Raw genomic sequence first — 222,108 nt, 5'->3', positions numbered from 1 at the left:
TGTGCAGGCGCGTGAGTACCGCTACAGTGATGCACACCTGCATTACGTGGACTTTTTCCAGGAAAGCGAGGGCATGGATGCGTTGCTCAAAGCGATGGACAAGGGGCGTATTGACCAATCCATGATCTCGGGTGTTGCGGTAGCGAAGAAATGGCATGAAGACGAACCCAAGCGCCCGCGCTACTACGCTGGCGACGACGCCGATGCCTACTGGTACAGTGCCACGGATATCTACGTGGCCGCCGCGCTGGAAAAGCTCGCTGCGCAGCAGCGTCAGCGCTTTCACCCGTTTCTGACCGGCTTCAACCCGGTAGACAAGAATGCCGTGGCGCATATCGAGCGTATGCTCGAACTGTATCCCGGGCTGTGGCAGGGTATTGGCGAGGTTTTCACCCGTCATGACGACTTGACGGCACTAACCAGCGGCGACACCCCGCGGGCCAATAACGAGGCCATGACTCGCATTTACCATCTGGCGGCCGAACAGGATCTGCCGGTGCTGATCCACTCCAACATCACCTCCAAGCGCGAGCGCAATCCGCTGTACCTGGCTGAGATTGAAGAACCGTTGCGCAATCACCCGCACACCCGCTTTATCTGGGCCCATGCCGGTACCAGCATGGAGATTCACCGTCACCAGACGCAGTTGGATTTCTTGCTGCCCACGCTGTCGCGCATGCTCGAGAGTTATCCCAATCTGTATATCGACTTGTCCTGGAGCGTCCTCCAGCCTTATCTGCTGGATGAACAGGGCAAGCCCAGGGAGGCGTGGCTGGAACTGGTCAAACGCTTCCCTGAGCGCTTTATGCTTGGCTCCGATGTGGTCGGGCGGTTCGACTCTGTAGGGGAGCAACTACAGGGGTTTGATCCATTTCTCGATGCCTTGCCAGCAGACGTGGCACATAAGGTTGCGCGCGAAAACTTCCTTGCTGTACTGCCGAAGAAACAGCAGTGAGGTATCTGACAGTTTTCCAGTTGTCATCAGTCTGTCATGCCGACGTCATAGCCTGCCGCCATCAATCCTGATGGAGTGCATCATGTTTTTCAGTCGTTTCAGTGCGGTGTGCGGGCTTCTGCTGGTGAGTGGCCTGGCCAGTGCCGAGGTGCGAGTGCAAGGGCCGATCGAGTATGGGTTGTTCCAAACGCAGCATCAAAACTTTCAGCCTGGCGAGCGCGTACTTACCCAGAACAACCAGACGATCCAGCACACTTCTGAGATTCCGGCGCGGCTGGGTAGCAAGTTCGGTATGCGTTATCGCTTGGAGGGCAAGGCGGCTGAGGATGCGCCGTTGACCCTGCTTTACCTCACTCCTGGAGTACTGACCCCCGACGGCAAGCGCCATGACAAATTCGAGGTGGTGCAGAAGCTGGTGCCCGGGGCTGCCCAGGATGTGATGGCCTATGAATTCACCGAGCCTCACGAAGTGGTGCCAGGGGAATGGCATTTCATGGTGTTCCAGGGTGATCGCCTGCTAGCCGAGCAGCGATTTACTGTGCGCTGAGGGCCGAGGTTGGCGCCTCGTGATTGCTGGTGGTAGCGCTAGGCATTTTCGCTTATTGCAAATGAACAGCATGCGCCAGCAGTAGCAGCAGGTAGACAGCAATTGGTTGCCTAGCGTCATTGCGGTAGGCCAGATGACTCAGGACATGCTGCGCATTCGTTCGTTGAATCTGCGATTGCTGATCAACCGCGATCCGCAGCCTTTGCAGACGAACAAGGCGCACATTGAGCAGATCAAGGCGGTATCCAGCAGGGCACTGATCGTGCGGTCGAAGGGATGCAGCCGAGTAATGACCGTGCACAAAGCACACTGGAAGGGGCACATGCAGCAGGTGCGGCGTTGGAGGAAATTGCAGCAGCCATCAGCCTGATCAACGAACGTAATCTGGTGATCGCCAGTGCTTCCGAGCAGCAGGCGCAGGTGGCGCGGGAGGTGGACCGTAACCTGACCAATATTCGTGATCTGGCACTACAGACCTCAGCGGGAGCCAATCAGACCAATGCAGCGAGCCAGGCGATGTCACAGCTGGCGATTGACCTGAATGGCCTGGTAGGGCGGTTTTCGGTGTAAGCAGGGGGGACTGAAAACAAAAACGCCCCGACGAGTCGGGGCGTTTTCAGCATAAGGGGACTAGCCCTTATTTACCTTCCCAGCGCTTTAGCACCAGAGTGGCGTTGGTGCCGCCGAAGCCGAAGCTGTTGCTCATCACGGTATCGATCTTGGCGTTTTCCTGGGTTTTGGTCAGGATCGGCATATCGGCTACCGCTGGATCCAGCTCGTCGATGTTGGCCGAGCCGGCGATGAAGTTACCTTCCATCATCAGCATGCAGTAGATCGCTTCATGCACGCCTGCGGCGCCCAGGGAGTGACCGGAGAGGCTCTTGGTCGAACTGATGGCAGGTGCCTTGTCGCCGAACACTTCGCGAACACCTTTGATCTCGGCAACGTCACCCACTGGCGTCGAGGTGCCGTGGGTGTTCAGGTAGTCGATCGGGGTGTCGACAGTCGACATGGCCATCTGCATGCAGCGGATGGCGCCTTCGCCGCTTGGTGCGACCATGTCGTAACCGTCGGAGGTAGCGCCATAGCCAACGATTTCAGCGTAGATTTTTGCGCCGCGGGCCAGAGCGTGCTCCAGTTCCTCGACCACCACCATGCCGCCACCGCCAGCAATGACGAAACCGTCACGGTCGTTATCGTAGGCACGGGAGGCTTTTTCCGGGGTGTCATTGCGCTTGCTGGACAAGGCGCCCATGGCGTCGAACAGGAACGACTGGCTCCAGTGCTCTTCTTCACCGCCACCGGCGAAGACGATGTCCTGTTTGCCCATTTGAATCTGTTCCATTGCGGTGCCGATGCAGTGTGCACTGGTGGCGCAAGCCGAAGCGATGGAGTAGTTCAGACCCTTGATCTTGAACGGCGTAGCCAGGCACGCCGAGACAGTGCTGCTCATGGTCCGGGTGACGCGGTACGGGCCGACACGCTTGACGCCTTTTTCGCGCAGGATGTCCAACGCTTCCATTTGGTTCAGGGTCGACGCGCCGCCGCTGCCTGCGATCAGGCCGGTACGCGGGTTGGACACCTGTTCTTCCGTCAGGCCCGAATCCTTGATCGCATCGGCCATTGCCAGGTAGGCGTAGGCAGCAGCGTGACCAACGAAACGGAAGACTTTGCGGTCAATCAGTTCTTCGAGGTTGAGGTCAATGGAGCCGGAAACCTGGCTACGCAGACCCATTTCGGCATATTCCGGGTTGAATCGGATGCCAGGGCGGCTTGCACGCAGGTTGGCGGAGACGGTCTCTTTGTCATTGCCCAGGCACGAAACGATGCCCAGACCAGTGATAACGACGCGGCGCATGCGGATAACCCTTAGAAGTTGTCAGTGGAGGTGAATACGCCGACCCGAAGGCCTTCGGCGGTGTAGATCTCGCGACCGTCGACACTGACCGAACCATCAGCGATGGCCATGTTCAGCTTGCCCTTCAGGACGCGCTTGATATGAATGTTGTACGTGACTTTCTTGGCGCTTGGCAGCACCTGGCCAAAGAACTTGACCTCGCCCGAACCCAGGGCGCGACCGCGGCCTGGCAGGCCTTGCCAGCCAAGGAAGAAGCCAACCAGTTGCCACATGGCGTCAAGGCCCAGGCAGCCTGGCATTACTGGATCACCTTCGAAGTGGCAGGCAAAGAACCACAGGTCCGGAGTGATATCCAGCTCGGCGACCAATTCACCTTTGCCGTACTTGCCACCCTCTTCGCTGATATGGGCAATGCGATCGACCATCAGCATGTTCGGGGCGGGCAGTTGCGCGTTACCTGGGCCGAACAGCTCACCGCGACTGCAGCGCAGCAGATCTTCCCGGGTAAAGGCGTTTTGTTTGGTCATGCGAGCTCCTCAATAATCCCCATGCGGCGGGGGGCAAATCTTCCCGACCGACCCCAATCGTTTGTACATTGGGGCGGCAGCCTACACATAGACTATTGCGTTGTAGTGAAAGTCACAGCGCACGGGGCAAAGAAGTACACGTGTGCACTGAAATTTTATTTTCAGGCTTTTTCAGCAGCCTGTCCAGTTCATAAGACTGCCGCAATTTCACATTAATCGCCAGTCGCAGCTGACTGACTGGGTAGCCAACGCTGCAGAATTTGCTGTAAGTCAGTGCGTTTGAACGGCTTGGCCAAATAATCGTTCATTCCAGCGCTCAGGCAGCGTTCGCGATCGCCCTGCAGGGCATTGGCCGTCAAGGCGATGATTGGCATGGCGGCGCCCTGGGGGAGCTGGCGAATACGCCGCGTGGCTTCATAGCCGTCGATTATGGGTAGCCTGCAGTCCATCAGGGTTGCGGCAAAATGCTGGCGTGCGACCTGGGACACGGCCTGGGCGCCATCCACGGCAATGCACACCTCGAAGCCCAGGCTGCGAAGCATGGCCTCGATCACCGTCTGATTGACCGGGTTGTCCTCGACCAACAGAATGCGCTGGCCCTGACCTTCCTTTTCGCGTTCGCTGTTGGGGCTGAGCAGGCGCGGCGTTTGTTGCACCGATAACGCCAGGGGCATTTCCAGGGTAAAGGTCGAACCCTGGCCTTCACGGCTTTCGCCGCGCAACGTGCCGCCCATGCGCTCGGCGAGGGTGCGCGCAATCGATAGTCCCAGGCCTGTGCCGCCGTAGCGTCGGGAGATCGAGCTGTCGGCTTGCTGGAATGCAAGGAACATGGTTTCCAGGCGTTGGTTGTCTATGCCGATGCCGGTGTCATGGACAGCGCAGTTGAACCAGATCAGTTGGCGATCAAGCACCTGCCAACGGGACTCGATGCGCACACTGCCGCGCTCGGTGAACTTCAGCGCATTGCCCACCAGGTTGAGCAGTACCTGGCGTATCCGCGTAGGGTCGCCGACAACTTGCAATTGGGCCATTCCCGGAGGCATCTGCAACTGCAAGTCCAGGCCTCGCTGGGCAGCCAGATGCTGGAAGGATTGCACGCAACTGCCAATCAGTTCGCCAAGATTGAAGTCGATGTGTTCCAGCTCCAGGCTGGTACGCTCGATCCGCGAGAAATCCAGAATATCGTTGATCACCTTGAGCAGATGGCCGGTCGATTCACTGGCTACGGCCGTGTATTCGGCCTGCTCCTCGTTCAAGGTGGTGGTTTCAAGCAGTTGCAACATGCCAAGCACACCATTCATTGGGGTGCGCAGCTCATGGCTCATCATGGCCAGGAAGTCCGATTTGGCCCGGTTTGCCTGTTCGGCCTCTTCGCGCGCCTGGATCAGTTGCGACATGGCCTGCTGCTGCTCATGACTGGCCTGGGCCAAGGCGCGGGCCAGGTTGTTGATGTGGCGGGCCAGGTGCCCCAGTTCACTGTCGTCGACCACCGGCAAGGGGGCATTGAATTCGCCTTGCTGAATGGCTTTTACCGCGTGTCCCATATCGGCAATGGGTTTGGCCAGACTCAAGGCCAGGCGGCGAGCGAGTAAAAAGGTGAAGAGCAGGGCGAACAGGGCAAGGATGGCTGCCTTGATAATGATTTCTTTCTGACGCTCGCTGAAGGCGTCGTTGGACATGCCGACAATAACCCTGCCCAGATAGTCATCGCCTACATTGCGCGAGGGCTGCCCGCCACTGTGCAGGAAATCGTTGTCCAGGCGGATTTGCTGCAGGCGGATTGGGGCCTGGAAAACCTCGACTTGTTGCGCGCGGTTGTCGTGCTCGTCGGGTTGCTCGACGTACACCAGGATATGGTTGCTGCTGTCCTGAACTTCAAGAAAGCGCACGTGGGGAATACTCAAGGTGGCGCGCATCAGGCTCTCGAGCACTTCGTCGTTGCCCGCGATCACCCCGTATTCCGACGCCGGTGCCAGCTGGTTGGCGATCAATTGACCGGTGTGATTGAGTTCCTGGCGCAGGTCCTGGATTCGCACGAAGGTAAAGAAGCTGATCAGCAGCAGCGTCAGCAACAGCGCCGGTCCCAGGCTGATGATCTGGGTGCGGGTGTGAATGTCCCAGCTCAGACGGAGCCTCATGGTCTGCGTTCTCCTTCGGCCAGTACCAGGGCGGCGCTTTCGGGGTCGATGGTATCGATGCCCAGGGCGCGGGCAACTTGCTGGTTGCCAGCGACACTGAAGTGATCAGGGTAGAGCGTGCGAGGCCATTTACCCGGGGGTTGATCGAGCAGTCGGTCGAGCACTGCCAACCAATCCTGTTGGTTGCTCAGGGTGCTGGCCAGCGCGCCAGCACGGACAAAACCTGCATTGGGGCCAATTAATGCCATTTGTCGTCCGTAACTGCTTAACAGCACATTCTTAGCTGTCTTGGAGTTGTACAACTGGGGGTCGTCGATGCCCAGCAGCACATCACTGTTCTGCAGGAGTGTCTGCAATGGACGACTGTCGCGCAGGTCTGGCCAGGCTTGAGCAATGATCTTCAGACCCATGGGCTTTGCTGCGCGGCGCAGTTCTTCGAGAAGAAACTGGCTGTGCTCGGCATAGAGTACGCCGATGCGTTGCGCTTCAGGCAGCAAATAGCGGGTCAGGCGCAGTTGTCGGTCCAGCGGCGGATCGCTCCATAGCAGGCTCAGGTAGGCGGGGCGCAACTGTCCAAGGCGCCGCTCTGCCTGCACTCGGCTCACGCGCAGTGCCAGGGCGGGAGGCCCAGCGGTTTCACTCAAACGCCACTCCAGGCTGGTGCTGTCGAGCAGGATCAGCCGAGTGGCAGGGTCGAGGCGCGAAGGGCGGGGAAGTTTGGTAACCGGTACGAAGTGAACGTTGTCGCCAGGGCGGCGCTCGCTCAAGGCCTGGACGAACAGCTCGACACCAGGGCTGTTCTGGTTGCCGGTGAGCAGGATTTCACTGGCATGCAGCCCACCCAATGGCCACAGGAAGGCCGCCAGCAGCCAGAGACGCAACCTGCGCATTAGAATTCGAGCTCCGCGCTGAAGTACAGCACATGGCGACTGTCAAACAGGTTGTCTGCGTAGGTGGTGGGTTGATCGTCCAGGCGCTGTTGCACGACGCCCGCCAACTCCAGTTGGGCGCGATCCCAGACGAGTCGCTTGGCCACGCGCACGTCGATGCGTTCGAATCGGTACTGGTTGAGCTCATCGTCTCCGTAGTAGAAAAGCGCACTGGACCACCCTTGCCCCCAATCACGCAACCAGCCTGCCGAGCCGCTATTGTGCGCACTCAGGCGACGATCAGCGGGATCGCTGGCCCAGGCGTCGACATAGGCGTAGGTCAGGCGCAGGCGATCGGCACTGCTCAGGCGCCAGTCAAGCTGGGTCTCGCTGCCGCTGAAGCGAGCTCGATTGCTGTTGCTGGCGATGTATTGGTTGTTACGCAGTGGCTCACTGATCATGCCGGTTATTTCGTCATAGAACAGTTTGAAATCCACGCTCAGGTCGGCATCGGCAAAGTAGCCGTTGTAACCCAATTCTCGCGAGCGCATTCGTTCCTGTTCGAGGTCACCCGGGCCGCGGGTCCTGACGAAGTATTGGGCACTGCTCTGGCCGAACGCCCCAGGGGTCAGGTTGTTGACGCGGTAACTCCAGTTGACGTTGTTCTCGAACATGTCCGGCGAACGTACCGCTTCAGAGTACACCGCACGCAACCCGTGCCGTGGAGTGATCAGGTAGTTGACTGCCAGACGTGGGGTGAGGGAGCTGCCGGAGAGATTGGCATCCTCGTACATCGCGCCGCCCTGGATAATCCAGTGCTCGTCGGCGCGCCACTCCAAGTGACCGAACAGGCGCCAGGTGCTGTCATTGAGGCTGCCATTGAAAAACGTCTGCGAATCGGCGCGGTCGTAGCGGTAGTTGGCACCACTCACCAGACGCAGGCTGTCGGAAAGGCTCAGGGTGTCCTGCAGCTCCAGGTCGTAGCGGGTTTCCCGTGTACTCTGGTCGATATCGCCACAGACTTGTTCGGAGCCGCCATTGGCCCACTGTTCTTGCACCTGCTTGCCCAGTGCTTGCTCTTGAGCACCTCCGGCGGGCAGTGGCGCGAGAATATTGCGCGCGACTTGTTCGGCGTAGTTGGGATTGAGCTGCCACAAGCGTGTCAGCGCAGGGCTGAATGACATCGCGGCGTCACAGGCGCGCCACTGCTGCTGGCGATCCCAATGTTGTGCAGTACCTTGCAGATAGAGGCTGTGGTCGGGGTTGAGGTCGATGTTCCAGCGCACTGAGCCGGCGTAGTCCTTGACGTTGGCATCGGAATTGTCGCCATTGGCAGTGACGCCATGGAACACGGGCCTGTAAGTGTAGGGGCGTTGATTGGTCCCTTCTTTGGCCGCAAATTGCCAATCCAGGCTCTGATTATTTGCCAAGGTGTGACTGACGCTCAAACTCAGGCGGGTGAGCCTGCGGCTGTCACGGTAGTCCTGGCCGTTTCGGCTTTCATCGAAGCCATCATCCTCCATGCCCGACAGCGACAGGCGCAAGTCTCCGCCATCCCAGCCGCTGCCTTGACTCGCGTACCAGTCGCTGATGCCACGCTGGCCGCGGGTGATTTTCACGCGAGTGCCGCGGCTATCCGCGGGCTTGCGGGTGAGAATGTTGACCACTGCCATCAACGCATTGGCGCCATAGCTGACGGTGTTCGGGCCGCGGAACACTTCGACGCGCTCGATATCCTCCATGGCCAATGGAATATCGCTCCAGTCTACGGTGGCAAGGCCGGGGCGATAGACTGAACGACCATCGATGAGCACCTGCATGCGTCGTGCTTCGTTGACGTTGCTGCCGTGGTAGTTGACTGTAGGTTGGTTGCCAGCACCGTAGCCGATCATCATCCCCGGAACCAGCCGTAGTAGTTCCGGTATGTCACGGGCGCCGCTGGCGCGGATCAAAGCGTTGTCGAGCACGGTCATACTGCCAGGGACTGCCGCCGGTGACTGTTTGAGTCGGGTAGCGGTGAGCACCTGGGGCAGAGACTGGTCGTCGACGAACAGATCGTCAGCGGCAGCGGGGGCGGCGACAATAGCAGTCAATAGTAAAAGCGGGGGCGAGGCTGAAGAGCCAAATGACACGGTACGGCCTTGGTATCGATTTCAAATCGGGCAGTTTAACCGAGTGGCGAGCATTTTTCAGTCGTCGGCGCTGCAATGCCGAGGTCATCTGAGTGATCTGGCGCTGGCTCTGACACCGGGGCTCCGTATAATGCGCGAGTCGCCACTTTAATTGGTTTTAACGGATTGGATATGACTGAACAGCAGCCGGTTGCAGTTCTGGGAGGCGGGAGTTTCGGTACCGCCGTGGCGAATCTGTTGGCGGAAAACGGCGTTGGCGTACGGCAATGGATGCGCGATCCGGAGCAGGCCGAGGCAATGCGTAATAACCGCGAGAACCCGCGCTACCTCAAGGGAGTGAAGATTCACCCAGGTGTCGAACCGGTCAACGACCTGCTGGCAACCCTTGAAGATTGCGAGCTGATCTTTGTCGCTCTGCCATCCAGCGCACTGCGTAGTGTGCTGGCGCCTCATGCCCAGCTGTTGCGTGGCAAGATGCTGGTGAGCCTGACCAAGGGCATCGAAGCACAAAGCTTCAAGTTGATGAGTCAGATCCTTGAAGAAATCGCTCCCCAGGCGCGCATTGGCGTGTTGTCCGGGCCAAACCTGGCCCGCGAAGTGGCTGAGCACGCCCTGACCGCGACGGTGGTGGCCAGTGAAGATGAAGTGCTTTGCCAGCGCGTGCAGGCAGTGCTGCACGGTCGTACCTTTCGCGTCTATGCCAGCAACGACCGCTTTGGTGTCGAGCTTGGTGGGGCGCTAAAAAACGTTTATGCAATTATTGCCGGTATGGCGGTGGCCCTGGGAATGGGGGAGAACACCAAAAGCATGCTGATCACTCGTGCCCTGGCAGAGATGACCCGCTTTGCCGTCAGTCAGGGTGCCAACCCCATGACCTTCCTTGGGCTTGCCGGTGTGGGCGATCTAATCGTTACCTGCTCATCGCCCAAGAGCCGCAACTATCAGGTCGGGCATGCGTTGGGCCAAGGTCTGAGCCTGGAAGAGGCGGTCAACCGTCTGGGCGAGGTAGCCGAAGGGGTCAATACGCTCAAGGTGCTCAAGGTCAAGGCACAGGAAGTCCAGGTCTACATGCCGTTGGTAGCGGGCTTGCACGCCATTCTTTTCGAGGGTCGCACGCTGAATCAGGTAGTTGAGTTGCTGATGCGCGGCGAGCCTAAAACCGATGTCGACTTCATCTCCACCAGCGGTTTCAACTGAGTACAGGAGCAAGACATGAACGAATCCCCGAACCAGGCCCAGCGCGAGTCGATTATCCTGCGGGTATTGTGGATGCTGGTGTTCCTGGTGGTCTGGCAGTTGGCCGAGCTGCTGCTTGGCGGCTTGGTACTGGTGCAGTTGATCTACCGCCTGATCTACGGTGCGCCCAGTGCCAGCCTGATGAACTTCGGCGACAGCCTCAGCCAGTTTTTGGCCCAGATCGGTCGTTTCGGCAGCTTTCACAGTGACCAGAAGCCGTGGCCATTCGCCGATTGGCCAACGCCGCGTGCCGCCGAAGGTGAGGCGGCGCACAGCGTACCGCCAGCAGCGCATCCGGTGCGCGACGAAGAGCCCAAGCTGTGAAGCTTTGGGTGTTGCGCCATGGCGAGGCTGAGCCGCGGGCCAACAGCGATGCACAGCGTCGTTTGACGGCCCACGGCCGAGAGCAGGTACTGCGCAGCGCTGCCACATTGCTGGGTCAGGAACTGCAGGTGATCCTCGCCAGCCCGTATGTTCGCGCCCAGCAGACGGCCGCACTGGTTCACGAAGCGCTTGGTTTTATCAAACCGGTGCAGACGGTGCCTTGGCTGACACCGGACAGCGACCCGCAGGAGGTGATCAGCGAGCTGGAAAAGCTGGACCTGCAGCAGGTTCTGCTGGTGAGCCACCAACCGCTGGTGAGTTGCCTGGTAGGGATGCTCGAACAGGGACATCGGCAAGGGCCGCCGATGTCTACAGCGAGTCTGGCAGCGCTTGAAGGCGAGTGGCCGCTGGCCGGATTGATGACCTTGCGCAGCCTTACTCATGCGTGAGCCCTGGGCCCGCTGTTCAGCGGGTTGCTGAGGGTTGCGGGGCGTATCAGGCCAATTTCGGTGGTTATTGACCTGATTGCCCTTGGCGATGGCTTTTCCGAACATTGCCCGTTGCCAACTGCTTACCGACAATGGAGCATCACTACACAACGGACAGGCGGTTATGTCGCAGCAGATATTTTTCGCCCATGCCAACGGTTTTCCTTCGGCGACCTACGGCAAGCTCTTCGATGCGCTTGCGCCTGACTACCAGGTGTTCCATCTACCACAACACGCTCACGATCCGCGCTTTCCGGTCGACGCGAACTGGCAGAATCTGGTCGATGAATTGCTCCATCACCTGGAGCAACAGCCACAACCGGTCTGGGGCGTAGGGCACTCCCTGGGCGGTGTGCTGCACTTGCATGCGGCACTGCGCTGCCCACACTACTACCGAGGTGTGGTCATGCTCGACTCGCCAGTCTTGACCAGGGTCGATCAATGGGTGTTGCAGGCGGCCAAGCGCATGGGCTTCATTGATCGCATCACACCCGCCGGGCGCACCCTGGGTCGCCGTGAGGCGTTTACCGACAAAGAAAGTGCCCGGGCGTACTTCTCTACCAAGTCCTTGTTTCGCCATTTCGATCCGGAATGTCTGGATGCGTATCTGGAACACGGCTTGCTGGCGTCCGAGGAAGGTTTGCGGCTGCGCTTCGATCCGGCCACCGAGATCAGTATCTACCGCAATATTCCCCATACCCGACCAGCACCGGCCAAGCACTTGAAGTTGCCACTGGCGATGGTGCGCGGCAGCAGTAGCCAGATCGTCAAGCGCCATCATGCTTTCGCTGTGCGCGGCCTGCCTCGAGGTGAGTACCACAGTTTGCCCGGTGGCCATATGTTCCCGCTGGAACGGCCCACGGACACCGCAAGCCTGATCAAAGGGCTGTTCGATCGTTGGCAACAAGGGGTGGTATGAGTTCGCACATCGAAGATATCCGTCTGAACCTGGGCCACATCGAACTGGCTGCACACCTGTCTGGTCCGGCTGACGGTGTTCCAGTGATCGCCTTGCATGGCTGGTTGGACAACGCCAACAGTTTCGCCCGCTTGGCGCCGAAGTTGTCAGGGCTTCGGATTCTGGCCCTGGACCTGGCCGGTCACGGCCATTCCGACCACCGGCCGCCCGGCGCCAGTTATGCCTTGTGGGATTACGCCCATGACGTCCTGCGGGTTGCCGAGCAGATGGGGTGGGAGCGTTTTGCCCTGCTTGGCCACTCGCTGGGGGCGATTGTTTCGGTTGTTCTGGCCGGTTCGCTGCCGGAGCGAATTACCCGATTGGCATTGATTGACGGCGTGATTCCACCCACCAGCGGTCCGCAGGATGCCGCGGAGCGTATGGGCATGGCATTACAGGCGCAGTTGCGTCTGGACACAAAGCGTAAAGCGGTGCACCCGACGCTCGATCAAGCAATCCAGGCGCGAATGAAAGGCCTGGTGGCGGTTAGTCGCGAAGCGGCGCAGTTGCTCGCCCAGCGCGGATTGATGCCGGTGCCGGGTGGTTATACCTGGCGCAGCGACAGTCGCCTGACCTTGCCATCGCCGACCCGCTTGAGTGAAGCCCAGGCGTTGAGCTTCGTGCGGCGTATTGTCTGTCCGACTACGCTGGTGGTGGCTGCTGACGGTATGCTGGCGCGGCATGAAGACTTGCTCGAGCAGCTACCCTTTGCTCGTGAGCTCTTGCCAGGTGGCCATCACTTGCACCTGAATGACGAAAATGGTGCAACCCTTGTTGCAGACTGTTTCAATCGCTTCTTTGGCATTTCTTGACTTGCGGCTGGCAACTGTCGACGCTTGACGGGTTGAACAGGGAGACAACCATGAACGAGCGAGACAATGTCACATCCAGTGACTACCCAGGAGTCCTATGCAGCGTGGCGTGCCTATGAGTTTCAAGTTCTGCATCCGCGCAATGATTGTCGGCGCGGGCATACTCTCCAGTGCGCCTCTTTTGGCTGAGGGGATGCCGGTACCCGTCGACGCCAAAGTGATTGACCAGCGTCCTGCTACCGAGCAAGAGCGCGTCTATCCAATGGGCAGCCTGCGTAAGATCAGCAATCAGCTACGCGTGGAAAGCAAGATCGAAAGCCGCGGCCAGGTCAGCTCTGTCACCTACGAGCTGCCCCGAGAGCGCAGCGCCACCGAAGCTTTCACTGCGGCACGCGAGGCCCTGCAGAAAGATGGCGGCTACCCGTTGTTCTGGTGCCAGGCTCGTGACTGTGGTGAAAACAGCCTTTGGGCCAACGAAGTATTCAAGAGCAGGCTGCTGTCAGGCTCGGATGAGCAGCAGGCGTTCATTTTGCTGCGCCGCTCCGCCGAACAAAACAATACGCTGATCGCGTTGTATAGCGTTACTCGTGGCAACAAACGCGCGTACCTGCACGTGGAGGAGTTCGTTGCTCAGGCGCCGCTCGGCGAGCTGTTGCCAACACCGGCTACCGTTCTGCGCGAACTGCGAGACACCGGCAAGCTCGACTACCCTGATCTTGTTGGTGAGCCGTTACCGGCGTGGGTGAACTTGCTTGGACGCAGTTTGAACCTTGACAGCACCTTGCGCGTTAGCCTGAGCGGCACCGAGGCTGAAGCCTGGCGCGAGCAATTGGGCAAGGCTGGCGTACGTCTGGCCAGGTTGGAAGTGGGTGACGCCAAGACCGACGGCTTCCATGTCGAACTGATTCGTTAAGCGAGAACAGCATGCTCAATAATGACCGCCTGCTGGTGCAGATTATCCTGCTGGGTCTGCTTGGCGCTGGCCTGTGGGTGATGGCGCCGTTCATGTCGGCGTTGCTGTGGGGTGCCATACTGGCGTTTGCCAGCTGGCCGTTGATGCGTTTGCTGACTCGGTTGTTGGGCGGTCGTGAAACCTTGGCGGCCGGCCTGCTGACCACCTTGTGGATACTGCTGGTGGCTTTGCCTCTGGTCTGGTTGGGGTTCAACCTGGCCGATCACATACGTGATGCAACCAACTTTGTGCGCGATGTGCAGGTTGAAGGCTTTCCCGATGCACCTGACTGGCTGGGCGGTGTGCCGCTGGTGGGGGAACGCCTGGTTCGTATGTGGGATACCCTCGATCAACAGGGCGCCGCTTTGCTGGCTTCGATCAAGCCCTATCTGGGGCAGGTCGGAAACTGGTTACTGGCCCGCAGCGCACAGATCGGCAGCGGCATGCTTGAGTTGACCTTGAGCTTGGTGTTCGTGTTCTTTTTCTATCGTGATGGCCCGCGATTGTCGGCGTTCGTGCTGCGTTTGCTTGATCGGCTCATTGGCGAACGTGCCGAGTACTACCTTGACTTGGTTGCCGGCACTGTCCAGCGAGTGGTCAATGGAGTGATTGGTACGGCGGCAGCTCAGGCGGTCCTGGCGGTCATAGGCTTTTTGATCGCTGGTGTGCCGGGAGCGCTGGTGCTGGGCATCGTTACCTTCATGCTCAGCCTGATCCCCATGGGGCCGCCACTGGCGTGGATACCGGCTACGGCCTGGCTGGCCTGGCAGGGTGAGTACGGCATGGCAGTGTTCCTCGGAATTTGGGGCACGTTCATCATCAGTGGCGTCGACAACGTACTCAAGCCGTACTTGATCAGTCGCGGTGGCAACTTGCCGCTGGTGATCGTGTTGCTGGGCGTGTTTGGCGGTTTGCTGGCGTTCGGCTTTATCGGCCTGTTCATTGGTCCGACGCTGCTTGCGGTCGCTTACAGCCTGTTGCTTGACTGGTCACGCAGCGCACCGGTGGCACCGCCACGCACATGAGGCCTGGCGCTGGATCAGGGTTGTGCCCCGGAGTTCTTGACCACCGCCAATTCCGGGTGGGCCACCAGCTTGTCGATGTGCAACTCGTCGTTGTTCATCCAGGTTTCGGTGAGTACCCGGTAATGCTCCATGTCGCGGCAACGCATGCGCAGGCTGTAGTCAAAGTGGCCACTGATCAACTGGCAGTCGAGCACCTGAGGGCAGGCGCGCATACAGGCTTCAAATGCCTTCTGAGCCGAGCGCCCGCTTTGGTTCGATAGGGCCACTAGCACCAGCAGGGACAAGCCGGGCGATATCCGTTGCTCATCGATGATTGCGCTGTAGCCGCGAATGACGCCGCGCCGTTCCAGCTTGCGTACGCGTTCGAGGCAGGGGCGAGGGGTAAGGTGGACCAGCGAGGATAGTTTCTCGTAGGTGATACGCCCGTTGTGGCGCAATACCTCGATAATGGCTTCGTCGATCCGATCCAGGGGTGGCTCGGCGTGGGGGGGGTTAACCTTGGTATCCATACAGGTTCGGCTTCATTTCAAACAATGGGTGAGCATGAATATGGTACGACCTTCCATGGTCGGCGTCTGTATCGTATCGAGCAGCCGAACCTGAACGGATTCAGGCAATTTTCTTTGTGGCATTTGCCAGGGGTTGGTGCAGCAGGGCGAACAGGTTCTTTGGGTCGTCCAGCTCTGGTACCAGGGCGATATCCCGACCGATGTTCAGCGCTTTGGCGGTATCCAGTACATAGCGCAGGGCCGAGTAGTCCTCCAGGGCAAAGCCTACCGAGTCGAACAGCGTTACCTGTTCGGCATACTCGCGGCCCGCCGCCTGGCCATTGACCACTTGCCAGAATTCGGTGGTCGGCGAATCGGCAGGCATCTGCTGAATCTCGCCCTCGATGCGGCTTTGTGGTTCGTACTCAACGATCACGCGTGCGCGTTCGACGATATCGCGGTGCAGTTCGGTCTTGCCCGGGCAGTCCCCACCTACGGCATTGAGGTGCATCCCGGGTTCGATCATCTCTGGCGTCAGAATGGTTGCATAGGCTTTGTCAGCAGTGACCGTGGTGACGATATCGGCACCGCGCACGGCTTCGGCCACAGACCCTGCGATGGACACCCGTAGCTGCGCAAAGGCACTGAGATTGGCGACCAATTTGGCGCTGGCCTTGGGGTCCAGGTCATACAGGCAAATTTCTTCGATGCCCAGCAAGGTATGGAATGCAAGTGCCTGGAATTCACTTTGAGAGCCGTTGCCAATAAGTGCCATGCGTCGGCTTTGCGGGCGGGCCAGGTAGCGCGCGACCAAGGCGGAGGTAGCGGCGGTGCGAATGGCTGTGGTCAGGGTCATTTCGCTGAGCAGCACCGGGGCGCCGGTATCGACATCGCCGAGGGCGCCAAAAGCCATGACCGTGAGCATGCCGCGCTGGGTGTTTTTGGGGTGGCCATTGACGTACTTGAAGGCGTACAGGCTGTTGTCGGATACCGGCATCAGTTCGATCACGCCATCGGGCGAATGGTTGGCCAGGCGAGGGCATTTCTCGAAATCGTGCCAGCGCAGGTAGTCCTCACGGATGTACTCGGCCATTTCGCTGATGCAGGTACCCAGTCCCTTACGGGCGACCAAGTGGCTGAGGTCAGTGATATCGATATAGCGGGTCATGATGAGCTCCTTTGTTATTTGCACCGAGGCACGCAGCTGGGGCTGGTATGCCTATTGTCGATGTGTCAAGGGAGCTATCTCGGCTGAAACACGCTGGGCGTCCAGCCGGTTATGCTGAAATATGTTGTTTGGCAGCGGAATCGGCTGTCAGTGGCAGTAGCGTTGCAGAGCGATTTATCAGAGCCAGGGAAACTGACGCATCACCCGCAGCTCGATTATTCAGGCACAAAAAAACGGCACCTTCGCAGGTGCCGTTTTGCATTGCCAGATCAGACCTTACTTGTGCAGCTCTTGTGCTGCATACAAGGTGTTCTCCAGCAGGCAGGCCCGAGTCATCGGCCCGACACCCCCTGGAACCGGGGTGATCCAGCCGGCGCGGGGCAGAGCGGTCTCATAGACTACGTCGCCGACCAGCTTGCCATCTTCCTGACGGTTGATACCGACGTCGATGACAATGGCGCCTTCCTTGATCCACTCACCTTTGACCAGGCCCGGCTTGCCAGCGGCAACCACTACCAGGTCGGCGCGGCCGACATGGCCTGCCAGGTCCTTGGTGAAACGGTGGGTGACGGTAACGGTGCAGCCAGCCAGCAGCAGCTCCATCGCCATTGGCCGACCGACAATGTTCGAGGCGCCGACAATCACGGCGTTCATGCCATACAGGTCCTGCCCGGTGCTTTCCAGCAGGGCCATGATGCCTTTGGGCGTGCACGGGCGCAGCAGCGGGATGCGCTGGGCCAGGCGGCCAACGTTATAAGGATGGAAACCATCGACATCCTTGTCCGGGCGAATGCGCTCGAGCAGCAGCGATGCATCCAGGTGTGCGGGCAGTGGCAATTGCAGGAGGATACCGTCGATGCTCTCATCATCATTGAGGCGATCGATCAGGTCGGTCAGGGCCTGCTGGGTGGTCTCGCTCGGCAGGTCGAATGCCTCGGAGATAAAACCGACCTCTTCGCAGTCTTTACGCTTATGCGATACATAGACTTGTGAAGCGGGGTCGGTGCCGACCAGGATCACCGCCAGGCCTGGAGTACGCAGGCCTTGCTGGCGACGCTCCACAACACGTTGGGCGATCTGCTGGCGCAGGCTGGCGGCGATCGCCTTGCCGTCAATAAGGTGTGCAGTCATGACGCGTGATTAACCATCGAGAGGGAATAAAAAGAGCGCGCATTCTCGCATGAAGGGGGCTGAGGGCAAAGGCGCTTGGTCCGGGTATTCCCCTAAGCCCTTAAATAAAATGAATTTTTTTTAAAAAAGAGTTGACGACCTAACCACTCGTCTATAACATTCGTCGCACTTGTCGGGCAGAGCCTAGCACTGGTTAGCAAGGTCAGGCAGAATGAGCGGATTTGGTAGCTTGTTCGGTACGGCTAAAAGTTAATTTGTAATCGTAACAGAAAGCAGATTAAATATGCGCCCGTAGCTCAGCTGGATAGAGCATCCGCCTTCTAAGCGGATGGTCGCAGGTTCGAGTCCTGCCGGGTGCGCCAATAGGCAGCTTAGGCACAAGTAAAGCGGTAAATGCAATATGGTGGGCGTAGCTCAGTTGGTAGAGCACAGGATTGTGACTCCTGTTGTCGTGGGTTCGATCCCCATCGTCCACCCCATATTCCAGAAGGCGCCCGATGAAAATCTGGCGCCTTTGCTTTAAAAGCTTCATGCGGACGTGGTGAAATTGGTAGACACACTGGATTTAGGTTCCAGCGGCGCAAGCTGTAAGAGTTCGAGTCTCTTCGTCCGCACCATCTAAGCGTCTGTTTCTAGAGGCGTTTCCCAGAAAGTCCAGAGAATTGGATCGTTTTGGGAATACTTTGGAAATCAGCGAACGAAAAGGGCAGCCTTAATGGCTGCCCTTTGTCGTTTCTGGTGCTCAGGTTTCAGGGCTATTGCGCATGTTCGAGCATGCCGATCCTGTCCGGACTGTCCTGTTGACTCAATTCGCCTCAGCGCTTGCGGATTATTGCCGTTGATATCCCCTGACGGTTTGCCTGAGGGTGTGCCGGACAATTTCTACTACCTGGCGCGGTCGTGCATTCCTGTGCACTGGTGACAAGGGGTCAAAAGCTGATAGATTTCAGCCGGTTGAGGCCGTGATTGACGGCAAGGTAGCGAGGACAGCGTCATGATTTCAAAAGAGCGCCAGGACAACGCGTTGCAGCGTTTCGCCGAAGCCAATCCGCAGCTACTCGAAGAAATTGCCGGGTTAAGTGCACGCGAGCAACATCAGCAGATTGAGTGGGCCTTCGAAGATGCTGCGCAGGAGCAGGGGCTGGAGCCTTGGGAATTAACCCTGCAGCTGATTGCCGGGTCCGAGGCAGAGCTTAAGAGCATGCGCCTGGACGTGCATCGGCAGGTAGCTGAAGCGCTGGGTATGGAGTGGGGCGAGTATTGCAGTATCAACGAGATCGATGATTCGGCGCCCTGAGCGGACGGGCTCGATCATGTAGTTTTTTGATAAGTATTTCTGGCTGCTTGGAGTCGGGTGCGTTATCTCGATCAGGAGAGGCGTCCAGGCCTTGAGCAGCGGGTCTTGAGGGTCCTCGGGCAAGGATTTTGCCGGGGTCTGTAAATGAAAAGGACCGGTGTACTTTCCCGTCGTCTTGAACGGGGTGACTTCTGGTCTTTGAGCCACTAGAATGTTTGCCCTTGATTCTGGAGTCGGGTATCGCCGGCTAACGTCTGTGCAACGAGGAATATCCATGCAAGTTTCTGTTGAAAATACTTCTGCTCTCGAGCGCCGCATGACCATCGCCGTTCCGGCAGAGCGCGTCGAGAACGAAGTCAACAAGCGTCTGCAACAGACTGCCCGTCGCGCCAAGGTTGCAGGCTTCCGTCCTGGCAAAGTGCCGATGAGCGTGATCCGTCAGCGTTATGAAGATGCTGCCCGTCAGGAAGCCTTCGGCGACCTGGTCCAGGCTTCTTTCTACGAAGCTGTGGTCGAGCAGAAGCTGAACCCGGCTGGCGCCCCTGCCGTTGAGCCAAAGTCGTTCGAGAAAGGTGGTGACCTGGAGTACGTCGCTATTTTCGAAGTATTCCCTGAGTTCACCGTTGCCGGTTTCGATTCGATTGCTGTCGAGCGCCTGAGCGCCGAAGTCACTGACGCCGACCTGGACAACATGCTGGAAGTCCTGCGCAAGCAGAACGTTCGTTTCGAAGTCGCAGATCGTGCTGCTCAGAACGAAGATCAGCTGAACATCGATTTCGTCGGCAAGGTCGACGGTGAAGCCTTCGCCGGTGGTTCGGCCCAGGGCACCCAGCTGGTTCTGGGTTCCGGCCGTATGATCCCAGGCTTCGAAGAAGGTCTGGTTGGCGCCAAGGCTGGTGAAGAACGCGTTCTGAACCTGACTTTCCCTGAGGATTACCAGAACCTGGACCTGGCTGGCAAAACCGCCGAGTTCACCGTAACTGTCAACAGTGTTTCCGAGCCTAAACTGCCAGAACTGACCGAAGAGTTCTTCGCCCAGTTCGGTATCAAGGAAACCGGCATTGATGGTTTCCGCGCCGAAGTTCGCAAGAACATGGAGCGTGAACTGCGCCAGGCCATCAAAACCAAGGTCAAGAATCAGGTAATGGACGGCTTGGTAGCTGCCAACCCGATCGAAGTACCTAAGGCGCTGCTGGAAAACGAAGTCAATCGCCTGCGCGTACAAGCTGTTCAGCAGTTCGGTGGCAATATCAAGCCTGAGCAACTGCCGGCCGAGCTGTTCGAAGAGCAAGCCAAGCGTCGCGTAGTGCTGGGTCTGATCGTCGCTGAAGTGGTCAAGCAGAACGACCTGAAGCCAGACGAAGCCCGCGTTCGGGAAATGATCCAGGAAATGGCTTCGGCTTACCAAGAGCCTGAGCAGGTCGTGGCTTGGTACTACAAGAACGACCAGCAACTGAACGAAGTTCGTTCGGTTGTGCTGGAAGAACAAGTTGTGGATACTGTTCTGCAGAAAGCGACTGTGACCGATAAATCGGTCTCGTACGAAGAAGCAATCAAGCCAGTGCAGGCTCCTGCCGCTGACTGATTTCCTTCTCGCGTAGGAAAACACCACAAGCCAGCTTTCGAGCTGGCTTGTGCGTATTCAAGACATGACTATTTGGGAGTGAGTGCAGGACATGTCCCGCAATTCTTATTATCAGCAGAGCTCTGACATCCAGGCCGCAGGCGGCCTGGTCCCGATGGTTATCGAGCAATCCGCTCGTGGTGAGCGTGCCTATGACATCTACTCGCGCCTTCTGAAGGAACGAGTGATCTTCCTGGTCGGCCCGGTAGAGGACTACATGGCCAACCTGATCGCGGCGCAATTGCTGTTCCTTGAAGCGGAAAACCCGGACAAGGATATCCATCTTTACATCAACTCACCGGGCGGTTCGGTAACTGCGGGCATGTCGATCTACGACACCATGCAGTTCATCAAGCCGGATGTTTCCACCGTGTGCATCGGCCAGGCTTGCTCCATGGGCGCCTTCCTGCTTGCTGCCGGTGCCCAGGGCAAGCGTCACTGCCTGCCGAATTCGCGTGTGATGATTCACCAGCCACTGGGTGGTTTCCAGGGGCAGGCGACGGACATCGAAATCCACGCCAAGGAAATCCTCTCCATCAAGTCGCGGTTGAACGAGTTGCTGGCCTTCCACACTGGCCAGGACCTTGAAACCATCAAGCGTGATACCGAACGCGACAACTTCATGAGCGCGCAACGTGCTGCCGAGTACGGCCTGATCGACTCGGTACACGACAAGCGGCAAATGGCTGTCTGATAAGGCAATAAAGCAGGTGGTTGGGTTTTCCCGCCACCTGTGGGCTTGAAAAAGCCCGCAATAGCCTTCATCTTGTGTTGCAAGCCTACCGGATTGGATCGATCGAATGACTGACACCCGTAACGGCGAGGACAACGGCAAATTGCTCTATTGCTCCTTCTGCGGCAAAAGCCAGCATGAAGTGCGCAAGTTGATTGCCGGCCCCTCGGTATTTATTTGCGACGAGTGCGTCGACCTGTGCAACGACATCATCCGCGAGGAGGTGCAGGAAGCCCAGGCCGAAAGCAGTGCGCATAAACTGCCTTCGCCGAAAGAAATCAGCACCATCCTGGATCAGTATGTCATTGGTCAGGAGCGTGCGAAAAAGGTACTGGCGGTAGCGGTGTACAACCACTACAAGCGCCTGAACCAACGCGACAAGAAGAACGACGATGTCGAGCTCGGCAAGAGTAACATCCTGCTGATCGGTCCGACGGGCTCGGGTAAAACCCTGCTCGCCGAAACCCTCGCGCGTCTGTTGAATGTACCGTTCACCATCGCCGATGCCACCACCCTGACCGAAGCCGGTTATGTGGGGGAAGACGTTGAGAACATCATTCAGAAACTGCTGCAGAAGTGCGACTACGACGTGGAAAAGGCCCAGATGGGCATTGTCTACATCGACGAAATCGACAAGATTTCGCGCAAGTCGGACAACCCATCGATCACCCGTGATGTTTCGGGCGAAGGTGTGCAGCAAGCGCTGCTCAAGCTGATCGAAGGCACGGTTGCCTCGGTACCGCCGCAAGGTGGCCGCAAGCATCCGCAGCAAGAATTCCTGCAGGTCGATACGCGTAACATCCTGTTTATCTGTGGCGGTGCGTTCTCGGGCCTTGAAAAGGTCATTCAGGGTCGCTCCACCCGCGGTGGTATCGGTTTTGGTGCCGAAGTACGCAGCAAGCAGGAAGGCAAGAAGGTCGGCGAGTCGCTGCGTGAGGTCGAGCCTGACGATCTGGTCAAGTTCGGTCTGATTCCCGAATTCGTTGGCCGCCTGCCGGTACTGGCGACGCTTGACGAGCTCGACGAAGCTGCCTTGATGCAGATTCTGACCGAGCCGAAAAACGCGCTCACCAAGCAGTATGCCAAGCTGTTCGAGATGGAAGGTGTGGATCTGGAGTTCCGTAGCGATGCGCTCAAGTCCGTAGCCCGCAAGGCCCTGGAGCGCAAAACCGGTGCCCGTGGCCTGCGCTCGATTCTCGAAGGCATCCTGCTCGATACCATGTATGAAATTCCTTCGCAGAAGGATGTCAGCAAGGTGGTGATCGATGAGAGCGTCATCGATGGTTCTTCGCAGCCGCTGCTGATCTACGAGAACAGCGAGCCGCAAGCCAAAGCTGCACCAGACGTCTGAGTCGCCCATCGGCTCGAATTTGCAAGGGGCCTTCGGGCCCCTTTGCTTTTCCTGTCGTAGAGCTTGTTTTTTTGCGGGGCTGCCCCCACATTAAACCCACGCTCAAATTCCACCGGTTTCCGGCCACCAGGCCGCTGTAGAGGCGAAATCATGAAGACCACCCTCGACTTGCCTCTTTTGCCATTGCGCGACGTTGTTGTCTATCCGCATATGGTCATCCCACTGTTCGTGGGGCGCGAGAAGTCCATCGAAGCCCTTGAGGCCGCAATGACGGGCGAAAAGCAGATTCTTCTGCTGGCCCAAAAGAATCCCGCAGACGACGATCCAGGCGAAGATGCCTTGTATCGCGTCGGTACCATTGCCACTGTTCTGCAACTGCTGAAACTGCCTGATGGCACCGTAAAGGTGCTGGTTGAGGGTGAGCAGCGCGGTGCAGTTGAGCGTTTCATCGAAGTCGACGGCCATATTCGTGCCGAAGTTTCCTTGATCGACGAGTCGCAGACCGCTGAGCGCGAGTCGGAAGTCTTCGTTCGTAGCTTGTTGTCACAATTTGAACAGTACGTTCAATTGGGTAAGAAAGTTCCGGCTGAAGTGCTTTCGTCGCTCAATAGCATCGATGAGCCCGGACGCCTGGTCGACACCATGGCCGCCCACATGGCGTTGAAGATCGAGCAGAAGCAGGAAATTCTCGAGATTCTCGATCTGACCACCCGTGTCGAGCATGTCATGGCGTTGTTGGATGCTGAAATCGATCTGCTGCAGGTCGAGAAACGCATCCGTGGGCGGGTCAAGAAGCAAATGGAGCGCAGTCAGCGCGAGTACTATCTGAATGAGCAGATGAAAGCCATTCAGAAAGAGCTCGGCGACAGCGAAGAAGGCCACAACGAAGTCGAAGAACTGAAAAAGCGTCTCGATGCGGCTGGCCTGCCTAAGGACGCCTACGCCAAGGCTCAGGCCGAGCTGAATAAGCTCAAGCAGATGTCACCGATGTCTGCTGAAGCCACCGTGGTGCGCTCTTATCTGGATTGGTTGGTGCAAGTGCCGTGGAAGGCCCAGAGCAAGGTACGCCTGGACCTGGCCAAGGCTGAAGAAATCCTCGATGCCGACCACTACGGCCTGGAAGAGGTCAAGGAACGCATCCTTGAGTACCTCGCCGTGCAGAAGCGGGTCAAGAAGATCCGTGGTCCGGTGTTGTGCCTGGTCGGGCCTCCCGGTGTAGGTAAAACTTCCCTGGCCGAGTCGATTGCCAGTGCCACCAACCGCAAGTTTGTGCGCATGGCCCTTGGCGGTGTCCGTGACGAAGCCGAGATTCGTGGTCACCGGCGTACCTACATTGGCTCGATGCCTGGCCGCCTGATCCAGAAGATGACCAAGGTAGGGGTGCGCAACCCGCTGTTCCTGCTCGACGAAATCGACAAAATGGGCAGCGACATGCGTGGCGACCCGGCCTCGGCACTGCTTGAGGTGCTTGATCCCGAGCAGAACCACAACTTCAACGATCACTATCTGGAAGTCGACTACGATCTTTCCGATGTGATGTTCCTCTGCACCTCCAACTCGATGAACATCCCGCCAGCATTGCTGGACCGGATGGAAGTCATCCGTCTGCCGGGCTACACCGAAGACGAGAAGATCAACATCGCAGTCAAGTACCTCACGCCCAAGCAGATCAAGGCCAATGGCCTGAAGAAAGGTGAGCTGGACGTCGACGTCAGTGCAATTCGAGACATCATTCGCTACTACACCCGTGAAGCGGGTGTGCGGGGCCTCGAGCGTCAAATCGCCAAGATCTGCCGCAAGGTGGTCAAGGAGCATGCGGGGGTCAAGCAAGTGGCCGTAAAGGTCACTGGCGAGCAGTTGGAGCATTTCCTTGGGGTGCGCAAGTTCCGTTATGGTCTGGCAGAGCAGCAGGATCAAGTGGGGCAGGTTACTGGTCTGGCCTGGACTCAGGTCGGCGGTGAACTGTTGACCATTGAAGCGGCGGTGATTCCGGGCAAGGGCCAGTTGATCAAGACCGGCTCGCTGGGCGATGTCATGGTCGAATCGATCACGGCTGCGCAGACTGTAGTTCGCAGCCGGGCGAAAAGCCTGGGTATTCCAGCGGACTTCCACGAGAAGCGTGACACCCACATCCACATGCCTGAAGGTGCAACGCCCAAGGATGGTCCAAGTGCCGGTGTTGGCATGTGTACCGCCCTGGTGTCGGCGTTGACGCAGATTCCGGTACGTGCCGATGTGGCCATGACCGGTGAAATTACACTGCGTGGACAGGTGCTTGCTATTGGCGGTCTGAAGGAGAAACTCCTGGCCGCTCACCGTGGTGGAATCAAGACGGTGATCATTCCTGAAGAGAATGTGCGCGATTTGAAGGAAATTCCTGAGAATATTAAGCAGGATCTTCAGATTAAACCGGTCAAATGGATTGACGAAGTCCTCCAAATTGCGCTGCAATACGCCCCGGAGCCCTTACCAGATGTGGCTCCAGAGATTGTCGCCAAGGATGAAAAGCGCGACAGCGATTCCAAGGAACGAATTAGCACGCATTAGTACGTATTTGGCTGGGGGGCTTTCTTGACGGTATTTTCAGGCCCTTGTTATAAAGCGGCGCTTATGCGTCATTAGGCCACCCAGCGCTTGTTTTGCTTTTCATTACATACTTAGAAACAAACTCAATAGAGATAAGGGGACTTAGAGTGAACAAGTCGGAACTGATTGACGCTATCGCCGCTTCTGCTGACATCCCGAAAGCTGTTGCTGGCCGTGCGCTGGACGCAGTAATCGAATCCGTCACCGGCGCCCTGAAGGCAGGTGACTCCGTGGTACTGGTAGGTTTCGGTACCTTCTCCGTAACCGATCGTCCAGCTCGCACCGGCCGCAACCCGCAAACCGGCAAGACTCTGGAAATCCCTGCTGCCAAGAAGCCAGGCTTCAAGGCTGGCAAGGCACTGAAAGAAGCCGTCAACTAAGACCCTTCCTTCAGGCTCACGCCTAACCGAGCCGGGCTCAAGCCTGGCTTGGCTGCCGGATATCAGGAATCGTTGAAAAGTACCTGTTGTCTGGCCGGTTACGAGAAGGCGCATCTCCGGATGCGCCTTTCTTCTATCAGGAATCTACCCACGCTCCACGGTTGTTTCATTCAGTACAACCGTTTCTGGGGGACGCATGCTGCAGAATATCAGGGACAATTCACAAGGTTGGATTGCCAAGACCATCATCGGTGTCATCGTAGCCTTGATGGCACTGACCGGCTTCGATGCCATCTTCCAGGCCACCACCCACAGCCAGGACGCTGCCAAGGTCAATGGTGAAACCATTAGCCAGAACGAACTGAGCCAGGCCGTCGACATGCAACGTCGGCAGTTGATGCAACAGTTGGGCAAGGACTTCGATCCATCGCTGCTCGATGACAAAATGCTGCGTGAAGCGGCGCTCAAAGGTCTGATCGACCGTAAACTGCTGCTTCAGGGCGCACACGACGCCAAGTTTGCTTTCTCCGAAGCTGCCCTTGATCAACTGATCTTGCAGACGCCTGAGTTCCAGGTTGACGGCAAGTTCAGCCCCGAGCGTTTCGATCAGGTGATTCGTCAGATGGGCTACGGCCGTCTGCAATTCCGCGAAATGCTGGCTCAGGAAATGCTCATCGGCCAACTGCGTGCTGGCCTGGCTGGCAGTGGTTTCGTCACCGATGACCAGGTCAATGCTTTCGCCCGTCTGGAAAAGCAGACACGTGATTTCGCTTCGCTGACTTTCAAGGCCGACCCGGCTGCGGTCAAGGTCACCGACGAGCAGATCAAGGCGCATTACGATGAACACGCCAAAGAGTTCATGAGCCCGGATCAAGTCGTAATTGACTATATCGAGCTGAAGAAATCGGCGTTCTTCGATCAGGTCACTGTCAACGAAGACGAACTCAAAGCACTGTATGAAAAGGAAATCGCCAACCTGGCGGAGCAGCGCCATGCTGCGCACATCCTTATCGAAGTGAATGACAAGGTGAACGAAGCCCAGGCAAAAGCGAAGATCGAAGAGATCCAGCAGCGCCTGTCCAAAGGTGAAGACTTTGCCACATTGGCCAAGGAATTCTCCCAGGACCCAGGTTCGGCCAATAACGGCGGCGATTTGGGTTACGCAGGTCAGGGGGTCTACGACCCAGCGTTCGAGGAAGCGCTGTATGCGCTGAACAAAGACCAGGTTTCGGCCCCGGTGCGTACCGACTACGGCTTCCACCTGATCAAGCTGCTGGGCGTGGAAGCGCCAGAGGTGCCGAGCTTTGCCAGTTTGAAGGACAAACTGACGCGTGAGCTGAAAACCCAGCAGGTCGAGCAGCGTTTCGTTGAAGTCACCAAGCAACTCGAAGACTCGGCCTTCGAAGCGTCCGATCTGGCCCAGCCAGCTCAGGAGCTCGGCCTGAAGGTGCACACCGCACCGGCGTTCGGCCGTGAGGGTGGCGACGGTATCACTGCCAATCGTGCCGTGATCCAGGCAGCCTTCAGCGCTGAAGTGCTGGAAGAAGGTGCCAATAGCACCGCCATCGAACTGGATCCGGAAACCATCGTGGTGCTGCGGGTCAAAGAGCACCTCAAGCCCGAGCAGTTGAGTCTGGAAGTGGTCTCCGACAGTATCCGCAAGCACCTGGCCAAAGAGCAGGCGACTGCAGCCTTGAAGACCAAGGCAGATGCACTGATTGCCGGTCTGCGTGACGGTAGCATCGCCATGGATGCAGCGCAGGACGGTCAGAGCTGGAAGGTTCAGGAAGCGGTTTCGCGTAGCCAGGAAGGTATCGATCCGGCCGAGTTGCAGGCAGTGTTCCGTATGAGCAAGCCTGAGGCCAAGGACAAGCCGGTCTATGGCAGCGTCGTACTCAACGATGGCAGCCTGGTTGTATTGCGCCTCAACGGCGTCAACGAAGGTGCGGCGGCCACCGATGAAGAGAAGTCGGCCTATCGCCGCTTCCTCGCTTCACGTGCTGGTCAGCAGGACTTTGCGGCTTACCGTAAACAGTTGGAAGCCAAGGCGGACATTACTCGCTACTGAGTGATCCACGCTTGAAACAGAAAAGGCCGCTCACGCGGCCTTTTCTGTTTTTCGACGCCGATCTCAGCTCAGCTGTTCCTGCGCGGTAGCCGGTGCCAGGAATGCCGCTTCAAGCAATTGCCGGGTATAGGCATGTTGCGGTGCAGCGAAAATCTCCGCAGCTTCGCCTTGTTCCACCACCTTGCCTTGTTTGACCACCATCAGTTGATGGCTCAGCGCCTTGACCACTGCCAGGTCATGGCTGATGAACAGGTAGGTGAGGTTGTATTTGCTTTGCAATGAGCGCAGTAACTCCACCACCTGGCGTTGCACTGTACGGTCCAGCGCTGAGGTGGGTTCATCGAGTAGGATCAATGCTGGCTTCAACACTAGGGCTCGAGCGATGGCAATGCGCTGGCGCTGGCCGCCAGAAAACTCATGGGGGTAGCGGTGGCGGGCCTGAGGGTCCAGGCCGACTTCCTCAAGTGCAGCGATGATTGCCTGTTCCTGTTCTGCCGCTGTGCCGATGCGGTGGATGCGCAACCCTTCACCGACGATATCGCTCACGCACATACGCGGACTGAGGCTGCCAAACGGGTCCTGGAAGACCACTTGCATCTGTCGACGCAATGGCCGCACCTGCTGTTGACTCAGGCCGTCCAAAGCAGTGCCCTGGAAGCGAATGGCGCCTTGACTGCCGAGCAGGCGCAGAATCGCCAGGCCCAAGGTGGATTTACCCGAGCCACTTTCGCCCACGATGCCCAGGGTCTGTCCTTGGGGCAGGCTGAAGTTAATGCCGTCCACCGCCTTGACGTGATCGACGGTGCGTCGCAGCAGCCCCTTTTTGATCGGGAACCACACGCGTAGATCGTCCACTTCAAGCATCGGTTTGCCTGGCGGATTGTCGGCGGGACCGCCGCTGGGTTCGGCACCCAGGAGCATCTGCGTGTACGGGTGTTGCGGGCTGTGGAATAACGTTGCGCAGTCGGCCTGCTCGACGATGCTGCCGCGCTGCATCACACACACGCGATGAGCAATACGCTTGACCAGGTTGAGGTCGTGGCTGATCAGCAGCATGGCCATTCCCAGGCGCGCCTGCAGTGACTTGAGCAACTCGAGAATCTTCAGCTGTACCGTGACGTCGAGGGCCGTGGTGGGTTCGTCGGCAATCAGCAGTTCAGGTTCATTGGCCAAGGCCATGGCGATCATTACACGCTGGCGCTGACCTCCTGAGAGCTCGTGTGGGAGGGCCTTGAGGCGTTTGCGTGGATCAGGGATGCCGACCAACTCAAGCAGCTCCAGCGTGCGCTCAGTGGCCTCCTTGCCCTTGAGGCCCTTGTGCAGCAGGAGTATCTCGTTAATTTGCTTTTCGATTGTGTGCAGCGGGTTGAGCGAGGTCATCGGCTCCTGGAAGATCATCGCGATGCGATTGCCACGGATATGGCGCATCTGCTTTTCATCCAGGGTCATCAGGTCGCGCCCTTCGTAGCGGATGCTGCCGCTGGGATGGCGCGCCAGCGGGTAGGGCAGCAGCCGCAGGATCGAGTGCGCGGTTACCGATTTGCCCGAACCGCTTTCGCCGACCAATGCCAGGGTTTCGCCGCGGCGGATGTCGAAACTGATGCCTTCGACTACCCGCTGAGTTTGCTCGCCACTTACAAACTCCACGGCCAGGTCACGCACTTCGATCAAGGTTTCGTTGCTCATTTCATTTCCTCGGGTCGAAGGCATCGCGAGCGGACTCGCCGATGAACACCAGCAGGCTGAGCATCAAGGCGAGTACGGCGAAAGCACTCATGCCCAGCCACGGGGCCTGCAGATTGGATTTGCCCTGGGCCACCAATTCACCCAGCGACGGTGCGCCTGGGGGCAGGCCGAAGCCGAGGAAGTCCAGTGCTGTCAGGGTGCCGATCGCACCAGTGAGAATGAATGGCATGAAGGTCATGGTCGAGATCATGGCGTTCGGCAGAATGTGCCGGTACATGATTGCGCCGTTCTGCATGCCTAGCGCCCGGGCGGCTCGAACGTACTCGAGGTTGCGTCCACGCAGGAATTCGGCGCGCACCACATCCACCAGGCTCATCCACGAAAACAGCAACATTATCCCCAGTAGCCACCAGAAGTTTGGCTGCACGAAGCTGGCGAGGATGATCAGCAGATACAGCACCGGGAGTCCCGACCAGATCTCCAGGAAGCGCTGCCCGAGCAGATCGACCCAACCGCCGTAGAAACCCTGCAGGGCGCCGGCGATCACGCCGATGATCGAGCTGAGAATGGTCAGGGTCAGGGCGAACAGCACTGATATGCGGAATCCGTAGATTACCCGTGCCAGCACATCGCGCCCCTGATCGTCGGTGCCCAGCCAGTTCTGCGCCGAAGGCGGTGCGGGCGCAGGGACCTTGAGGTCGTAGTTGATGCTCTGGTAGCTGAATGGAATCGGTGCCCACAGTACCCAGCTGTCCTTGGCGGCCAGTAATTCACGGATGTACGGGCTCTTGTAATTGGCCTCAAGTGGAAACTCGCCGCCGAAGGTGGTTTCCGGGTAGCGCTTGAGTGCCGGGAAATACCATTCGCCGTCGTAACGCACGGCAAGAGGTTTGTCGTTGGCGATCAGTTCGGCGCCCAGGCTCAAGCCGAACAGGATCAGAAATAGCCACAGCGACCACCAGCCTCGGCGGTTGGCCTTGAAGCGCTCGAAACGCCGGCGATTGAGAGGGGACAAATTCATCTCAGTGCTCCCGGCTGTCAAAGTCGATTCGAGGGTCGACAAGGGTGTAGGTCAGGTCACCGATCAGTTTCACTACCAGGCCGAGCAGAGTGAAAATGAACAAGGTGCCGAAGACGACCGGGTAGTCGCGATTGATCGCTGCTTCAAAACTCATCAGGCCCAGCCCGTCGAGTGAAAAGATCACCTCGATCAGCAGTGAGCCGGTGAAGAAAATGCCGATGAAGGCCGAGGGAAAGCCTGCGATCACCAGCAGCATGGCGTTGCGGAACACATGGCCGTAAAGCACCCGGTTCGGGCTCAGTCCCTTGGCTTTGGCAGTCACTACATACTGCTTGTTGATTTCGTCCAGGAAGCTGTTCTTGGTCAGCAGTGTCATGGTGGCGAAGTTGCCGATCACCAAGGCTGTGACAGGCAGGACCAAGTGCCAGAAGTAGTCGAGTATCTTGCCGCCAGTGCTCAGTTCATCGAAGTTGTTCGAGGTCAGGCCGCGCAACGGAAACCAGTCGAGGTAGCTGCCGCCAGCGAACAGCACAATCAGCAGGATCGCGAATAGGAACGCCGGGATTGCATAGCCGATGATGATCGCCGAACTGGTCCATACATCGAAGTGACTGCCATGCCGTGTGGCTTTGGCAATCCCCAGCGGGATGGACACCAAATACATGATCAAAGTGCTCCATAGGCCCAGGGATATCGAGACCGGCATCTTCTCGACAATCAGGTCGATCACCTTGGCATCGCGAAAAAAACTGTCGCCGAAATCCAGGTGGGCGTAGTTCTTGATCATGATCCACAAGCGTTCCGGCGCCGACTTGTCGAAGCCGTACATCTTTTCGATTTCCTGGATCAGTGCCGGGTCGAGCCCTTGTGCACCCCGGTAGTTGGAGCCGGCTACCGAAACCTCGGCACCGCCCCCGGCGATACGGCTGGTTGCGCCCTCGAAGCCCTCGAGCTTGGCGATCATTTGCTCGACAGGACCACCGGGCGCAGCCTGGATGATGATGAAGTTGATGATCAGGATGCCCAGCAAGGTCGGCACGATCAGCAGCAAGCGTCGAAAAATATAGGCCAGCATGCTATTGCGCCCCTTGCGTCGATGGTGCATCTGGCGCAGGTGTCACCGGTACTGCGGGTTCAATGTCGGGCTTTATCCACCAGGTGTTGATGCCGATGTCGTACTTGGGCGATACCTTGGGGTGACCGATGTGGTTCCAATACGCCACTCGCCAGGTCTTGATGTGCCAGTTGGGTATTACATAAAAACCCCACTGCAGAACTCTATCCAGAGCGCGACAGGCCTCGATCAGGCTTTGCCGGGAGTTGGCGTTGATCAAGTCCTCGACCAGTACATCGATGGCGGGGTTCTTGAGGCCGATAAAATTACGACTGCCAGGGTTGTCAGCTGCCGCGCTCTGCCAGAATTCACGTTGTTCGTTACCGGGTGAATTGGATTGTGGGAAACCGCCGACAATCATGTCGAAATCACGTGAACGCAGCCGATTGATGTATTGGGAGACGTCCACGCGGCGAATCACCAGATCGATACCCAGGTCGGCCAGGTTGCGTTTGAACGGCAGCAGAATTCGTTCGAACTCGGTTTGAGCCAGAAGAAACTCGATGGACACAGGTTTGCCCTGGGTATCGACCATCTTGTCATCGACGATACGCCAGCCAGCCTCCTGCAACAGCTTATAGGCCTTGCGCTGCTGCTCGCGGATCATGCCACTGCCATCAGTGACCGGGTTGGCAAAAGGTTGGGTGAAGACCTGTTCTGGGATCTTGCCGCGCAAAGGTTCGAGAATTTTCAGCTCGGCCTCGCTGGGCAAGCCAGTGGCTGCCATGTCCGAGTTTTCGAAATAGCTGCCGGTGCGTGTATAAGCGCCGTTGAACAATTGCCTGTTGGTCCACTCGAAATCCAGCAGCAGGCTCAACGCTTGGCGCACGCGCACATCCTGGAACACCGGGCGGCGGATGTTGAACACGAATCCCTGCATGCCGGTGGGGTTGCCATTGGGCAGCTCTTCCAGGATCAGTCGCTTCTGGCGCACGGCCGGAATGTCGTAGGCCGTGGCCCAGCTTTTCGCCGCGTTTTCCAGGCGGTAGTCGAACTGCCCGGCTTTCAACGCTTCCAGGGCGACGGTACTGTCGCGGTAGTAGTCAACGGTCATGACATCGAAGTTATAGGACCCGCGATTGACCGCCAGGTCCTTACCCCAGTAGTCCTTGACCCGCTCATAGCGGATCGAGCGTCCAGCCTTCACTTCGGCAACCTTGTACGGGCCACTGCCCAAAGGAATTTCGAGATTGCCCTTGGTAAAGTCGCGGCCTTCCCACCAATGCTTGGGCAGTACCGGTAACTGGCCAAGAATCAGTGGCAATTCACGGTTGTTGCTGTGTTTGAACTTGAACAGCACCCGCTGCGGGTCCTCGGCTATAACCTCGGCGACGTCGGCGTAGTAGCCGCGAAACAGCGGGGCACCGCTTTTGATCAGGGTATTGAAGGTGAACACCACATCTTCGGCATGGATGGGGTGGCCATCGTGAAAGCGCGCTTGCGGACGCAAGTAGAAGCGTACCCAGCTGTTGTCCGGGGCTTTTTCGATCTTGCCCGCAACCAGGCCGTATTCGGTGAACGGCTCATCCAGGCTCTGGGTCATCAAGGTGTCGTAGATCAGGGTGATGTCGTCGGCAGGCACGCCCTTGTTGATGAACGGGTTCAGGCTGTCGAAACCGCCAAAGCCGGACTGGCGGAAGGTGCCGCCTTTAGGGGCGTCCGGATTGACGTAGTCGAAGTGCTTGAAGTCGGCAGGATACTTCGGCGGTTCGTCATACAAGGTCAGGGCGTGTTGCGGCGCGGCCAGTGCCTGGGTACAGATGCAGGCCAGCAATAGGGCGCAAGCCTTCAGGCGTAGGCTGGGCAGTGACATCATTGAGCTTTCTCCGAAGGCTTTATCCACCAGCTGTTGAGCCCCAGGGTATAGGGCGGCGTGGTGACGAAGGCGAACCTGTTACGGTAGGCCAGGCGATGATTGTCCAGATACCAATTGGGAATCATGTAGTACTGCCAGAGCAATACCCGGTCCAGTGCGCGCGCTGCCGCCACTTGTTCATCACGGCTTTGAGCCGCGAGTAGGGTGTCGAGCAGGTGATCGACTACCGTGTCCCTGACGCCAGCATAGTTCTTGCTGCCCTTGGTCGATGCCTGGCTGGAATGAAAGTACAGCCACTGTTCCAGGCCTGGGCTGAGCGTCTGGTTCAACGTCATCAGAATCATGTCGAAATCGAACTGGTCCAGGCGTTGTTTGTACTGGGCCCGGTCCACAGTACGCAAGCGTGCATCGATGCCAATGCTGGCAAGATTTTCGACATAAGGTTGCAGGATCCGCTCGAGGTTGGGATTGACCAACAGTAACTCGAGCTTGAGGGGGCGGCCTTTGCTGTCGAGCAGGCGCTGCCCGTTGAGCTTCCAGCCGGCCTGGGCCAACAGATCCAGCGCTTGGCGCAGGGTCTGGCGGTTGATGCCGCGTCCATCGGTATGGCTGACTTGGTAGGGCTGGGTGAACAGCCCCGCTGGCAGTTCGTCGCGGTACGGCGCAAGCAACAGCCATTCCTTGCCCACTGGCAGTCCGTTGGCAGCGAACTCGCTGTTGGGGTAGTAGCTGGTGGCGCGACGGTAGGCGCTGCTGAACAAGGCCCGGTTGGTCCATTCGAAATCCAGCATCAGCCCCAAGGCCTGGCGCACCCTGGCGTCGCTGAAGTTTGCCCGGCGGCTGTTCATGAACAAGCCTTGGGTCTGGGTCGGGATCTTGTGCGCGATTTGGGCCTTGATGACCTCACCACGGCGCACGGCTGGAAAGTTGTAGCCGTTGGCCCAGTTCTTGGCCTGGTGTTCGATGTAAATGTCGAATTCGCCAGCCTTGAATGCCTCGAAAGCGACTGCGCTGTCGCGGTAAAACTCGTATTCGACCCGTGCGACATTGTATTTGCCACGATTGACAGCCAGATCCTTGCCCCAGTAGTCCTTTACTCGTTCGAACACCAGGCGTCTTCCCGGTTGGACCTGGGTGATGCGGTAGGGGCCGCTGCCAAGAGGTGGTTCAAAGGTGGTGGCCTTGAAGTCGCGTCCCTTCCAGTAATGTGCAGGCAACACTGGCATCTCGCCCATGCGCAGGATCAGCAAGGGGTTGCCGGCACGTTTGAAAACAAAGCGAATGCGCCGCGGGTTGAGGATGTCGACCCGTTTTACCTCTTGCAGGTTGGTGCGGTAGATCGGGTGGCCTTCCTTGAGCAGCGTGTGGTACGAAAACGCGACATCGCTGGCAGTGATGGGGTGACCATCGTGGAAGCGGGCTTCGGGGCGCAGGTTGAACACGACCCAACTGCGGTCCTCGCTGTACTCCACGGAGCTGGCAATCAGGCCATAGCTCGACGTGGGTTCATCACCGGAAGGGTCGTACTGTCCGGTGCCCACCATCAGGGTTTCGTTCAGCTCGTTGACCCCGTATTGCAGGAAGTTGGGGGTGGTAACCGGGCTTGATCCCTTGAAGGTGTAAGGATTGAGGGTGTCGAATGTGCCGAACGCCATGGCGCGCAAGGTTCCGCCTTTGGGCGCTTGCGGGTTGACCCAGTCGAAGTGGGTAAATTTGGCTGGGTACTTGAGCGTGCCGAACTGGGCGTAACCGTGGCTTTCGGTGATTGTTGCGCCCGCGGGAAAGCTCAAGGCCAGGCTGAGTGACAGCAACAGGAGGGGACGTATCAATTTGGCGATCCGATCCAGGCGGCTTGGGCTTTATTCCAGCTACAGTAACAGCTTGTATCGGCAGGAAAAAGAGGGCCGCCAGGCCGGTGCAGCGGGCTCCGGCGCAGGGCGCGGAGCCAGTTACTTAGTGGGGCAGGTAAACGGTCAGGGTCTGGCCTGGCTTGAGGGCATGGCCGCTACGAGGGTTCCAGCGCTTGAGGTGCTGCATCTCGACGTTGAAGCGCTTGGCCACCAGGTACAGGGAGTCACCTTTACGCACCTTGTACTGGGTGGATTTTTTCTGGCTCTTGCCCTGGAGCGGTTGGGTGCTTTGCATGACCAAGGTTTGCCCGGCCTTGAGCCTATGGCCGGAAAGCTTGTTCCAGCGTTGCAAGTCCTTGACGCTAACCTTGTTGGCCTTGGCGATGCTGCCCAGATTGTCGCCACGTTTGACCCGATAGCGGCTGCTGCGGGTTGTTGTAGCGCGCGGCGATGCTTCGGCCAGGGCCGCTTCGAATACAGCCTTTTTAGGCTGCAGTGAAAGCAGCTCTTCGGGCTTCATGTTAGACAGGCTGGCAGTCAGAAGCTGCGCTTTTGCGGTCGGCACCAGCAACTGCTTGGGGCCGTCCACGGTCATGCGCTTCTTGAACGCCGGGTTGAGTTGGATCAGCTCGTCCTCGTCAATTTCCGCCAGTTCTGCGACTCGTGACAGGTCCAGGCGGGAGTTGATAGCAACGGCTTCGAAGTAGGGTTCGTTGGCGATCGGATTAAGGTTTACGCCATAAGCCTGCGGGGTCATTACGACCTGTGACAGGGCCAGCAACTTGGGCACATAGTCGCGGGTTTCCTGAGGCAGCGGGAGGTTCCAGTAGTCAGTAGGCAGACCGAGCTTTTCGTTGCGCTCGATGGCCCGGCTGACGGTACCTTCACCCGCGTTGTAGGCTGCCAGGGCCAGCAGCCAGTCGCCGTTGAACATGTCGTGCAGGCGAGTCAGGTAGTTCAGCGCGGCGTTGGTTGAAGCGGTGATGTCGCGTCGACCATCGTAAAAACGGGTCTGGCGCAGGTTGAAGTGACGGCCGGTCGAAGGAATGAACTGCCACAGGCCAACCGCATGTGCCCGGGAGTAGGCCATGGGGTTGTAGGCGCTCTCGATTGCTGGCAATAACGCCAGTTCAAGGGGCATGTCACGTTCTTCAAGACGCTCGACAATATAGTGGATGTACAGGCTGCCACGGTTGCCGGCGGTTTCGAGGAAAGAGGGGTTGCTGGCGAACCACAGGCGCTGTTGTTCGATGCGTGGGTTTACCGCCATATCGTCTTGCAAGGCGAAACCCTGGCGCATGCGTTCCCAGACGTCCTGGGGTTCCTGCTCTACTTGCTTGACCGGGATGAACACCGGTTTTTGTTTCATCCGCGCCTGATAGTTGTGCGCGCGAACGCTCTCGGCTTCGTCGATCTGACGGGTGCTCTGGCAGCCCACGAGGGTGGCGGCCAGGGCCAGCGCACTGGCTTGGGCCAGGCGCGTCAGGGCGACGGACTTGAAGGTTCTGCGGCTATTCGACGACATTGGCTGGGACAAAGTTCCGGGCAAAAATGTCGGGCGATTCTAGAAAGCAGCCCCCCCTTGGTCAACCTTTGAGAACTTCGGGGTCTTAACAGGAGCTGTTTAGAACTTGTCTTTCCAGGCGCGTAACCCAGCAAAGACAGCACTTGGCGTAGGGTTTATCAGGGTGCTCCGTTCGTCTAATTTTTCTTTAACGGATGTTTCGGTAGTGCGCAAAAAGGGGTTGGTGAGCTTTTCCAATGCCAGGGTTGATGGCAACGTGATGCGATCGTGTGCCCGTAACTCGGTAACGTCGGTGAAGCGTTGAGCAATGTGCGGATTTTCCGGTTCTACCGCCTTGGCAAAGCGCAGGTTGCTCAGGGTGTACTCATGGGTGCAATACACCAAGGTTTGCGCTGGAAGAGCTGCCAAGCGTTGGAGGGAGTGATGCATTTGCTCGGGGGTGCCTTCGAACAAGCGACCGCATCCGGCGGCGAACAGGGTGTCACCACAGAACAGCAGCGGCGTGGCGGTGGAATCGCAATAATAGGCAATGTGTCCCAAGGTGTGTCCTGGTACGGCGATGATCTGGAGGTCCAGGCCCAGAACGCGCACGCTTGCGTGGTCGTCCAAGGCCAGGTCGCGGCCTGGAATGCGCTCCTGCGCTGGGCCGCAAACCCGTGCGCCTGTCGTTTGCTTGAGTTGCTCGACACCACCGACGTGGTCGTGATGGTGGTGCGTGACCAAGATGTCGGTCAGGCGCCAGCCAGGGTGGCGTTCGAGCCAGGCCAGCACCGGTGCCGCATCGCCCGGGTCGACCACCGCACAGTGCTGGTTGGCAGAATCCTGTAACAACCAGATGTAGTTATCGGTGAAAGCAGGTAGGGCATCGATCTGTATCATGGTGCGATTCGCCAAACGCTGGACATGGGTGCATCTTAGTAGCTATGCACGCTGTCGAGAACCTTCAAGGGAGACTGCTATGACTGATCAAGCCTTCGCACAGGCCGATCCGCAGTGGCTGGCGCTGATCAGCCTGGCCCGCGACTGGTTCGCCGGCCCTCTGGGGCAATTGATGTTGCATGAGGAACAACGCCTGCTCGAGGAGGAGTTGGGACGCTACTTCGGCGGCTATCTGGTGCACTACGGTCCGTGTGCCGAGGCACCGCCCAAGGCGGCTCAAGTGCAACGAAACGTGCGCTTGGGTGCGCCGCTGCCGGGCGTCGAAATTGTCTGCGAAGAGCAAGCGTGGCCGTTGAGCGAACATGCCGCCGACGTGGTGGTGCTGCAGCATGGTCTGGACTTCAGCCTGTCGCCTCACGGTTTGCTGCGCGAAGCCGCCAGCAGCGTGCGTCCAGGGGGGCATTTGTTGATCATTGGTATCAATCCCTGGAGCAGTTGGGGCATGCGCCGGGTATTTGCCCATGATGCCTTGCGCAAGGCTCGCTGTATTTCCCCGTCACGAGTGGGTGACTGGCTGAACCTGCTGGGTTTCGCGCTGGAGAAACGCCGCTTCGGGTGCTATCGTCCGCCGCTTGCGTCCCCGGCCTGGCAGCAGCGTCTGGCGGGCTGGGAGCGCGTAGCAGGTGGCTGGCAAGGTGCCGGTGGCGGTGTGTATCTGCTGGTGGCGCGCAAAATGGTGGTTGGCTTGCGGCCACTGCGCCTGGAGCGTCGTGAGCCGATGGGCAAACTGATCCCCTTGCCGATGGCAAAAGTCAATCGACGCCATTCCGAACCTTGAACCCCGGGCTTTGAGTAGCCCTGTGCTTCATCAAATTTAAAGGCTGTAAATGAGCGATAGCGTCGAAATCTTTACCGATGGTGCCTGCAAGGGCAATCCCGGCCCAGGTGGGTGGGGCGTGTTGATGGTCTGCAAGGGCGTCGAGAAGGAGCTGTGGGGCGGTGAGCTCGAGACCACCAACAACCGCATGGAACTGATGGCGGCAATCAAGGGCCTGGAAGCACTCAAGCGTGAATGCGAAGTGCTATTGGTCACTGACTCGCAGTATGTGATGAAAGGCATCAACGAGTGGATGGTCAACTGGAAAAAGCGTGGTTGGAAAACAGCCGCCAAGGAGCCGGTTAAAAACGCCGACCTCTGGAAACAGCTTGATGAGCAGGTTGGGCGCCACAAGGTGACCTGGAAGTGGGTGCGTGGCCACATCGGCCATCATGGCAATGAACGCGCTGACCAATTGGCCAATCGCGGCGTTGACGAGGTGCGCGGGCTGCGCTGATCACACCAGCCGCCACTTGGCCGCGCGCTGAGGTAGAATGGCCGGCTATTACCACAAGCTGTGCGCGACAGGAGACCACCGGCGTGGAGATTCAAAGCAACAGGTCGGTCGTCCTGGACACCGAAACCACGGGTATGCCGGTCACCGACGGCCATCGTGTCATTGAGATCGGCTGCGTCGAATTGATGGGCCGGCGCCTCACCGGACGACACTTTCACGTTTACCTGCAGCCTGACCGCGAGAGTGACGAAGGCGCCATTGGCGTCCACGGCATCACCGACGGCTTCCTGATCGACAAGCCGCGTTTTGCCGAAGTGGCCGATGAGTTCTTCGAGTTCATTCAGGGCGCGCAACTGATCATCCATAACGCAGCGTTCGACGTTGGCTTCATCAACAACGAGTTCGCGCTGGTCGGTCAGCACGAGCGTGCCGATATCTCTCAGCACTGCACCATTCTCGATACCTTGATGATGGCGCGTTCCCGCCATCCGGGGCAGCGCAACAGCCTTGATGCGTTGTGCAAGCGATACGGTATCGATAACTCCGGCCGTGAATTGCACGGTGCACTGCTTGACTCGGAGCTATTGGCCGATGTTTACCTGAGCATGACCGGTGGCCAGACCAGCTTGTCACTGGCTGGGCAGGGCGCTGATGGTGAGGAAGGCAGCGAGAGCAGCCGGGGCAGCGAAATTCGTCGTATTATCGGTCGTCAACCGGGCCGCATCATTCGTGCCAGCGAGCAGGAGCTTGAGGCGCATGTGGCGCGGTTGGAGGCCGTTGCCAAATCCACTGGCGGCCCGGCGTTGTGGCAGCAGTTGTCCGAGGCCAACTAGGCAGATTCTCGCGCAAGGGAGCTGACCTGCTTCTACCCTGAAATGACCGACACGTCATTCGGAGCAGGCGCCCCCGTATGTACAAGGACCTCAAGTTTCCTGTCCTGATCGTTCACCGTGATATCAAGGCCGATACGCTTGCCGGCGAGCGTGTGCGCGGCATCGCCCAAGAGCTGTCTCAGGATGGCTTCGATATTCTACCGGCCATTGATTACGCTGAAGGTCGACTACTGGCTTCAACTCATCACGGGCTGGCGTGCCTACTGATCGCAGCGGAAGGCGCCGGAGAAAACACGCATTTGCTGCAGAACATGGTCGAGTTGATTCGCCTGGCTCGGTTGCGTGCACCCCACTTGCCGATTTTCGCCCTGGGTGAACAGGTGACATTGGAGAATGCACCTGCCGATGTCATGAGCGAACTGAACCAGTTGCGTGGCATTCTTTACTTGTTCGAGGACACCGTGCCATTTCTGGCGCGCCAAGTCGCACGCGCCGCGCACATTTATCTGGACGGTCTGCTGCCACCGTTTTTCAAAGCCTTGGTGCAGCACACGGCGCAATCCAACTATTCCTGGCACACCCCTGGTCATGGTGGCGGTGTAGCCTATCGTAAAAGTCCGGTCGGGCTGGCGTTTCATCAGTTTTTTGGCGAGAACACCCTGCGCTCGGACCTTTCCGTTTCGGTTCCTGAGCTCGGCTCATTGCTGGACCACACAGGCCCGCTGGCTGCCGCCGAAGCCCGAGCGGCAAAAAACTTTGGTGCCGATCACACCTTCTTTGTCATCAATGGCACTTCAACGGCTAACAAAATCGTCTGGCATTCTGTGGTCGGACGCGATGACCTGGTCCTCGTGGACCGCAATTGCCACAAGTCGGTGGTGCACGCCATTATCATGACCGGTGCGATCCCTTTGTACTTGTGTCCCGAACGAAATGAACTGGGGATCATCGGGCCAATTCCATTGAGTGAGTTCAGCCCCCAGTCGATTCTTGCCAAGATCCAGGCCAACCCCCTTGCCCGCGGGCGCATGCCCAAAGTAAAACTGGCTGTGGTCACCAACTCCACATACGACGGGCTTTGCTACAACGCCGAACTGATCAAGCAGATGCTGGGCAACAGTGTCGAGGTATTGCATTTCGATGAAGCCTGGTATGCCTACGCGGCATTCCATGATTTTTTTGCCGGGCGCTACGCCATGGGGACTTCCCGTAGCGAGGAAAGTCCGCTGGTCTTCAGTACGCACTCGACGCACAAGCTGCTGGCTGCCTTCAGCCAGGCATCCATGATTCATGTGCAAGATGGTGGCGCCCGACAGCTTGACCGTGACCGCTTCAACGAAGCATTCATGATGCATATTTCCACATCGCCGCAGTACAGCATCCTGGCCTCGCTGGATGTTGCCTCGACGATGATGGAGGGGCCGGCGGGATATTCATTGATGCAGGAAATGTTCGATGAGGCGTTGAGCTTTCGCCGTGCCATGGCCAATTTACGCCAGCACATTGCAGATGAGGATTGGTGGTTCAGCATCTGGCAGCCTCCTCAGGTCGAAGGCATGCGTCAGGTAAACACCGCAGATTGGTTGTTGCGACCGCAGGCCGATTGGCACGGATTCGGCGATGTGACGGACGACTATGTGTTGCTCGACCCGGTCAAGGTCACTCTGGTCATGCCTGGACTTAGCGCGGGCGGGGCATTGAGTGAGCATGGCATTCCAGCCGCGGTGGTCAGCAAGTTTCTCTGGGAGCGTGGTCTGGTGGTTGAAAAAACCGGGCTCTACACTTTTCTTGTGCTGTTTTCGATGGGCATCACCAAGGGTAAATGGAGCACCTTGTTGACTGAGCTGTTGGAGTTCAAGCGTAACTTCGATGCCAACACGGATCTGCTCGAATGCTTGCCTTGTATCGCCCGAGAGGATCTGGTGCGCTATCAGGGGCTGGGGCTGCGCGACCTGTGCGATCAGTTGCACGCCTGTTACCGCAGAAACGCCACTGCCAAACAGTTAAAACGCTTGTTCACGTCATTGCCCGAAGTGGTCATGAAGCCCGCTGATGCCTACGACCGGATGGTGCGTGGAGAAGTGGAAGCCGTGCCGATTGACCAGTTGCTGGGCCGCACCGCCGCGGTGATGTTGGTGCCTTACCCCCCGGGTATTCCATTGGTCATGCCTGGCGAGCGCTTTACTGAATCGACCCGGTCCATCATCGATTACCTGGCGTTTGCCGTAGCATTTGCCAGCGGTTTTCCGGGTTTCGTCGCCGATGTACACGGACTGCAGTTGCAGATGTACGAGCAAGGAGGGGTATACACCGTCGATTGCATCAAGGAATACGAATGATCTCGACGCCGCTACGCGCCAGCTCGAAACGGTTATCGCCAAGATGATTGACCTTGTCGCCGATGGCCAATGTATAGGTGGTGACAAGCAGGGGGGCACTACCGTCGGCTTGAAGGGAGGTTTGCTGGAACTCATGAACGGGGTAGATGCGACCTTCTGCGTCCCGTGCATGAAATTGTCCGACCAGTACTGCTGTCATTTACCGTGCAACCTCTAAAAATTTTCTGTCAGGCATAGACCACTGCTTCAGCGGGGAAGTTTTGCCCGGTTGGAAAAAAACTTCGAGTACCGGATAGATCATCTATACCTACAAGTTCCTTTATCCTACTTGTCAGGTAATCGCCATGAGCCAGGTTTATTCGGTAGCCGTCGTAGTCGGCAGCTTGCGCAAGGAGTCATTCAATCGCAAAGTTGCTCATGCACTGGCGGAGCTTGCGCCCTCGAACCTTAAACTGAAAATAGTCGAAATTGGCGATCTGGCGCTCTACAACGAAGACATCGATGTCGATCCGCCAGCGGCGTACAAGACCTTCCGCGAGCAGATTCGAGCAAGTGATGCGGTCCTGTTCGTCACCCCGGAGTACAATCGCTCGGTACCTGGGGTACTGAAGAACGCTATTGATGTGGGATCGCGACCCTATGGGCAGAGCGCCTGGAGCGCAAAGCCAGGGGCGGTGATCAGTGTGTCTCCCGGTGCGGTGGGTGGTTTCGGTGCTAACCACCATTTGCGTCAATCCCTGGTGTTTCTCGATGTGCCCTGCATGCAGCAGCCCGAGGCCTATATCGGTGGGGCGGCAAGCTTGTTCGATGACGACGGCAAGCTTTCCGAGAAAACCCGGCCGTTCTTGCAGACCTTTATCGACAAGTACGCAGCCTGGGTAGAACGCCATCAGGGTTGATCAGGGTTGGGCAAGCCCACTTCTATAACATTCAAGGGAGCAGGCTTGCCCAACATTGGTCCTGAACATTACACCGCTTGTGGCACCTCGCCGCGTGCCAGGCGCTTGTTTATATCGGCGATGACTTCTGGCAGCTCATTGATAGTATCGATCAGGTAGTGTGGGCGAGAGCCCGCGAACATTGCATGGATGCGCTTGCGCTCGCTGTCCAACACGTCGGAGGCCAGGGCCCGATAGCCTTCGTACGTCAGCCCCAGGGCATTACCTGAACAGACCAGTGCGACGGTCCACATACCGGCGCGGCGGCCTTCGAGGATGCCGGGAACGGTGTCGTCGACCTTGACGCAGGCTGCCACGTCATCAATACCCAGGGCGATCACGTTTGCCAGGGCTTGTGCAGGCCATGGGCGACCATTTGGGGTTTCATCGGTGGCCACCACATGATCGGCGACATAACCATTCTGAGCGGCCAGTTCGACGACCTTGTCCATCACCACTTTCGGATACCCGGAGCATGAACCGATTTTCAGGCCGTCTTTACGCAGGCCGGTGAGGGTGTCCAGAGCACCTGGGATCAGCGCTGAATGCACCGCGATTTTCTCAATCTGCAGGGGCATGAAGCGCTCGTAGATGGCGGTAACGTCGTCATCAGTAGGGGTGCGGCCAAACACCTTACGATAGCGCTCGGCAATCTGAGGCTGGTCGCACAAGGTGCGAATGTGGTCCCACTTGCCCATGCCCATCGGGCCACGGGCCTCTTCGATAGACACTTCGACGTCGAACTCGGCGAATGCTTCAACAAAAATCTGGGTTGGAGCGAAGGAGCCGAAGTCGACCACGGTGCCGGCCCAGTCCAGGATTGCCGCTTGAAGTTGCGATGGATTGCTGTAGTTCATTTGCTAGTTCCTTGAAAGAGTGTCAGCGCGTTAGATATCCAGTACTTCCATTTCCCGCAGCACTTGGGCTACAGCATTCACGGCGGCTTGCATGCCGTCCGGTCCGACCACACCGATACAGCCGACGCGGAACGTTTCCACTTGGGTCAGCTTGCCCGGATAGAGGATGAAACCTTTGGCCTTGACCCGCTCGTAGAAATCCTTGAACTGGTAGCGCGGGTCATTCGGCGCGTGGAACGTAACGATGATCGGGGCCTGGATTGCGGCGGGCAGAAAGCTGCGCAGACCGATTGCGGCCATACCATCGAGCAGAACTTTGCAATTGCTCGCATAGCGTTGGTGACGGGCGGGCAGGCCGCCCTCCTCGTTGTACTGAAGCAGGGCTTCGTGCAACGCCGCTACCACGTGGGTGGGCGGAGTGAAGCGCCACTGGCCAGTCTTGGCCATGTAGGCATGCTGGTCCTGAAGGTCCATGGCCAGGGATGGCGAATTGCCTGCCGCTGCTGCCAGAGAGGCCTTGTTGGCGAAGACGAAGCCCATGCCGGGTACGCCTTCCAGGCATTTGCCAGAGGCGGCGATCAAGGCATCGAACGGCACTTGCGCAGCATCGATTGGCAGGGCGCCAAACGAACTCATGGCATCGATGATAAGGCGCTTGCCGTGGCGAGCGATGACCTGGGCTATCTCTGGCAGCGGATTGAGGATGCCGGTACTGGTTTCGCAGTGAATCAACGCCACGTGGGTAATGGCAGGGTCGGCGGCCAACAGACGATCGACGTCGGCTGCGGTGGTTGGCTCGTCTTCAGCTGTTTCGAAGGTGCTGTAGGCGCGGCCGATGACTTTGCAGATCTTGGCCAGACGCTGGCCATAGGCACCGTTGATCAGCACCAGAACCTTCCCGTCACGAGGTACCAGCGTGCCGATTGCTGCTTCGACGGCAAAAGTGCCACTGCCTTGCAGCGGTACACAGTGATGGCTGTCGGCACCGTTGACAATGGCCAGCAGTTGTTCGCACAGGCTGGCGGTCAGCTGATTGAATTCTTGGTCCCAGGAACCCCAGTCCACCATCATCGCTTGGCGGGTGCGGGATGAAGTGGTCAAGGGACCGGGGGTCAACAGGATAGGGGCGTTGCTCATTCCGAAGTTCCTCACAAGCGGTGGGCTGAAACTACGGGGCCTAAGTTGCAATTGTGCGCATCATCAATCAAATTGTTTGTTGTTATGCCAACCATAAGTCAGGCCGATAGATATGAATCTTTTCCAGCTCAGAGCGTTCGATGCAGTTGCCCGGGAGGGTAGTTTTACTCGCGCTGCGGCACGTTTGTTCATCAGCCAACCTGCTGTCACCGGGCACATCAAGGCGCTGGAGGAGCATTATCAGATCACCTTATTGCGTCGCACCGCTCGACGCGTAGAACTGACTGAGGAGGGTACTCGGCTGGCGGCAATCACTCGGGCGATGTTCGGTTTGGCCGAAGAAGCTCAAGCCATGCTTGAGGCCAATCGTCAGTTGCTTACCGGGCGCCTTGAAGTGGCGGCCGATGGGCCGCATCGGGTCATGCCGATGCTTGCCCAGCTACGGGCTCGCTACCCGGGAATAACCGTCAATCTGCGCTTGGGCAATGCCCAGGAGACACTGGCGGCACTGCTCAGTGAGCATGCGGATGTCGCGGTATTGACTGAGGTAGAACCTCGCAAAGGGCTGTATTTACAAAGCTTGGGTGAGTCACAGATCTGTGCCTTGTTGCCAGCAGGTCATCCTTGGGCCGTTGATCGTCACGCCCTTGCGATCAGTGAGCTGGATCGACAAATCATGGTGCTGCGCGAACCCAGCTCGATCACGCGGCGAACGTTCGATCAGGCGTGCGTACAGGCCGATGTCAGGCCGCGCGTACTCCTGGAATTGGACAGCCGCGAGGCAGTGACTGAAGCAGTGGCGGCCGAGCTTGGTATCGGCATTGTGTCGTCGGTGGAGACCAGCCATGACCCACGGGTTGTGGCTCGCTCGATTGTGGGCCCTGGGCTGGTGAATCAACACATGATCGGGTGCCTGGAGCGACGTCGTGAGCTGCGGCTGATTCAGGCATTTCTGAGCTTGGCACCGACGATATGAAGCAGCACTGGCATTTTCTGTCGGCGCCCCTAAGATGGCCGTCAAACCAGGCGGGTAAGGCGAAGTACTGCTGATGGCAGGTAAAGACACCATCTCTATGCAATTGGTGCGCGAAGCGCTGCTGCAAAGTTGCGCGCCCGGCGCGCCAAGCCAGGCCTTGCTCAATCGCATCGGTGTCGATGCAGCTTTGTTCGCGCAGGCAGATGCGCGGGTGCCGGCGCAGGCCTATGCACAGCTCTGGCGATTGTTGGCGCGGCGTTGCAACGATGAATTTTTCGGCATGGACCCACGCGGGTTGCGCAGTGGAAGCCTGGCCTTTCTCTGTCGTACGGCAATGGCTCAGCCTACCCTTGGTGCAGGCCTGGATGCAGCCCTGACCTTCCTTTCATTGATGCTCGAAGACCTGCAGCCTGCTTTGATACGGCAGCAAAGCCTTGCCGAGATCGTCATTGTCGAACCGCGTGAGCAACCGCGTCGGGCCTTTACTTACTTCACCTTCTGGATGATCGTTCACGGTGTCGCCTGCTGGTTGGCCGGGCGGCGCATCCCGATCCTGGCCATTGAACTGCGTTGTGCCGAACCGTTGTTCTGTGACGATTACCGGGTAATGTTCTCGGAGAACCTGCAGTTCGATCGTCCTCGCTCGCGAATGATCATCGCCGCGGACTGCCTTGATCTTCCGCTAAAGCGCAGCGAGGAGGAACTTCAGCGCTTTCTCGCCGAGGCGCCTGGCAATATTTTGGTCAAGTACCGTGACCCAACCAGTTTGGCGCGCCGGATTCGCCAGGATCTTCGCCTGATGGACCCCGGGCAATGGCCTGATGCGGACAGACTGGCGCGTGACCTTTGCCTTTCGGCCTCAACCTTGCGTCGTCGCCTGGCAGAGGAAGGGCAGACTTATCAGGGGCTGAAGGACAGCGTGCGGCGTGAACTGGCCATCACCTGGTTGGCCGAAATTGATCTGGGGTTCGCCGAGATCGCCGAGCGTCTGGGCTTTGCCGACAGCAGCTCGTTCTACAAGGCTTTTCGCAAATGGTTCGGCTGCAACCCCGGGCACTATCGTACGGTAATCCTGCAAGGGCAGTGCGGGGCGAGGGGCGAGTGATTTCCTCCTGCAATGATCGGTATTGGCGGTGGAAGCTAGATGGTTCCGATTATCGCAAGGAAGACCATCATGACTGCAAACCAGCCTGGCGTGGACCACGTAGCCAACGCAAGGAAGATTGCCAACGCCACTGACGACTTTATTCATGAGCGCTTACCTGCCTGGCTGAGCGGCGCTTCGCCCAAGCAGATCAACGCCTTGCGCGACTGCATGCACGCGCACACGCTGAGCCAGGAAAAGCTGCACACTAGGTATTCGGCGATCATTGCCCCCGACGGCTTCGCACTCAGGCGTCTGCAGCCTCTGTTGCAAGGCGCCCTCAATCTTGAAGTAAACCTGCGCGAGCTTTACTGGCGTGAGGTTCGCCGTTCCTTTCAAATACCCTCTGGTATTTCGTTGCCCGTGGATGTAGTTACCTTCGAGCATCAACCGGCGCTGCAACGCCTGATGCAGAACTTCAAGCCCAGCGCGAGCTTCTACCGGGGCTCAGGTTTATCTACATCTGATCAACGGCCGGTACCCGATTCTAACCAAGCAGATTTGCTGACTGGCGAAACTGAGGTAGTCAGTCTGTTTTGTCGCGAAGAGGACATCGGGCAGGACTACCAGAGCCATCTGGACGGTATATTCGGTGCAGAGATGCAAAGCATCATGGCGCAAGACAATCGCGCAGGCTTGGCATTGGCGGCAGAGATTGCTGCGATAAAAGGTGAGATCAATCCTTCCGACCTGACGATGTTGCGTCAGCAGACGGTCGCCCCCTCGACGGATCGAAAGACCGCCTCTCATTGGCGGGCGTTGTCATTCAAGCTATTGGGTTGCCCTGTTGATGGAGCCTTGGCGTTTGAGCAGCGCGACATGGGTAGTGTCGTGCGGCGTGTGCTGCTGTATCTGCCAGATGCGCCGCAGCGCTCTCTGTATGTTTTCGACGGTTGGGCGCAATTGAACGATGGCTTGGTCGAAGAGCTGCGCAAACCGGAGTTTGTTCTGTATTTGCGCCAGAGAATAGGGCTCAGAGCGCTGCCGGGCCTGCTCAACCTCATGACCAAGCGACTTGGCGACCCTTCACCTGATCTTGAGGCGAAGGGCGAGGTTCCTGTTACAGACCTTTTTGACAGCCTGGTGAGTGGGCAGGTACAGCGAATCAAGGACGATGCTCGCATTCTTTTGGTGCCAACCGACGATGCAGACCATGCAGCCTCTGCGCAGCGTATTGAACAGATGCAATCGACCGGAATGACCTTGCTCAACGTAGCGGGCCTGTTCGTCCCTGCCATCGGCACGCTGCTGTTGGGGCAGACAGTGGTACAGATTCTTTCAGAAACATTCGAAGGGGTGAAAGACTGGACCCTGGGGCATCGTCAGGAAGCCATTGAACATTTGTTGGGAGTTACTGAAACCATTGTGGTCGGGGTGGCTGTTGCGGCGGGAGCTAAAGTAATAGCACGGGGCTTCAAGCGCAGCAGCTATGTCGACCAGTTGGTGCCGATCAATACTGACGCCGGTAACAAACGATTGTGGTCTGAGGAACTGCAGCCTTATGTCGCCAGTGATGTGCCGGGCCAACTGCAGACTCTCGACAATGGCCTGCACACCGATGGCCAGCGTTTGTGGTGGCGGCACGACAACGCCTTGTATCAGGTTCGTCAGCATCAGGGGCGTTGGTGGTTGCAGCATCCGCTACGCGAGGAGGCTTACGCACCGCAGTTACTGTTCAATGGTGAGCGCGGCTGGCGCCTGAGTTTCGCGCGACCCTTTGAGTGGCAAGGCAGTGCATTTCTGTTGAGCCGACTATGGCCGCAGGCCGCCGAACTCGATCCAAAGCGGATTGAGCAGATTCTTCGGGTCGCCGATGTCGATGAAGATGCATTGCGCGGTTTACTGGTGGAGAACCGGCCTCTGCCCGTGAGCCTGCGCGACACGTTGGAGCGATTCAACGTTGATGCGCGGATCGATGCGTTTTTCACAGCACTGGCTCAACCTACAGAAGACGTTGATTCGGAAATGTTCCGCTGGTGTGTAGCTCAGATTGACGCTGTTGACCTGCCTGCAACCGAACAACGTGCTGCACTGCTCGAACATTCAAGCCAGTTGCGCCAGCGCCTCTTTGAGCATTTCTCTGTACTGTACTTACCTACGGACGATGCTTTGACCTTGCTCCAGCGCGACTTTCCTGGGCTACCGGATGCTTATGCGTTGTACTTGCTGCGCGGGGCAAATGATGCTGATCGATTGCGTATGACGGAGCAACAGCGCATACCGTTGGCGCTAGCGCAGCAAGCACGTGTGTTACTGCGCCATGCCAAACTGGTGCGGTTGTGTGAAGGATTGTTCTTGCGCAATAACTATCAGGCCAATTCGGTAGAGCTGGCATTCAACCTACTGCGTCGTCACACCAACTGGCCCAGCGATATCAATCTTGAGTTGCGTGAGGGGTCCGAGAATGGTCGTCGGCTTGCGGTGTTGTTTGCGCAACGCGATCAGCCCCATGTGATGGTCTGGCGGGCCGGACGCTTTTGCTTGTACGACAGTCAGGGGCGTGAGTTGGATGTGGAGATTGCAGAGCCGGCGGGTTTGCCCGAAGTCATTCTTGCGCTGCTGCCCGATGTGGAAAAACAGCGTTTAGGTTGGAATGCGAGTAATGCCAAGGAACAGATTTCTGCAGACCTGCAAGGCTGGTTGCCTGAAAAGCGGCGGGACCTTGAGCGTCTTATGGGGTGGCGCGAAGTTACACCTTGGTTCAACCCAGGGCAACGCCTGCCGGATGGGCGAACCGGGTATCTGTTAAGCGGTCGTGGCAGGGGGAGTTTCCATGCCGACAATTTGTTGCGCGCGCGTATTCGAGCACTCTATACCGGCTTCTCCGAAACTCAGGTCGAAAATTATCTCCAGGCCTTGCTGCAGCGGTCTGGCTCGCCCTTCAACAACTTACTCAGGCAGGAAAGTGAATACCAACAACTGGATGCACTGTTAGCCGGGTGGGAAAGTGATGCTGCGCATGGATCCAGGCGCTTCGCACGTCGGCACGTAGCCGAAGAACTGCGACGTTGCTGGCGATTGGAGGGCGAGATAGCGCGCAATGGTCAAGGGCAGCCGCAGGGTATGCGGCTGCGCCTGCTCAATGAGGCCGTTGGCGAGTTGCCAGAATTGCCTGCAAATGCCGACTTCAACCATGTCACCGATCTTGCGCTGGTAGGCCTGCAGTTGCAGCGGCTTCCGAGCAACTTTCTTCAGCGATTCTCAGGGCTGCGCTGGTTGAATCTTGGCAACAACGCGCTGAGCGCACTGCCAGCGGGTTTAGAGGCACTTAATCAGCTGCATGGCCTGTGGTTGAACAATAATCGCATTCGACTGACGAATGCCGACGTCGATGTTCTGGCCAACCTTCCACTTTTGCGTACCCTCAATTTGAATCGCAATTCGCTTGGCGAAGCCACATTGCATTTTCATCGGCCGTTACGTTTGACGGAATTGTATCTGAGCAACTGCGAACTGCGATCAGTACCGCAGGGTCTGACCAGATCTCCCTTTCTTGAACATGTTGACCTTCGCAACAACCAAATCGTCGATGTGCCGGAAGAGCTGCTGCAAGCACCAAGAGCAATGCGTCAATCCCTGATTTTGAGGGGGAATGCGTTGCCCGATGCAATCCTTGAACGGCTTAACGCACCTGATCCGATTGTGGTCAGTCCGGAGGCTGCGAGAAGGGACGTCAGCAGGGAACAGTGGATTGATGACCTCGACCCGCAGGCACGCCAGCAACGAGCCGACACGTGGGATAGTTTGCGGGCCGAGCCCGGCAGTGACTCGCTCTTCCAGTTGATCAGCGAGCTGGAGGGCACCAGCGACTATCGCGACGAGCGAGCGGACTTGGTACGACGGGTATGGGAGGTTCTGGATATTGCCCGGCACGACACAGAATTACGTCTGGAGCTCTTTAACCTGGCAGCCAGTCCGCGCACCTGCGTAGATAGTGTGGCCTCGACTTTCAGTGCCTTGGAAGTGCGTGTGTTCGTTGCCCGCGCTTTGCAGCGAAGCACACATGACCAGGCTGGCGCCGCACGTCTCGGCGTGGCGAGGAGGTTGTTCCGCCTCAATAGGGTCGAACAGATTGCCCGGGCGGACATGAGTGCACGCCGTGCAGCCGGGCGCGGAGTCGATGAGGTCGAAATAAGCCTGGCTTATCGCAGCGGCCTTGCGCGTCGGCTCGATTTACCTGGGCAGCCCAGAACCATGCAGTTTGATTTGATCGCAGGGGTTACTGCCACACAGCTTGCTGATGCTGCACAAGCAGTGCTCGACGCTGAGGCAACCGATGCACTGGCGCGGTATGTGAGCCAACAGGATTTCTGGGTCGAATATTTGCGTCGCGAACACACCGAGCGCTTCAACGAAGTTGAACAACCGTTTTGGGACCGCCTGGAGGCATTGAGCGATGAGCAAGATATGGCTGAAGGGACTTATCTGGAACAGAGCAACCAGTTGGCCAGTGAACGTACGACAGCGTTGGAGGCGCTTGCGATGGAATTGACCCGCAAGGCTTTGGCAGCAGGGCAGGCTGGCGAAGGTAGTATTTGAGGGTAGCCTGAAGGCAAGGCCAAACCAGTCATCCAATTTGACAGCTTTGGCCATTGTCCCAAAGCCGATGCAGCGCGACTATCGTCAGATTCATGGTGCTACTCCAACAATAAGAACCAGGAGTCTGACGATGCGTGTTTACTCCGAAGCCGCCCGCGGCTTTGACTATTCCACGGTGGCCGACGCCGCCCTGCAGGGCGATCTCAATGGCCTTAATGCATGCGTCGAGTGCTGTGATCGCCATACCGGCAGTGACAAGATTGCCCTGAATTGGGAAGGGCGTGACGGCGAACAGGCTCAGATCAGTTTCGATCAGTTGCAACAACAGGCGATTCGATTTGCCAATGTCCTGCGTGCCCAGGGTGTGGGTGAGGGTGATCGGGTTGCCGGACTTCTGCCCAGAATTCCCGAGCTGCTGGTGGCCGTCTTGGCTACCTGGCGACTGGGCGCTGTCTATCAGCCCCTGTTCACGGCTTTTGGTCCAAAAGCCATTGAGCACCGGGTACATCAGTCCGACGCGCGGGTGGTGATAACCGACCACACCAATCGCAGCAAGCTCAATGATGTTGTCGATTGCCCCGCGATCATCTGTGTCAAGGCCCTGGATGGCTCTGGCGATGTAGACTTCCATCAATCGTTGAATGCCGCCAGTACGGTGCTTGAGCCGGTGCTGCTCAGTGGCGATGCGCCATTCCTGATGATGTTTACATCGGGCACTACAGGCCCGGCCAAGCCGCTGCTGGTGCCATTACGGGCTATCGTTGCGTTCCAAGGCTACATGCGTGATGCCCTCGATCTGCGCGACGACGACAGCTTCTGGAATCTGGCCGATCCAGGCTGGGCCTATGGCTTGTATTACGCTGTTACCGGCCCGTTGGCGCTGGGTCATGCCACCACTTTTTTCGATGGACCGTTCAGCGTCGAAAGCACCTGCCGGATGATCGACAAATACGCTATCAGCAATCTGGCAGGCTCGCCCACCGCCTTTCGCTTGCTGATTGCCGCTGGTGCACAGTTTTCCGCGCCGATCAAAGGCCGTCTTCGGGTGGTGAGCAGTGCGGGTGAGCCCCTCAATCCGGAAGTGATCCGCTGGTTTGCCGACGAGTTGGATGTGACCATTCACGACCATTACGGACAGACAGAGCTGGGCATGGTGCTGTGCAACCACCATGGACTGGAGCACCCGGTGCATCTGGGGTCGGCGGGGTTTGCCATTCCGGGTCACCGTATTGTCGTGCTCGACGAACACAATCAGGAATTACCGGCCGGTCAGCCGGGGATACTGGCGGTGGACCGTGAACAATCGCCGCTGTGCTGGTTTGGCGGTTATCACGGTGTACCAACCCGGTCCATTGTCGGCAAGTATTACCTCAGTGGTGACACGGTTGAGTTGAACACTGATGGCAGTATCAGCTTCGTAGGCCGCAGCGATGATGTAATCACTACGTCGGGTTATCGGGTAGGGCCTTTCGATGTCGAGAGTGCGCTGATTGAGCATCCGGCGGTCATCGAGGCTGCCGTGGTCGGTAAGCCCGACCCTGAGCGCACCGAGCTGATCAAGGCATTTGTCGTATTGGCTGCTGGCCAGGTGGCCAGTGAGGAACTGGCCGAAGCTCTGCGTCAGCACGTGCGTCAGCGCCTTTATGCCCATGCCTATCCACGGGAAATCGAATTTGTCAGCGAGCTGCCCAAGACACCGAGCGGCAAGCTGCAGCGTTTCATCCTGCGCAATCAGGAAATTGCCAAACAACAAGCCGCGTTGGTTTCCAACCCCAGCGCCTGAGGAATCTGATCATGCAGATAGCCAACAAGAACTTTATCGTCAGCGGCGCGGCATCGGGCCTGGGCGCAGCTACCGCGCAAATGCTTATCGAAGCCGGGGCACAGGTCATGCTGGTGGATCTCAACGCCGACGCCGTGCAAGCCAAGGCCCAAGCGTTGGGCGCCAAGGCACGGTTTGCCGTCGCCGATATCAGTCAGGAGGCCGCCGCCAACGCTGCAGTTGAGGCTGCTGTCACAGCGTTTGGCAGCCTGCACGGATTGGTCAATTGTGCAGGTATCGTCGGTGCCGAAAAAATCCTCGGCAAAAGTGGGCCGCATGGCCTGGAGAGTTTCAGCCGCGTCATCAACGTCAACTTGATCGGTAGCTTCAACCTGCTGCGTCTAGCCGCCGCCGCCATGGCAGAAAGCGAGGCGAACGAGGAGGGCGAGCGTGGGGTGATCATCAACACCGCATCGATTGCCGCTTACGACGGCCAGATTGGCCAGGCTGCCTACGCCGCTTCCAAAGGCGCGATTGCCAGCCTGACCTTACCGGCAGCCCGTGAACTTGCGCGCTTTGGTATCCGTGTGATGACCATTGCTCCAGGTATTTTTGAAACCCCGATGATGGCGGGCATGACTCAGGAAGTTCGCGATTCGTTGGCCGCCGGCGTGCCATTCCCACCACGTCTTGGGCGGGCGCAGGAATATGCTGCGCTGGCGCGGCACATAATCGAAAACAGCATGCTCAATGGTGAGGTCATCCGTCTCGACGGTGCCTTGCGCATGGCCGCTAAGTAATTGCAGGAGTATCCATCATGACCCTCGCCAATGATCCAATCGTAATTGTCAGCGCGGTGCGCACACCCATGGGTGGCTTGCAAGGTGACTTGAAGAGCCTGACGGCACCGCAGCTGGGGGCTGCTGCGATTCGTGCAGCGGTAGAACGCGCCGGAGTTGACGCTGACAGCGTTGAGCAAGTGTTGTTCGGTTGTGTCTTGCCAGCAGGCTTGGGGCAGGCACCTGCGCGTCAAGCGGCGCTTGGCGCCGGGCTGAACAAGTCGACCACGTGCACCACCTTGAACAAGATGTGTGGCTCGGGTATGCAGGCTGCGATCATTGCTCATGACTTGCTTCTTGCCGGCAGCGCCGATGTCGTCGTGGCAGGGGGTATGGAAAGCATGTCCAACGCACCTTACCTGTTGGAAAAGGCGCGCAGTGGCTATCGCATGGGGCATGGCAAGATCATCGACCACATGTTCTTCGACGGTCTGGAAGATGCCTACGACAAGGGCCGTCTGATGGGTACGTTCGCTGAGGATTGCGCCCAGGACAACGGCTTTACACGACAGCAACAAGATGACTTTGCCATCGCTTCGCTGACGCGCGCGCAGTTGGCAATCAAGGACGGTAGTTTTGCCAGCGAGATCGTCCCGGTGCAGGTGACAGAAGGCAAAGTCCAACGCTTGATCAGTGATGATGAGCAGCCACCAAAGGCACGGCTGGACAAAATTCCTCAGCTCAAGCCAGCCTTCCGTGAAGGCGGTACGGTGACTGCGGCCAACTCCAGTTCGATTTCCGACGGCGCCGCGGCACTGGTGTTGATGCGCCGCTCCCAGGCACAAAAGCAGGGTCTGAAACCGCTGGCGGTGATCCACGGTCATGCGGCCTTTGCCGATACTCCGGCGCTGTTTCCAACCGCACCTATTGGCGCCATCGACAAGCTGATCAAGCGTACCGGGTGGAACCTGGGCGAAGTCGATCTGTTTGAAATCAACGAGGCTTTCGCCGTTGTCACGCTGGCCGCGATGAAACATCTGGACCTGCCGTCCGACAAGGTCAACGTGCACGGCGGCGCCTGCGCGTTGGGCCATCCAATCGGGGCTTCGGGCGCACGTATCCTCGTGACCTTGCTCGCTGCCCTGCGCCAGAAAGGCTTGCGTCGTGGTATCGCGGCCATCTGTATCGGCGGCGGTGAAGCCACAGCCATGGCCGTCGAGTGTCTGTACTGAGGTGCACCATGTTAGTAAATGACGAACAACAGCAAATCAGCGACGCCGTCCGCCAGTTCGCCCAAGAGCGTTTGCGGCCATTTGCCGAGCAGTGGGATCGGGAACATCGTTTTCCCAGTGAAGCAATCGAAGAGATGGCCCAACTGGGCCTGTTTGGCATGTTGGTGCCGGAACAGTGGGGTGGCAGCGATACTGGCTATGTTGCCTACGCCATGGCCCTTGAGGAAATTGCCGCGGGTGATGGCGCTTGCTCCACCATCATGAGCGTGCACAACTCGGTGGGTTGCGTGCCGATCCTCAAGTTCGGCAATGAACAGCAGAAACAACAGTTCCTGGTGCCTTTGGCCAGTGGCGCGATGCTTGGTGCATTTGCACTGACCGAGCCACAGGCCGGCTCCGATGCTAGCAGTCTGAAAACCCGTGCTCGCCGAGACGGGGATCACTATGTGCTCAATGGCTGCAAGCAATTCATCACTTCTGGGCAGAACGCCGGCATTGTGATCGTGTTTGCGGTGACCGATCCCGAGGCAGGCAAGCGCGGCATAAGCGCCTTTATCGTACCGACCGACTTACCGGGTTATGAAGTCGCCCGGGTAGAAGATAAGCTCGGCCAGCATGCTTCGGATACCTGCCAGATCGTTTTCGACAACGTTCGTGTGCCGCTGGCCAATCGCCTGGGCGAGGAGGGCGAAGGTTACAAGATCGCGTTGGCCAACCTTGAAGGCGGGCGTATCGGTATCGCCTCGCAATCTGTAGGCATGGCCCGTGCTGCATTCGAGGTGGCGCGTGACTATGCTCGCGAGCGCGAGAGTTTCGGAAAATCCTTGATCGAGCACCAGGCCGTGGCGTTTCGCCTGGCAGACATGGCGACCAATATCGCCGTTGCCCGGCAAATGGTGCAGCACGCGGCTGCTCTGCGAGATGCGGGGCGTCCGGCGCTGGTCGAAGCATCGATGGCCAAGCTATTTGCCTCGGAAATGGCAGAAAAGGTCTGCTCGCAAGCCTTGCAGACCCTCGGCGGTTATGGCTATCTGAGTGACTTTCCGCTGGAGCGGATCTACCGCGATGTGCGGGTCTGTCAGATCTACGAAGGCACCAGCGATATTCAGCGCATGGTTATTGCGCGTAATCTTTGAAGGGAGCAGCTTGCATGTCATTTGAAACCATACTGTTGGACATCCACGGCAAGGTTGGCCTGATTACCCTCAATCGCCCGCAGGCGCTCAACGCCCTGAACGCGCAGATCGTCGGTGAGATCAACAAGGCGTTGGACCAGCTCGAAGCTGACCCGAATATTGGTTGCGTGGTGCTGACGGGGTCAGCCAAGGCCTTTGCTGCCGGCGCGGACATCAAGGAGATGGCCGACCTGCGTTATCCGCAGATTTATGTTGATGACCTCTTCAGCGATGCCGATCGTATCGCCAACCGGCGTAAACCGATCATTGCTGCGGTCTCGGGCTTCGCCTTGGGTGGCGGTTGCGAGCTGGCGATGATGTGCGACTTCATTCTGGCTGCCGACAATGCCAAGTTTGGCCAGCCAGAAATCAATCTCGGCGTGTTGCCGGGCATGGGCGGTACCCAGCGTTTGACCCGTGCCGTTGGCAAGGCCAAGGCAATGGAGTTGTGCTTGAGTGGTCGTCTGATGGGTGCCGAAGAAGCCGAGCGCGCAGGCCTTGTAGCTCGAGTGGTCGCTCAGGACGAGCTGCTTGAGGAGGCGTTGAAGGTGGCAGCGTCGATCGCCAGCAAGTCGATTCCGATTAGCATGATGGTCAAGGAAAGTGTCAATCGGGCTTTCGAGGTTACCTTGAGTGAAGGGGTACGTTTCGAACGCCGGGTTTTCCATGCCGCCTTTGCCACCGAAGATCAGAAGGAAGGGATGGCTGCATTCGTCGCCAAGCGCGAGGCGCAGTTCAAGGATTGCTAGTAAACGGCGCTGCTTGGCAGCGCCGTGGTACCTGGTTAGACAGCGAAGAAGTATCTCTTCGCTGCTATGGTGCTAATGGGGGCTCGATGAACTTCGGTGGTTTGACCTGTCAGTGGGTCAACCGCCGTTCGTCCACGCAGGTAGCGCTGGGCGACGGTTTTCAAGTGCCCTGCGACAAAATCCAGCTTAGGCGTGGCGTGGCCTAAATAATGAAAGTGCGCAAACCAGATGGGACGACCGTTGTGGCGTATTTCGTACTCGTCGAAGTAGTCGTCCAGCCGACCCTTCACTTTGGGTAACAGTTTTCGAGCTCCGGTAAGCTTGATCTCTACCTCATTGTGCTCGATCAAATACTGCAATTCTCCCATCCGCGGCGCCTGCCTCAATGCGGCATTGATTCGCAACGTGCGCGCTTGCTCTTTAAGGATGCGCGCCTGATTGTCCAAGGTCGCCATTGCCTCTTGGGCCTTCCCATCGCTTGTGCCAGGGGCATCGCTCAGACGGCGGCGCAGGGTATCACGCAGCGCTTCGACTCGCTGGCGCTGTTGCGCAAGCATGTCTTCTATGTCAGCGGGGAGGTAATCCATGGCTGCACGGGATTCGAAAAATTTCAGGTCTTTATTGCTGTCCTGGATCAGCGACGTACTTTTCTTGATCAATTGCGACAGGCTTTGTTGGCTCGGAGCGGATGGGGTGAGGGGCGCCGGAGTTTCGGTGAGTTCCTCCCAGCTGTTTTGCCCTTTACGGTACGTCGCGATGGGTTGTACATCATCCGCATCAAAGATATCGACGAGCTCATCGTTTCCAGGTCGAAGCTTGCCAAGGAGCAATCCTTGGTCGTGGGTTTCAATCAGACCGGGCGTCTGGCGTTGCAGTTGCTCGATCGTCAACGTTGGTGGGTAGTCGGTGAGGGCAGACTTTATATTTCGAGTTGCAAACGCCAGATCCTTGCGGATCGCTTCGATAATCTTCTGTTGATTGGCATCACCAGGTTCTGCCGCGAAGTTATCCAGGCGTCGAAGAGCACCGGCAAGGATGCTGTCCATGTCGCTCAGCAACCGAGCCTTCAAATCTTCACTGGCGTTTGTCAATTGGTACAACCGCATGCGCTGGGACTTGAGAAGGTGCAAGTTGTTCCACAGGCGCCTGAGCAACATGTCTGAGCGCGGGTCCAGATTGGGTTTGAGTATTAGCTTTTGATAGTTGTTTTCAAGACGTAATAGGTGAGCAAAGAACACGACCTTTTCCGGGCTTTGAGTCAGGAGGCTGTCTGCCTTTTGATTCAGTAGCCGAATTTCGGGTTTGTAGCGGGTGTCCAGTTGTTGCAGTTGCTCGCGGCTCAAAGGTAGCTTTTCGCTCACGACAACCAGTTCGTCCAATTGCGGAGTGATGTCGTCAAGGATCTGTGTAGCGTGTTGCCAGCTTTCACCTGGAACAAGCTCGGTGCCTGCAGCGGTTGCAGCACGGAGTTCATCAGAGATCAGTTGGTAATACTCCGCTATTTTCTCCTTGCGCAATGTGATTCTCGCAATCAAGGCTTCCTTCAGCGCTGACTGAACGAATAATTTTTGAAATAGGGCGAAACACAGGGTGGATTTGTAATCTACTAGTGGCGCCACCTCGTTGCAGGCCTTGATCGTGTTTATGCGCTCATCCCAGAAGGCTTCCAACGTATACAGTTTCTCGGTAGCTCCCTTGAGTATCGTCAGCTCTTTGAACTTTTCGACCACGGAGAACAGCTTCTCAAGCTCTTGCAAGTGCTTTGGAACATGCGCGAGTTGCGCCTCATAGGTGGCGCGCAATGCTTCTTGGCGTTTCTCTGTCTCGGCTTTGCGTTGAGCGATGCGGCTGTTACGCGGCATGCCGCCACGCAGGCGCAAGCCGAGATCAAGCTGCCAGTTCCCTTGGGTATCTCTCTGCAACCAGGGGCCGAGTGTGCCGGAGTTATCTTCTGCGATTATGCGAGGCTGGCCACTTTGCAAGTCGAGTTGCACCCTATAAATATGATCACCCAGGCGGGCCCAAACCTGATTGTTGTAGTCGTAGAGTCCACGGTGAGCACCACTGCTCATTGGCATTCCCATGGTTGCCGGTGATTGCCTGGCTTGTAGCTGCTGCAGTACCAGGCGCTGAGCCTCGCTGAGTTGTTGGTTGGGGTGAGACCAGCTGTAGTCCAGGTCGAGGAAGTTCGCAGGGCTTGGCTGCACGGTGGGCGGGGTTGGGATTTCGTCCGATTGAGGCTTTTGCGAGCGCAGGCTGAGAGGTTGCTGCGCATGGCTCAATAGCAGCACTGCAAGACTGAATAGAAGATTTGACAAGGCGACGTGACGGCTTGGCTGGTCACTTTTTTCAGTCGATTTCACATAGGCGATCAAGGCTATATTTATTTGTACTAGCCAGGTTGCGCGCGCCAGCGTGGGGCCGGCCAACGGCAGAATGGAGTTGAACAACAGCCAGCCAAGCTCTTTCCAGCGCGCCCAATGAGACTCGCTGGTGGTACTGGAACGTGCCTTGAAATGGGTAATGCTTTCCTCGACGCAGGCGAGATAAAGCTCAGGGATAAAATCTGTCAACGGTGTTTGTACCGCCAGCCGTACCGGTGCTGGTGCGCCGAATGGGACAGAAAAGGAATCCTCCACCGAGAAGGGCAGGTGCGGCTCTTGGAAACCACCATGGTCATAGATGCTTTGACGCTCGGCAGGCAGGCGTTGGAGGATATCTTCTTGGAGTTTCCCAGGGGTGCTGATAGCCGCAAGCAGTGCCAGGCGATCAATGAATTCCTGAAGCGGTTTGGCGTGCAAGGGGCGGTACAGCACGCAGGGACCGGAGGTGGCGCCGGCAGGCTCCAGCAGCCAGGTATTGTAAGGTTGGTCGGGCGCTGCGCCAGGTTCGCTGACAAAGCCCAATGGTCGCAACTCCCAATGGATGCCCGAGTTCCTGATGCTGTGCTGAAAAATTTGGCAAATACCGTCGACGGCCGCGATGCTCAAGTGGTTGCCATTGAGATGCAGCTCCATCGCCAGGGCCGGAATTTGCGTGGCCAATTGAGCCGCCAGTAATCCCTGGCGTTGCGTACGTTGGTACTGATCTTCTAACAATTTGTCGCGCAACATTTGGGGGTAGAGGGTGCCGATATCGAGCTCACTCACCACCGTGCGTAAATAGTCGATCGTCATCCATTCGGGCAAAGGATTTCCGGAGTGTGTCTTGAGCTCGATTTGCCCAGGCTTGAGCAGGTTCAGATTGCCTATCGCCAATTGTGCCAGGGAGAAATGGACAGGGCTGATGCTGCCCTCGGTTACCAAGCTGTCCTGACCGGGGATAGCGACAGCGTCGACCTGATAATTGACGACTTCGATGTCCCAGGGTTGCAGAGTGCTGTCCGGATGTTCAGCAAGCAGGTACGCATTGAGCTTCTTGTTGGCAAAGTGCTCGGCGTCATCTACGCCATCGAGCCAGAACTCACCATTGGCTTCGATATAACTTTGAGCTACGCCCGCAATCATCGAGCCATACCGCGTGAGTAACGCGCTGTCGGCATTTTGCAGCCATTGTGGTAACTGCTTTATCAGCTGTTGGCGGTGCAGTTGCTCGCTGCTGTTGCACAGTTCAATCATTGATGTCAGGCGGTCTACATCAAGGCTTAATTGCGCGGCATCGAACTGCGAGCGGCAGGTGTTGGCAAGTGAGTCGATAACCCGCAGTTGTTGGTCTATCAAGCCGCAAGCCTGCTTTTCGAACACGTGTTCCGATTCCGGCTCCAGATGATACTGCGGCTTCCATTCAGAGAGCTGCGGCCACAGTTCGGTGATTTTCTCGAGCACGGCATAGCGTGAAGAGAACGGGATAACCTGTCCGGTGAGGGTATAGAGCAGGCACGAGGTGTGTTCACTGGCATCGGCATTGGGTTCAATCAACGCGGCGCTCGCCAGATCAGCGTCAAGCTTGCAACCTCTGGAAAGGTCGAGGGTCAGTAACGAGACTTTCGGCTGGGCAAGGTCAGCATGTCGCTCGTGAGCGTCAGGCGAGGTATGCAGTCTGACCAGGCTAGCCATATGGGTTGTGTCGGGGGTGAGTGCGCGCACCTTGGCATTGGCATCTATAGCGTCTTGAAATTGATTCGCAAGGTACTGTGCATACCATTGCCAAGGGGTCTGCTGCGAGTCGTCTGCCCTGTTCCAGTAGTTGACCAGATGTTGCTTGTAAATCTCTATCAGGAGCGGTCCGCAATCATTGATCAGCAGCTCGAGCCGATGCAGATCTATTTCCAGGCCCCATTCGTTTTGAGGGTCCTCGATGACCAGATCCTGTTTGTCATCGAGGTTAAGGGTTGTACGTTTGCAGTAGCGCTCCAGCAGAACTGCGCGCAGGGGACGTACGAATTGCTTTCGGGAAAATGAAGCCTTGCTGGAAACGTAGAGTTTGAGTGGATCGTGATGACTGATGTTGCGACACTGCCATTGCTCGACCAGTATTTGCCCGGCAACGTCTAGCAGCGCCGGACGGTCGCTGAACGTGCGAGTCAATTGACATGCGAACATGCTCGACTTTGTCAGATCCTGGGATATAGAAGTCATCTTGGCGGGTGCTCTGTAGGGGGAGAGCGACAATCAAACGCCTTGAGTACACTCGGTGTGCGGTAGCTAATTAACACCATTCAGCCGTTGTCCGCCGCCCTTTACGGGGGATGAATGAGCGTGACGTGCAGGCCAATTGTTTCTGTATGTTTAGTCGTTACGCGGGGTGGCGATGCAAAGCGTGCGACTTTTAGAGGCGCTAGAGGCGATCAATGCAGCCGATTGGCGGAATCCAAGCCGATTCGGTCGTCTGCGATGTCATTTTTGTTGCCCAGTACGACGTGGCGCCTTAGACTGCCGCCCCTCGAAATAGAGTGCCGAAGGGTGCTTGAAGACTTCCGCTGTCGGCGAACTGTCGGCGATGGCAATCCAATCGCTTAAATGCACGTTATTTTCATAGAGAATTCGATGACCAAGGATAAGTTGCTGGCCATGCCGGCCGATGACTACATGAACGCCGAGCAACATGCGTTCTTCACCGAGTTGCTGCAGTCGATGAAAATCGAGACCCAAGAGCGCATCGAGCAGAGCCGCATTGCTATCGAGAGCCTGGATACCCCAGCTGATCCGGCAGATGCAGCCTCTGTCGAGGAAGAGCGTACTTGGTTGGTCAACGCGATTGACCGCGACCAGCGCCTTCTGCCACAGCTGGAAATGGCCCTGGAGCGAATCCGGGATGACAGCTTTGGTTGGTGCGACGACAGCGGTGAGCCGATCGGCCTCAAGCGCTTGTTGATCAGCCCGACTACCAAGTACTGCATCGAAGCTCAAGAGCGTCACGAGCAGATCGACAAGCATCAGCGACAAGCCTGATCGGCTCAGCGTACAAGGCCTCGCAGAGTAATCTTCGGGGCCTTGATGTTTTTGCCAGCCTCACCTTGGTTGCGCATTGGCCGGGGAAGCTTTGTTGCTACTGATGTAATACAGCTATACCGGCAATAGCTTTTTCCGCCGACGTTGCGGGAGTATGATGGACATATCGTTAGGTTGCTAACTAAATTCCGGAGGGAATGATGAATAGCCGAGTCGATGTCGCCGTCATGATAGGCAGTGGTGTACCTGCGTCCTTGCAAGTGCTTGGCAGGCGTGCGTGTTGGGTGGTGTTGGTAAACGGAGAACGCCGAGGCACGGCATTCGCTACGCGTGCTGAGGCGGTAGAGTGCCAGGTGGCATGGTTGGATCGATTGCAGGGTAATCAGCGGCCTGGGAAAGCTCGCCAGGCCGTTTGAAATGATTTCAGCGTTCAAGTGTGCGAGCCAGTTCGCATGCATCTACATGACGGCAGCGGAAGCCTTTTACCTGACCAGTCGCATGCTCGGTGATATGAAAGAAATTGACTCCGGCAGGTACCACGATGTGGCGCGTGCCAGATTGGGTTGAACTCAGGCAGTTATCGAAATAAGAATTGCAGACTGCCTCTCGACGAATTTCAGTGTTTTCGTGCATATTCCTTCCTTGTAATATGTAGATAAGATTCTGAGAGCCATTCTGTCGAAGGGCTTGGACCTATCTATCGCATTTTCCTGGCAGTTTTGATGTCAGAAAGTACATTTCCGATGACGGAAATTTGCTGAATGTCTGTCGTGAGGCCTTGGCTGGCGCACAGGGATGAACCTTCCTGCAAGTTGCAATGCTCGCCCGCACAGACGCTTCGCGCATTTGCCCAGTAGTCTTTCAGACTTCGACATTGAAGTGTCGCCACCTCTTTTTGATGACTTGATTGTCTTGTGGTGACGACGTGTAACCGTTTTGAGGAATTCTTCATTGGCAGTCAGTAATTTGGATATGCACGCCCTGTTTGTATTGGGCGATCTTCGGGCCAAGCTGGTCAAACAGTTCCAATCGCGATTTGTCTACGTCACCGAACAGAACGCGGAAGGCCTGTACATGGCCGAAATCGACACAGAGTCCGCGCTTGTTGTTGATGACAAGCCAAGGCTGGAACTCAAGGTCGGTGATCATTTTCGTGCTGCGGTGCTGCCCAGTCGTGAAGGTGGCAAAATGGAAGTTCGATTTCGAGACATCAAGCTTACTGTCTATGGGCTAGGCGACTATGCATTTGTCTCTGTACCTGACGGCGAGGGCATCGTCCTGCGGGAAGGCCAGGGGGTGGTGATGATTTTTGCCGCTCATCAGCAGATACAGGAAGGCCTGGGGAAAATTCTCAAGGCGGCCACTGGCAAAGTTGCCAAATGGCGAAAGGGCGAGTTGGCTACCTTCAAGGCCAGCGAGTGAAAGGCGCGGCTGATTCATCGCAGGGGCGTGCAGACTTTCACGCGCGTTACCAAGCCCAGGCGCGTGAGCAAGCCGAACAGTGGCTTGCGCAACGTAGCCGATTGCAGGGTGCCTGGTTCGATTGGGTAGCTGGCCAACTGTATCAACTTAGTCCTGCCGAGTACGCAGCAATGGTTCGCCGCGAGCTGCAAGCACTTAGCAGCTGAACCTTAGTTTCCTCGTTCCCCCCGGCTGCTGACTTCCTCAGGCACGTTGTCATTGGACATGCGCTTGCGAAACAGGGCTGCACGAGCCAGCAGGAGTGTGGTCACTGGCACAGTAATCGCCATCAGAATTGGAATCAGCCAGGCATGCAGTACTGGTCCTTGTTTTAGCGCTGAGAAATACAGGATCGAAGCCAGTGCAACGCACCAGGTGCCCATTGTAGAGGCCAGGGCGGGTGGGTGCATGCGCTGAAAAAACTCCTTCAAGCGCACCAGGCCCAATGCGCCACTCAAGGCGAACAGGCTGCTCAGCAACAATAGCGCTGCAACGCACAACTCGACCCAGAAGGGCAGTTGGTTCAAATTGATCATTCGATCACCTCGCCACGCAGCAGGAATTTGGCCAAGGCAAATGAGCCGACAAAGCCGAACAAGGCAATCAATAGTGCACCTTCGAAGTAGGTGTCGCTGGCATAACGAATACCCAGCACCAGCATCATCAGCATTGCCAGAATGTAGAGGTAGTCGAGCGCCAGAACCCGGTCCTGTGCGGACGGTCCGCGGAACAATCTGAACAGCGTCAGGGCCATGGCCAGAGAGAAGATGAACAGGCTGGCCAGAATGGCGTCGGCAAGCAGGCCGGTCATTCGAAAATCTCCATTAGCGGGCGCTCATAGGCTTGTTTGAAGTGCTCGATGAAGTGCGCTTCATCGTCCAGATCGAACACATGCAGTAGCAGGATACTGCGGTCCAGCGCCAGCTCCGACCAGATGGTTCCTGGAATGACAGTGGTAATCATCGACAATGCCGCCAGACCGTGAGCGTCGCGCAGGTCCAGTGGAATATGGACAAAGCGTGAGCGAGGCGGACGGCGTCTGGCGGTCCATACTCCGCGAGCCACCTCAAGATTGGATACAAGTACATCGATGCCCACCCGTGCGATCAGGCGCAAAATTGTCCAAGGGTGACTGATGCGTGCCGATAGCGGCCGCAGTGGCGCCATCAGCAGTGGCGCAAGTACACCCAGCAAGATTGCAAGCAACAGGTTTCCCGGGCTCAGCGAAAGGTTGAGTACCAGCCACAACAAACAAAGCGACAAGGACAGCAACGGAGCAGGAAACAGACGTCTCATGGTTGCACCTGCGCACTGGCGGTCTGAGTGGTAGGGCCGGGAATCGGTCGGGTTCCAAGCACTGCACTGATATATTGCTCGGGGTCCTGAAGGCTTGCAGCGGTGTCCTGGGTGTATCGCAGCAGAGGTTCTGCACGCACGCTCAGGAAGATACACAGTCCGAGCAGGGCCACAATGGGGATGCATTCGAACCGGCGCAACGCCGGTGATGGGCGTTCTTGCGGCGTCCAGAATCGCTGGATGCCGACCCTGGCCAGCGCAATCAGCGATGCCAGGCCGGAGAGAATAAGAAGCGCTACCAGTGTCCAGCCTTGAATCGAGAGTGGTTCTTCGCTGCTGACACCCAAGCCTTGGGGGTTAAACAGCGCGGTAATCAGACTGATCTTACCGATGAAGCCAGACAGGGGGGGCATTCCGATTATCAGCAACGCGCATGCGATGAAGCTCAAGCCCAGGAAGGCCATGGTCCAGGGAATTACCTGGCCGATAACAGCTTTCTGCTCATCATCAAGGTTGATGCCTTTGGGCGGATGCAGTGATTCGAGTGGTGAGGGAAGGCAGTCGTCATCGTCCAGAGATAGTTCATTGGCGGAACGTGAGCGTTCTATCAGCTCGGCGAGCAGGAACAGTGCGCACAGGGCCAGCGTTGAGCTGACCAGATAAAACAACGCGCCCGCCGTCAGTGTCGCTTGGCCAAAGCCGATGGCCGCCATCAGGGTGCCTGCCGAAGCCAGAATGCTCAGGCTTGCCATTCGCTCCAGGCGTTGGGCTGCAAGAATGGACAGCGCCGCGCAACCCAGTGTTGCCAGGCCGCCATATACCAGCCATTCGCCTCCGAAGAACGCTGATGCTCCGGCTTGGCCGGAAAACAGCAAGGTCCACAGGCGCAGCACGGTGTAGAAGCCGACCTTGGTCATGATTGCAAACAGTGCGGCCACCGGAGCGCTGGCTGCAGAGTAAGCCGGTACCAACCAGAAGTTCAGTGGCCAGATCCCGGCTTTGGCCAGGAATGCGATGGCCAGAATCGCGGCGCCGGCATGCAAAAGGCCGCGATCGGCTTCTGGTACCAGGGGGATTTTCAACGCCAGGTCAGCCATGTTCAGTGTGCCGGTGACGCCGTAGAGCATTGCGGCGCCAATCAGGAACAGGGATGAAGCGAACAGGTTGATGGCGATGTAATGCAAACCTGCTTTGACCCGTGCGCGGCCGGAGCCATGCAGCAGCAAACCATAGGAAGCCGCCAGCAACACTTCGAAGAATACAAAAAGGTTGAATAGATCAGCCGTCAGAAAAGCTCCATAGAGCCCCATCAACTGGATCTGGAACAGGGCGTGAAAGCTCGCGCCAGCACCGTCCCACCGGGCCATGGCGAAGAGCAGCGCGCTGACGCCAACGATTCCGGTCAATACCAGCATCAACGCAGACAGCCGGTCGACCACCAGTGCAATACCGAACGGTGCAGGCCAGTTTCCAGGCAGGTAGACGCCTATCGAACTGGCTTGACCTTGTGCCTGGACCCACACCAGCAAGGTGACCGAAATTGCCAGTCCCAATAGGCTGGAAAAAAGATTCAGGCGAGCTTTTAACGGCCTGCGTTTTTCACCGAGCAGCAGCATTAAAGCCGCCGTGAGCAATGGCAGCAGGATCGGGGCGATTATCAGTTGGTTCATCAAGCTCATTCGTTGGACTCTCGGCCATCCACGTGGTCGGTGCCGGTCAGCCCGCGGGATGCCAGCAACACCACCAGAAACAGTGCTGTCATGGCAAAGCTGATGACGATTGCCGTGAGCACCAGGGCCTGGGGCAAGGGATCGGTGTAGTTGAGCAGGTCCTGGGGGACGCCATCCTTGATGATCGGTTCCTTGCCGATAAACAGGCTACCCATACTGAAAATGAACAGATTGACCCCATAGGACAGCAAGCACAGGCCCATTACCACCTGGAACGTTCGGGGGCGCAGGATCAGCCACACCCCGGAGGCCGCGAGTACGCCAATGGCAATAGCAATGACTTCTTCCATCAGGCGGCTCCGGTCTGGTTGGCTTTGGGTTGGCTGGCGGGGCGGTGTCCACGCACTGACTGGTGAGCCAGGGCTGTGAGGATCAACAGGGTCGAGCCGACGACAACAGTGAAGATGCCGACATCGAAGAACAACGCGCTAGCCACATGAATATCGCCGAGTACCGGCAGATGCAGATGGGCCGTATGAGTGGTCAGGAACGGGTAGCCAAGCAACATCGCGCCGCCGCCGGTCACTGTGGCGCAAAGCAAGCCGGTCCCCATCCAGCGCAAAGGGCGTAGACTCATTTGTGCTTCAACCCACTGGGTGCCGGCGACCATGTACTGGAGGATAAACGCCACCGACATCACCAAGCCTGCGACAAAGCCGCCACCGGGTTGGTTGTGGCCGCGCATGAACAAGTACATCGACACCACCAGGGCGATCGGCAATAGCAGGCGCACCAGCACCGCAGGAACCATCATGAAGCCCAATGCGGTGTCGGCTGCTTGGCGCGGGTTGACCAGGTCAGTTACCACGTCAGGTGCCAGTAGCCGTTGCTGGGCAGGCAGTTGCATGCTTTCGCGCGGTGGGCGGAAGCGGCGCAGCAGGGCAAACACTGCCAGAGCCACAGCGACCAGTACCGTTACTTCGCCCAGGGTATCGAAGCCGCGGAAGTCGACGAGCATGACATTGACTACGTTACTACCGCCGCCTTCGGGCAGGGCTCTGCTCAAATAGAACGTGGAAATGTCATTAGGTGTGGGTCGGGTCAACATTGCGTATGACAGCAGCGCCATGCCACCGCCAACTAGAATTGCCAGGATAAGGTCGCGCAGGCGCCGCAGACGGGCCTGTTCCTGGCTGCCAGGCAGTGGCGAAACACCCTCGATTCGTCGTGGCAGCCAGCGCAGCCCAAGGAGGATCAGTACGGTGGTAACCACCTCGACCGCAAGCTGAGTCAGGGCCAGGTCCGGGGCTGAAAACCAGACAAAGGTTATGCAGGTCATGAGGCCGCAGACACTCACCATGGTCAGTGCTGCCAGGCGATGATACTTGGCTTGCCAGGCAGCGCCCACGGCGCAGGTAATCGCTATTAGCCATAGAGCGACAAAGACGCCTGAACCTGGGATCTTCGGACGATCACCCCAGCTCAACCCACTTTGCAACATCGGCAGCATACCCGCCAAAAACGCTGCCAAAACCAGCATGAACAGCTGTTTCTGCAGGCGTCGAGTAGTCATGATCCGTTCGAAACGGCGCGCCATGCGCATCAGAAGCACCTGGGCATGTTCGAACAAACGCTTGCCGTTGAAACGCTCGATCAGCGGTGGGTTCGGGAAACGCCCCAGCTTGAGCTGATTGCGCAGCAACAGGTAAAGCAGGATGCCGCCGCTCATGGCAATCAGGCTCATGATCAAGGGCGCGTTCCAGCCATGCCAGATAGCCAGGCTGTATTGCGGTAGCGTGCCACCGACCACAGGCAGCGCTGCAGCCGCCAGCAAGGGCCCTACCGACTGGGCTGGGAACATGCCGACGACCAGACAAGTCAGCACCAGCAATTCGACCGGGGCGCGCATCCAGCGTGGAGGTTCATGGGGGGTATGCGGCAGGTCGGTGGCTGGCGGGCCGAAAAATACATCGACCGTAAAACGCAAGGCATAGGCCACGCTGAAGGTACCGGCCAACGTGGCTATTACCGGCAGGGCAGCTTCGATCCAGGCGCTGGAATTGATGAATACGGTTTCGGCGAAGAACATCTCCTTGGACAGGAATCCGTTCATCAACGGCACCCCAGCCATCGAGGCGCTGGCGACCATGGCCAGGGTTGCCGTGAAAGGTATCAACCGGAAAAGACCGCTGAGTCGGCGAATATCACGTGTGCCGCTTTCATGGTCGATGATTCCCGCCGCCATGAACAACGAAGCTTTGAACGTGGCGTGGTTGAGAATATGGAACACCGCTGCGACCGCTGCCAGCGGACTGTTCAGGCCCAGCAACAGGGTAATCAGCCCCAGGTGGCTGATGGTCGAATAGGCCAGCAAACCCTTGAGATCGTTCTGGAACATGGCGGCAAAAGCCCCCAGCAACAAGGTGCAAGCACCGGCCCCGCCCACTATCCAGAACCATTCTTCGCTGCCAGATAGTACCGGCCATAGGCGTGCCAGGAGAAATACCCCGGCCTTGACCATGGTGGCCGAGTGTAGATAGGCCGAGACTGGCGTCGGCGCAGCCATGGCGTGGGGGAGCCAGAAGTGGAAGGGGAACTGTGCACTCTTGCTCAGTGCGCCGAGGAGAATCAGAGGAAGTAAGATGGGGTACAAGGCATGGTTGCGAACCAGCTCGCCGGCAGCGAGGACCTTGTCAAGGTCGTAGCTGCCGACCACATGGCCGAGCAGCAGTACCCCTGCCAACAGGCACAAACCACCAGCGCCAGTCACCATCAAGGCCATGTAGGCGCCACGTCGGGCATCGGCGCGGTGGTGCCAGTAACCGATCAACAGGAATGAGAACAGGCTGGTCAGCTCCCAGAAAAACACGATCTGGATGAGGTTGCCGGAGATTACCAGGCCTAGCATCGCGCCCATGAAGGCCAGGAAAAAGGCAAAGAAACGCGGTACCGGATCTTGAGGCGACATGTAGTAGCGCGCATACAGCGATACCAATGTGCCGATGCCCAGCACTAATAGGGAAAACAGCCAGGCGAAGCCGTCCATGCGCAGGACGAGATTGAGTCCCAGGCTTGGTAGCCAGAGAAACTCTTCGCGAATGATCCCACCATGGGCTACCTGCGGGTACATCAACGCGACCTGGACGGTCCCGACCAGGGCCACGAGCCCCGCAAGCAGCGACTCACTGTTACGTGCGTTGTGCGGCAAGACAGCCGCCAGGCAGCTGCCGATAAACGGCAGAAGCAGTAGCACTATCAAGGACATAGATTTCTAATCTGCAGAAGTTTGTAAGGGATCATACGTGGCGTACCGTCGATCACCAACACAGAAGCTGTCGCAGAAGCCTACAAGTACGGCGTATCAAACACTTTTTTTATAACAGTTCTTTTCAAGCGTAGACGGTTTCCCTGTCAGAGCCCGCTTTCCCGCTCGTGTCCTGACATTTGCAGTGTTTCCGGTTCTGGCTCTCGACGTTTGAGCTTGAGTTCACTGATCACTACAGCAATCACGATCAACAAACCGCCGATCAATGCGATGCCCGGCAAACGCTCACCTGCAACGCGTCCGGCGATTCCGGCCCAAACGGGTTCGCCTGCGTAAATCAACGTCGCGCGTGTCGGCGAGACAGATTTTTGCGCCCAGTTCATTGCCATTTGAATGACCGCACTCATCGCTCCCAGTCCCAATGCGCTGAGTAGCAATAGCCAGGAAAAGTCCGGCAGCGGTTCTTGAGTGGGGACCACCATCAGAAAGGACAGTGCCGAAGCAGTTGCCAGTTGCACCACGGTTACCCGACGAACATCGACCTTTGGAGCGTAACGACTGATGAGAATGATTTCGGCGGCAATGGCTACAGCGCTGACCAGGGTCGCGATTTCGCCTGCACTGAACTGCAATGAACCTCCGTCAGGGCCGGCGAGCAGCATAAGTCCGACAAAGGCTAGTGCGATTCCAAGGCTCGGCATCAGGCCTGGGCGACGGCCCAGGACCAACCATTGCAGCAAAGGCACAAACGGTACGTACAACGCGGTGATGAATGCTGACTGGCTGCTGCTGATGGTTTGCAGACCGTAGGTTTGCAAGCCGTAGCCGAGCATGATCGACACCCCAATCAGCACGCCAGCTTTCAGTTCTGTGGCCGTCAGTCCAGCTAAGGCTCGAGCTGAAATCAGTCCCACGAAGAGTGTCGCGGCAGCGAAGCGCAGACCGACAAAGAACATCGGACCGCTGACGGTCATGACGTTGTGCACCAGCAGAAAAGTCCCACCCCAAAGCATGGTGATGAAAACCAATACCAGTTCGGCTCTGCTCAGTCGGAAGGAAACGGAAGGGCGTTCTGTGCTGTTGATTGAGTTCATGGTCTTGCACACGAAGAAAGGGCGACGCACAATTGCGGCGAAGTGGGCAGTATACTGCGCAAATACAATGGGTGAGCAATATAGTGCACAAAAATTCCCCTCAACGCGCCTCGGTGCTGCAGCACGTCAGCCAGAACATTCGTCGCCTGCGTCATGCTGCCGAGCTCAGTCAAACTGCGTTGGCAGAAAAATCCGCTGTCAGTCGGCGCATGTTGGTGGCCATAGAGGCCGGAGAGAATAATGTCAGCCTGACTACCTTGGACCGTCTGGCAGAGGCACTTGGGGTAGCGTTCACCGATCTCATCCAGGCGCCTGACAACCGTGATCCCGGTCGCATCAATGAACTGGCCTGGACCGGTGCTCACCCCGGCAGCAGAGCGGTTTTGCTGGCAAGTTCTGTCGCGACCCGTGAAGTGGAGTTGTGGGAGTGGCGGTTGGAACCGGGTGAGGTGTATCACTGCGAAGCCGATGCCGATGGCTGGAGTGAGCAGTTGTATGTAGCTGAAGGCTGTCTGACCTTGCACATCGGGGATCAATACCACTTACTGCAGTCCGGGGATTTTTTCAGTTATGCCAGCAATTGTGTCCACGCCTATCGCAATGATGGCGAAGTGGCCACGCGGTTCGTGCGCAACGTAGTGATCTAGCAACTCAAGCGCGGGGCGAGCGAGACTGCGCCCGTGGAGCTTGCCCCGCGCAAGGTTCAGCGGCTGATGGTGGTCAGGTATTGCTCGGTGGAAATCACCTGGGCATAGGCGAATGCCAGTGATGCCATGTAGGCCGCATGGACCTGGGCCGCCGGCACGGACACACCATTGAATTCTAGATCGCGCGTAGCGCAGGCGTCATGGATGACCGTGGTGGCATAGCCCAGGTCGGAGGCTGCGCGGGTGAAACCATCGATACACATATGGCTCATGCTGCCAATCACCGTTACGGCCTCGATCTGATGACTGTCCAATACCGCCTGGAGCTCAGTGTTCAGGAATGAGTTCACTTTGTGTTTGAGTACGACGGGTTCATTTCCCACCGGCGCCACTTTGGGATGGATCTGGGCGCCCTGCGAACCAGGGGTGAAAAAGGGGGCGTCAGCGGACTCGAACTCATGGCGTGCATGCACCACCAGGTCACTCGCAGCCCTGGTTGCGGCAAGAATTCGAGCTGCGTTGTCGGCAGCGCGGTCGGCGCCTTCTAACGTCCATTTTCCGCCTGGGAAGTAGTCGTTTTGAATGTCGATGACGATCAGAGCGTGCTTGCTCATTTCAATAGCCTCTTTGGTAGTGGTTGTGATGTGGTAGTTATAGGCTTGAGCGGCGTACTTGCAGATTGGCGCGAACGACAAAAAGGCGGGAGAAACTGACAATGACCAAAGCGTGTGAGGTTTTGGAAATAGGTTTGCTGGTCTATCCCGGTGCCCAGGCTGCAGCTGTGCATGGTTTGACTGATTTGCTCACCATCGCCAATCGCCTGCGTCATGACCTGGGCGCGTTTGAACGGCCGATGCTGCGTATCAGTCATTGGAGCGAAGAGCAGAATCAGCAATTGGCGGTGGTGTTCGACAGCCATCCGGGTGGCCCCCACCAGCCTCGGGTCATGGTCATTCCGCCAAGCTTGACGCAAGAGCCATCGGTCGAGCTTCTTGAACGTTATCGCCAGCGTCTGCTTCAGTGGCACCGCGAAGGAGCCCTGCTGGTATCGGTGTGTGTCGGCGTGTTTTTTATTGCCGCAAGTGGGCTGCTGGATGGACGCCCTGCTACAACGCACTGGAATTTCGCCCAGTCCCTGGCTGATCGCTTTCCCTCGATCAAGGTCGAGGCCAATCTGCCGCTGCTGGATGATGGCGATATCATCACTTCGGCGGGGTTGATGGCTTGGACGGAGTTGGGGCTGAAGCTGATCGAGCGATATCAGGGGGAAACGCTGGCCGCCGAGACGGCGCGCTTTCTTGCAGTAGATCGCACAAGCGCCCGCGCTCAACCAGGCAGCGTATTCAGTCCGCGCCTGGATCATGGTGACGAAGCGGTACTCAAGGTCCAGCATTGGTTGCAAAGCAGTGGGGCGCGGGAAGTGAGTCTGAAGACGATGGCTGATTGTGCAGGGTTGGAATCACGCACTTTTCTACGCCGCTTTCGCAATGCTACAGGGCATAAGCCTACCGAGTACTGCCAGCAGGTGCGTGTGGGGCGTGCTTGTCGAATGCTCGAGTTCACCAATCGCAGTATCGATCAAATTGCCTGGGGTGTCGGATATCAGGACCCTGGCGCATTTCGTAAAGTGTTCCAGAAAGTTACTGGGCTGGGCCCCAGTGATTATCGACGCCGTGTTACGGAAAATCTCGGTTGATCGGGTATCTGTCGAGTTGAGTGAGGAAACGGCCGGCGCGAGTTGACCGATTGCCATTACCGCCAGGCAGTATAAGGCTCAGTCAGGCTTGAAACCTCTTGACCTTGAGTTAACTGGAGGTTTTACCCTGCCTGCCGTTGCATTGCATGTTAATGGCAGGGAGATAAGGTCCATGGCGGTTCCAGAGCGCAGTTTTTGCTTTACCCAAATGATTGAATTTGAAGTAGTGCCCATGCGCCAGTATGCCTTGGCCCAGGCATTGGCTGAGCGCAGTGAGGCGCTTGCTTTGCGTCACGCCGGCCTGATTGGCGCGAGTATTCAGGCCAGCGACGACGGCAGTCGGGTGTTGCAGTACCTGCAATGGCAGTCGCGCACCGCTTGGGAGGCTGCCGCGAGCAGTTTTGAACAGGAGCCCTTTCTGCAGTTGATTCAGCAGCACCAAGCCAAAGGGGTGAGTTTTGCTGCATTTCAAACGGTCAGCAGTCTGGCTCGAAGTGTGGCAGATGGTCTCTATTGCCATGTGCCCCTGGCTCAGGAATACCAGGGGGAGTGGTGAGGGTAGCGGTCGAGGCGGGCGCCGATGACCATCTCGGCTATCCAGGTACTGAGTATCGAGCTGTAGGCCTTCTGACTTCGGTCACTTGATAGCGCATGATCTGCGCCATCGACGATACGATGGGTCAATGAGTGGGCGCTGACGAACGCAGAGCGGTAGCTCATCAACGTGCTGTGGGGCACATAATCGTCCTGTTCCGACTCGACCAATAACACATCACCACCAAACTCGGCGCAAGCCCCCAGCGCTCGATTATCGGCCGGCCCCAATGGGCGATGGCGATAGGTGTTCAAGCGCTGGCGGTCCAGGCCCTGCTTGGGCATCGTCCATTCATCGTCCCAGTACAGTGCCGGTACTCGCAGTGCAAGCCATTTAATGGGTCGCAGTGCTGTGAGCAGCGTTGCCAGGTACCCGCCGTAACTGGTGCCGATGACTGCAATGGCACTGGTATCGACCGCAGGGTGACTGACCAATCTGTCGTAGGCTGCAACCAGGTCTGCCAGGTTTTGCTCGCGGGTAACGCTCAGACGCTGGCTTGCGGTTTTTTCATGACCGCGCAGGTCGAACGTCATGCACACACAGCCAAGACCTGTAATCTGCTTGGCGCGTGCCAGGTCACGTTGCTGGCTTCCTCCCCAGCCGTGGACAAATAGAATCCCGGGTACTTTGTCGCTGGGGCTTACGATAGTGGCGGCAATCGACTCATCATCGACATGGATCTCAATTGATTCGCTATGGATGGTCATAGTCGCGCAACCTTGCATATTTGCAGATTCTTCCGAGTTCACTGTCGTCCCCCTGATAGAAAATTGTCGCATCGGCGGGCACTAGGGGCTCGTCGAAGACTTCATGGGTAGAGGCGCGTACGCGCGTCAGTGACGCGTCCGAGGCGAATGCCTGGATTGCGAGAATTTCTGCACTGCTGGCGCCGCCTATGCGCCAGGATTGTTCGAGTACGCCGCTTTTGGGTTGGCCCTGGCTATTCAGGCCGCGAGCGACGTCATAGTTTCGGCGCGAAGCTATGAATCCTGGGAAATTACGCACTGCGGCCTGCTCGTAGGTCCGGGCTTGGGTAATGGCGAGTCGTATCGGCTGCTCAAGTTCCAGTTGCAGCAAGGTGTCGTAACTACCTCGCACCACGACCAGGTCAGACCCACCGTAGACTTCTTCTCCTGCATGGTCATGGGTCAGTTGTTGCGTGCCGTAGTAACTGCACTGAATGCCTGCCACCAGTGCCTGGCCAACGCTGAAGGTCTGGACCTGGGTCAGGTTTTCTTCCAGGACCAAGCCCCAAATGGCCAAGTCCTTCTCGCACCGGCTTTTAAGCGCTTGTTCGACTTCGTGCAGGGTGCTTGCAACTATTTGCCCTCGTCCTGCCTTCGCGCGTACCGGTTTTATCCGCAAGGGACCAGTACGCAATAACAGTTCCGCAGCGCACATGGCGTCTGCCAGGCTGAAAACCGTGTAGCCGCGAAGCAGTGCATCGCTGGCTTGACGGGCAAAATCGTCGGTCCAGCCCAATGGGTAGCGGGCGTTGGCAGGGAGCGGGTGGGATATGGCCTTGGTGGCCATGTACGGCCGACTGACCAACCCGCCAAACAAATCCCGATCTGAGGTAATGCCGAGATGTTGATAACGGTCGGTATCAATCAGTGTTTCGGTGGGCAGGAAGTAGTAGTTGTCATCGGCACTAAGTGATTGCGCAGGCTTGATAACCTGAGTGTTGAGCAACTGAGCGAGGCGCTCGGCAATCGCTAGGTGAACACTGTGCTCGTGTTCAGGGGTCTGCTCGCGAGTATCGAGCAGCACCACACCTTGCTTGCGGTCTGTCGATCGGCGCATGGGCGTTTTCCTCGGCAACAAGTCTTCCAAGTGGGATCAACTGCCACACCGGACTGTATTTGTTGTGAAGGCCCAGAGGTCTGGAAGTTCAGCCCAATTGAAGTTTTTGCCCCGGCTTTGTCTCATTTAGCGCTTGGCAGCAATCTTTGTAGGCAGGTTGCATGAGTCTTGTTACAGGGTTGAACCATAGCGCGGTTGCCGGACGCAGATGCCTGCTCCATTATTTGCGTCTATACCAATGGATGTCGCAGTAGCAGGAGTCAGCATGAATAGTCAGCCCTCAACGCCGGGAGTGATCGTCGCTCGCCTGGCAGCTGTGCGTCAGGTGATGAAGCAGGAGGGGATCGATGCCCTGTTGGTGCCTTCGGCTGACCCGCATCTTTCGGAATACCTGCCAGGCTACTGGCAGGGGCGGGAGTGGTTGTCTGGATTTCAGGGGTCAGTGGGTACGCTGATCGTGACGTCGGAATTCGCCGGCCTGTGGGCCGATAGCCGCTACTGGGAACAAGCTGAAAAGGAATTGGCCGGTAGCAGTATCGAGCTGGTCAAGTTGCAGCCAGGCAAACCAGGGCCTATCGATTGGCTGGCAGATCAGACGTGCGAAGGGCAGGTTGTTGCAGTCGATGGTGCCGTCATGGCATTGGCGTCGGCGCGTCAATTGGAAGAGCGCTTGAAGGCGCGTAATGCGCGTTTGCATACCAGTACAGACCTGCTTGCTCGGGTCTGGTTAGATCGTCCGTCATTGCCAGGTAATGCGGTCTTTGAGCATCTGCCCCCAGAAGCAACAGTCAGTCGCAGTGAAAAGCTCACGCAATTGCGTAAGGTGTTGCGCGAGCGTGGGGCCGACTGGCACTTCATTGCAACCCTCGACGATATTGCCTGGTTGTTCAATCTGCGTGGTAGCGATGTTTCCTATAACCCGGTTTTTGTCGCCTTTGCGCTGATCAGTCAGGAACAGGCAATTCTTTTTGTTGCGCCTAGTAAGGTCGATGCGGGTATTCGTCAGACGCTCGCCGTGGACGGTGTTGAGTTACGCGATTATGCGCAAATTCACGCGGCATTGGCTGCAATTGCAGCAGACGGGCGTTTGTTGATTGATCCGGCCCGCGTCACGCGTGGCTTGATTGATAGTGTTTCGGCTCAGGTGCGATTGGTTGAGGGGCTAAACCCCACCACCCTGGCAAAATCGCAGAAAACCTGCGCAGATCTTCTGCATATCCGTAATGCCATGGAGCAGGACGGTGCAGCCTTGTGCAATTTCTTTAGCTGGTTGGATGGCGCCTGGGGGCGCCAGGCCGTCACTGAGCTGACAGTTGATGAGCAGCTCAGCGCGGCAAGAGCCCAGCGCCCGGGCTTTGTTTCGCTGAGCTTTTCCACCATTGCTGCATTCAATGCAAATGGAGCCATGCCGCACTATCGCGCCACCGAAGCGTCCCATGCGCGCATTGAGGGTGATGGGCTGTTGTTGATCGACTCTGGTGGTCAGTATCTGGGCGGCACTACCGATATCACCCGCATGGTTGCGGTGGGTACTCCGAGCCTTGAGCAGAAGCAGGATTGCACGCGGGTGCTTAAAGGAGTGATCGCTTTGTCTCGAGCGCGGTTCCCGCGAGGCATTCTTTCGCCGCTGCTCGATGCGATTGCCCGTGCGCCGATCTGGGCGGATCAGGTCGATTATGGTCACGGAACCGGGCATGGCGTCGGTTATTTCTTGAATGTGCATGAAGGGCCTCAGGTAATTGCCTATCAGGCAGCGGCGGCGCCTCACACTGCGATGCAGGCCGGCATGATCACGTCTATAGAGCCAGGCACTTACCGACCTGGGCGTTGGGGTGTTCGCATCGAGAACCTGGTATTCAATCGAGAAGCGGGGCGCAATGAGTTTGGAGACTTTCTCGAGTTCGAAACCTTGACGTTGTGTCCTATCGATACGCGCTGCTTGCTGCCGGAAATGTTGAGCCAGTGCGAGCTCGATTGGCTCAATGGGTATCACCAGCAAGTATACGAGCGCCTAAAGCCGCTGCTTGAAGGGGATGCCCTGGCATGGTTGCGGGAGCGTACCCAGGCACTCTGATCTGTAATGCATAGCAAAAAGGGCAGCCGTTTGGCTGCCCTCTTTGTTGAATGTCCTTACTTGCAGATGACGATCATGCTGCGACTGGTATATCCGGCAGGATTGAGTCCGAAAAGGTAATCGCCAGGCTCTGCGTCGTCATCACCAGAGCGAGCGATCACTTTATAGCCTTTTGTACCGCAGGCTGTGGTCGCTTTGGTATAGCACTGGTCCCAGGAGGACGAGAGGCCGGAACAGTTGATATGCAACCCTCTCTTGCCGTGCTTGACTTCAGTTTTTGCAGTCGCCGCGCATCCGGCGATGGCCACCATGGCCAGGATGAGCAAAATTCGTTTCATTCCCGTCCTTAATACGTGCCGGCTCTACCGTCCGGATCTGTGTATGCAGCCTCTTCCTGATGCTCCTGTGCGTCCATGTCTTGTCAATTAGATAGCTTGCAGATTGACGTTCCATGACAGCTTAAAGATCGTGGCTGTTCGGCACAATGACCAGTTCCGATTTAAATGCAAATATTTCTCAAATCAGTCGGCAGGGATGAGGGGCGGACTTTCCTTTCGAATCGACAATGTCGCCCCGACGGAGGCGGTAATGATCGCTCCAATTGCCAGCCATTGACCAAGGCTCAACACCTCGCCTAGGAAGAGCAGGCCAGAGAGTGCGCCGAAAGCAGGTTCAATGCTCATCAGTGTGCCAAAGGTCCTTGCTGGCAGCCGTGTCAGTGCGACCATTTCCAGGCTGTAGGGTAGGGCGGTCGAGAGTATGGCAACGCCTAGGGCGATGGGCAGCAGGGCAGGAGTGAGCAGTGCACTTCCGGCATGGATGATACCCACAGGTGCGACAAACAAGGCGGCGATCATTACACCTAAGGCGGCGGTCTGAATGCCGTTCGCCGCTCCCGCCTTTTGGCCATAAAGGATGTATAAGGCCCAGCACACGCCAGCGCCCAGAGCATAGCCCGCGCCAACCAGATCGAGTTTGCCACCGGTTTGACCAATGGGAATCAGCAATAGTAGCCCTACCACCGCCAGGCCTATCCAGAGAAAGTCCACAGCGCGTCGGGATGCATACAGGGCTACTGCAAGGGGGCCGGTGAACTCCAGGGCTACAGCAATCCCCAAGGGAACAGTGCGCAGTGACATATAGAAGAGGAGATTCATGCCGCCTAGTGCCATGCCGTAGATAACCACGGTGCGCAAGGTGCTTGCGTTGAGTCGCGCTCGCCAGGGGCGCAGCAGTAGCAACATGATGATGCTGGCGAAAATCAGGCGCAGGGTGGTCGTGCCTTGTGCGCCCACAATGGGGAACATGCTCTTGGCCAGCGACGCACCGGATTGAATCGAAGCCATGGCAATGAGCAGTAGGCCGATGGGGAACAGTGTCGTGGCCAGGCTGCGGGGTTTAGCGTTCATTGGGGTGGGGTGTTCCTTATTAGAGAGGATAGAGCGCGCAGAGGAAGACAGCGTTCTATGATGCGCAATGCCAAAGATTTGAGCAATATAGTGCGCAATGTTCTTTTGCATAGTCTTTTTAGGATTAATGCTTGACCTCCGATCTAATCTCTCTATAATTCGCCCCACTTCTGGCGTAGTCGGAACGGAAAACTCCTTGAGATTCAATGAGTTAGATGTTTCAGGTAGGGCTGGAAGGGCTTCGGTCGAAAGATCGGCAGCGGTGAAAAAGGTGGTTGACAGCGAATTGAAACGCTGTAGAATTCGCCTCCCGCTGACGAGAGATCGCAGCGCGTTAAGCGGTTGAAGTTGAAAGAGAAATTCTGAAAAACTTCAAAATAAACGCTTGACACACTCTGAGGAAAGCGTAGAATGCGCGCCTCGGTTGAAGCGAAAGACTTCAGCCAACGCTCTTTAACAATCGAATCAAGCAATTCGTGTGGGTGCTTGTGACTCAGGCTGATAGTCAAAAAGATTATCAGCATCACAAGTGACTGCACGAGAAGTCGAAAGACTTCGAATTAGTCATTTGAGATTGCTGAGCCAAGTTTAGGGTTTTCTCAAAACCCAAGCAGTATTGAACTGAAGAGTTTGATCATGGCTCAGATTGAACGCTGGCGGCAGGCCTAACACATGCAAGTCGAGCGGATGACGGGAGCTTGCTCCTTGATTCAGCGGCGGACGGGTGAGTAATACCTAGGAATCTGCCTGGTAGTGGGGGACAACGTTTCGAAAGGAACGCTAATACCGCATACGTCCTACGGGAGAAAGCAGGGGACCTTCGGGCCTTGCGCTATCAGATGAGCCTAGGTCGGATTAGCTAGTTGGTGAGGTAATGGCTCACCAAGGCGACGATCCGTAACTGGTCTGAGAGGATGATCAGTCACACTGGAACTGAGACACGGTCCAGACTCCTACGGGAGGCAGCAGTGGGGAATATTGGACAATGGGCGAAAGCCTGATCCAGCCATGCCGCGTGTGTGAAGAAGGTCTTCGGATTGTAAAGCACTTTAAGTTGGGAGGAAGGGCATTAACCTAATACGTTAGTGTTTTGACGTTACCGACAGAATAAGCACCGGCTAACTCTGTGCCAGCAGCCGCGGTAATACAGAGGGTGCAAGCGTTAATCGGAATTACTGGGCGTAAAGCGCGCGTAGGTGGTTCGTTAAGTTGGATGTGAAATCCCCGGGCTCAACCTGGGAACTGCATCCAAAACTGGCGAGCTAGAGTAGGGCAGAGGGTGGTGGAATTTCCTGTGTAGCGGTGAAATGCGTAGATATAGGAAGGAACACCAGTGGCGAAGGCGACCACCTGGGCTCATACTGACACTGAGGTGCGAAAGCGTGGGGAGCAAACAGGATTAGATACCCTGGTAGTCCACGCCGTAAACGATGTCAACTAGCCGTTGGAATCCTTGAGATTTTAGTGGCGCAGCTAACGCATTAAGTTGACCGCCTGGGGAGTACGGCCGCAAGGTTAAAACTCAAATGAATTGACGGGGGCCCGCACAAGCGGTGGAGCATGTGGTTTAATTCGAAGCAACGCGAAGAACCTTACCAGGCCTTGACATCCAATGAACTTTCCAGAGATGGATTGGTGCCTTCGGGAACATTGAGACAGGTGCTGCATGGCTGTCGTCAGCTCGTGTCGTGAGATGTTGGGTTAAGTCCCGTAACGAGCGCAACCCTTGTCCTTAGTTACCAGCACGTAATGGTGGGCACTCTAAGGAGACTGCCGGTGACAAACCGGAGGAAGGTGGGGATGACGTCAAGTCATCATGGCCCTTACGGCCTGGGCTACACACGTGCTACAATGGTCGGTACAGAGGGTTGCCAAGCCGCGAGGTGGAGCTAATCTCACAAAACCGATCGTAGTCCGGATCGCAGTCTGCAACTCGACTGCGTGAAGTCGGAATCGCTAGTAATCGCGAATCAGAATGTCGCGGTGAATACGTTCCCGGGCCTTGTACACACCGCCCGTCACACCATGGGAGTGGGTTGCACCAGAAGTAGCTAGTCTAACCTTCGGGGGGACGGTTACCACGGTGTGATTCATGACTGGGGTGAAGTCGTAACAAGGTAGCCGTAGGGGAACCTGCGGCTGGATCACCTCCTTAATCGACGACATCAGCTGTTTCATAAGCTCCCACACGAATTGCTTGATTCATTGAAGAAGACGATAGAAGCAGCTTTAAGCTCCAAGCTGGTAGCTCAAAGCTAACAGTTACGCGCTCGAAATTGGGTCTGTAGCTCAGTTGGTTAGAGCGCACCCCTGATAAGGGTGAGGTCGGCAGTTCGAATCTGCCCAGACCCACCAATTTTGTTATGGGGCCATAGCTCAGCTGGGAGAGCGCCTGCCTTGCACGCAGGAGGTCAGCGGTTCGATCCCGCTTGGCTCCACCATTAATTCTGCTTCGTAAAGCTTAGAAATGAATATTCGTGTCGAATATTGATTTCTGAACTTTTTCAGAATCGTTCTTTAAAAATTTGGGTATGTGATAGAAAGATAGACTGGATGGCACTTTCACTGGTGTTGTTCAGGCTAAGGTAAAATTTGTGAGTGACTCTTAAGAGTTTTGCGAATTTTCGGCGAATGTCGTCTTCACAGTATAACCAGATTGCTTGGGGTTATATGGTCAAGTGAAGAAGCGCATACGGTGGATGCCTTGGCAGTCAGAGGCGATGAAAGACGTGGTAGCCTGCGATAAGCTTCGGGGAGTCGGCAAACAGACTTTGATCCGGAGATCTCTGAATGGGGGAACCCACCCAGCATAAGCTGGGTATCTTGTACTGAATACATAGGTGCAAGAGGCGAACCAGGGGAACTGAAACATCTAAGTACCCTGAGGAAAAGAAATCAACCGAGATTCCCTTAGTAGTGGCGAGCGAACGGGGACTAGCCCTTAAGTGGCTTTGAGATTAGCGGAACGCTCTGGAAAGTGCGGCCATAGTGGGTGATAGCCCTGTACGCGAAAATCTCTTAGTCATGAAATCGAGTAGGACGGAGCACGAGAAACTTTGTCTGAATATGGGGGGACCATCCTCCAAGGCTAAATACTACTGACTGACCGATAGTGAACCAGTACCGTGAGGGAAAGGCGAAAAGAACCCCGGAGAGGGGAGTGAAATAGATCCTGAAACCGTATGCGTACAAGCAGTGGGAGCCTACTTGTTAGGTGACTGCGTACCTTTTGTATAATGGGTCAGCGACTTATATTCAGTGGCGAGCTTAACCGAATAGGGGAGGCGTAGCGAAAGCGAGTGTTAATAGCGCGTTTAGTCGCTGGGTATAGACCCGAAACCGGGCGATCTATCCATGGGCAGGTTGAAGGTTAGGTAACACTGACTGGAGGACCGAACCGACTACCGTTGAAAAGTTAGCGGATGACCTGTGGATCGGAGTGAAAGGCTAATCAAGCTCGGAGATAGCTGGTTCTCCTCGAAAGCTATTTAGGTAGCGCCTCATGTATCACTGTAGGGGGTAGAGCACTGTTTCGGCTAGGGGGTCATCCCGACTTACCAAACCGATGCAAACTCCGAATACCTACAAGTGCCGAGCATGGGAGACACACGGCGGGTGCTAACGTCCGTCGTGAAAAGGGAAACAACCCAGACCGTCAGCTAAGGTCCCAAAGTTATGGTTAAGTGGGAAACGATGTGGGAAGGCTTAGACAGCTAGGAGGTTGGCTTAGAAGCAGCCACCCTTTAAAGAAAGCGTAATAGCTCACTAGTCGAGTCGGCCTGCGCGGAAGATGTAACGGGGCTCAAACCATACACCGAAGCTACGGGTGTCACTTAGGTGACGCGGTAGAGGAGCGTTCTGTAAGCCTGTGAAGGTGAGTTGAGAAGCTTGCTGGAGGTATCAGAAGTGCGAATGCTGACATGAGTAACGACAATGGGAGTGAAAAACTCCCACGCCGAAAGACCAAGGTTTCCTGCGCAACGTTAATCGACGCAGGGTTAGTCGGTCCCTAAGGCGAGGCTGAAAAGCGTAGTCGATGGAAAACAGGTTAATATTCCTGTACTTCTAGTTATTGCGATGGAGGGACGGAGAAGGCTAGGCCAGCTTGGCGTTGGTTGTCCAAGTTTAAGGTGGTAGGCTGAGATCTTAGGTAAATCCGGGATCTTAAGGCCGAGAGCTGATGACGAGTTGCCTTTAGGCGACGAAGTGGTTGATGCCATGCTTCCAAGAAAAGCTTCTAAGCTTCAGATAACTAGGAACCGTACCCCAAACCGACACAGGTGGTTGGGTAGAGAATACCAAGGCGCTTGAGAGAACTCGGGTGAAGGAACTAGGCAAAATGGCACCGTAACTTCGGGAGAAGGTGCGCCGGTGAGGGTGAAGGACTTGCTCCGTAAGCTCATGCCGGTCGAAGATACCAGGCCGCTGCGACTGTTTATTAAAAACACAGCACTCTGCAAACACGAAAGTGGACGTATAGGGTGTGACGCCTGCCCGGTGCCGGAAGGTTAATTGATGGGGTTAGCTAACGCGAAGCTCTTGATCGAAGCCCCGGTAAACGGCGGCCGTAACTATAACGGTCCTAAGGTAGCGAAATTCCTTGTCGGGTAAGTTCCGACCTGCACGAATGGCGTAACGATGGCGGCGCTGTCTCCACCCGAGACTCAGTGAAATTGAAATCGCTGTGAAGATGCAGTGTATCCGCGGCTAGACGGAAAGACCCCGTGAACCTTTACTATAGCTTTGCACTGGACTTTGAATTTGCTTGTGTAGGATAGGTGGGAGGCTTTGAAGCGTGGACGCCAGTTCGCGTGGAGCCAATCTTGAAATACCACCCTGGCAACTTTGAGGTTCTAACTCAGGTCCGTCATCCGGATCGAGGACAGTGTATGGTGGGTAGTTTGACTGGGGCGGTCTCCTCCTAAAGAGTAACGGAGGAGTACGAAGGTGCGCTCAGACCGGTCGGAAATCGGTCGTAGAGTATAAAGGCAAAAGCGCGCTTGACTGCGAGACAGACACGTCGAGCAGGTACGAAAGTAGGTCTTAGTGATCCGGTGGTTCTGTATGGAAGGGCCATCGCTCAACGGATAAAAGGTACTCCGGGGATAACAGGCTGATACCGCCCAAGAGTTCATATCGACGGCGGTGTTTGGCACCTCGATGTCGGCTCATCACATCCTGGGGCTGAAGCCGGTCCCAAGGGTATGGCTGTTCGCCATTTAAAGTGGTACGCGAGCTGGGTTTAGAACGTCGTGAGACAGTTCGGTCCCTATCTGCCGTGGACGTTTGAGATTTGAGAGGGGCTGCTCCTAGTACGAGAGGACCGGAGTGGACGAACCTCTGGTGTTCCGGTTGTCACGCCAGTGGCATTGCCGGGTAGCTATGTTCGGGAGAGATAACCGCTGAAAGCATCTAAGCGGGAAACTTGCCTCAAGATGAGATCTCACTGGAGCCTTGAGCTCCCTGAAGGGCCGTCGAAGACTACGACGTTGATAGGTTGGGTGTGTAAGCGCTGTGAGGCGTTGAGCTAACCAATACTAATTGCCCGTGAGGCTTGACCATATAACACCCAAGCAATTTGCGTCGAACGACCAGATTGCGGTGTTGTGAAGACGAAACGAACCGAAAGTTTGCAGCTCACAAGCATCACATACCCGATTCGCTGGAGTGTCTGACAAGACCTTCTGGCAACAGAATTTCTTGACGACCATAGAGCATTGGAACCACCTGATCCCATCCCGAACTCAGTAGTGAAACGATGCATCGCCGATGGTAGTGTGGGGTTTCCCCATGTGAGAGTAGGTCATCGTCAAGATTAAATTCCGAAACCCCTATCTGCACATGCAGGTAGGGGTTTTGTCTTTTCCGGCATCGCACACCTCGCCGCTGTGGTAGCGAGCGTGCCCGGCGATACCATCCCTTCCAGCAAATCAATGGCAAAAAAAATCCACCCCGGAGGGTGGATTGATCACAGTGGACACTGACTCAGTCGCCGTAGTACTCGCAACCACTGGTGCAAGTCTCATGGATACGTACCTTGGACAACTCCGGCAGCAAGGGTTTGACCTGATCCCATATCCACTTGGCGATGACTTCACTGGTAGGGTTTTCCAGGCCAGGGATATCGTTCAGGTAGTTGTGGTCCAGTTGCTCGTACAGCGGCTTGAAGATTGCCTTGATCTCGGAAAAGTCACGAATCCAGCCCGTGTGTGGGTCCAGTGGGCCGGTCAGGTGCAGGGCAACCTTGAACGAGTGGCCGTGCAATCGCCCACACTTGTGTCCTTCAGGGACGTGCGGAAGGCGGTGTGCCGACTCGAAGGTGAACTCTTTGAAAATTTCCACGGTGTGGCCTGTATAGCTGATGGGATAAGGGCTGGAGCAGGCCACGCTTGTTTGGTGTACTGCTCAATGTACTGATTGGTCGTCGCTGGGGGTCAAAGAGGACATCCAAACCGAGATATCCGACTGACGCCAGCCGACCGAGTTGGGTCCTATTCTAACCTGTTTTGGGAACGTCCCTTCCTTGATTCTGCGGTACACGGTGTTTCGACTGATGCCGATGATGTGGACCACCTCCTCAATGCGTAGGAGGCGGTCAATGTTGTTCGCTGGTGTCATGTCTGTCTCCATGTCGCCATTCTTGGCAAATACTGGTTCCTGGCTCAGGCCAGGAAGCGATGGCCCACACTGGCAACCTTTGCGGCTTCTTCAGTGCGGAACATAAGTTGAGTCTTGTTGGTTCGAGCGCCAGAGCGGTATTCCACATCAACCCACCAGGCGCCGAACTTTCGATAGGGCTCGCTCAGGATCTTGCTGACGTAGCAGTCGATCAGGTTCATGGGTTGTCTCCACGCCGCGCATGGCGGCAGAGGTGGGGAGGGGTTAATCGGGGTACTGCTTGCGGATGCGGCGGGCGATGGCGCGGAGCTCGAAGTCCATCTCGAACATCTCGTTGTTGTCCTTGCGCGAGACGACTGGCGACCTTGTGTCGTTGCGGCCACCCAGGATCCAGGCGGCCAGCAGGATCAGTGCAGATTCGAGCTGTCGCCGGAGAAAGCCGTTGCGCGGGGTCATGGCCTCGGCCCCTTCCAGATCATCCAGGCCATGTAGAGCGGGGCGGCGATGGGTAGGAGGATCATGCTGCCTCCTCCCGTTCGTGCTTGATCATGTCGATGAATGACTGGGGAAGGTCGACGGCCTCGGCCCCCGGCGACCAAGACAACGGCGGACTTTTGCGGATCATCTCGTTGACCAGGTCGAACGCTGCCAACAGCTGGTCATCGTTTATCTCGCCATCCTCGGGCAAGTCGTCCATGAAGTGGTCACTGGGGTCAATCTCGCTCGGGTAGTTTGGCGTGCAGAAGACCAGTTTCAGGTCAGCGAGATCGATCTCGTGATTGAGGATGTGGTCGCGCAGATCCTCTTCATCAAAGAAGTAGCTGTCGCCGTCGAAGTCGGTGATCGGCTCACCACCCCAGATCCGGCGCGGCATTGCTGCGAATTTGGCGGCACGGCTTTCGTCGTGGCAGACATCGCACCAGCCGTTGGTTCGGTGTATTGGGTGGTCTGGGTTGTTCTTGCAAATGCGGTGGGTCGAGCCGCAATAGCGGGCCATGTGCTCATCATTCCCCCAAAAGCGGCCATCGGCGGCAACCCAGCCCGTGACGGTTTGAATGCTGGCAGCCTCGGGAGATTCGTACATCACGACTTTTTCTTCGCGCATAGCGGTTCCTTGCCGCCATATAGCGGCTGCTCAATAGAGGGGAGAGAGGTTAAAGCGAAAAGAGTACGGATGTACTCCTTCAGGGTTTTTGCGCTACGGCCCGCGCTGCAATTTCACGGATCGCCTCGACCGACTGGACGCGCATGCCTCGCTCGTCACCGATGAATGCATCGCAGCGCTCAAGAATCCTGGTCAATGCGGATTCCCGATCGGCCAGCTGGGCACTCAGTTGCTCAACTTCCGGATCACGCGCAGCGAACGCCTTGGCACCCTGGTCGGCCATATCACCAGCGCTGAAGCCGTCGGAGGTTGGTGGGTGGAGGTAGAGCGGAACAGCTTGTTTACCTTCCTCTTGCATGACTTTTATGCCAACAGCTTCGCAATTTGTGGACCAAATGCGGATGTTTCCGTTGTCGGCGAATACTGCATAAGCCACCGGCTCGCCCTGATGCTGGGCGGAAAGAGCAGCCGCCGAAGACTCCAGAAACTCTCTGGCCAATCCTCCGATGCCACTTGGAACAAGGGCACCTCTGGCGTCCAGGGCGAGCAATGCGTGGATGTTATCGACAAGTTTTGAATTGCCCAGGTGCTGGGCGGCTGGCTGGTCAAGGACGCCTTGCCAGTACTCGGCATGCGGCGAAGGGTAGGGGTGGGCCTGATAGGCCAGCAGTTTCACCAGGCGCTCAACTTCATCGCGCTGCACGCTGACCATCTGTTCGGTGTTGCTGGATCGGTTTTCTGTGGGCATGGGGATACCTCGCGGTTATGATTTTGTGAAATCAGGGACGGGGTTCGGAAATGTTGAACGATTACGGGAAAAGCCTCTTCAAGCCATGGCTTTCTGTTCAGAATGTAGTGCTGGGGTTTTTCTTGATATTTGTGGTGGGGCTTGTGATCCGGCAGTACGCTCTAACGAGCAGCGAGATTGCAAGTTGGGTTCAGGCTGTTGGTTCAGTCGGTGCAATTTGGGGTGCGCTTGCGCTGGGCCGCCAGCAGATTCGCAATCAGGATGCCATGAGGTTTAGGGAGCTAGAAGTTAAATCGGGCGCGTTTCTCGGAGTGTTTGAAAGTGCTTGCAAAAATTCGAATAAAATTGCAGAACTTGCCGGATTAAACATTCCTGTTTCGCACTTTAGCATGCGGTGGGAGTTATATATTTCTGAGCTGTATAGAACGAATATTGCCATGCTCAAAGGTATTCCCGCTCATGAGTTAGGCGGGTATGACCTTGTCTCTGCGCATGCAGTAATTCTTTCGGTGATGCTGAAAATCGAAGCAGACCTGCTTCGGCTTTTTGAGGTAGATGAGGGCGCAGATGTTCAGGCGCGGTGGTCGGAACACGTGTATGCGCAGATCATTTCACACAATAAACTTGTCCAAACCAGTTTCGAAAGCTTTCGGGGGGCGCATCAGGAAAGGCTGGAAAAACTGAGAGCGGTTTTGTGAAAGGCGTAGACGCACCAGTATAGTCGGCCCAGCCTATCTTCGGAGCTCTGGTCTTCTTGTTGATGACCGCGCGCCCTTCGGCATCGGTGATCTCGCACTTGGCCCTGATGCGCAGATCGCGGCACTTGCCTGTTTTCCTCGCAAGCTCCATGAACTGCTGGGCGTACTGCGGCGCATCGAACATCTGGCTTAGCTGCTTCACTTTCTCGCCGGCCATGATCTTGGCGGCGTATTCCGCTACGGCTTCATTCCACTCGGCAAGCGTTAGCTCAAGGGCTACCCCCCCCACCTTGCCGCTCGCCTTGGTGGTCTTGGTGATCTTCCTGGCCTCGGCCAGTGCTACGTCGGCGGTCATGCCAAAGACTGCGAATGTGCTCATGGTTATCTCCAGGCAGCCACCAGCCTCGCCGGGGTGGCGTGATTCGTTGAATAGGGGAAGGCGCTGGCGGGCAGCGTGGGATAGTTCAGGCGGCGCGGACCTTGAAGGTCAGCATGGCTGTCGCGTCGTCGTTGAAGCACTCAGCCAATTCTTGATACGCCCGGTACTTGGCCTGGCTGCGAGTGGCTGCCCACACGCTCCGCACGTAGTGGCGTGCATCGCCCAGCATGTAACGAACGTCATCCCAGTCGTACATGCCGTTGGTGAGGACTTCCCACTGCTTGAGCGGCAGCGTCTCAGCCATCTCGCCGTACTGCATTTCCCAGGTGGGGTGGTAGTTGCGGATGCGCTTCTTCGGATCGCTGTCGAGGATGACGCCGATGTAGTGGCCGCGGTCGGCGATGATCACGCCGGGCTCACCGTTGGCAATTACCCGACGCCCGATCTCAGCCGGCACGCCGTAGTGGCGGCGAACGTAGTCGCAGTTGTAGTTGCTCATGGATCGCTCCTTGATCAGGCCGCTTTGCGCTGGTTGAGAGCGCGCTGGCGGGCGGCCTCGTACTCGCTGCTGACGATCTCGACCAGGCCGTCGACATCGCCGTCGGCAGCCTTGCTGCCCAGGTTCAGGTACACGACATCGCCGCCGGTGAAGCACACCCCGCCACTGAGCCAGATGCCGCCGCGCTCGACGCCGATGGCCTCCCACATTTCGTCGCGGTCGATATCGCCCGGGCAATGTGCTTTCCAGAGATCTTCCAGGCGCTGGTGCTCAGCTTTCTCTGCCGCGCGCACCTCTTTGTCCGTGCCCTTGGCATGCTTGGGCGCCCGGCGCAGAGAGCGGTAGCCGTATTCGTCGGGGCGGCACCAATGCACATCAAGGTCGCGGCTGGCGCTGAGCTTGATGCCGCCGACGTAGTTGCGGGAGCCGCTGTACATCGGCGAGGCGTCGGCGCCAAAGGCTTCGCCCAGCTTTTTGCGCTGAGCGTCCCAGGCCGCTTTCTTCCCGTCCCAGGCGCGCACGGCGGCCAGGACCTTTGGTGATTCAGTTTTGTAGAAGTAGCTCATGGCTGAACTCCGGGCATGCGCCGCCCTCCGTGGCCTGGATGCGGCATGGTGGCAATTTGGTTTCGGATGGGGTATTACGGGTGACCGGCGTGGGGCCGGATCAAGGAGAGATAATGAGCAACCAAGCGCAAGTCGATGCCCTGGAGCACCTGCTGATGGCAGTCCTCCAATCCAGTACTCTCATGACTGAGACGTACAAGGCCTTTGACAAAGCTCACGGATCATTGATTGGCAGCAATGGGCCAGGCGGTCCGACGCAAAAGTCAGCGGCTGTTGATTATCTGAACCATTTGAAGGCGCAGCTCTAGACATCTACATAGCCCAGCTTTCTAGCTTCACGGTTGTAGGCGAGTTCAAGCTTCCGCGCCACAACCGGTGACACTGTAACTTCGTGGCGCGGCGGCTCAAGCATTGGCCCCGCCCCGCCCGGGCCCAGCCCATGCAGGTGATGAATCATCAGCGTCATCGCCTCGCCCTGTTCCTCGATCCCGGCCCACTCCATCAGCTCCTGCAGGGCCTGCTTAGTCCCTGGCCGAACCTTCAAACGCAGGTCTTCTTCCTGCAGCTTTGCGGCCTTGGCATGACGGCGCAGGTCGCGATCTTTCTGAGTCATCGCCATTCGGCACCCCCTTCAATCCGCTAGGCGGCAAGTGAACCTGTGACCTGCGTTGGTGGTGCTGCAGGGCCATTCGTTTGAGTTTCATGAGTGAGTTCCATATCGGCATCGTGCCAGCCTGCGAGCCACCAACCGCCATCGACAGTCATGTTGCCGTATGGCTGAGCGAGGCGGCATTTGCCGTCTTGGCGGCTGGCCCGGCCCTGGTAATAGGCGACGGGGTAGGTGAGGCGTAGCCGTGTGGTCTTCATGGCTATGCCCCGGACAGGTAGGGCAGCGGCGCGAAGGGAATATCGTCGTCGAAGCTGTCGTAGTCCGGCCCGTTGGTGCCTTGCTGGCTCTGCTGGGGCGCCTGTTGTCGGGGCTGCTGGCGATTCTGCTGCTGCCGAGGTTGCTGCTGTTGTTGGTTGCTCTGCTGACCCTGCTGGGGAGGGCTGCCGGCGAACTTGATGATGATCACGCGACCAGTGAGCTTCACGCCCTGCGAGTTGTCGCCCTTGGTGTAGATTTCGATGTGGGCGTCGTCGATGGTGAAGTGCACTTGCTGGCCCTTGACCAGGTACTGGGCCATGGCCTCAGCCTGCTTGCCCCAAAGCGTGGCATCGACCCACTGGGTGGGGCGCTTGCCGTCTTGGCCTTTGCGGCCGTATTCGCAGGCGATGGCCAGATTGCAGACGGCATTCCCGTCAGGCGTGTAGCGCAGTTCAGCGTCGCGGCCCAGGCGGCCGATATCGGTAAGAGTAGGCATCGTGATTCCTTGGTTATGCGGCCAGGCCGAGCACCTTGTTCATGCGCTCGTCGAGGATTTCGTAAAAGGTCTTCACCCGTTCGGTTAGCTTGCGGATCATTACTTCGTCGCGGTAAACGCGCTTGACGAAGAGGGGCATGCCTGGCCAGTAGCTGATGAAATCCAGCCACTCGCGCTCCGACACCCACAGGCCGCCCTGGCACTGGGCAACGTGTTCCTTGGGGACTTCACCGGCCAGGATCACGCCGACTTGAAACTTGGGCAACTTGGTTTTGATCTCGGTGAGGCCGTTGTCGGCCACAAGGGCATCAGGTGAGTAGCCGATGCCGTGGTTCAGGATGATCCCAACAGACCGGGTCTTGAGGCTTTCACGGTCCTCATAGAGTCCGCGCGCCACGCCTTCCAGCTCATGCCCGCGAATCGTGGCCTTGGTTTGAAATGGGATTTCGGCGGCCTCTTCGGTGATCCGCTCGCCGATCAGCTGATCCATGTAGGTGAAGGCGGCCACACCGAAGCCAGCCTCACCCTTGCCAGCAACCAGCAGGCAATCCAGCTCGGAGCAGGTGATGATGCCCAGGCGCAGCGCAAGCCACTCCGGCGTTCCTTGCTCGATTTCAGTGATGATCTGCATTTTGCGTCTCCTGGGGTGCGGCTTCATGCTGTTTGACTGACTTGCTGAGCATCCCTAGCACCTGGTCGAACGCGGCTTTCTCAACCGCCGATGGCGTGCCATGGATGTTGGCGAATGCGGCCTTGGCTTTGTCGCTGCAGCGCTCCAGGAGCATGGCCAACTGGGTCGCTTGAACTGACGTCACCCGTGGCGTCACTACGACGCCGTTGCCGTCATCATCCTCACCGGTGGTGGTGAAGTTGAGCAGGGCGCCGGCGGTATAGCGCTTGCCGTAGCTCACGCTGGAGGCCACGGCCTGTACGCCGTTTTTGCTCCCGGTGGTATCGGCAGGCAGCACTAAGGAAGTGGTTTCTCGGTGCCCGGCGCGGTGGCTCAGCACACCCTCGACCTCGATCCCGCGCTCGTTACGCGGCGTGCGGAATGACAGGGCGAACCCGTGCCGGGCAAGAACTGGCTTGATCATCTCGTTGATGTCTTCCCAGAGCGCATAGGTGCTCTGGATGCGGCCGTTCTTGTCCTTGATGCCGCCGCGCTCACCAATCACCGGCAGTTCTTCCTGCATTGCGGCCAGCGCCTCATCGAACTGCTGCTTGGCCTGCAAGGCTTGAATGTTCTGGTGCATGACCATCAGGCGCTCCATCTTGTCGATATCAGCGCTCGGCGACATGGCCACCTGCTGGATGATCTGGAGGATGGTCACCGACTCAGCGGCGGCCACTTGGGTGTAGGTCTGCTCGACCCGGGCTACTTGGCTCATGGCGACCTCAGTAGGAAATGGATATGTTGGGGATCTTGCGCTGGGCGATTAGGGTGACCGCCTGTTTAGCGCAGGCTTCAGGCATGCCGCCGGCGATGAAGGCTTCCAGTGCTGCGCGGTTGATGCTTCGGCGATGGGCTTCGTCGCGCTCGCGGGCTTGCTGCTGGCGAACAATCTCGGCGGCCGCGGCATCTGCCCGGCGGCGTTCGTCTTCGCGGGCAAGCTCAATTTCTCGCTCGGCCTGAATTGCTGCGGCCTGGCGATCTAGCTCAGCTTGTTGCTCGGCAGCGATCCGATCAGTTTCAGCTTGCCGTGCACGCTGTTCCGCTTCGCGAGTTTGCTGTTCGGCCCGGGCAATTCGCTGCGCCTCTGCGTCGCGCTGCGCCTGTTGATCCCGCGCAACCCGTTGGCGCTCATCTTCAACGGCCTGGCGCGCGGCTGCATCAATCCGGTCTTGCTCATCACGGGCAGCTTTTTCGTTCCGAAGGCGCTCAAGTTCGGCCTGCTCGGCTTCGTACTGTTGCCGGGCAGTCAGTGCCGCGCGCAGCACCTTCAGTGAGTCGTCCTTGGCCCGAGCTGCCTCGGCTTCGAACTCTTCCCATTGCTCGCCCAGGGCGACCGCTTCAACCTTCGCGATTCGGTCGGCCAGATCCTCGGCGGTGATGCCGTCCAGGTCCTGGGCGTTGAGTTTCAGGTGGGCGATGGCGTTGTTGTGCCGATCAACCCGGGCATCCTCGGCAGCCTGCCAGTCGGTCAGCGGCTGGCGCACCTGGTCACGGAGGCTATCCATTGCGGCCACAAAGTCGCGCAACTCAGCCTCGACGACTTTCGGCATTTCCTTTAGGCGGCGCAGGTAGTCGCGACCCGGCTTCTCGACGGCAGTCTTCGACTTGCTGACCTTTGCAGCCAGGCTGGCGATGCGCTCGCGGCCCTTGCGGGTGGTCAGGTCGGGGACCTCGTCCAGAACTTCACCCTTCATCAGGTCGATGAATTGCTGCAGGCCGCCGGCGACGTAGATGGCCGGGGCATTGGCTTCGCTGATCTCTTCGATCTTGATCAGAGTCTGTTCTGCGGACATGCGTAATCTCCCGCGCCATCCATGCGGAGGGGCGCTGATGTGAAGTGTTATCGGGCTTTGGCGAAGGCCAGCGACATGGCTGTTTGAGGTACGGCTGACTTGACGATGGCCTCGGCACGCTCGCAGTCCGCTTTCTCAAACCAGCCGAAGTGGCAGATGCCTACATCGATCTGCATTTGCTCGGCGAGCCAGCGGTAGGCCTGTGTGCGGCCCATGCCGGTATCGCTGATGTGCTTGTGGAAGACTGCCTTGCTGCGGTTACGCACGGAGCGCAGAGCGCCATCAGCCAGCGTGCCGAGTGGAATATCTGTGTCTGGGTGCAGCCCTACGTAGGCGTCACACCCGGAACAGAGGTAGGCATACGGCCAATCGCCGTAACTGCGCCCGTTGTAGATTTCCGAGTTGCAGACCAGCTCAACCTGGTCACCGCAATAGCGGCACTCGCACGGAGCGGGGAGTGGGTTCTTCACGCGTTTGAGTGCCCTGCGGCTGACATGTGGCAGCGGAGCAGGCGCAGCAATGCGCTCGGGGGCGTTTGCCCGAGGATCGATTGGCATAGTGAGTTCCTAGTTGGTGATAGTGCCGGCCAGTGCGCTGGCGAGCATGAAGAAGGTGCAGGCGAAGAGCATGGAGAAGGAGTCGCGCCAGATGTAAAGGCGCTTGGCTTTCTGGTAGCTGGTCATGGCTTAGGATCCAGGGCCTTGATGGCCGATTTACCAAGAGCTCGCAGCGATCGACGGAAGTTGCCGAGGTCGCGGCGCGCCTTCTTGCGCTCTCTGACGAAGTAAAAGGCCCTAGTGCAGTGGACGCATCCTTGCTTGAGCAGGTAATCCATCACCTCTTTGTCATTCAGGCCACGATCTTCGTCTTGCGACCACTCCCGGAATGCCTCCCACATGTGCGTTTTTCGGCGATTTTTCTCGTCGTACAGGATCTGCCAATGTTCTTCGCTTCCGTTCGGCCAAGGCAGGTCGCCAAGCTCGGGGGATTCATTGGCAGGCTTCGGACCAATCAAGTCGAAGCGATTTTCGCACCGGCCAAGGTGAAGCCCGATCTCGGCCGTCAACGACTTGATCCGCTGCAAGACCGATTCGTGAGCGGCCAGGGTGATGAGTATCGAGCGCTCAAGCCTCATGCCGCACCTCATAGGCCAGGGTGCACATACCGCAGAGGTAGGCCCGGCCCGACCATGCCGCAGGGTTCTCGATGTGGGCTAGGCGCGCCTGATTCATGGCGTCCTCCATGGTCAGGCCCTTGAACACCATCAGGATGCGGTCGTCTGGCACGGCCTGCGCTACCTCGGCTACCTGGTCGTCGATGATCGATGAAAATATCGGCGTGCTCATGCAACCTCCTTGCGCCCGGCAACAATCTTGTTGAGGCGCCCGCAGTAGTGGTTGAATTCTTCGATGGTGATTCGCTCATCACGCATCATGTCGTTGATCTGGCGCTGAACCATTGCGGCCCAGCTGATCGGGGTGGTTACCTGCGCGAGCGTATCCAGTTCTTCGCCGATCAGGACATGCGGGCTCATAGCGCCGCATCCTCGGCCTGGGCGATCAGCCCGTCCTGAGCCAGCGGCCTGAGCAACTGGCGGGCAATCTCGCGGAGCGCTTCATCTGGATCAGGACTGGCCAGCGCCTCTACTGCCGCGCTCCTTGCCTCGGACGAATCCCGGCGTTCAGCGGCCAGAACCAGGCGCCCCAACACTGAAGGGCTGATTCCTGAACCGTCAAGCTTCCCCATCACAAATTCATCAACCGCCACGGCGAACTGCTCGAAGGTCACACCCTGCGGGTTACGCAAGCGGCGCTGAAACTTCACGTCGCGGCCTTCGATCAAGTCATCGGCAGCGTTGTCGGTCCAGATCCGCTCGGCAGCGTCATCAGGGTGCTCACCTGGAAGACGGTTGTCGTACTCAAACTGTGATGCTCGAAGTGCGCCCATGGCGTTCTCCTGTTTGGATTGGCAACCGCATTGATCAGGTGCCGGACACCAGTGACCAAACTGGGCGTGAAAAGCCAGCCTGGCACCCGCCAATGCGGTCGATGTGAAGGGAAGGGGTGCAGGCGCTGAGCGCTACCTCACATGCATCTGGTCTGGCCGGGTAGGCCCCGGATTCGCCTGCGTGTACGTCGATTAATGTTTGCTGTGGCGCGCCTTAACTTGCATAAGGCTCACGGTGATGCGCTTTAAATCGATGAAAACTGCATCGGTGATCCACATTCCGGGGCAAACCGGGTGACCGGACGCCTCACCAAAGGGCGAGACGCTACCCAGACTCACAATTCGCGGCGATCAACTCGCGTTCAATGTGGATCACCGATGTAGCCTGCGATGGGGAGCAGGGCATCGGGCCGTCTTTCCGGCTGTCAGAGCGTCAGCCAGAAAGACCGGTTGGAATTTTCGAAAGAGCCTCGTCAACCAAGATGCGAGCCTTTTCGCGATCAACCATGGCAAACGCTTTTTCAGCCTTCGCCCACTTGTCATCCTGTTCATCAGGCTTGAAGGTCATCGCGATAGAGCAGACGCCGAACCCATCAGGCACGAAGTAGGTCCGCACCTCAGGACCGCCATCACCATCATCAAGCTTGATCAGCACCTGCCCCAGGTCTTCAAACTCAAAGAGCTTTGCAAACTGGCTCATCTATTTGCCCTCCAGGGCGGTTGATTTCCCGTCTGGCCCTGTCGCCAAGGCCAGCCAGTGAAATCAGTGGAAAACTACGGCGCCGCCGTCAGCAGCAACCTCGAATGCCACTTTCCATTCCTGATACTTTTCCCAGAAGTAGCCGCCAACAGCCTCGGCCTTCTCGGCAAAGTCGGCGTAGTCCTTTGCCAGCTTCGCGCTGACCACCGGGCCGATGGTGCCGTCGCAGTCGCTGAAGTTGATCTGTTCGGCGAAAGGCCCTTGAGCGCCATTCCAGCAAGGCATGCAATGGCTCTGCTCAACCCTTCCGTAACGCTCATATGGCTCTGCTGGATATCCGGCAAGTTTTGCCAGCTCCTCCCGCCAGGCGCTGTAGCGCCCGTAGCCTGTGCTCAAGCCCGAGCCTTCCTCGCCAAGTTTGTAGGTCATACCCTCCTTCAGGCCTTCGGCGCGGCCGGGGAAGTCTTTGTTGAAGTAGAAGTCGCGGTAGTTGTCGTAGTCGACCAGGTCGCCGTGTTCGTCACGCTCGGCGTCAGGTGCCTCTACCAGTTTGCTGAATGCAGAAACGTCCAAGCCCATTTCGTGTTCCTCCAGTGGATTCCCCCTGATGCGCCCCGCTTGAGGCGCACCGGGGAATCGTCTGGCGTCTATCAGTCGACGCTGATGTTGCCGCCTCCTGGCTTCTTGATGGTCTTGAGCATTTCGCGCTGCAGCTCGCCAATTGCCCAGGCCGCAGCCATGATCGCCACGTCGCGGCATGAGGCGTTCTTGCCGTCAAATCCCTGCACGCTGATGCCCGCCTTGCTGACGGTCACGGTGCCTAATCGGCTGAGCATCATTTCGAGGTCGTCCACGGTCATCTCCAGTTGAAGTTGGGTGCCTGTTTTTACAGGGGCAGGCTCCCTGTTTCCTCGCTTTCCACAGTCGAGGGAAAACCATATGCTCCGGTCTCCACAGTCGAGATAAGGAACATCGTTATGCCTGAGTACATGGTGCGAGTTGGTCTATCTAGTGCCGATGGCGATGACTACAGCGATCTCCACGATGCAATGGAGACGCTGGGGCTCAAGAGGACGGTGGTTTTCGAAAACGGGAAAAGGTACAAGATGCCAAATGGCACTTACTTTGGTTCAAGCTCCCTCGGAACTGCTGCCCTGAGAGATAGGGTCAAATCAATAGCTGATCCGCTAGCCGTACTAGGGACAGCATCCGTCTTTGTTTGCCAGTCTCAAGATTGGCAGGCTTGGCTTTTCGAGGACTGACTTGATCCACCAGCAGCGGAAGGTCTTCCTTTAGGCATCTCGCTGACCCAGTAGGCCAGGTGATTTGAAGCGATGGCGAAAGCCTCATCGAAGCTGACTTTCTCGTCGGTTGAGATCTCCTGAACGATCTGGCGAAATCGTTCAATCTGCTGTTCATTCATCTGCGCTACCTGCTCTCCGCGTGGTCCTGAAGTAGGGCCACCTGGAGAGCATCCGGCCCACACTCGGCGGGCCGGTAATCTCCTTTCTCGGGGGATCTTCAATCCCGACAGCCGACCGCGATGTAGCCATGCAATGGCATCCCACCCGTCAGCACTCTTTGATCTAGGGTCATCTACGCTGCTGACCACGGGGTGAGGCATCCCCTGTACCGAACTCAAGGTGTTCGGCTCGCTACCTTGTTGCTTTTGGCCGGTGTCGATCCGGCAAGGTGTGTCGCTAAAGAGCGGGTGAGGCTTGAGGGCCTCTGCAGTCCCTGGTGAGTGACTGCGATGGATAAAATATGCACCAGTGCAATTGGTCTGTCAATGCACTAGTGCATAAATTATTTTTCGTGCAATTCATGAATCCGTTTCGCTTCGAGGGGTTTACCTTTTCCTGCGGGCTTGGTTATGCTTCCTGAGTACTGGATAAATATACAGCTACAGGAAGAGCGACATGGCCAAACCAAAGAAAGCTGCACCGCAGGCACGCCAAGAAATGACCGGTCTACAGCGACTGAGCTTGCGAGTGTCCTCGATGATCAATCACCCGATTGCGCAGTCACAGCGCTGGGTGACGATCCACCGCCTGGACACGGACGGGGAGATGGAGTGGGAAGAGGTAATGGGGTTGCTGTCAGAAACTCCAGAGCTGGACCTGACGTTTAACGACGACGAGAGTGTGACGGTTCGGTGGGAGCCGCAGAGCGCCGATGAGCGCGACGATCTGATCATCGAGAAGGATTGGGAAGAGGACAGAGCGGAGGAGGCGAAGCCTTTCTGACGAGCAAAAAAGCCCGCTAATCGGCGGGCTTTGGGTGATTCGGTCTATTGGGCAGGATCTGGTTTTGGCAGGAAGTCTTTCGGGATGTACGGAACCTTGGTCACCTTACCGTCCTTCGTTTCGAAAGACACAGTCTTAGCGCCACTGAACGCTGTTGCATGGCTGTAGATCCACATCTGGCCTTCTTCCCTGGATGTGACCATATAGGGGTTGCCCATGATCTCGTAGAGCTGGTCTTCGGTCATGCCGACTTTGACTTGGCTGGCTTGGCCGAAGGTGAATGGTGTGCCGGCGCACCCAGCCAGAGTGACGACTACGGCAGCAAGAAGAAAGCGGTGGATGTGGCGAAGCATGGCGACCTCCCTGTGAAGTGAGGGGGCATCCTACCACTCTGGCCACCGGCCATCACGCAGGCGTAAAAAAGCCCGCTGGGAAGCGCGGGCTAACGTAGGGAAATCGGATGAGCCTTCACTGTGCAGGGTAGGGCGTGAAAAAAGCGTGAAGGCATGCCCCGTCTCAGATGGCCGCCTGTCGCGGCCGCAGGAAGATCATGCGGAAGCTTTCTACACTCCTGTCACCTGGGTGATGGTTGTCGACCAGGTCAACCATCACGAAGCCTAGGAGGTCTTTATGCGGCGCCAAATTGTTCCGGCTCTGGTCTTGGCGATTGTAAGTTACATTCCTTGCGCATTTTCAGAGGCGCTCACTGAATACCCCAATGTCGGCGACGAAGGCCTCACCTTCTCCATCCAAGCTAAAAAAGGTGGCTCTTGGGCGCCTATGAAGAGCCACAGGAATAGTGCTGCAAGGGCGTGTATATTTGGGGAAAACCCAAGGTGCTACCTCAGAAAGGGGGCGGCGTGTGAGCCCTACGCAATGAAAATCGAAGGGCCCGGCGGAGTTCGAGAGCTCACGTGCATGGCCTCACGCACCGAGCGCGGGGACGCCGACATGAAGGAGGTCCAGCGCAATTTCAATCGAGCACAGTATGAGGCGAAGGGCTCCAGTGACCCGATGGTTGAGAGGTAGCGGCGGCGCGGGGCGCGGATAGGTATGAAAAAGCCCGCCGAGGCGGGCTTGATGCAACGATGCACTCAAGACACTCTGTCTAGAATTTTGTCCTTAATGGCCTGAATATCAGTAACAACCGGGACAATGTCGTTGGCAGCCGTCATGAGGCGAGATGCATCCTGCTTTGGCAGCTCCGTAAAGTCGCTGCACACGATCATTGAGTCAAATTTCAGGCCCATGTGCTTGAGGTGAAGCAGGGTGATCGTGGTAAGCCGAGCTTTATCCTTCCCGTTTACCCCGAAAAGGTACAATGGGCGACCTTGAGTTCTGATCTTGTAGTCAATCAGATAATCCTCGCCGCCACTGATCGCAGGAGCGTAGGACTCGTCGACCATCTCGCTGGGAACGATTGAGTAAAGAATCTCGCGCAGGTCGTGGTAAAAGGTTGACTCAACCCGGCTGCGGGACCATAGGGCAATATCCTCAACTCGGCTGAGTCCTTGCCCGAGCTGGAACAAGCCTCTCACCAGTCTGTCAGCTGGGACCTCCAAAAAGATCTCGCCATCGTCCTCTTGCAAGCCATTCTCGGAGAGAATCGTCTCAAAGAGTTTTGCTCGAGGACCGGTGAGAAGCTTTCCTAGGTCATTCTCATAGCTGAGACGCATCATGGTGTTGGCGGCGTCAGAGATGCGCCACCCTGCGGAGGACCTAGTCAAGTAGCTGGTAAATGAGTCGCCATCCCTCGCGGTGAGAGGCAGAGATACCGTCAGCAAGTCGCCGCGCGCAGATACCGCCACATCCTCGCAGAATGCGTGGCATAGGGTCTCCTTGATGGCGGCAATATCGTTCATAGGTCAAAGCTCAGCTGCGAATATACTTCCACCCCATAATCTTGGCATGGGAGGTCGATCCCAGAGATGTTGCAGTCACTTAGCATACACCTTATCGCCCCTGCCAAATCATGGTATCGATCGGTGGTTTCTGCGAATTTCTCGGCCTTATCACCCATTTCCATGTACCGCTCTGTCGCGCGATGGATATGGCACTTGTGCTTTATGAGCTCTCCATCCTCAAGCGGGTTCCGATGCACGTGGTTGCTCCCATTGTAGCGGACCAGCGTGACCTTCTCGCCGCTGCGAGGGTGATAGATCAGACCGCACGAGTAGGCGTCTGGGTCAATTTGGTTTTGGCGGGTGTACATCTCAAAAGACTTGTCACTATCAGAGGCAACAACTTGATAGTTGATGCGCTCCGATTTCTTTTGGACCTTGGCCTTAGCGCCAGGGTTCTTGATGACCTTGGGAATCGAGAGCAATTCCGCGATCAGTGCGTCACTAATTACCATCTTGGGTCCCTCCCCAGGGAAGCTCCATCAGCTCGACGAGTCTTCGCTCGCTGAGCGCAACCACGACTCTACAACTCCTTCGCCCTCTCAATCCCTCCCGCCTTCACCTCATCCCCATACCCCACCAACCGATCCTCCCCGGCCTGCATTCCGCTAAGCTCTCGTAAACTATCGCAGTCACACATCATCATCGATCTTCGATGCAACGGATCTCAGTTCGTCGACTACCACGTCAATGGATTTGATGTGATCCCTTACATCGTCGCCTTCTGAGCTGCCTCTGGCCTCAATGAACAGGGCGTGTCCGGCCATAGCCTTGCTGAGCTCATCAAGGTGATTGGCTGTCCGAACTAGGTCTGACTTAATGTTTTGCAGCGTTTTCATGTTTACTTGTACCTTCCCTGATGCTCTATCAAACACTCATTCGTGAGTGGTCGAACCAGCCCTTCTTGCTTAATTCCTATACCGAGACAGGAGTCTTCTCGCGGACAATGAGCCCCAAATGTGCCTCTTCGGCATACCCAGTAAGCCTTTCCTCGCCACTATGGAAAACCCGGCACATTCTGAGCAGTGCCTGTGCATCTACCTCATTCCCTGACTCGCTCAGGCGTGCTGCGATACGCATCAGCTCGACTGCCGACCACTTCAGGTCAGAGGCCAGGCCCTGGAGGTCGCGGCGTAGCTCTTGATTGGGCTTGGTTAGGGGCATGGTTTAGACCAGGTGCGCGTTCCAGACCAACAAAACACGGGCCTGGATGTAGGTCTCATCAACCCGGATGTCTTCAGGCGGATGGTTGGTGTTGTCAGAAATCATCTTGAAGTGATCGCGGCCTTTCTTCTGTAGGCGCTTGATGTACTGATGACCCTGATGAGAGAAGTAGTAGATTCCGTCGCCAACGAATTCACGGATGCTGATATCGACAATCAGCGGGTCGCGACTCTTGATAGTGGGAGCCATGGACTGGCCTACACCCGTTATGAGCTTCAGGTGGAAGTGTTCTTTGAACTCAACTCCCATCTCCCGCAGGTGAGTGGGGCTCACACGGACGTCCTGTAGCATTTCCGGGAAATCGTGAGCTACCTGACCGCCACCCATAGCGCCCCGCACGTCATAGTGAGCGATCCAGACTTCGTCCCCCACCTGGCCTGGTCGCGCGAAATCGACGGCAATGACACTGGAAGAAGCTTGCTCAGCCGTCTTTTCCTCGATGGCATCAGCAATTTTCTGTCGAGCATCAAGAGAAAGACCTTTGCCGTGCTTGGCGAGCATCTGCTTGACGATATCCGCAGTAGACAAATCTTGGCGGGGCTGGTCCTCAGGCTCAGGGTCACCTAACGGCTCATAGCCTCGCAACTGGTCGGTGGTAATGCCGAAAAAATCGGCCAGTGGCCTGACCTGCTTATCGGTCGGCTCCTTGATTCCTTTCGGCCCCTGAGGCTTAAGAATTCGGGAAATAGTCGATTGGCCAACGCTAGTCTGGCTCGACAGCTCAACCTGAGAAATGCCGTTTTTGGCCATCAGTTGAGCAAGAATTTTGTCTATCGATTTATGCATGAGTGCAATGCTGCCCCCCGGTGGTGCATAGCGCAATACAGCGGATCGTTGACAGATATGCACTGGTGCATGATCATGTGCATATCTACAAAGGAGGCAGCCATGAGCGCTACCGATCTTCCAAAAAAACTCGACGCATTACTGGGCTCGGGAATGACCTACAAGGCCATTGCAGAGCGCGCCAAATGCGACATCTCGACGGTATTCCGTATCCGCAATGGGCAGATCATCAACCCGAGCTACGTAGCCGGCACCGCCATTGACCAGATGCACGCTGAGCTGGCCAAGAACGGCAAGCACAGCCCGAAAAAATCCGCCGCTTAAACCAACTTCAACAGCCACAAAGGAACGCCCCGTATGTACATGGACCCCAGTCAGAAACGCGCCATTCCGGTGAAGGTTCGTTTTGAACCTGTTCTTGACCGGATTCTTCGCAAGGCAGCCACCAAAACCCGCATGCAGCACGCGACCTACCTCTACGAAATCATCGAGTGGGCAGTAGCCAACGGCGTTATCGAAGAGCTGATGCAGGACAAGCAAGAAGATATCGCGGGCTGAAGGGCCTATGGAGGCCTAAATGACCGTTGAACTTGAAAAGTTGCCGCCTGATACGCGGCTAAAGGTAGAGAGGTTGATGTTCCAGAACGGCTGGAGTTTCAGCCAGGCCATCAACGCGATGATGGAAACAGCCATAGCGAGCGGGGCTGTTTCCGAGGTTGGGCGAAGGAAGGCCAAGGTCCTGCAATTGGTGACCCCAAAAAGGGCCTCTGGAGGGGACTCTTCAGGGTAACCAAGAGGCCCTCTCTAAATTACAGGCACAAAAAAGCCGGGATTGCGGCCCGGCTCTCTGCTTCACATAAAACTCTTGAGGTGAATTATGCATCTGCAGGAATCCAGTATACAAGCCCCATCGAATTCAGCGCCACAAAACGCGAAGTTCGATTCCGTGGCGCGCGGACATTTAGAGTCAGCTGTGAATGCTGCTCGACTTGTCCGTTCTCAATACTCTCGCCAATCCAAACGACAGCTCATCCGCGAATGCCTGCAGCACCTGCATGCGTTCGTTGCTGCTCCGCACCCTGGAGTAGCCCATGAGTAACGTCTTTACCTTCAAATCAGCCGGGGGCTTTACCCGGATGGACAACCAGCTGATGGACGCTCTGGCAGCGGTTCACCTGTCGCCAGCTGAGTTCAAGACACTCCATGCGATTGCTCGGCTAGTTATCGGCTACAACCTGCAGGAGCGCCGTATTACCGCTGAAGAAGTGGCCAAGATGACCAACATCCTGCCTGCGCACGTTTCGCGTGCTATCAGCAGCTTGCTGGCGCGTCGGGTGCTGTACCGAGTTGGCGGAAGCCGTGGTGAAATCGGTATTTGCTCGACCTCCGAGTGGGTTTACCAAGAGCCAAAGAAAGAACAATCGACTCAACCAAAATCAGTCGAAACTACCAAAATTGGTAATTCCGACAACGTAACGAAACTACCAATTTCCGACGACTCCCTTCTTTATACGAAAGAAAAACCCCTAGTAACTGTTCCTACGGAACAGATTACTGCCCCCCAGGGGGCTGAGCCCGCTCAGTCGGAAGCCAAGCTGGTTGTGTTCACTGGCGAAGATTTCGAAGTGGACGCCACCCTGATCACCAAATGGGCAGAGGCCTATGCACCGATCGACGTGGAAGCGGAGATCAAGCGTGCGGCAGCCTGGGCCAGTGGCAGCAAGCCGAAGAAGGACTGGCGCCGCTTCCTGGTCAACTGGTTGGGCCGTGCGTTCAAGCGCAGCCCGAACGGTGCCAGCGAGGCCGGCGTGCCGGTAGAAAAGATCATCGACCTGTACCACAAGGTTTGCCCGAGTCTGCCAGTTGTGACTGTGGCCGGTGACCGCGTGCTTCGCAGCATGATCGCCGAACGCTGGAACGAATCCCCTGATCACCAGAGCGGGCAGGGCTTCTGGCTCGGTTTCTTCCAGAAGGCCAACAACCGAAACCAGGTGTTCTTCCGTGGCCAGAACGTCCAGCCACGTCTTGAGGCCCTGGTCAGCCGCGCTGTGTTCCGTGAGATTGCGGAGGCCGCGCAATGAACGAACTTCACAGCCTTGAGGCCGAACACGGTGTGTTGGGGGCCATGCTGCGTCAGCCGCACCTGATCGACGTGATCTCCGACAACCTGGCTTCTGACGCGTTTGCCTGGGAAGACAACGCCGACCTGTATCGCCTGATCTTGGAATTGCACGCGGACGGCCAGCCGGTGGACGTGATCACCCTGAGTGATCGTCGTTCCGAGCTGCCGAGCGGAACCCGTACTCTGGCCTACGCCGGCGAGATTCAAGCAAACACCCCAAGCGTGGCCAACGCCAAGTCCTACGCCCAGATCATTCGCGACCGTGCCATCTGCCGTCAGTTGGCAGCTGCCGCTGAGCGCATCAACGAAGTGGCGCATGAGCGGGCGGACATCGAGGACAAAATATCGCTGGCTCAATCCATCGTGCTGGGCCTGGACGCCACTGGCAGCGACGGTGAGTGCCAGATGATCGGCGACATCCTTGCTGAGCACATTGAGATCCTGCAGGAGCGCCTTGATCGCTTCGAGAATGGCATCGTCATGGATGGCCTGGGCTCCGGCATTCCTGACCTCGACAAGTACACCCAAGGCCTGAAGGCAGGGCAGATGATCGTGGTTGCCGGGCGCCCAGCGATGGGTAAGACCACGCTGGCGATGAACGTCGCGGCGGATGTGGCGATCAACCAGCGCCGGCCGGTTTTGGTGGTCAGCCTGGAAATGACCAAGACCCAGCTCATGGATCGCCTTCTGGCTGCGGTTGGCGGTATCCCGCTGCCATCGCTGAAGACTGGCGAGTGTGCCAGCGATTATTCCGCCGAGCTGGCTGCAGCGACCCTCAGGCTGCGTGACGCGCCGATCTGCGTGTCTGACGTGCCAGTCATGACCATGCCGCGCATTCGCTCCATTGCTCGTCGCCAGGCGCACCGCATGGGAGGTCTTGGCCTGGTGGTGATCGACTACCTGGGGCTGATGGAAGGCGAGGGGAAGGGTCGCACCGAGGATGTCACCGCGATGTCGCGCCAGATCAAGCTACTGGCTCGCGAACTGGAGTGCCCGGTCATCGTCCTGTCACAGCTCAACCGCGGCTGCGAATCCCGTCCAGACAAGCGCCCAGTGCTGAGCGACCTGCGTGAATCCGGCGCCATTGAGCAGGACGCCGACATCGTGATGTTCGTGTACCGCGACGAGGTCTACCACCCCAACACCCAGGACAAGGGCATCGGGGAAATCCTGATCCGCAAGAACCGTGACGGCGAGATCGGCATTGTTCCAACTGTGTTCCAGGGCGACCGCTCTCGCTTCATGCCGCTTGCCAATCGTTCTCGCCAAGACAACGTCGTGCAGGTGAATTTCTGATGAGAGAGCGCAGAGCGATCTACCACCACAACGGCTACCGCCTTCGTTCCTACACCGAGCTGCTTTGGGCTCGCGTGCTTGAGGCTGCCGAGATTTTCTACCTGTACGAGCCTGATCTAGTACGAGTCGATGAGGGCTACTACCTGCCTGATTTCTGGCTGCCGAACGTGGGTATCTACCTAGAGGTGAAAGGAAAGAACCCGACCGATATCGAGATCCAGAAAGCCGATGCAGTGATGGAGCGCACCGGTCGAGAAGTCATGTTCTTGGTTGGGCGACCTGAATCCGACCGTGAAGGCCTCATGAACTGCGGAATGCTTGTGCGCGGCTCGGGCGGCTGGACGAATGGAATTTGCCCTTACGACCTTCATTGCTTGGTACGCGACCACGGCGACTATGGGATGTGGGAGCGCATCAGCGCCGCAGCCAAGGGCGACATCATGGATAACGTCCGGCCTATCGGCGACATCCTGGAAGAACTGTTTCTTGGCATGGCTGATCGATCTGACATGGAACAGTGCCTGCGCGAGACGCATGCCCCGGTAAATGCCGAGCGCATGGCCTCTCTCCCTGCCCCTAGCGTTTGTGAGAGAGGCATCAAGTGGTTCCTCGATCGTCAGCAATTCCGCCTTTCTCAGCGAGGTGCAGCATGAGCCGTGCCCACCTGCTGGCCAAGTTTAACATCAAGCGCGCCGGGCAGCCGGCTGGGGAGGGGGTGTGAGCCTGTTTCAGTGTGAAGAGTGCGGTTGCCGCGACAACACCGCTACCAGCGGCTACTGGTTCCGCAGCGACGAGGGAAATCCATGCCAAGGCCGAAAGCTGTGTGCGGCCTGCGACCCAAGCATCGGCAAGTGGCATGGCGTGTTCAAGCGTGAATACCTGCCTAAGGGTGAGTTCTTCACCAACCGCCAAGGAAATCTTGAGCACAAGACCACGGGCAAGCTTTGCCACGAGTACCTGGCCGAGGAGAAGCACTGATGGACACCAACAAGATGCGCGACAGCGTGCGCGAGCAGTTCGAGAAGTTTGCGCTCAGCTCTGAGGGTGGGCTGTTCCCCGGTCATCTGGCCAAGGGCGAGGATGGCGAGTACCTGAACTATGCCGCTCAGTGCTACTGGCTGTTCTGGCAGGCCTCCCGCGAGGCCGTAGTGGTGGAGCTGCCTGAGCCAGATTTGCCCGAAGTCTACATCGATGAGCCCGTAGATCGGGAGTCGGAAGAGTTCCGTTATTTGGAGGCTCGCCATGGCGCCCAGTGCCAGACCTATCGGAAGTGCCGTCAAGCGATCGAGGCCCAAGGCCTGAAGGTGAAGCCATGATCATCGACAAAGAGAAGCTGAAGGCGCTGGCCGAAATCATGCTCCGCGATGTCGATGGTTGCCTTACCGACAGCGAGGCCCGTGACTTCCAGCAGCATGTGGCGGACTACGAGGCGCTAACACAGCCCGGCGGTGTCCTGGCCCTTCTCGAGGAGATCGAGCAACTTCGTGAATCACATGAGCAGGTATGCGCCAACTACAACCGTGTGAGCTTCGCATCCGAGGAGCGCGGCAAGCAGGTCGACCAGCTAAAGGCCGAGAATGAGGCGCTGCGCAAGGATGCCGAGCGGTACCGCTTCGTTCGCAACCCGATTGGTACCAGCTCGCCGTTGGCGATCTGGAACGAGGGGAAGATGCCGTTGTTCAGCGGAATGGCGGATGCGGTTGTTGATGAGTCCATGGCCAAGGAGGCATCCCATGACTGACCTCATGCTCCGCACCGAGCAAGACCGCGCCCGCCTGATTGGATACCTCACCGGTCTGGACCTGGCCAAGCCGCGCCGCCTGACCATCGTCGAGGTGCGCAACAAGCGCAGCGATGCCCAGAACCGCCTGCTGTGGATGTGGAACGGCCTGATCCAGGAGCACCTGCGCGATTCCTACGGCCAGGCAGCAAGCAGCGAGGAATGGCACGAGATTCTGGTGGCCAAGCTCTGGCCGGCCGAGGTTCACCCGGTGGAGCTGCCCGATGGCACCCGGTACCGCGTAGGCCGGGCCAAGACCCGCAAGTTCAGCACCCAGCAGATGACTCAGTACCTGGAGCTTCTGGACGCTTACTGCGCCGAGAGCCTGCAGCTGCTCCTACCGCATCCAGAGGACCTGATGATGGCGATCTACGGCGAGCGCCGCGGGAGGGCTGCATGAGCCATCAATTCAAGCCGGGTGACCTGGCGCTGGTACTCAATCACACGTTTCCGCCAGTGATCGGAACCTGCGTAGAGCTGATCAGCCGCCACTGCGTCGGACCCGTTGACCGAAGAGACCCGATGGACCCTGGCGTCTACGAGAAGGAAGGCGGCGAGGTCGTGTGGGTGGTCAGCGAAGACAAGGCCATCGTCTGGGGAAAATGGCTCATGCCCCTGCGCGGCGACTTCGCCCCCGAGCAGCAGAAAGCCAAGGAGGCTGAACCGTGCGCGTAGCTCTCAAGGAAGTGAAGCAGAAGACCTGCAAGTCCTGCGGCGGGAAGTTCCGGCCATCGCTGTCGACGCAGAAGGCCTGCAGCGTGAAGTGTGCCCTGGCCTTGGCGCCAGTGAATCACGACAAAGCCCGGAAGGCCATCGACCAGCGCGCGCGCCGCGAGATCCAGGTACGCAAGGAGAAACTCAAGAGCCGGGCAGACTATGCCAAAGAAGCCCAGGCCGCGGTCAATCGCTATGTACGGCTGCGAGACGCGCATCTGGGCTGCATCAGCTGCGACAAGTCAGCCGCATGGCAAGGGCAGTGGCACTGCTCGCACTTCCGCAGCGTAGGCGCGGCCCCGCACCTGCGGTTCAACCTCTGGAACATGAACAAGTCATGCAGTGCCTGCAACAACTTCTTGAGCGGAAACATCATGGCCTACCGGCCCGCGCTCATCGAGAAGATCGGGCAGGAGAAGGTCGACTGGCTGGAGTGCAGCAACGGCATAGCGCGCCACGACATCACTTACCTGAAAAGGGTGAAGGAAATCTTCACCAGGAAAGCCAGGTGCATCGAAAAAAGAAATGGGGAGGCGATGTCATGGATAGCCGTGTGATTCTGGTTCGCAAATCAATTTCGGAGCGGTCTGGGAGTAGAAGGTCTATTGGCGTCTTCCGCTGCCCTGAGTGTTCAACTGAGTTTGAGTCGAGGATGGAAAGGGCGAAGGTCATGACCGGGCTTTGTATCTCTTGCGCGAACAAGGCCGCTGGGCGAAAGCGAGTTACCCATGGGCTGAACAACAGAAACAGTCGCCTCCACGTCACCTGGTCAAACATGAAGCGGCGCTGCCTAAACCCGCAGGGCGCCGAGGTCCAAAAGTATGGCGGAGTGACGCTTTGCGAAGAGTGGATGAGCTTCGAGCCATTCATGGAGTGGTCACTTGCGAATGGTTACACCGATCGGCTGACGCTGGATCGCATCGATTCAAGCAAGGGCTATTCGCCGGAAAACTGCAGGTACGCGGATTACAACGTTCAAGCAGCGAATCGAAGAATCACAGATAAAAACACCAGCGGTCATGTTGGGGTTTCCTGGGATCGAGGCAGGTGGTGCGCAAAAGTGCAGTGGAAGAAAAAGCAGATACATCTGGGCCGCTTCAAGACCATCAGTGACGCCGTGAAGGCCCGGAATGACTACTTGGACGAGCACAGCCTGCCGCACTTGAGGGCGTAGCGCGTGAACACCATCGACGACCTCAAGGCCATCAAGGCCGAGTACCGGGCAAAGATCAAACAGCTGAAGGAGGCTGCATGAACCAGGTAGTGATGATCACTGGGCCAGCCAGCACAGCAGAGCGCGGCTGGCTAAAGCCTGCTTTTCCATTTTCGGTGCGGGCGCACTTCTTCGTGCAGGAGCGATCCGCCCCAGACACCGATGGCGGCCACTGTTATGCCTGGAGGTCGCTCTGCGGAGTTGATGCGTTCACCGGCAGCCGGACGCCGATGTTTGAGGCTGGCAACTGGACGCGCTGCAAGAAGTGCGAGAAGCAAATCGGCAAGGAGCAAGCAGCATGAACTGGACACCGCTCGACACCGCTCAGCTGTTTCTCTTGGGCATGGTCATCTTGGGCGCCTACTGCATCGTGCGTGGCATGGTTATCGTCGCCAAACGCAAGCGTGAGGAGGGCGGCCCATGCAACTGAACAGCGCACGCCAAGCCTGGCACGACTGCCTGTACACGGCCTGGGACAGCCAGGGTTCATTCATCGAGCAGTTGGGCCTACTGGGCGCCATGGTGCAGACCACTGACAAGCAGCGCAGCGCGAGCCATGCAGTGCACCAGGCGCTGGCTGGGCAGGTGCAAGCCGCTATCGGCCGACTTCATGACCAGGTGCGAACCTTCGGAAATTTCATGTACGCGCCGCACTGCAGTGATGATGATCGTGAGTCAGCCGAGGAAACGGTTTTCAATCTGGCAGTGAGTCGGTCACCACGCATGACTGCTGCCAAGCGTGAGCGATGCATGTACGTCGCCAAGGGTGTCATGTTCCGGTACCGCCGCATGCACCAGGGCGGGCAGTCTTCCTGTGAAGATCCATTCGCAAGCCCTGAGTGGTTCAAGAAATGGATTGATGATGTCTACGGCGTGAGTCTTCCATCGTGCGCATGGGCCAGGGATTGGGAGCCTTTCGTGGAGATCTGCTTTGAGGTGTGCGAGGACATCGACAAGAAGGCGCTATCGCCAATCGGGGCCGTTTTGTACGAAATGAAGGAGGCCGCTTGAGGGCCTATTGCGTTCCCGCACGCGTAGTGGCATGATTTCGCCATTGTTATAGTTTTGCCTTTGGCAAACATCCCGAAGAACCCGGCCCTTGAGCCGGGTTTTTTCGTTCTCAGCAGGCGAAAGACTGATAGGCCAACCTGCACAATCCAGGGGAACCGCTATGTCGCATCGCATGCGCTGCAAGATGATCTGCCACGAAGTCACGCCGAATGAGCACAGTCAGGGCCAGCTCTGCACTGTTCGCCTCGGCGCCGTCTACTCCAGTGATCCCGAAACCGAAGACGCGATCTACGGCAAGTACACGCCATATGGCGAGTTCCGCGCCGGCATCGTCACTGAGGTTGCAGAGAAGATGGAGGTAGGCAAGGCCTACTACGTGGACATCTCGCCAGCTATTTGAATTCACTGCAGCCAGGGCAGCCTTCGGGGAGGCCTGGACACTGATAAGCCGGTAGTACAGTGCTACGGAATAACACCGGCAGCCCGCGCACCCATGCCCTGTACGCTTCATGGGTGGCGCGAGACCGGATCGGCGAGACTGGTGCAGTAGGGTGCCAGCGCTGGGATGGTCTTTGGCAGACGGCGGGAAAGACCGCACACCTATTCAGGGCCTCGACATTGATCGGGGCCTTTCTGTTTTCGGCTCCGCCACACCCATTGCTCCGAGCTGGGAGTGCTGTGTGAGCCGTTCTAAATCCAATCGTGCCCACGGAGTCGAGCGCATGGAGTATTTGCACCGCCTGCTCGACAGGCTTGATCTGCTGATTGCTGGTTTGTTCGGCGTGATCGTTGCCAGTTGGTGGCACAAGGACGACCTGACCGACTGGCGCGCTTGGCTGATCTTTCTGATCACGGGTGTGGCCTGCGCCTTGTACCTGACGGGCATGGTCAGCGCTTACCTCGGCGTCACTGAACCGAACATCGTTGCCGGGGTAGGGTTCCTGCTCGGCACGTTCGGTGGCTCGCTCCTGGCAGCCATCAACCGGGCCATTAAAGCCGCTGACCTTTGGGCACTTATCCGCCAGAGGTTCGGGGGAGGCAACCAGCCATGAACTTTGACCTGATCAACGCCGTCGCATGCGGCCTGATCGCCTTCTGGGCGACCTGGTGCGTGCTGAGCGGCAAGGTGCGGGACGGCATCATTGGTAAGCTGATCTATTCAGCGATCGCCATCAGCGGCTTCGTCGTGATGAGCCGCAATCAGAGTATCTTCTTCGGTCAGACCACTGCGGTGCTCACCATGCACGTGACCCTGGCCTTGGCCGGCGTCCGGCACATCTTCATGGTGATCTGGTGGCAGAGGGTGAAGGCCTGGCTGTGTCGAACGTTGAACTGCGAGCACTGCCTGAAGGATTGCCGATTCGGGCCGGGCGGGATCGAGCGGCGCAAGCGGTAGCTCGCGCCACAAATTCAAGGTGCGCCGTTTCGTGGCGCGACAACCTGAGGGTCACCCATGGACAACCAGCACAAAAAGATCACCGGCTACCGCGACCTCACCCAGAGCGAGATCGACGGCATGAACTCGATCAAGGCCCTGGAGGCCGACGCCGGTGAGCTGTTCAAGCAGATCGGCTAGATCGAAGGCGTGGACCAGCGCACCCTGGCCTTGGCCAAAACCAACCTGCAGCAGGGCTTCATGTGGTTTGTGCGCTCCATTGCCAAGCCTGCCGACCCATTCAGTTGATGAGAAGCGGAACCCGCCTTGATTGCGCGCGCCCAGTCACCGCGGACATTCACGATATCGCTGAGCGGCGTCCGCATCTGACTGTTGCGGCTGTTGACGGTGTCCATGTGCTGCCTTGTGACCTAGTGCGCTCGGTGATCGCCGGCGACAAGCCATCAGCCATCCTGACCGAGCCAGTTCTGCGCCGGATCATTGAAGAGTGGTTACAGAAGGTGACTGTATGACCGCGAAGCTCGTTGAGTTCAAGCGGGAGGACTGGCGCGATGCTGCCAAGACCCTGCGTAAGATCGCCGATGACCTCGATGCCGGTGTGCATCCGGAATGCACTGTAGGCGCGCTGACCCTCATGGGCCCGAAAGGCGAGGTGACGGTGTTTGGGCTGGGCCCCAAGTGCGACGACCTGCAATGCCTGGGTGCAATGCGGCTCGGCGAGCAGAAGCTGATTGATGTGCTGCTGGATGGTGGGGAAGGTTAGCGCCTAACGTTGCCTCCCATTTCGCCTATCGCACTCTGCCTGGGCCTCTGCTCGGTTCGGGTAGAGTTCTGGCAGCCTTTTGTCGTTCCGCGTATCCAATATTCGATAGCCATGCACCTTCCAGTGCGGTGGCTCGGAGGGGTTGCGCGGCCTTATGCCTTCCAGCGGCCTGGAATTGACGACGATGAACCGGTCTTGCATATCGGAGCCTCGCTTGGATCTCCTGTAACCAATACTGGTTGGCCGTTACCAATTCAAGTTTCAGGTGGTCCTTTTGAGCAGACCAATGCCGCCGGTCGATCTGCTCGACTCGCCATTCCTCACCCTGAAACCTGCTCCAGAGGCATGGGAGTGGATACAGGCCGAGGTCCTTGCCGACACTGGCAGCATCCACAACGAAGAGCACGCACACCTGATCGACGCCCGCATAGGCGTGCTTTGGGCATCCTCTGGTTTTGCCAAGCAGGGAAGGGTGGTGCTGGGCCAGGCTGAGCAGGTCATGTTCCGCGCTGGCGGTTGGCAGAAGGCCCGACAAGAGCAGCAGATGCGGGAGTGGTTCGTTGAAGAACCGGATTACCTGATAACCCTAGCCGCTGACTACTGCGCGAAGTGTACTGATGGCGAGTTCTGCGCTCTGGTCGAGCACGAGCTTTACCACATCGCCCAGGCGACCGATCAGTACGGCGCACCCAAGTTCACCCAGGAAGGTCTCCCCAAGCTCCAGATGCGCGGACACGACATCGAGGAGTTCGTCGGCGTAGTTCGTCGCTACGGGGCAGGGGAAGACGTTCAGCAGCTAATCGACGCTGCAAGCCGGCCGCCCGAGGTGGCCAAAATCAACATTTCGAGGGCCTGCGGAACCTGCCTGCTCAAGTCGGCCTGAATCCTGACAGGTCCTGACGGATGACATTCACATGGCAGCACTACGAAGCGAGGTCAAAGCCTTCATTGTTCAGGCTCTGGCCTGCTTCGATACACCGTCCCAGGTGGTGGAGGCCGTCAAGAAAGAATTTGGGGTAGATGTCAGTCGCCAAGTGTGCGAAGGGCATGACCCAACCAAGTACGCCGGGCGCGGCTTGGCCAAGCGTTGGGCGGACATGTTCCATGCATGTCGGGAGCGGTTCACAGCCGAGACGGCCGACATCCCCATTGCGCATCGTGCCTACCGTCTCCGTGCGCTTGGCCGAATGGCCGAGAAGGCCGAGAGCATGAAGAACATGGCGCTGACTGCCCAGCTACTGGAGCAAGCAGCCAAAGAGGTCGGCGACGTGTACGTAAACCGCCGGCTCGAACCCGACAAGCCCCTGGGCTCCCAGGCGGACCAGCAGCACGCCATTGCTGAGTACAAGCTGGAGCCAGACGAGAATGTCCCGACTACCCCGCACCTATGACCCGCCGGTGAAGCTGACGCCAAAGCAAGCGAACATCTACTGCTGGGGCTTTCAATCGGAGGCGCGCTTCCGTGATGCGGTTTGTGGGCGTCGATTCGGCAAGACCTTCCTCGGCAAAGCAGAGATGCGACGCGCGGCACGCCTGGCTGCGGAGTGGGGCGTGAGTGTCGAGGACGAGATCTGGTATGGGGCGCCAACGTTCAAGCAGGCCAAGCGGGTGTTCTGGCGCCGGCTGAAGCAGGCCATCCCTGAGGCGTGGCGCGCAGCACGGCCGAACGAGACAGAGTGCTCGATTACTCTCAAGTCCGGTCACATCATGCGCGTGGTCGGCCTGGACAACTACGACAACCTGCGGGGCTCTGGCCTGTTCTTCGTTCTGGTGGACGAGTGGGCCGACTGCCCGTGGGCCGCCTGGGAAGAGGTTCTCAGGCCAATGCTTTCGACCTGTCAGTACACGATCCCGCAGACCGGAGAGTCGCGCAAAGGCGGGCATGCGCTGCGGATCGGCACCCCGAAGGGTTTCAATCACTGCTACGACACTTACCGCGACGGGCAGCCGGGCGGCGAGCCTGACCACAAGAGCTGGCAGTACACATCGCTACAGGGCGGCAACGTCCCGGCCGATGAGCTGGACGCTGCCCGGCGCAAGATGGACCCGCGCACGTTCCGCCAGGAGTACGAGGCAGGGTTCGAGAACTATGCCGGGGTCGTCTACTACACATTCGACAGGGCAGAGTGCCGGACCAGTGAGCGCATCAAGCCGGGTGAAGCCATACACATCGGCATGGACTTCAACGTCATGAAGATGGCCGCGGTTGTGTACGTGGTCCGAGACGGCTTGCCGTTGGCGTTGGGTGAGTTCCACTCGGTGCGTGACACGCCCGAGATGATCGAGAAGATCAAGGTGCGTTTCTCGGGGCACAGCGTCTCCGTTTACCCCGACGCCAGCGGACAGAACACCAGCAGCAAGAATGCCAGCGAGTCGGACCTGTCCCTGCTCAAGAAGGCTGGCTTCACCGTAGTGGTCGACTCACAGAACCCCGGCGTGAAGGACCGTATCAACGCGGTCAACGCCATGTTCCTGAACACCTACGGGGAGCGGCGCATGAAGGTCAACATCGACCAGTGCCCGCAACTCACCCAGTGCCTGGAGCGGCAGACGTATACCGCCAAGGGCGAGCCGGACAAGGACCCCAAGAAGGGGCACGACCACATGAACGACGCCGCCGGCTACTTCATCGCCAAGCGGTTCCCGATCAAGACTCAGTCCGCCGGCACCCGCCGCATCGGAGGTTTGGCGTAATGCCTGTTCAATCCACCAACCCAGACTACGACGCTCACATCGAAGAGTGGCGGATGATGGATGACGCCCTTGAGGGCGAATGCGCCATCAAGCGCAGCCCGCGCAATTTGCCGAAGCCGAGCGGCATGGTCGAGGCCGAAAAGCTGGACGGTCCGGGCAACGCCTACCTCTATCGTAACTACACTGACCGCGCTCAGTACGAGCACTGGGTGCGTGACTCGCTGCGCTCGATGATGGGCTTGGTATCGCGGCTGATACCCGAGGTGAAGCTGCCTGCGGGCCTGAAGGGGCTTGAGGACAACGCCACGGCCGACGGCTTCGGCTTGACTCAGCTATTCCTGCGGATCGTGCGCCAGGCAATCTCTCATGGTCGGGTACCGCTGGTAGTGAACATCGATGATGCGGGCCAGCCGTACTTCGCCACCTACGCGGTGCGCAATGCGATCAACTGGGACACCGCCGATCAAGGCGGCCGCCAGGACCTGGTGCTGTCAGTGTTCCGCGAGTTCAGACGCAAGGAGCAGGACCGCTACAGCCACGAATGCGAGACGGTCTATCGCGAGTTCTACATGGACGGCACGGTCTGCCGCACTGGCGTGCGCAACGAGGCCGGAGAGCTGGTAGAGGATGACCGGCCACTGGGTGTCGTCGACGGCAACGCCAATCTGGTACGCGGTCTAGGCTACATCCCGGTCATCTACTGCGGCTCGACCGACAACTCACCGGACGTGGACGAGGTCCCGCTGCTGACCATGGCCCGGGCTGCGCTGAAGTCGTACCAGCTCAGTGCCGACTACTTCACCGCACTGCACCAGACCAGCCACCCGCAGCCGTGGGTCTCTGGGCTGGACGAGAGTGTGGAGCTCAGCGTGACCGGGCCGTCTGCGGCCTGGGATCTTGGGCCGAACGGTAAATGCGGCTACCTAGAGTTCCAGGGCGCTGGCATTCAGGCAGTGCGCACGGCGATGGGCGACCAGAAGAACGCCGCGCTCGAAGCTGGCGCCAAGGTCATGGACGTCTCAGGCACCGAATCGGGCGAGGCCCGCAAAACCCGCCAGAACGACCAGCATGCAACGCTGCATAGCATCGTGATGACCGCTGCAGAGGCCATCGAGCAGGCCCTGCGGTACGCCGCAGAGTGGACCGGCTTCAACCCCGACGAGGTGGTCTTCACGGTCAAGCCTGAGTTCGTGATCCCTGAGGTCAGCGCCCAGGTGCTGGCCGAGCTGCAGAAGAGCGTCATGGCAGGCACCATCAGCGCCGAGACGTATTGGCAGTACCTCACCACTGGCAAGCTGCCCGAGCGCCCGTACAACGAAGAGGCCGAGCTGATCGGCGACGACCACGACGCGGGCGGCGTCAACCTGGACAAAGACGATGGCGACGAAACCGACGCAGACGGCGGACGAGGTGCTGCTGGAGCAGGTCAGTAGGCACGCGGTACTGCTGGAGCGGCTCAAAGCTGGCGAGGTCAAGAAGTTCGAAACCTACCTGCGCCGAGCTGACAGCCATGTCCGTGACCAGCTCACCCGCAAGGAACTGACCACCTACGGCCGGAGCAGGCTGGAAGAGTTCCTTGGGCGGGTGGGCGGCAAGCTGCTGGAGATCTACAAGGCCTTCAGCGACCGGATGCAGTCCGACCTGGTGGACATCGCGCTGTATGAGGCGGCCTTCGAGGGCCGTAGCCTGGCCAAAGCGCTGTTGATCGACGCGATCATGCCGACCGACGCCCTGATCCGGACGGCGATCAACACTCAGCCGCTGCAGGTGTCGGGGATTGACGGCGGCACGCTGCTGAAATCCTTCCTCAACGGCTGGACACGCACGGAGTCGACCAGGGTAACCAACGCCATCCGGCTTGGCGTCGTGCAGGGGCAGACCAACGCCGAGATCACCCAGGCCATTCGCGGTACCGCAGCACAGAATTTCACCGACGGCGTCCTGGCCGTCAGCAACCGAAACGCCCGCTCCATCGTCCAGACCGCAGTCCAGCATGTGGCCACCACGGCGCGCATGGAGACGCTCAAGGCAAATGCCGATGTCATTCCGGGCTATCGCTGGGTGTCGACGCTTGACCGCAAGACCAGCACCCTTTGCAAGAGTCTGGACGGTCGTGAGTTCGAGATAGGGAAGGGGCCGCTGCCGCCGGCACACGTCAACTGCCGCTCGACTACTGTGCCGGTAACCAGGCTGTCGGCGCTGTTTGCCGAAGGCGCAACGCGGGCATCCGTGGGGGCTGGCGGCGGTGCGCAGGTCTCGGCAGGTCTCGTCTACTACCAGTGGCTCAAAACGCAGCCAGCGGCGTTTCAGGATGCTGCACTTGGGCCTGTGCGCGGCAAGCTGTTCCGAGATGGCGGTCTGACGGCCGAGCGCTTCGCCGCACTGCAACTGGACAAGAACTTCAAGCCGCTGACGCTGGAGAAGCTCAAGGAGCTGGAACCGTTGGCGTTTGATCGGGCCGGAATCAGCTGATCCGCGCCACAAAACGCAGAGCCACGATTTCGTGGCGCGATCTACAGGCCTCGCAATTGCGGGGCTTTTTCATGCCCGCCAGGCGGGCCAATCAATCCCCAGGGGATAGCCACATGCCTTTTGACTTCGACCCGGCCGCCCACGGCCTCACCCTCGACGAGAACCAAACCGCAGCCCTCAAGGCAGCGCTGGGCGGCGAGGTGCAGAAATTTCTGGACGGCGAGGTCTCGGGCCTCAAGTCCAAGAACCAAGAGCTGATCGGCTCCAACAAGACCATCAAGACTGAGCTCGACAAGCTGAAGGGCCAGTTCGAAGGCCTGGACATCGACGCTGTGAAGGGCCTGCTGGCCAAAGTAGGCCAGGACGAAGAGACCAAGCTGATTGCAGAGGGCAAGCTGGACGAGGTCATTACCCGCCGTACCGAGCGCCTGCGCGGCGACCTGGACAAGCAGGTTAAGGCCGCCAACGAGCGCGCTGATAAGGCTGAAGCCTTCGCTGCCAAGTACAGCGACAAGGTGCTGGCCGACTCCATCCGCGCCGCTGCTATCAAGGCCGGCGCGCTGCCTGAGGCTGCCGAGGACATCATCCTCCGCGCCCGCGGCACCTTCAAACTGAGCGAAGACGGCGAGCCTATTGCCACTGACCGTGCCGGCGAAGTCGTGTACGGGAAGGATGGCAAGACCCCGCTGTCTCCCCTCGAATGGGCGGAATCGCTGCGCGAAACCGCCACACACCTGTGGCCAAGGGCTCAGGGTGCCGGGCAGACCGGCGACAACGGTGGCAAGGCCACGAAGAAGTGGGGTGAGTACACCGAGACCGAGCGCGCTGCGATCGCTCGCGACAACCCCGAAGCATTCAAAAAACTGCAAGCCACCCAAGGAACCTAATCCATGGCCACGACCCAGCTGTCGGACATCTTCGTCCGCGACTACTACGGCGCGCTGGCGCCGGTGAACACCCCTGAAAAAACTTCCGTCTTCGAATCGGGAATCGTGACCCGCTCGCCGACGCTCGACAATATCGCCAACAACGGCCAGGGCACCTCCGAGATCAGCTACTGGCAAGATCTCGACGCCGACGAGGCGCCGAACATCTCCAACGACAACCCGGATGACTTGGGCGAGGTCGGCAAGGCCGAGCAGGGCAGCATGCGGGCCCGCACGCTTTACCTCAACAAAGGTTACGGTGTTGCCGACCTCACTGCTGAGCTGGCCAATAGCGAGCCCATGCAGCACATCCGCAACCGCTTCGGTACGTACTGGACTCGCCAGTGGCAGCGTTATCTGCTGGGCGCTGCACGAGGCATCATCGCGTCGAACATTGCCAACAATGCCGGTGACATGGTCAAGGACGCAGGTGCCACCATCAGCGCCACCGCGTTTCAGGACGCTGCCTTCACTGCCGGCGATGCGGCCGACATGTTCGGAGCCATCGGCGTCCACTCGGTGGTCATGAACCAGATGGTCAAGCAGGACCTGATTGAGTACCTGCGCGATTCGACCGGCAAAATCATCCTGGCCACCTACCTCGGCAAGCCGGTGTTCATGGATGACAGCCTGACCTATGCGCCCGGTCAATTCCTGTCGGTATTCTTCGGCCAAGGCGCTTTCGGTTATGGCGAGGGGACTCCGCATGTGCCGGTCGAGCTGCAGCGCAAGCCGGACGGTGGCAATGGCGGCGGTGCCGAAGTCCTGTGGGAACGCAAGACCTTCATCCTGCAGCCCGCCGGTTTCAGCTGGAAAGGCAGCAACAACCTTAACCTGAGCCCGAACGCCACCCAGTACGCCAGCGCTGCGAACTGGGAACGTGTGTTCGACCGCAAGCAGGTGCCGTTCGCCGCCGTCATCAGCGGCACCGCCACCCCTTGACCCATGATGCGGGGCGCCGACTTGGCGCCCTGTGCAGGAGCTCACCATGAAAGTCATCTACACCAACTCCCCGGGCAGCGAGCGCGGTACCTGCTATCGCCGTCTGGACCAATTCTTTGGCGTCATCGACGGGGCCACTTCGGTGTCCGTGCAGGGCGAGGCTCCGCACATTGGGGAGGCCTACCAGCGACAAGGCATCAGCGTCAGCGAGATCGAAGAAGGCCTGCGGCTGGACGGCCCGACCATCACCCAGTGGGTAGCGGAGGGCTACAAGGCTTCGGCTTACCCGCCGGCTGGCTATGCCTCTGTGAGCAGCCAGGCCGAGATCGACAAAGCGATTGAGGCAGAGGGCGGCGACGACGAGACCGACCCGCACAAAATGAAGGTCCCGCAGCTGAAGGAGTGGTTGACGGCCCAGGGCATCACCTTCGACGCCGCCCTCAACAAGCCCGACCTGCAGGCCCTGATCCCAAAGGAGTAAGCCATGACCGACTTCATCACCGTCGCTGACGTCGACCAGAAGCTTGGGCCGGACTGGGCGGGCTCGGGTGATGCGGTCCTTGCCGTAGCCATGGCCAATGCCTGGCTCACGGCCAAGATCAGGCGGGCGGTGCCAGACCCGGTGCCGGACGCGATCGTGTCCGCTGGTGCACAGGTGGCCAAGCTGGCTGCCGAGAACAAGCTCTACAAGGACACCGGCAAAGAGGTGCTCAGCAAGACCGTGTCAGCTCAGTCTGGCACCTCGACCAGCAAGACCTACGCCGAGGGCTCAGTTGAGCTGTCCGCGGCTGAGAACTTCGCATTGGACCTGATAGCCCCCTGGGTCAGACGATCCGGCACCGTTCTGCTCAAGCGGGTTTGAGCGCGATCAGTTTCGCCATCCCTGCTTCAGCTCTTGATCGAACCACTGTTCAGCGACGTCGCTGGCCGGCATCACGCTCCTGAATTCCAAGTAGTGGCCATAGCCTTGGTCGCGAAGCCAGCTTTTGAATGAGCCGAAGCTCGGGTGCCAGCCTGAAGGCTGCTCTTGGGCTTTTGCCCATTCGTGGACAAGGTGGCGGATGGCGGCCTCGCATTCAGCTTTTTTATTCATGATCGATCTCTTCTTGGGGATTGGCTGGAGTGTATTTCAAATGGGCATGCGCGAAGAGGTCCAGGCCGACCTGGCGGAAGCATTCGATGATCCTGACGGTCTGGCCGACACGGTGAAGCCGGTTGCTGGATCCCGCACCGTAAAGAGTGGGTACGATCCCGCGATCGGCGGTACGGTGCCGGCTTCCACTACCTACTACGTCGGACGGGGCGTGTTCGGCAGCTACCTGGCAAAGGAGATCGATGGCTCTCGTATCCAGACCGAGGATGTGAAGCTGCTGGTGCTCCAGAACGAGCTGTTTGAGGGGCAGGGTGGGCAGGTAAGCGAAACCCCTGCCGCGCCCAAAATCGGCGACCAAGTTAGCGGCTACCGAGCACTCAGCGTGTCTGAAGACCCCGCTCAGGCTACCTGGACCATTCAGTTGAGGAAGTGACCATGCCACGCGGTTCACACATGACGCAGCGGTATGGCGGGCTGCAGGGCGGATTCGCTGAAGCCATTCGGGCTTTCGCGGAGCAGGCTGAGCAGGCGCTTGATGCCACGTTTCGCGAGATCGTTATTGAGGTTGGTAGCAGTGTCATCCGCATGTCGCCAGTGGGCGATCCCGAGATCTGGAAGGCCAACGTAGCTCATCGAGCGGCTAACACTAGGGCTGCTGACAGCTACGACTTCAAGGTTACGGTGCGCAACACCCTTATCAACCTGAACCAGGACAACTTCACCAAGGCCGGCAAGCTGCGCAAGGGCGTCAGATACGCCAAGCCACTCACCAAGGCAGAGCGCGATCAGAACTTCGCTGTGAACGGTCTTGTGGCCGGCCAGGGGTATGTCGGCGGGCGCTTTCGTGGCAACTGGCAATTCTCCATCGATGCTCCGGCAACTGGCGAGCTCGATCGGATCGACCGATCTGGTAATGAGACCATCGCCGAACTGAAGGCGCAGGTCGCGGCGCTGACAATCGGCCAGACCGCCTACATCGTGAACAATCTGCCGTATGCGATCCCACTCGAGTACGGCCACTCCACCCAGGCGCCGCACGGAATGGTGCGTGTGACCCTGGCCAACTTCCAACGCATCGTCGACGAAGCCATCAGGAACAACCAGGTATGAGCCACGCACGCGCCCGCCAGGCGATTGAGATCAAGCTGGCCGCCTGGGCAGCTGCGCGCTCGGTCCGGATTGCGCACATGGAGGACGGCTTCGAGGCCGCTCCGGGTGAAACCTACCTCCGGGCCTTCCTATTACCGGCCAGCACCACGACCCGCTACTTGGCTGCTGAGGCCTATGAGTACCGGGGTATCTACCAGATCAGCATCGTGTGCCCAGCGGGCCAGGCCCTGGTTACTGCCGAGGCCCTGGTCGACGAGCTGAGCACCTTGTTCCGCGTCGACACCGAACTCAGCCGCAACGGATTCGAAGGGTTGATCGTCGAGCCGCTGGAGCAGGGTCCCACGATCACCGAGCCGGCGACCTACACGGTCCCGGCCAGCTTCACCTATCAGGGTGTCGCAGACCAACCGCCCGCTGGGGCATAACCAACCGCCGCCTGGCGGGCATCAATGAGGAAACACTCCATGGCCGCACGCATCCCGCTGCCCAACGGCTCTGTTGTCGAGATCGCTTCTGTTCTCGGCGCCGCTGTACCTTTCACCTCCCTGACCAACGCCAAGCCGCCGGTGGCCGCCTCCGTCGGTCACGGCATCGACGCTGGCGATATCCTGCTGATCAACTCCGGCTGGGCGCTGATCAACGACCGCGCCGTCAAGGCGTCCGGTGTTACCACCGACGCTTTCTCCCTGGCCGGTCTCGATACCACCAACGAGGAGCGCTTCACCGCAGGTGCTGGCGCCGGGTCTGTTGTACCGGTTTCGGGCTGGACCCAGATCTCCAAGGTCACCGCCTTCACTGTATCCGGTGGCGAGCAGCAGTTTCTCACCGTTGGCTACCTGGAGAATGACGATGACCTCCAGTTCCCCACCAACCGCAACCCGATCAGCGTTTCGATCGCCGTCGAAGATCAGCCCGAGGCCGGATATGTCAGCGTGGTCGAGGGCTATGACGACTCCAAGGAGCTTGCGGTTGTCCGCCTGAAGCTGCCTGGCAATCGCCAGATCCTGATGCCCGGCTACGTGAGCATCACCAGCACCCCGACCATGGACCGCAACCAGCTGATGACCCGTACCATCAGCATCGGCCTGTCCGGTCGCCCGACCCGCTACAACGCCTAAGGGGGATCCATGGCGAAGATCAAAATCGCGCAGAACCCAACGTTCGGCGCCGCAGTACAGCTTCCACGGGTCGGCTCCGCCCCGGTCGAGGTTGGTTTCGAGTTCCGTTACTTGGACCGTATCGCGCTGTCCGAGATGTTCGACCGCTGGAACAAGGCGCGCGATGCTTGGGCGGAAAAGGCGAAGGAGGAGGGTGTCAGCTGGAAGGACGCCACTGCCGCCGAGATCGAGCTTCAGGCTGATCAGCTGAAGGATATCGTGGCCGGCTGGGATCTCGACGACGAGTTCAGCGACGACGCCATCCTCGACCTGGTGCGCACCTGCACCGGCGCGCCAAAAGCTGTCATCGACGCCTTCCAGAGCGCATACAGCGCGGCCCGTCTGGGAAACTGAAGAGCGCGGCCAGGGCTGTCTACGAGCAGGGCGCCTCCGAAGGGCAACTGGCGATGCTCGGCCTGAGCCGCGCCGACCTTCCCGAGGAAGAGGTAGAGGTCTGGCCGGACGCCTGGCCAGCCTTCCGCCTGTTCGAGGCAATGTCCACTCAGTGGCGGACGGGCATGGGCGGTGCTTCGGGCCTGGATTATTCAATCATCCCGGCCATCGCCTCGATGCTCGGCATCAAGCGCCGCGACCTTCCCAACATTTTTCCCGACCTCCGCGTAATGGAGGCCGAGGCTCTGGCCGTCATGGCTGAATCAACGGAGTAGAGCATGACCACCATTGCCGAACTGGGCATCCGGGTTGATTCCGGCGATGCCGCGCACGCCGCGACGGACCTGGACAAGCTGGCAGACGCTGGCAAGCGTAGCGAGGAATCGGCGGGTAAGACCGGGCGCGCCTGGGAATCAGCACTGAGCGGAATGCAAGGTGATACCCGGCAGATAGTTCAGGAATTGCAGGCCCTCAACGCCAAGCAGGCTGAACTGGCCCAGCAGATGATCACGGTCGGCCGTGCCGTGACCACCGCTGCGGCGGGCATGACTGCATTCAAGGCTGGGGCTGAGCAGGCCGGGCAAGCACAGGCCGCGCTGACCACCGCCACGGACGCAGGCGCCCAGGCAAGCCGCCGTGCCGCCGAAACTGCTGATGAGCAGCAGGCTCGCCTGTTGGCCATGGCGCGGGCATCCCTGGAGGCGAGTGAGTACGTTCAATCGCTGAACCGTGCAACCGCTCGAACCGCCGAAGTTACCAGCCAGGCGAATGCCGTCCTGTCGGACAACGCCAGCCGGCAAGCAGCCATCAACACCCGTGCACAAGCTTTGCTGGTAACAGAAGAGCGCCTGGCCGGATCCGCCAAGACCGCAGCAGCCGCACAGCGCGATCAGGGCCTGGCTCTCGACGACCTTCTCGGTAAAATCGACCCTACTGTCGCAGCCATGAGCCGTCTGGATCAGATGGAGCAGAAGCTGCAGGGCTTCAAAGCCAGCGGCGCTCTCGATCCTGAGACTTTCGCTGAGTACAAGGGGAAGATTGACCAGGCGAGGGCTGCCCTGGGCAGTGCGGATGCCTCGCTGAGCAGTACTGGCATGACTGCAAAGGCCACCGCTGCAGCGTTGCGAGGTGTACCGGCTCAGTTCACTGATATTTTCACGTCGATCGTCGCTGGCCAGCCGATCATGATGGTTGCCTTGCAGCAGGGCGGCCAGCTCAAGGACATGTTCGGCGGGCTTGGCCCGGCAGCGCGCGCCTTAGGCGGCTACATCCTTGGCCTGATCAACCCCTTTACCGTGTCGGCTGCTGCCGCAGTGACGCTGGGGTATGCCTTTTACAAAGGCTCCGAAGAGGCAGACGCCTACAGCAACGCGCTGATCCTGACGGGTAATTCGGCTGGGCTGACTGCCGACCAACTGGGCAGTATGGCCAAGCAGGTGAGTTCGACTGTTGGCACAACCGGGGCAGCTGCATCGGTTCTGGCGAGCCTGGCCGGTAGCGGCAAGATAGCCGGCGACAGCTTCATGGATGTGGCCCAAGCAGCCGTATCGATGGAGGAGGCAACAGGGAAAGCGGTTTCCGAGACCATTGCCGAGTTCGTCAAGCTGGCGGACGACCCAGTGAAAGCCTCGGTCGCGCTGAACACGCAGTACAACTACTTGACGAGCTCGGTCTACTCGCAGATTGCCGCTCTTGAGCAGCAAGGGAGGCACGCGGACGCCGTCAAGCTCGCCACCGAAGCCTTCGCGGACGCTATCAACGAGCGCACCCCGAAGATCATCGAGAACCTGAGCTGGTGGGAGCGCGGTTACAACGCGGTCGCCAAGGCTGCCGATCAGTTGAAAAACATTGGTCGGGAGAGCATCGACGACGATATCCGTCAGGCCGAGATCAACTTGGCCGGTGCCGAGCGCGGCGACGTTGGTGCCTTCCAGAACCGCGACACCATGGTCGAGTTTTACACCGATCAGCTCCAGTTCTTGAGGGACAAGAAAGCAGCCCAGGAGGAAAACGCTGCATTCGACCGCCAGGAGGCGGAAGCCAACGAGAAGACCATCAAGGCTATGGCCAAGGTCGATGCCCTGGAGAAGTCGGCCTGGAACAACTCCAAGAAACGCAGCGAGGCACTCAAGGAGTACGAGCGTTCCCTGGATATCATCAGGAAGAAGGATCCAGCCGATGCTCGACTCAATCCTGAGTCCATCGCAAGGGTCCGCAGTAACATCGCCGAGCAGTACAAGGACCCAGTCGGACGCCCTGGTGCTGTTGACCTCTCCGGTTTCAACACGCAGAAGAACGCCCTCAATGCCATCCTGGCCGAGTACAAGAACAACCAGAAGGAACTGGACGCTGCCCAGAAGGCCGGCATCATCTCCCAGGAGTCCTACGCGACCCAGCGCACAGCCATCATCGAGCAGCAGAAGGACGAGGTGACCAACGCCTACCAGGCGGAGATCGCGGCGCTCGAAGCTGCCAAGGGCAAGGCCGGTACCTCGGCCGCCCAGCGGGTCCAGCTGGACCAGAAGATCGCCGATGCCCGGGCCAACATGGTCAAGGCGCAGAAGGACGCTGATTCGGAGCTGGCGGTGCTGGCCACGAACGAGGAGGGGCGGCTGAAACGACAGAAGGCAGCCACTCAGGCCTACGTCGATCAGCTGGAGCGCCAACGCGCCGCACTTTCGACTTCCGGTACCAGGGCTGCAAGCTCGCTTGGACTTGGTGATCGCCAAGCCGGACTGCAGCGTGACCTGGATGGGGCCACTGATCGTTTCAACGATGAGCGCGCCAAGTTACTGGATCGCCGCCGCACAGCTCCGGACAAGTACAGCCAGAATGACTACGAGCGTGACCTGGATGTCTTGGGTAAGGCCGAGGACAAGTACCGCGACACCGTGGTCGACAACTACGCCAAGATATCTGAAGCCCAAGGAAATTGGCGTAGCGGCGCTTCGTCGGCCTTCCAGAATTATATCGATCAGGCGCGGGACGTAGCCGGGCAGGCTAAATCAGCGTTCACCTCGCTGTACGATGGACTGACCGATGCTGCGGTGGAGTGGGCGTTTGGAGCAGATAACACTTTTGACGACGTGGCAGTCAGCTTCGCTAAGATGCTGGCGAAGATGGCGATGCAGGCTGCATCGTCGAGCGTCTTTTCGAGCATTCTTGGAACGGTTGGAACCAGTCTTATCGGCTCCGGAGCCGGGTCTGCGACATCTTCCGGAGCATCCGGTGCGGGTGGATTCGATTATGGGCTAGGGAGTGCTTCGTCGGGATTGACGTACACCCCGACATTTTCTGACGGCGGTTACACCGGTAACGGTGGAAAGTTTGAACCGGCCGGCATCGTGCACGGCGGCGAATTCGTATTACGCAAGGAAGTAGTCAGCCAGCCGGGAATGCTGGACTGGCTCGAATCGCTGAATACCCGTGGCTATGCCGAAGGGGGCCTGGTCAGCTCAATCACTCCGCAATCGATACCCAGCCAGATTTCATCGGGAGGCAACTCCAACTCCGTCGTTGTTCAGCAGGAAATCTCTGTTGAGGGAGGCGGGCAGTCCGGAGCTGGGACTACGGACTTGAGCGCAGTCAGCCAGGCCTACGCCAAGGCGGCCAAGGACGGGGCTCAGCAGGAAATCGCCAAGCAATTGAAGCACGGCGGCATGATCTGGGCCGCTATCAACCGGCCGGTGCGTTGACATTGTAGGAGGGCCAGATGGCCGATCGATTCACCTGGAGGCCGAATCGCTCGGCCCCTGGCACCTTTGAGAGTGCGGTGCGCGCTGCCAAGTTCGGCAACGGGTACAAGCAAATCGCTGGCAACGGGATCAATAACGAAACGCAGTCCTGGAGCCTGACGTTCACAGGCAAGAAAGCGCGGATTGCTGCAATTCTTGCCTTTCTCCGGGCGCAGAAGGGGTTCAAACCCTTCATCTGGAAGACGCCATTTGATGGCGACCGCTACTTCACTTGCAACGCATACAGCCCTACCGACCAAGGAGGCGATATGTGGGTGCTCACTGCAACCTTTGAACAAACACACCAGGTGACCTGATGACTGAGAGCATCTATGAGGATATCCAGAAGCTGAATCCCGGCCAGTACGTCGAGCTCTTCGAACTGGACCTGGGCGCTTTGGGCGGGGACATTTACTACTTCCACGGATATACCCAGGTGGGCCCGGTGTTTTGGCAGGGTAAGGAATATTCGCCTTGGCCGATCAAGGTTGAGGGTATGGGCATGACTGGCGAGGGCCAGCAGAACAGTCCGCTGCTCTCAGTTGGCAACGTCTCCGGCCTACTCACTGCGCTATGCCGGATCTATGACGACTTGGTCGACGGTAAGGTCGTTCGCCATCGGACGCTGGGTCGCTTTCTCGACGCAGCAAACTTTCCCGGCGGCAACCCAGAGGCCGACCCTCAAGAGCACTTTGCAGACGACGTCTACGCCATCGACCAGAAGCAGTCTGCGGATGATGAGTTGATCGTATTTACGCTGAAGTCCCCCCTGATAGCATCGGATCGGAAGCTTCCGGGGCGGCAGGTTGTTGCGAACTGCTGCCAATGGCTCACGATTGGCGGGTACCGCGGTGTGTACTGCGGATATACCGGCTCGAACTACGCTACCGACAAGGACGTGTCGACCGGGGATCCTGGTCAGGATATGTGCTCCGGCACGCTCACCGGGTGCAAGCTGCGCTTCGGCGCGAACAATCCGCTGCGCTACGGCAGCTTCCCTTCTGCGGGCAACTGAGGTTTTCCATGAAAATATCGCAGGCTGTCATTGCGGCCATGTACGTGCACGCGCGTGAAAGGGCGCCGGAGGAATGCTGCGGGTTGCTGGTACGGGTCGGGCGGAAGCTGGTTTACCTGCCACTGGCCAACAAAGCGGCAAAGCCTGAGCAGGAGTTCCGCATCTGCGCTGAAGACTGGGCCGACACCGAGGATCAAGGGACTATCGTCGCCGTGGTGCACAGCCACCCCGGTCAGCCTGCCAGGCTGAGCGCCGCCGATCGTGCAGCGATGGAGTCCACGGCCTTGCCTTGGGTCATCATCGAGGTGCGCGAAGGTGAACCGGTGACGCACCTGGTGCACGAGCCAACCGGGTACCAGGCTCCGCTGGTGGGCCGACCCTTCCATCACGGTGTGCTGGACTGCTACACCTTGGTCCGCGACTACTACCAGCGCGAACTGGGTATCGTGCTTCCTGATTACGAACGCGAAGACGGATGGTGGGATAAGGGGCAGGACCTCTATGCCGACAACTTCGAAGCGGCTGGCTTCTACCCGGTGGACCCCGACGACTTACACCAGGGCGACCTCATCGTCATGCAGGTGCGCGCCGAAAAGGCGAACCACGCGGGTGTCTATCTCGCCGATGGTCGCCTCAAGACCGAGCCCGATCACCATCCGGTGCCGGGCGGAATACTGCACCACCTTTATGGGCGAGACTCAAAGCGCGACGTTTTCGGTGGATATTGGCGAGAAGCGGCGAGGTTCTACTTGCGCCACCGGGAGGCAAAGTGAGCGTGATAGATTTACCCCTTTGGACAAGGGGGTAAGAAATGCGAGTTCCACAACTGATAGCTGCCACGGCGATGGTTGCGTTGTCGGGATGTGCGACGCCGAACATGTCTGAAATGCGGGCGGTAGGCCCCATCAAGACGCTCGAGTCGCGGAAGACGGAAAGCTCCTATGCGGAGTGCGTTCTATTTGCATGGCAGGATATGCGGTTAGCTGGAGAGCTAAACAAGGCGTCCATTCAGCCAGGCAGAAACGGAGGTACAACTGTTATGTCTCGGGATGGTGGATATTTTGTGGATGTCTCGACGATACCGACAGGGGTGTTGGTCAGATACTACGAAGTTTCTGATACCTGGATATCCAAGCGGCTCAGAGAGCCGGTAATAAGTTGTTTGTAATGCCAAGTTAGACCGCCTCACGAGGCGGTTTTTTTATGCCTGGAGAAAACATGTCTGACCGGATCAGAACTATTCGCCTTTATGGTGAACTTGGCCGTCTGTTTGGCCGCGTTCATTACCTGGCGGTCCAATCGTCGGCTGAGGCGGTAAAAGCGCTTGGAGTGCTATTTCCTGGGTTCAAAAAGTACCTAGCATGCTCCAAGGAGAAAGGGCTGGCATTCGCTGTGTTCTACGGGAAGCGGAACATCGCAACACATGAACTGACACATCCTCCCGGCTCGGCCGATATCCGAATAGCGCCCGTCGTGGAGGGGCGAAAGAGTGGCGGCGGCCTGCAGGTGGTCTTGGGCATTGCTCTGATTGCTGCTGCCAGCTTTTTCACTGGCGGTCTTGCAGCAGGTGGGGCTGGGCTATTCGGGGCCGGAGCAGCTGGTACGACATGGGGAGCTGTCGGAATGGTTGGGTTCTCTCTTGCAATCGGCGGCGTAGCTCAGATGATTACAGGCACCCAGGCCAAAATCGACAGCAGCGAAGCCGCAGACAATCGACCCAGCTACAACTTCTCCGGCATCAAAAACACCATTACTCAGGGCAACCCGGTACCTCTCTGCTATGGAGAGATGACAACCGGGTCTGCGCAGCTCTCCCTCGGCATCCGCGCCGAAGATCAGCAATAGAGGCACTCCATGACTGACATGTCTATCTTGGGCTCCAAAGGTGGGTCCAAGCCGCACGCGCCTGTAGAAAGCCCAGACAGCCTGATCAACGTCAGCTATGCAAACATTCTGGACGGCATCAGTGAGGGCCCAATTGTCGGCTTGGTCAACGGTGCTCAGTCCATCTACTTGGACAAGACACCGCTGGCGAACAGCGACGGAAGCCTGAACTTCAGCGGTGTGACGTGGGAGCAGCGCACTGGCGAGCATGATCAGGACCACATCGCAGGTTTTCCTGCGGTTGAGTCCCAAACGTCGGTTGGTGTGGAGCTCGAGGCGAGCCAGTCTTGGGTGCAGTCATTTAGCAACCTAGAGCTATCTGCGTTTCGCATCCAGCTTGCGGTAGGTGCGCTGGTGCGGACCGAGAGCGACGGCGATATGGTCGGCTACACGGTCAATTACGAGATCGACCTTTCCACTGATGACGGCGACTACAAGACGGTGCTGAAGGCTGCCTTCAGCGGCAAGACAACCACGGGCTACCAGCGCTCGCACCGGATCGAGTTCCCCAAGGCTACTTCCGGCTGGCGCATCCGCGTTCGCCGAACAACTCCAGACTCGACTGACTCGCGGATTCAGGCTACGACTTCTATCGGCACCTACACCGAAGTCATCGACGCCAAGCTTCAGTACCCATACACCGCTCTCTGCGGCCTGAAGATGGATGCAAGCCAGTTCTCGGCGGTACCTGAGCGCGCCTACCGCATACGTGGTCGGATTATCCAAGTGCCAAGCAACTATGACGCTGCCACCCGCACATACACCGGGAACTGGGACGGCACATTCAAGCTTGCGTGGACCGACTGCCCGCCGTGGATCTGGCGCGATATCGTCCTGAACGATCGCTACGGCCTGGGCCGCTTCATTGACGCTGGCCAAGTGGACAAGTGGGGGCTGTACGAGATCGCGCAGTACTGCGACCACCAAGTGTCGAACGGGAAGGGTGGCCAAGAGCCTCGGTTTACCTGCAACGTCTACTTGCAGTCGCGGGCGGACGCACTGAACGTTCTGCAGGACCTGGCCAGTGTCTTCCGCGGCATGAGCTACTACGCTGGCAGCGAAGTAGCCTGCGCCGCCGACATGCCGGGCGACCCGGTGTATACCTACACTAACGCCAACGTCATTGATGGCAAGTTCAACCGTCCAGGTTCGAGCGGGTCGACTCGCTTCAGCGTGGCCAAGGTCGCGTGGAGTGACCGAGAGAATTTCGGCAACCAGCGTGTTGAGTATGTCCAGGACCAGACCGCAATTGGTCGCTACGGTATTCGCGAAACAGAGATCACCGCTTTCGGCTGCGTATCACAAGGGCAAGCGCAACGCGCCGGCAAGTACATCCTTCTGACCAACAGGCTGGAAACCGGCACTATCAACTTCAGCGTGGGCCTGGATGGCACCATTTGCCGACCAGGCGACATCATCCGCGTAGCTGACGAGAACTTCGCCGGAGTGCCTATTGGGGGGCGCCTCAAGGCCGCAACCACTACTACTGTTACGTTGGACAACGATGTAGCGGCATCAGCTGGCGATACCCTGGTGGTCATCCTGCCAAAAGGCGTGGCAGAGACGCGGATCATCCGCTCCATTGTTGGGCGGCTGGTGACCGTAACGCAGTCATTCTCTAAGGTGCCAGTCAAGGAATCGATCTACACCATTGAGACTGCTGAGCTTGTAGCCGAGACCTATCGGGTGCTGACCGTCAACGAAAATTTTGGCGACGACAAGCTGCAGTACGACATCGTCGCTGTCGAGCGCAATGCCAGTAAGTTTGAGGCGATCGACAATGGCGCTCAAATCGTAACGCCGCCCACCAGCGTTTTGCCCGGCGCAGTCCAGACCCCGCCATCGAACATCGAGCTTTCGACTTTCGATACGGTCAGCCAGGGCGTCAACGTAGCAACTATGCGCATCACCTGGGACGCTCCCCGTGGTGCACAGCATTACAACGTGTGGTGGAAGCGTGACGACGGCGACTGGATCTATGCGGGAGTCACGTATACCGCAGCCATGGAAGTGAAAGGGATTTACAGCGGCGTCTACATCGCGCGGGTGGCAGCAGTGGGTGTTGCTGGAAGTAGTTCTATTTGGGCGTTTTCCAAACCTACCCAGCTTTACGGCAAGACCGGCGAACCACCAGCCTTGGCAAGCTTCAGCGCTGCCACGGAGCTCTTTGGTATCCGCCTGAACTGGGCATTCCCTGGGGGCGCTGCCGATACCTTCTACACCGAGATACAAGAGTCCCTTGCGGGTAACGGTGAAAATCCGGTGCAGCTTTCGATGGTAGCTTACCCAGCGAGGACCTACCTGAAGAGCGGAATGGCCGCAGGCGTCACTAGGTTTTTCCGGGCACGCCTTGCAGACCGCACTGGTAATACGGGACCTTGGACAGCCTGGACATTCGGTCAGTCCGGTTCCGACGCAGGGCCAGTCCTTGAGTTACTCGGCGGCCGGATCACTGAGAGCGAACTTGGCCAAGAGCTGCTGAAGGAGATCGAGAAGATTTCCGGCGACTTCCCTGGCTCGGTGAATGATCGGATCGACTCGGCCAAGCAGGAACTGGAGGGACTGATCACTGAGCTGACTGACCCGCTGGAGTATGTGCCGACCAATGCCTACCTGAAGAATGATGCCGTTCGTCACGGTCAGCGTCTGTACATGGCTATCGCGCCAGTGCCGGCCGCCGCCGACGGTAGCAATGCGCCGCCGAACCCGACGTACTGGGTGGATATCGGCAGCATCGCCGAGACGGCGAACGCCCTGGCCAGCACCGTGGCGAAGAACACCAGTGACATCACGGAAATCGAAGGCCAGGTCACGGCCCAGGCTTCAGCGCTGCAGGCGGTGCAGTCTTCCTACCGCGACGACAACGGCGAGGGCGACCTTGCTGACGCTCTGCGCGGCTGGGATGCCACGGCCAAAGTGGCAGAAGAAAGTCGCACCCGGGCCACCCAGAACGAGGCGATGGCCACTCGCGTCACTGAGGTCGAGGCGACTGTCGGCAAGAACGCCGCCGGCATCAGTAGCCTGGAAAAGACTGTAGCCACCAACGAAAGCGCTACAGCCAGCCGGTTTGCCGATGTGGCCACCAAGGTGGGCGAGAACTCGGCCAATATCTCGCAGCTCGATCAGGCCGTTACGGATAACGAGTCTTCGACGGCTTCACGACTGCAGGAGGTCAACTCCCGTGTTGACGATGCCGAGACCGCGATCAGCGACGAGGCGCGCACCCGGGCGGATGGAGATGAAGCCCTGGGTGAGCGCATTGGCTACATGGAGGCGTCCCTCGTCTCGCCGCAGGGAGAGCGGGACGATAACGGCGAGGGCGATCTGGCCGGTGCCCTGAAGTCCTGGGAGAGTACGGCCAAGATCGCTGAAGAGTCGAAGGTGCGGGCAACTGCTATTGAGGCTCAGGCGCGCAAGTCCGAGACGCTCGAGGCTTCATTCAACAGCTCTCTGGACAAGACCAACGGCGAAATTCAGAAGACCAACGCATCGGTTCAGACCACCAGCCAGGCGCTGGCCGCGCTGGACGGCAAAGCCAGCACTATGTGGTCGGTGAAGATGCAGGTCAACTCCCAAGGTCAGTACGTTGCTGCAAGCGTTGGGATGGGTATTGAGAACGGCCCGGGAGGGCTGCAGAGCAAGTTCCTGGTCAGTGCGGATACGTTCGCGGTAGTGAACGGCATCAATGGAACGCTGGCATCTCCATTCGCTGTTACTGGCGGGCAAGTGTTCATGAACTCAGCCTTCATCATGGATGGCACGATCTCCAACGCCAAGATCGGGAGCTTCATTGCGTCGACCGACTATGTCGCTGGTGTTCAGGGATGGGCCATTTACAAAAGTGGCGTGTTCGAGCTGAACGGTACCGGGGCAGGGCAGAGCCGACTCACCATCAACAACTCCAGCGTTCGTGCGTATCACGCCAATGGTGTGCTGGGTATCGATTTGAGCCTTTGATATGACCGGACTTGTAATCAAGGACTCATCGGAGAAGGTGCTGGTCGATATGACCAGCAAACTGAGCCAGATGGTTGGCAGTGTGGTGACCGGCGGATCGGCAGGATCGATCACTATGCCGGCGCCACCTACCGGCAAGGTGATGTACTACATCATCGTGCCCTTAGTGAACTTGCAGCGCGAGAGGGGCAAGAAGCCAGGCGTGACGATCTCCGGCAACACCCTGTCCTGGTCGTACTCCTACTCAACTTCGGGCTGGGGTTACTTCTCAGCCAATTGCCGCATTTACTACGGGTATTACTGATGAGTGCTCGGCTGATAGTGAGAAAGGACACCGGGGAGCTGTTATTTGATACGAGCAAAATCTGCTACGGCTTGGTCAAGAGCGGAAACATGGTGGCGATCGAAACCTGGCCAAGGAAGTATTTGAGGTCGGCGCAACTTGATCCCAACGACGGCTCGAACTGGATGGACTCGAACCGTACCGGTGACACGATGTTCGGGTTCACAATTACAAACGCGATATCGCCAATCGTGTTCATCGTTGGCAAGGGCTGCCTCAATGGTACGGCTGTCTCTGGCAGCAGCATGACGTTTATGTATGCGGGCGGAAGCGCAGCGACGAAGTTCTACTGCTTCGACCTGATGGCCGACAATATCGCGGGCAGGCCTTACTTGAAGACCTGGAACGAAGATGGCGAGATAACATTCAATTCGCTGCAACCGCCCCTCAATGTCGTCGACTCAGTGCAGGCACCGTCACCGCCGGCAGCAAATGACCAGTTTGGTCGCAAGCTGTTGGCATATGCGGGAGGGCGCAATGAGCTCATCCGATATCAGACTGCCACGCAAGATGCGCAAATGCATTGTGTCGTCGATATCGCTTTGAGTGCCGGAATTGAGTACGCGGCATTCTTGCCGTTTTCTCGTAGCGCAACGCTCTGGAATACGCTGACCATCAGCGGCTCGATGCTGTCTCAGTGCGGCGTCAACGAAGGGGCTTACGGTCGAACGGGCGGGATCTCGTTCATGTTCGCCAATTCTGGCGGCAGCCCAGTTTCGTACCCTTCGATGTCGGCGTCATCGCCAGCGTCCTACACGGCCATTCCGACTGATCGGATACCCATCGCCCTGGTTATCCGAACCACTGGTTTGCCGTTTCCATATAACTGATGTCACCTATAAGTCAGCCCGCCGAGCGCGGGCTTTTTACTGTCTGGAGAAACTATGCCCTGGTACAGAACAGGCACGGTCGCGATCACGACCGGCCAAACCACAGTGACCGGTACCGGCACCGCATTTTCAGCAAACGCCCGGGTGGGCGATGCGTTCCAAGGGCCTGACGGCCGTTGGTACGAAGTCACCAATATTGCGAGCGCTACGGTGCTCAGCATTCTTCCTGTCTATCAGGGCGTCACAGTGGCGGGCGGCTCCTATGCGCTCGCCCCGATGCAAGGCTACGTGAAGGAATCAGCGGACCGCCTGCGTCAGATCGTCAACGATTGGGGGAGCACGCTGGCTGGCCTGGGTTCTGTCTCGACCGAAAACGTAGTTCCGGTGGCCAAGGGCGGCACCGGCGGTACCACTCCGGCACTCGCTCGCAGCGGGCTCGGCCTGAAGTCGGCAGCCGTGGCCGATATCGTCGGCTCTGTCAGCCAGAGTGGTGGTGTGCCGACCGGTGCAATCATCGAGCGCGGCAGTAATGCGAATGGCGAGTACGTGAAATTCGCTGACGGGACGATGATTTGTACGTCTTTAGGGAGAATGCTGGAGTTTTTCAACTCATCCAACCTGCGGACCAGTTGGACTTATCCGGTTGCTTTCGCATCTACGCCAACGGTTTTAGTGAATCAGTCCGGTAGCTCAATTCCGTTCACGAAACAGGTAACGGGGTGTTATGCGTATACACGCACTAATACTTCGGCGCTTTGCTCAATAGCTTCTGTTGGGCAATTTGTTTCCTCCGATATATCAGCCGGCTTCCTTGACGTGGTCGCCATAGGAAGGTGGTACTGATGATTATTAAACTATCCCCAGTCCGTTCTGATGCCGAGTTGAGCGTCATAAAGGCGGGTGACACGCTCACTATCAACGGCTTAATGCTGGACTTTTCGCGCCTTGAGGACGGTTCGACACTCCCGGCGGAGGCTATCGGTACGGAATCGATTACCCAGGCCGTGGAGCGCATCAACGGCAATCTGAACTTAATGCTTACTCTTCCGCACGCAGCGGATGCGCCTGACTTTGCCCGTTTCCCCGTCGACATTCACAGTCCTGCTGATGGGCCAGTGCAACTTCCTGGTCTCGATCTGGCCACAGGCCAACAGTCAGCTGTGGGCGGCATCATCGACTGGTCGCAGGTTGTCACCCGGGAAATGAAAGCTACGGCGGCTGCCGAACAACATCTTGCCCAGATCATCGCCGAGGCCTCAACGCTTCGCGCTGTCGCCGATTCCGCCATTGCTCCATTGCAGGACGCTGTCGACCTTGAGGAGGCCACTGAGGCTGAAATGGCCGAGCTCAAGGCCTGGAAGAAATACCGCATCGCGTTGATTCGCGTGCCGGACCAGCCAGGCTATCCCGACACAATCGACTGGCCAGCGCCTCCGGCCTGACAGCTACCGCACTCAAAGCACCCGCCATCGAGCGGGTTTATTTTTGCCTGGAGAAACCCATGGCTCGTATTTCTGACTCACTGGCGGGCAGCAAGAATGCGCTCGCCTTTCTCGATATGTTGGCTTGGTCGGAGGGCACCTCAACCAGCAAGCATTCCCGCGATGATGGCTACGACGTCATTGTCGGGGGCATCGATAGCCCCAACACCTTCAAGAGCTATGCCAGCCATCCGGGCGTGCTGGTCACTGTGAACACCAAAGGCCTGAAGTCGACAGCTGCCGGGCGGTACCAGCAGCTGCAGCGCTACTGGCCTCATTACCGCGACCTGCTGAAGCTGCCCGATTTCGGCCCTGTGAGCCAGGATAAGCTGGCCCTGCAATTGATCAAGGAGCGTCGTGCGTTACCTGACGTGCATGCCGGCCGCATCGAGTTAGCAATCGAGAAGTGCCGGAACATTTGGGCAAGTCTTCCGGGTGCGGGATATGGGCAGCATGAACGCAAACTGGACGACTTACTGGCGCACTTCATCGCCGCCGGCGGGGAGCTCGCATGACTTGGCTGAAGCTGGTCCCGGCCTGGGCCTGGTGGTTGCTTGCAGTGCTGGTTGTGGGTGCTGGCCAGCAATATCGGCTGATGGTTGCCCAGGGCGAGACTGATTCAGCCAGAGTGGAGACCGCCAAGGTGAAGAGTGATCTGGCCGACTACCGCCTGGAGGTCTCCGAGCGCGACCGCCGCGCCGCCGCCCAGGCCAGAAATGAAGAACAGCGCCGGCAGAAAGTGGCGGATGAGGAAGGTGAGAATGCACGACACAAACTGGACCTGGCCGAGGGTCGCGCCGCTACTGCTGAGTCTGCTGCTGACGGGATGCGCGGCGAAATCAAACGACTGCGGACCGGCCACCGAGCAACCTGCGACACCATCGCTACCCAGCAGCGCGAGACAGGAGCCTCTGCCGTCGTGGTGCTCGGGGGATTGCTTGAAGAGTCTGACCGAATGGCGGGAAGCTGCGCAGCAGCGCTTGAGCGAAGTCGAATAGCTGGACTGTCATGCGAGCGCACATATGATGCGGTTCGCGGGGTGACTAATCCACCGAAAATACATAACGCCAAGTAATCTAGGCTTAAAAGGAACATTTAGCCTTTTGCGCCTAGATTTGTTGGCGTTGTAGAAATTAGGTCTGCCCATTCTTGCATCATCTGCCGGCGCTGGTCCAAGTAAGTGGCGTGGTTGTAGATGTCACGTATCACGCTGGTATCGGCGTGCGCCAACTGTCGCTCCACCCAGTCGCGGTTGTAGCCACGACCGTTCATCTCGGTAGAGAACATGTGACGGAAGCCGTGAGGGGATTGCTTGCCGATTAGGCCGCACATATCCATCACGCGCTGGGCGTAGTTGATGCCGATGGGCTTGGAGGTATCGCCTCGCTTGGGGAAGACGTAGCGAAGGTGGCCGGACATAGGGAGCATGCCGTTCAATAGTTCGATTGCCTGGTCAGGCAGAGGCACAACATGGTCACGGCGCATCTTCATCTTGGCTGCTGGCGTGGTCCAGGTCCTTTCGTTCAGGTCGATCTCCGACCACTCGGCATTCCTGACTTCACCAGGTCGCGATGCGGTGTAGATCATCATGAGGGTAGCGGAACGGATTTGATGGCCGGTTACGCAATCCATGATCGCCTTCATGACCTTCGGCATTTCGCTGAAGTCCATGAACGGCCGGTGGCTGTGCTGATCGATCTTTGCGGTTACCGCGTGCATTTCTGATGTTGGGTCGACATCCATCAGGCCGATGGCAATAGCATAGCGAAACACCTGGCTGATCCACTGGCGCCCCTTGACGGCTTGAGTCACGGCGCCGCGCTTCTCAATGGCGCGGATAAGACTGATGACTTCCGCCCGCTTGATGGCGTCGATCTGCTTGTCTCCGAACGCTGGTAGCGCGTCCAGCTCCATCGCATTGGAAATAACCCTCAGGGTTCCAGGCGAGATGCTTCCCTTCCTGAAAGCAATCCACTCCTCATAGACGCGGCGAAAGGTCCGACCCTGGGCCTCAATGCGTTCTGCCTTCTTCTCCTTCCTCGATTCGCGCGGGTCAATACCCTGCGCTACCTCTTCGCGCGCATCATCACGCCGCGCACGCGCATCCTTTAATCCAACATCTGGGTAAGTCCCGAAAGATATCCGCGCCTGCTTGCCGAGCCAGGTGAATCGGAAATGCCAACTCTTCACGCCGCTGGGAGCTATATAAAGGAAGAGACCGAGCGAATCGGCAACGGTGTATGCCTTTTCCTTCGGCTTTGCCTGTCTGGCAGCGGTGTCCGTGAGTGCCACTAGTACATTCTCCCTCAAGAAATTTACGATGTACTGAATGATGTACTAGTTGTAATGCATTGGGAATGTGTTGCGTGACACGAGGTGACACGTCTACGTCGCCTGTTTGCGTTGGCCGTAGCGTTCAGTGAGATGGCTCGATTTTGGGCGGGAGCCAACCGTGGAATCTTTGAAAATTTCCACGTTGTCTCAACTCTGAAAGCCTATGCTGGTAGGCAGTTTACCAGTACGGTCGTTACAAAGGTTGCAGTTGCGCGTGCAGCCTGCCGGTTTCTATCAGCTCGAGAAGCTCATCACCCAATCGTCGACTTTCGGACATCGCTTTGTGCCAGTAACGTTGACGACTGCTCGCATCACCCATGAAACGTTTAAAGTCACTGCGATCAGGCAGTTTGCCGTAGGGCAGGGCCGCGAGGTATTGAGCTGAGGGCGCAAGCAGCAAAACGTTGCGCAAACGTTGCCCATCTCCTCGCCGCCAAGGCAGAGCTTTGTCGAACCAGCCTGGAATCACTTTGTCGGTGAAGTGTGGATACAACACGATGTCATCGCCCTGATACGGCAAGTCCAAGTGGTAATCCAGCAGGCCTCCATCACGGTAAGTTCCCGAGCCTACACCGGGGATGTCACGCACACCTTCCATTACCATAGGTATCGATCCAGAGGCGAGTAGCGCGTGGCGCAGGTTGTTGGCATCCAGCGGCAAGCAGCGCGATGGAAAATCGGTCAATGGCTGCAAAGGCGGCACGCTTCGGGCGTCGTGGAGAATGATCCGCTCGAAATGCTTGGCCAATCGAGGCCGTCCGATCAAGTTGTCGGCGATCACCGAAGACAGGCCCATTCCCAAGCGTGCACGGTGATCATGTGCCAATAGACCATGGCTCTTGACCACCATGATGTTGAGGCGGTAATCCGGGCTTTCGAGGACTTGTCTGTCACGTCCCTGCAGCAGCTCATCGAGCATGCCTCGGCAACTGCGGCTGACCTCGGCCTGGGTTACACCTTTGGCAAAGTCTTGCTCGGTGTAAAGCTGTCCCAGGCGCTGTAGCGCCTCGGCTGGGTTGGGCAGGCAGGCGCTGGCGAAGCGCCAGGAGCCGATGGATGCACCAATCAACGCGCGCACACGGGGGGCACTGGGCAGCCACTGGCCGAACAGTGCCAGATCCAGGCCCTGGATCCCGAGCGCCTTTGGGCCGCCCGCTGCGCCGGGTAGCACACCCACATCGGCTGCTTGGAGTCCGCACTCACCGATGCGCCGCAAGGCCTGACTGCCTGCCTTGAGGGTCAGCGCCGGATACTTGATATGGATTGCGCTCATTCGAGTCTCGCTTTCTGGAGCCGGCAATTATAGAGAACGGCGGTCCTGTTGTGGGCCAGGGGTGCGCTATCATGTCGCCAGTCGTTTTCAGCTTCAATTAAGTTCGGTTGGTTAATCTAGTCCTCGTAGAAACAATTCTGATCTCAACGGAGAGAACTCATGAAAACTTTGACTGCCCTGTTCGCCACCGCTGCCCTTGCTCTTAGTGCCAACGTTGCCCTGGCTAAAGACGTACAGCCTGATGAAGTGGTGAAGCTGGTTCAGGCCAAGACCATCATGTCGCTAGACGAGCTGAAAGCTAAAGCCGTTGCCAAGCATCCAGGTGCGACCGTTACCGATTCGGAGCTGGAAGACGAGTACGGCCGCTACATTTACAAGGTCGAGCTTCGCGATGCCCAGAATGTTGAATGGGACGTCGATTTTGATGCCAAGACCGGTGAAATCCTCAAGGACGCTCGAGACAACTAATGACCGTACGACTGCGATCAGCACAAACGGTTCTCGTTGCGCTGTTAGCCTTGAGCTCGCTGGCCGTAGCCCGTGATCTTGACCAGGATGAAGCCTTGAAGCTGCGGCAGCAAGGCGTAATCCTGCCACTGGAACAACTCCTCAACGACGCCCTGGGACGCTATCCCGGGGCGAAGTTGTTGGAGGCGGAACTTGAAGAGAAACACGACCGCTACGAATATGAAGTCGAGTTGTTGACCCCAGAAGGCGTGGTGCGTGAGATCAAACTCAATGCATCCAATGGAATGTTGCTCAAAGACGAGGAAGATGATTGATGCGCCTTTTACTGGTCGAAGACAATGTCCCATTAGCGGACGAATTGATCCAAGGCCTACAGCGCCAAGGCTATGCAGTCGACTGGTTGGCCGATGGCAGGGATGCGGTCTATCAGGGAAGCAGCGAACCCTATGACCTGATCATTCTCGACCTCGGTCTACCTGGATTGTCAGGCCTTGAAGTACTGGCACAGTGGCGCGCCGGTGGGTTGCTGACGCCTGTGCTGATTCTCACCGCTCGCAGTTCCTGGGCTGAGCGCATCGAGGGCTTGAAAGCCGGTGCAGACGACTACCTGAGCAAGCCGTTTCATCCTGAAGAACTGATGCTGCGCGTTCAATCGTTACTTCGCCGCGCGCGTGGCCTGGCCAACCAGTCAACCCTGGAAGCTGCCGGCCTGCAACTGGATGAAGGACGCCAGTGTGTGACGCGCGACGGTGTCGATATCCAGCTCACGGCCGCAGAGTTTCGGCTATTGCGTTATTTCATGCTGCATCCGCAGCAAATTCTATCCAAAAGCCATCTGGCAGAGCACCTGTATGACGGTGAGAGCGAGCGCGACTCCAATGTGCTGGAGGTCCACGTCAACCACTTGCGCCGAAAGCTTGGCCGCGACGTGATTGAAACACGACGGGGTCAAGGCTATCGCTATGCAGGGAGCGCCGGGTGAAATCGATTCAGGCGCGTCTGAGCCTTGGCTTGATTGCGGTACTGGTGCTGGTAGGCCTGGCGCTGGCCCAGTTAAGCCTGTGGCTGTTCGAGGTAGGGTTGCAGCGATACCTGGAGACGGGATTACGCAAAGAGAGCGAGAACTTGCTCATCGCAATGGTGCAAGGGCAATCTGGTCTTGAGCTGGATGAGCGGCGAATTTCTTCGGCCTACAAACGACCGTTTTCCGGCTATTACTTTCGCATCGACTTTGACGGCAAGAGTTGGCGCTCCCGTTCACTTTGGGACCTCGATATGCCTGCGCCGGCCAAAAGCGGGCTGCACACAGACCTGGAGTTGGGGCCCGAAAACCAGCAGTTGTTGGTGTTGCGCAGCGACTACCGACGCTTCGGCCAGGCGATCGCAATCAGCGTGGCCCAAGACTACACCCCGGTGCGCGATCAGTTTCGGCGCATGAAGCAGATCGGCCTTGGAATGGGGCTGGTTGCGCTGATTCTGGTGTTGATCCTGCAGCGCATTACTGTCACCCGTTCGCTGCGTCCACTCGAACGCGCGCGCGTGCAGATTGCTCAGTTGCAGCAAGGCAAGCGCTCTCAGCTCGACACGCAGGTGCCCACTGAGCTGGAGCCTTTGGTCGCGCAGATCAACCATCTGCTGGCTCATACCGAAGACAGTCTGCGTCGTTCACGGAATGCCTTGGGTAACCTTGGCCACGCATTGAAGACACCGTTGGCGGTGCTGTTGAGTCTGGCCTCCAGCGAGCAACTCAAGGATGCACCGCAGGTACGAGTGCAATTGCGCGAACAACTGCAACAGATCCAGCAGCGCCTTAGCCGTGAGCTCAATCGTGCGCGGCTCGCGGGTGATGCATTGCCGGGCGCGCAATTCGATTGTGATGCCGAACTACCAGGGCTGTTGTCGACCCTGAGCATGATCCATGGCGACGGCTTGCAGCTAAGTCAGCACGTACGTCCCGGTCTGGTGTTGCCATGGGACCGTGAAGACTTGCTCGAACTGCTCGGCAACTTGCTCGACAACGCCTGCAAGTGGGCTGACAGTGAAGTACGTTTGAGCATCGAGGAGCAACCGGGACGCTACCTACTTGTGGTCGACGATGATGGCCCTGGTATACCTGTCTCCGAGCGCGAACAAGTTCTTGAGCGTGGAACCCGGCTGGACGAACAAATCGATGGTCATGGTCTGGGCCTTGGCATCGTGCGTGACATCGTCGAAGTCTGGAGTGGACACATGACCCTGCAAGACAGCCCCCTGGGCGGCTTGCGAGTCAACATAGCGCTGCCAGCGAGGGCAGAGCACTAGGTCAACGTTGTTACACGAAAATGGCCATTCCGATCTCTTTTTGGCCAACCCCACACTGTAAACCGGCAAAACGCTCAGCAAGAATCTGAAGGCCAAACTTGGGGGAAACAATCCATGGCCACACTGAAACGTATACTTGCTGCCGGCGCCGGAGCGTTGACGCTGTTAACCGGCGCCGTGAATGCTGAAGTGCGAGAGTTGAGGGTGTACAACTGGGCTGACTACATCTTGCCATCGGTACCCAAGGACTTTGCTGCCAAGTCAGGTATCAAAGTGACCTGGGATACCTTTGATACCAACGAATCCCTGGAAGCCAAGCTACTTACCGGTAATTCGGGTTACGATCTGGTCGTGCCTTCCAACCAGTTTCTCGATACCCAAATAAAAGCCGGCGTCTTTCAGAAGCTGGACAAGAGCAAGTTGCCCAACTGGAGTCATCAGGACCCGGCATTGCTCAAGCTGCTGGATAGTAATGATCCGGGCAATCAATACGGTGTCCCCTATATGTACGGCACGGTGTTGATTGGCTTCAACCCCACCAAGGTCAAGGCTGCACTGGGTGAGCAGGCGCCAGTGGACAGCTGGGATCTGGTGTTCAAGCCGGAGAATATGCAGAAGCTCAAATCCTGTGGCGTGGCGATGCTTGATTCGCCTTCGGAGATTCTGCCGCTTGCATTGCACTATCTTGGACTCAATCCCAACAGCCAGAACCCAGAAGACTATGAAAAGGCCAAGGCTTTGATGCTCAAGGTTCGCCCTTATGTCACCTATTTCAATTCTGCCAAGTACATGACCGACATCGCCAATGGCGATATCTGTGTTGCGATCGGTTATTCCGGGAGCTTCTACCAGTTCGGCAACCGCGCCAAAGAGGCAGGTAATGGCGTCGTGGTCGACTGGCGTTTGCCTAAAGAAGGCGCGCCAATCTGGTTCGACACGTTTGCCATTCCAAAGAGTGCGAAGAACGTCGCTGAGGCCCATGAATTCCTCAACAATCTGATGGACCCGAAAGTCATTGCTCCGATCAGCGATTTCCTTGGCTATCCCAATGCCAACAAAGATTCGTTGGCGCTGATAAACCCTGAGATCACCGGCAACCCCAACCTGACGCCCACCGCGCAAGCACTGACGAAACTGTATGTAGTGCAACCGCTGCCACAGAAACTCGAGCGTGTACGCACTCGGGTCTGGACCAGCATCAAGTCGGACAAGTAGCCTTGGCTGCCTGCGTGCATGGCGCCAGCACTGGGCACGGCACGCAGGATCACGTCAGGGTCAGGCTCAACATTACCGGTAGAGTCAGCGCTGCCAGCAAGGTTTGCAAGGCAATGATGTTGGCCATCAGTGGAGCGTTGCCGCCCATCTGTCTGGCCATTACATAGGACGACGACGCGGTCGGTAGTGCCTGAAACAGTATGGCGACGATTGCCGCTTGGCCACTAAGCCCGAACAGCCGGCACACGCCGTAGGTGATTAATGGCAGGACCACGAACTTGAACAACGAGGCGGCCACTAGCGGGCGCGGACCAAGCCCTTGCGCGCTGCTGCCCAGTGCTGCCCCCACGCATAGTAAACCCAGTGGCAACGCAGCCTGACCGAGCGCCTTGATGGTCGGTTCGATACCCGCTGGAAGGCCGATACCGGTGACTCTCAGGGCAATACCGGCGGCGCACCCGACAATCAGCGGGTTGCTGAAAATTGCCTTGATGACGCTGGCGGGCGAGCTACGTATACCGCTGTAACGTGCAAATACCATCACGCACAGGATGTTGACCGTTGGCACGATGGCAGCATTCGCCACTGCTGCCAGAGCGATACCGCCGGTGCCATAAATTCCGGCGGCCAATGTTGCACCGATGTAGTTGTTAAACCGCACGCCACCCTGGAAAACCGATGTAAAGCTGGCACCATCGTCAGCCACCACGCTCTTGCACAGCACCAGCAGGCTCCCGCCAATCAGGGTCGAAAGCAACAGCACAGTTACCATGTCGAGCACTGGCAGCCCGCCAAGATCAGCAGTAGCCAGGCCATGGGTGAACAACGCGGGTAACAATACGAAATAGCTCAGGCGTTCGGCGGCGGGCCAGAATGCTTCGCCGAGAAACCCGTGGCTCCTCAGTGCACGCCCCAGTGCGATCAGCAAGGCGATAGGCACGATGGTGGCGAGGATCAGGTTCAGCATCAGGCGATTTCCCTATGTTGGCGCAATGTGGACTTCAAAACTGCGGTCAGGTGGCGCCGACGACTACTGGCATGTGCAAGGTAAAGTGGGGGGAAGTCCAGATTTCGACGTAGGGCGGTATTGTTTCGGTTGTGATCGCGGCATCGACGTGGTGGGAGCGCTCATCATGGTGGATGATCAGCGCTGATTGAAAGCGCTAGCCTTCGACTGTCCGTAAGCCTGGGTGATCCGGTCGATCACCATGGCCAGCGCAACTATCGCCAACCCTGCCTCGACACCTTTGCCCACATTCAACGTTTGAATACCTGCCAGTACATCTTCACCCAAGCCACGCGCACCGATCATCGAAGCGACCACGACCATCGACAGCGCCATCATCACTGACTGGTTGAGCCCGGCCATGATGCTTGGCATGGCCAGCGGCAACATGACCCGTCGCAATCGTTGCCAGCGACTGGCTCCAAGTCCTTGAGCCGCCCGAGTGAGGGATGGGTCGATTTGCGAAAGACCCAGCTCGGTCAGGCGTATCAAAGGTGGCAGCGCATAGATCAGGGTGGCGAAGATCGCCGGCACCTTGCCCAGACCAAATAACATCAGCACCGGGATCAGATAGACGAAGCTTGGCAGCGTCTGCATGACATCGAGTACTGGCATCATCAACTGGCGCGCGCGCGGGCGACTGGCCAGCAATATGCCCAGTGGTACACCGATGAGGATGCACAGGCCTGTGCTCACCACGATCAGGGCGCAGGTTTGCAGGAGCTTGTCCCACAAACCGATAACGCCGATCAGAAACAGCAAGCCGGTGAGCACCAGGGCACGGACAAAGCTGCGGCTGGCGTGCCAAGTAAGCAGTGCGACGATCAGCAGTAGTAACCACCAAGGCGTCGCGCGCAGCAGGTTTTCCAAGCCGACCAGCAATTGCAGAAGACCGTCGGAAACGCTGCGCAACTGGTCGCCGTAGCTCAGGACCAGCCAGTCGACAAATCGGTTAACACTGTCAGCGAAGGAGAAATGCAGGGATTGCGGGAAACCTCCATTCACAGGCTAGCCTCGACTTTCCTGGCTATGTCATCGGGTAACCAGGCTTTCCAGATTGCGGGCTGATCACGCATGAATTTTACCGCGGCTTCGTTGGCTGATTCGCGCTTTTCGCTCATTTGCGCCAAGGTTTTGTTCAGAGTGTGGATAGGCAGATCGACCTTGGCGAAAAATTCGACTAGCTCGGGATAGTCTTTACGAAAGGGTGCCGAGACGCCGATCGAGAGCTTCGCAGGCAGCGAGCGACTGCCTTGGGGGCTTGAGTTGCTGGGGTCGGTCAGGGTTTTCCAGGCCTCTTCGTTGAACGCTGGTTCTTCCAGGCGCACCAGCGAAAATCGTCCCATGAGTGGCGTAGGCGACCAGTAGTAGAACAGCACCGGTTTGCCGCGACGGATAGCCGAGGTGATTTCGGCATCCAGGGCAGCGCCGGAACCGCTGCGAAAGTTCACGTAGTCGTTTTCCAGCCCATAGGCCTTGAGCTTCTGGCTGTTGACGGTTTCGGAGGTCCATCCACTGGGGCTATTGAGAAAGCGGCCCTTTTCAGGTGTCTCGGGATCGCTGAACACCGACCTATACTGCTTGAGCTCGTTTACCGAGCGCAGTCCTGGTGCCAGAGGTTTGATATTGCGTGCGGGGTCACCCTTGATTACATATTCAGGCACGTACCATCCCTCATCGGCGTTCTTCACCGTGTCGCCGATGGCAAACACCTGGCCGGCTTGCTCGGCCTTGATCCACGCCGGGCTGCGACCTGCCCATTCTTCGGCGATCACCTGGATATCGTTGCGGGCCAGCGCCACCTCCATGCTGACAGTGCTGCCAGGAAGGGTATCGGTGTCGTAGCCATAACCTTTCTCGACGATCAGGCGCAGGATTTCCGTGGTCAGGCTACCGCTTTCCCAGGTGATGTCGCCAAAGTGGATGGTCTTCTTCGACTCGCTGGCTGTAGCACTGCCGGTACCGGTCAGGTCAAAGGCGAACAGCAGGCCGGCCAGTAGCGTCACAATTTTCTTCATGGGGCCTCGTCGTAGGCAGTTGCATGGATTCGGGAAAGTGTAGACGACGAGGTCGGACCTACCGGCGAAGAGCCTTTGCACCGGGAATGTCTTCAATCTGGATGGGATGCTTGGGGCGGGCAAGCATGTATCTCGGTATGCCCGGTCAGGGCATGGAGATAGAACGTTTAAAGGTGAGCCCATGAGCCTTGATGTGAACTTTGTTTACTACCGCAACTTCCGCTTTGATGGAAAGTTCCACGTGCGCTGTATCGGCAGTGGCCTGGATAAAGTGAAAAGCATCCGTTATGAACTGGAAAAGGTCGGGACCGATGGTCCGGTGACGATCGACGCCAAGTCTGTGTATTCCCAGGCCCACAGTGGTGCGATGGGTGATTATGGCTGTCCTGCCACGCTCCACGCCGAGATAGCGAAAGGCACTTACAGCATCAGACCGCGAGTCAGGATCAAGGACGGTGTAACCGATGTGCCTGTTGATGAGCACCACTCGCTGCTCATGGAGCCCTTGGTCATTGTTATCAATGAAGGGGAGTTGAGCAGAGGCATTCTCGATACGGTGCCGTTGGCGGCTGGCAACAGTAGGCGTAAAAGGTCGGTGGTGGAGGGGCAGGGCAACGAACTGGCGAATGAGGCGCGGGAGGTGGAGGATCCGCTGGGTGAATCGCTGCAACCGTTTCCCTTTGTGGCGCCAGGCATGTCCTATCCGACGTTGCTGCTCAAGTTCTTCGAGGGAGGGCTGGAGCGTTTTCTGGCAGAGCTTGAACCCGACTCAGGTTCCGATCTTGTGCGCCTCTGGCCATCGCTCAAAGACGTCATTGATCCTCGCCCACTTCTAGACCCACAGGAGCGTTCCGACGACAAGCTGGCCGTGCTCAGCCTTTACTGCTATCTGGAACAGCCGTCGAGCATGCTCAATGAAACCTATGTTGCGTTGATCCAGACCTTGGAAGCACTTGAATATCTTGAGTCTCTTCAATTCGTCGCGCCTGAAGTCGAGTCGGCGGTGGTTGTCGCGGGTGCCGCGGCAATACTGGCGACCTTGCTCACAGGTGCAGCGGTGGTGGCCGGTAATGATGCCTATGAGGAGGCCCGGCCAACGCCTGATTTCGAAGCGTTGCAGACTTACCTGGATGAACCTGGCATCAGATACAAGGGCATGAATGTGCGCAAGGCATGGGCCCGTCAGGTAACCGGAAAAGGGGCAAGGGTGCACTTTTCAGATGGTGGCTTGTTTCCAGATCACGAGGATCTCAAGGGCAATCCCAATCTCAGGATCATCACGCAACAGCCCAACGATGATCCCGGTCATGGCACCAAATCAGTGGGAATCCTGTTGGCTACCCCCGATTCGCGCGGGATGACCGGTATCTGCCATGCCAGCGAGCTGTACCTCTACAACAATCGGGCGCAGGACCACGCATCTCGTGTGCGAACACCGAAGGATCTTCTGCGTTACGTCGAGCCCGGAGACATCGTGGCCATCAATCGGCAGTCGGCGAACGTGAATGTGTTGTCGACATTCCTGCCATCACTGCAGGAGCGCGATTGGTGGGATATGGCCCAAGCCCTGACCGAACGCGGGGCCGTAGTGGTTTTCGCGGCAGGCAATGGCAGTTCGAAAAGCCTGGCCGATAAGGGTACGACGGCGCACTACAGGGTCAACCTTGCAGATTGGCGCTACTTTGATAACCACGGAGACGCCGAGGCGATCGTGGTGGGGGCGTGTCAGTCTTGGGATGGCAAACCCCATCAGTATTCGAACTTCAGGTACCCGTATCGAATGCTCAACTCCTGGGGGGACAGTGTGGTAACCCTAGGGGGTGGTGATCTGCAGGACAAGTCTGGCGATGACAGGGATTACACCGCCCATTACGCTGGAACCTCGAGCGCCACGCCCTTGGTCACCGGCGCATTGAGCTTGATCCAGTCCTATGCGATGGAACAGCACCATATCTATCTGAACGCCGATCAGATGCATTTGTTGGTCATGCAGGCAGGCTACAGGGATGCCACCTTGCCTCACTCGGACGTTGCACCAATGGGGGCAAGGCCCGACGTGCACGGCACATTGGTCCTGCTCGATAAAATCCTGGGTGGTGGCAGGTTCCACCCGCCCAGGGATGAGCTCTGAAGAGGCTCAGACGCGGAACTGATCCATGAGCCCTTGCTGTTGGTTGGCCAGGCTATTGAGTGACTGGCTGACTCGCGCCGATTCATTGGCCTGGTTGGAGAGCGATTCAGTCACGTCGCGGATGGTCGCGACGTTGCTGTTGATTTCCTCGGCGACTGCGCTTTGTTCTTCGGCGGCGCTGGCAATCTGTAGATTCATGTCACTGATCACAGTCACCGCATTGCCGATTTGCTGCAGTGCGGTAACTGCCTGGCTGACTTGCTCAACGCTGCCTTGAGCTTGGCGATGGCTGTTGTCCATGGCGCCAACCACTTCACGGGTACCGGCCTGCAGTTCTTCAATCACCTGACGCGTTTCTTCTACCGACTCCTGAGTACGGCGGGCCAGGTTGCGTACTTCATCGGCGACCACCGCAAATCCACGGCCTGCCTCGCCGGCACGAGCAGCCTCGATGGCGGCATTGAGGGCCAGCAGATTGGTCTGTTCGGCGATGGAGCGGATGACTTCCAGCACCGAGCCGATTTTGTCACTGTTTTCGGCCAGACCCTCAACTTGCGCCATAGCGGTGCTCATGTTGGCTGCCAGGGTATCGATACTGCTGGTGGTGCGATCGATTACCGAAAGGCCCTGCTGAGTTGCCTGGTCGGCTTCGCGCGCCGCCTGAGCGGCCTGGGCGGCACTGCGCGCAACATCCTGTGCGGTGGCGCTCATCTCATGGGAGGCGGTGGCCACCTGATCCACCTGGCGATATTGCTGCTCCATGCCTGCACTGGTCTGGCTGGCGATGGCAGAGGACTGGTCGGCAGTGTCACGGGCTGCCTGAACCGAGCGTTTGACCTCGGCGATGGTTGGCTGCAGTTTGTCGAGGAAGCGGTTAAACCAACCTGCCAGCTCACCCAATTCGTCTTTTTTGTCGTACTGCAGCCGACGGGTAAGGTCACCTTCACCGCTGGCGATGTCTTTGAGCATGGCTGCTACGCCAAGGATCGGGCGGGTTACTCCTTTGGCCATTAGCCAGATCAGCAGCAGGCCTACCACGGCAGCCAGGGCGCCCAGGCCCAACTCGAGAAGGGTGCCGCTGGTGTTGCTGTTGTCGAGCTCCTGCTTCAAGGCTTCAGCTGGGCCAGTCAGGGCGCTTTCTGGCACGTCCAGCAGAACCCCCCAGGACTTGCTCCCTGGAATAGGGGAGAAGGATGCCAGGACTTTGAGGCGGTCTTTATGATGAAGAATGTTGAGTGCCTTGCTGTCTGCCAACAGGCGGATCAGTTCGGCACCGCTCTCGGTGTCGACCTGGTCGTAGCGCTGGGCTAGCTTCTTGGGGGCCGGGCTGTGACCGGCGAGCAAGCCCACAGGGCTGAGAATGCTTACCTGAGTCTGGCCCTGGTAGAGATTGCTGCTGGCTTGCTGGCTCATGGCCTGCAAGCTGTTGAGGTTGATGTCGATGGACAGCGTGGCGACCACCTTGTCGGCCACCATCAATGGAAACACGATGCTGGTCATCAGCACCTGCTGGCCGGCAATCTCATAGAAATAGGGTTCGATGACGCACGTCTTGCGAGTTGTGCGTGGGCATACCGACCAAGTGTTGGCCGGCTCGCCGCTCGGGCCGATGCTGGTATCGGCCATGTCCTTTTCCGGTAGGGCCATGGACGTCAGCTGGCCTGGAGTCGGTTGCGACCAGTACAGGGCAAAGCGGCCTTGTTCGTTGCTGCCCAGTTGCGCCTGGTTGGCGAACAGTTCGTCTTTGTTGTCCAGTGCATTGGGCTCAAACACCAGCGACAAGCCGAGCAGGTCGGGATTGGCCTGCAGCGCGGCGCGCACCTGGCGGGTAAGGTCTTCGCGCAGATCAAAGGCGTCGAGAAAACGCTTTTCGGCCTGCTCGCGCAGAAACAGCACCTGGCGGGAGAAACCGGCACCGTACTGGTAGGCATCCATGAACTGTCGACGAATGTTCAAGGCCTGGACTTCGCCCTGGGATTCGATGCGTCCCTGAGCGGCTTCGGTAAGCATTTGCATGCTGCTGGTCTTGACCAGCTCCGAGCTGTGCTCCATGCGGTACAACGAAAGGCCAACCAGCAGAGTAACGATGCTGGCGAGGCACAAACCGGCCAGCAGGGTAATTTTCCACTGAATGGAAAGTTGTCTGAACGACATGGCGAAGTCCTTTGATCCAAAAAAGATTGGGGCTGCCAACGTTATCGGCGGACAAGCTCCCTTCTTTATTCAAACGGTCAATTTAGATGCGTCGTTTTCGTTCATTCCTACGACAACATTCGACTTTCGAACTTTGACAAGCGCAGGGGCCTGCTTCAGAGTGTGCGCCCTCCATAAAAATACCGTCGTTCGGCCACTGCTCCAGGGCAGTTTGTCGCCGAATCGGTCGCTTTTTGTCTGGTTTCTAGAGGTCACAGGAATGAATGCAGTAATTGCCGCGGTCGGCATCATGCTGATCTTGAGTCTGTCCCGCGTGCATGTGGTGATCGCCCTGATCGTCGGTGCGCTGGCGGGCGGATTGGTGGGCGGCCTGGGTATTGAAGGAACGCTCAAGGCGTTCAACGGTGGCTTGGGTGGTGGTGCCACGGTTGCCTTGTCCTATGCCTTGCTCGGCGCCTTTGCTGTGGCAATTGCCAAATCCGGCATGGCCCATGCCCTGGCTGACCGTATTCTGGCGATGGTGGGGCAGCAAGGCCATGCCAACACTGGCAAGGTCAAATGGTTGCTGATCGGTCTGTTGTTGGTAGTGGCGATTTCCTCGCAGAACATTCTGCCCATCCACATTGCCTTTATTCCATTGCTGGTCCCGCCATTGCTGTATGTGCTGACCAAACTGCAGATCGACCGGCGCTTGGTCGCTTGTGTGATGACGTTTGGCCTGATCACGCCCTACATGTTCTTGCCGGTGGGTTTTGGCAATATCTTTCTCAACGAGATCCTGCTGGCCAACGTCAGTCGCAGCGGCGTGGATGTCAGCGCGGTGAATGTGACACACGCCATGGCTATTCCTGCAGCGGGTATGCTTTTTGGCCTGCTGGTGGCGGTGCTTTTCAGCTATCGCAAGAAACGTGTCTATGACCTGGAAAAAATCGAGCAGGTCGAGCAGGTGGCGGTGCGCTACAACCCGATGACCCTGCTGGTTGCCAGCGTTGCCATTGGCGCGGCGTTCATCATTCAGCTGTGGCTGGACTCGATGATTATCGGCGCGATGGCCGGCTTTCTGATTTTCTCGGTGTCAGGCATCGTGCGTTGGAAGGAAACCGACGACCTGTTTACCGAGGGGATGAAAATGATGGCCATGATCGGCTTCATCATGATCGCCGCCTCCGGCTTTGCTGAAGTCATGAAGGCCACCGGCGAGGTTAACAGCCTGGTCGAAACTTCTGCGGTGTGGATCAATCACAGCAAAGGTATCGGCGCACTGTTAATGCTGCTGGTGGGCTTGCTGGTGACCATGGGCATTGGCTCGTCGTTTTCGACCGTGCCGATTCTCGCCGCGATCTTTGTGCCGCTGTGTGTTCAGTTGGGTTTCGATCCGGTTGCGACCGTATGCATTGTCGGCACCGCGGGTGCACTGGGCGATGCAGGTTCGCCGGCCTCGGACTCGACACTCGGCCCGACTTCCGGTTTGAATGTGGATGGCCAGCATCATCACATCTGGGATACCGTGGTGCCGACCTTCATCCATTACAACCTGCCATTGCTGGCATTTGGCTGGCTGGCAGCTATGACGCTGTAACTTCAGTCAACTGGGGTTGAGCGCAAGGCTCAACCCCGTGCAGGCGGTAGTGAGATACGGTTCAGCAGCATGCTGCCGTCTTTGTTGCGGGTCAGGTACACCGGCAGTACTTTGGGTAAATTGCTGACCAGGCGCTTGATCTGGGTGGTGTCGTAGATTCCACTGATACGAATGCGGCCTGTACTCTCATCGGCCAGTTTCATGGGCTGATCCAGGTAGCGATTGATCTGCGGCAGGGCCTGGGCCAGGCTCAGGTTGTCGAGAATCAGTTTGCCATTGCGCCAGGCCAGGCTGGTGTCATTGTCGTAGGTCTGGTTCAAGCGCGGCTCGTAGTCCCCGGACTTGTAGCGTGCCTGCATCCCAGGGCCCAGGCGATACCCCCCTTTGGGGTCGCTGACGTCACTGCTGACCAGCACCGAGCCTTCGACCAGGGTGACTTTGACTTGGTCCTCATACTTCCACACATTGAACTGGGTTCCGGTCACCCGAGTCTGACCTTGGGCTGCGTGCACCACGAAAGGGTGCTGGCTGTCGTGCTTGACTTTGAAGAAAGCCTCGCCTTTTACCAGGGTGACCCGGCGCTCATCTTTGTAGTTGGTAAAGCGCAACTCGCTCCCCAGGTTCAACTCCACCTGACTGCCGTCAGGCAGTACGACATGGCTGATGGCGTTGCTGCTTTCCAGGTACTGATAGTTGTTCGGTAACCAGCCTTGCTCCCAGCCGATCCAGGCACCTGCCGGCAACGCCGCCAACACGATGGCTGCGGCCGCAGCATAATGGCGCCATACAGTGGGGCGACGACGATGGGGAAGGGCAATGACATTGCCAGGTGTCGCAGTGCGCGGCAGATTGTCGGAGATCTCCCAGATCTCCAGCATTGCCTGGTATTCCTGGGCATGCAGCGGGTTGGCGGCCAACCATTGCTCAAACGCTAGCCGTTCGGCTGCGGTGCAGTCGGGTGCTTGCAGGCGCAGGCACCAATGCGCGGCGGCATCGGTGATGGCATCGTGTTCGTCGCCATTGTGGCTGGTGTGGTTCATCAAGGCTCCCGGTTTTGCCTATTCTACCCTTGCAGCCTAGGCGGCGAGAACCCGAGATAATGGCGAATGACTATCAGTTGTAGGATTTTCATCCGCCGTTGCTCGTAAAAGAACTGAGTTCTCAGTCATACCCGACTTGAAGGCCGGGTTTGACGAGAGATCCTGGACGACCAACGGTAGCTGTTCAGCTTCAGAACTGTTCGGCTGCGAGGCTGAACAGCGAGTGGCTACCCGCGCGAATGCTGGCGTGGAGCGACAGTGTACGTGGCAGCAGCCGGGCGAAGTAGAAGGCGCTGGTGGCACGTTTGGCCGTATAGAAGCGTGGGTCCTGGGGCAGGCTCTCTTGCGCGACAGCATCCATGCGCGCCCACATGTAGGCATAGGCTACGTAACCGAACACCTGAAGGTACTCGACCGAGGCTGAGCCCACTGCGTTGGCATCACTGTGAGCCTGCTCGCACAACCATTGACTAAGGCTTTCCAGCTCACTTGCTGCCTTGAGCAGTGGTTCGCGATAGACCGTTTGGGTTGCACAGAAACGGCGAATTTCATCGGTGAACTCGGCCAGCGCTTTACCGCCATCTGCAACAACCTTGCGGCCGAGTAGGTCCAGCGCCTGAATCCCATTGGTACCTTCGTAGATCTGGGCGATACGTACATCGCGCACCAATTGCTCCTGGCCCCATTCGCGAATGTAGCCGTGGCCGCCGAACACCTGCTGGCCAAGCACGCAACTTTCCAGGCCATTATCGGTGAAGAAGGCCTTCGCCACAGGTGTCAACAAGGCTACCTGACGCTGAGCACGCGCGCGCTCATCGGCATCTTCGGCGTACTTGGCAATATCCAACTGCTGACCGACATACGTCGCAAAGGCCCGCCCACCCTCGGTCAGGGCGCGTATGGTCAGGAGCATGCGTCGAACATCGGGGTGAACGATAATGGGGTCGGCAACCTTGTCGCGTAACTGCGCTCCGGTAGCGGCGCGGCTTTGCAGGCGGTCCTGAGCGTAACGTGCGGCGTTCTGATAAGACGCTTGTGCACAACCGATACCTTGAATACCGATAGACAGTCGCTCGTAGTTCATCATGGTGAACATGGCCGCCAGGCCACGGTTCGCTTCCCCAATCAAATAGCCGGTAGCTGCGTCGAAGTTCATCACGCAGGTGGCTGAGGCCTTGATGCCCATTTTGTGTTCAAGGGAGCCGCAATGCACCGGATTGCGGGGCCCCAGGCTACCGTCGGTGTTGACCAGGAACTTGGGAACCAGAAATAGCGAAATACCCTTGGGGCCGGCCGGTGCGTCCGGCAGTTTAGCCAGCACCAGGTGGATGATGTTCTCGGTCAGGTCCTGTTCGCCGCCGGTAATGAAAATCTTGGTGCCGCTGATTCGATAGCTGCCATCGGCTTCAGGTTCGGCCTTGGTGCGGATGATTCCCAGGTCCGTGCCGGCATGCGGTTCGGTCAGGCACATGGTGCCTGCCCATTGGCCGCTGTAGAGGGGGGGCAGATAAGTGGCCTTGAGTGCTTCACTGGCGTGGGCGTCCAACGCCAGGCAGCTACCGGCACTGAGCGCCGAGTACAGGCTGAAACTGCAGTTGGCGGCGTAGAGCATTTCCTCGAACTGCACCGCGAGCATCTTCGGCATGCCCAGACCGCCATACTCGGGGTTGCCGGCAAGGCCGACCCAACCGCCTTCGCGGTAGGTTTGCCAGGCTTGGGCAAATCCGTCTGGCGTACTCACCTGGCCTGCGTCGAAGGCGACGCCTTGTTCATCGCCGCTTCGGTTGAGTGGGGCAATCAGTTGTGCGGTGATTTTTGCCGCTTCTTCAAGAATTGCATCGGCAGTATCGGCATCCACGCGCTCGGCCAGGGCCGGCAGGCGCGCCCACAGGGCCGGGCCCTGGAACACTTCGTGAAGGACAAAGCGCATGTCGCGCAAGGGGGCGTTGAATTCAGGCATGCGGGTTCTCGCTGTCAAAGAGGTCAGAGCGCTTTGGCCCAATCGCGCAACAGGTATTTCTGGATCTTGCCGGTAGAGGTTTTCGGCAGCTCACTGAAGACCACTGTCTTGGGCAATTTGAATCCGGCCAGGTGCTCACGGCAGAAACTGACGATCTCCGCTTCACGGGTTTGTTCGAAACCAACCTTCAGGGTGACGAAGGCGCAGGGGGTTTCACCCCACTTTTCGTCCGGACGGGCGACCACGGCGGCTTCGAGGATTGCCGGGTGTTTGTACAGGGTGTCTTCGACTTCAATGGTGGAGATGTTTTCGCCGCCAGAGATGATGATGTCTTTGAGCCGGTCCTTGATCTCGACATAGCCATCGGCATGCCAGACTGCCAGGTCGCCGGTATGGAACCAGCCGCCGCGAAAGGCCTCAGCGGTAGCCTCAGGATTTTTCAGGTAGCCTTTCATTACGGTGTTGCCGCGCATGAAGATTTCACCCAGGGTGTTGCCGTCGCGCTGCACCGGTTCCAGTGTTTGCGGGTCCGCGACCATCAGGCCTTCAAGGGTCGGGTAGCGTACACCCTGGCGCGATTTGATCCGTGCGCGTTCCGCCAGCGGATGCTCATCCCATTCGGCGTGCCAGGCACAAACGGTGACGGGGCCATAGACTTCGGTGAGGCCGTAAACGTGTGTCACCTTGATGCCCATCTCTTCCACTGCACCAATAACCTTGGCTGGCGGAGCCGCACCGGCGACCATGGCATTGACCGGGTGATCGATCGCCGCCTTGGCAGACTCGGGCATGTTGATCAGGGCATTGAGTACGATGGGCGCGCCGCACAGGTGAGTGACCTGATGCTCGCGAATCAGGGTGAGGATTTTTTGCGGGTCGACGCGACGCAAAAAAACGTGGGTACCGGCCAGGGCGGTAACGGTCCAGGGATAGCACCAGCCGTTGCAATGGAACATCGGCAGAGTCCATAGATAAACCGGATGGTTGCCCATGGCCCAGGTCATCTGATTGCCCAGGGAATTGAGGTAGGCGCCACGATGGTGATAGACCACACCCTTGGGATTGCCCGTCGTTCCCGAGGTATAGTTCAACGAAATCGCCTGCCATTCGTCCTCGGGCCATTGCCAGACAAACGCCGGATCGCCCTCGGCGAGAAACGCTTCGTAGTCCAGATCACTGACTGCCTGGCCTTCACCGTATTCTGGATCATCCACATCAACCACTAGTGGCGGATGTTCCATCAGCGCCAGGGCGCCGGCGATCACCTTGTGGAACTCGCGGTCGGTGATCAGAACCTTCGCCTCGCCATGCTCAAGCATGAAAGCAATGGCTTCGGCGTCCAGGCGCACGTTGAGGGCATTGAGCACTGCGCCGATCATCGGCACACCGAAGTGCGCTTCGAGCATCGCCGGAATGTTGGGCAGCATCACTGCCACAGTGTCGCCTTGACCGATCCCGCGCCCGGCCAGAGCGCTTGCCAGGCGGCGGGAACGTGCGTAGGTCTGTTGCCAGTTGCGTCGGATGGCGCCATGTATCACCGCAGGGTACTGGCCGTAGACCGCTGCCGTACGCTCGATAAAACTCAAGGGGGTGAGGGCTTGATGATTGACAGGGGCGGGCGCCAGGCCCTGGGAGAAAATTGACATGAATTGTTCCTGTGCAGGGGGCGCCCATTTGGCGTACTGCAACCCCCGGTGGCTGATTGTTAGCTCTGATCAGGTGTCGTGAAGGGTATCCCTTCGGCGTCGTATTATTACGCGGAGTTCTATGGTACTTGGAAGATAGACTATAGCAATATGGTAGAAGTACTATATCGAATCCCAGTGGCTATCCTTTGAGCATGCCTATGCCTTTTCTGCTTGCCAGCGATCCACAACCCAGCGTGCTTCTAGATGCCTCTGCCGCATTGCTGGCAGTCAACCCGGCACTCCAAGCCATGCTCGGACCGTGGCCAGAACGTGCTGTTGATTACTGGTTGCCGGCCAACTATCAGGCGTTGGTGTCTGCGTGTTTGAACCAGGCACGAGCAATCAGTGAGGTGGAAGCGCTGGTGGCTGGGCAGATTCTGCTCTGGACCTTTGTTCCCGATTGCGAAACGGGCCAGGTGTTGGCGCGCTGCCGTGATGCCACGGCTGAGCGTGTGGCGGAGCGTGAGGCCAGCCAGGCACGTCGCTTGTATCGTTTGATTACTGAAAACACGACTGACTTGATATCCCGGCACAGCCCCGATGGCTGCTTCCTCGATGCCTCACCGGCATCCTACCGTTTGCTCGGCTACTGGCCTGAGCAACTGCGCGGCGTCGCGGTGCAGTCGCTGTTTCATCCCCAGGACCGTCGGCAATCGCTGCAACTGGCTGCCCAGGCGCTGGAACAGGATGGTTATCAAACCATGACCTGCCGGGTGCGCCACCGTGATGGCCATGACCTGTGGTTCGAGATAGCCAGCCGGGCGATTCGCGAGACCTACACCGGCGTAGTGGTAGAAATTGTCAGCGTGTCTCGGGACATCACCTCACGTATCGAAGCGCAAGAGAACCGTCGGCGTCTGGCGCAGGTGGTGGAAGCCAATACCGACCTAGTGCTGTTTACCGACCGCAGCGGCCGACTCAGCTACCTCAACCGCTCGGCGCGGCGTGCCCTGGAACTGCAAGACGTCGATCCGTTGCCTTCATTGCAAGCATTGCTGGACCCCGGCCTGCAACATCAACTGGCGCGCGAAGGCTGGCAGCGTGCCGAACAAACCGGCGTGTGGCATGCCGAGACACGCTTGATCCCGTGGCAGGGGGGACAAGTGTTCCCAGTGTCACTGGTGTTGCTGGCGCATCGTGGAAACGGTGGCGAGCGGTACTATTCACTGGTGGCCCGTGACATGACCGAGCGTGAGCTGCGTGAAAGCCAGCAGCGTCGTCATCAGGATGAACTGGCCCATAGTGCGCGGCTGATTACCTTGGGTGAATTGGCGTCGGGCATTGCCCATGAAATCAATCAGCCACTGGCAGCGGTGGTCAATTATGCCGGCGCCAGCCAGCGTTACCTGCAGGCCCTGGACCGTGATCCGCAGGCGGCAACTCGAGTGGCGCAAGGGCTGACTCGTATCAGCGAGCAGGCGACCCATGCTGCTGAAGTGATCAAGCGTCTGCGGGCATTTCTGCGTAAAGAACCTCGGCGTCTGCAGGCGCTGGCGATTGCCGATGTCGCCGCAGACGCCGTTCGGCTGTGTGACTGGGAGGCGAGCCGGGACCGGGTGAGCATTGTCCAGGACATGGCTGATCCGTTACCACAGGTGTATGCCGACCGGGTATTGCTCGAGCAGGTCTTGCTCAATCTGCTGCGCAACGCCCTGGATGCCAACCGCGAGCAACATCAAGGCCAGCCCTCGCGTATCGTGCTTGGCGCAGCGCTGGTTGGCGGACAGGTACAGGTGCTGGTCAGCGATCAGGGACCGGGTGTCGCGGCGCAGCGACTGGACGGTATTTTCACCCCCTTCACCACCAGCAAGCCTGAAGGCCTGGGGCTTGGATTAAGCATGAGTCGCAGTATTATCGAAGGTTTCGGCGGCACCCTGCAGGCGATGCCGGGGGCCGCGGGCGGCCTGACCTTGTGCTGCCAATTGGTGCCTGTGGCCAGCGCAGGAACAGAGGAGGCGTGATGCAGCAACCGAAAGTCTATGTGGTCGACGATGACCAGGGCATGCTCGACTCGACAGTCTGGCTCCTGGAGTCATTGGGGATACAGGCGTTGCCCTTTACCAGTGGCCAGGCGTTCCTGGAAGCCTGCGACGGCTATGTACCGGCCTGTGTTCTGCTTGATGTGAGAATGCCGGGAATGGGCGGGCTGAGCGTCCAGGAGGCCTTGCGCGCACGTAACTTCGATCTGCCGGTGATCTTTCTGAGTGGCCACGCCGATGTTCCGATTGTGGTCCGGGCATTCAAGGCTGGAGCCTGTGACTTCATCGAAAAGCCCTATAACGAACAACTGTTGCTGGATGCAGTTCAGGCTGCGTTGGAGCTTTCCAATCAGGCGCTGGCGGGTAGTGGCCCCATCGCCTCGGTGCAGGCCCGAATCGATAGCCTTACCCCACGCGAGCGAGATGTGTTCGTGCCGTTGGTTCAGGGCTTCAGCAATCGCGAGATCGCCGAGCAGCTTGAGGTCAGTGTGAAGACGGTGGACCTGTATCGAGCGCGAGTCATGAAGCGTATGCAGGCCGAACACCTGCCTGCACTGGTGGGCATGGCCATCGCTTGTGCAGTGGTACAGCCATTGAGCTTGCGCTGATCAGTCGCGGGGCAAGCGTCGGCCAGTGCTGCGGCGCCTTAACTTGCCCTGCGAAGGATGTTAGGAACGGCGTCCGAGCAGCAAGCCAACCACCAGGCCGAAGCCCGCCGAGATCGCGACGGTCTGCCACGGATGACCGCCAATGTAGTCTTGAGTGGCATCGACCACCGGTTGCGCCTTGCTGCGCACGCTACCGACCGACTCGCGTGCTTGCTTGAGCTTTAGCCCGATCTGCGCGCGCAACGTTTCGGCTTCTTCGCCGACCAGTGCAGCACTGTCGTTCAGGAGTTTTTCCGATTCTTCGATCAAGGCCTGCAGTTCGCTGAAAGCCTGATCCTTGATTTGCTCGGCGTTGGCTTGCACGGGAGTTTTCCTGGCCATTTACACTTCCTCGTCAATTGATGGGCGTTGAGCAATGGATACCGACGGGCGCCGAAAGTTGCAGCGTTTTAGCGGGGGCCTGCGGCTACAGTGTAAGATAGTGCCTATTTTTCAGCGGCAGGACACCCCTCATGAGTTTCAATCTGGCCAACAAGAGCTTCGCCGAACGGGCGCAGATCGAGGACGAAAAAGCGCGACTGTTCGAACTCTGGCAAACCAACCTCGGTAAAGCCAAGGCAGAAGCCGCCCGCCTGATTGCGGAAAAGCCACGACGCAAGGGCAAATGGGCTGAATGGGTACGTGCCGAACTCGATGGCATGTCGCCACCCGAATTCGCCAACATGGTGCGCAGTGAAGTCAACAAGCTGATGGCAGCAGCCAAGTAACAGCAGGCCGCGTCACTAGGCAGAGGCGCATCAGGCGACGGAAATCGAGGGTCAGCGGCACCGTATTATCGGCAAGCAATTGGGGCTTCAGTGTGACAAGTGCACGATGACGTTGAAAGCTGCGGACAGAATGAACGATACTGTTTCTCATTAACGTCTGATCATCGTTCCCAAGGCCTTTCGAATCTTTCCATGTTGACGTCTCCCGTGTCCGGGCTGCTTGCCAGTTTCCAGGAACATTACGATGACCTGCTGCAGTTTCTGACCCGGCGCATGAGTGATCGTCAGCGTGCGGCCGACGTTGCCCAGGAAACCTACCTCAAGCTGGTAAAGATCGAGCAACAGGACTTGCCGGTGTTGCATGCGCGTCGCTTCATCTTCCGTGTGGCAGGCAACCTTGCTATTGATACGTTGCGACGTGAGCAGCGTTTGGCCGGCAGCCTGGACGACGTCGACGCGGTGCGCCAACTGCCATGCCCGGCGCCAGTGCCGGAGGCCGCCTTGCTCGCCCGTGAACGCCTCGAACAATTGGACGAAGCGTTACTGCAGCTTTCGCCCAATGCCCGCCAGGCACTGTTGCTCAACCGTGTAGAAGGATTGACCCAGGCGCAGATTGCACAACAACTGGGCGTTTCCGAAAGCATGGTGGCAAAATACATCGGCCAGGCCCTGCGCCATTGCCGTGACTGGCTCAAACACAACCATGATTGATGTTCTTGCCATGCCTCCATCGCAACCCATCAGTGATTTATCCGACGATGCCCTCGACTGGCAGGTCTTGCTGCACTCGGGTAATGCCAGTGAGGCCGATCTTGCGCGGTATCGGCGTTGGTGTCAGCTCAGCGCGGCGCACGCCGAAGCGGCGCGAGAGGCCGAAGCCTTATGGGGCGACTTGGGCCAGACCCATGCGGCCACGGCGTTGACAGCCGATCCAGCACCGCGTCGGCGTTGGGGCGTGGCGTTGGCGGCGTCGCTGGTGTTGGCCGTGGCAGGTTACGGCAGCTGGCAACAGGCCCCGGCGTTGCTGGCCGATTATCACACCCGCGTCGGCCAACAGCAGCACATCACGTTGGCGGATGGCTCGCGAGTGTTGCTCAACAGTGGCAGTGCGCTGTCGGTGGACTTCAGTAACGACCGCCGGCGCGTGATGCTTGCGGCGGGCGAGGCCCTGTTCGAACCTGCCAATGACCCGCGTCCGTTTATCGTCGAGGCCGGAGGCGAAGCGGTGCAGGGAAGCGAGGCAGTGTTCAGTGTGCGTCGTGACGGCGACCACACCCGTGTGGTGATCGCCCAGGGCGAGGCGCAGGTGGGGTCGCAAACCCTACAGGTTACGCCGGATGCCGGAACTTTGACTGCTTGGCAGCGCGGCAAACTGATCTTCAACGGCAAGCCGTTGCGTGAAGTACTGACGGAGCTTGAGCGTTATCAGCAGGGGCGCATTATGTTGTCCGATCAGCAACTTGCAGCCCTGCAGGTCAGTGGAGTGTTCGACCTCGATGATCCACACGCCCTGTTGCGAACACTCGAACAGCGCTATGGGCTGAAAGTCACTTATTTGCCCTGGTTGGCAGTGGTCTATTGATCTTCGCCGGTCTTGGCCAATGGTGTGATGGTCGCGTGTGGCTTTAAAAAATATTCAATTTCGCACTGCAAGTTCTTCTTCGCCCAATCGTCGTAGTGAGACTGATCAGCATTTCATTCTCATTTACTACTTTTGCCTGGAAGAAAACAGTGAAGGGTTCGCTCAAGCCAATCGCCCGCTCCACCGCTAGTCTTAAACACGCTTTGCTCGCTTCTACCGCACTTGCCGCGTTGCTCGGTCCTGTTTTGGTTCAGGCGGCCGATGCCGTGAACGCTGCCCCCGCCAGTGCCCAACTGGATCGCGAAGTGAACCTGGCCGTACCTGCCCAAGCGCTTGATCAGGCCCTTACCGCGTTCGCTGACCAGGCCGGTCTGCACCTGTTGTACACCACCGCTGACGTTGCCGACCTGCGCAGCCCGGCGCTCAATGGTCGCTACAGCGTCGCCCAGGCATTGCAAAACCTGCTGGCCGGCAGTGGCATGAGTTGGCAGTTCAGTGACTCGCGCACTGTGATTCTGCGCAAGGCTCAAGCAGCGCCGGCAAGCGTCAGCCTCAAGCCGATCGAAGTCAGTGTGGCGTCGCGCACCAGTACCTCGATCAGTGAAATCCCCGGTACGGTCTGGGTCGTCGATCAGCAGCAGCTCAACGAACAGATCAACAGCGGCGTCAGCCTCAAGGAGGCCATCGGCAAGTTGGTTCCAGGGTTGGACCTGGCACCCGAAGGGCGTACCAACTATGGCCAGAACATGCGCGGGCGCAACGTGCTGGTAATGATCGATGGCGTCAGCCAGAACAGCTCGCGTGGCCTTTCTCGGCAGTTCGACAGCATTTCGCCGTTCAACGTCCAGCGTGTCGAAGTACTCTCCGGCGCCAGCGCTATCTACGGCGGTGGTGCCACCGGCGGTATCATCAACATTGTCACCAAGAAGGGCGAGGAAGGGCCTGCGCATTTCGAGACGCAACTGGGGGCGAGCAGCGGCTTCAACAACAGCGACGACCTGTCTACCCGTATTGCCCAGTCGGTGAGCGGCGGCAATGAGCGAATCAACGCGCGGCTGGGTATTTCCGGCGAGCAGAACGAAGCGTTCTACGACGGAGCGGGCGATCAGATCTTTATCGACAACACCCAGACCGATCTGCAGTACAACCGCACCATCGATGTGCTGGGTAGCCTGGGACTGAAGTTCAACGACGAGCAGAACCTCGACTTGCTGGCTCAGTACTATGATTCGGGCAACCACGGCAGCACCGGGATCTACTTCCCCAACTTGCACCACAACGCTCCGTCGGATCTGGAAGACGCCGAGCTGCGCAGTGGTTACTCAACTGACCTGGAGCCACGTACCAAGCGCCTACTGCTCAACGCCAATTATCACCACAGTGATGTGCTCGGTCAGGACTTCTACCTGCAGGCTTCCTATCGCAAGGAAGACGACAACTTCTATCCGTTCCCGTACTACAACCCCGGCAAACCGGCTGGTTCCAAGGGCGTGTACTTTGCCGCTTCACAGCAGAACTTTGAAGTCAGCAGCCTCAAGGCATTGTTTGCCAAGCAATGGGACAGTCTGAAGCTGACTTACGGGGTGGATCTGGATCGCGAACGCTTCAATGCCGAGCAGACCACGTTCGATTCGCTGACCTCATCTGAAAGCGGTGGACTGGACCTGGACAAGGCCAGCAAGGCTGCGCGCTATCCCAGCTATCGAGTTGACGGACTGTCGTACTACACCCAGTTGGACTGGCATGCGACTGACAACCTGACCGTCTCCGGAGGGGCCCGACGCCAGCAGATGGACGTGGATGTCGGCAACTTCAAGGGTGTACCGGGCGGCACCAACGATTATCAGGTCAATCTGTTCAACCTGGGCGCCATCTACGACTTCAAGAATGGTCACCAGGTGTGGAGCAACTATGGCGAAGGTTTCGACCTGCCGGACCCGGCCAAGTATTACGGCAAGCCTGGATTGAGTGTCGAGGATAACCCGCTGGCCGGGATCAAGAGCCGTCAAGTGGAGCTGGGCTGGCGTTATGCCGACTTGGACTGGGATGCTCAGGCTGCGGTGTATTACATCTGGTCGGACAAGATCATCACCACCGACATGGCCACCTTGACGATTAACGTCGAGGATCAAAAAAGCCGTGACTTCGGCTTAGAAGGCGCGCTGACCCGTCACTTCGAAAGCGGTTGGGAGGCGGGCAGCACCTTGCATGTGGTGCGTTCGGAGGAGGAGGACAAGAGCGGCGACTGGATCAAACGTGATGCGCGTTATGCATCGTTGTCCAAGTCCACTGCCTTCGTTGGCTGGAAAGACGAGGGGCGCACTGCGCGCCTGCAAGCCAACCATGCCTTTACCCTGGAGGACGATGCCGATCACAAGATCAACGGCTACACCACTTTCGACCTGCTGGGTAGCCAGGACACCGGCTTCGGAACCTTCAGCGCCGGTATCCAGAACCTGCTGGATAAACAGTACAGTACGGTCTGGGGCCAGCGCGCGACCTTGTTCTACTCGCCCACCTACGGCCCGGAATATTTGTATGACTATCAAGGCCGTGGGCGTACCTACACTCTGACCTGGTCGATGGCCTACTGATTTATGTGAACGCTGCCAGTAGGTCCTCTTCGAAGGCCTGCTGTGCATCGCTGGGCACTTGGGCGCGATGGCGGGCCAGGGCAAATGGGACCTGAAAGTTCAGCGCCGGATCCAATGCGTGCAACAGCCCGCGTTCGACCCAGGTGGCGGCGAAGTGGCAGGGTAAATACCCGATATGACGCCCGGACAGAATGAATGTCAGTGCACCTTCCACCTGTTCCGACCTTGCCCAGGCGCGGCCGCCACTGAGCGGATCGGGGCTCTCTAGAAATCGGTAGGGATGCTCGACCTGATCGGCTTCCAGCAACATCTCCAGGTTCACCTGGGCCTGGCTCGCCAGAGGATGGTGGTTGGCGCAGTACAAGCGTTGGGTTTCTTCGAACAGCGCGGTGTAATCGAACGCCGCTTGCTTGCCGGAGAAGTAGCCGATAGCCAGGTCCAGGCGCTGCTGCAAAAGCAGGCGCTCAAGGTCGGCCGGCATGGCACTGACCAGTTCCAGGCGTACGGACTCATCGCGTTGGCGAAAGCGCTCGATGGCGTGCGCCAGGCGCAGCGTCACGCTGCTGTCCTGGGCTTCGGAAATACCTATCCTGACCTCGCCCAGCAAGCGTCCAGCCACACCATTGGCTTGATGGCGAAAGGTTTCAATCTGCACCAGCAACTCTCGCGTAGCCTTGAGCAACACCTCGCCTTTGGCGGTCAGGCGAAAGCCACCCTTGCCGCGGCTGCACAGGCGATAGCCAAGGCGGGTTTCCAGACGTGCCATCTGTTGGCTGATGCTGGGCTGGCTCAAGCCCAGCACGCCTTGGGCAGCACTGAAGCCGCCGGCCTCGACGACGGTTACGAACAACCGCAACAAGTGCAGGTCGAGGTCGTGCAGTTGTCCCAGCATTAAACATTGCTCCAGGTGCATGTCAGGTTAAGTAACTTGCCATTTTAGCAATGTAATGCGGCGGGCATGCTGTTGGCACCCCCTGAAAAAGGTGCCCGACATGCGTACATCCCTGTGGTTGTTTCCCCTGATCCTGGCCCTGCCGGTGCATGCCGAGGAAAAAGTGCTCAATCTTTACAGTTGGGCCGATTATGTGGCGCCGCAAACTTTGCAGCGCTTCGAAAAGGAAAGCGGTTACAAGGTGCGTTATGACACCTTTGACACCACTGAAGTCCTGGAAACCAAGTTGCTCACCGGTGGCAGTGGTTATGACGTCGTGGTGCCGTCTTCCAGCCTGCTGGCCAGGGCGCTGGTGGCAGGCGCACTGCAACCGCTGCAAGCGCAATCGATGCCTGGTTACGACAATCTGGATAAGGACCTACTGGCCAAGCTGGCTGAAGCCGATCCCGCCAACCAGTATGCGGTGCCCTACACCTGGGGCACCCTGGGCCTTGGGATGAACCTTGAAGCCGTTCGCCAGCGCATGGGCGATGTGCCGCTCGACAGCCTGGACCTGTTGTTCAAGCCCGAGTACGCCAGCAAGCTCAAGGACTGCGGCATAGCCATGTCCGACTCGCCTCAGGAGGTGATCGGCGTGGCGCTGCATTACCTGGGCAAGGACCCCTACAGTCGTGACAAAGATGACCTCGCTGCAGCTCAGGCCCTGCTGAAACAATTACAACCCTCCATCGCCTACGTGGCCAACGGCCGGCAGATCAATGACCTGGCCAATGGCAGTGTATGCCTGGCACTGACCTATAACGGTGATGCCGCTATGGCTGCCGAGCAAGCCAGGGCTGCCGCCAAGACGTACCAGGTTATCTATCGAATTCCCCGTGAGGGCACGCTGATCTGGCAGGACAACCTGGTGATTCCCAAGGACGCCCCACACCCAGAGGCGGCGCGCGCATTCATTGCGTTCATGTTGCGTCCCGAGTCGGTGGCGCCGTTGACCAACACACTGTTCTTTGCCAATGCCAACCAGGCCGCTACTGCATTGGTCGACGATAGCGTGCGCAATGACCCGGATATCTACCCTTCCAGCGAAGTGCGAGCCCGCCTGTTTGCCGATCGCAGCATGAGCCTGGCCGACATGCGCCAACGTACCCGTCTGTGGACCACGTTCCGCAGCCGCCAATAACCCGTAGCACAGGAACTCGATGATGGATCTCGCCCCCGACAACGACCAGGCTATAACCCGAGACAGTCTGTATGGCACTGTCGCCGAAAACACCTTTGCCGGTATCACCAGCTTTTCCCGCCGCCGTTACACACGTGACTTGCGCGGCGTGGACGTGGTGGTCAGCGGCGTGCCGTTCGATACCGCCACCAGCAACCGTCCGGGGGCACGCTTTGGCCCACGGGCCATCCGCAGTGCCTCGGTGCAGCAGGCCTGGGCGCGTCATTGGCCGTGGGAATTCGACCCCTTCGACCATTTGGCAGTGATTGATTATGGTGACTGCAACTTCGACTATGGCAGCCCGCAGACGATACCCGATAGCATCCAGGCGCATGCTGAACAGATTCTCGAGGCTGGCTGCGCCATGCTCACCCTGGGCGGCGATCACTTCATCAGCTACCCGCTGCTCAAGGCTCACGCGCGTAAGCATGGGGCGCTGTCATTGATCCACTTCGATGCTCACAGCGATACCTGGCCGTGCGAGGAAGGCGGCGGGCGCGTCGACCACGGCACCATGTTCTGGCACGCGGCTCGCGAGGGGGTGGTCGATCCATCACGCTCGGTGCAGATTGGTTTGCGGACCACCAACGATGATACCCAAGGCTTTGCCGTGCTGGATGCGCGCCAGGTACACCAGCGTGGCTGCCAGGCAATCATCGAATCGATCCGCCAGCGGGTGGGCGACAATCCTGTGTACCTGACCTTTGATATCGACTGTCTGGATCCAGCCTATGCGCCAGGCACTGGCACCCCGGTATGTGGTGGCCTCACCACCGTGCAGGCGCTGGAAATTCTTGGTGGGTTGCGCGGGATCAACCTGGTGGGCATGGATCTGGTGGAAGTTGCGCCCGCTTACGATCATGCCGATATAACCGCCCTGGCTGGATCGACGTTGGCCATGGAAATGCTCTGCCTGTATGCCGCTCGGCACAAGGTTGATAGTTGAAGCGGAAACAAAATGAATTACCTGTAGGGAAAATCGTTATTTCCTGACGAACCTGACGCGCCTTAGGCTATCCAAATGCTTGGGCGCGTCATTTCGCGCAGGAGGTATTACCGTGAACACATCAATGGTGGGCTGGCTTGGCCTGTCTTTGGCCGTGCTGTTCGGCACCCCGGTACAGGCTGCGCAAGCTGTAGCGCCGCTGCAGGTGGCTGGCTCGGCGAACAATCCCTACAACAGTCCAATCATGCGTGCCAATCCCAATAGCCGCCAAGGCAGCGTACCGGCCACACCGGCGGTGCGCGGTCCTTCGACCCAACCTGTGCTGCGTCCGCCAACCCTTGAAAATCGTGGCATCGGCAATGGTGAAAACATCCGCCGTGAGCAGACGCCACCGCGCCTGGAACCCACCCGACCGCCGCGCGAATCGCCTCGCATGCCTTGATCGGCAGACACTCCCTGGAAGGAAACGCTAATGCCCGTACGTACCTGGATCCCCACTTTGCTGGCCGCGACGCTGCTACCGCTGCTGGCCCATGCCGCCCCCGAGCGTACCTTTAAAAGCGAAGAGGGCACCGTCAAAGTCAGCACATTGGCTGAGGGCCTGAGTAACCCGTGGGCGCTGGCATTTTTGCCCGATAACAAGGGCATGTTGGTAACCGAGCGTGTGGGCAACCTGCGCATCGTCAGTGTCGAGGGCAAGGTGGGCGCACCATTGGCTGGCGTCCCGCACGTGTGGGCTGAAGGGCAAGGCGGGTTGCTGGATGTGGTCTTGTCGCCGACCTTCAAGCAGGATCGCATGGTTTATCTCAGTTATGCCGAAGGGGGAGGTGAGGACGGTAAAGCAGGTACCGCTGTGGGGCGTGGGCGTTTGTCTGCCGACATGGCCAAGCTTGAAGATTTCAACGTCATTTTCCGCCAGCTACCGAAGCTTTCCAGTGGCATCCATTTTGGTTCGCGGTTGGTGTTCGACCGTGATGGCTACCTGTTCATCGCCCTGGGAGAAAACAATCAACGTCCGACCGCCCAGGACCTCGACAAACTGCAAGGCAAGGTCGTGCGTATCCTCCCGGATGGCACTGTGCCCAAGGACAACCCTTTTATTGGCCAGGACAACGTGCGTCCGCAGATTTGGTCATTCGGTCATCGCAATCAGCAGGGCGCCGCGCTCAATCCGTGGACAGGCGAGTTGTGGACCAACGAGCACGGCCCACGTGGTGGCGATGAGATCAACCTGCCCAAGGCGGGTAAAAACTACGGCTGGCCTGTCGCAACCCACGGCATCAATTACACCTTGCTGCCAATCCCTGAAGCCAAGGGCGAACATGTAGACGGCATGATCGACCCTCATCATGTCTGGGAAAAGTCGCCCGCTATCAGCGGTATGGCGTTCTATGACCATCCACGTTTCAAGGCCTGGGATCACAACCTGTTCATCGGCGCCCTGGCAAGCCAGGCGTTGATCCGCCTGGAGTTGGATGGTGACAAGATCGTGCACGAAGAACGCCTTTTGGGTGAACTCGAAGCGCGAATCCGCGATGTCCGCGTGGGACCGGATGGCTATCTATACGTCCTGACCGATGACAGTGATGGTGCGTTATTGAAAGTCGGGCTAGAGCTATAGCCCGACGGCGCCAGGGTGGTTAGCGCGCTTTGGTAAAAATGAGAGGGCTCGGCGCAATTGGAATCTCACAAGGTTTCAGGGGTTTTTAGGTAGAATGGGCGCTTTTGCGACGGACGCTGCGCATGACCTGCTTCACCGAGCAGTCCCCCCTCCAGCTCTATCAACAGTCCATTGATCACGATGGCTTTGTCTGCGACCCGGCCCAGTTGCAGGCTGCCCGAGCCCTGCAAAGCTGCTTCGAAGCCCTGCAACGCAGCGAAATACCTCAGGGTGTCTACCTCTGGGGCCCGGTTGGGCGCGGCAAGACCTGGTTGATGGACCTGTTCTATCAGTGTTTGCAGGTGCCGGCCCGACGTCAGCATTTTCACCATTTCATGCGCTGGGTACATCAGCGCCTGTTCCAGCTCAATGGCACCGCAGACCCCCTGCAAGCCCTGGCGCTTTCGTTGGCCGATGAGATCCGCGTGCTGTGTTTCGATGAGCTGTTCGTCAATGATATTGGTGATGCAATCATTCTCGGCCGGCTTTTCCAGGTGCTGTTCGAGGCAGGCGTGGTGGTGGTCGCTACTTCCAACCAACCACCCGATCAGTTGTATCTCGACGGCTTCAACCGAGAGCGTTTTGTCCCAGCAATCGCCGCCATCGAGCAGCACATGCGAGTGCTGGCCGTTGCCGGCGAGCAGGACCATCGTTTGCACCCAGGTATCGCCCAGCAACGGTACTGGGTGCGTGAAGCGGGACAGTCGCCAGCATTGAACGAGGTGTTCAAGCAACTGAGCGGCGCCGAAGCCGATTGCGATCAGCCTTTGGCCATCGGCTCACGGCTGCTGCCAGTAGTGCGTCGTAGCGAATCGGTGATCTGGTGCCGCTATGCGGATCTGTGTGAACAACCCTTCGCGGCCATGGACTTCATGGCCTTGTGTGACCATTACAAGGCTATCCTGCTTGGCGATGTTCCAGCCCTTGGCGCTCGCCAGCGACCGGCGAAGATTGCCCGTGGCACAGAGGACGGTGCCGAGCGGGTACCGGCGGGGGATCGGGAACTGCCGCAACTGTCAGTGCATGATGATGGCGTGCGGCGCTTCATTGCATTGGTCGATGAGTGCTACGACCGTCGGATCGCCCTGTACATCGAGGCTGAAGTAGCACTGGATGCCCTCTACACTCAAGGGTATCTGGAGTTCCCGTTCCGGCGCACCTTGAGCCGCCTGCGGGAGATGCAACTGCAACGCTTCTGTTGAAGGAGTCGATCATGCAGTCACTTTCGCATTATTTGCTGACCATGGCCTACCAGAACGGCTGGGCCAACCACCGGTTGTACAAAGCCTGTCTGCAATTGAGTCAGGACGAGTTCGTAGCCCCACGTTGCAGCTTTTTTGGCTCGATCAAAGCCACGCTCAACCACATTCTTACCGTTGACTGGTTTTACTTGAATGCTCTGGAGTCCGAGCAGCGCGGTGAGGCGCAAGAGGCCGATAGTGAGCGCTTCTTCGAACCCCAGGAACCGTTCGCCAGTTGCGATGTGCTCAGTGCCGAACAGGCCCAGGCTGATCACCGGCTGATCGCCTACTGCAGCCTGCTACACGACGATCAACTGCAACGTTACGTGAGCATCGTGCGCCCCGACTGGGTTCAGCGCGAACAACGCCTGCGGCTGCTGTCCCATTTGTTCGAGCATCAGATTCATCACCGCGGTCAAGTGCACGCCATGCTCAGTGACACATTAGTGCGACCGCCACAGTTGGATGAGTTTTTCTGCGAAGAGGAAGCTCATTTGCGAGCACAGGACTTTGCCGAACTGGGGTGGACCGAAGCTATGATCTGGGGGCGCTAGGGGCCCAGCCAGCCCAGTGTTATCAGGGCCAACACCGTATAGCGCCCGGCCTTGGCAATGGTAACCAAGGCCAGGAAGCGCCAGAAGGGTTCGCGCATGATGCCGGCAATCAAGGTCAGCGGGTCACCAATCACCGGCATCCAACTGAGCAGCAATGACCATTGGCCATAGCGTTGATAACGCTGTCGGGCTTTGTCCAGCTGGGCTTGCTTGAAGGGAAACCAACGGCGTTCGCGCAGGTGTTCGATGCCACGGCCAAGCAGCCAGTTGACGATCGAGCCCAGCACATTGCCCAGGGTGGCAATCAGCAGCAGGCTGAACACCGCTTGTGGCTCGCGCACCAGCAAGCCCACCAGCACCGCTTCCGATTGCAGCGGCAGCAACGTGGCCGCACCAAAGGCGCTGAAGAACAGCGCCCATTCACTTAACATCCAGGGCAGCTCAGTAGTTGGCGACCACTTCGTCGCGGCCATCCTGGGTCAAGCCGATGACCTGGTAAGCGTCTTTATGGTCGCCCATTTCCATGCCAGGTGAACCCATCGGCATACCGGGTACTGCCAGACCGCGCAAATCCGAGCGCTTGGCCAACAGTTTGATCTGCTCGGCGGGAACATGACCTTCGACGAACTTGCCGTCGATCACACCGGTGTGGCAGGAGGCAAGGCGTGGAGCCACACCCAGGCGTTGTTTGACCGCGCTCATGTTTGGCTCGACATGGTCGTTGACGGTAAAACCGTTGTCGCGCAGGTGGCTGATCCACTCTTTACAGCAGCCGCAATTAGGATCGCGGTATACATCGATGGTCTGCCCGGCTTGTGCCAGGGTGCTCAGGGCCAACAGGCCGAAAGCGACAATTTTCTTGCTCAACATACTGACTCTCCAAGGCTAGAAACGTAGGCGCACACCAGCGACCAGGCGGGTCTGGCCGATATCGCCATCGTCATCACGGATCTGTTCGGCAGCATTGCCATAACTGCGATTGAAACTGACGCCCAGGTACGGGGCGAAACCGCGGGTAATTTCATAACGCAGGCGCAGGCCGATCTCGCTGTCGGCCAGGCCACTGCCCTGATCGCGACTGGCATCGTTACGGCCGAAGAAGTTGGCCTCAAGCGACGGCTCGAGAATCCACCGGTTAGTCAGCAGGATAGCGTAACTGCTCTCCAGGCGCAGCGCGGTCTGTTGCCGCTCACCCACATACGCCGTGGCTTCCAGTTCCAGGCCATACAGCGGCATGCCCTGAATACCAAAAGCAACCCAGGTCTGGCCACTGGCCGGCTTGAAGTCCTGGCGCACACCGCCCATCAATTCCCACCAAGGACTGATGGCATGGCCCCAGAGTGCCTGCAACTCGGCCTTGTGGGTGACACCTTGCTCACGTTCGCCTTCGGTACGCAGCCAGAGCCGGTCGATGTCGCCGCCGATCCAGGCATTGGCATTCCAGTTCAGCGCACTGCTGCTTTCGAAGTTCTGATACTCCAACTGCTCGACAATCACTGCCCAATTGGTCTTCTGATCATGCACTTGATGGCCGGGCAAAGGCGGGAACGCCGCACGCCGATCGGCATCGGTGATGGGGCGCAACGGTGTACGCGGTGAAACTGGCGCCTGGGTCTGGCCCATGGCGCCATGATCCATGCCGCTATGGTTCATACCGCTATGGTCAATGCTGGCGCCGGCCATATCGGCGTGATTCATGGGGGCCTTGGCCGGTGCGGCGTGATTCATGCTGCCATGATTCATCGTGCTGTGGTCCATGGCCTGGGCCGTGACTTCTTCACTGGCAAGCAAGGCGAGCAGGGCCAGGCTGCCCAGCAGGGGGCGGTTGAATACTTCATTCATCGACGCGTACCTCGCGGAACATACCCATTTCCATGTGGTAAAGCAGGTGGCAGTGGTAAGCCCAACGCCCCAGGGCGTCGGCGCTGACGCGATAGCTGCGGCGACTGCCGGGGGGAATATCGAGGGTGTGCTTGCGCACCTGGAAGCGCCCGTGTTCGTCTTCCAGGTCGCTCCACAAACCATGCAGGTGAATCGGATGGGCCATCATCGTGTCGTTGACCAGAATGATGCGCAGGCGCTCGCCGTAGCGCAGCCGTAACGGTTCGGCATCGGAGAATTTGATGCCGTTGAACGACCAGGCAAAGCGTTCCATGTGTCCGGTCAAATGCAACTCGATCTCCCGTGACGGTTCGCGCCCGTCAGGATCGGCAAAGGTGCTTTTCAAGTCGGCATAGGTCAGCACCCGACGGCCGTTGTTACGCAAGCCGATACCTGGGTCGGCGAGGTTGGGTTTGGGGCTCATGGTCTGCATGTCGACCAGCGGGTTATCCGTTTCACTGGCCGGGTGAGTCTGCATGCCACCCATGGCGGCGTGGTCCATCGCCCCCATCTGGCTGTGGTCCATGCCAGCCATCGCGTCCATACCATCGTGGCCCATGTCGGCCATGGTCAGGATGGGTCGCGGATCAGTCGCTGGCACCGGCGCGCTGAGCCCGGCACTGCGCGCCAGGGTGCCACGGGCATAGCCGGTACGGTCCATGCTCTGGGCATAGAGGGTGTAGGCAGGCAGGTCGCCGACCTCCACCAGCACATCGTAGGTTTCGGCCACGGCGATGCGCAGTTCATCGATGCTGACGGGCTGTACCGGCATGCCATCAGCAGCGATTACCGTCATCTTCAAACCAGGGACGCGGAAGTCGAAGTAACTCATGGCCGAACCGTTGATCAGGCGCAGGCGCACGGTTTCGCCGGGTTGGAACAGGCAGGTGAAGTTGCCATCCGGTGGCTGTCCGTTGAGCAGGTAGGTGTAGGTTGCTGCGCTGATGTCGGCCAGGTCAGTGGGGCTCATGCGCATCAGCGCCCAGCTCTTGCGCTCTGCGACCGTCTTTGACCAACCCTGTGCGGCCACATCGTCGATAAAATCACCAACGGTGCGCTTGTTGTAGTTGAAGGCGTCGGACTGCTTTTTCAGCGTTGCCATCAAGGCTTCGGGCGCCTGGTCGCTCCAGTCACTGAGCAGCAGTACGTAATCGCGCTGATAGCGATGAGGCTCGGGCTCTTTCGGCTCAATAACAATGGCCCCGTACACACCGGCTTGTTCCTGCAGCCCAGAATGGCTGTGGTACCAATAGGTGCCACTCTGTTGCAGGGTGAATTGATAGAGGTAATCACCGCCCGGTTCGATGCCGGCAAAACTCAGCCCCGGAACACCGTCCATGTTGGCTGGCAGGATAATTCCATGCCAATGCAGTGACGTGGGCTCGTCGAGACGATTACGCACCCGCAGGGTTACAGTGTCGCCTTCGCGCCAGCGCAGCACCGGGCCGGGCAAGCTGTTGTTGATGGTCAGCGCAGTACGTGGGCGGCCGGTGATATTGACCGGCGTCTGGCCGATGAACAGGTCGAAATCGCGGCCGCTGAGCTCATTGCCCAGGGGCGCACTGGCGGCGAAGGCGGGCAGGCGCCAAAGGCCGAGGCCAGCCAGGACGCTGCCGGCGGCGAAGCCTTTGACGAAGGTACGGCGGGTAGGTTGTCGGAGCATAGCGCGGCCATCTCAAGGGCGGGGATGGCACGACGTTAGCCAGCGGCGACTGTCAGTGAGCTGAGCATCACATTACAGTTTTGTCAGCCAGCGAAAGGTGCCGACACCAACGCCGGCCACCTGAAGTGACTTTCCGTCTGGCCCTGCAGTGCGTTAGCCTTGAGGGTCCGGCCATTGGGGGAATGAGTATCGATGGACAACGTCATAGTGATTACCGGCGCCAGCCGGGGTATAGGCGCGGCAACCGCGCGGTTGGCTGCCCGTGCAGGCTACCGCATTTGCATCAACTACCTGTCCGACGACGAGGCTGCGCAGAAGGTGCTGGCCGAGGTTCGCGAGTTGGGTGCCGAAGCGATAACGGTCAAGGCCGACGTGAGTGTCGAGGACGAGATCATCCAACTTTTCCAACGCGTCGATGCCGAGCTCGGGCCGGTTACTGCACTGGTGAACAACGCCGGCACCATCGGCCATAAAAGCCAGCTTGAGCATATGTCCGAATTTCGCCTGCTCAAATTGATGAAGACCAATGTGGTCGGGCCGATGCTCTGCGCCAAGCATGCCTTGCAGCGCATGTCCAGGCGCCACGGTGGCAAGGGTGGCAGTATCGTCAATGTCTCATCGGTGGCAGCCCGACTCGGCTCGCCGAACGAGTATGTCGACTACGCGGCGTCCAAGGGAGCGCTGGACACCTTCACCCTGGGACTGGCCAAAGAAGTTGCCGCTGACGGTGTACGGGTCAATGCGGTGCGTCCTGGGTACATCTTTACCGACTTTCATGCCCTCAGTGGCGATGCCGAACGTGTCAGCAAGCTTGAACCAAGCATACCCATGGGGCGAGGCGGTCAAGCCGAAGAAGTGGCCGAGGCGATCATGTGGCTGCTCTCGGACAAAGCCTCGTACTCGACCGGCAGCTTTATCGATCTGGGCGGTGGGCGCTGAGCCTGCTGGCTAGAACGAGCGCACGATCCGGCCTAGGGTTTCCATGGCCTTCTCCGATTGTTCGGTCCAGGGGCTGCCGTAGTTCAGGCGGATGCAGTTGCGAAAGCGCTGGGTTGGCGAAAAAATCGGTCCGGGGGCAATGCTGATGCCCTGGGCCAGGGCCATTTGGAACAGCTTGAGCGAATCCATCTGCTCGGGAAGTTCCAGCCACAGAAAGTAGCCACCAGAAGGATGGCTGACCCGTGTCTGCGCCGGGAAGTGCCTGGCGATCGCCGCAAGCATGGCGCTCTGCTGTTCTTCCAGGGCATAGCGCAGCCTGCGCAGATGCCTGTCGTAACCGCCATGTTGCAGGTAGTCGGCGATAGCTGCCTGGGCCGGCATCGAGGCACACAGCGACGTCATCAGCTTGAGCCGTTCGATCTTCTGCGCATAGCGCCCGGCAGCCACCCAGCCAATCCTGTAGCCAGGGGCCAGGCTTTTGGAAAAGGAGCCGCAGTGCATCACCAGTCCGTCAGTATCGAAGGCCTTGGCGGGCTTCGGGGCTTGCTGGGCGTAATACAACTCGGCATAGACATCGTCTTCGATCATCGGCACCTGGTGCTGGCGCAGCAGCTCGACCAATTGCTGCTTTTTCTCCTCTGGCATGCTCGCGCCAACCGGGTTCTGGAAATTGGTCATGCACCAGACAGCTTTGACCGGATGCTTGTCCAGGGTTTGCGCCAGCACCCCGAGGTCGATGCCCTCACGAGGGTGTACCGGGATTTCCACGGCCTTGAGCTTGAGGCGTTCAAGCACTTGCAGGCAGGCGTAGAAGGCCGGAGCCTCGATTGCTACGAGGTCGCCGGGCTCGGTAACCGCTTGCAGGCACAGGTTGAGTGCTTCCAGGGCACCGTTGGTAATCAGCAATTCTTCCATGGGCAGCATCAAGCCGCCGACCATGTAGCGCAGGGCAATCTGGCGGCGCAATTGCGGGTTGCCCGGCGACAGGTCGGTAACCACCATGCGCGGGTCCATCTCGCGGCTGGCGCTGGCCATGGAACGGGCCAGGCGGGGCAGCGGGAATAGATTCGGGCTGGGGAAGGCCGAACCGAACGCGACCGTTTCGGGGTCCTTGATCGAATCCAGAATCGAGAACACCAGCGCGCTGACATCCACCTCGGTGGACTCACTCGCTTGTTCGATGATTTGTGGCTCGTTGAATTGCCGCGGCGCATGGGCGTTGACGAAGTAGCCCGAACGCGGCCGAGCACGGATCAGGCCGCGGCGCTCCAGCAGATAATAAGCCTGGAACACCGTGGAAGGGCTGACCCCGTGGGTCTGACTGGCGTAACGCACCGACGGCACGCGCTGGCCGGGGCCCAGGACCCCGGAGCGAATCAGTTCGGCAATGTCGTCGGCGAATTTTTCGTAGCGTTTCATCATGGCTCAGGACGTTTCGATTGCTTCGAAGTGTATGTGATCAGCGGTTCAAAGGCGCGACAAAACGGCTGTGGGCAACAGTGGAAATTCCCGGCTCGTCGGTATCACTGAGTTCAAAGCTGAGTTCCTGCGAGCTGCTCTGGGCCCGTTCGCCAAGCATGGCCACCGATACCGGCATTTCACTCATTTCTCCGGCCGCGAGGGTAAATTCGGTCTTGCCGTGCAACTCGAAGCCGTTGGCGTCCACCAGGCGCAGGCGGTAGTGCTGCGATTCCTGGGTTTTGTTGATGACCTTGAGGGTGTAGATGTTTTCGATCTGGCCCAGGTTGTTCTCACGGAACAGGCCACGGTCCTTGATCACGTCCATCGATACCATCGGCCGTTGTTGCAGGGCGATGACCAAGGCGCCAATCATCACCACCAGTGCCGTGACGTAACCGAGCAGGCGAGGGCGCAACCAGTTTGTCGTGCCACCCTGCAGATTGTGTTCGGACTTGTAGCCCACCAGGCCACGGGCGTAACCCATCTTGTCCATGATCGAGTCGCAGGCGTCGATACAGGCGGCGCAGCCAATGCATTCCATCTGCAGGCCGTCGCGAATGTCGATACCGGTCGGGCAGACCTGCACGCACATCTGGCAGTCAATGCAATCGCCAAGGCCTTTGGCCTTGTAGTCGCTGTCCTTCTTGCGCGGGCCCCGGGACTCGCCGCGGGTCGGGTCATAGGCAATGGCCAGGGTGTCCTTGTCGAACATCACGCTTTGGAATCGCGCATAGGGGCACATGTGCATACATACCGCTTCACGCAGCCAGCCGGCATTGATGTAGGTGGCCCCGGTAAAGAACAGAATCCAGAACAGGCTGATACCGCCCAGTTGCAGGGTGAACAACTCCTCGGCCAATGGCCGGATCGGGGTGAAGTAACCGACGAAGGTCAAACCGGTGAGCAGGCTGATAGCCAGCCACAGGGTGTGTTTGGCTGAACGCCGAATCATCTTGTTCAGGCCCCAGGGTGCTGCATCGAGTTTGATCCGCTGGTTGCGGTCACCCTCGGTAACCTTCTCGCACCACATGAATACCCAGGTCCAGGAACTCTGCGGACAGGTGTAACCGCACCACACGCGTCCGGCAAACACGGTGATGGCAAACAGGCCGAAGGCGCAGATGATCAACAGCGCGGACAATAGAATGAAGTCCTGTGGCCAAAAGGTCGCGCCGAAAATATGGAATTTGCTGTCGGCCAGGTCCCACAGCACTGCCTGGCGTCCTTCCCAATTCAACCAGACGGTGCCGAAAAACAGCAGAAACAGAAATCCTGCGCCACCCAGGCGCAGGTTTCGAAAAAAGCCGGTAAAGCTGCGGGTATGGATTTGTCTGTCGCTGCTGGCGGCCTTCTTCTTGAAGGTGGAAGGCTCGGCAATTTCAACGATCTGGACGGGGATTCTATCGCTCATGGTTCGTCGCTCATCAGGCCTCGATCAGGCCAGAGCACTATGGCGCCCCATCTGTTTGCATAACAGACTCAGATATTTCGATAAAAACCGTATCAGATTTTTCGGTAGATCCGTGCAGGCCTCAGATTATCGAGCCTTCCTCGCTTACCTTGAGATGCCTGCGACCATCCACCGCACCCGCTACAGTCAGCGCATCGGCTTCTGCTTCAGTGATCGGTACGCGCTGGCCGGCAAGTTCGGCCACCGACATGCGCAGGTGTTCATCGGTCACCACCGTTACGTCCGTAGCGGCACCTTCGATGCGCAGGTCGTCGGCAATCAGCGTGCAGCGCTGATTATTTTGATCAATTTCAATAGTCATGTCAGCGTCCTCAGATCGTCGGAGTTACGGATTTGGACTCCCGCGTGCGCGCGGTTACTGGGATAAACCGATCAGCGGTATGCACTGCACTTTTAGCCGTAGGCTGTGGTCCATGCATTAACCCTCGTTGAATGCGGACTACGCCGATGGACACCTGGTGGCAGCAAGTCTGGTTGACCCTGGTCGCTGAGTTCGCCGACATCAATGATGCCAAGCAACTGACTCAGGTAACGATACGCATGCTCATGGCAGCCCTGCTCGGGGCTGTACTGGGCTTTGAGCGTGAACTAAAGGGTAAGGCGGCCGGGGTGCGCACGCACATGCTGGTGGCTATGGGCGCGGCGCTGTTCATCCTGGTGCCACGCATGGCCGGTATCGATGATGCGGGTTTGAGCCGGGTGGTGCAGGGCATTGTTGCCGGTATCGGCTTTCTTGGTGCAGGCACCATACTCAAAGGGCGAGATCAAGAAGATTCCAGTCATGTCAAAGGGCTGACCACCGCTGCCGGGTTATGGATGACCGCTGCCATCGGTGTCGCCGCCGGTATGGGGCGTGAAGCTACCGCAGTCATCAGTACACTGCTGGCGCTGCTGGTGCTGGGCGTCATGCCTTGGGTGGTGGACAAGCTGGAAACTGACAAGAATGAAAACGAGGACGAAAACAAGGAAGGCAGGAAGCACTGAGGGGAGCCTAAGCTCCCCTCAAAGATTGTTGCGTGCTCTTTTTTTGTTATTGGAGGGCGGCCTATTATTGTTTTTGGCGACCGTTGCCTCTTGTCACTGGCGATCCCCATCCGGGATCAAGAGCAAACGTATTTTTTTGAGCGCTGATCTACTCTCATCATTACTGATCCAACCGTGACCTTCGCTACCTCAGGGTAGTTTTATTGTTTTCTGTCAGGTTGCGGGGCGAGCCCCAGAAAAGCACATCCTCTCCAAAAAAATCTGTTAGCTGCGTCTCTGTCGTGTTGTTCTTGTTATGTCAGAGTCGTTACGTCTTATTTTTATTAGGTGTTTCGTATTTTTGTTGTTCTTGTACCAAAGATATAGCAGATGCCGTGCCAACTTTTTAAAGTCTAGCAAAATCAATGACTTAAGAATTATGGCGGGAAATTGGTGCGAGAGGATTTGTCGATTTGTTTCCGTGTTACCCGGTTTTTCTCTGGAAAGTGCGGGGGCGGTAACACCCCCGGCTGGCTGTGGAGGGTTATTGCGCGAGACGGGCGCGTGCTACCCGGGAGCCGCTGGTACGACCCAGAACAGTGCTGATCCGCGAGCCCGCGTCGATCAACTGCTCCAGGTTGATACCGGTTTCGATACCCAGGCCCTGGAGCATGTACAACACATCCTCACTGGCGACGTTACCGCTGGCGCCTTTGGCGTAGGGACAGCCACCCAACCCAGCGACGGAGCTGTCGAATACCGTGATGTCTTCAAGCAGGCTGGCATAAATGTTTGCCAGTGCTTGGCCGTAGGTGTCGTGGAAGTGCCCGGCCAACTGCGCGCGGGGCACATGGGCGGCGACCACCTCAAACAGGCGGCGGGTGGAGCCTGGGGTGCCGGTGCCGATAGTGTCGCCCAACGACACTTCGTAGCAGCCCATCTCGAACAGCTCCCGAGCCACAGGTGCTACCTGCTCGGCGCTGACTGCACCTTCATAGGGACAGCCCAGTACGCAGGACACATAGCCGCGCACACGCACGCCGTGCTGGCGGGCCGCGTCCATGATCGGCGCGAAGCGCGCCAGGCTCTCGCTGATGGAGCAGTTGATGTTGCGCTGGGAAAACGCTTCGGATGCCGCAGCGAACACCGCTACTTCCTTCACACCAGCGGTAAGGGCATCCTCGAATCCACGCAGGTTCGGCGCCAATGCTGCGTAGGTAACACCTGGTTGCTGGCGAATGTTGGCAAACACCTCGGCAGAACCTGCCATTTGCGGCACCCACTTCGGTGAGACGAAACTGCCCACTTCAATATAGGAGAGGCCCGCAGCGGTTAAGTCATCCACCAGACGGACCTTGTCGGCCACGTTGATCGGCTGTGCTTCGTTCTGCAGACCGTCGCGAGGGCCGACTTCGACCAGGCGAACTTTTTCAGGCAATGACATGGCGCAAATTCCTCGGGGCTCAGTGGCTGTTCTTCTGGTTCTTCAAGGTGACGGCCAGCGCTTGTTCGCAGCGCTCTTCAGCGGTGTCCAGCTCCAGTTGCATCTGCTGGATATCGAGCAGTTGCTGTTCGAGCTGGGCACGACGTTCAGAAATTTTGGCCAGCATGCTGTGTAATTGTTTGAGGTTGCCGCTGGTCGGGTCATAGAGTTCGATCAGCTCGCGGCACTCGGCCAAGGAAAAGCCGATACGCTTGCCGCGCAGTATCAGCTTCAGGCTAACCTTGTCACGGGCTGAATAAACCCGTTCCAGGCCCCGACGTTCGGGGCTGAGCAAGCCTTGCTCTTCATAGAAGCGAATGGCACGGGTGGTGATATCCAGTTCTCGGGACAGGTCGGAGATGCTGTAGGTCTGGCTGCTCATGGTCAGGCTCGGGGAAAGGGGCATGAGCTAACCTAATTGCAGGTTTACGTATACGTCAAGCACGTCTTGCGACGATGCTTGTGCCGAGCGTTACTGGTTTGACCCGCAGCTAACGAGATTCAGCCTCGGCCGCGCGCTCATCTTGAGCGACCACCGCCTGGCACAATTCGATAATCTGTTCGCGCATCCAACGGTTGGCCGGGTCCTGGTCAGTGCTTTCATGCCAGTACAGGTGAGTTTCCAGCGGCGGCACACCATTCACCGGCAGGCTCAGATAGTTGAGCTGGTGGCGCCGAGCGAAGCGCTCCGGCACCGTCATCACCATATCGGTTTGCTGCAGCACCTGGGAAGCCATTAGGTAATGCTGGGAGCGCAAGGCGATCTTTCGCTGTACACCCATTTTTCCAAGCGCCAGGTCGACATAGCCCAAACCGTTGCGTCGGCTGGATATATGGATGTGGGTAAGGCCCAGGTAATCTTCCAGGCTGAGTTTTTCTTTGGTCAGCGGATGGCCGTGGCGCATGGCGCACACGTACTGGTCCTGCATCAACTTGACGTGACGTACCTGCGGGTCAGTGTTGAGCGGCGCGTCGACGGCAAAATCCAGGCGGCCGGCAGCCAGCTCCTTGGTGGTCTCGCGGCGCTTGCACAGGAAACTTTCAATTACTACTGCCGGGGCCAGGCGGCGTAAACGCTGGAACAGCGGCGGCAGAATCACCGCCTCGGTCAGGTCGGTCATACTTATGCGGAAGGTCTTGTTCGCCTGCAGGGGGTTGAAGATGCGGCTCTCTTGCACCGAAACACGCAGCAGCGACAGGGCATTGCGCACTGGACCAATGATGTTCTGAGCCATTGGCGTCGGTACCATGCCCTGTGCGGTACGCACGAACAGCGGATCGTTGAAGGTTTCACGCAGGCGCGCCAGGGCATTGGATACCGCAGGCTGGGTAATGCCGACAATCTGCCCGGCACGGGTCAAGTTGGCTTCGGTGTAAATCGCATCGAAGACGATGAACAGATTGAGGTCGACCTTGCTCAGGTTCATGGGCGCTGCTCTTTTTTGTCGATGTTATGGGCGAATCATATATTGGTTATGAATGTTTATACACGCCGAGAATAGACTAGGTGGATTTTACTTGCTGATCTAGGCTCTTGTTCAGATCCCCTTTCCACAAAAGGTACTGCCAATGGATTTTGCCTATTCACCCAAGGTTCAGGCGCTGCGTGAACGCGTCACTGCGTTTATGGATGCTTATGTCTATCCCGCCGAGGCGGTGTTCGAGCGTGAAGTCGCCGCGGGCGATCGCTGGCAGCCCACTGCAATCATGGAAACGTTGAAGAACAAGGCCAAGGCGGAAGGTCTGTGGAACCTGTTCCTGCCCGAATCGGAACTGGGAGCGGGGCTGACCAATCTGGAATATGCGCCACTGGCTGAGATCATGGGCCGTTCGCTGTTGGGGCCTGAACCGTTCAATTGCTCGGCGCCCGACACGGGCAACATGGAAGTGCTGGTGCGTTACGCCAACGAGGAGCAGAAGCGCCGGTGGCTGGAACCGCTGCTGCGCGGCGATATCCGTTCCGCCTTCGCCATGACAGAACCCGATGTAGCGTCCTCCGATGCCACTAACATGGCCGCCCGAGCGGTACGCGACGGTGATGAGTGGGTGATCAATGGACGTAAATGGTGGACTTCAGGTGCCTGCGATCCACGTTGCAAGATCATGATCTTCATGGGTTTGAGCAACCCGGAGGGGCCGCGCCATCAACAACACTCGATGATTCTGGTGCCCACCGATACCCCGGGGGTGAAAATTGTTCGCCCGCTGCCGGTGTTCGGTTATGACGACGCACCCCATGGCCATGCCGAGGTGCTGTTCGAAAATGTGCGAGTACCTTACGAAAACGTGCTGCTAGGCGAAGGGCGCGGTTTCGAGATTGCCCAGGGGCGTCTCGGCCCTGGACGAATTCACCATTGCATGCGCTCGATCGGCATGGCTGAGCGCGCCCTTGAACTGATGTGCAAGCGCTCGGTGGAGCGCACTGCATTCGGTCGTCCGTTGGCGCGCCTGGGGGGTAACGTCGACAAGATCGCCGATTCGCGCATGGAAATAGACATGGCTCGGTTACTGACGCTCAAAGCGGCCTACATGATGGACACCGTAGGTAACAAAGTGGCGCGCAGTGAGATCGCGCAAATCAAAGTGGTGGCGCCGAATGTGGCCTTGAAAGTCATCGACCGGGCAATCCAGATTCATGGCGGTGCCGGGGTGAGTGGTGATTTCCCCTTGGCCTACATGTACGCGATGCAGCGCACACTGCGCCTGGCGGACGGTCCGGACGAAGTGCACCGTGCCGCGATCGGCAAGTACGAGATCGGCAAGTACGTACCAAAGGAAATGCTGCGCAGCGGGCATTGATCTGCCCGCCTTGCATACCAGGCCCGCGACTGCGGGCCTGGTTCATTTGTGGTTGCCAGAGTTTGCCGGGTGTGATGGTTGATCGCGGGTCTTGAGCAGCGACAGCACCACGCCACCGGTCAAAAGCCCCAGGGTCACACTCAGCGATAGCCATGCCGGCACCGCTCCAATCAGGCCGTGATAGAAGATCTTGCTGCCGATGAAAATCAGCACCAGGGCCAGGGCGTATTTCAGGTACACGAAACGGTGCATCAGCGCTGCCAGGGCGAAGTACAGCGCGCGCAGCCCGAGAATGGCGAAGATATTCGAGGTATAGACAATGAACGGGTCCTGGGTAATTGCAAAGATTGCCGGCACGCTGTCTACGGCAAATACCAGGTCTGCCAGCTCGATCAATACCAACGCCAGGAACAAGGGGGTGGCAAACAGCACGGCCTTGTTCTGTCCGGCAGCCTTGAGGCGTACAAAAAAGCGCGGGCCATGCAGGTCGTCGGTGACCCGCAGGTGGCGGCGTACAAACTTGAGTACTGCGTTGTTGGCCAGGTCCGGGTGACCTTCCTCGCGAGAGAACAACATCTTGACCCCGGTAATCAGCAAGAAGGCGCCGAACACGTAGAGAATCCAGGCGAACTCCTGCACCAGTGCGCTACCGACACCGATCATGATTGCCCGCAATACCACCACCCCGAGGATGCCCCAGAACAACACCCGGTGCTGGTAAAGGCGAGGAATGGAGAAGTAGCTGAAGATCATGGCCATGACAAACACGTTGTCCATGGACAATGACTGCTCCACCAGAAAACCGGTGTAGAACTCCAGGGCAGATTGTGCGCCCAGCTCCAGCCAGATCCATCCACCGAACAATACGCCCACACTGAAATAACCGCCGTACAACAGCAGGCTTTCGCGCATTTCGATTTCGTGAGCTTTGCGGTGCAGGACGCCCAGGTCCAGTATCAACAGGGTCAAAACAATAGAGATGAATGCCAGCCAGAACCACATGCTGGTGCCAAGAAACTGGTGGTCGAGAAATGCCTGTAGAGCCGCCATGCGCCCCTCCTTGATTGTCGTCGTTGCGGTTCGCAACAGTGACTCCGACATGGCGGCTTGGCAGCCGTCAGAGGGGCCCGGCGTCACTTACCCAAGCCTAGTTGCGATAACTGCGTGCGCCCAATCGGGGCTGTAACAAATATTTGCGCAATGGAACAGGGTGCTCAGTAGACCCAGACTTCGACCCGTCGATTGCGAATTCGGCCTTCTTCATCCGAGTTGGTTGCTACCGGCAGGTCGTCGCCCATGCCGACCACCTCGCGCAGTGTGACGCCTTGCCTGGCGAGCTCGCGGCGCACCGCCATGGCGCGTAGGCGGGAAAGCAGGCTGGCACGCTCGGGGTCAGGCTTGGCGTCGCCAAAGCCAACCAACACCACATCGCGGTCGAGCTTATTGTTATGACGCAAAAACTCGACCAGCCGCTGCACGTCGCGTATCGCCTTGTTGTCGAGGTTGGCGTTACCTTCCTGAAAACGGAAATTCACCGACAGGCGCTGGGCATTGCGTGCCAAGGTGCGATAAGACGCTGGCATTTCATCAGTAGCCGGGACTTGCGATGCATGGATTTGCTGGCCGACAAAACCGTTGCCGGTGACGATGGCTTGCCCCTTCGGACTTTGCGCGAACTCCACCAGTGCCAGGGCCCACGGCGCAGGCTGGAGGGGAGGGAGGTAGAAATACAGGCGGCGGGACAATGGATAGTCCTCACTGGCCACCAACGTGGGGCTGGGCAACATGGGGCGCGAGGCGCCATCCGCAATAGCCAGCACCTTGGCGCCATGGACAGAGGCCAAACTGCTGAAACCAATGGCCTGGCGGTCAGCCAGCACCCCACGGGTCAACTGATCCGCCGATTCGAAGCGTTGCGCAGCCAAAGCCAGGGTCTGTGCGGCAGGATCGAGTACCAGCGCCTTGAAGGTTTCGAAGGTACCGGAGCGGTCGTCCCGGGCGTACAGATGAATTGCTCCTCTACCCAGGCCCAATTCATCCCAGGTGGTGATCTTGCCGGCAAAAATTCCTGCCAGTTGAGCGATACTCAATTGAGGCAGGGGGTTGTCGGGATGCACGATGACCGCCACGCCATCCAGGCCGATAATCTGTTCAGCGCTTGTATTGTTCAAGTCGCCCAGTGCGCGAAGTTCGCTCAGCTCGTTGGGCTTGATCGGGCGCGAAGCGGCGGCCAGATCTGCCTGGCCCGTTTTGAGCGCAGTGAAGCCGGTGCTGGAGCCGTGAGCGGCGATGTCGATACGAACTGCTTTGCCCTGGGAATCAACAGCCCGGACGCGAAGCTCATTGGCCGTCTCGGTCGAATCGACCATGATCTGACGAGCCCCCTGGGCCTCCAGCAAACCTTTGACCAGCGCCGGGGCCAGCGTAGCGCCAATGGTATTGGAACCCTGGATGCGCAGCAGCACCGACTCATCGGTGGTGGCACAAGCGAAGATCGGAAGCAAACAGGCAAGAAACAGGCTGAGATGGCGGAGCATGCCGGTGGGCACTCTTCAGGCAAAGGGGATACCGCAGATTAAGACAGTTGGATGACTGTTAGATGACGATCAGCCAACTGCCCTGCACATTTGCCCTGAAGCCCCGGCTTATGCCAGTTCCAGCCAGATCGGCGCATGGTCCGATGGTTTTTCCATGGCGCGCAGATCGTAGTCGACGCCGGCTGCCTTGATGCGTGGCAGCAAACCCTGGGAGGTCATGATCAAGTCGATGCGCAGGCCGCGCTTGGGTTCGTCTTCAAAGCCGCGACTGCGGTAGTCGAACCAACTGAAACGGTCTGCGACTTCCGGATGTAGATGACGGAAACTATCGACCAGGCCCCAGTTCTTCAGGCGGGCCATCCATTCACGCTCCTCGGGCAAGAAGCTGCATTTGCCGGTCTTGAGCCAACGCTTGGCGTTGTCGGCGCCAATGCCGATGTCACAGTCTTCGGGGGAGATGTTCACATCACCCATTACCACGACCGGCTGATCGTTTTTGAACTGACTTTCCAGCAGCGCTTGCAGGTCGCTGTAAAAACGCGCCTTGGCCGGAAACTTGGTCGGATGGTCTCGGCTTTCGCCTTGGGGGAAATAGCCGTTCATGATGGTGATAGGTGTGCCGTCAGCATCGGCGAAGGTACCCCAGATAAAACGCCGTTGAGCGTCTTCATCATCGCTGGCGAAGCCTTTATGCAGGCTCAGCGGTGCCTGGCGCGAGAGCAAGGCAACGCCGTAATGACCTTTCTGGCCATGAAAGTGCACGTGATAACCCAGCGCCTGGATATCGGCCAACGGAAACTGCTCGTCGCTGACCTTGGTTTCCTGCAGGCCGATAACATCCGGTTGATGCTTTTCGATCAGCGCCGCCAACTGATGAGGCCGTGCGCGCAGGCCGTTGATGTTGAACGAGACGATCTTCATGGCCAAAACAATCCTGATAAAAGCTGGAATCCTAGCCGACATCGACTGCTGCGACCAGCATGGCGCGCCATCCGATAGGCTGCTAACGTGGTGCTCGGGGTGAACGTCGGCGCAATGTACGCCTCGAAGGCAATGAATGCCCATTTGTGGAGGTTTGTCCGAATGACCGAATCGACTGCTGCCCCGGCTCAGATCCGCTTGCTTGATGGTGGTTACAGCCGCGAGGCACGTTCGTTGCTGTATCACGCCTATCGCCATGAACCTACGTATGCGTTCCTGTTCGAATCGCAGCGCCCCGGGTATGACCAGCGCATCCGCGCGACGGTGCGCGAACTGGTCAAGCAGCACTTCCTGCAAGACTTTCCCGCCTTGGGGTTACTGGTCGATGATCGTCTGGTGGGGATTGCCCTGATTGCACCGCCGCAGCGCCGTCTGGGAGTGACCGAGAGTTGGGTCTGGCGCATGCGGATGGTCCTGAGTACCGGTTTTCGCTGCACTCGCCGGTTCCTGGATTATCAAGCGGCGCTGATGGCTTGTTTACCGGGCGACGCTGTACATGTACTGCCGCTGCTGGGTATTCATCCACAGTTTCAGGGCAAGCAGTACGGAGAGCAATTGTTGCAAGCGGTTCACGATTGGTGTGCTGAAGACGAAAACTCGCAAGGTGTCGTACTCGACACTGGAAATGAACACTATCTGGCGTTTTATCAGCGCCAGGGCTATCAGGAAATTGGCGAAATTGCCGTAGGACCTGTTCGGGAACACGTATTTTTTCACCCAAATCCGCAGCCATCTCAACGTGCCTCCTTCGCGTCTGCGTAATCGGTCGCAGAGCCTCGGACTCCATGCTGGCGCCAAGCTCTGGTAGCATCCGCGCCTATGACGTATTCAGGACGATTCACCTGCGGTTTGATTTTATTGTTCACCAGCGCCGCCGCCTATGCGCAGAGCGAACTGGTGGTAAAGGTCAAACCTGCCAATAACGAACTCAAGGCCAATGTCGAAGGCTACATCGGCAGCCTTGGTAAACGCGATGAAGAGGCGCTGCTGCGCTTTAGTCGCGGGGCTGTCGAGCAGGCCCGCAAGGCTGCCCAGGCGCTGGGTTTTTACCAGGCGCAAATCGACAGCGAGGTCAAACCGCCAGCAAAGGCCGACAAGGATCCGCAACTGGTCCTTACCATCGAGCCGGGAGAGCCCGTGCACCTGCGCGACGTCACCGTGCGCATAGAAGGCCCGGCAAGTGAGCTCAAAGCCTTCCGCATCCCCAACAGCAAGGCCTTGCGTTCAGGCGCCGTACTCAACCATGGGCACTACGACGATGCCAAGCGGCTGATTCAAAACCAGGCTGCACGCTACGGTTTTTTCAGTGGGCATTTTGTTCGTCAACGCCTGGCGGTTGATCCTCAGGCAGGTGTCGCCGATATCGAGTTGGTCTATGACAGTGGACCGCGTTATCGACTGGGCGCAGTCAATTTCGCCGGTGACACACCTTTCGACGACTCGCTGCTTCAACGCATGGTGCCGTTCAAGGCCGACACGCCGTACGATTCCGAGCTGATCGCCGAACTCAATAATGCCCTGCAATCCAGTGGCTATTTCGAAGGGGTGCGGGTCGATGCTGCGCCCACCGCTGCAGTTCAGCAGACCATTCCCGTGGCGGTGCAACTGACCACCCGCAAGCCGAGGACCATGGGCCTGGGCCTGGGTTTTTCGACTGACGTCGGGCCTCGCGGCAAGGCCAACTGGACCCGTCACTGGGTCAATCCGCAAGGCCATAGTTATGGTTGGGAAACAGAATTGTCGGCACCGCGCCAGAACGTTGGGCTGTGGTACGACATTCCGCTGGACCCACCATTGACCGATAAATTTCGTTTTGCCGGTGGCTACCAGAACGAAGAAATTGCCGGCACTGACACCTTGAGCAAGTTGCTCACCGTCGGCCCCGAATGGCACAGCAAGTTGCCCAGTGGCTGGCAGCGCGTGCTGTCGCTCAAATACCAGCGCGAAGAATATCGTCTGGGTGACGACTCGGGCTTGAGTAACTTGCTGATGCCGGGTGTCAGCTATTCCTACTTGCGCAGCGACAACCGCATCGATCCGCACAATGGATACCGTCTGCAGTTCGATGTGCAGGCCGCCAAAGAAGGCTTGGTATCGGATACCAACCTGTTGCATGCCAACGTAGTGCTCAAAGGGCTTGCCACCCTGGGCCAGAAGCACCGCTTTCTGGGGCGTATTCAGTTCGGCGGCAGCGCCACCAACGACTACCAGAGTTCGATGCCGCCATCGCTGCGCTTCTTTGCCGGTGGTGACCAGAGCGTGCGGGGTTATGACTACCAGAGCCTGTCGCCGGAGAACTCCGATGGCGATCGTATCGGTGGCCGTTACCTGGTTGCCGGCAGTGCTGAATATCAATACGAAGTCGTCGAGAAATGGCGCGTGGCAACCTTTGTCGATCAGGGTAATTCATTCAACAATTTGGAGTTCCCAAGCCTCAAGACCGGTGTTGGCATCGGTGTCAGGTGGGTATCTCCAGTCGGGCCGTTGCGTCTGGATCTGGCCCATGCGCTGGATGACGACGGCGGTATCCGTCTGCACTTCTCCATGGGGCCGGAACTGTGAGTCGCATCATTAGAAACTTCCTCCTCGGTCTGTTGGCGTTGGTGCTGGTGGTGCTCCTTGCGGTGGGCCTGATACTGGGAAGCCAAGCAGGTAGCCGCTGGGCCCTGGGAATGGTTCCGGGTCTGCAGTTGGAGACGTTTCAGGGGCGCCTGGCCGGTGGTTGGCAGGCCGATCGCGTGGTGTGGGAGCAGGGCGGGAATCGGGTCGAGCTGGTGGCGCCGGTCTTTTCCTGGTCACCTTCCTGCCTTCTGCGCATGACATTGTGCATCGAGCGTTTGCAAGCCGATCAGGTAAATCTTGCCTTCGCCCCGAGTGAATCCGAGTCTGATAGCGGGCCTGTACAACTGCCGGCCCTGAAGCTCCCCGTAGCGATCGAGTTGGGCGAGGTACGCATTGGCCATTTGCGCCTCGATGGCAATGAACAGTTGAGCCAGTTGCAACTGGCAGCGCATTGGACCGTTGGCGGTTTGCAGATCGATAGCCTGCAGTTACAGCGCGACGACTTGCATTTGAGTCTGCAAGGTCTGCTCCAGCCCGAGGGCGACTGGCCGTTGCAGCTTGAGGGGCAGTTGCAGTTACCCAAGGTTGATAACCAGCAATGGCAACTGGCTTTGCAGATCAACGGCGAACTGCAGAAAACGCTGAAGATCACCGGTAACAGCAGCGGCTATCTGAACGCGCGGCTCAAGGGCGAGCTGCAAGCGTTGACCGAGCAACTGCCAGCGAAGTTGCAGATTAGCGCGCAGGCGTTCAAGCCCGCTGCCGACCTGCCTGACACCGTGCAATTGAACAACCTTGAGCTTAGTGCCCAGGGCAACCTGCAAAGTGGCTATCAGTTGCTTGGCACTGCCAGTCTGCCGGCCGAGCAAGAGCCGGTAGCCTTGAACTTGCAGGGTAAGGTCGACGCCAAGGGCGCGCAATTGAGTGCGCTGGATCTCACCGCCAGTGCAGACAAGCGCCTCAAACTCACGGCCAACGTCGATTGGCAGCAAGGTTTGAACGCCGAGGCAACCATTGACTGGTTGGACTTCCCTTGGCTGCGCCTCTACCCACTGGAAGCGGCGCCGCAAGTGACGCTGCACCGTTTCATTGGTCAAGTGCAGTACCGTGATGGCAATTACCAAGGTGAGTTCAAGGGGGATCTGGACGGGCCTGCAGGTGCGTTCAGCGTTAACAGCCCATTCAAGGGTGATTTGAAACAGATCAGCTTTGCGCAACTGGCGCTCAATGCCGGGCAAGGCAAGCTCGAGGGCAATGTCGGTGTGCAATTTGCCGATGCTGTTGCCTGGGACGCTGCCCTCGAACTTTCCGCGCTGAACCCGGCCTACTGGCTCGCCGAACTGCCTGGCACCCTGGCTGGCCCACTGCGTAGTAAAGGGCAGATAAAGGAGGGGCAACTCAGCCTCGATGCAGAGCTTGATTTGAAAGGGCGCTTGCGCGGACAACCTGCGGTACTCAAAGCGATTGCCCAGGGGGCGGGCCAGAGCTGGACACTGGGCACGCTGGATATTCGCTTGGGCGACAACCATATCAAGGGGAGCGGCAGTGTGCAGCAACGCCTGGCCGGTCAATTGGATCTCGATCTGCCACGTCTCGGCCAACTTTGGCCGCAGCTGCAAGGTCAGGCGAAAGGTAAGCTGGAAGTCTCCGGCACCTTGAAGGCACCGCAGGGTACATTGACGTTGCAGGGGCAGAAGTTGGCCCATGCTGACAACCATTTGCAGCGCTTGGTGCTGGATGCGCGCCTGGATGCGGCTCAACGTGCACTGATCGATTTGCAAGCCGGTGGCATTCGCTTGGGCGAGACCAGCCTGGGCACGCTCATTGCCAAGGGGCGCGGTGATATCCGCCAGCAGCAATTGGACGTGGCGTTGGATGGGCCTCAGCTCAAGTTTGATCTGGCCGCCGATGGCCAACTGGACAAGAGCAACTGGCGTGGGCGGCTTGCCAGTGGCCGGATCCAGGCCGGTGGTCAGGACTGGCAGCTACAAGCGCCTGCGAAGCTGCAGCGCCTGGCCAGCGGGCAAATAGATTTTGGTGCCCATTGCTGGCGTTCCGGGCAAGCGAGTCTGTGTGGTGAAGACCAACGTCTGGCGCCGGATCCACGCCTGCGCTACCACTTGAAGCAGTTCCCGTTGCAGAGCTTGGCCCAGTGGTTGCCAAAGGATTTTGCCTGGCAGGGCCTGCTCAATGCCGACATCAACCTGGATGTTCCGGCCAGCGGCCCGAAAGGCACCATCATCGTCGACGCCAGCGGTGGCACTCTGCGCCTGCGTGAAAAGGGCCAATGGCTCGATTTTCCGTATCAAACCCTGCGCCTGCAAAGCGACCTGTCGCCTCGCCGGGTTGATACTCGCCTGAACTTCAAAGGTGAACGCTTGGGCGAGCTGTCAGTGGTCACCCGTCTCGACCCGGTAGCCCGCAACAAACCTTTGACTGGCGATTTCCGCCTGACCGGGCTGGATTTGGCCATCGCGCGTCCATTTGCCCCCATGGTCGAGCGGCTGGCCGGACAACTCAATGGCAGCGGTCAGCTCTCAGGTACTTTGCTCCAGCCCCAGGTCAATGGCAGCTTGAACCTTACTGGCGGTGAAGTGGCTGGCGCAGAATTGCCAATCAGCCTTAAAGACCTGCGACTGCAAGCATTGATCGCGGGTGAGCGGGTCCTGCTCGACGGCGCCTGGAAAAGTGGTGAAGCCGGCCAAGGCAGTTTGCGTGGCCAGATCGGCTGGGGACGAGCGTTGGCGGTCGACCTTCAATTGCAAGGTCAGCGCCTGCCAGTCACTGTCGAGCCCTATGCAAACCTTGAGGTAGAACCGGACCTGAAAATAACGCTGCTTGAGGACAAGTTGGCGGTATCTGGGAAGGTGCGGGTGCCCAAGGGCAAGATCACCGTACGTGAGCTGCCGCCATCGACGGTCAAGGTTTCCGATGACACGGTCATCGTTGGTCATCAGACCGAAGAGGGCAAGGCGCCGATGGCCGTGGCCATGGACATCGATGTTGAAGTGGGCAGCGACAAGCTATCATTCAGTGGCTTTGGACTGACCGCCAATCTTCTCGGGCATGTGCATATCGGCGACAACCTGGATACCCGTGGCGAGCTCAGCCTGGCTGATGGTCGCTACCGTGCTTATGGTCAGCGGCTGACGATTCGTCGTGCACGACTGCTGTTTGCCGGGCCTATCGATCAGCCTTACCTGGACATCGAGGCGATCCGCCAGACCGATGATGTCATTGCTGGTATCCGCTTGAGCGGCAGTGCCGAACAGCCCACCACGCAAGTGTTTTCCGAACCGGCCATGAGCCAGGAGCAAGCACTCTCGTATCTGGTCATGGGCCGGCCGCTGGGCACTAGCGGTGAGGACAACAACATGCTTGCCGAAGCGGCCCTTGGCCTCGGGCTGGCGACCAGCGCCGGGGTTACCGGGAGCCTGGCGTCGAGCCTGGGCATCGATGATTTCCAGTTGGATACTGAAGGCAGCGGTAACAGCACCAGTGTGGTCGCCAGCGGCAACCTTACCGAACGTTTGAGCCTAAGGTACGGGGTGGGTGTGTTCGAGCCTGTCAACACCGTCGCGTTGCGCTACAAGTTGAGCAAGAAGGTTTATCTGGAGGCCGCCAGTGGCCTGGCAAGCTCTCTGGACATTTTCTACAAACGCGACTTCTGACGGTCGCTATTGTGGCGCGGTGACAGCCTCGATGACCTCGTTGCTGTCACCATTGCGCCGGTGAGTGAAGCAAGTATTCACTGGCTCAAGGGGTGCGCGCAGGGCTCCTGCCGGCGGATGTTGCCGATCTGGCGCAAGCTCAAACCGTATTTGTTGGCCAGCATGCTGCGTGACAAACCTTTGGCGCTTTCCTGCTGAATTTGCTGATTGCGCAACTGGCGCAGGAAATGGTCGACCTTGGGAATTTCCAGCGCCATGCCAGCATAGCGTTTGATCAAGGCATCGAGTGCATGGGCGGGGAGCACCTGGGCCAGAGCAGTCCGTTCACGATGCTTGGGAATGTATTTGGGGCGGCCACCAAAGGCATTGGTGAGGTTGTAGGCATTTTCGATGCCCAGGCATTCAATGAGCATCTGCAGTGAATGGGGAAGTTGGTGAATGTCGATACGTTCGAGGTCGCGCAGTTCCATGATGACTTCCTTGTTGGAGTTAACTTGACGCCCTCATGGTTGAACATCCGCGCCGCTCATAACAGGCTGCAAGCGCAGCAAGGGCGGTGGGCATCGGGTATGTGATTTGTAGGCAACAAGGGCGTGTTGCTTAGGAAGGTTATGCCGGACACGTCGCTAAGCCTTGATTGCTCAGTCTAATGGCATAAATGCATGGTGCATGGTTGGCCAACCCATGCCCAGCGGTCAGACGCATGAGCAACAGGCTTATCGGTCCGAGACCGGTGCCAGGTCGATTGACGGGAAAAGGAAATTGTCCGCCCGGATCATGGGCGCGTTGTATGATACGAGCAGGCCGTTCTGGGCCACATATCCCGAAGTCGCAAGGAAATACCAATGACTCAAGGTCAACGCCTGAAATACTCCATCCTGATCTCCCTGCTGGTGCTGGGGATCATGCTCGGCCTGTCCTACCTGCAAAAGCAAGGCACGATCAGCGAGCAAGTGTTCCAGTACATCGCTATCGGTGTCGCGGTCGCGGTGGTGGTGATCAACGGCATCATGCGACGCAAGGTCAAAATCTGAATGATCTGCGCGGCCGGCTCGTTGCCGGCCTTTCGCTCAACGGGGGCCGAATTGTTCGAGAATGCTGCGCGCCTCGGGGTTGAGGGTGTAGCACTTTTCGTTGTCCATGCTGATTACGCCTTCAGTGCACAAGCGCTTGAGCACTTCACGAACGCTTAGAAATGACAGCGGAATGTCCAGCTGTTCAAGCTGACTGTGCACACCGCGTACGCCGATGCTGCGCCCATTGCGGTGGGCCGAGTGCAAGGCGTCGATCACCTTGAGGCGGATCAGGCTGGTGCGAAGCCCGAACGACCTCAGTAGTTCGCGGATATGTTCGTTGCCCGGGCGCTCGCTTTCGCCGCCGTCGATTTTTACTACCGGCAGCACTTGGCGAGCCTTGCGCACTGGTCTGGTGGCGATCCCTGCCTGTTGCTGGTTATACATGTGAACGCTCCTTTTCATGGCCAGTTCAGATACCGTTTTTGTGATGCTTACACCTATAAGACGAATGAGCGGCGCAAAACTGCAGTACCTGTCGAAAAAAAACTTGAGTCGCTTTGGTAAAGACGTTTCTCGAGCTTAATTTCCGTAATTTTTTTCGCTGTGCTTCGTTCAATCAGGATCATTCGCGTTGTGATCTGTGAAGGAGTATTCGTGATCAACCCTCGTCCATTGGCACGCGTCTGTCTGGCCGGGCTGCTCGTCGGCCTCAGTTTTACCTCCCAGGCTCGGGTCGTCGCAGGTGATGCCAGCGCCGAAATACGCCGTACCAGCTTTGGGGTGCCGCACATCCTGGCGCACGATGAACAGGGGCTGGGGTACGGAATTGGCTACGCCTATGCGCAAGACAATCTGTGCCTGCTGGCCAACGAGGTGGTTACCGTCAACGGTGAGCGCTCACGCTTCTTCGGCCCCGACCAGGTCACCTTCGAGCAGCGCAAGAACCTGGGCAGCGATCTGTTTTTCAACTGGCTCAATACCCCCTCTGCGGTATTCGGCTTCTGGCAGGCGCAATCGAGTGAGGTGCGTGCCTTGCTTGAAGGTTATGCCAAGGGATACAACCGTGCACTGGCCGAGCTGCTCGCCAAGGGACAAGGTGCGCAATGCTTGCAGGCGCAATGGTTGCGCCCGATCACCTCCCTGGATCTGGTCAAGTTGACCCGACGCCTGTTGGTTGAAGGCGGCGTCGGCCAGTTCGCCGAGGCCTTGGCTGGCGCGACACCACCCGGTGTAGTGGGGCAGTTGGGTACGAACCTGGACATGGGCGTTGCCCAGGCGCGTCAGGATAATTTTGCCCTTGAGCGAGGTAGCAATGCGGTGGCCGTGGGCAGCGAGCGCTCTGCCAATGGGCGCGGCATGTTGCTCGCCAACCCGCATTTCCCCTGGGCCGGTGGTATGCGTTTTTATCAGATGCAACTGACTGTGCCAGGCAAGCTGGACGTCATGGGCGCGGCATTACCCGGGTTACCGTTGATCAACATCGGCTTTAACCGCCACCTCGCCTGGACCCATACGGTGGACACCTCCAGCCATTTCACCGTGTATCGCCTCGAACTCGATCCCAAGGATGCCACCCGTTACATGCTTGATAGCAAGTCCTTACCCCTGAGTCGTCAGCGTCTGACGGTGATGGTCAAGGGCGAGGACGGCAAGCTCACTGCGGTCAACCGAGATGTCTACAGTTCGGTGTTTGGCCCGGTCGTGCAATGGCCTGGCCGGCTGGATTGGAGCAAGCAACATGCGTTCAGCCTGCGCGATGCGAACCTGGAAAATACCCGGGTTCTGCAGCAGTGGTACAGCATGAACCAGGCACAGAGCCTGAAGGCGCTGCAGGACTCGGTTCAGCACCTGCAGGGTATTCCATGGGTCAACACCTTGGCTGTGGATGCCAAGGGGCAGACTTTGTATCTCAATCAATCGGTGGTGCCCTTTGTCGATGCTGCGTTGCTGACGCAGTGCAGTGACCCGGCTGCCGGGCAGGGCATGATTGTGCTCGATGGCTCGCGCAGCGACTGTAACTGGAAGGTTGATGCGCGTGCAGCACAGGCGGGTATCTTTCCTGCGCAGCTTCAGCCAAGCCTGAGCCGCAACGACTTTATCCAGCACTCCAATGATTCCGCCTGGATGGTCAACCCGGCGCAGCCCTTGCGTGGTTACTCACCGTTGATCAGTCGCGAAGACCAGCCCCTGGGGCCGCGCACTCGCTATGCATTGCAGCGATTGAGTCGGGACGACAAGCTGACCGGCGCTGATCTGCAACAAATGGTGATGGACAACCAGGTCTATCTGGCCGAATTGGTGCTGCCGGATATGTTGCAGTGGTGTGGAACGCAACCGCCAGCGTCGCAATTGGCTGCACTGTGCAGCAGTCTGAAAGCCTGGAACCTGCGTGCTGATCTGGACAGTGGCATGGGCCTGATGCACTTTCAGAATATTCTGCAGAGCTTGCTCGAGCATCCAGACTTCTGGCGCGTGACATTCGATCCAGCTGACCCCCAGCACACCCCACGTGGCTTGGCTGTCGAGCGTGCCGACGTGGCACGCGCGTTGAACGATGCGGCGCTCGCGTCGCTGGCGGAGGTGGAGCGTGCCGGCCTTGCTGCCGATGCGCGTTGGGGACAGATTCAGCAAGCCGCTGATGGCACGCCGATCCATGGTGGGCCGGCAAGCTTGGGGGTGTACAACGCAATCCAGAGTGTGCCGACAGCGCCGGGCAAGCGTCTGGTGGTCAGTGGCACCAGTTACTTGCAACTGGTGACCTTTGATGTGAAAGGCCCGCAGGCACTGGGTGTGCTGGCGTTTTCCGAGTCCAGCGAAGCAAGCTCGCCACACGCCAGTGACCAGACCCGTGCCTTTTCGGCCAAGCAATGGCATGTGCTGCCTTTTACCGAGGAACAGATCAAGGCTGACCCGCAGTATCGTTTGCAGGTAATCAGAGAGGCGGAGCCTGCGGTACTGGCAAAAACTGCGCCTTGATTGAGTTTCGTACCGCCGGGCGCGTCGAAACGCGCCCCGCAATGGCGGTGCGGCAGTTACTGCACCAATTCGCGCAACAGCAACCCAAACTCCAGCTCGACCTGTTCGGGAATCGGCAGGTAGACCGTGTGTCCATCACCTGGTGCCACGTCGATCGCTGCGCCCTGGCGGTCGCGCAGTTGATGGAGGTCGAAGTGATAGTTGCCCCGCGGTGTCATCAACTCCAAGTGATCACCCAGGGCAAAGCGGTTCTTGACCCGTACTTCTGCCAAACCATCGACGCGCTCACCCGTCAGTTCGCCAACAAATTGCTGGCGATCGGAAACCGAGTTGCCACGTTGGTAGTTCTGATACTCATCATGCACGTGACGGCGCAGGAAACCTTCGGTGTAACCGCGCTGTGCCAATGACTCGAGGTTGAGCATCAAGCTGCGGTCGAACTCCCGACCTTCCACGGCATCATCGATAGCCTGGCGATAGGCCTGGGTGGTGCGGGCGCAATAAAAGTGCGACTTGGTCCGGCCTTCGATTTTCAGCGAGTGCACACCCATGCGGGTCAGCCGTTCGACGTGCTGTACCGCGCGCAGGTCCTTGGCGTTCATGATGTAAGTGCCGTGCTCATCCTCGAACGCGGGCATGTCTTCGTCTGGACGATTGCTTTCCTGAAGCAGAAACACCTGCTCGGTCGGTGCGCCCACACCCAGGGTCGGTTGCACTTCGCGAACGATGTCGCCGCTGGCATCTTCAGTGGCCGGCGTGGCGCTGTATTTCCAGCGGCAGGCGTTGGTGCAACTGCCCTGGTTGGCATCGCGGCGGTTAAGGTAGCCCGATAACAAACAGCGGCCGGAGTAGGCCATGCAGAGCGCGCCGTGGACGAAAACCTCCAGCTCCATCGCCGGCACCTGCTGACGAATCTCCTCTATTTCTTCCAGCGACAGTTCACGCGAAAGAATCACCCGGGTAAGTCCCTGGCTGCGCCAGAATTCGACGCTGGCCCAGTTCACGGTGTTGGCTTGCACCGACAAATGAATCGGCATCTGCGGGAAGTGCTGGCGCACCAGCATGATCAGGCCGGGGTCGGACATGATCAAAGCATCCGGGGCCATCTCGATGACCGGTGCGAGGTCTTTGAGGAAGGTCTTGAGCTTGGCGTTATGAGGTGCAATGTTGACCACTACGTAGAAGCGCTTGCCCTGGGCTTGAGCTTCTTTGATACCCAAGGCCAGGTTAGCGTGGTCGAACTCGTTGTTGCGCACTCGCAGGCTGTAGCGCGGCTGGCCTGCGTACACCGCGTCGGCGCCATAGGCGAAGGCGTAGCGCATGTTCTTCAGGGTGCCGGCAGGGGCGAGCAATTCAGGTTTGGCGGGCAGGGTCATGGTCGGATCGCGGCGAAAGGCGGGAATGCTATCGGCAACATCGCTTCAAGACATTGATCTGTATCAAGGGCGCTTTGGGTGCTGCGCAGGGCTGGATCAGTGGTGGGGGTCGGGCCCTGTCCGACGGTGATAGAAAGCGCCGGAATCGGCTACACAGCGGTGATTGCATACCTCGGCCATATGCAACGTCTTCGCATCAATAACTCAATGAAATCAATGCTTTGACATCAAATAAAGATTCTTGATAAGGATTTGAAATCGGCCCGCGGGACAATTATCTAGCGCACAAAGTGTGCTATCTCATTGGGGGCCAATAAATGTCTGAAGCCGTTCGCTTGCATGCTCATCGCCAGGCCAGTTGCAAGACCTGCAGCCTGGCGTCGCTATGCCTGGCAGGCTCTGTGAGCCACGAAGAAGTCGACACCCTGGATGATCTGGTCAGGCACGGCCGGCCATTGAAGAAAGACGACTTTCTGTTTCGCCAAGGAGACAGCTTCAATTCGATCTACACGATTCGTTCAGGCGCAATGAAATCCATCAGCCTGAGTGAAACCGGTGAGGAGAAAATTGTCGGCGTTCATTTGCCCGGTGAGCTGATTGGTTTGTCTGGCGTGGACGCACAAGCCTATCTGGTTTCAGTCCAGGCGCTTGAGGAAACCTACGTTTGTGAACTGCCTTTCGGGCCACTCGACCAATTGTTGACGCGGCTACCGCAACTGCGCCGACATCTGATGCGGGCGATGAGCCGTGAAATCCGCGATACCCAGCAAATGACGCGCCTGCTTTCCAAAAAGGCCGCCGATGCGCGAGTGGTGACCTTGCTGGTTAATCTGGCGGCCCGTTTTCGCGCCCTTGACTATGCGGCCAACCGGTTGCATTTGAGTATTTCGCGCAACGAAATCGGCAACTACCTGGGACTGGCCGGAGAGACCGTATCTCGTGTGTTCACTCGCCTCCAGCAAAATGGCCTGATCAAGGTCGAAGGCAAGGATGTGCACATTCTCGAACCTGAACAGCTCTTTCTTCTGGCCGATGGCTCAATGTCGGCTTGCAGTCTGCGTTAAGGAATATCAATGACTTTGATTCTCTCGCATGGACCTTGGTCCATCGCAGTGGCAAAACTTGTCGATGCACATCCGGGTTTTCGCACTCAGTACACATTGAACGAAGGCCTGGACGTGGATAGCACGTACCGCTGGAACTGGAAGGCGCAAACTGGGGCAGACGCCAGCGATTGCACTTTTACATTCGCCAACCTGGCGCTATCGAGCCCCATCACCTGGAGCACCTCGGCTGACCAGCGAGCCTGGCAACTCCCTGCCAGCGGCAACCCTGCTGCGTCAGCCGGCAGGATAAAAGAGGATTACGTGCACATCGAGCTAAAGGCCAACTTTATCTGGGACAGCGATGTGAAAATGGGCCGAACCATGGACAACTGGCACGCGGGGCACGCGCAGGTCCTGGCAGGCACACCGGCCTCTGAAGAGGTTAATTGTTCTGGGTGAACGGCACTTTTGCCGCCGCGCCATGCACTAACGTTGTGAACGGCAACGGAGCGCATATGAACGAAACCAACCTGCAGCACAGGGCCCTGCACATGCTATTGGCCCTGGTCACGATTGCCTTCATCTGGATCCTGCTACCTTACTACGGTGCGGCTTTCTGGGCAGTGATCCTCGGCATCGTCTTTGCGCCGCTACAGCGGCGCTTGTTGGCACGCCTGGACTGGCGACGCAACTTGGCCGCCGGCTTGACGTTGTTGATCTGCCTGGTGATCGCCATTCTCCCGGTGATCATCATCAGTATGTTGCTGGTCCAGGAAGGGGCTGCGCTGTACAAGAATATCGAAACGGGCCAGTTGGACCTGGCCGGCTACATTGAGCGCTTCAAGGACATCCTTCCGGCATTCGCGCAAAACGGTCTGGAGCGCATGGGCATGGGGGACCTGGACGGTTTGCGGGACAAGATTGCCAATGGCGCTTTACAGGGCAGTCAGTTCTTTGCTTCTCAGGCGTTCAGCTTTGGCCAAGGTACATTCGAGTTTCTGGTCAGCTTTGGCGTGATGCTCTATTTGCTGTTCTTCTTCTTGCGTGACGGTGCTGAGTTGGTACGCAAAATACGCACCGCGTTACCTTTGGCCGAGCAGCAAAAGCGCCGTCTGCAACTCAAGTTCAACCGGGTGGTACGGGCCACGGTCAAAGGCAACCTGCTGGTGGCGGTGACCCAGGGCGCCCTTGGCGGAATCATTTTCTGGATCCTGGACATCCCCAGCGCGTTGGTCTGGGGAGTGCTGATGGCTTTCCTGTCGCTACTTCCGGCCGTCGGCGCAGGGATCGTCTGGGCGCCCGTGGCGATCTACTTCGTGGCCACCGGCGCGATATGGCAGGGGGCGGTGCTGGCGGCGTTTGGCATATTTGTGATCGGTCTGGTCGACAACCTGCTGCGGCCCATGCTGGTGGGCAAGGACACCAAAATGCCCGATTACCTGATCCTCGTTTCCACTCTCGGAGGGCTGGCGGTATTCGGGCTCAACGGCTTTGTCATCGGCCCGTTGATCGCCGCGCTGTTCATGTCCAGTTGGGGGATCTTTGTCTCGACCAAACCCCAGGTGCAACTGCCCAGTTAACGGAAGCTGTAAGACACTCCAGCGTAGACGCCAAAGCCTTCGCCAGGCGTCGAATGGGGAATGTCCTTGCCGTTGTCGTTATAGCCGGGAGTCACCGTGGCGGCATAACGCTTGTTGGTCAGGTTGCGCAGGTCGAGCCACGTCTGCCAGTCCTGCTTGGGGGAGTTGTAACCCAGGGTTGCGCCGAGCAGGGCGTAGGCATCAGTTGGGTAGCTGTTGGCGTAATCGACCTGCACCTTGGAAGCCATCTGGGTATTGATCCCGGCGTACAACCCGCTCGGCAAATCGAAACGTAATTCGGCTTGGTAATAGTGCATCGGGATGCCGGGCAGGCGGTTATCGCCGAAAACGTCGTCGTCGCGGTAGTGGAAATCGCTGAAGGTATAGGCCTGGCGCAGGGAAAGCTTGCCAACCCCGCCGCGCTCCCAGAGCAGGCTGTCGAGGCCGGCTTCAACACCTTGGTGCACGGTCGGGCTGGCGTTGAACTCGGCTGCGGGCAGGCCGGGTACGATCTCGACCGCCAGCAGTTCGTGACGTACGTGCGAGTAGTACCAAGCCAGGTCCCATCGACCGAAACTCGAGTCTCCTCGGGCACCAAGCTCCAGCGTTGTCGCTGTCTGGTTTTGCATTTCGATGGGCTGGGTTTGCAGACCATTGACCCGCGGCGAACTCCAGATCAATGCCCATGGATGAGGTGGCTCAACCGAGCGACTAAGGTTGCCGAATAGCTGCAAACCTGGGTTCAGGTCATAGCGCAGGCCCAGGCGCGGCGCGTAATCCCAGTCATGCTGGCTTACCTTTCCACCATTTTCCGGGTAAGTCACCGCACTTTCACGTCGGGTATAAATCATCGCCAGCCCGCTGGTTAGCCATAAGTCGGGGGCCAACTCCAGCTCGTTGCCGACATGCACGACGCTGTCAGAGCCTTGGTAGCTGAAATCGCGTGTGCGGGTGCCGACGGCTAGGGTAGCTGGTACACGAACGAACTCGGAGGCACCGCTGTTAGGTAGGTGTTTGGTGGTGCGCCAACCAAGGGTGGTTTTGCTTTCGTGGTTGAACAGGGTGTCGCGACGGAAGTAGTTCAAGGTCCCACTGACGTCGGAGTAGGCCACTTTCAGCCGATTGGGCCCCTCACGCAGGTCCATAGGATAATCGTGGTAGACCAGTCCGGTTTCCAGACGAGAATCTCCGTCGAGAAAAAACGTTGTCTTGTTCCCCAGCCAGGTACTGCCTGGCTGCGGACGGCTGGCATCACGGCTCAGGTAGAGTGGGTTGGCGGCTCGCGGATCGTGCTTGATCTGCGCTTTGGTGAGGCGACCAGCCAGGTCGTTCTCGGTTTCCCGGTAACGCAGGTAGAAGCGGGTTTCCAAATTCGGATTGAAGCGATAACCGACATTGGCGGCGATGCCTTTGCTGCTGCCGCTGCTGTGTTGCTGATAACCATCGTACTCGGAGTCGGTCAGGGCTACGTAATAGTCCAGATCCCCCAGCACCTGTCCCGAACTTATCTGGCGCTTGGCATAGCCGCGGCTGCCGATTTCGTAACGCACCTGCAACGGCGCCGCATCATGGCCAGTGTGGGTGACGTAGTCGATGGCGCCGCCCAGTGCCAGGGCACCGCGGTCGAAGCCGTTGGCGCCACGCAGCACTTCGGCACGGCTCAGCCAGAGCGGCTCGAACAATTCATAAGGGGTACCACCGGGGCCGGTCAACGGCAAACCGTCGAACATCACGTAGACGCCCGAGCCATGGCTGCCCGGCGCGCGGTTGATGCCCGATCCGCGAATCGACAGTTTGACGCCATCGTTGCCAGCCGACTGGGCAAACACGCCCGGTTGATAGGCAAGGACATCCTCGTTGCTAGCCACCCGACCTTGCTCTACTTGTTGCATGTCCACCAGGTTCGTTGCGCCTGGTACTTGGCGCAAGCGCTCTTGGGCTGCTTCCAATTCGTTCTGCTGTCGGTCTTCGATCAGCACCTGTCCCAATTCCAGAGGGGCAGCCTCCAGTGCCGGATTTATTGCAACGAACAACCCGAGCACACCAAGGGAGGAGGGGGAGAGTAAAGCGGGGCGCATCGTACGACTCCAACAGCAGAGGGCAGTGATCATCGAAGCTCAGACGACCGAAAATCACTTCAGATCACGACAGGCAGTGCTGAAGTTAGCGTAAATATGTTTTGTATGGTCGGTCCCTACAGGTTGGCTTTCTGGAAGTGACACAAGTGCTGTTTGTATGGTGACGCACACCCTGATCCGGAATGACTCCGGAGAAAATGCGGAGAATAGCCATGACAACCCATGCCTCAAAAAAACCTGTACACGACGTGACTAGTGATAACCCAGGCGCTCAATTCAAACTGACCGCTCGGGAGCAGGAGGTGCTTCTCTGGTGTGCCCACGCGAAGAGCTCTTGGGAGATCGGACAGATTCTCCAGTGCAAGGAGTCGACTGTGAACTTCCACGTCAGCAACATCCTGCGCAAGTTCGACGTCACCAACCGAGTTGCTGCGGTGCTCAAGGGATTGCGCCACGGAATGTTGCAGCAACTGTGATGCGTGAAGGTAACGATGAACTCAAGGGAGCTCTATATGCAGAGCGACAACTACGCAGTAAACCATGCTGATCGATGCTACATGCTGACCAGCGACGATCCGTTCTGGCCAAGTATCAACCTGCGGGAACTGCGCCAACATTTGGCACTTACCTGTGCGATCAGCGATACACGATTGGAAGTGGCAGCTCGAGCTGCGGCCCATAAGGCGGGAGGAGAGTTTGCGCAATGGCGCAGGGTACTTCGAGACCGAGGCTATAAGCGCCTGGAAGACATGGCGTCGCACCAACTCTTGTCGGGTTGCTATCGGCGTGCGGTTGAGGCGAACACCCATTTGGCACTGGAGAGCGATGTACTGCTGGTCGCGTGCCGGCCCGGTTCGAATGGAGCGCCAGTACATGAGTGAGCCAACCAGCGCGAGTCTTTCCAGCGTATTTATTGGCTTGGGCCTGGCTTCGTCAATGCCGACGATTGACGGCGATACAATATTCGGTGCGGTGTTGGGGGCATGGCTGGTCGCTAGTACCCGGCGGGCTCTCAAGGCTTGGCAGCGCCTGGGATCACTTTTCCTTTCAGCGGGTGTTGGCTATCTGTTTACGCCTTTCGTGCTGTTGTTGGCACCCTTTCTGTCGAGTGGTGTGGCGGCATTCGTTGCGGCTGTGGTGGTTATTCCGATCAGCATCAAGGTAATGATCTGGCTCGACTCTGCGGACCTTCGTGAGATTTTGCAGCGTTTGCGCAATGGCTCCTGAGAACTTTTCGATTCAGCCATCGGCTTGCAGCAGTCTGTGCATGTCCTCTACCTGGCGCTCTAACTGACGAAAGCGGTGCTTCTCTTCTACTGCCTGTGCAATCGCCCGCTGGTCTTGTGGAGCTAGCGCACGCAGTTGAGTGAGTAACTGAGTTTCCCAGTCGTGAGCGCTTTCATCCGTAGCGGTAGGCGTTGCGCCAAGCGCGCGTTGTTGCGGGCCTTCTCCGAGTAACAACCAGTCCAGCGAAATTCCATGGCATGTGGCGAGCCCTATGCATAATGAGTATGGGATGCTGTTGCGGCCTTTCCAACTGCTCAAGGTCTGTGGGCTTACGTTCAGTGCGACTGAAAGCTCGGCGTCTGTAGTGGATGCAGTGATCAGTTTCATTCGGCGTAGTACAGCAGTAAATCCATTTGTACTCATTCTGAGTATTCCTGTGGGATACTTCTATGAATATTTGCAAGGCAATATTCGATCTGAGTAATCACGATTCGGTACATCAAACGCAACTCATAAGGACATTATCGATCTATGACGAATTCCGGGAGAAAAAGGAAAAAGTACGCTTTCCATCTACGCATGAGACTACATCAGATTCTGAAATGTATGAATTATTACCCTGTTAGCAGAACATTTAGCGTTGTAGCTGTCGGGCATGTTCAGTGGTTCGCAGACTTTGGCAGGAGAGATTCGTGAGTACTTACAAGTTGGTGTGCCCTCATTGCAAGAGTCGCATGCGCATTCGCACCAGCGAGGGGCGACACATCTTCCTGCGAATAGCTTATCTGCAGTGCACCACCGAAGCCTGCGGTTGGTCGGTGCGCGCGGAGTTTGAGATGACCCATGAACTGTCACCCAGTGGCATGCCAAACCCTGATGTTCGCCTACCGCGCGCAGGGGGAGAGTTGCGCCGGGCAGCGTTGCAACCAGGGCCTAGGTGTAACGATGACTACCAGGTCGTAGCGCCAAGCCAGGGCATACCGCAATTTGACCCCGCCTAGAACCTTCCCTAAAAAAAACACCCCGCCAAGGCGGGGTGTTTTTTATAACTAAGTCGATCAGCCGATCAACTGCAGTCCGGCATGCTGAACGATGTCCAGCAATGGCTGCGGGTACACACCCAGCACGAAGGCCAGGATCGCAATCGCCAGCAGCATGACGCCACCGGTACGCTGCTCCCAGTTCAGCGGCGCATCGTGACGACGCAGGTTTGGTTCGATCAGGAACAGGGTGACCATCACGCGCAGGTAGTAGAACACGCCGATGGCACTGCCGATTACCAGGGCACCGACCAGCCACCACAGCTGCGACTCGACGCCGGTAGCGATGATGTAGAACTTGCCGATGAAGCCTGCAGTCAGCGGGATACCGGCCAGCGACAGCATCATCACGGTCAGTACCGCCGTCAGGTACGGACGGCGCCAGAACAGGCCGCGGTACTCGTACAGGGCATCAGCGTCACGGCCGTTGTACGGCGAGGACATCAGGGTGATTACACCGAATGCGCCCAGGCTGGTGATCACGTAAGTGACCAGGTACACGCCAATGGCTTCGACGGCCATACCTTTGCTCGCCACCAGGGCGATCAACAGGTAACCGAAGTGGGCGATCGACGAGTAACCCAGCAGACGCTTGAGGTTGCTCTGAGTCAGCGCCAGCAGGTTACCGATCAGGATCGATGCTACGGCAATCACCGACAGTACGGTGGTCAGCACGCCGCTACTGGCCGCAGGGGAGAGCATGAACAGGCGCACCACCACGGCGAACACCGCAACCTTGCTGGCGGTGGCCAGGAACGCAGCGACTGGCGCAGGGGCGCCTTCGTAGACGTCCGGGGTCCACAGGTGGAACGGCACCAGCGACAGTTTGAATGCCAAGCCCACCAGCATCATGGCCAAGCCCAGCTGTGCCAGCAGGCTAGGCATACTGGTAGTTGCCAGGGCTTTGCCAATACCGTCGAAGCTCAGGCTGCCAGCGTCGGCATATAGCAGGGCCATGCCGAACAGCAAGAAGGCCGAACCTGCTGCCGAGAGCACCATGTACTTGATGCCGGCTTCCAGCGAACGCTTGTTGAAGAAGGCATAGGCGACCAGGCCATAGACCGGTACCGACAGCAACTCAAGGCCAATGAACAGGCCAGCCAGGTGCTGCGCGCTGACCAGTACCAGGCCACCGAGGGCGGCCAGGAGAATCAGCAGGTACAGTTCTTCACGGTTGCCTGGGTAGCCTTTGCCGCCATCGCCCAGGTAGGCATGGGCAAGGGTTACGCACGCCAGGGTGGCAACCAGGATCAACGCCATGTACAGGCAGGCGAAGTTGTCGATGGTCAGCAGTGGGGTGACTGCCAGGGGGGCGGTCTTCAGTGCCGGGATAATCGATAGCAAGGCCAGATTCAGGCCCACGGTCGACAGCAGGAAGGTTTGCGAATGATTGCGGCGCCAGGCGATGGCCAGCATCACCACGACAATGGTGATACTGGTAATCAGCAGCGGCGCAAGCGCAATAAAGTGTTGAATCGTCAGGTCCATAGCGCTCTTACCGGGCCGAAGCGAGTTGAGTGAAAGCGGAGCCGAGCCACTGCTGCACACCACTCATGGTGGCGGCGGAAGTGTCCAGGAACGGCTGCGGGTAGACGCCCAGCAAGATCAGCAGGCCAGCCAGGCCCAGCACCATGATCATTTCGCGAGTATCCAGACCCGCCAGGACTTCGTCCGACTTCGCCGGACCGAAGTAGGCACGGTGAATCATGATCAGCGAGTAGACCGAACCGAATACCAGGCCCGAGGTGGCGATAACCGTGATCCATGGCGCGCTGACGAAGCTGCCGATCAGGATCAGGAACTCGCCAACGAAGTTACCGGTGCCAGGCAGGCCGAGCGACGCAGCAGCGAAGAACAGGCTGATCGCCGGCAGGTATGCAATGCGATGCCACAGGCCGCCCATCTGGCGCATGTCACGGGTGTGCAGGCGCTCGTACAACTGGCCGCTGAGGATAAACAGTGCCGCTGCCGAAACACCGTGGGCCAGCATCTGGATGACTGCACCTTGCAGTGCTTGCTGGCTGCCGGAGTAGATACCGATCAGCACGAAGCCCATGTGCGAGACGCTGGAGAAGGCGATCAAACGCTTGATGTCGGTCTGGGCGAAGGCCAGGAACGCGCCGTAGAAAATCCCGATCAGACCCAGGGTCATGGCAATCGGTGCAAACTCGGCCGAGGCATTCGGGAACAGCGGCAGGGCAAAGCGCAGCAGGCCGTAGGCCGCAGTTTTCAGCAAGATACCGGCGAGGTCGACGGAGCCTGCAGTCGGCGCCTGGGCGTGCGCATCAGGCAGCCAGGAGTGGAACGGGACAACCGGCAGCTTGACCGCGAAGGCGATGAAGAAGCCAAGCATCAGCAGGTATTCGGTGCCAGCCGGCAGGTCGGCCTTGAGCAACTGGGTGTAATCGAAAGTGATCACGCCGGTGTTGTTGTAGTTGACCAGAACCAGGCCCAGGATCGCCACCAACATGATCAGGCCGCTGGCCTGAGTGAAGATGAAGAACTTGGTGGCTGCATAGATCCGGGTCTTCTTGCCGTCAGAGGAGCTATGACCCCAGAGCGCGATGAGGAAATACATCGGCACCAGCATCATTTCCCAGAAGAAGAAGAACAGAAACAGGTCCAGGGCCAGGAACACACCGACCACGCCGCCCAGAATCCACATCAGGTTGAGGTGGAAGAAGCCGACGTGTCGCTGGATCTCTTTCCAGGAACACAATACCGAGAGCACACCGAGCAAGCCGGTGAGCAGGATCATCAGCAGCGACAGGCCATCGAGGGCCAGGTGCAGGCTGATGCCGAAGCGTTCGATCCACAGTACTTTGAATTCGAACGCCCACTCGGGCGCAGCGCCCGGTACAGGGGCGAGGGTGTAGTCCCCGTTGGCCCACAGCCAGAGGCCGATACCAAGCAGCAGGGACATGGTCAGCAGCGCAATCCAGCGCGGCAGGGTGGCGCCGAAGCGCTCACCCAGCCAGCACAGCAGGCCGCCGATAAAGGGGATCAGGATCAGCCAAGGCAAAATCATGACGGGCTCAATTCCTTTCGCAAAGTCGCAAGGTTCATATCAGACCGCAGCCATAACAACGGCACCAAGTACAAGCACGGCACCTACGGCGATCGAAGCGGTGTACCAGCGCAGCTGACCGGTTTCGGTCTTGCTCATGGCGGCATGACCGCCTTTTGCCAGACGCGGAATCAGGCCAATGCTGCGGTCAACCGGATCCTTGCGCAGGATGTGGCTGATCAACAGGTAAGGTTTGACGAACAGCTTGTCGTAGATCCAGTCGAAGCCCCAGGCAGCGAACCACCAGGCCGAGAGGACGCGGCCGATGCCGCTATTGGCGATCGCGGTTGCCAGGCGACGCTTGCCCAGGAACAGCAGCGCGGCCAGGAGGATACCGGCGATGGCGATAGCGCCAGAGGCGATTTCCAGGCTGTGCTTGGCTTCGCCACCGGCGTGGCCAACGCTCTGCGGCAGAACACCCGCCAGTGGTGGATGAATCCAGGCACCGATGAAGGTCGACAGCACGATCAGCACACCCAGTGGCAGCCAGTGGGAAATCCCGTGGCCGGCGTGAGCTTCGGTCTTGGCCTCGCCGTGGAAGGCGATGAAGATCAGGCGGAAGGTGTACAGCGAAGTCATGAACGCACCGACCAGGCCGGCGTAGAGCAAACCGTTGTTGCCGCTGGCGAAGGCTTCCCAGAGGATCTCGTCCTTGGAGTAGAAGCCGGCAGTCAGCAACGGCAGGGCAGCCAGAGCGGCACCACCGACGATGAAGCTGGCATAGGCCAACGGCAGCTTCTTCCACAGACCGCCCATTTTGAAGATGTTCTGCTCGTGGTGGCAGGCAACGATTACCGCACCGGAAGCAAGGAACAGCAGGGCCTTGAAGAAGGCGTGGGTCATCAGGTGGAAGATCGCGCCGTCCCAGGCACCAACGCCCAGCGCCAGGAACATGTAGCCGATCTGGCTCATGGTCGAGTAGGCGAGGATACGTTTGATGTCGGTTTGGACCAGGGCCGCGAAGCCCGCCAGCACCAGGGTCACACCGCCGACCACACCGACCAGGTGCAGTACGTCAGGTGCCAGGGCAAACAGGCCGTGGGTACGAGCAATCAGGTAGACGCCGGCGGTAACCATGGTTGCGGCGTGGATCAGTGCCGAAACCGGGGTAGGACCGGCCATCGCGTCTGCCAGCCAGGTCTGCAGTGGCAGCTGGGCAGATTTACCCACCGCACCACCGAGCAACATCAGGGTGGCCAGGACCATCCAGAAATCACCTGCCTGGAACTTCTGCGGTGCCAGCACCAGCAGTTCCTGAACGTTCAGGGTGCCCAGTTGCTGGAACAGAATGAACAGGCCGATGGCCATGAACACGTCGCCGATACGGGTAACGATGAAGGCTTTGAGTGCGGCGTTACCGTTGTTGCGGTTGCTGTAGTAGAAACCGATCAACAGGTACGAACACAGGCCTACGCCTTCCCAACCGAAGTAGATGAACAGCAGGTTGTCGCCCAGGATCAGGAACAACATGCTGGCAATGAACAGGTTGGTGTAGGCGAAGAAGCGCGAGTAGCCCGCTTCACCGCGCATGTACCAGGAGGCGAACAGGTGGATCAGGAAGCCCACGCCGACGACCACGCCAAGCATGGTTACCGAGAGTCCGTCCAGGTACAGGGTGAAGTTCGGCGCAAAGCCATCCACCGACATCCACTGCCACAGCAGTTGGCTGTACGCACCGCCTTCAGGCGGCGCGACGTTGAACTGCCAGATCACATAGGCGGTGACGATGGCCGAGAGGCCGATCGAACCGACACCGATCAACGCCGACAGGTTCTCCGAGAACCGTCCGCGCGAGAACGACAGCAGCAGGAAGCCGATCAGGGGGAAAACGAAAGTCAGAAAGAGAAGGTTCATCCGCGCATCTCACTGGCTGCATCGATGTCGAGAGTGTGGAAGCGGCGATACAGCTGAAGCAGGATCGCCAGGCCGATACTGGCCTCAGCGGCTGCCAGGCTGATCACCAGGATGAACATGATCTGTCCATCCGGCTGCGCCCAACGGCTGCCCGCGACGATGAAAGCCAAAGCCGAGGCGTTCATCATGATTTCCAGGCTCATCAACACGAAAAGAATGTTGCGGCGCACCATCAGGCCGACGAGGCCGAGGCAGAACAGGATGCCGGCGACTGCCAGGCCATGCTCGAGAGGAATTGCAGGCATGTGATTACTCCTTCGCCTCGTTGCGGCCGAGGTGGAAAGCCGTTACCGCTGCAGCAAGCAGCAGCATCGAGGCCAGTTCCACCACTAGCAGGTAAGGACCATACAAGCTGATACCGACAGCCTTGGCGTCGACGGTGGTGTGACCGATGCTGGCACCGCTCTGGTTGCTGAACAGCACATACAGCAACTCGAGCAGCAGCAGCGCGGCCAGGACCACTGGACCGAGCCAGATACCCGGCTTGAGCCAGCCTCGTTCCTGGGCGACCGACGCCGGACCCAGGTTGAGCATCATCACCACGAAGACGAACAGCACCATGATGGCGCCAGCGTAGGCGATTACTTCCAGCACACCGGCAAACGGGGCACCGAGAGCGAAGAAGGTCATCGCTACGGAGATCAGCGAAATGATCAGGTAGAGCAGGGCGTGCACGGGGTTGGTGTTAGTGATTACCCGTAGGGTAGACACCACAGCGACACCGGATGCGAAATAGAAAGCGAATTCCATCTTTCTTCCTTAAGGGAGCAAGCTCTTCACGTTGATCGGCTCGGCTTCGTTCTGTGCGGCGCCTTTCGGCTTGCCGGCAACGGCCATACCTGCAACACGGTAGAAGTTGTAGTCAGGGTTCTTGCCGGGGCCGGAGATCAGCAGATCTTCTTTCTCGTAAACCAGATCCTGACGCTTGAACTCGGCCATTTCGAAATCCGGCGTGAGCTGGATTGCGGTGGTCGGGCAGGCTTCCTCGCAGAGGCCGCAGAAGATGCAACGCGAGAAGTTGATGCGGAAGAACTCCGGGTACCAACGACCGTCTTCTGTTTCGGCTTTCTGCAGCGAAATGCAACCTACCGGGCAAGCCACGGCACACAGGTTGCAAGCTACACAACGCTCTTCGCCATCCGGATCGCGGGTCAGGACGATGCGGCCACGGTAGCGTGGCGGCAGGTAGACCGGCTCTTCGGGGTACTGCAGGGTGTCACGTTTGCGAAAACCGTGAGAGAACACCATCACCAGGCTGCGCAGCTGGGTGCCAGTGCCTTTAACGATGTCGCCAATATACTTGAACATGGGTCAAATCCTCACTGGGCCGCAACAGCTGGCGTGTTGAGCAACACGATCGCAGCGGTCACCAGCAAATTGATCAGGGTCAGCGGCAGGCAGAACTTCCAGCTGAAGTCCATCACCTGGTCATAGCGCGGGCGCGGAATAGAGGCACGCAGCAGGATGAACAGGACGATGAAGAACGCGGTCTTCAGGGCGAACCACAGGAACGGTACTTGCGGCAGGATGCCGAATGGACCGTGCCAGCCACCGAAGAACAGTGTTACCAGCAGCGCCGAGATGAGGATGATGCCGATGTACTCACCGACGAAGAACATGCCCCACTTCATGCCGGCATATTCAATGTGGTAACCGTCGGCCAGTTCTTGTTCCGCTTCAGGCTGGTCGAATGGGTGACGGTGAGTCACGGCGACGCCTGCGATGAAGAAGGTGCAGAAGCCGAAGAACTGCGGAATGATGAACCACAGGTTCTGGGCCTGATAGTCAACGATATCGCGCATGTTGAACGAGCCGACCTGGGCGACGATACCCATCAGCGCCAGACCCATGAACACTTCGTACGACACGGTCTGCGCCGAGGCCCGCAGGCTGCCCAGCAGGGCGTATTTGTTGTTCGACGACCAACCGGCGAACAGCACCGCATACACCGACAGTCCGGCCATGGCGAAGAAGAACAGCAGACCGATGTTCAAGTCCGCGACACCCCAGGTCGGGGTGATCGGGATGATTGCAAAGGCGATCAGCAAGGCACTCATGGCCACGACCGGCGCCAGGGTGAAGATCATTTTGTCGACGAAGGGTGGGTTCCAGTCCTCCTTGAAGAACATCTTCAGCATGTCGGCAGCAATCTGGAACATACCGAACGGACCTACACGGTTCGGACCGTAACGGTCCTGCCACCAGCCCAGCAGGCGCCGCTCGACGAAGCTGAGCAGCGCACCGCAGACCACCACGGCCAGCAAGACCACAATGGCCTTGATGACGGTGATGATCACATCGATCACTTCAGGGGTGAACCAAGTCATTGTGCTGCCTCCTGCAGACCTTCGACGGATGCACCGAAGATGGCTGGTGGAATGCCGGCCAGGCCTTTGGGCAGGGCAACCAGGCCTGCGCCCAGTTCTTCATTGATACGCAATGGCAGACGCAGGGTCTGGCCAGCCACGTTCAAACTGAGCATTGCACCCTCGTTGACGCCCAGGCGGTCGGCTTCGGACTTGGCCAGGCCGACGTAGGCCTGTGGAATGCGTTCTTGTACCGGTGCGGCGCGCGAGGAATTCTCTTCGCTGCCGAACAGGTGGTAGAACGGCACGACCTGCCAGGTACCACGGGCTGGAGAGAACGCTGCCGGTACATTGGCGAACCAGTTGAGCTTGTCGCCCTGGCTTTCGATCAGGCGAGTGCCTGGGTCGCCTGCGCGCAGGTGACCTCCGACCTCATCCTGGAACTTGTTCCAGGCTTGTGGCGAGTTCCAGCCCGGAGACCAGGCGAACGGTACTTGCGAGCGAGGTTCGGCCGAGCCCGAGTAGCCTTCCATGGAGAAGGCGAACGCGGTGTCTTTGTCCTGCGGGGTGCGTGGCTCGTGCACACTGATGTTGGCACGCATCGCGGTACGACCGGAGTAACGCAGTGGCTCACGGGCAATCTTCATGCCTTTGATGCGGAACGAAGCGGACGGTGCGGCGTTGACGATGCCGGTCAACTGTGGAGCGGCAGCGGCGCAGGCGGCGGTGACGTGGTCCAACTGGGTCCAGTCCACAGGCTTGTTGAGCAGGGTGGCACGCAGCGCGTGCATCCAGCGCCAGCCTTCATGAACCAGGATGCTGCTGTCCAGGTACGTAGGATCGAAAACCTGGAAGAACCGCTGGGCACGGCCTTCGAGGCTGACCAGAGTACCGTCGCCTTCAGCAAAGCTGGCTGCTGGCAGCACCAGGTGAGCGCGGTCTACCGTGCGCGTCTTCTGGTGGTCAGCGACGATCACCACTTTGGCCGCAGCCAGGGCAGCGTCGACCTTGGCAGCCGGAACGCGGCTGTACAGATCGTTTTCGAGGACGACGATGGCGTCGGCCTTGCCGGAAATCACTGCGTCCAGGGCGGCATCGAGTGAATCGCCACCGAGCATGGCCATACCGAGGCTGTTGGCCTCAGGCACGACCAGGCTCAGCGAGCCATTCTTCTCACGCAGCTTCAGGGCCTTGGCGATGTTGGCGGCAGCTTCGATCAGCGCGCTGGAGGCCAGCGAGGTACCGGCAACCACCAGTGGGCGATTGGCAGCAACCAGGGCATCGGCAATACGCTTGGCCAGGGCCAGGGCTTCTGCGTCCAGGCCGTCCACGGCAGGGGCGCTTGGGTCGATGGCGTGGGCGACGGCGAAACCGATACGAGCCAAGTCGTCTGGTGCTGCGTGTACGCATTCTTCAGCGACGTCATCGAGCTTAGTTTCGGCAAGGCTGGCGATGAACAGCGGGTACATGGCGTGTTGGCCGATGTTTTTCACCGCGGCGTCGAGCCAAGGCTGAACGCGCATGGCCTCGGCCATGGCTTCGGCCTTGCCCTTGACCGACTGGCGCAGTGCCAGGGCAACGCGGGCGGCGGTCTGGGTGAGGTCTTCACCGAGGACGAACACCGCGTCATGGTCTTCCATGTCGCGCAGGGTCGGAACTGGCAGCGGGCTGTCGTTCAGTACTTGCAGGGCCAGGCGTACACGGGCCAGTTCACCGGCTTCCATACCCGAGTAGAAGTGCTCGGCACCCACCAGTTCACGCAGGCCGTAGTTGCTTTCCAGGCTGGCGCGCGGCGAGCCGATGCCCACGATGTTGCGACCGCGGAGCATGTCTGCAGCTTTATCCAGCGCAGCGTCCAGGCTCAGCTTGCTGCCATTGGCGAGCAGCGGCTGGCGTGGGCGGTCTTCACGGTTGACGTAGCCATAGCCAAAACGGCCGCGGTCGCACAGGAAGTATTGGTTGACCGAACCGTTGAAGCGGTTTTCGATCCGACGCAGTTCGCCATAACGCTCGCCCGGGCTGATGTTGCAACCGCTGGAGCAGCCGTGGCAGATGCTCGGTGCAAACTGCATGTCCCACTTACGGTTGTAGCGCTCGGAGTGAGTCTTGTCGGTGAACACACCGGTAGGGCAGACCTCGGTGAGGTTGCCGGAGAACTCGCTCTCGAGGACGCCGTCTTCAACACGACCGAAATAGACGTTGTCGTGGGCACCGTATACGCCCAGGTCGGTACCGCCGGCATAGTCCTTGTAGTAACGCACGCAACGGTAGCAGGCGATGCAGCGGTTCATCTCGTGAGCGATGAACGGGCCGAGCTCCTGGTTCTGGTGGGTACGTTTGGTGAAACGGTAACGGCGCTCGTTGTGGCCGGTCATTACCGTCATGTCTTGCAGGTGGCAATGACCGCCTTCCTCACAGACCGGGCAGTCGTGCGGGTGGTTGGTCATCAGCCATTCAACGACACTGGCGCGAAACGCCTTGGACTCGTCGTCATCGATGGAAATCCAGGTGCCATCAGTGGCAGGGGTCATGCAAGACATGACGATACGACCGCGGGTGTCGTTTTCGTCGGTGTACTGCTTGACCGCGCACTGGCGGCAGGCGCCGACGCTACCGAGCGCCGGGTGCCAGCAAAAATAGGGGATGTCGAGGCCGAGCGACAGACAAGCCTGTAACAGGTTGTCTGCACCGTTGACTTCGAGCGCTCTGCCGTCTACGTGGATAGTGGCCATGGTTCAAAGTTCTTCGTTGGCCCGCGTCTGCGGGCGTGGCTAATGGAAATCTGTGTGCTTGCAGCCCGCACAGGCATTACCTGGCGAGCCGTCGAAGCAGCGGATGGCACGGACCACCCGCATTTCATTTGTTATGCGCCGACGACAATCGGCTTGGCCAGGTTCGGGCGCAGGGCTTCGCTGCCTGTAACAGGCGCGACGCCGGCCTCGAACTCCGGACGGAAATACTTGATGGCACTGCCCAGCGGCTCGACGGCACCTGGCGCGTGAGCGCAGAAGGTGCGGCCTGGGCCGAGGAAGTTGACCAGACCCAGCAGGGTCTCGATGTCTTCTGCCTTGCCTTGGCCTTTCTCGAGGGAACGAAGCATCTTCACGCTCCACGGCAGGCCGTCACGGCATGGGGTGCACCAGCCGCAGGATTCGCGGGCAAAGAACTCTTCCATGTTGCGCAGCAGCGAAACCATGTTGACGCTGTCGTCCACGGCCATGGCCAGGCCAGTACCCATACGGGTGCCGACTTTGGCGATGCCACCGGCATACATTTGCGCATCGAGATGCTCGGGCAGCAAAAAGCCGGTACCGGCGCCGCCTGGCTGCCAGCACTTGAGCTTGAAGCCGTCGCGCATGCCGCCGGCGTAGTCTTCGAACAGTTCACGGGCGGTAACGCCGAATGGCAGTTCCCACAGGCCAGGGTTCTTGACCTTGCCGGAGAAGCCCATCAGCTTGGTGCCGTGATCTTCTGAACCTTCGCGTGCCAGCGACTTGTACCAGTCAACGCCATTACCGACGATTGCCGGTACGTTGCACAGGGTCTCGACGTTGTTCACGCAGGTCGGCTTGCCCCATACGCCCACGGCAGCAGGGAAGGGCGGCTTGGAGCGCGGGTTGGCGCGACGACCTTCCAGGGAGTTGATCAGTGCAGTTTCTTCGCCGCAGATGTAGCGGCCGGCACCGGTGTGGACGAACAACTCGAAGTCAAAGCCGCTGCCAAGGATGTTCTTGCCCAGCAGACCTGCGGCCTTGGCTTCATCGATGGCGCGGTTGAGGTTCGTCGCCGCGGTGGTGTATTCGCCACGCAGGAAGATATAACCACGGTAGGCCTTCAGTGCACGGGCACTGATCAGCATGCCTTCGACCAGCAGATGGGGCTGTTGCTCCATCAGCATGCGGTCTTTCCAGGTGTTGGGTTCCATTTCATCCGCGTTGCACAGCAGGTAGCGGATGTTCATGGATTCGTCTTTGGGCATCAGGCCCCATTTGACCCCTGTCGGGAAGCCCGCACCGCCGCGACCCTTGAGGCCGGCGTCTTTCACGGTCTGGACGATATCGTCCTGGGACATCTGGGCCAGGGCCTTGCGGGCGGCGCTGTAGCCGTCCTTGGCCTGGTACTCGTCGAGCCACACAGGTTCGCCGTCGTCGCGCAGACGCCAGGTCAGCGGATGGGTCTCGGCGCTGCGCGCAATGCGGTTGGCCGGGCCGAAGGAAGTGATGGTCATACGTAACCCTCCAGCAACTTGGAGACGCCAGCAGGCTGGACATCACCAAAGGTGTCGTCGTCGATCATCAGTGCCGGAGCCTTGTCGCAGTTGCCCAGGCAGCACACCGGCAGCAGGGTGAAGCGGCCGTCGGCGGTCGTCTGGCCCAGGCCAATACCCAGCTCGTTCTGAATCTGGCTGACCACGGATTCGTGGCCACCGATGTAGCAGACCATGCTGTCGCAAACGCGGATGATGTGCCGGCCAACCGGCTGACGGAAGATCTGACTATAGAAGGTAGCCACGCCTTCGACGTCGCTGGCAGGAATGCCGAGCACTTCGCCGATGGCATAGATGGCGCCGTCCGGCACCCAGCCACGTTCCTTCTGAACGATCTTCAGGGCTTCGATGGACGCCGCGCGCGGGTCCTCGTAGTGATGCATCTCGTGCTCGATGGCCGAGCGCTCGGTTTCGCTCAGGGCGAAACGGTCGGTTTGGATAAGCGTGTTATTCATGCTTAGCGGTCCACGTCAGCCATAACGAAGTCGATACTGCCCAGGTACGCAATGAGGTCCGCGACCATGCTGCCGCGGATCACCGAAGGGATCTGCTGCAGGTGCGGGTAGCTCGGGGTGCGAATCCGGGTGCGGTAGCTCATGGTGCCGCCGTCGCTCGTCAGGTAGTAACTGTTGATGCCCTTGGTCGCCTCGATCATCTGGAAGGATTCGTTGGCCGGCATGACCGGGCCCCACGAAACCTGCAGGAAGTGAGTGATCAGGGTTTCGATGTGCTGCAGCGTGCGCTCTTTCGGCGGCGGCGTGGTCAGCGGGTGATCCGCCTTGTACGGGCCTTCCGGCATGTTGCGCAGGCACTGGTCGATGATGCGGATACTCTGGCGCATCTCTTCGACACGGACCATGCAGCGATCGTAGGCATCGCCGTTGTGGGCCAGCGGTACTTCGAACTCGAAGTTCTCGTAGCCGGAGTAAGGGCGGGCTTTACGCAGGTCGAAGTCCAGGCCGGTGGAACGCAGGCCAGCACCTGTAACGCCCCATTCGAGGGCTTCCTTGGTGTTGTACTGGGCGACGCCGATGGTACGACCCTTGAGGATGCTGTTCTGCAGGGCAGCCTTGGTGTATTCGTCGAGGCGCTTTGGCAGCCATTCGACGAAATCCTTCACCAGTTTGTCCCAGCCGCGCGGCAGGTCGTGGGCAACACCGCCGATGCGGTACCAGGCCGGATGCAGACGGAAGCCGGTAATGGCTTCGATCACGGTGTAGGCCCGTTGACGGTCGGTGAAGGTGAAGAACACAGGGGTCATGGCGCCAACGTCCTGGATGTAAGTACCCAGGAACAGCAGGTGGCTGGTGATACGGAAGAACTCGGCCAGCATGATACGGATCACGTCGACCTTTTGCGGTACCTGGATACCGGCCAGCTTCTCGACCGCGAGCACGTACGGCAGGTTGTTCATTACCCCGCCGAGGTAGTCGATACGGTCGGTGTAGGGAATGAAGCTGTGCCAGGACTGACGCTCGGCCATTTTTTCGGCACCACGGTGGTGGTAGCCGATGTCCGGGACGCAGTCGACGATTTCTTCACCGTCCAGCTGCAGAACGATACGGAAGGCACCGTGAGCCGAAGGGTGGTTCGGGCCCAGGTTGAGGAACATGTAGTCCTCGTTCGCGCCGTGACGTTTCATGCCCCAGGCTTCAGGGTTGAAGCGCGCCGCTTCTTCCTCGAGCTGCTGCTTGGCCAGGGTCAGGCTGTACGGATCGAACTCGGTCGCGCGCGCCGGATAGTCCTTGCGCAGCGGGTGACCTTCCCAGGTGGGTGGCATCATGATGCGGGTGAGGTGCGGGTGGCCGGCAAAGTCGATGCCGAACATGTCCCAGACTTCGCGCTCGTACCAGTTGGCGTTCGGCCAGATACCGGTCACGGTCGGCAGGTTCAGATCGCCTTCGGTCAAGGCAACCTTGATCATCACGTCACTGTTTCGCTCCACCGACAGCAGGTGGTAGAACACGCTGAAGTCAGCGCCAGGCAGGCCGCGACGCTGGGTGCGTAGACGCTCGTCAACACCGTGCAGGTCGTAGAGCATGCTGTACGGCTTGGCAACATTGCGCAGGAAACTCAGCACTTCCTTGAGTTTGGCGCGGGTAACCCAAAGCACCGGCATGCCGGTGCGGGTTTCCTGGGCGACGAACGCCTCGGGGCCAAATTTGTTGTTCAGTTCGACAACCACATCCTGGTCGTCAGCCTTGTAAGGCGGGATATAAATAGCGGTGTCCGCTGTCATGGTCTCGGTCGCTTTCGGTCAACGTAGAGAATGAAGCCAGGCTGCCTGTCGCGCATGCGCAGGCAACAGGTCGCTGGATCAGACTTCGTCGGGGCTGCGCAGGTTGGTGACCTGGATGCGCTGTTCACGGCGTTGCTCTTTCTGCGACGGCATCTCGGCACGGTAAATGCCTTGATCGCCGACAACCCATGAAAGAGGACGACGCTCCTGGCCAATCGACTCCTGCAACAGCATCAGGCCTTGCAGGAAGGCTTCAGGGCGAGGCGGGCAGCCGGGCACATAGACATCCACGGGGAGGAACTTGTCGACCCCCTGAACGACCGAATAGATGTCGTACATGCCACCGGAGTTGGCGCACGAACCCATGGAGATAACCCACTTGGGTTCAAGCATCTGCTCATACAGGCGCTGGATGATCGGCGCCATCTTGATGAAGCAGGTACCGGCGATAACCATGAAGTCGGCCTGACGCGGCGATGCCCGAATGACTTCCGCACCGAAGCGGGCGATGTCGTGAGGCGCCGTAAAGGCCGTGGTCATTTCCACGTAGCAGCAGGAGAGGCCGAAGTTGTAGGGCCACAAGGAGTTTTTACGCCCCCAGTTGACCGCACCACTGAGAACATCTTCGAGCTTGCCCATGAAGATGTTCTTGTGGACCTGGTCCTCTAGCAGCGAATCGGAGACGGTTTCCCGCTCTCCGATTGGATATTGCTCGTTGGGAGCATCCGGGTCGATTCTGGTGAGATTGTATTGCATTGCCAAAGCCTCATTGTTTCAGCTTCGCTTGCCGCTTACGACGAGCTTCCGGAGCCCAATCAAGTGCCCCCACTCGGAATAGGTAGACAAGGCCTGCCAACAGAATTGCTATGAAAACGAGAGCTTCGACGAATCCGGTCCAGCCGCTTTCGCGGACGGACACAGACCATGCAAAGAGAAAGAGGGCTTCGATATCGAAGATCACGAACAGCATCGCGACCAGATAGAATTTGGCTGACAGGCGCAAGCGGGCGCCGCCAGTAGGCAGCATGCCGGATTCGAAGGGTTCGTTCTT

225 protein-coding genes, 5 tRNA genes, 3 rRNA genes and 4 pseudogenes (2 of these 237 running past the window's edge) are annotated in these 222,108 nt (G+C 58.3%); 133 read left to right on the top strand and 104 right to left on the bottom strand.

Features of this window, described 5'->3' with window-relative positions; all coding sequences use genetic code 11:
- From D3Z90_RS18430 to D3Z90_RS18420, 3 genes and pseudogenes are all read left to right on the top strand, one after another.
- A protein-coding gene (locus D3Z90_RS18430; protein ID WP_136477376.1) for an amidohydrolase family protein crosses the window boundary here: on the top strand, positions 1-955 show its 3' portion. 98 nt of this gene lie to the left of the window's left edge; 955 of the gene's 1,053 nt are visible here — the last part of the coding sequence; its start codon lies beyond the left edge, outside the window; it ends in the stop codon at positions 953-955.
- 82 nt (positions 956-1,037) lie between these two features.
- A complete protein-coding gene (locus D3Z90_RS18425) occupies positions 1,038-1,502 on the top strand; it encodes a DUF3859 domain-containing protein (protein ID WP_136477375.1) in 465 nt (154 codons plus the stop codon).
- A 237-nt stretch (positions 1,503-1,739) separates the two neighbouring features.
- Positions 1,740-2,072, top strand: a pseudogene (locus D3Z90_RS18420) (methyl-accepting chemotaxis protein); the annotation flags it as partial.
- A gap of 67 nt (positions 2,073-2,139) precedes the next feature.
- On the opposite strand, the gene fabB reads toward D3Z90_RS18420, so the two are convergent.
- From fabB to D3Z90_RS18395, 5 genes are all read right to left on the bottom strand, one after another.
- A complete protein-coding gene (gene fabB, locus D3Z90_RS18415; protein WP_136477374.1) occupies positions 2,140-3,360 on the bottom strand; it encodes a beta-ketoacyl-ACP synthase I in 1,221 nt (406 codons plus the stop codon).
- An 11-nt stretch (positions 3,361-3,371) separates the two neighbouring features.
- A complete protein-coding gene (gene fabA / locus D3Z90_RS18410; RefSeq protein ID WP_136477373.1) occupies positions 3,372-3,887 on the bottom strand; it encodes a 3-hydroxyacyl-[acyl-carrier-protein] dehydratase FabA in 516 nt (171 codons plus the stop codon).
- Between the two features lie 212 nt (positions 3,888-4,099).
- Positions 4,100-6,025, bottom strand: a complete 1,926-nt coding sequence (locus D3Z90_RS18405; protein ID WP_136477372.1) for an ATP-binding protein — start codon at positions 6,023-6,025, stop codon at positions 4,100-4,102.
- On the bottom strand, positions 6,022-6,915 hold the full coding sequence (locus D3Z90_RS18400) for an ABC transporter substrate-binding protein (protein ID WP_136477371.1): 894 nt from the start codon (positions 6,913-6,915) through the stop codon (positions 6,022-6,024). Before D3Z90_RS18400 ends, D3Z90_RS18405 begins: the two co-directional genes overlap by 4 nt.
- The gene (locus tag D3Z90_RS18395) at positions 6,915-9,026 is read right to left on the bottom strand and encodes a TonB-dependent siderophore receptor (protein WP_136477370.1); all 2,112 of its coding nucleotides are present in this window, start codon (positions 9,024-9,026) and stop codon (positions 6,915-6,917) included. Before D3Z90_RS18395 ends, D3Z90_RS18400 begins: the two co-directional genes overlap by 1 nt.
- A 171-nt stretch (positions 9,027-9,197) precedes the next feature.
- Between D3Z90_RS18395 and D3Z90_RS18390 the strand changes: the two genes are divergently transcribed.
- From D3Z90_RS18390 to D3Z90_RS18360, 7 genes are all read left to right on the top strand, one after another.
- A complete protein-coding gene (locus D3Z90_RS18390; RefSeq protein ID WP_136477369.1) occupies positions 9,198-10,223 on the top strand; it encodes an NAD(P)H-dependent glycerol-3-phosphate dehydrogenase in 1,026 nt (341 codons plus the stop codon).
- Between the two features lie 15 nt (positions 10,224-10,238).
- A complete protein-coding gene (locus D3Z90_RS18385; RefSeq protein WP_136477368.1) occupies positions 10,239-10,586 on the top strand; it encodes a DUF4389 domain-containing protein in 348 nt (115 codons plus the stop codon).
- Positions 10,583-11,035 (top strand): phosphohistidine phosphatase SixA, encoded by a 453-nt coding sequence (sixA, locus tag D3Z90_RS18380; RefSeq protein WP_136477367.1) that lies wholly within the window; start codon positions 10,583-10,585, stop codon positions 11,033-11,035. The genes D3Z90_RS18385 and sixA overlap by 4 nt, the downstream gene beginning before the upstream one ends.
- 163 nt (positions 11,036-11,198) lie before the next feature.
- On the top strand, positions 11,199-11,993 hold the full coding sequence (locus D3Z90_RS18375) for an alpha/beta fold hydrolase (RefSeq protein ID WP_136477366.1): 795 nt from the start codon (positions 11,199-11,201) through the stop codon (positions 11,991-11,993).
- Entirely contained in the window at positions 11,990-12,844 is an 855-nt protein-coding gene (locus tag D3Z90_RS18370; protein ID WP_136477365.1) for an alpha/beta hydrolase, read from the top strand. The genes D3Z90_RS18375 and D3Z90_RS18370 overlap by 4 nt, the downstream gene beginning before the upstream one ends.
- A 115-nt stretch (positions 12,845-12,959) precedes the next feature.
- Complete coding sequence (locus tag D3Z90_RS18365) at positions 12,960-13,757, top strand: DUF4892 domain-containing protein (protein ID WP_136477364.1); 798 nt, start codon at positions 12,960-12,962, stop codon at positions 13,755-13,757.
- An 11-nt stretch (positions 13,758-13,768) separates the two neighbouring features.
- Complete coding sequence (locus D3Z90_RS18360; protein WP_136477363.1) at positions 13,769-14,821, top strand: AI-2E family transporter; 1,053 nt, start codon at positions 13,769-13,771, stop codon at positions 14,819-14,821.
- 14 nt (positions 14,822-14,835) lie between these two features.
- On the opposite strand, the gene D3Z90_RS18355 is transcribed toward D3Z90_RS18360, so the two are convergent.
- From D3Z90_RS18355 to folD, 3 genes are all read right to left on the bottom strand, one after another.
- Positions 14,836-15,330, bottom strand: coding sequence for an Lrp/AsnC family transcriptional regulator (locus D3Z90_RS18355; protein ID WP_136477362.1), 495 nt, complete (start codon positions 15,328-15,330; stop codon positions 14,836-14,838).
- 100 nt (positions 15,331-15,430) lie between these two features.
- Positions 15,431-16,477, bottom strand: a complete 1,047-nt coding sequence (locus D3Z90_RS18350; RefSeq protein WP_136477361.1) for an ornithine cyclodeaminase — start codon at positions 16,475-16,477, stop codon at positions 15,431-15,433.
- A 276-nt stretch (positions 16,478-16,753) separates the two neighbouring features.
- Positions 16,754-17,608, bottom strand: a complete 855-nt coding sequence (folD, locus tag D3Z90_RS18345) for a bifunctional methylenetetrahydrofolate dehydrogenase/methenyltetrahydrofolate cyclohydrolase FolD (protein WP_136477360.1) — start codon at positions 17,606-17,608, stop codon at positions 16,754-16,756.
- A gap of 285 nt (positions 17,609-17,893) precedes the next feature.
- Between folD and D3Z90_RS18340 the strand changes: the two genes are divergently transcribed.
- The 10 genes from D3Z90_RS18340 to D3Z90_RS18295 all read left to right on the top strand — a co-directional run bounded on the left by D3Z90_RS18340 (position 17,894) and on the right by D3Z90_RS18295 (position 27,647).
- Positions 17,894-17,970 (top strand) — tRNA-Arg (locus D3Z90_RS18340).
- Positions 17,971-18,011: 41 nt separating this feature from the next.
- A tRNA-His gene (locus D3Z90_RS18335) sits at positions 18,012-18,087 on the top strand.
- A gap of 53 nt (positions 18,088-18,140) precedes the next feature.
- Positions 18,141-18,225 (top strand) — tRNA-Leu (locus D3Z90_RS18330).
- Between the two features lie 377 nt (positions 18,226-18,602).
- Complete coding sequence (locus tag D3Z90_RS18325) at positions 18,603-18,905, top strand: DUF6388 family protein (protein ID WP_136477359.1); 303 nt, start codon at positions 18,603-18,605, stop codon at positions 18,903-18,905.
- Positions 18,906-19,179: 274 nt separating this feature from the next.
- Positions 19,180-20,490, top strand: coding sequence for a trigger factor (tig, locus tag D3Z90_RS18320; protein ID WP_136477358.1), 1,311 nt, complete (start codon positions 19,180-19,182; stop codon positions 20,488-20,490).
- A 91-nt stretch (positions 20,491-20,581) separates the two neighbouring features.
- Positions 20,582-21,223, top strand: a complete 642-nt coding sequence (gene clpP, locus D3Z90_RS18315; protein WP_136477357.1) for an ATP-dependent Clp endopeptidase proteolytic subunit ClpP — start codon at positions 20,582-20,584, stop codon at positions 21,221-21,223.
- 106 nt (positions 21,224-21,329) lie between these two features.
- Entirely contained in the window at positions 21,330-22,613 is a 1,284-nt protein-coding gene (gene clpX / locus D3Z90_RS18310; RefSeq protein WP_136477356.1) for an ATP-dependent Clp protease ATP-binding subunit ClpX, read from the top strand.
- A gap of 150 nt (positions 22,614-22,763) precedes the next feature.
- Positions 22,764-25,160: an endopeptidase La gene (lon, locus tag D3Z90_RS18305; RefSeq protein ID WP_136477355.1), complete on the top strand. Its 2,397-nt coding sequence runs from the start codon at positions 22,764-22,766 to the stop codon at positions 25,158-25,160.
- Positions 25,161-25,306: 146 nt separating this feature from the next.
- Positions 25,307-25,579, top strand: a complete 273-nt coding sequence (locus tag D3Z90_RS18300; protein WP_038613039.1) for an HU family DNA-binding protein — start codon at positions 25,307-25,309, stop codon at positions 25,577-25,579.
- A gap of 196 nt (positions 25,580-25,775) precedes the next feature.
- A complete protein-coding gene (locus tag D3Z90_RS18295) occupies positions 25,776-27,647 on the top strand; it encodes a SurA N-terminal domain-containing protein (protein ID WP_136477354.1) in 1,872 nt (623 codons plus the stop codon).
- A 63-nt stretch (positions 27,648-27,710) separates the two neighbouring features.
- On the opposite strand, the gene D3Z90_RS18290 is transcribed toward D3Z90_RS18295, so the two are convergent.
- The 7 genes from D3Z90_RS18290 to gloB form a co-directional block, all read right to left on the bottom strand.
- Positions 27,711-29,333 (bottom strand): ABC transporter ATP-binding protein, encoded by a 1,623-nt coding sequence (locus tag D3Z90_RS18290; RefSeq protein WP_136477353.1) that lies wholly within the window; start codon positions 29,331-29,333, stop codon positions 27,711-27,713.
- A gap of 1 nt (position 29,334) precedes the next feature.
- Positions 29,335-30,354, bottom strand: a complete 1,020-nt coding sequence (locus tag D3Z90_RS18285; protein WP_136477352.1) for an ABC transporter permease — start codon at positions 30,352-30,354, stop codon at positions 29,335-29,337.
- A gap of 1 nt (position 30,355) precedes the next feature.
- Positions 30,356-31,429 (bottom strand): microcin C ABC transporter permease YejB, encoded by a 1,074-nt coding sequence (locus D3Z90_RS18280; protein ID WP_136477351.1) that lies wholly within the window; start codon positions 31,427-31,429, stop codon positions 30,356-30,358.
- Position 31,430: 1 nt separating this feature from the next.
- Positions 31,431-33,281 (bottom strand): extracellular solute-binding protein, encoded by a 1,851-nt coding sequence (locus D3Z90_RS18275; protein ID WP_371922327.1) that lies wholly within the window; start codon positions 33,279-33,281, stop codon positions 31,431-31,433.
- On the bottom strand, positions 33,281-35,110 hold the full coding sequence (locus D3Z90_RS18270) for an extracellular solute-binding protein (RefSeq protein WP_168198522.1): 1,830 nt from the start codon (positions 35,108-35,110) through the stop codon (positions 33,281-33,283). Before D3Z90_RS18270 ends, D3Z90_RS18275 begins: the two co-directional genes overlap by 1 nt.
- Before the next feature lie 127 nt (positions 35,111-35,237).
- The gene (locus tag D3Z90_RS18265) at positions 35,238-36,659 is read right to left on the bottom strand and encodes a transglycosylase SLT domain-containing protein (protein ID WP_136477348.1); all 1,422 of its coding nucleotides are present in this window, start codon (positions 36,657-36,659) and stop codon (positions 35,238-35,240) included.
- Positions 36,660-36,758: 99 nt separating this feature from the next.
- Complete coding sequence (gloB, locus tag D3Z90_RS18260) at positions 36,759-37,538, bottom strand: hydroxyacylglutathione hydrolase (protein ID WP_136477347.1); 780 nt, start codon at positions 37,536-37,538, stop codon at positions 36,759-36,761.
- A 79-nt stretch (positions 37,539-37,617) separates the two neighbouring features.
- Here gloB and D3Z90_RS18255 point away from each other — a divergent pair, with 79 nt between their 5' ends.
- From D3Z90_RS18255 to D3Z90_RS18240, 4 genes are all read left to right on the top strand, one after another.
- Positions 37,618-38,376, top strand: coding sequence for a methyltransferase domain-containing protein (locus tag D3Z90_RS18255; protein WP_136477346.1), 759 nt, complete (start codon positions 37,618-37,620; stop codon positions 38,374-38,376).
- Between the two features lie 49 nt (positions 38,377-38,425).
- Positions 38,426-38,872 (top strand): ribonuclease HI, encoded by a 447-nt coding sequence (gene rnhA / locus D3Z90_RS18250; protein WP_136477345.1) that lies wholly within the window; start codon positions 38,426-38,428, stop codon positions 38,870-38,872.
- Between the two features lie 83 nt (positions 38,873-38,955).
- Positions 38,956-39,705, top strand: a complete 750-nt coding sequence (dnaQ, locus tag D3Z90_RS18245; protein ID WP_136477344.1) for a DNA polymerase III subunit epsilon — start codon at positions 38,956-38,958, stop codon at positions 39,703-39,705.
- Between the two features lie 77 nt (positions 39,706-39,782).
- Positions 39,783-42,044: an Orn/Lys/Arg decarboxylase N-terminal domain-containing protein gene (locus tag D3Z90_RS18240; RefSeq protein WP_136477343.1), complete on the top strand. Its 2,262-nt coding sequence runs from the start codon at positions 39,783-39,785 to the stop codon at positions 42,042-42,044.
- On the opposite strand, the gene D3Z90_RS18235 is transcribed toward D3Z90_RS18240, so the two are convergent.
- On the bottom strand, positions 42,028-42,243 hold the full coding sequence (locus tag D3Z90_RS18235; protein WP_136477342.1) for a hypothetical protein: 216 nt from the start codon (positions 42,241-42,243) through the stop codon (positions 42,028-42,030). The genes D3Z90_RS18240 and D3Z90_RS18235 overlap by 17 nt on opposite strands.
- A gap of 145 nt (positions 42,244-42,388) precedes the next feature.
- Between D3Z90_RS18235 and D3Z90_RS18230 the strand changes: the two genes are divergently transcribed.
- Positions 42,389-42,943 carry an NADPH-dependent FMN reductase gene (locus D3Z90_RS18230; protein ID WP_136477341.1) on the top strand — a complete coding sequence of 185 codons (555 nt, stop codon included), beginning with the start codon at positions 42,389-42,391 and terminating at the stop codon, positions 42,941-42,943.
- Between the two features lie 68 nt (positions 42,944-43,011).
- Here D3Z90_RS18230 and phnX read toward each other — a convergent pair whose 3' ends face one another.
- The gene (gene phnX / locus D3Z90_RS18225) at positions 43,012-43,839 is read right to left on the bottom strand and encodes a phosphonoacetaldehyde hydrolase (RefSeq protein ID WP_136477340.1); all 828 of its coding nucleotides are present in this window, start codon (positions 43,837-43,839) and stop codon (positions 43,012-43,014) included.
- 30 nt (positions 43,840-43,869) lie between these two features.
- Positions 43,870-44,976 carry a 2-aminoethylphosphonate--pyruvate transaminase gene (locus D3Z90_RS18220; RefSeq protein ID WP_136477339.1) on the bottom strand — a complete coding sequence of 369 codons (1,107 nt, stop codon included), beginning with the start codon at positions 44,974-44,976 and terminating at the stop codon, positions 43,870-43,872.
- A gap of 112 nt (positions 44,977-45,088) precedes the next feature.
- Between D3Z90_RS18220 and D3Z90_RS18215 the strand changes: the two genes are divergently transcribed.
- From D3Z90_RS18215 to D3Z90_RS18180, 8 genes are all read left to right on the top strand, one after another.
- Positions 45,089-45,952, top strand: a complete 864-nt coding sequence (locus tag D3Z90_RS18215; RefSeq protein ID WP_136477338.1) for a LysR substrate-binding domain-containing protein — start codon at positions 45,089-45,091, stop codon at positions 45,950-45,952.
- Positions 45,953-46,025: 73 nt separating this feature from the next.
- The gene (locus D3Z90_RS18210) at positions 46,026-47,057 is read left to right on the top strand and encodes an AraC family transcriptional regulator (RefSeq protein ID WP_136477337.1); all 1,032 of its coding nucleotides are present in this window, start codon (positions 46,026-46,028) and stop codon (positions 47,055-47,057) included.
- A 69-nt stretch (positions 47,058-47,126) separates the two neighbouring features.
- Positions 47,127-51,635: an NEL-type E3 ubiquitin ligase domain-containing protein gene (locus D3Z90_RS18205; protein WP_168198486.1), complete on the top strand. Its 4,509-nt coding sequence runs from the start codon at positions 47,127-47,129 to the stop codon at positions 51,633-51,635.
- A 130-nt stretch (positions 51,636-51,765) separates the two neighbouring features.
- The gene (locus D3Z90_RS18200) at positions 51,766-53,418 is read left to right on the top strand and encodes an AMP-binding protein (RefSeq protein WP_136477335.1); all 1,653 of its coding nucleotides are present in this window, start codon (positions 51,766-51,768) and stop codon (positions 53,416-53,418) included.
- A gap of 11 nt (positions 53,419-53,429) precedes the next feature.
- Positions 53,430-54,197, top strand: coding sequence for an SDR family NAD(P)-dependent oxidoreductase (locus tag D3Z90_RS18195; protein ID WP_136477334.1), 768 nt, complete (start codon positions 53,430-53,432; stop codon positions 54,195-54,197).
- 17 nt (positions 54,198-54,214) lie between these two features.
- Positions 54,215-55,408, top strand: a complete 1,194-nt coding sequence (locus D3Z90_RS18190; RefSeq protein WP_136477333.1) for an acetyl-CoA C-acyltransferase — start codon at positions 54,215-54,217, stop codon at positions 55,406-55,408.
- Between the two features lie 8 nt (positions 55,409-55,416).
- Entirely contained in the window at positions 55,417-56,544 is a 1,128-nt protein-coding gene (locus D3Z90_RS18185; RefSeq protein ID WP_136477332.1) for an acyl-CoA dehydrogenase, read from the top strand.
- Between the two features lie 14 nt (positions 56,545-56,558).
- A complete protein-coding gene (locus tag D3Z90_RS18180) occupies positions 56,559-57,332 on the top strand; it encodes an enoyl-CoA hydratase (protein WP_136477331.1) in 774 nt (257 codons plus the stop codon).
- Between the two features lie 35 nt (positions 57,333-57,367).
- Here the strand turns inward: D3Z90_RS18180 and D3Z90_RS18175 are convergent, their stop codons facing one another.
- Positions 57,368-61,909, bottom strand: coding sequence for a dermonecrotic toxin domain-containing protein (locus D3Z90_RS18175; RefSeq protein WP_136477330.1), 4,542 nt, complete (start codon positions 61,907-61,909; stop codon positions 57,368-57,370).
- 408 nt (positions 61,910-62,317) lie between these two features.
- Here D3Z90_RS18175 and D3Z90_RS18170 point away from each other — a divergent pair, with 408 nt between their 5' ends.
- The 4 genes from D3Z90_RS18170 (at position 62,318) to D3Z90_RS18150 (ending at position 64,350) form a co-directional block, all read left to right on the top strand.
- On the top strand, positions 62,318-62,722 hold the full coding sequence (locus D3Z90_RS18170) for a TraR/DksA C4-type zinc finger protein (RefSeq protein ID WP_136477329.1): 405 nt from the start codon (positions 62,318-62,320) through the stop codon (positions 62,720-62,722).
- Between the two features lie 200 nt (positions 62,723-62,922).
- A complete protein-coding gene (locus D3Z90_RS18165; protein ID WP_136477328.1) occupies positions 62,923-63,138 on the top strand; it encodes a hypothetical protein in 216 nt (71 codons plus the stop codon).
- 535 nt (positions 63,139-63,673) lie between these two features.
- Complete coding sequence (locus tag D3Z90_RS18155; protein WP_136477326.1) at positions 63,674-64,144, top strand: hypothetical protein; 471 nt, start codon at positions 63,674-63,676, stop codon at positions 64,142-64,144.
- Positions 64,141-64,350 (top strand): hypothetical protein, encoded by a 210-nt coding sequence (locus D3Z90_RS18150; protein WP_136477325.1) that lies wholly within the window; start codon positions 64,141-64,143, stop codon positions 64,348-64,350. Before D3Z90_RS18155 ends, D3Z90_RS18150 begins: the two co-directional genes overlap by 4 nt.
- A gap of 3 nt (positions 64,351-64,353) precedes the next feature.
- On the opposite strand, the gene D3Z90_RS18145 is transcribed toward D3Z90_RS18150, so the two are convergent.
- The 7 genes from D3Z90_RS18145 to D3Z90_RS18115 all read right to left on the bottom strand — a co-directional run bounded on the left by D3Z90_RS18145 (position 64,354) and on the right by D3Z90_RS18115 (position 71,508).
- Positions 64,354-64,719 (bottom strand): Na+/H+ antiporter subunit G, encoded by a 366-nt coding sequence (locus D3Z90_RS18145; RefSeq protein WP_136477324.1) that lies wholly within the window; start codon positions 64,717-64,719, stop codon positions 64,354-64,356.
- Positions 64,716-64,994, bottom strand: coding sequence for a K+/H+ antiporter subunit F (locus tag D3Z90_RS18140; protein WP_136477323.1), 279 nt, complete (start codon positions 64,992-64,994; stop codon positions 64,716-64,718). The genes D3Z90_RS18145 and D3Z90_RS18140 overlap by 4 nt, the downstream gene beginning before the upstream one ends.
- Positions 64,991-65,479: a Na+/H+ antiporter subunit E gene (locus tag D3Z90_RS18135; protein ID WP_136477322.1), complete on the bottom strand. Its 489-nt coding sequence runs from the start codon at positions 65,477-65,479 to the stop codon at positions 64,991-64,993. Before D3Z90_RS18135 ends, D3Z90_RS18140 begins: the two co-directional genes overlap by 4 nt.
- Positions 65,476-67,158, bottom strand: a complete 1,683-nt coding sequence (locus tag D3Z90_RS18130; RefSeq protein ID WP_136477321.1) for a monovalent cation/H+ antiporter subunit D — start codon at positions 67,156-67,158, stop codon at positions 65,476-65,478. Before D3Z90_RS18130 ends, D3Z90_RS18135 begins: the two co-directional genes overlap by 4 nt.
- Positions 67,155-67,499: a Na+/H+ antiporter subunit C gene (locus tag D3Z90_RS18125; RefSeq protein ID WP_028945263.1), complete on the bottom strand. Its 345-nt coding sequence runs from the start codon at positions 67,497-67,499 to the stop codon at positions 67,155-67,157. Before D3Z90_RS18125 ends, D3Z90_RS18130 begins: the two co-directional genes overlap by 4 nt.
- Positions 67,499-70,414, bottom strand: a complete 2,916-nt coding sequence (locus D3Z90_RS18120) for a monovalent cation/H+ antiporter subunit A (RefSeq protein WP_136477320.1) — start codon at positions 70,412-70,414, stop codon at positions 67,499-67,501. Before D3Z90_RS18120 ends, D3Z90_RS18125 begins: the two co-directional genes overlap by 1 nt.
- Positions 70,415-70,560: 146 nt before the next feature.
- Positions 70,561-71,508: a DMT family transporter gene (locus D3Z90_RS18115; protein ID WP_136477319.1), complete on the bottom strand. Its 948-nt coding sequence runs from the start codon at positions 71,506-71,508 to the stop codon at positions 70,561-70,563.
- Positions 71,509-71,591: 83 nt separating this feature from the next.
- Between D3Z90_RS18115 and D3Z90_RS18110 the strand changes: the two genes are divergently transcribed.
- Entirely contained in the window at positions 71,592-72,155 is a 564-nt protein-coding gene (locus D3Z90_RS18110; protein ID WP_136477318.1) for a helix-turn-helix domain-containing protein, read from the top strand.
- Between the two features lie 56 nt (positions 72,156-72,211).
- Here the strand turns inward: D3Z90_RS18110 and D3Z90_RS18105 are convergent, their stop codons facing one another.
- Positions 72,212-72,769: a cysteine hydrolase family protein gene (locus tag D3Z90_RS18105; RefSeq protein ID WP_136477317.1), complete on the bottom strand. Its 558-nt coding sequence runs from the start codon at positions 72,767-72,769 to the stop codon at positions 72,212-72,214.
- Between the two features lie 101 nt (positions 72,770-72,870).
- Here D3Z90_RS18105 and D3Z90_RS18100 point away from each other — a divergent pair, with 101 nt between their 5' ends.
- On the top strand, positions 72,871-73,851 hold the full coding sequence (locus D3Z90_RS18100) for a GlxA family transcriptional regulator (RefSeq protein ID WP_136477316.1): 981 nt from the start codon (positions 72,871-72,873) through the stop codon (positions 73,849-73,851).
- 172 nt (positions 73,852-74,023) lie between these two features.
- Positions 74,024-74,407: an antibiotic biosynthesis monooxygenase gene (locus D3Z90_RS18095; RefSeq protein ID WP_136477315.1), complete on the top strand. Its 384-nt coding sequence runs from the start codon at positions 74,024-74,026 to the stop codon at positions 74,405-74,407.
- Here D3Z90_RS18095 and D3Z90_RS18090 read toward each other — a convergent pair.
- Positions 74,383-75,153: a S9 family peptidase gene (locus tag D3Z90_RS18090; protein ID WP_136477314.1), complete on the bottom strand. Its 771-nt coding sequence runs from the start codon at positions 75,151-75,153 to the stop codon at positions 74,383-74,385. The genes D3Z90_RS18095 and D3Z90_RS18090 overlap by 25 nt on opposite strands.
- The gene (locus tag D3Z90_RS18085) at positions 75,140-76,249 is read right to left on the bottom strand and encodes a DUF3182 family protein (RefSeq protein WP_136477313.1); all 1,110 of its coding nucleotides are present in this window, start codon (positions 76,247-76,249) and stop codon (positions 75,140-75,142) included. Before D3Z90_RS18085 ends, D3Z90_RS18090 begins: the two co-directional genes overlap by 14 nt.
- Positions 76,250-76,514: 265 nt before the next feature.
- Here D3Z90_RS18085 and D3Z90_RS18080 point away from each other — a divergent pair, with 265 nt between their 5' ends.
- The gene (locus D3Z90_RS18080; RefSeq protein WP_136477312.1) at positions 76,515-78,323 is read left to right on the top strand and encodes an aminopeptidase P family protein; all 1,809 of its coding nucleotides are present in this window, start codon (positions 76,515-76,517) and stop codon (positions 78,321-78,323) included.
- Between the two features lie 56 nt (positions 78,324-78,379).
- On the opposite strand, the gene D3Z90_RS18075 is transcribed toward D3Z90_RS18080, so the two are convergent.
- Together D3Z90_RS18075 and rhtA are read right to left on the bottom strand one after the other, a co-directional pair.
- Entirely contained in the window at positions 78,380-78,661 is a 282-nt protein-coding gene (locus tag D3Z90_RS18075) for a hypothetical protein (RefSeq protein WP_136477311.1), read from the bottom strand.
- A 183-nt stretch (positions 78,662-78,844) separates the two neighbouring features.
- Positions 78,845-79,732, bottom strand: a complete 888-nt coding sequence (rhtA, locus tag D3Z90_RS18070) for a threonine/homoserine exporter RhtA (RefSeq protein ID WP_136477310.1) — start codon at positions 79,730-79,732, stop codon at positions 78,845-78,847.
- A 618-nt stretch (positions 79,733-80,350) separates the two neighbouring features.
- On the opposite strand from rhtA, the gene D3Z90_RS18065 reads away from it, so the two are divergent.
- The 5 genes from D3Z90_RS18065 (at position 80,351) to rrf (ending at position 85,547) form a co-directional block, all read left to right on the top strand.
- Positions 80,351-81,887 (top strand): 16S ribosomal RNA (locus tag D3Z90_RS18065).
- Positions 81,888-82,010: 123 nt separating this feature from the next.
- Positions 82,011-82,087 (top strand) — tRNA-Ile (locus tag D3Z90_RS18060).
- Between the two features lie 10 nt (positions 82,088-82,097).
- A tRNA-Ala gene (locus D3Z90_RS18055) sits at positions 82,098-82,173 on the top strand.
- Between the two features lie 231 nt (positions 82,174-82,404).
- Positions 82,405-85,294 (top strand): 23S ribosomal RNA (locus D3Z90_RS18050).
- 137 nt (positions 85,295-85,431) lie between these two features.
- Positions 85,432-85,547 (top strand): 5S ribosomal RNA (gene rrf, locus D3Z90_RS18045).
- Together the 16S, 23S and 5S rRNA genes with 2 tRNA genes alongside form the textbook arrangement of a ribosomal RNA operon.
- Before the next feature lie 170 nt (positions 85,548-85,717).
- On the opposite strand, the gene queD is transcribed toward rrf, so the two are convergent.
- From queD to D3Z90_RS18020, 6 genes are all read right to left on the bottom strand, one after another.
- A complete protein-coding gene (gene queD / locus D3Z90_RS18040; RefSeq protein WP_010226613.1) occupies positions 85,718-86,074 on the bottom strand; it encodes a 6-carboxytetrahydropterin synthase QueD in 357 nt (118 codons plus the stop codon).
- Positions 86,075-86,137: 63 nt separating this feature from the next.
- Positions 86,138-86,350 (bottom strand): AlpA family transcriptional regulator, encoded by a 213-nt coding sequence (locus D3Z90_RS18035; RefSeq protein WP_136477309.1) that lies wholly within the window; start codon positions 86,348-86,350, stop codon positions 86,138-86,140.
- A 44-nt stretch (positions 86,351-86,394) separates the two neighbouring features.
- Positions 86,395-86,571, bottom strand: a complete 177-nt coding sequence (locus tag D3Z90_RS26860; protein ID WP_168198485.1) for a hypothetical protein — start codon at positions 86,569-86,571, stop codon at positions 86,395-86,397.
- A gap of 43 nt (positions 86,572-86,614) precedes the next feature.
- Positions 86,615-86,806, bottom strand: a complete 192-nt coding sequence (locus D3Z90_RS18030; protein ID WP_136477308.1) for a hypothetical protein — start codon at positions 86,804-86,806, stop codon at positions 86,615-86,617.
- Between the two features lie 61 nt (positions 86,807-86,867).
- Entirely contained in the window at positions 86,868-87,455 is a 588-nt protein-coding gene (locus D3Z90_RS18025; RefSeq protein WP_136477307.1) for a hypothetical protein, read from the bottom strand.
- A 79-nt stretch (positions 87,456-87,534) separates the two neighbouring features.
- Positions 87,535-88,203: a hypothetical protein gene (locus D3Z90_RS18020; RefSeq protein ID WP_136477306.1), complete on the bottom strand. Its 669-nt coding sequence runs from the start codon at positions 88,201-88,203 to the stop codon at positions 87,535-87,537.
- A 50-nt stretch (positions 88,204-88,253) separates the two neighbouring features.
- On the opposite strand from D3Z90_RS18020, the gene D3Z90_RS18015 reads away from it, so the two are divergent.
- The gene (locus D3Z90_RS18015) at positions 88,254-88,901 is read left to right on the top strand and encodes a hypothetical protein (RefSeq protein WP_136477305.1); all 648 of its coding nucleotides are present in this window, start codon (positions 88,254-88,256) and stop codon (positions 88,899-88,901) included.
- Here D3Z90_RS18015 and D3Z90_RS18010 read toward each other — a convergent pair.
- The 3 genes from D3Z90_RS18010 to D3Z90_RS18000 all read right to left on the bottom strand — a co-directional run bounded on the left by D3Z90_RS18010 (position 88,810) and on the right by D3Z90_RS18000 (position 90,345).
- Positions 88,810-89,280, bottom strand: a complete 471-nt coding sequence (locus D3Z90_RS18010; RefSeq protein ID WP_256658249.1) for a hypothetical protein — start codon at positions 89,278-89,280, stop codon at positions 88,810-88,812. The two genes, D3Z90_RS18015 and D3Z90_RS18010, sit on opposite strands and share 92 nt — an antisense overlap.
- 85 nt (positions 89,281-89,365) lie before the next feature.
- Positions 89,366-89,779: a hypothetical protein gene (locus D3Z90_RS18005; RefSeq protein WP_136477304.1), complete on the bottom strand. Its 414-nt coding sequence runs from the start codon at positions 89,777-89,779 to the stop codon at positions 89,366-89,368.
- Positions 89,780-89,793: 14 nt separating this feature from the next.
- Complete coding sequence (locus tag D3Z90_RS18000) at positions 89,794-90,345, bottom strand: hypothetical protein (protein WP_136478996.1); 552 nt, start codon at positions 90,343-90,345, stop codon at positions 89,794-89,796.
- 113 nt (positions 90,346-90,458) lie between these two features.
- On the opposite strand from D3Z90_RS18000, the gene D3Z90_RS17995 reads away from it, so the two are divergent.
- Positions 90,459-90,653, top strand: coding sequence for a hypothetical protein (locus D3Z90_RS17995; protein WP_136477303.1), 195 nt, complete (start codon positions 90,459-90,461; stop codon positions 90,651-90,653).
- Here the strand turns inward: D3Z90_RS17995 and D3Z90_RS17990 are convergent.
- Complete coding sequence (locus D3Z90_RS17990; protein WP_136477302.1) at positions 90,650-90,964, bottom strand: hypothetical protein; 315 nt, start codon at positions 90,962-90,964, stop codon at positions 90,650-90,652. The genes D3Z90_RS17995 and D3Z90_RS17990 overlap by 4 nt on opposite strands.
- An 83-nt stretch (positions 90,965-91,047) precedes the next feature.
- On the opposite strand from D3Z90_RS17990, the gene D3Z90_RS26855 reads away from it, so the two are divergent.
- On the top strand, positions 91,048-91,197 hold the full coding sequence (locus tag D3Z90_RS26855; protein WP_168198484.1) for a hypothetical protein: 150 nt from the start codon (positions 91,048-91,050) through the stop codon (positions 91,195-91,197).
- Positions 91,198-91,214: 17 nt separating this feature from the next.
- Here D3Z90_RS26855 and ssb read toward each other — a convergent pair whose 3' ends face one another.
- From ssb to D3Z90_RS17920, 13 genes are all read right to left on the bottom strand, one after another.
- Positions 91,215-91,709, bottom strand: coding sequence for a single-stranded DNA-binding protein (gene ssb / locus D3Z90_RS17980; protein WP_136477300.1), 495 nt, complete (start codon positions 91,707-91,709; stop codon positions 91,215-91,217).
- Positions 91,710-91,722: 13 nt separating this feature from the next.
- Positions 91,723-92,340: a lambda exonuclease family protein gene (locus tag D3Z90_RS17975; protein ID WP_136477299.1), complete on the bottom strand. Its 618-nt coding sequence runs from the start codon at positions 92,338-92,340 to the stop codon at positions 91,723-91,725.
- Complete coding sequence (locus D3Z90_RS17970) at positions 92,324-93,097, bottom strand: ERF family protein (protein ID WP_136477298.1); 774 nt, start codon at positions 93,095-93,097, stop codon at positions 92,324-92,326. Before D3Z90_RS17970 ends, D3Z90_RS17975 begins: the two co-directional genes overlap by 17 nt.
- A gap of 7 nt (positions 93,098-93,104) precedes the next feature.
- Entirely contained in the window at positions 93,105-94,175 is a 1,071-nt protein-coding gene (locus D3Z90_RS17965; RefSeq protein ID WP_136477297.1) for a hypothetical protein, read from the bottom strand.
- A gap of 47 nt (positions 94,176-94,222) precedes the next feature.
- On the bottom strand, positions 94,223-94,732 hold the full coding sequence (locus tag D3Z90_RS17960) for a zinc-finger-containing protein (protein WP_136477296.1): 510 nt from the start codon (positions 94,730-94,732) through the stop codon (positions 94,223-94,225).
- A gap of 122 nt (positions 94,733-94,854) precedes the next feature.
- Entirely contained in the window at positions 94,855-95,310 is a 456-nt protein-coding gene (locus D3Z90_RS17955) for a hypothetical protein (RefSeq protein WP_136477295.1), read from the bottom strand.
- Positions 95,300-95,521: a hypothetical protein gene (locus D3Z90_RS17950; RefSeq protein ID WP_136477294.1), complete on the bottom strand. Its 222-nt coding sequence runs from the start codon at positions 95,519-95,521 to the stop codon at positions 95,300-95,302. The genes D3Z90_RS17955 and D3Z90_RS17950 overlap by 11 nt, the downstream gene beginning before the upstream one ends.
- Positions 95,518-95,709 (bottom strand): hypothetical protein, encoded by a 192-nt coding sequence (locus tag D3Z90_RS17945; RefSeq protein WP_136477293.1) that lies wholly within the window; start codon positions 95,707-95,709, stop codon positions 95,518-95,520. Before D3Z90_RS17945 ends, D3Z90_RS17950 begins: the two co-directional genes overlap by 4 nt.
- Positions 95,706-96,122, bottom strand: a complete 417-nt coding sequence (locus D3Z90_RS17940; RefSeq protein ID WP_136477292.1) for a hypothetical protein — start codon at positions 96,120-96,122, stop codon at positions 95,706-95,708. The genes D3Z90_RS17945 and D3Z90_RS17940 overlap by 4 nt, the downstream gene beginning before the upstream one ends.
- 433 nt (positions 96,123-96,555) lie before the next feature.
- Complete coding sequence (locus D3Z90_RS17935) at positions 96,556-96,822, bottom strand: hypothetical protein (protein ID WP_136477291.1); 267 nt, start codon at positions 96,820-96,822, stop codon at positions 96,556-96,558.
- 63 nt (positions 96,823-96,885) lie between these two features.
- On the bottom strand, positions 96,886-97,401 hold the full coding sequence (locus tag D3Z90_RS17930; protein WP_136477290.1) for a hypothetical protein: 516 nt from the start codon (positions 97,399-97,401) through the stop codon (positions 96,886-96,888).
- Positions 97,402-97,472: 71 nt separating this feature from the next.
- The gene (locus D3Z90_RS17925) at positions 97,473-97,676 is read right to left on the bottom strand and encodes a hypothetical protein (protein WP_136477289.1); all 204 of its coding nucleotides are present in this window, start codon (positions 97,674-97,676) and stop codon (positions 97,473-97,475) included.
- A 374-nt stretch (positions 97,677-98,050) separates the two neighbouring features.
- Complete coding sequence (locus D3Z90_RS17920; protein WP_136477288.1) at positions 98,051-98,245, bottom strand: hypothetical protein; 195 nt, start codon at positions 98,243-98,245, stop codon at positions 98,051-98,053.
- A 496-nt stretch (positions 98,246-98,741) separates the two neighbouring features.
- Here D3Z90_RS17920 and D3Z90_RS17915 point away from each other — a divergent pair, with 496 nt between their 5' ends.
- The gene (locus D3Z90_RS17915; RefSeq protein ID WP_136477287.1) at positions 98,742-99,068 is read left to right on the top strand and encodes a DUF1654 domain-containing protein; all 327 of its coding nucleotides are present in this window, start codon (positions 98,742-98,744) and stop codon (positions 99,066-99,068) included.
- Positions 99,069-99,112: 44 nt separating this feature from the next.
- Here the strand turns inward: D3Z90_RS17915 and bamE are convergent, their stop codons facing one another.
- From bamE to D3Z90_RS17885, 6 genes are all read right to left on the bottom strand, one after another.
- A complete protein-coding gene (bamE, locus tag D3Z90_RS17910) occupies positions 99,113-99,421 on the bottom strand; it encodes an outer membrane protein assembly factor BamE (RefSeq protein ID WP_136477286.1) in 309 nt (102 codons plus the stop codon).
- Positions 99,422-100,162: 741 nt separating this feature from the next.
- Positions 100,163-100,930: a DUF1828 domain-containing protein gene (locus D3Z90_RS17905; RefSeq protein WP_136477285.1), complete on the bottom strand. Its 768-nt coding sequence runs from the start codon at positions 100,928-100,930 to the stop codon at positions 100,163-100,165.
- A complete protein-coding gene (locus tag D3Z90_RS17900) occupies positions 100,927-101,424 on the bottom strand; it encodes a hypothetical protein (RefSeq protein ID WP_054572406.1) in 498 nt (165 codons plus the stop codon). Before D3Z90_RS17900 ends, D3Z90_RS17905 begins: the two co-directional genes overlap by 4 nt.
- A 177-nt stretch (positions 101,425-101,601) precedes the next feature.
- Positions 101,602-101,808 (bottom strand): hypothetical protein, encoded by a 207-nt coding sequence (locus D3Z90_RS17895; protein ID WP_136477284.1) that lies wholly within the window; start codon positions 101,806-101,808, stop codon positions 101,602-101,604.
- A gap of 76 nt (positions 101,809-101,884) precedes the next feature.
- The gene (locus tag D3Z90_RS17890; RefSeq protein WP_136477283.1) at positions 101,885-102,133 is read right to left on the bottom strand and encodes a hypothetical protein; all 249 of its coding nucleotides are present in this window, start codon (positions 102,131-102,133) and stop codon (positions 101,885-101,887) included.
- Positions 102,134-102,136: 3 nt separating this feature from the next.
- A complete protein-coding gene (locus D3Z90_RS17885; protein ID WP_136478995.1) occupies positions 102,137-102,979 on the bottom strand; it encodes a LexA family transcriptional regulator in 843 nt (280 codons plus the stop codon).
- A 102-nt stretch (positions 102,980-103,081) separates the two neighbouring features.
- On the opposite strand from D3Z90_RS17885, the gene D3Z90_RS17880 reads away from it, so the two are divergent.
- The 31 genes and pseudogenes from D3Z90_RS17880 (at position 103,082) to D3Z90_RS17725 (ending at position 121,170) form a co-directional block, all read left to right on the top strand.
- Entirely contained in the window at positions 103,082-103,303 is a 222-nt protein-coding gene (locus D3Z90_RS17880; protein WP_136477282.1) for a helix-turn-helix domain-containing protein, read from the top strand.
- Between the two features lie 33 nt (positions 103,304-103,336).
- Positions 103,337-103,537 (top strand): hypothetical protein, encoded by a 201-nt coding sequence (locus tag D3Z90_RS17875; RefSeq protein WP_136477281.1) that lies wholly within the window; start codon positions 103,337-103,339, stop codon positions 103,535-103,537.
- 19 nt (positions 103,538-103,556) lie between these two features.
- Positions 103,557-103,769, top strand: coding sequence for a hypothetical protein (locus D3Z90_RS17870; RefSeq protein ID WP_136477280.1), 213 nt, complete (start codon positions 103,557-103,559; stop codon positions 103,767-103,769).
- Positions 103,770-104,070: 301 nt separating this feature from the next.
- A complete protein-coding gene (locus D3Z90_RS17860; protein WP_136477279.1) occupies positions 104,071-105,060 on the top strand; it encodes a replication protein in 990 nt (329 codons plus the stop codon).
- The gene (gene dnaB / locus D3Z90_RS17855) at positions 105,057-106,397 is read left to right on the top strand and encodes a replicative DNA helicase (RefSeq protein WP_136477278.1); all 1,341 of its coding nucleotides are present in this window, start codon (positions 105,057-105,059) and stop codon (positions 106,395-106,397) included. Before D3Z90_RS17860 ends, dnaB begins: the two co-directional genes overlap by 4 nt.
- Positions 106,397-107,050, top strand: coding sequence for a hypothetical protein (locus D3Z90_RS17850; protein WP_136477277.1), 654 nt, complete (start codon positions 106,397-106,399; stop codon positions 107,048-107,050). Before dnaB ends, D3Z90_RS17850 begins: the two co-directional genes overlap by 1 nt.
- A 64-nt stretch (positions 107,051-107,114) precedes the next feature.
- Complete coding sequence (locus tag D3Z90_RS17845) at positions 107,115-107,375, top strand: hypothetical protein (RefSeq protein WP_136477276.1); 261 nt, start codon at positions 107,115-107,117, stop codon at positions 107,373-107,375.
- Positions 107,375-107,713: a hypothetical protein gene (locus tag D3Z90_RS17840; protein WP_136477275.1), complete on the top strand. Its 339-nt coding sequence runs from the start codon at positions 107,375-107,377 to the stop codon at positions 107,711-107,713. Before D3Z90_RS17845 ends, D3Z90_RS17840 begins: the two co-directional genes overlap by 1 nt.
- Positions 107,710-108,138 carry a hypothetical protein gene (locus tag D3Z90_RS17835; protein WP_136477274.1) on the top strand — a complete coding sequence of 143 codons (429 nt, stop codon included), beginning with the start codon at positions 107,710-107,712 and terminating at the stop codon, positions 108,136-108,138. The genes D3Z90_RS17840 and D3Z90_RS17835 overlap by 4 nt, the downstream gene beginning before the upstream one ends.
- Positions 108,131-108,577 (top strand): recombination protein NinB, encoded by a 447-nt coding sequence (locus D3Z90_RS17830; protein ID WP_136477273.1) that lies wholly within the window; start codon positions 108,131-108,133, stop codon positions 108,575-108,577. The genes D3Z90_RS17835 and D3Z90_RS17830 overlap by 8 nt, the downstream gene beginning before the upstream one ends.
- Positions 108,574-108,852, top strand: a complete 279-nt coding sequence (locus D3Z90_RS17825; protein WP_136477272.1) for a hypothetical protein — start codon at positions 108,574-108,576, stop codon at positions 108,850-108,852. Before D3Z90_RS17830 ends, D3Z90_RS17825 begins: the two co-directional genes overlap by 4 nt.
- Entirely contained in the window at positions 108,843-109,448 is a 606-nt protein-coding gene (locus D3Z90_RS17820) for a recombination protein NinG (protein ID WP_136477271.1), read from the top strand. Before D3Z90_RS17825 ends, D3Z90_RS17820 begins: the two co-directional genes overlap by 10 nt.
- A gap of 293 nt (positions 109,449-109,741) precedes the next feature.
- Positions 109,742-110,065, top strand: coding sequence for a hypothetical protein (locus D3Z90_RS17815; RefSeq protein WP_218571408.1), 324 nt, complete (start codon positions 109,742-109,744; stop codon positions 110,063-110,065).
- 77 nt (positions 110,066-110,142) lie between these two features.
- Entirely contained in the window at positions 110,143-110,406 is a 264-nt protein-coding gene (locus D3Z90_RS17805; RefSeq protein WP_136477269.1) for a hypothetical protein, read from the top strand.
- Complete coding sequence (locus D3Z90_RS27140; protein WP_256658248.1) at positions 110,403-110,534, top strand: hypothetical protein; 132 nt, start codon at positions 110,403-110,405, stop codon at positions 110,532-110,534. The genes D3Z90_RS17805 and D3Z90_RS27140 overlap by 4 nt, the downstream gene beginning before the upstream one ends.
- A complete protein-coding gene (locus D3Z90_RS17800; protein WP_136477268.1) occupies positions 110,525-111,115 on the top strand; it encodes a hypothetical protein in 591 nt (196 codons plus the stop codon). The genes D3Z90_RS27140 and D3Z90_RS17800 overlap by 10 nt, the downstream gene beginning before the upstream one ends.
- Before the next feature lie 160 nt (positions 111,116-111,275).
- Positions 111,276-111,515 carry a hypothetical protein gene (locus D3Z90_RS17795; RefSeq protein ID WP_136477267.1) on the top strand — a complete coding sequence of 80 codons (240 nt, stop codon included), beginning with the start codon at positions 111,276-111,278 and terminating at the stop codon, positions 111,513-111,515.
- Between the two features lie 322 nt (positions 111,516-111,837).
- Positions 111,838-112,167, top strand: a complete 330-nt coding sequence (locus D3Z90_RS17790) for an MFS transporter (RefSeq protein ID WP_136478994.1) — start codon at positions 111,838-111,840, stop codon at positions 112,165-112,167.
- Positions 112,164-112,511, top strand: a complete 348-nt coding sequence (locus D3Z90_RS17785; RefSeq protein WP_136477266.1) for a hypothetical protein — start codon at positions 112,164-112,166, stop codon at positions 112,509-112,511. The genes D3Z90_RS17790 and D3Z90_RS17785 overlap by 4 nt, the downstream gene beginning before the upstream one ends.
- 57 nt (positions 112,512-112,568) lie before the next feature.
- A pseudogene (locus D3Z90_RS17780) lies at positions 112,569-112,799 on the top strand (hypothetical protein).
- Positions 112,799-113,023: a hypothetical protein gene (locus tag D3Z90_RS26970; protein WP_136477265.1), complete on the top strand. Its 225-nt coding sequence runs from the start codon at positions 112,799-112,801 to the stop codon at positions 113,021-113,023. Before D3Z90_RS17780 ends, D3Z90_RS26970 begins: the two are co-directional and overlap by 1 nt.
- A complete protein-coding gene (locus D3Z90_RS17770; RefSeq protein ID WP_085708288.1) occupies positions 113,020-113,274 on the top strand; it encodes a hypothetical protein in 255 nt (84 codons plus the stop codon). The genes D3Z90_RS26970 and D3Z90_RS17770 overlap by 4 nt, the downstream gene beginning before the upstream one ends.
- A 286-nt stretch (positions 113,275-113,560) precedes the next feature.
- Entirely contained in the window at positions 113,561-114,157 is a 597-nt protein-coding gene (locus D3Z90_RS17765) for a putative metallopeptidase (RefSeq protein ID WP_136478993.1), read from the top strand.
- 31 nt (positions 114,158-114,188) lie between these two features.
- Complete coding sequence (locus D3Z90_RS17760) at positions 114,189-114,665, top strand: DUF2280 domain-containing protein (RefSeq protein WP_136477264.1); 477 nt, start codon at positions 114,189-114,191, stop codon at positions 114,663-114,665.
- Positions 114,640-115,968: a terminase gene (locus D3Z90_RS17755; RefSeq protein WP_136477263.1), complete on the top strand. Its 1,329-nt coding sequence runs from the start codon at positions 114,640-114,642 to the stop codon at positions 115,966-115,968. The genes D3Z90_RS17760 and D3Z90_RS17755 overlap by 26 nt, the downstream gene beginning before the upstream one ends.
- Entirely contained in the window at positions 115,968-117,401 is a 1,434-nt protein-coding gene (locus D3Z90_RS17750) for a DUF4055 domain-containing protein (RefSeq protein WP_136477262.1), read from the top strand. Before D3Z90_RS17755 ends, D3Z90_RS17750 begins: the two co-directional genes overlap by 1 nt.
- Positions 117,346-118,440 (top strand): minor capsid protein, encoded by a 1,095-nt coding sequence (locus D3Z90_RS17745; protein WP_136477261.1) that lies wholly within the window; start codon positions 117,346-117,348, stop codon positions 118,438-118,440. Before D3Z90_RS17750 ends, D3Z90_RS17745 begins: the two co-directional genes overlap by 56 nt.
- Before the next feature lie 113 nt (positions 118,441-118,553).
- Positions 118,554-119,327 carry a hypothetical protein gene (locus D3Z90_RS17740; RefSeq protein ID WP_136477260.1) on the top strand — a complete coding sequence of 258 codons (774 nt, stop codon included), beginning with the start codon at positions 118,554-118,556 and terminating at the stop codon, positions 119,325-119,327.
- A gap of 3 nt (positions 119,328-119,330) precedes the next feature.
- On the top strand, positions 119,331-120,308 hold the full coding sequence (locus D3Z90_RS17735; protein ID WP_136477259.1) for a major capsid protein: 978 nt from the start codon (positions 119,331-119,333) through the stop codon (positions 120,306-120,308).
- Positions 120,309-120,354: 46 nt separating this feature from the next.
- Positions 120,355-120,789, top strand: coding sequence for a HeH/LEM domain-containing protein (locus D3Z90_RS17730; protein WP_136477258.1), 435 nt, complete (start codon positions 120,355-120,357; stop codon positions 120,787-120,789).
- Positions 120,790-120,792: 3 nt separating this feature from the next.
- Entirely contained in the window at positions 120,793-121,170 is a 378-nt protein-coding gene (locus D3Z90_RS17725; protein WP_136477257.1) for a hypothetical protein, read from the top strand.
- Between the two features lie 6 nt (positions 121,171-121,176).
- Here D3Z90_RS17725 and D3Z90_RS17720 read toward each other — a convergent pair whose 3' ends face one another.
- The gene (locus tag D3Z90_RS17720) at positions 121,177-121,401 is read right to left on the bottom strand and encodes a hypothetical protein (RefSeq protein ID WP_136477256.1); all 225 of its coding nucleotides are present in this window, start codon (positions 121,399-121,401) and stop codon (positions 121,177-121,179) included.
- Positions 121,402-121,441: 40 nt separating this feature from the next.
- On the opposite strand from D3Z90_RS17720, the gene D3Z90_RS17715 reads away from it, so the two are divergent.
- The 18 genes from D3Z90_RS17715 (at position 121,442) to D3Z90_RS17630 (ending at position 138,380) form a co-directional block, all read left to right on the top strand.
- Positions 121,442-121,834, top strand: coding sequence for a hypothetical protein (locus D3Z90_RS17715; RefSeq protein ID WP_136478992.1), 393 nt, complete (start codon positions 121,442-121,444; stop codon positions 121,832-121,834).
- Positions 121,835-121,836: 2 nt separating this feature from the next.
- On the top strand, positions 121,837-122,511 hold the full coding sequence (locus D3Z90_RS17710) for a hypothetical protein (RefSeq protein ID WP_136477255.1): 675 nt from the start codon (positions 121,837-121,839) through the stop codon (positions 122,509-122,511).
- Positions 122,508-122,936, top strand: coding sequence for a phage tail terminator-like protein (locus D3Z90_RS17705; protein WP_136477254.1), 429 nt, complete (start codon positions 122,508-122,510; stop codon positions 122,934-122,936). The genes D3Z90_RS17710 and D3Z90_RS17705 overlap by 4 nt, the downstream gene beginning before the upstream one ends.
- A 39-nt stretch (positions 122,937-122,975) precedes the next feature.
- Complete coding sequence (locus D3Z90_RS17700) at positions 122,976-123,629, top strand: phage tail protein (protein WP_136477253.1); 654 nt, start codon at positions 122,976-122,978, stop codon at positions 123,627-123,629.
- A 9-nt stretch (positions 123,630-123,638) separates the two neighbouring features.
- On the top strand, positions 123,639-124,022 hold the full coding sequence (locus tag D3Z90_RS17695; protein WP_136477252.1) for a phage tail assembly chaperone: 384 nt from the start codon (positions 123,639-123,641) through the stop codon (positions 124,020-124,022).
- Positions 124,023-124,075: 53 nt separating this feature from the next.
- Entirely contained in the window at positions 124,076-124,336 is a 261-nt protein-coding gene (locus D3Z90_RS17690) for a DUF1799 domain-containing protein (protein ID WP_136477251.1), read from the top strand.
- Positions 124,337-124,339: 3 nt separating this feature from the next.
- Positions 124,340-127,756 carry a phage tail tape measure protein gene (locus tag D3Z90_RS17685; protein WP_136477250.1) on the top strand — a complete coding sequence of 1,139 codons (3,417 nt, stop codon included), beginning with the start codon at positions 124,340-124,342 and terminating at the stop codon, positions 127,754-127,756.
- Positions 127,757-127,773: 17 nt separating this feature from the next.
- A complete protein-coding gene (locus D3Z90_RS17680; RefSeq protein WP_136477249.1) occupies positions 127,774-128,112 on the top strand; it encodes a phage tail protein in 339 nt (112 codons plus the stop codon).
- Positions 128,112-128,810: a phage minor tail protein L gene (locus D3Z90_RS17675; protein WP_136477248.1), complete on the top strand. Its 699-nt coding sequence runs from the start codon at positions 128,112-128,114 to the stop codon at positions 128,808-128,810. Before D3Z90_RS17680 ends, D3Z90_RS17675 begins: the two co-directional genes overlap by 1 nt.
- Before the next feature lie 8 nt (positions 128,811-128,818).
- Positions 128,819-129,583, top strand: a complete 765-nt coding sequence (locus tag D3Z90_RS17670; RefSeq protein WP_168198482.1) for a C40 family peptidase — start codon at positions 128,819-128,821, stop codon at positions 129,581-129,583.
- A 445-nt stretch (positions 129,584-130,028) separates the two neighbouring features.
- Positions 130,029-130,655 carry a tail assembly protein gene (locus D3Z90_RS17665; protein WP_136477247.1) on the top strand — a complete coding sequence of 209 codons (627 nt, stop codon included), beginning with the start codon at positions 130,029-130,031 and terminating at the stop codon, positions 130,653-130,655.
- A gap of 9 nt (positions 130,656-130,664) precedes the next feature.
- The gene (locus tag D3Z90_RS17660) at positions 130,665-134,651 is read left to right on the top strand and encodes a phage tail protein (protein ID WP_136477246.1); all 3,987 of its coding nucleotides are present in this window, start codon (positions 130,665-130,667) and stop codon (positions 134,649-134,651) included.
- Position 134,652: 1 nt separating this feature from the next.
- Complete coding sequence (locus D3Z90_RS17655) at positions 134,653-134,955, top strand: hypothetical protein (RefSeq protein ID WP_136477245.1); 303 nt, start codon at positions 134,653-134,655, stop codon at positions 134,953-134,955.
- Positions 134,955-135,824, top strand: coding sequence for a hypothetical protein (locus D3Z90_RS17650; protein WP_136477244.1), 870 nt, complete (start codon positions 134,955-134,957; stop codon positions 135,822-135,824). The genes D3Z90_RS17655 and D3Z90_RS17650 overlap by 1 nt, the downstream gene beginning before the upstream one ends.
- A 54-nt stretch (positions 135,825-135,878) precedes the next feature.
- The gene (locus D3Z90_RS17645; RefSeq protein WP_136477243.1) at positions 135,879-136,667 is read left to right on the top strand and encodes a phage tail protein; all 789 of its coding nucleotides are present in this window, start codon (positions 135,879-135,881) and stop codon (positions 136,665-136,667) included.
- The gene (locus D3Z90_RS17640) at positions 136,667-137,266 is read left to right on the top strand and encodes a tail fiber assembly protein (protein WP_305956101.1); all 600 of its coding nucleotides are present in this window, start codon (positions 136,667-136,669) and stop codon (positions 137,264-137,266) included. Before D3Z90_RS17645 ends, D3Z90_RS17640 begins: the two co-directional genes overlap by 1 nt.
- A gap of 59 nt (positions 137,267-137,325) precedes the next feature.
- Positions 137,326-137,820: a glycoside hydrolase family 104 protein gene (locus D3Z90_RS17635; protein ID WP_136477242.1), complete on the top strand. Its 495-nt coding sequence runs from the start codon at positions 137,326-137,328 to the stop codon at positions 137,818-137,820.
- Positions 137,817-138,380, top strand: coding sequence for a DUF2514 family protein (locus tag D3Z90_RS17630; protein WP_136477241.1), 564 nt, complete (start codon positions 137,817-137,819; stop codon positions 138,378-138,380). Before D3Z90_RS17635 ends, D3Z90_RS17630 begins: the two co-directional genes overlap by 4 nt.
- A gap of 20 nt (positions 138,381-138,400) precedes the next feature.
- On the opposite strand, the gene D3Z90_RS17625 is transcribed toward D3Z90_RS17630, so the two are convergent.
- Positions 138,401-139,597: an integrase arm-type DNA-binding domain-containing protein gene (locus D3Z90_RS17625; protein ID WP_136477240.1), complete on the bottom strand. Its 1,197-nt coding sequence runs from the start codon at positions 139,595-139,597 to the stop codon at positions 138,401-138,403.
- A gap of 235 nt (positions 139,598-139,832) precedes the next feature.
- Positions 139,833-140,912, bottom strand: a complete 1,080-nt coding sequence (locus D3Z90_RS17620) for a patatin-like phospholipase family protein (protein WP_136477239.1) — start codon at positions 140,910-140,912, stop codon at positions 139,833-139,835.
- A gap of 159 nt (positions 140,913-141,071) precedes the next feature.
- On the opposite strand from D3Z90_RS17620, the gene D3Z90_RS17615 reads away from it, so the two are divergent.
- The 5 genes from D3Z90_RS17615 to D3Z90_RS17595 all read left to right on the top strand — a co-directional run bounded on the left by D3Z90_RS17615 (position 141,072) and on the right by D3Z90_RS17595 (position 144,896).
- A complete protein-coding gene (locus tag D3Z90_RS17615; protein WP_136477238.1) occupies positions 141,072-141,380 on the top strand; it encodes a PepSY domain-containing protein in 309 nt (102 codons plus the stop codon).
- Positions 141,380-141,694, top strand: coding sequence for a PepSY domain-containing protein (locus D3Z90_RS17610; protein WP_136477237.1), 315 nt, complete (start codon positions 141,380-141,382; stop codon positions 141,692-141,694). The genes D3Z90_RS17615 and D3Z90_RS17610 overlap by 1 nt, the downstream gene beginning before the upstream one ends.
- The gene (locus D3Z90_RS17605; RefSeq protein WP_136477236.1) at positions 141,694-142,362 is read left to right on the top strand and encodes a response regulator transcription factor; all 669 of its coding nucleotides are present in this window, start codon (positions 141,694-141,696) and stop codon (positions 142,360-142,362) included. The genes D3Z90_RS17610 and D3Z90_RS17605 overlap by 1 nt, the downstream gene beginning before the upstream one ends.
- Positions 142,359-143,681 carry a sensor histidine kinase gene (locus tag D3Z90_RS17600; RefSeq protein WP_136477235.1) on the top strand — a complete coding sequence of 441 codons (1,323 nt, stop codon included), beginning with the start codon at positions 142,359-142,361 and terminating at the stop codon, positions 143,679-143,681. The genes D3Z90_RS17605 and D3Z90_RS17600 overlap by 4 nt, the downstream gene beginning before the upstream one ends.
- Before the next feature lie 114 nt (positions 143,682-143,795).
- Entirely contained in the window at positions 143,796-144,896 is a 1,101-nt protein-coding gene (locus D3Z90_RS17595) for a polyamine ABC transporter substrate-binding protein (RefSeq protein ID WP_136477234.1), read from the top strand.
- Between the two features lie 49 nt (positions 144,897-144,945).
- On the opposite strand, the gene D3Z90_RS17590 is transcribed toward D3Z90_RS17595, so the two are convergent.
- The 3 genes from D3Z90_RS17590 to D3Z90_RS17580 all read right to left on the bottom strand — a co-directional run bounded on the left by D3Z90_RS17590 (position 144,946) and on the right by D3Z90_RS17580 (position 147,920).
- Positions 144,946-145,863, bottom strand: a complete 918-nt coding sequence (locus tag D3Z90_RS17590; protein WP_136477233.1) for an AEC family transporter — start codon at positions 145,861-145,863, stop codon at positions 144,946-144,948.
- Between the two features lie 177 nt (positions 145,864-146,040).
- Positions 146,041-146,907, bottom strand: coding sequence for a proline/glycine betaine ABC transporter permease (locus D3Z90_RS17585; protein ID WP_136477232.1), 867 nt, complete (start codon positions 146,905-146,907; stop codon positions 146,041-146,043).
- A complete protein-coding gene (locus tag D3Z90_RS17580; protein ID WP_136477231.1) occupies positions 146,904-147,920 on the bottom strand; it encodes an ABC transporter substrate-binding protein in 1,017 nt (338 codons plus the stop codon). Before D3Z90_RS17580 ends, D3Z90_RS17585 begins: the two co-directional genes overlap by 4 nt.
- Positions 147,921-148,101: 181 nt before the next feature.
- Between D3Z90_RS17580 and D3Z90_RS17575 the strand changes: the two genes are divergently transcribed.
- Positions 148,102-150,051, top strand: coding sequence for a S8 family serine peptidase (locus tag D3Z90_RS17575; protein WP_136477230.1), 1,950 nt, complete (start codon positions 148,102-148,104; stop codon positions 150,049-150,051).
- Positions 150,052-150,057: 6 nt separating this feature from the next.
- Here D3Z90_RS17575 and D3Z90_RS27405 read toward each other — a convergent pair whose 3' ends face one another.
- Both D3Z90_RS27405 and D3Z90_RS27400 read right to left on the bottom strand, forming a co-directional pair.
- Positions 150,058-150,813, bottom strand: coding sequence for a methyl-accepting chemotaxis protein (locus tag D3Z90_RS27405; RefSeq protein ID WP_371922326.1), 756 nt, complete (start codon positions 150,811-150,813; stop codon positions 150,058-150,060).
- Positions 150,814-150,915: 102 nt separating this feature from the next.
- Positions 150,916-151,062: pseudogene (locus tag D3Z90_RS27400) on the bottom strand (HAMP domain-containing protein); the annotation flags it as partial.
- A gap of 1,402 nt (positions 151,063-152,464) precedes the next feature.
- Here D3Z90_RS27400 and D3Z90_RS17565 point away from each other — a divergent pair.
- A complete protein-coding gene (locus D3Z90_RS17565; RefSeq protein WP_136477228.1) occupies positions 152,465-153,784 on the top strand; it encodes a Na+/H+ antiporter family protein in 1,320 nt (439 codons plus the stop codon).
- A 29-nt stretch (positions 153,785-153,813) separates the two neighbouring features.
- Here D3Z90_RS17565 and D3Z90_RS17560 read toward each other — a convergent pair whose 3' ends face one another.
- The 3 genes from D3Z90_RS17560 to D3Z90_RS17550 all read right to left on the bottom strand — a co-directional run bounded on the left by D3Z90_RS17560 (position 153,814) and on the right by D3Z90_RS17550 (position 158,430).
- Positions 153,814-154,824, bottom strand: a complete 1,011-nt coding sequence (locus D3Z90_RS17560; protein WP_136477227.1) for a FecR family protein — start codon at positions 154,822-154,824, stop codon at positions 153,814-153,816.
- Positions 154,825-155,014: 190 nt separating this feature from the next.
- Complete coding sequence (locus D3Z90_RS17555; RefSeq protein WP_136477226.1) at positions 155,015-156,784, bottom strand: acyl-CoA dehydrogenase C-terminal domain-containing protein; 1,770 nt, start codon at positions 156,782-156,784, stop codon at positions 155,015-155,017.
- A 23-nt stretch (positions 156,785-156,807) separates the two neighbouring features.
- Positions 156,808-158,430, bottom strand: coding sequence for an acyl-CoA synthetase (locus D3Z90_RS17550; RefSeq protein ID WP_136477225.1), 1,623 nt, complete (start codon positions 158,428-158,430; stop codon positions 156,808-156,810).
- A gap of 200 nt (positions 158,431-158,630) precedes the next feature.
- Here D3Z90_RS17550 and D3Z90_RS17545 point away from each other — a divergent pair, with 200 nt between their 5' ends.
- Together D3Z90_RS17545 and D3Z90_RS17540 are read left to right on the top strand one after the other, a co-directional pair.
- Entirely contained in the window at positions 158,631-160,433 is a 1,803-nt protein-coding gene (locus D3Z90_RS17545) for a PAS domain S-box protein (RefSeq protein WP_305956100.1), read from the top strand.
- Positions 160,433-161,059, top strand: a complete 627-nt coding sequence (locus D3Z90_RS17540; RefSeq protein ID WP_136477223.1) for a response regulator transcription factor — start codon at positions 160,433-160,435, stop codon at positions 161,057-161,059. The genes D3Z90_RS17545 and D3Z90_RS17540 overlap by 1 nt, the downstream gene beginning before the upstream one ends.
- A gap of 60 nt (positions 161,060-161,119) precedes the next feature.
- Here the strand turns inward: D3Z90_RS17540 and D3Z90_RS17535 are convergent, their stop codons facing one another.
- On the bottom strand, positions 161,120-161,440 hold the full coding sequence (locus tag D3Z90_RS17535; RefSeq protein ID WP_136477222.1) for a YqjD family protein: 321 nt from the start codon (positions 161,438-161,440) through the stop codon (positions 161,120-161,122).
- Between the two features lie 131 nt (positions 161,441-161,571).
- Between D3Z90_RS17535 and D3Z90_RS17530 the strand changes: the two genes are divergently transcribed.
- The 4 genes and pseudogenes from D3Z90_RS17530 to D3Z90_RS17515 all read left to right on the top strand — a co-directional run bounded on the left by D3Z90_RS17530 (position 161,572) and on the right by D3Z90_RS17515 (position 166,002).
- Complete coding sequence (locus tag D3Z90_RS17530; RefSeq protein ID WP_136477221.1) at positions 161,572-161,826, top strand: hypothetical protein; 255 nt, start codon at positions 161,572-161,574, stop codon at positions 161,824-161,826.
- A 192-nt stretch (positions 161,827-162,018) separates the two neighbouring features.
- A pseudogene (locus tag D3Z90_RS17525) lies at positions 162,019-162,525 on the top strand (RNA polymerase sigma factor); the annotation flags it as partial.
- Positions 162,526-162,529: 4 nt separating this feature from the next.
- Positions 162,530-163,408 carry a FecR domain-containing protein gene (locus D3Z90_RS17520; protein ID WP_256658247.1) on the top strand — a complete coding sequence of 293 codons (879 nt, stop codon included), beginning with the start codon at positions 162,530-162,532 and terminating at the stop codon, positions 163,406-163,408.
- A gap of 170 nt (positions 163,409-163,578) precedes the next feature.
- Positions 163,579-166,002, top strand: coding sequence for a TonB-dependent siderophore receptor (locus D3Z90_RS17515; protein ID WP_371922325.1), 2,424 nt, complete (start codon positions 163,579-163,581; stop codon positions 166,000-166,002).
- Position 166,003: 1 nt separating this feature from the next.
- On the opposite strand, the gene D3Z90_RS17510 is transcribed toward D3Z90_RS17515, so the two are convergent.
- Positions 166,004-166,894 carry a LysR family transcriptional regulator gene (locus D3Z90_RS17510; RefSeq protein ID WP_136477217.1) on the bottom strand — a complete coding sequence of 297 codons (891 nt, stop codon included), beginning with the start codon at positions 166,892-166,894 and terminating at the stop codon, positions 166,004-166,006.
- A 100-nt stretch (positions 166,895-166,994) separates the two neighbouring features.
- Between D3Z90_RS17510 and D3Z90_RS17505 the strand changes: the two genes are divergently transcribed.
- The 6 genes from D3Z90_RS17505 (at position 166,995) to D3Z90_RS17480 (ending at position 172,514) form a co-directional block, all read left to right on the top strand.
- Positions 166,995-168,074, top strand: coding sequence for an extracellular solute-binding protein (locus D3Z90_RS17505; RefSeq protein ID WP_136477216.1), 1,080 nt, complete (start codon positions 166,995-166,997; stop codon positions 168,072-168,074).
- 22 nt (positions 168,075-168,096) lie between these two features.
- Entirely contained in the window at positions 168,097-169,059 is a 963-nt protein-coding gene (speB, locus tag D3Z90_RS17500; RefSeq protein WP_136477215.1) for an agmatinase, read from the top strand.
- 124 nt (positions 169,060-169,183) lie between these two features.
- A complete protein-coding gene (locus D3Z90_RS17495) occupies positions 169,184-169,501 on the top strand; it encodes a hypothetical protein (protein ID WP_136478989.1) in 318 nt (105 codons plus the stop codon).
- Between the two features lie 30 nt (positions 169,502-169,531).
- On the top strand, positions 169,532-170,680 hold the full coding sequence (locus D3Z90_RS17490) for a PQQ-dependent sugar dehydrogenase (protein ID WP_136477214.1): 1,149 nt from the start codon (positions 169,532-169,534) through the stop codon (positions 170,678-170,680).
- A gap of 122 nt (positions 170,681-170,802) precedes the next feature.
- Positions 170,803-171,921 (top strand): cell division protein ZapE, encoded by a 1,119-nt coding sequence (gene zapE / locus D3Z90_RS17485; protein WP_136477213.1) that lies wholly within the window; start codon positions 170,803-170,805, stop codon positions 171,919-171,921.
- Between the two features lie 11 nt (positions 171,922-171,932).
- Complete coding sequence (locus tag D3Z90_RS17480) at positions 171,933-172,514, top strand: DinB family protein (RefSeq protein ID WP_136477212.1); 582 nt, start codon at positions 171,933-171,935, stop codon at positions 172,512-172,514.
- Here D3Z90_RS17480 and D3Z90_RS17475 read toward each other — a convergent pair.
- Genes D3Z90_RS17475 through D3Z90_RS17460 form a run of 4 tightly spaced genes read right to left on the bottom strand, consistent with a single transcriptional unit; the run spans position 172,511 to position 176,058 of the window.
- Positions 172,511-172,945 carry a YqaA family protein gene (locus D3Z90_RS17475; protein WP_136477211.1) on the bottom strand — a complete coding sequence of 145 codons (435 nt, stop codon included), beginning with the start codon at positions 172,943-172,945 and terminating at the stop codon, positions 172,511-172,513. The two genes, D3Z90_RS17480 and D3Z90_RS17475, sit on opposite strands and share 4 nt — an antisense overlap.
- A 10-nt stretch (positions 172,946-172,955) precedes the next feature.
- Positions 172,956-173,384 carry a DUF411 domain-containing protein gene (locus D3Z90_RS17470; protein ID WP_136477210.1) on the bottom strand — a complete coding sequence of 143 codons (429 nt, stop codon included), beginning with the start codon at positions 173,382-173,384 and terminating at the stop codon, positions 172,956-172,958.
- A gap of 15 nt (positions 173,385-173,399) precedes the next feature.
- Positions 173,400-174,356 carry a copper resistance protein B gene (locus D3Z90_RS17465; RefSeq protein ID WP_136477209.1) on the bottom strand — a complete coding sequence of 319 codons (957 nt, stop codon included), beginning with the start codon at positions 174,354-174,356 and terminating at the stop codon, positions 173,400-173,402.
- Positions 174,349-176,058 carry a copper resistance system multicopper oxidase gene (locus tag D3Z90_RS17460; RefSeq protein WP_136477208.1) on the bottom strand — a complete coding sequence of 570 codons (1,710 nt, stop codon included), beginning with the start codon at positions 176,056-176,058 and terminating at the stop codon, positions 174,349-174,351. Before D3Z90_RS17460 ends, D3Z90_RS17465 begins: the two co-directional genes overlap by 8 nt.
- 192 nt (positions 176,059-176,250) lie before the next feature.
- On the opposite strand from D3Z90_RS17460, the gene D3Z90_RS17455 reads away from it, so the two are divergent.
- A complete protein-coding gene (locus D3Z90_RS17455) occupies positions 176,251-176,997 on the top strand; it encodes an SDR family oxidoreductase (protein ID WP_136477207.1) in 747 nt (248 codons plus the stop codon).
- A 9-nt stretch (positions 176,998-177,006) separates the two neighbouring features.
- Here D3Z90_RS17455 and mapR read toward each other — a convergent pair whose 3' ends face one another.
- From mapR to D3Z90_RS17440, 3 genes are all read right to left on the bottom strand, one after another.
- Positions 177,007-178,416, bottom strand: a complete 1,410-nt coding sequence (gene mapR, locus D3Z90_RS17450) for a GntR family transcriptional regulator MpaR (RefSeq protein ID WP_136478988.1) — start codon at positions 178,414-178,416, stop codon at positions 177,007-177,009.
- 40 nt (positions 178,417-178,456) lie between these two features.
- On the bottom strand, positions 178,457-179,869 hold the full coding sequence (gene ccoG / locus D3Z90_RS17445; protein WP_136477206.1) for a cytochrome c oxidase accessory protein CcoG: 1,413 nt from the start codon (positions 179,867-179,869) through the stop codon (positions 178,457-178,459).
- Positions 179,870-179,990: 121 nt separating this feature from the next.
- Complete coding sequence (locus tag D3Z90_RS17440) at positions 179,991-180,230, bottom strand: DUF3203 family protein (RefSeq protein WP_136477205.1); 240 nt, start codon at positions 180,228-180,230, stop codon at positions 179,991-179,993.
- A 146-nt stretch (positions 180,231-180,376) separates the two neighbouring features.
- Here D3Z90_RS17440 and D3Z90_RS17435 point away from each other — a divergent pair, with 146 nt between their 5' ends.
- A complete protein-coding gene (locus D3Z90_RS17435) occupies positions 180,377-180,913 on the top strand; it encodes an MgtC/SapB family protein (protein WP_136477204.1) in 537 nt (178 codons plus the stop codon).
- A gap of 523 nt (positions 180,914-181,436) precedes the next feature.
- Here D3Z90_RS17435 and D3Z90_RS17430 read toward each other — a convergent pair.
- The 3 genes from D3Z90_RS17430 to D3Z90_RS17420 all read right to left on the bottom strand — a co-directional run bounded on the left by D3Z90_RS17430 (position 181,437) and on the right by D3Z90_RS17420 (position 183,802).
- On the bottom strand, positions 181,437-182,336 hold the full coding sequence (locus tag D3Z90_RS17430; RefSeq protein ID WP_136477203.1) for a hydroxymethylglutaryl-CoA lyase: 900 nt from the start codon (positions 182,334-182,336) through the stop codon (positions 181,437-181,439).
- A gap of 19 nt (positions 182,337-182,355) precedes the next feature.
- Positions 182,356-182,757, bottom strand: a complete 402-nt coding sequence (locus tag D3Z90_RS17425; protein WP_136478987.1) for a MerR family DNA-binding transcriptional regulator — start codon at positions 182,755-182,757, stop codon at positions 182,356-182,358.
- A 109-nt stretch (positions 182,758-182,866) separates the two neighbouring features.
- On the bottom strand, positions 182,867-183,802 hold the full coding sequence (locus D3Z90_RS17420) for a LysR family transcriptional regulator (RefSeq protein ID WP_136477202.1): 936 nt from the start codon (positions 183,800-183,802) through the stop codon (positions 182,867-182,869).
- Positions 183,803-183,944: 142 nt separating this feature from the next.
- On the opposite strand from D3Z90_RS17420, the gene D3Z90_RS17415 reads away from it, so the two are divergent.
- On the top strand, positions 183,945-185,174 hold the full coding sequence (locus D3Z90_RS17415; RefSeq protein WP_136477201.1) for an acyl-CoA dehydrogenase: 1,230 nt from the start codon (positions 183,945-183,947) through the stop codon (positions 185,172-185,174).
- A 42-nt stretch (positions 185,175-185,216) separates the two neighbouring features.
- On the opposite strand, the gene D3Z90_RS17410 is transcribed toward D3Z90_RS17415, so the two are convergent.
- From D3Z90_RS17410 to xthA, 3 genes are all read right to left on the bottom strand, one after another.
- Positions 185,217-186,224: a TerC family protein gene (locus tag D3Z90_RS17410; protein WP_136477200.1), complete on the bottom strand. Its 1,008-nt coding sequence runs from the start codon at positions 186,222-186,224 to the stop codon at positions 185,217-185,219.
- Positions 186,225-186,388: 164 nt separating this feature from the next.
- The gene (locus D3Z90_RS17405; protein ID WP_136477199.1) at positions 186,389-187,711 is read right to left on the bottom strand and encodes a substrate-binding domain-containing protein; all 1,323 of its coding nucleotides are present in this window, start codon (positions 187,709-187,711) and stop codon (positions 186,389-186,391) included.
- 108 nt (positions 187,712-187,819) lie between these two features.
- Positions 187,820-188,632, bottom strand: a complete 813-nt coding sequence (gene xthA, locus D3Z90_RS17400) for an exodeoxyribonuclease III (RefSeq protein ID WP_136477198.1) — start codon at positions 188,630-188,632, stop codon at positions 187,820-187,822.
- A gap of 162 nt (positions 188,633-188,794) precedes the next feature.
- Between xthA and D3Z90_RS17395 the strand changes: the two genes are divergently transcribed.
- Genes D3Z90_RS17395 through D3Z90_RS17385 form a run of 3 tightly spaced genes read left to right on the top strand, consistent with a single transcriptional unit; the run spans position 188,795 to position 194,925 of the window.
- A complete protein-coding gene (locus D3Z90_RS17395; protein ID WP_136477197.1) occupies positions 188,795-189,454 on the top strand; it encodes an N-acetyltransferase in 660 nt (219 codons plus the stop codon).
- A gap of 57 nt (positions 189,455-189,511) precedes the next feature.
- Positions 189,512-191,254: an autotransporter assembly complex family protein gene (locus tag D3Z90_RS17390; RefSeq protein ID WP_136477196.1), complete on the top strand. Its 1,743-nt coding sequence runs from the start codon at positions 189,512-189,514 to the stop codon at positions 191,252-191,254.
- On the top strand, positions 191,251-194,925 hold the full coding sequence (locus D3Z90_RS17385; RefSeq protein ID WP_136477195.1) for a translocation/assembly module TamB domain-containing protein: 3,675 nt from the start codon (positions 191,251-191,253) through the stop codon (positions 194,923-194,925). Before D3Z90_RS17390 ends, D3Z90_RS17385 begins: the two co-directional genes overlap by 4 nt.
- Before the next feature lie 77 nt (positions 194,926-195,002).
- On the opposite strand, the gene D3Z90_RS17380 is transcribed toward D3Z90_RS17385, so the two are convergent.
- On the bottom strand, positions 195,003-195,395 hold the full coding sequence (locus D3Z90_RS17380; RefSeq protein ID WP_136477194.1) for a Mor transcription activator family protein: 393 nt from the start codon (positions 195,393-195,395) through the stop codon (positions 195,003-195,005).
- A 375-nt stretch (positions 195,396-195,770) separates the two neighbouring features.
- Here D3Z90_RS17380 and D3Z90_RS17375 point away from each other — a divergent pair, with 375 nt between their 5' ends.
- Positions 195,771-195,959, top strand: coding sequence for a hypothetical protein (locus tag D3Z90_RS17375; protein WP_136477193.1), 189 nt, complete (start codon positions 195,771-195,773; stop codon positions 195,957-195,959).
- Between the two features lie 36 nt (positions 195,960-195,995).
- Here the strand turns inward: D3Z90_RS17375 and D3Z90_RS17370 are convergent, their stop codons facing one another.
- Positions 195,996-196,385, bottom strand: a complete 390-nt coding sequence (locus tag D3Z90_RS17370; RefSeq protein ID WP_136477192.1) for a fe2+ zn2+ uptake regulation protein — start codon at positions 196,383-196,385, stop codon at positions 195,996-195,998.
- Positions 196,386-196,595: 210 nt separating this feature from the next.
- Between D3Z90_RS17370 and D3Z90_RS17365 the strand changes: the two genes are divergently transcribed.
- Positions 196,596-198,917, top strand: coding sequence for an acylase (locus D3Z90_RS17365; RefSeq protein WP_136477191.1), 2,322 nt, complete (start codon positions 196,596-196,598; stop codon positions 198,915-198,917).
- Positions 198,918-198,973: 56 nt separating this feature from the next.
- Here the strand turns inward: D3Z90_RS17365 and yegQ are convergent, their stop codons facing one another.
- A complete protein-coding gene (yegQ, locus tag D3Z90_RS17360; protein WP_136477190.1) occupies positions 198,974-200,293 on the bottom strand; it encodes a tRNA 5-hydroxyuridine modification protein YegQ in 1,320 nt (439 codons plus the stop codon).
- A 317-nt stretch (positions 200,294-200,610) separates the two neighbouring features.
- Between yegQ and fnr the strand changes: the two genes are divergently transcribed.
- From fnr to D3Z90_RS17345, 3 genes are read left to right on the top strand one after another with little or no spacing between them, the layout of a single operon-like run.
- On the top strand, positions 200,611-201,357 hold the full coding sequence (fnr, locus tag D3Z90_RS17355; RefSeq protein WP_136477189.1) for a fumarate/nitrate reduction transcriptional regulator Fnr: 747 nt from the start codon (positions 200,611-200,613) through the stop codon (positions 201,355-201,357).
- A gap of 9 nt (positions 201,358-201,366) precedes the next feature.
- Positions 201,367-201,798 carry a hypothetical protein gene (locus D3Z90_RS17350; RefSeq protein ID WP_136477188.1) on the top strand — a complete coding sequence of 144 codons (432 nt, stop codon included), beginning with the start codon at positions 201,367-201,369 and terminating at the stop codon, positions 201,796-201,798.
- 56 nt (positions 201,799-201,854) lie between these two features.
- The gene (locus D3Z90_RS17345; protein WP_136477187.1) at positions 201,855-202,919 is read left to right on the top strand and encodes an AI-2E family transporter; all 1,065 of its coding nucleotides are present in this window, start codon (positions 201,855-201,857) and stop codon (positions 202,917-202,919) included.
- On the opposite strand, the gene D3Z90_RS17340 is transcribed toward D3Z90_RS17345, so the two are convergent.
- Positions 202,916-204,997, bottom strand: a complete 2,082-nt coding sequence (locus D3Z90_RS17340) for a TonB-dependent receptor domain-containing protein (protein ID WP_136477186.1) — start codon at positions 204,995-204,997, stop codon at positions 202,916-202,918. The two genes, D3Z90_RS17345 and D3Z90_RS17340, sit on opposite strands and share 4 nt — an antisense overlap.
- Before the next feature lie 212 nt (positions 204,998-205,209).
- Between D3Z90_RS17340 and D3Z90_RS17335 the strand changes: the two genes are divergently transcribed.
- Genes D3Z90_RS17335 through D3Z90_RS17325 form a run of 3 tightly spaced genes read left to right on the top strand, consistent with a single transcriptional unit; the run spans position 205,210 to position 206,224 of the window.
- Positions 205,210-205,473, top strand: coding sequence for a response regulator transcription factor (locus D3Z90_RS17335; protein ID WP_136477185.1), 264 nt, complete (start codon positions 205,210-205,212; stop codon positions 205,471-205,473).
- A gap of 36 nt (positions 205,474-205,509) precedes the next feature.
- Entirely contained in the window at positions 205,510-205,878 is a 369-nt protein-coding gene (locus D3Z90_RS17330) for a head completion/stabilization protein (protein ID WP_256658246.1), read from the top strand.
- Positions 205,871-206,224: a putative holin gene (locus D3Z90_RS17325; protein WP_136477184.1), complete on the top strand. Its 354-nt coding sequence runs from the start codon at positions 205,871-205,873 to the stop codon at positions 206,222-206,224. Before D3Z90_RS17330 ends, D3Z90_RS17325 begins: the two co-directional genes overlap by 8 nt.
- A gap of 12 nt (positions 206,225-206,236) precedes the next feature.
- On the opposite strand, the gene D3Z90_RS17320 is transcribed toward D3Z90_RS17325, so the two are convergent.
- The gene (locus D3Z90_RS17320; protein WP_136477183.1) at positions 206,237-206,647 is read right to left on the bottom strand and encodes a helix-turn-helix domain-containing protein; all 411 of its coding nucleotides are present in this window, start codon (positions 206,645-206,647) and stop codon (positions 206,237-206,239) included.
- 269 nt (positions 206,648-206,916) lie between these two features.
- Here D3Z90_RS17320 and D3Z90_RS17315 point away from each other — a divergent pair, with 269 nt between their 5' ends.
- The gene (locus D3Z90_RS17315; protein WP_256658245.1) at positions 206,917-207,225 is read left to right on the top strand and encodes an ogr/Delta-like zinc finger family protein; all 309 of its coding nucleotides are present in this window, start codon (positions 206,917-206,919) and stop codon (positions 207,223-207,225) included.
- A gap of 57 nt (positions 207,226-207,282) precedes the next feature.
- Here D3Z90_RS17315 and nuoN read toward each other — a convergent pair whose 3' ends face one another.
- The 13 genes from nuoN to D3Z90_RS17250 all read right to left on the bottom strand — a co-directional run.
- Positions 207,283-208,752, bottom strand: a complete 1,470-nt coding sequence (gene nuoN / locus D3Z90_RS17310; protein ID WP_136477182.1) for an NADH-quinone oxidoreductase subunit NuoN — start codon at positions 208,750-208,752, stop codon at positions 207,283-207,285.
- A gap of 7 nt (positions 208,753-208,759) precedes the next feature.
- The gene (gene nuoM / locus D3Z90_RS17305) at positions 208,760-210,292 is read right to left on the bottom strand and encodes an NADH-quinone oxidoreductase subunit M (RefSeq protein ID WP_136477181.1); all 1,533 of its coding nucleotides are present in this window, start codon (positions 210,290-210,292) and stop codon (positions 208,760-208,762) included.
- 39 nt (positions 210,293-210,331) lie between these two features.
- Complete coding sequence (nuoL, locus tag D3Z90_RS17300) at positions 210,332-212,185, bottom strand: NADH-quinone oxidoreductase subunit L (RefSeq protein ID WP_136477180.1); 1,854 nt, start codon at positions 212,183-212,185, stop codon at positions 210,332-210,334.
- Positions 212,182-212,490 (bottom strand): NADH-quinone oxidoreductase subunit NuoK, encoded by a 309-nt coding sequence (gene nuoK, locus D3Z90_RS17295; RefSeq protein ID WP_028944232.1) that lies wholly within the window; start codon positions 212,488-212,490, stop codon positions 212,182-212,184. The genes nuoL and nuoK overlap by 4 nt, the downstream gene beginning before the upstream one ends.
- A gap of 4 nt (positions 212,491-212,494) precedes the next feature.
- Positions 212,495-212,995 carry an NADH-quinone oxidoreductase subunit J gene (gene nuoJ, locus D3Z90_RS17290; protein WP_136477179.1) on the bottom strand — a complete coding sequence of 167 codons (501 nt, stop codon included), beginning with the start codon at positions 212,993-212,995 and terminating at the stop codon, positions 212,495-212,497.
- Between the two features lie 9 nt (positions 212,996-213,004).
- Positions 213,005-213,553 carry an NADH-quinone oxidoreductase subunit NuoI gene (gene nuoI, locus D3Z90_RS17285; RefSeq protein WP_009400993.1) on the bottom strand — a complete coding sequence of 183 codons (549 nt, stop codon included), beginning with the start codon at positions 213,551-213,553 and terminating at the stop codon, positions 213,005-213,007.
- 11 nt (positions 213,554-213,564) lie between these two features.
- A complete protein-coding gene (gene nuoH / locus D3Z90_RS17280; RefSeq protein ID WP_136477178.1) occupies positions 213,565-214,572 on the bottom strand; it encodes an NADH-quinone oxidoreductase subunit NuoH in 1,008 nt (335 codons plus the stop codon).
- Positions 214,569-217,283 carry an NADH-quinone oxidoreductase subunit NuoG gene (gene nuoG, locus D3Z90_RS17275; protein WP_136477177.1) on the bottom strand — a complete coding sequence of 905 codons (2,715 nt, stop codon included), beginning with the start codon at positions 217,281-217,283 and terminating at the stop codon, positions 214,569-214,571. Before nuoG ends, nuoH begins: the two co-directional genes overlap by 4 nt.
- Positions 217,284-217,414: 131 nt before the next feature.
- The gene (nuoF, locus tag D3Z90_RS17270; RefSeq protein WP_136477176.1) at positions 217,415-218,779 is read right to left on the bottom strand and encodes an NADH-quinone oxidoreductase subunit NuoF; all 1,365 of its coding nucleotides are present in this window, start codon (positions 218,777-218,779) and stop codon (positions 217,415-217,417) included.
- On the bottom strand, positions 218,776-219,273 hold the full coding sequence (gene nuoE / locus D3Z90_RS17265) for an NADH-quinone oxidoreductase subunit NuoE (protein WP_136477175.1): 498 nt from the start codon (positions 219,271-219,273) through the stop codon (positions 218,776-218,778). Before nuoE ends, nuoF begins: the two co-directional genes overlap by 4 nt.
- A 2-nt stretch (positions 219,274-219,275) precedes the next feature.
- A complete protein-coding gene (nuoC, locus tag D3Z90_RS17260; protein ID WP_136477174.1) occupies positions 219,276-221,057 on the bottom strand; it encodes an NADH-quinone oxidoreductase subunit C/D in 1,782 nt (593 codons plus the stop codon).
- A 78-nt stretch (positions 221,058-221,135) separates the two neighbouring features.
- Positions 221,136-221,813, bottom strand: coding sequence for an NADH-quinone oxidoreductase subunit B (locus D3Z90_RS17255; protein ID WP_010220398.1), 678 nt, complete (start codon positions 221,811-221,813; stop codon positions 221,136-221,138).
- A 10-nt stretch (positions 221,814-221,823) separates the two neighbouring features.
- Positions 221,824-222,108, bottom strand: the 3' portion of a protein-coding gene (locus tag D3Z90_RS17250) for an NADH-quinone oxidoreductase subunit A (RefSeq protein ID WP_028944238.1). It continues 129 nt past the right edge of the window; the window shows 285 of its 414 coding nt (coding positions 130-414); its start codon lies beyond the right edge, outside the window; it ends in the stop codon at positions 221,824-221,826.

This window comes from Pseudomonas sp. DG56-2 (assembly GCF_004803755.1).
Taxonomy (GTDB): domain Bacteria; phylum Pseudomonadota; class Gammaproteobacteria; order Pseudomonadales; family Pseudomonadaceae; genus Aquipseudomonas; species Aquipseudomonas auratipiscis.
This window is presented reverse-complemented; position numbering and strand designations above follow the sequence as displayed.

What these genes read in the sequence shown, in the direction of transcription:
- D3Z90_RS17705 (WP_136477254.1), top strand. Translation starts at nt 122,508, where the DNA reads ATGAGCCACGCACGCGCCCGCCAGGCGATTGAGATCAAGCTGGCCGCC.
- ccoG (WP_136477206.1), bottom strand. Translation starts at nt 179,869, where the DNA reads ATGAGCGATAGAATCCCCGTCCAGATCGTTGAAATTGCCGAGCCTTCC.
- D3Z90_RS17890 (WP_136477283.1), bottom strand. Translation starts at nt 102,133, where the DNA reads ATGCCCCTAACCAAGCCCAATCAAGAGCTACGCCGCGACCTCCAGGGC.
- D3Z90_RS17410 (WP_136477200.1), bottom strand. Translation starts at nt 186,224, where the DNA reads ATGGCGGCTCTACAGGCATTTCTCGACCACCAGTTTCTTGGCACCAGC.
- D3Z90_RS17460 (WP_136477208.1), bottom strand. Translation starts at nt 176,058, where the DNA reads ATGCTCCGACAACCTACCCGCCGTACCTTCGTCAAAGGCTTCGCCGCC.
- nuoL (WP_136477180.1), bottom strand. Translation starts at nt 212,185, where the DNA reads ATGAACCTTCTCTTTCTGACTTTCGTTTTCCCCCTGATCGGCTTCCTG.
- D3Z90_RS18180 (WP_136477331.1), top strand. Translation starts at nt 56,559, where the DNA reads ATGTCATTTGAAACCATACTGTTGGACATCCACGGCAAGGTTGGCCTG.
- D3Z90_RS17680 (WP_136477249.1), top strand. Translation starts at nt 127,774, where the DNA reads ATGGCCGATCGATTCACCTGGAGGCCGAATCGCTCGGCCCCTGGCACC.
- D3Z90_RS26970 (WP_136477265.1), top strand. Translation starts at nt 112,799, where the DNA reads ATGAGAAGCGGAACCCGCCTTGATTGCGCGCGCCCAGTCACCGCGGAC.
- D3Z90_RS17655 (WP_136477245.1), top strand. Translation starts at nt 134,653, where the DNA reads ATGACCGGACTTGTAATCAAGGACTCATCGGAGAAGGTGCTGGTCGAT.
- D3Z90_RS17345 (WP_136477187.1), top strand. Translation starts at nt 201,855, where the DNA reads ATGAACGAAACCAACCTGCAGCACAGGGCCCTGCACATGCTATTGGCC.
- D3Z90_RS18275 (WP_371922327.1), bottom strand. Translation starts at nt 33,281, where the DNA reads ATGTCACTGCCCAGCCTACGCCTGAAGGCTTGCGCCCTATTGCTGGCC.
- D3Z90_RS17675 (WP_136477248.1), top strand. Translation starts at nt 128,112, where the DNA reads ATGACTGAGAGCATCTATGAGGATATCCAGAAGCTGAATCCCGGCCAG.
- D3Z90_RS17595 (WP_136477234.1), top strand. Translation starts at nt 143,796, where the DNA reads ATGGCCACACTGAAACGTATACTTGCTGCCGGCGCCGGAGCGTTGACG.
- D3Z90_RS17930 (WP_136477290.1), bottom strand. Translation starts at nt 97,401, where the DNA reads ATGGGCTTGGACGTTTCTGCATTCAGCAAACTGGTAGAGGCACCTGAC.
- D3Z90_RS17475 (WP_136477211.1), bottom strand. Translation starts at nt 172,945, where the DNA reads ATGTTAAGTGAATGGGCGCTGTTCTTCAGCGCCTTTGGTGCGGCCACG.
- D3Z90_RS17860 (WP_136477279.1), top strand. Translation starts at nt 104,071, where the DNA reads ATGAGTAACGTCTTTACCTTCAAATCAGCCGGGGGCTTTACCCGGATG.
- D3Z90_RS18000 (WP_136478996.1), bottom strand. Translation starts at nt 90,345, where the DNA reads ATGAGCTACTTCTACAAAACTGAATCACCAAAGGTCCTGGCCGCCGTG.
- D3Z90_RS17670 (WP_168198482.1), top strand. Translation starts at nt 128,819, where the DNA reads ATGAAAATATCGCAGGCTGTCATTGCGGCCATGTACGTGCACGCGCGT.
- nuoJ (WP_136477179.1), bottom strand. Translation starts at nt 212,995, where the DNA reads ATGGAATTCGCTTTCTATTTCGCATCCGGTGTCGCTGTGGTGTCTACC.
- D3Z90_RS18325 (WP_136477359.1), top strand. Translation starts at nt 18,603, where the DNA reads ATGATTTCAAAAGAGCGCCAGGACAACGCGTTGCAGCGTTTCGCCGAA.
- D3Z90_RS17795 (WP_136477267.1), top strand. Translation starts at nt 111,276, where the DNA reads ATGTCGCATCGCATGCGCTGCAAGATGATCTGCCACGAAGTCACGCCG.
- D3Z90_RS17565 (WP_136477228.1), top strand. Translation starts at nt 152,465, where the DNA reads ATGAATGCAGTAATTGCCGCGGTCGGCATCATGCTGATCTTGAGTCTG.
- D3Z90_RS18125 (WP_028945263.1), bottom strand. Translation starts at nt 67,499, where the DNA reads ATGGAAGAAGTCATTGCTATTGCCATTGGCGTACTCGCGGCCTCCGGG.
- D3Z90_RS17785 (WP_136477266.1), top strand. Translation starts at nt 112,164, where the DNA reads ATGAACTTTGACCTGATCAACGCCGTCGCATGCGGCCTGATCGCCTTC.
- D3Z90_RS17700 (WP_136477253.1), top strand. Translation starts at nt 122,976, where the DNA reads ATGGCCGCACGCATCCCGCTGCCCAACGGCTCTGTTGTCGAGATCGCT.
- D3Z90_RS17395 (WP_136477197.1), top strand. Translation starts at nt 188,795, where the DNA reads ATGACCGAATCGACTGCTGCCCCGGCTCAGATCCGCTTGCTTGATGGT.
- D3Z90_RS17805 (WP_136477269.1), top strand. Translation starts at nt 110,143, where the DNA reads ATGAACCAGGTAGTGATGATCACTGGGCCAGCCAGCACAGCAGAGCGC.
- D3Z90_RS17545 (WP_305956100.1), top strand. Translation starts at nt 158,631, where the DNA reads ATGCCTTTTCTGCTTGCCAGCGATCCACAACCCAGCGTGCTTCTAGAT.
- D3Z90_RS17630 (WP_136477241.1), top strand. Translation starts at nt 137,817, where the DNA reads ATGACTTGGCTGAAGCTGGTCCCGGCCTGGGCCTGGTGGTTGCTTGCA.
- D3Z90_RS18010 (WP_256658249.1), bottom strand. Translation starts at nt 89,280, where the DNA reads ATGAGCACATTCGCAGTCTTTGGCATGACCGCCGACGTAGCACTGGCC.
- D3Z90_RS17560 (WP_136477227.1), bottom strand. Translation starts at nt 154,824, where the DNA reads ATGAACCACACCAGCCACAATGGCGACGAACACGATGCCATCACCGAT.
- D3Z90_RS17575 (WP_136477230.1), top strand. Translation starts at nt 148,102, where the DNA reads ATGAGCCTTGATGTGAACTTTGTTTACTACCGCAACTTCCGCTTTGAT.
- D3Z90_RS17685 (WP_136477250.1), top strand. Translation starts at nt 124,340, where the DNA reads ATGACCACCATTGCCGAACTGGGCATCCGGGTTGATTCCGGCGATGCC.
- xthA (WP_136477198.1), bottom strand. Translation starts at nt 188,632, where the DNA reads ATGAAGATCGTCTCGTTCAACATCAACGGCCTGCGCGCACGGCCTCAT.
- D3Z90_RS17555 (WP_136477226.1), bottom strand. Translation starts at nt 156,784, where the DNA reads ATGCCTGAATTCAACGCCCCCTTGCGCGACATGCGCTTTGTCCTTCAC.
- D3Z90_RS17885 (WP_136478995.1), bottom strand. Translation starts at nt 102,979, where the DNA reads ATGCATAAATCGATAGACAAAATTCTTGCTCAACTGATGGCCAAAAAC.
- D3Z90_RS18100 (WP_136477316.1), top strand. Translation starts at nt 72,871, where the DNA reads ATGACCAAAGCGTGTGAGGTTTTGGAAATAGGTTTGCTGGTCTATCCC.
- D3Z90_RS17470 (WP_136477210.1), bottom strand. Translation starts at nt 173,384, where the DNA reads ATGTTGAGCAAGAAAATTGTCGCTTTCGGCCTGTTGGCCCTGAGCACC.
- D3Z90_RS17945 (WP_136477293.1), bottom strand. Translation starts at nt 95,709, where the DNA reads ATGAGCCCGCATGTCCTGATCGGCGAAGAACTGGATACGCTCGCGCAG.
- nuoI (WP_009400993.1), bottom strand. Translation starts at nt 213,553, where the DNA reads ATGTTCAAGTATATTGGCGACATCGTTAAAGGCACTGGCACCCAGCTG.
- D3Z90_RS17665 (WP_136477247.1), top strand. Translation starts at nt 130,029, where the DNA reads ATGTCTGACCGGATCAGAACTATTCGCCTTTATGGTGAACTTGGCCGT.
- D3Z90_RS17760 (WP_136477264.1), top strand. Translation starts at nt 114,189, where the DNA reads ATGGCAGCACTACGAAGCGAGGTCAAAGCCTTCATTGTTCAGGCTCTG.
- D3Z90_RS17390 (WP_136477196.1), top strand. Translation starts at nt 189,512, where the DNA reads ATGACGTATTCAGGACGATTCACCTGCGGTTTGATTTTATTGTTCACC.
- D3Z90_RS18350 (WP_136477361.1), bottom strand. Translation starts at nt 16,477, where the DNA reads ATGACCCGCTATATCGATATCACTGACCTCAGCCACTTGGTCGCCCGT.
- D3Z90_RS17435 (WP_136477204.1), top strand. Translation starts at nt 180,377, where the DNA reads ATGGACACCTGGTGGCAGCAAGTCTGGTTGACCCTGGTCGCTGAGTTC.
- D3Z90_RS18200 (WP_136477335.1), top strand. Translation starts at nt 51,766, where the DNA reads ATGCGTGTTTACTCCGAAGCCGCCCGCGGCTTTGACTATTCCACGGTG.
- D3Z90_RS17895 (WP_136477284.1), bottom strand. Translation starts at nt 101,808, where the DNA reads ATGAAAACGCTGCAAAACATTAAGTCAGACCTAGTTCGGACAGCCAAT.
- speB (WP_136477215.1), top strand. Translation starts at nt 168,097, where the DNA reads ATGGATCTCGCCCCCGACAACGACCAGGCTATAACCCGAGACAGTCTG.
- D3Z90_RS17950 (WP_136477294.1), bottom strand. Translation starts at nt 95,521, where the DNA reads ATGAGCACGCCGATATTTTCATCGATCATCGACGACCAGGTAGCCGAG.
- D3Z90_RS17370 (WP_136477192.1), bottom strand. Translation starts at nt 196,385, where the DNA reads ATGTATAACCAGCAACAGGCAGGGATCGCCACCAGACCAGTGCGCAAG.
- D3Z90_RS18030 (WP_136477308.1), bottom strand. Translation starts at nt 86,806, where the DNA reads ATGACCCCGCGCAACGGCTTTCTCCGGCGACAGCTCGAATCTGCACTG.
- D3Z90_RS18375 (WP_136477366.1), top strand. Translation starts at nt 11,199, where the DNA reads ATGTCGCAGCAGATATTTTTCGCCCATGCCAACGGTTTTCCTTCGGCG.
- D3Z90_RS17255 (WP_010220398.1), bottom strand. Translation starts at nt 221,813, where the DNA reads ATGCAATACAATCTCACCAGAATCGACCCGGATGCTCCCAACGAGCAA.
- ssb (WP_136477300.1), bottom strand. Translation starts at nt 91,709, where the DNA reads ATGCCTACTCTTACCGATATCGGCCGCCTGGGCCGCGACGCTGAACTG.
- clpP (WP_136477357.1), top strand. Translation starts at nt 20,582, where the DNA reads ATGTCCCGCAATTCTTATTATCAGCAGAGCTCTGACATCCAGGCCGCA.
- D3Z90_RS17755 (WP_136477263.1), top strand. Translation starts at nt 114,640, where the DNA reads ATGTCCCGACTACCCCGCACCTATGACCCGCCGGTGAAGCTGACGCCA.
- D3Z90_RS18185 (WP_136477332.1), top strand. Translation starts at nt 55,417, where the DNA reads ATGTTAGTAAATGACGAACAACAGCAAATCAGCGACGCCGTCCGCCAG.
- D3Z90_RS18205 (WP_168198486.1), top strand. Translation starts at nt 47,127, where the DNA reads ATGACTGCAAACCAGCCTGGCGTGGACCACGTAGCCAACGCAAGGAAG.
- nuoN (WP_136477182.1), bottom strand. Translation starts at nt 208,752, where the DNA reads ATGGACCTGACGATTCAACACTTTATTGCGCTTGCGCCGCTGCTGATT.
- yegQ (WP_136477190.1), bottom strand. Translation starts at nt 200,293, where the DNA reads ATGACCCTGCCCGCCAAACCTGAATTGCTCGCCCCTGCCGGCACCCTG.
- D3Z90_RS17735 (WP_136477259.1), top strand. Translation starts at nt 119,331, where the DNA reads ATGGCCACGACCCAGCTGTCGGACATCTTCGTCCGCGACTACTACGGC.
- D3Z90_RS17580 (WP_136477231.1), bottom strand. Translation starts at nt 147,920, where the DNA reads ATGAAGAAAATTGTGACGCTACTGGCCGGCCTGCTGTTCGCCTTTGAC.
- D3Z90_RS18195 (WP_136477334.1), top strand. Translation starts at nt 53,430, where the DNA reads ATGCAGATAGCCAACAAGAACTTTATCGTCAGCGGCGCGGCATCGGGC.
- D3Z90_RS17830 (WP_136477273.1), top strand. Translation starts at nt 108,131, where the DNA reads ATGACTGACCTCATGCTCCGCACCGAGCAAGACCGCGCCCGCCTGATT.
- D3Z90_RS18090 (WP_136477314.1), bottom strand. Translation starts at nt 75,153, where the DNA reads ATGACCATCCATAGCGAATCAATTGAGATCCATGTCGATGATGAGTCG.
- D3Z90_RS17375 (WP_136477193.1), top strand. Translation starts at nt 195,771, where the DNA reads ATGACTCAAGGTCAACGCCTGAAATACTCCATCCTGATCTCCCTGCTG.
- D3Z90_RS18370 (WP_136477365.1), top strand. Translation starts at nt 11,990, where the DNA reads ATGAGTTCGCACATCGAAGATATCCGTCTGAACCTGGGCCACATCGAA.
- D3Z90_RS17725 (WP_136477257.1), top strand. Translation starts at nt 120,793, where the DNA reads ATGACCGACTTCATCACCGTCGCTGACGTCGACCAGAAGCTTGGGCCG.
- D3Z90_RS17645 (WP_136477243.1), top strand. Translation starts at nt 135,879, where the DNA reads ATGCCCTGGTACAGAACAGGCACGGTCGCGATCACGACCGGCCAAACC.
- D3Z90_RS18095 (WP_136477315.1), top strand. Translation starts at nt 74,024, where the DNA reads ATGGCGGTTCCAGAGCGCAGTTTTTGCTTTACCCAAATGATTGAATTT.
- D3Z90_RS17610 (WP_136477237.1), top strand. Translation starts at nt 141,380, where the DNA reads ATGACCGTACGACTGCGATCAGCACAAACGGTTCTCGTTGCGCTGTTA.
- D3Z90_RS18220 (WP_136477339.1), bottom strand. Translation starts at nt 44,976, where the DNA reads ATGAGCAACGCCCCTATCCTGTTGACCCCCGGTCCCTTGACCACTTCA.
- D3Z90_RS18425 (WP_136477375.1), top strand. Translation starts at nt 1,038, where the DNA reads ATGTTTTTCAGTCGTTTCAGTGCGGTGTGCGGGCTTCTGCTGGTGAGT.
- D3Z90_RS18390 (WP_136477369.1), top strand. Translation starts at nt 9,198, where the DNA reads ATGACTGAACAGCAGCCGGTTGCAGTTCTGGGAGGCGGGAGTTTCGGT.
- D3Z90_RS17455 (WP_136477207.1), top strand. Translation starts at nt 176,251, where the DNA reads ATGGACAACGTCATAGTGATTACCGGCGCCAGCCGGGGTATAGGCGCG.
- D3Z90_RS18210 (WP_136477337.1), top strand. Translation starts at nt 46,026, where the DNA reads ATGGCAGGTAAAGACACCATCTCTATGCAATTGGTGCGCGAAGCGCTG.
- D3Z90_RS17730 (WP_136477258.1), top strand. Translation starts at nt 120,355, where the DNA reads ATGAAAGTCATCTACACCAACTCCCCGGGCAGCGAGCGCGGTACCTGC.
- D3Z90_RS18360 (WP_136477363.1), top strand. Translation starts at nt 13,769, where the DNA reads ATGCTCAATAATGACCGCCTGCTGGTGCAGATTATCCTGCTGGGTCTG.
- D3Z90_RS17615 (WP_136477238.1), top strand. Translation starts at nt 141,072, where the DNA reads ATGAAAACTTTGACTGCCCTGTTCGCCACCGCTGCCCTTGCTCTTAGT.
- folD (WP_136477360.1), bottom strand. Translation starts at nt 17,608, where the DNA reads ATGACTGCACACCTTATTGACGGCAAGGCGATCGCCGCCAGCCTGCGC.
- D3Z90_RS17710 (WP_136477255.1), top strand. Translation starts at nt 121,837, where the DNA reads ATGCCACGCGGTTCACACATGACGCAGCGGTATGGCGGGCTGCAGGGC.
- D3Z90_RS17915 (WP_136477287.1), top strand. Translation starts at nt 98,742, where the DNA reads ATGGCCAAACCAAAGAAAGCTGCACCGCAGGCACGCCAAGAAATGACC.
- D3Z90_RS18265 (WP_136477348.1), bottom strand. Translation starts at nt 36,659, where the DNA reads ATGTCGTCGAATAGCCGCAGAACCTTCAAGTCCGTCGCCCTGACGCGC.
- D3Z90_RS18105 (WP_136477317.1), bottom strand. Translation starts at nt 72,769, where the DNA reads ATGAGCAAGCACGCTCTGATCGTCATCGACATTCAAAACGACTACTTC.
- D3Z90_RS17430 (WP_136477203.1), bottom strand. Translation starts at nt 182,336, where the DNA reads ATGTCATTGCCTGAAAAAGTTCGCCTGGTCGAAGTCGGCCCTCGCGAC.
- D3Z90_RS17840 (WP_136477275.1), top strand. Translation starts at nt 107,375, where the DNA reads ATGGACACCAACAAGATGCGCGACAGCGTGCGCGAGCAGTTCGAGAAG.
- D3Z90_RS17750 (WP_136477262.1), top strand. Translation starts at nt 115,968, where the DNA reads ATGCCTGTTCAATCCACCAACCCAGACTACGACGCTCACATCGAAGAG.
- D3Z90_RS17420 (WP_136477202.1), bottom strand. Translation starts at nt 183,802, where the DNA reads ATGAACCTGAGCAAGGTCGACCTCAATCTGTTCATCGTCTTCGATGCG.
- D3Z90_RS27140 (WP_256658248.1), top strand. Translation starts at nt 110,403, where the DNA reads ATGAACTGGACACCGCTCGACACCGCTCAGCTGTTTCTCTTGGGCATG.
- D3Z90_RS17330 (WP_256658246.1), top strand. Translation starts at nt 205,510, where the DNA reads ATGCAGAGCGACAACTACGCAGTAAACCATGCTGATCGATGCTACATG.
- clpX (WP_136477356.1), top strand. Translation starts at nt 21,330, where the DNA reads ATGACTGACACCCGTAACGGCGAGGACAACGGCAAATTGCTCTATTGC.
- D3Z90_RS18355 (WP_136477362.1), bottom strand. Translation starts at nt 15,330, where the DNA reads ATGGATACCAAGGTTAACCCCCCCCACGCCGAGCCACCCCTGGATCGG.
- D3Z90_RS17880 (WP_136477282.1), top strand. Translation starts at nt 103,082, where the DNA reads ATGAGCGCTACCGATCTTCCAAAAAAACTCGACGCATTACTGGGCTCG.
- D3Z90_RS18145 (WP_136477324.1), bottom strand. Translation starts at nt 64,719, where the DNA reads ATGATCAATTTGAACCAACTGCCCTTCTGGGTCGAGTTGTGCGTTGCA.
- D3Z90_RS17975 (WP_136477299.1), bottom strand. Translation starts at nt 92,340, where the DNA reads ATGCAGATCATCACTGAAATCGAGCAAGGAACGCCGGAGTGGCTTGCG.
- D3Z90_RS18255 (WP_136477346.1), top strand. Translation starts at nt 37,618, where the DNA reads ATGACTGATCAAGCCTTCGCACAGGCCGATCCGCAGTGGCTGGCGCTG.
- nuoF (WP_136477176.1), bottom strand. Translation starts at nt 218,779, where the DNA reads ATGACCATCACTTCCTTCGGCCCGGCCAACCGCATTGCGCGCAGCGCC.
- D3Z90_RS18020 (WP_136477306.1), bottom strand. Translation starts at nt 88,203, where the DNA reads ATGCCCACAGAAAACCGATCCAGCAACACCGAACAGATGGTCAGCGTG.
- D3Z90_RS18385 (WP_136477368.1), top strand. Translation starts at nt 10,239, where the DNA reads ATGAACGAATCCCCGAACCAGGCCCAGCGCGAGTCGATTATCCTGCGG.
- D3Z90_RS18175 (WP_136477330.1), bottom strand. Translation starts at nt 61,909, where the DNA reads ATGACTTCTATATCCCAGGATCTGACAAAGTCGAGCATGTTCGCATGT.
- D3Z90_RS17715 (WP_136478992.1), top strand. Translation starts at nt 121,442, where the DNA reads ATGGGCATGCGCGAAGAGGTCCAGGCCGACCTGGCGGAAGCATTCGAT.
- D3Z90_RS18080 (WP_136477312.1), top strand. Translation starts at nt 76,515, where the DNA reads ATGAATAGTCAGCCCTCAACGCCGGGAGTGATCGTCGCTCGCCTGGCA.
- D3Z90_RS18190 (WP_136477333.1), top strand. Translation starts at nt 54,215, where the DNA reads ATGACCCTCGCCAATGATCCAATCGTAATTGTCAGCGCGGTGCGCACA.
- D3Z90_RS17335 (WP_136477185.1), top strand. Translation starts at nt 205,210, where the DNA reads ATGACAACCCATGCCTCAAAAAAACCTGTACACGACGTGACTAGTGAT.
- D3Z90_RS17535 (WP_136477222.1), bottom strand. Translation starts at nt 161,440, where the DNA reads ATGGCCAGGAAAACTCCCGTGCAAGCCAACGCCGAGCAAATCAAGGAT.
- D3Z90_RS18280 (WP_136477351.1), bottom strand. Translation starts at nt 31,429, where the DNA reads ATGCTGGCCTATATTTTTCGACGCTTGCTGCTGATCGTGCCGACCTTG.
- D3Z90_RS17935 (WP_136477291.1), bottom strand. Translation starts at nt 96,822, where the DNA reads ATGAGCCAGTTTGCAAAGCTCTTTGAGTTTGAAGACCTGGGGCAGGTG.
- D3Z90_RS17920 (WP_136477288.1), bottom strand. Translation starts at nt 98,245, where the DNA reads ATGAATGAACAGCAGATTGAACGATTTCGCCAGATCGTTCAGGAGATC.
- D3Z90_RS17635 (WP_136477242.1), top strand. Translation starts at nt 137,326, where the DNA reads ATGGCTCGTATTTCTGACTCACTGGCGGGCAGCAAGAATGCGCTCGCC.
- D3Z90_RS17405 (WP_136477199.1), bottom strand. Translation starts at nt 187,711, where the DNA reads ATGCTCCGCCATCTCAGCCTGTTTCTTGCCTGTTTGCTTCCGATCTTC.
- nuoM (WP_136477181.1), bottom strand. Translation starts at nt 210,292, where the DNA reads ATGATTTTGCCTTGGCTGATCCTGATCCCCTTTATCGGCGGCCTGCTG.
- D3Z90_RS18235 (WP_136477342.1), bottom strand. Translation starts at nt 42,243, where the DNA reads ATGACAGCAGTACTGGTCGGACAATTTCATGCACGGGACGCAGAAGGT.
- D3Z90_RS17870 (WP_136477280.1), top strand. Translation starts at nt 103,557, where the DNA reads ATGACCGTTGAACTTGAAAAGTTGCCGCCTGATACGCGGCTAAAGGTA.
- D3Z90_RS17540 (WP_136477223.1), top strand. Translation starts at nt 160,433, where the DNA reads ATGCAGCAACCGAAAGTCTATGTGGTCGACGATGACCAGGGCATGCTC.
- D3Z90_RS17955 (WP_136477295.1), bottom strand. Translation starts at nt 95,310, where the DNA reads ATGAGGCTTGAGCGCTCGATACTCATCACCCTGGCCGCTCACGAATCG.
- D3Z90_RS17660 (WP_136477246.1), top strand. Translation starts at nt 130,665, where the DNA reads ATGACTGACATGTCTATCTTGGGCTCCAAAGGTGGGTCCAAGCCGCAC.
- D3Z90_RS17440 (WP_136477205.1), bottom strand. Translation starts at nt 180,230, where the DNA reads ATGACTATTGAAATTGATCAAAATAATCAGCGCTGCACGCTGATTGCC.
- D3Z90_RS17790 (WP_136478994.1), top strand. Translation starts at nt 111,838, where the DNA reads ATGGAGTATTTGCACCGCCTGCTCGACAGGCTTGATCTGCTGATTGCT.
- D3Z90_RS18075 (WP_136477311.1), bottom strand. Translation starts at nt 78,661, where the DNA reads ATGAAACGAATTTTGCTCATCCTGGCCATGGTGGCCATCGCCGGATGC.
- D3Z90_RS17550 (WP_136477225.1), bottom strand. Translation starts at nt 158,430, where the DNA reads ATGTCAATTTTCTCCCAGGGCCTGGCGCCCGCCCCTGTCAATCATCAA.
- D3Z90_RS17590 (WP_136477233.1), bottom strand. Translation starts at nt 145,863, where the DNA reads ATGCTGAACCTGATCCTCGCCACCATCGTGCCTATCGCCTTGCTGATC.
- D3Z90_RS18170 (WP_136477329.1), top strand. Translation starts at nt 62,318, where the DNA reads ATGACCAAGGATAAGTTGCTGGCCATGCCGGCCGATGACTACATGAAC.
- D3Z90_RS27405 (WP_371922326.1), bottom strand. Translation starts at nt 150,813, where the DNA reads ATGGAGCAGCAATATCGCCAGGTGGATCAGGTGGCCACCGCCTCCCAT.
- rnhA (WP_136477345.1), top strand. Translation starts at nt 38,426, where the DNA reads ATGAGCGATAGCGTCGAAATCTTTACCGATGGTGCCTGCAAGGGCAAT.
- D3Z90_RS17990 (WP_136477302.1), bottom strand. Translation starts at nt 90,964, where the DNA reads ATGGCGATGACTCAGAAAGATCGCGACCTGCGCCGTCATGCCAAGGCC.
- D3Z90_RS17900 (WP_054572406.1), bottom strand. Translation starts at nt 101,424, where the DNA reads ATGGTAATTAGTGACGCACTGATCGCGGAATTGCTCTCGATTCCCAAG.
- D3Z90_RS18240 (WP_136477343.1), top strand. Translation starts at nt 39,783, where the DNA reads ATGTACAAGGACCTCAAGTTTCCTGTCCTGATCGTTCACCGTGATATC.
- D3Z90_RS17510 (WP_136477217.1), bottom strand. Translation starts at nt 166,894, where the DNA reads ATGCTGGGACAACTGCACGACCTCGACCTGCACTTGTTGCGGTTGTTC.
- nuoH (WP_136477178.1), bottom strand. Translation starts at nt 214,572, where the DNA reads ATGACTTGGTTCACCCCTGAAGTGATCGATGTGATCATCACCGTCATC.
- D3Z90_RS18290 (WP_136477353.1), bottom strand. Translation starts at nt 29,333, where the DNA reads ATGAGCAACGAAACCTTGATCGAAGTGCGTGACCTGGCCGTGGAGTTT.
- D3Z90_RS17800 (WP_136477268.1), top strand. Translation starts at nt 110,525, where the DNA reads ATGCAACTGAACAGCGCACGCCAAGCCTGGCACGACTGCCTGTACACG.
- nuoE (WP_136477175.1), bottom strand. Translation starts at nt 219,273, where the DNA reads ATGAATAACACGCTTATCCAAACCGACCGTTTCGCCCTGAGCGAAACC.
- D3Z90_RS17520 (WP_256658247.1), top strand. Translation starts at nt 162,530, where the DNA reads ATGATTGATGTTCTTGCCATGCCTCCATCGCAACCCATCAGTGATTTA.
- D3Z90_RS17835 (WP_136477274.1), top strand. Translation starts at nt 107,710, where the DNA reads ATGATCATCGACAAAGAGAAGCTGAAGGCGCTGGCCGAAATCATGCTC.
- D3Z90_RS17960 (WP_136477296.1), bottom strand. Translation starts at nt 94,732, where the DNA reads ATGCCAATCGATCCTCGGGCAAACGCCCCCGAGCGCATTGCTGCGCCT.
- D3Z90_RS17765 (WP_136478993.1), top strand. Translation starts at nt 113,561, where the DNA reads ATGCCGCCGGTCGATCTGCTCGACTCGCCATTCCTCACCCTGAAACCT.
- D3Z90_RS17320 (WP_136477183.1), bottom strand. Translation starts at nt 206,647, where the DNA reads ATGAGTACAAATGGATTTACTGCTGTACTACGCCGAATGAAACTGATC.
- D3Z90_RS18135 (WP_136477322.1), bottom strand. Translation starts at nt 65,479, where the DNA reads ATGAGACGTCTGTTTCCTGCTCCGTTGCTGTCCTTGTCGCTTTGTTTG.
- D3Z90_RS18025 (WP_136477307.1), bottom strand. Translation starts at nt 87,455, where the DNA reads ATGCGCGAAGAAAAAGTCGTGATGTACGAATCTCCCGAGGCTGCCAGC.
- D3Z90_RS17490 (WP_136477214.1), top strand. Translation starts at nt 169,532, where the DNA reads ATGCCCGTACGTACCTGGATCCCCACTTTGCTGGCCGCGACGCTGCTA.
- D3Z90_RS17495 (WP_136478989.1), top strand. Translation starts at nt 169,184, where the DNA reads ATGGTGGGCTGGCTTGGCCTGTCTTTGGCCGTGCTGTTCGGCACCCCG.
- mapR (WP_136478988.1), bottom strand. Translation starts at nt 178,416, where the DNA reads ATGAAACGCTACGAAAAATTCGCCGACGACATTGCCGAACTGATTCGC.
- D3Z90_RS17530 (WP_136477221.1), top strand. Translation starts at nt 161,572, where the DNA reads ATGAGTTTCAATCTGGCCAACAAGAGCTTCGCCGAACGGGCGCAGATC.
- D3Z90_RS26860 (WP_168198485.1), bottom strand. Translation starts at nt 86,571, where the DNA reads ATGAACCTGATCGACTGCTACGTCAGCAAGATCCTGAGCGAGCCCTAT.
- D3Z90_RS17480 (WP_136477212.1), top strand. Translation starts at nt 171,933, where the DNA reads ATGCAGTCACTTTCGCATTATTTGCTGACCATGGCCTACCAGAACGGC.
- D3Z90_RS18035 (WP_136477309.1), bottom strand. Translation starts at nt 86,350, where the DNA reads ATGACACCAGCGAACAACATTGACCGCCTCCTACGCATTGAGGAGGTG.
- D3Z90_RS18005 (WP_136477304.1), bottom strand. Translation starts at nt 89,779, where the DNA reads ATGAGCAACTACAACTGCGACTACGTTCGCCGCCACTACGGCGTGCCG.
- D3Z90_RS17650 (WP_136477244.1), top strand. Translation starts at nt 134,955, where the DNA reads ATGAGTGCTCGGCTGATAGTGAGAAAGGACACCGGGGAGCTGTTATTT.
- D3Z90_RS17970 (WP_136477298.1), bottom strand. Translation starts at nt 93,097, where the DNA reads ATGAGCCAAGTAGCCCGGGTCGAGCAGACCTACACCCAAGTGGCCGCC.
- tig (WP_136477358.1), top strand. Translation starts at nt 19,180, where the DNA reads ATGCAAGTTTCTGTTGAAAATACTTCTGCTCTCGAGCGCCGCATGACC.
- D3Z90_RS17815 (WP_218571408.1), top strand. Translation starts at nt 109,742, where the DNA reads ATGAGCTTCGAGCCATTCATGGAGTGGTCACTTGCGAATGGTTACACC.
- D3Z90_RS17605 (WP_136477236.1), top strand. Translation starts at nt 141,694, where the DNA reads ATGCGCCTTTTACTGGTCGAAGACAATGTCCCATTAGCGGACGAATTG.
- D3Z90_RS17745 (WP_136477261.1), top strand. Translation starts at nt 117,346, where the DNA reads ATGGCGACGAAACCGACGCAGACGGCGGACGAGGTGCTGCTGGAGCAG.
- fnr (WP_136477189.1), top strand. Translation starts at nt 200,611, where the DNA reads ATGTCTGAAGCCGTTCGCTTGCATGCTCATCGCCAGGCCAGTTGCAAG.
- D3Z90_RS17720 (WP_136477256.1), bottom strand. Translation starts at nt 121,401, where the DNA reads ATGAATAAAAAAGCTGAATGCGAGGCCGCCATCCGCCACCTTGTCCAC.
- D3Z90_RS17505 (WP_136477216.1), top strand. Translation starts at nt 166,995, where the DNA reads ATGCGTACATCCCTGTGGTTGTTTCCCCTGATCCTGGCCCTGCCGGTG.
- D3Z90_RS17965 (WP_136477297.1), bottom strand. Translation starts at nt 94,175, where the DNA reads ATGTCCGCAGAACAGACTCTGATCAAGATCGAAGAGATCAGCGAAGCC.
- D3Z90_RS18130 (WP_136477321.1), bottom strand. Translation starts at nt 67,158, where the DNA reads ATGAGCTTGATGAACCAACTGATAATCGCCCCGATCCTGCTGCCATTG.
- D3Z90_RS17620 (WP_136477239.1), bottom strand. Translation starts at nt 140,912, where the DNA reads ATGAGCGCAATCCATATCAAGTATCCGGCGCTGACCCTCAAGGCAGGC.
- D3Z90_RS18015 (WP_136477305.1), top strand. Translation starts at nt 88,254, where the DNA reads ATGTTGAACGATTACGGGAAAAGCCTCTTCAAGCCATGGCTTTCTGTT.
- D3Z90_RS18165 (WP_136477328.1), top strand. Translation starts at nt 62,923, where the DNA reads ATGAATAGCCGAGTCGATGTCGCCGTCATGATAGGCAGTGGTGTACCT.
- D3Z90_RS17465 (WP_136477209.1), bottom strand. Translation starts at nt 174,356, where the DNA reads ATGAATGAAGTATTCAACCGCCCCCTGCTGGGCAGCCTGGCCCTGCTC.
- D3Z90_RS18405 (WP_136477372.1), bottom strand. Translation starts at nt 6,025, where the DNA reads ATGAGGCTCCGTCTGAGCTGGGACATTCACACCCGCACCCAGATCATC.
- D3Z90_RS18115 (WP_136477319.1), bottom strand. Translation starts at nt 71,508, where the DNA reads ATGAACTCAATCAACAGCACAGAACGCCCTTCCGTTTCCTTCCGACTG.
- D3Z90_RS17325 (WP_136477184.1), top strand. Translation starts at nt 205,871, where the DNA reads ATGAGTGAGCCAACCAGCGCGAGTCTTTCCAGCGTATTTATTGGCTTG.
- D3Z90_RS17695 (WP_136477252.1), top strand. Translation starts at nt 123,639, where the DNA reads ATGGCGAAGATCAAAATCGCGCAGAACCCAACGTTCGGCGCCGCAGTA.
- D3Z90_RS17350 (WP_136477188.1), top strand. Translation starts at nt 201,367, where the DNA reads ATGACTTTGATTCTCTCGCATGGACCTTGGTCCATCGCAGTGGCAAAA.
- D3Z90_RS18120 (WP_136477320.1), bottom strand. Translation starts at nt 70,414, where the DNA reads ATGTCCTTGATAGTGCTACTGCTTCTGCCGTTTATCGGCAGCTGCCTG.
- nuoG (WP_136477177.1), bottom strand. Translation starts at nt 217,283, where the DNA reads ATGGCCACTATCCACGTAGACGGCAGAGCGCTCGAAGTCAACGGTGCA.
- D3Z90_RS26855 (WP_168198484.1), top strand. Translation starts at nt 91,048, where the DNA reads ATGAGTGAGTTCCATATCGGCATCGTGCCAGCCTGCGAGCCACCAACC.
- gloB (WP_136477347.1), bottom strand. Translation starts at nt 37,538, where the DNA reads ATGATACAGATCGATGCCCTACCTGCTTTCACCGATAACTACATCTGG.
- D3Z90_RS18215 (WP_136477338.1), top strand. Translation starts at nt 45,089, where the DNA reads ATGAATCTTTTCCAGCTCAGAGCGTTCGATGCAGTTGCCCGGGAGGGT.
- D3Z90_RS18285 (WP_136477352.1), bottom strand. Translation starts at nt 30,354, where the DNA reads ATGAATTTGTCCCCTCTCAATCGCCGGCGTTTCGAGCGCTTCAAGGCC.
- fabA (WP_136477373.1), bottom strand. Translation starts at nt 3,887, where the DNA reads ATGACCAAACAAAACGCCTTTACCCGGGAAGATCTGCTGCGCTGCAGT.
- zapE (WP_136477213.1), top strand. Translation starts at nt 170,803, where the DNA reads ATGACCTGCTTCACCGAGCAGTCCCCCCTCCAGCTCTATCAACAGTCC.
- nuoK (WP_028944232.1), bottom strand. Translation starts at nt 212,490, where the DNA reads ATGCCTGCAATTCCTCTCGAGCATGGCCTGGCAGTCGCCGGCATCCTG.
- nuoC (WP_136477174.1), bottom strand. Translation starts at nt 221,057, where the DNA reads ATGACAGCGGACACCGCTATTTATATCCCGCCTTACAAGGCTGACGAC.
- D3Z90_RS17690 (WP_136477251.1), top strand. Translation starts at nt 124,076, where the DNA reads ATGCTCGGCCTGAGCCGCGCCGACCTTCCCGAGGAAGAGGTAGAGGTC.
- D3Z90_RS18230 (WP_136477341.1), top strand. Translation starts at nt 42,389, where the DNA reads ATGAGCCAGGTTTATTCGGTAGCCGTCGTAGTCGGCAGCTTGCGCAAG.
- D3Z90_RS17740 (WP_136477260.1), top strand. Translation starts at nt 118,554, where the DNA reads ATGCCTTTTGACTTCGACCCGGCCGCCCACGGCCTCACCCTCGACGAG.
- D3Z90_RS17770 (WP_085708288.1), top strand. Translation starts at nt 113,020, where the DNA reads ATGACCGCGAAGCTCGTTGAGTTCAAGCGGGAGGACTGGCGCGATGCT.
- D3Z90_RS17415 (WP_136477201.1), top strand. Translation starts at nt 183,945, where the DNA reads ATGGATTTTGCCTATTCACCCAAGGTTCAGGCGCTGCGTGAACGCGTC.
- D3Z90_RS17995 (WP_136477303.1), top strand. Translation starts at nt 90,459, where the DNA reads ATGAGCAACCAAGCGCAAGTCGATGCCCTGGAGCACCTGCTGATGGCA.
- fabB (WP_136477374.1), bottom strand. Translation starts at nt 3,360, where the DNA reads ATGCGCCGCGTCGTTATCACTGGTCTGGGCATCGTTTCGTGCCTGGGC.
- D3Z90_RS18085 (WP_136477313.1), bottom strand. Translation starts at nt 76,249, where the DNA reads ATGCGCCGATCGACAGACCGCAAGCAAGGTGTGGTGCTGCTCGATACT.
- D3Z90_RS17425 (WP_136478987.1), bottom strand. Translation starts at nt 182,757, where the DNA reads ATGAGCAGCCAGACCTACAGCATCTCCGACCTGTCCCGAGAACTGGAT.
- D3Z90_RS17640 (WP_305956101.1), top strand. Translation starts at nt 136,667, where the DNA reads ATGATTATTAAACTATCCCCAGTCCGTTCTGATGCCGAGTTGAGCGTC.
- phnX (WP_136477340.1), bottom strand. Translation starts at nt 43,839, where the DNA reads ATGAACTACAGCAATCCATCGCAACTTCAAGCGGCAATCCTGGACTGG.
- D3Z90_RS18400 (WP_136477371.1), bottom strand. Translation starts at nt 6,915, where the DNA reads ATGCGCAGGTTGCGTCTCTGGCTGCTGGCGGCCTTCCTGTGGCCATTG.
- D3Z90_RS18365 (WP_136477364.1), top strand. Translation starts at nt 12,960, where the DNA reads ATGAGTTTCAAGTTCTGCATCCGCGCAATGATTGTCGGCGCGGGCATA.
- bamE (WP_136477286.1), bottom strand. Translation starts at nt 99,421, where the DNA reads ATGCTTCGCCACATCCACCGCTTTCTTCTTGCTGCCGTAGTCGTCACT.
- D3Z90_RS17905 (WP_136477285.1), bottom strand. Translation starts at nt 100,930, where the DNA reads ATGAACGATATTGCCGCCATCAAGGAGACCCTATGCCACGCATTCTGC.
- D3Z90_RS18140 (WP_136477323.1), bottom strand. Translation starts at nt 64,994, where the DNA reads ATGACCGGCCTGCTTGCCGACGCCATTCTGGCCAGCCTGTTCATCTTC.
- D3Z90_RS17340 (WP_136477186.1), bottom strand. Translation starts at nt 204,997, where the DNA reads ATGCGCCCCGCTTTACTCTCCCCCTCCTCCCTTGGTGTGCTCGGGTTG.
- rhtA (WP_136477310.1), bottom strand. Translation starts at nt 79,732, where the DNA reads ATGAACGCTAAACCCCGCAGCCTGGCCACGACACTGTTCCCCATCGGC.
- D3Z90_RS17940 (WP_136477292.1), bottom strand. Translation starts at nt 96,122, where the DNA reads ATGGGCGCACTTCGAGCATCACAGTTTGAGTACGACAACCGTCTTCCA.
- D3Z90_RS17380 (WP_136477194.1), bottom strand. Translation starts at nt 195,395, where the DNA reads ATGGAACTGCGCGACCTCGAACGTATCGACATTCACCAACTTCCCCAT.
- lon (WP_136477355.1), top strand. Translation starts at nt 22,764, where the DNA reads ATGAAGACCACCCTCGACTTGCCTCTTTTGCCATTGCGCGACGTTGTT.
- D3Z90_RS17825 (WP_136477272.1), top strand. Translation starts at nt 108,574, where the DNA reads ATGAGCCATCAATTCAAGCCGGGTGACCTGGCGCTGGTACTCAATCAC.
- dnaB (WP_136477278.1), top strand. Translation starts at nt 105,057, where the DNA reads ATGAACGAACTTCACAGCCTTGAGGCCGAACACGGTGTGTTGGGGGCC.
- D3Z90_RS18295 (WP_136477354.1), top strand. Translation starts at nt 25,776, where the DNA reads ATGCTGCAGAATATCAGGGACAATTCACAAGGTTGGATTGCCAAGACC.
- D3Z90_RS17875 (WP_136477281.1), top strand. Translation starts at nt 103,337, where the DNA reads ATGTACATGGACCCCAGTCAGAAACGCGCCATTCCGGTGAAGGTTCGT.
- D3Z90_RS17850 (WP_136477277.1), top strand. Translation starts at nt 106,397, where the DNA reads ATGAGAGAGCGCAGAGCGATCTACCACCACAACGGCTACCGCCTTCGT.